At 48.4% G+C, this 230,686-nt stretch carries 186 protein-coding genes, 4 tRNA genes, 3 pseudogenes and 1 riboswitch (2 of these 194 cut by a window edge); of the genes and pseudogenes, 112 read left to right on the plus strand and 81 right to left on the minus strand.

Features of this window, described 5'->3' with window-relative positions; translation table 11 throughout:
- On the plus strand, window positions 1-514 hold the end of the coding sequence (locus BACPLE_RS15605; RefSeq protein WP_007563712.1) for an acyloxyacyl hydrolase. 719 nt of this gene lie to the left of the window's left edge; the window shows 514 of its 1,233 coding nt (coding positions 720-1,233); the start codon falls outside the window, past its left edge; the stop codon is at window positions 512-514.
- A gap of 19 nt (window positions 515-533) precedes the next feature.
- Here BACPLE_RS15605 and tpx read toward each other — a convergent pair whose 3' ends face one another.
- Complete coding sequence (tpx, locus tag BACPLE_RS15610) at window positions 534-1,088, minus strand: thiol peroxidase (protein ID WP_050792119.1); 555 nt, start codon at window positions 1,086-1,088, stop codon at window positions 534-536.
- 1,115 nt (window positions 1,089-2,203) lie between these two features.
- On the opposite strand from tpx, the gene BACPLE_RS15615 reads away from it, so the two are divergent.
- The 9 genes from BACPLE_RS15615 to BACPLE_RS19775 all read left to right on the plus strand — a co-directional run bounded on the left by BACPLE_RS15615 (window position 2,204) and on the right by BACPLE_RS19775 (window position 13,718).
- Entirely contained in the window at window positions 2,204-2,779 is a 576-nt protein-coding gene (locus tag BACPLE_RS15615; protein ID WP_040313337.1) for a DUF3575 domain-containing protein, read from the plus strand.
- Between the two features lie 22 nt (window positions 2,780-2,801).
- Window positions 2,802-4,223, plus strand: a complete 1,422-nt coding sequence (locus BACPLE_RS15620) for a DUF3868 domain-containing protein (protein ID WP_040313338.1) — start codon at window positions 2,802-2,804, stop codon at window positions 4,221-4,223.
- Window positions 4,224-4,269: 46 nt separating this feature from the next.
- A complete protein-coding gene (locus BACPLE_RS15625) occupies window positions 4,270-6,042 on the plus strand; it encodes an Mfa1 family fimbria major subunit (RefSeq protein WP_262501116.1) in 1,773 nt (590 codons plus the stop codon).
- A gap of 120 nt (window positions 6,043-6,162) precedes the next feature.
- The gene (locus BACPLE_RS15630) at window positions 6,163-7,248 is read left to right on the plus strand and encodes a FimB/Mfa2 family fimbrial subunit (RefSeq protein WP_007563726.1); all 1,086 of its coding nucleotides are present in this window, start codon (window positions 6,163-6,165) and stop codon (window positions 7,246-7,248) included.
- Window positions 7,249-7,295: 47 nt separating this feature from the next.
- A complete protein-coding gene (locus tag BACPLE_RS15635; RefSeq protein WP_007563728.1) occupies window positions 7,296-8,333 on the plus strand; it encodes a DUF4906 domain-containing protein in 1,038 nt (345 codons plus the stop codon).
- 26 nt (window positions 8,334-8,359) lie between these two features.
- The gene (locus BACPLE_RS15640; protein ID WP_007563730.1) at window positions 8,360-11,734 is read left to right on the plus strand and encodes a DUF4906 domain-containing protein; all 3,375 of its coding nucleotides are present in this window, start codon (window positions 8,360-8,362) and stop codon (window positions 11,732-11,734) included.
- A 102-nt stretch (window positions 11,735-11,836) separates the two neighbouring features.
- On the plus strand, window positions 11,837-12,733 hold the full coding sequence (locus tag BACPLE_RS15645; RefSeq protein WP_085930697.1) for a DUF5106 domain-containing protein: 897 nt from the start codon (window positions 11,837-11,839) through the stop codon (window positions 12,731-12,733).
- Window positions 12,734-12,920: 187 nt separating this feature from the next.
- Complete coding sequence (locus tag BACPLE_RS19920; RefSeq protein WP_394357942.1) at window positions 12,921-13,022, plus strand: hypothetical protein; 102 nt, start codon at window positions 12,921-12,923, stop codon at window positions 13,020-13,022.
- Window positions 13,023-13,406: 384 nt separating this feature from the next.
- Complete coding sequence (locus BACPLE_RS19775; RefSeq protein WP_007563737.1) at window positions 13,407-13,718, plus strand: transposase; 312 nt, start codon at window positions 13,407-13,409, stop codon at window positions 13,716-13,718.
- Between the two features lie 74 nt (window positions 13,719-13,792).
- Here BACPLE_RS19775 and BACPLE_RS15655 read toward each other — a convergent pair whose 3' ends face one another.
- From BACPLE_RS15655 to BACPLE_RS15690, 8 genes are all read right to left on the minus strand, one after another.
- Complete coding sequence (locus BACPLE_RS15655; protein ID WP_007563739.1) at window positions 13,793-15,691, minus strand: TlpA family protein disulfide reductase; 1,899 nt, start codon at window positions 15,689-15,691, stop codon at window positions 13,793-13,795.
- Window positions 15,692-15,753: 62 nt separating this feature from the next.
- The gene (locus BACPLE_RS15660) at window positions 15,754-17,301 is read right to left on the minus strand and encodes a M20/M25/M40 family metallo-hydrolase (RefSeq protein ID WP_007563741.1); all 1,548 of its coding nucleotides are present in this window, start codon (window positions 17,299-17,301) and stop codon (window positions 15,754-15,756) included.
- A 230-nt stretch (window positions 17,302-17,531) separates the two neighbouring features.
- Window positions 17,532-17,616, minus strand: a tRNA-Ser gene (locus BACPLE_RS15665).
- A gap of 102 nt (window positions 17,617-17,718) precedes the next feature.
- On the minus strand, window positions 17,719-18,177 hold the full coding sequence (locus BACPLE_RS15670; protein ID WP_040313340.1) for a hypothetical protein: 459 nt from the start codon (window positions 18,175-18,177) through the stop codon (window positions 17,719-17,721).
- Between the two features lie 7 nt (window positions 18,178-18,184).
- Window positions 18,185-18,568, minus strand: a complete 384-nt coding sequence (locus BACPLE_RS15675; protein WP_007563745.1) for a hypothetical protein — start codon at window positions 18,566-18,568, stop codon at window positions 18,185-18,187.
- 45 nt (window positions 18,569-18,613) lie between these two features.
- The gene (locus tag BACPLE_RS15680) at window positions 18,614-19,165 is read right to left on the minus strand and encodes an RNA polymerase sigma factor (RefSeq protein WP_007563748.1); all 552 of its coding nucleotides are present in this window, start codon (window positions 19,163-19,165) and stop codon (window positions 18,614-18,616) included.
- Between the two features lie 79 nt (window positions 19,166-19,244).
- Window positions 19,245-20,159 (minus strand): ribonuclease Z, encoded by a 915-nt coding sequence (locus tag BACPLE_RS15685; protein WP_040313341.1) that lies wholly within the window; start codon window positions 20,157-20,159, stop codon window positions 19,245-19,247.
- 2 nt (window positions 20,160-20,161) lie between these two features.
- Entirely contained in the window at window positions 20,162-21,655 is a 1,494-nt protein-coding gene (locus BACPLE_RS15690) for a succinate CoA transferase (protein WP_007563754.1), read from the minus strand.
- Between the two features lie 267 nt (window positions 21,656-21,922).
- On the opposite strand from BACPLE_RS15690, the gene BACPLE_RS15695 reads away from it, so the two are divergent.
- The 14 genes from BACPLE_RS15695 (at window position 21,923) to BACPLE_RS15765 (ending at window position 35,140) form a co-directional block, all read left to right on the plus strand.
- Window positions 21,923-23,434 (plus strand): 4Fe-4S binding protein, encoded by a 1,512-nt coding sequence (locus tag BACPLE_RS15695; RefSeq protein WP_007563755.1) that lies wholly within the window; start codon window positions 21,923-21,925, stop codon window positions 23,432-23,434.
- A 33-nt stretch (window positions 23,435-23,467) separates the two neighbouring features.
- Window positions 23,468-24,841 (plus strand): aldo/keto reductase, encoded by a 1,374-nt coding sequence (locus BACPLE_RS15700; protein WP_007563757.1) that lies wholly within the window; start codon window positions 23,468-23,470, stop codon window positions 24,839-24,841.
- The gene (locus BACPLE_RS15705) at window positions 24,841-25,287 is read left to right on the plus strand and encodes a DUF1893 domain-containing protein (RefSeq protein ID WP_007563759.1); all 447 of its coding nucleotides are present in this window, start codon (window positions 24,841-24,843) and stop codon (window positions 25,285-25,287) included. The genes BACPLE_RS15700 and BACPLE_RS15705 overlap by 1 nt, the downstream gene beginning before the upstream one ends.
- A gap of 9 nt (window positions 25,288-25,296) precedes the next feature.
- On the plus strand, window positions 25,297-25,797 hold the full coding sequence (locus tag BACPLE_RS15710; protein ID WP_007563761.1) for a hypothetical protein: 501 nt from the start codon (window positions 25,297-25,299) through the stop codon (window positions 25,795-25,797).
- Window positions 25,798-26,098: 301 nt separating this feature from the next.
- Window positions 26,099-26,278 (plus strand): DUF3791 domain-containing protein, encoded by a 180-nt coding sequence (locus BACPLE_RS15720; RefSeq protein WP_007563765.1) that lies wholly within the window; start codon window positions 26,099-26,101, stop codon window positions 26,276-26,278.
- Between the two features lie 38 nt (window positions 26,279-26,316).
- Window positions 26,317-26,553 carry a hypothetical protein gene (locus BACPLE_RS15725; protein WP_007563767.1) on the plus strand — a complete coding sequence of 79 codons (237 nt, stop codon included), beginning with the start codon at window positions 26,317-26,319 and terminating at the stop codon, window positions 26,551-26,553.
- Window positions 26,554-26,709: 156 nt separating this feature from the next.
- Window positions 26,710-27,471 (plus strand): 3-deoxy-manno-octulosonate cytidylyltransferase, encoded by a 762-nt coding sequence (kdsB, locus tag BACPLE_RS15730; RefSeq protein WP_007563769.1) that lies wholly within the window; start codon window positions 26,710-26,712, stop codon window positions 27,469-27,471.
- Complete coding sequence (locus tag BACPLE_RS15735) at window positions 27,468-28,760, plus strand: M16 family metallopeptidase (protein WP_007563771.1); 1,293 nt, start codon at window positions 27,468-27,470, stop codon at window positions 28,758-28,760. Before kdsB ends, BACPLE_RS15735 begins: the two co-directional genes overlap by 4 nt.
- A 101-nt stretch (window positions 28,761-28,861) precedes the next feature.
- Window positions 28,862-29,953 carry an MORN repeat-containing protein gene (locus BACPLE_RS15740; protein ID WP_262920427.1) on the plus strand — a complete coding sequence of 364 codons (1,092 nt, stop codon included), beginning with the start codon at window positions 28,862-28,864 and terminating at the stop codon, window positions 29,951-29,953.
- A complete protein-coding gene (locus BACPLE_RS15745; RefSeq protein ID WP_007563775.1) occupies window positions 29,953-30,735 on the plus strand; it encodes an inositol monophosphatase family protein in 783 nt (260 codons plus the stop codon). Before BACPLE_RS15740 ends, BACPLE_RS15745 begins: the two co-directional genes overlap by 1 nt.
- A 73-nt stretch (window positions 30,736-30,808) precedes the next feature.
- On the plus strand, window positions 30,809-31,474 hold the full coding sequence (locus BACPLE_RS15750) for a DUF2461 domain-containing protein (RefSeq protein WP_007563777.1): 666 nt from the start codon (window positions 30,809-30,811) through the stop codon (window positions 31,472-31,474).
- 28 nt (window positions 31,475-31,502) lie between these two features.
- Window positions 31,503-31,946 carry a YhcH/YjgK/YiaL family protein gene (locus BACPLE_RS15755; RefSeq protein WP_007563778.1) on the plus strand — a complete coding sequence of 148 codons (444 nt, stop codon included), beginning with the start codon at window positions 31,503-31,505 and terminating at the stop codon, window positions 31,944-31,946.
- A gap of 18 nt (window positions 31,947-31,964) precedes the next feature.
- Window positions 31,965-33,977: an alpha amylase C-terminal domain-containing protein gene (locus tag BACPLE_RS15760; protein WP_007563780.1), complete on the plus strand. Its 2,013-nt coding sequence runs from the start codon at window positions 31,965-31,967 to the stop codon at window positions 33,975-33,977.
- Between the two features lie 11 nt (window positions 33,978-33,988).
- Window positions 33,989-35,140: a DUF6057 family protein gene (locus BACPLE_RS15765; protein WP_007563782.1), complete on the plus strand. Its 1,152-nt coding sequence runs from the start codon at window positions 33,989-33,991 to the stop codon at window positions 35,138-35,140.
- A gap of 219 nt (window positions 35,141-35,359) precedes the next feature.
- Here the strand turns inward: BACPLE_RS15765 and BACPLE_RS15770 are convergent, their stop codons facing one another.
- Entirely contained in the window at window positions 35,360-38,233 is a 2,874-nt protein-coding gene (locus BACPLE_RS15770; RefSeq protein ID WP_040313342.1) for a PD-(D/E)XK nuclease family protein, read from the minus strand.
- Window positions 38,234-38,271: 38 nt separating this feature from the next.
- Window positions 38,272-41,499 (minus strand): UvrD-helicase domain-containing protein, encoded by a 3,228-nt coding sequence (locus BACPLE_RS15775; RefSeq protein ID WP_007563789.1) that lies wholly within the window; start codon window positions 41,497-41,499, stop codon window positions 38,272-38,274.
- 325 nt (window positions 41,500-41,824) lie between these two features.
- Here BACPLE_RS15775 and BACPLE_RS15780 point away from each other — a divergent pair.
- The 6 genes from BACPLE_RS15780 to BACPLE_RS15805 all read left to right on the plus strand — a co-directional run bounded on the left by BACPLE_RS15780 (window position 41,825) and on the right by BACPLE_RS15805 (window position 49,508).
- Window positions 41,825-41,898: transfer RNA gene (locus BACPLE_RS15780), tRNA-Arg, on the plus strand.
- Window positions 41,899-41,924: 26 nt separating this feature from the next.
- Window positions 41,925-41,998, plus strand: a tRNA-Arg gene (locus BACPLE_RS15785).
- 457 nt (window positions 41,999-42,455) lie between these two features.
- Window positions 42,456-45,542: a SusC/RagA family TonB-linked outer membrane protein gene (locus tag BACPLE_RS15790; RefSeq protein WP_007563793.1), complete on the plus strand. Its 3,087-nt coding sequence runs from the start codon at window positions 42,456-42,458 to the stop codon at window positions 45,540-45,542.
- Window positions 45,543-45,567: 25 nt separating this feature from the next.
- The gene (locus BACPLE_RS15795) at window positions 45,568-47,178 is read left to right on the plus strand and encodes a SusD/RagB family nutrient-binding outer membrane lipoprotein (RefSeq protein WP_007563795.1); all 1,611 of its coding nucleotides are present in this window, start codon (window positions 45,568-45,570) and stop codon (window positions 47,176-47,178) included.
- A gap of 37 nt (window positions 47,179-47,215) precedes the next feature.
- Window positions 47,216-48,319 (plus strand): endo-beta-N-acetylglucosaminidase family protein, encoded by a 1,104-nt coding sequence (locus tag BACPLE_RS15800; protein ID WP_007563797.1) that lies wholly within the window; start codon window positions 47,216-47,218, stop codon window positions 48,317-48,319.
- Window positions 48,320-48,329: 10 nt separating this feature from the next.
- Window positions 48,330-49,508 (plus strand): BT_3987 domain-containing protein, encoded by a 1,179-nt coding sequence (locus BACPLE_RS15805; protein WP_007563799.1) that lies wholly within the window; start codon window positions 48,330-48,332, stop codon window positions 49,506-49,508.
- A 50-nt stretch (window positions 49,509-49,558) separates the two neighbouring features.
- Here BACPLE_RS15805 and BACPLE_RS15810 read toward each other — a convergent pair whose 3' ends face one another.
- Window positions 49,559-50,482 carry a helix-turn-helix transcriptional regulator gene (locus BACPLE_RS15810; protein WP_007563801.1) on the minus strand — a complete coding sequence of 308 codons (924 nt, stop codon included), beginning with the start codon at window positions 50,480-50,482 and terminating at the stop codon, window positions 49,559-49,561.
- Window positions 50,483-50,592: 110 nt separating this feature from the next.
- Between BACPLE_RS15810 and BACPLE_RS15815 the strand changes: the two genes are divergently transcribed.
- Window positions 50,593-51,738 (plus strand): DNA-processing protein DprA, encoded by a 1,146-nt coding sequence (locus BACPLE_RS15815; protein ID WP_007563803.1) that lies wholly within the window; start codon window positions 50,593-50,595, stop codon window positions 51,736-51,738.
- Between the two features lie 120 nt (window positions 51,739-51,858).
- Here BACPLE_RS15815 and carB read toward each other — a convergent pair whose 3' ends face one another.
- From carB to BACPLE_RS15830, 3 genes are all read right to left on the minus strand, one after another.
- Window positions 51,859-55,086, minus strand: coding sequence for a carbamoyl-phosphate synthase (glutamine-hydrolyzing) large subunit (gene carB, locus BACPLE_RS15820; protein WP_007563805.1), 3,228 nt, complete (start codon window positions 55,084-55,086; stop codon window positions 51,859-51,861).
- 23 nt (window positions 55,087-55,109) lie between these two features.
- A complete protein-coding gene (gene carA, locus BACPLE_RS15825; RefSeq protein WP_007563807.1) occupies window positions 55,110-56,186 on the minus strand; it encodes a glutamine-hydrolyzing carbamoyl-phosphate synthase small subunit in 1,077 nt (358 codons plus the stop codon).
- A gap of 346 nt (window positions 56,187-56,532) precedes the next feature.
- Window positions 56,533-57,609, minus strand: a complete 1,077-nt coding sequence (locus BACPLE_RS15830; RefSeq protein ID WP_040313400.1) for a glycoside hydrolase family 43 protein — start codon at window positions 57,607-57,609, stop codon at window positions 56,533-56,535.
- Window positions 57,610-57,834: 225 nt separating this feature from the next.
- On the opposite strand from BACPLE_RS15830, the gene BACPLE_RS15835 reads away from it, so the two are divergent.
- Window positions 57,835-57,907 (plus strand) — tRNA-Thr (locus tag BACPLE_RS15835).
- 396 nt (window positions 57,908-58,303) lie between these two features.
- On the opposite strand, the gene BACPLE_RS15840 is transcribed toward BACPLE_RS15835, so the two are convergent.
- The 8 genes from BACPLE_RS15840 to BACPLE_RS15875 form a co-directional block, all read right to left on the minus strand.
- On the minus strand, window positions 58,304-59,209 hold the full coding sequence (locus BACPLE_RS15840) for an IS3 family transposase (RefSeq protein WP_148374551.1): 906 nt from the start codon (window positions 59,207-59,209) through the stop codon (window positions 58,304-58,306).
- On the minus strand, window positions 59,209-59,565 hold the full coding sequence (locus BACPLE_RS18650) for a hypothetical protein (protein ID WP_007559766.1): 357 nt from the start codon (window positions 59,563-59,565) through the stop codon (window positions 59,209-59,211). Before BACPLE_RS18650 ends, BACPLE_RS15840 begins: the two co-directional genes overlap by 1 nt.
- 96 nt (window positions 59,566-59,661) lie before the next feature.
- Complete coding sequence (locus BACPLE_RS15850) at window positions 59,662-63,318, minus strand: ATP-binding protein (RefSeq protein WP_007563816.1); 3,657 nt, start codon at window positions 63,316-63,318, stop codon at window positions 59,662-59,664.
- Entirely contained in the window at window positions 63,302-63,892 is a 591-nt protein-coding gene (locus tag BACPLE_RS15855; protein ID WP_007563819.1) for a condensin complex protein MksE, read from the minus strand. The genes BACPLE_RS15850 and BACPLE_RS15855 overlap by 17 nt, the downstream gene beginning before the upstream one ends.
- Before the next feature lie 26 nt (window positions 63,893-63,918).
- Window positions 63,919-65,154 (minus strand): hypothetical protein, encoded by a 1,236-nt coding sequence (locus BACPLE_RS15860; protein WP_007563820.1) that lies wholly within the window; start codon window positions 65,152-65,154, stop codon window positions 63,919-63,921.
- Window positions 65,155-65,245: 91 nt separating this feature from the next.
- Entirely contained in the window at window positions 65,246-66,883 is a 1,638-nt protein-coding gene (locus BACPLE_RS15865; RefSeq protein WP_007563822.1) for a B12-binding domain-containing radical SAM protein, read from the minus strand.
- 130 nt (window positions 66,884-67,013) lie between these two features.
- Entirely contained in the window at window positions 67,014-67,952 is a 939-nt protein-coding gene (locus BACPLE_RS15870; RefSeq protein ID WP_040313343.1) for a ribose-phosphate pyrophosphokinase, read from the minus strand.
- A 92-nt stretch (window positions 67,953-68,044) separates the two neighbouring features.
- Window positions 68,045-68,653 (minus strand): thiamine phosphate synthase, encoded by a 609-nt coding sequence (locus BACPLE_RS15875; protein WP_007563828.1) that lies wholly within the window; start codon window positions 68,651-68,653, stop codon window positions 68,045-68,047.
- 587 nt (window positions 68,654-69,240) lie between these two features.
- On the opposite strand from BACPLE_RS15875, the gene BACPLE_RS15880 reads away from it, so the two are divergent.
- The 9 genes from BACPLE_RS15880 (at window position 69,241) to BACPLE_RS15920 (ending at window position 85,984) form a co-directional block, all read left to right on the plus strand.
- On the plus strand, window positions 69,241-72,498 hold the full coding sequence (locus BACPLE_RS15880) for a SusC/RagA family TonB-linked outer membrane protein (protein WP_007563830.1): 3,258 nt from the start codon (window positions 69,241-69,243) through the stop codon (window positions 72,496-72,498).
- A 15-nt stretch (window positions 72,499-72,513) separates the two neighbouring features.
- A complete protein-coding gene (locus BACPLE_RS15885; RefSeq protein WP_040313401.1) occupies window positions 72,514-74,463 on the plus strand; it encodes a RagB/SusD family nutrient uptake outer membrane protein in 1,950 nt (649 codons plus the stop codon).
- A 19-nt stretch (window positions 74,464-74,482) separates the two neighbouring features.
- A complete protein-coding gene (locus BACPLE_RS15890; RefSeq protein ID WP_007563835.1) occupies window positions 74,483-76,306 on the plus strand; it encodes a fibronectin type III domain-containing protein in 1,824 nt (607 codons plus the stop codon).
- A 40-nt stretch (window positions 76,307-76,346) separates the two neighbouring features.
- Window positions 76,347-77,990 (plus strand): pectinesterase family protein, encoded by a 1,644-nt coding sequence (locus tag BACPLE_RS15895; RefSeq protein ID WP_040313402.1) that lies wholly within the window; start codon window positions 76,347-76,349, stop codon window positions 77,988-77,990.
- Window positions 77,991-78,065: 75 nt separating this feature from the next.
- A complete protein-coding gene (locus tag BACPLE_RS15900; RefSeq protein WP_007563838.1) occupies window positions 78,066-79,676 on the plus strand; it encodes a pectate lyase family protein in 1,611 nt (536 codons plus the stop codon).
- Between the two features lie 49 nt (window positions 79,677-79,725).
- Window positions 79,726-81,171, plus strand: a complete 1,446-nt coding sequence (locus BACPLE_RS15905; protein WP_394357948.1) for a pectate lyase — start codon at window positions 79,726-79,728, stop codon at window positions 81,169-81,171.
- 28 nt (window positions 81,172-81,199) lie between these two features.
- On the plus strand, window positions 81,200-82,768 hold the full coding sequence (locus tag BACPLE_RS15910; RefSeq protein ID WP_040313344.1) for a glycoside hydrolase family 28 protein: 1,569 nt from the start codon (window positions 81,200-81,202) through the stop codon (window positions 82,766-82,768).
- A gap of 240 nt (window positions 82,769-83,008) precedes the next feature.
- Window positions 83,009-84,451: a tagaturonate reductase gene (locus BACPLE_RS15915; protein WP_007563844.1), complete on the plus strand. Its 1,443-nt coding sequence runs from the start codon at window positions 83,009-83,011 to the stop codon at window positions 84,449-84,451.
- A 30-nt stretch (window positions 84,452-84,481) separates the two neighbouring features.
- Window positions 84,482-85,984, plus strand: coding sequence for a UxaA family hydrolase (locus tag BACPLE_RS15920; RefSeq protein WP_040313403.1), 1,503 nt, complete (start codon window positions 84,482-84,484; stop codon window positions 85,982-85,984).
- Between the two features lie 69 nt (window positions 85,985-86,053).
- On the opposite strand, the gene BACPLE_RS15925 is transcribed toward BACPLE_RS15920, so the two are convergent.
- The 4 genes from BACPLE_RS15925 to BACPLE_RS15940 form a co-directional block, all read right to left on the minus strand.
- The gene (locus BACPLE_RS15925) at window positions 86,054-90,487 is read right to left on the minus strand and encodes a hybrid sensor histidine kinase/response regulator transcription factor (protein WP_007563848.1); all 4,434 of its coding nucleotides are present in this window, start codon (window positions 90,485-90,487) and stop codon (window positions 86,054-86,056) included.
- A 93-nt stretch (window positions 90,488-90,580) separates the two neighbouring features.
- On the minus strand, window positions 90,581-91,891 hold the full coding sequence (locus BACPLE_RS15930) for an acetylxylan esterase (protein WP_007563849.1): 1,311 nt from the start codon (window positions 91,889-91,891) through the stop codon (window positions 90,581-90,583).
- 17 nt (window positions 91,892-91,908) lie between these two features.
- Window positions 91,909-93,657 (minus strand): pectinesterase family protein, encoded by a 1,749-nt coding sequence (locus BACPLE_RS15935; protein ID WP_007563851.1) that lies wholly within the window; start codon window positions 93,655-93,657, stop codon window positions 91,909-91,911.
- A 21-nt stretch (window positions 93,658-93,678) separates the two neighbouring features.
- Complete coding sequence (locus BACPLE_RS15940) at window positions 93,679-94,875, minus strand: glycoside hydrolase family 88/105 protein (protein WP_085930698.1); 1,197 nt, start codon at window positions 94,873-94,875, stop codon at window positions 93,679-93,681.
- A 334-nt stretch (window positions 94,876-95,209) separates the two neighbouring features.
- Between BACPLE_RS15940 and BACPLE_RS15945 the strand changes: the two genes are divergently transcribed.
- Window positions 95,210-96,643, plus strand: a complete 1,434-nt coding sequence (locus BACPLE_RS15945; RefSeq protein ID WP_007563855.1) for an SH3 domain-containing protein — start codon at window positions 95,210-95,212, stop codon at window positions 96,641-96,643.
- 15 nt (window positions 96,644-96,658) lie between these two features.
- Here BACPLE_RS15945 and BACPLE_RS15950 read toward each other — a convergent pair whose 3' ends face one another.
- Window positions 96,659-96,937 (minus strand): hypothetical protein, encoded by a 279-nt coding sequence (locus BACPLE_RS15950; RefSeq protein WP_040313345.1) that lies wholly within the window; start codon window positions 96,935-96,937, stop codon window positions 96,659-96,661.
- A gap of 159 nt (window positions 96,938-97,096) precedes the next feature.
- Between BACPLE_RS15950 and BACPLE_RS15955 the strand changes: the two genes are divergently transcribed.
- Window positions 97,097-98,653 (plus strand): ATP-binding protein, encoded by a 1,557-nt coding sequence (locus tag BACPLE_RS15955; protein ID WP_007563859.1) that lies wholly within the window; start codon window positions 97,097-97,099, stop codon window positions 98,651-98,653.
- 23 nt (window positions 98,654-98,676) lie between these two features.
- Window positions 98,677-99,558 (plus strand): MBL fold metallo-hydrolase, encoded by an 882-nt coding sequence (locus BACPLE_RS15960; RefSeq protein WP_007563861.1) that lies wholly within the window; start codon window positions 98,677-98,679, stop codon window positions 99,556-99,558.
- A 28-nt stretch (window positions 99,559-99,586) separates the two neighbouring features.
- On the opposite strand, the gene BACPLE_RS15965 is transcribed toward BACPLE_RS15960, so the two are convergent.
- Window positions 99,587-100,030 (minus strand): hypothetical protein, encoded by a 444-nt coding sequence (locus BACPLE_RS15965; RefSeq protein ID WP_007563863.1) that lies wholly within the window; start codon window positions 100,028-100,030, stop codon window positions 99,587-99,589.
- Between the two features lie 150 nt (window positions 100,031-100,180).
- Between BACPLE_RS15965 and BACPLE_RS15970 the strand changes: the two genes are divergently transcribed.
- Window positions 100,181-102,298, plus strand: coding sequence for a porin family protein (locus BACPLE_RS15970; RefSeq protein ID WP_007563865.1), 2,118 nt, complete (start codon window positions 100,181-100,183; stop codon window positions 102,296-102,298).
- 42 nt (window positions 102,299-102,340) lie between these two features.
- Window positions 102,341-103,060, plus strand: a complete 720-nt coding sequence (locus BACPLE_RS15975) for a hypothetical protein (RefSeq protein ID WP_007563867.1) — start codon at window positions 102,341-102,343, stop codon at window positions 103,058-103,060.
- Window positions 103,061-103,143: 83 nt separating this feature from the next.
- Here BACPLE_RS15975 and BACPLE_RS15980 read toward each other — a convergent pair whose 3' ends face one another.
- From BACPLE_RS15980 to BACPLE_RS15990, 3 genes are read right to left on the minus strand one after another with little or no spacing between them, the layout of a single operon-like run.
- Window positions 103,144-103,620: a hypothetical protein gene (locus tag BACPLE_RS15980; RefSeq protein ID WP_007563869.1), complete on the minus strand. Its 477-nt coding sequence runs from the start codon at window positions 103,618-103,620 to the stop codon at window positions 103,144-103,146.
- Complete coding sequence (locus BACPLE_RS15985; protein ID WP_040313346.1) at window positions 103,611-104,564, minus strand: SecDF P1 head subdomain-containing protein; 954 nt, start codon at window positions 104,562-104,564, stop codon at window positions 103,611-103,613. The genes BACPLE_RS15980 and BACPLE_RS15985 overlap by 10 nt, the downstream gene beginning before the upstream one ends.
- A gap of 9 nt (window positions 104,565-104,573) precedes the next feature.
- Window positions 104,574-105,347: a hypothetical protein gene (locus BACPLE_RS15990; RefSeq protein WP_235777945.1), complete on the minus strand. Its 774-nt coding sequence runs from the start codon at window positions 105,345-105,347 to the stop codon at window positions 104,574-104,576.
- Window positions 105,348-105,829: 482 nt separating this feature from the next.
- Here BACPLE_RS15990 and BACPLE_RS16000 point away from each other — a divergent pair, with 482 nt between their 5' ends.
- The 5 genes from BACPLE_RS16000 to BACPLE_RS19380 all read left to right on the plus strand — a co-directional run bounded on the left by BACPLE_RS16000 (window position 105,830) and on the right by BACPLE_RS19380 (window position 110,989).
- On the plus strand, window positions 105,830-107,632 hold the full coding sequence (locus BACPLE_RS16000) for an FEKKY domain-containing protein (RefSeq protein ID WP_007563877.1): 1,803 nt from the start codon (window positions 105,830-105,832) through the stop codon (window positions 107,630-107,632).
- A gap of 38 nt (window positions 107,633-107,670) precedes the next feature.
- Entirely contained in the window at window positions 107,671-108,237 is a 567-nt protein-coding gene (locus tag BACPLE_RS16005) for an immunoglobulin-like domain-containing protein (protein ID WP_005649261.1), read from the plus strand.
- Between the two features lie 14 nt (window positions 108,238-108,251).
- Window positions 108,252-108,722: an immunoglobulin-like domain-containing protein gene (locus tag BACPLE_RS16010; RefSeq protein ID WP_007563881.1), complete on the plus strand. Its 471-nt coding sequence runs from the start codon at window positions 108,252-108,254 to the stop codon at window positions 108,720-108,722.
- Window positions 108,723-109,108: 386 nt separating this feature from the next.
- Complete coding sequence (locus BACPLE_RS16015) at window positions 109,109-110,698, plus strand: energy transducer TonB (protein ID WP_007563887.1); 1,590 nt, start codon at window positions 109,109-109,111, stop codon at window positions 110,696-110,698.
- Between the two features lie 114 nt (window positions 110,699-110,812).
- On the plus strand, window positions 110,813-110,989 hold the full coding sequence (locus BACPLE_RS19380; RefSeq protein ID WP_157131896.1) for a hypothetical protein: 177 nt from the start codon (window positions 110,813-110,815) through the stop codon (window positions 110,987-110,989).
- Between the two features lie 40 nt (window positions 110,990-111,029).
- Here the strand turns inward: BACPLE_RS19380 and BACPLE_RS16020 are convergent, their stop codons facing one another.
- The 3 genes from BACPLE_RS16020 to BACPLE_RS16030 form a co-directional block, all read right to left on the minus strand.
- On the minus strand, window positions 111,030-113,135 hold the full coding sequence (locus BACPLE_RS16020) for a hypothetical protein (protein WP_007563889.1): 2,106 nt from the start codon (window positions 113,133-113,135) through the stop codon (window positions 111,030-111,032).
- A 91-nt stretch (window positions 113,136-113,226) separates the two neighbouring features.
- A complete protein-coding gene (locus BACPLE_RS16025) occupies window positions 113,227-114,123 on the minus strand; it encodes a helix-turn-helix domain-containing protein (RefSeq protein WP_040313348.1) in 897 nt (298 codons plus the stop codon).
- Between the two features lie 76 nt (window positions 114,124-114,199).
- A complete protein-coding gene (locus BACPLE_RS16030) occupies window positions 114,200-115,108 on the minus strand; it encodes a helix-turn-helix domain-containing protein (RefSeq protein ID WP_040313404.1) in 909 nt (302 codons plus the stop codon).
- 167 nt (window positions 115,109-115,275) lie between these two features.
- On the opposite strand from BACPLE_RS16030, the gene BACPLE_RS16035 reads away from it, so the two are divergent.
- The 4 genes from BACPLE_RS16035 to BACPLE_RS16050 are packed head-to-tail and all read left to right on the plus strand — an operon-like array spanning window position 115,276 to window position 118,244.
- Entirely contained in the window at window positions 115,276-115,710 is a 435-nt protein-coding gene (locus BACPLE_RS16035) for a nuclear transport factor 2 family protein (RefSeq protein WP_040313349.1), read from the plus strand.
- Window positions 115,711-115,730: 20 nt separating this feature from the next.
- Window positions 115,731-116,780, plus strand: coding sequence for an alpha/beta hydrolase (locus BACPLE_RS16040; protein WP_007563897.1), 1,050 nt, complete (start codon window positions 115,731-115,733; stop codon window positions 116,778-116,780).
- 10 nt (window positions 116,781-116,790) lie between these two features.
- Window positions 116,791-117,405: a flavodoxin gene (locus tag BACPLE_RS16045; RefSeq protein WP_040313406.1), complete on the plus strand. Its 615-nt coding sequence runs from the start codon at window positions 116,791-116,793 to the stop codon at window positions 117,403-117,405.
- 11 nt (window positions 117,406-117,416) lie between these two features.
- Window positions 117,417-118,244 carry an SDR family oxidoreductase gene (locus BACPLE_RS16050; RefSeq protein ID WP_007563900.1) on the plus strand — a complete coding sequence of 276 codons (828 nt, stop codon included), beginning with the start codon at window positions 117,417-117,419 and terminating at the stop codon, window positions 118,242-118,244.
- Between the two features lie 13 nt (window positions 118,245-118,257).
- Here BACPLE_RS16050 and BACPLE_RS16055 read toward each other — a convergent pair whose 3' ends face one another.
- The 12 genes from BACPLE_RS16055 to BACPLE_RS16115 all read right to left on the minus strand — a co-directional run bounded on the left by BACPLE_RS16055 (window position 118,258) and on the right by BACPLE_RS16115 (window position 132,099).
- Window positions 118,258-119,427, minus strand: a complete 1,170-nt coding sequence (locus BACPLE_RS16055; RefSeq protein WP_040313350.1) for a clostripain-related cysteine peptidase — start codon at window positions 119,425-119,427, stop codon at window positions 118,258-118,260.
- 10 nt (window positions 119,428-119,437) lie between these two features.
- Window positions 119,438-120,625 (minus strand): hypothetical protein, encoded by a 1,188-nt coding sequence (locus tag BACPLE_RS16060; RefSeq protein ID WP_040313351.1) that lies wholly within the window; start codon window positions 120,623-120,625, stop codon window positions 119,438-119,440.
- 327 nt (window positions 120,626-120,952) lie between these two features.
- The gene (locus BACPLE_RS16065; RefSeq protein WP_007563912.1) at window positions 120,953-123,052 is read right to left on the minus strand and encodes a leucine-rich repeat protein; all 2,100 of its coding nucleotides are present in this window, start codon (window positions 123,050-123,052) and stop codon (window positions 120,953-120,955) included.
- A 105-nt stretch (window positions 123,053-123,157) separates the two neighbouring features.
- Window positions 123,158-123,874, minus strand: a complete 717-nt coding sequence (locus tag BACPLE_RS16070) for a HesA/MoeB/ThiF family protein (RefSeq protein WP_040313407.1) — start codon at window positions 123,872-123,874, stop codon at window positions 123,158-123,160.
- 253 nt (window positions 123,875-124,127) lie between these two features.
- Entirely contained in the window at window positions 124,128-125,279 is a 1,152-nt protein-coding gene (gene thiH, locus BACPLE_RS16075) for a 2-iminoacetate synthase ThiH (protein ID WP_007563916.1), read from the minus strand.
- 51 nt (window positions 125,280-125,330) lie between these two features.
- Complete coding sequence (gene thiC / locus BACPLE_RS16080; protein ID WP_007563918.1) at window positions 125,331-127,031, minus strand: phosphomethylpyrimidine synthase ThiC; 1,701 nt, start codon at window positions 127,029-127,031, stop codon at window positions 125,331-125,333.
- A gap of 59 nt (window positions 127,032-127,090) precedes the next feature.
- Entirely contained in the window at window positions 127,091-127,867 is a 777-nt protein-coding gene (locus BACPLE_RS16085; RefSeq protein WP_007563920.1) for a thiazole synthase, read from the minus strand.
- A 602-nt stretch (window positions 127,868-128,469) separates the two neighbouring features.
- A complete protein-coding gene (locus BACPLE_RS16095; RefSeq protein ID WP_394357949.1) occupies window positions 128,470-129,105 on the minus strand; it encodes a thiamine phosphate synthase in 636 nt (211 codons plus the stop codon).
- Between the two features lie 10 nt (window positions 129,106-129,115).
- Window positions 129,116-129,316: a sulfur carrier protein ThiS gene (thiS, locus tag BACPLE_RS16100; RefSeq protein ID WP_040313353.1), complete on the minus strand. Its 201-nt coding sequence runs from the start codon at window positions 129,314-129,316 to the stop codon at window positions 129,116-129,118.
- Window positions 129,317-129,376: 60 nt separating this feature from the next.
- A riboswitch (TPP riboswitch) is annotated at window positions 129,377-129,477 on the minus strand.
- A gap of 75 nt (window positions 129,478-129,552) precedes the next feature.
- On the minus strand, window positions 129,553-130,221 hold the full coding sequence (locus BACPLE_RS16105; protein ID WP_007563928.1) for a hypothetical protein: 669 nt from the start codon (window positions 130,219-130,221) through the stop codon (window positions 129,553-129,555).
- Window positions 130,202-130,948 (minus strand): metallophosphoesterase family protein, encoded by a 747-nt coding sequence (locus tag BACPLE_RS16110; RefSeq protein WP_007563930.1) that lies wholly within the window; start codon window positions 130,946-130,948, stop codon window positions 130,202-130,204. The genes BACPLE_RS16105 and BACPLE_RS16110 overlap by 20 nt, the downstream gene beginning before the upstream one ends.
- A 188-nt stretch (window positions 130,949-131,136) precedes the next feature.
- Entirely contained in the window at window positions 131,137-132,099 is a 963-nt protein-coding gene (locus BACPLE_RS16115; protein WP_007563932.1) for a YitT family protein, read from the minus strand.
- A gap of 154 nt (window positions 132,100-132,253) precedes the next feature.
- On the opposite strand from BACPLE_RS16115, the gene fldA reads away from it, so the two are divergent.
- Together fldA and BACPLE_RS16125 are read left to right on the plus strand one after the other, a co-directional pair.
- The gene (fldA, locus tag BACPLE_RS16120; protein WP_007563934.1) at window positions 132,254-132,760 is read left to right on the plus strand and encodes a flavodoxin FldA; all 507 of its coding nucleotides are present in this window, start codon (window positions 132,254-132,256) and stop codon (window positions 132,758-132,760) included.
- A 42-nt stretch (window positions 132,761-132,802) separates the two neighbouring features.
- Window positions 132,803-133,162, plus strand: coding sequence for a DUF2023 family protein (locus BACPLE_RS16125; RefSeq protein ID WP_007563936.1), 360 nt, complete (start codon window positions 132,803-132,805; stop codon window positions 133,160-133,162).
- 19 nt (window positions 133,163-133,181) lie between these two features.
- On the opposite strand, the gene uraH is transcribed toward BACPLE_RS16125, so the two are convergent.
- Window positions 133,182-133,592 carry a hydroxyisourate hydrolase gene (uraH, locus tag BACPLE_RS16130; protein ID WP_007563939.1) on the minus strand — a complete coding sequence of 137 codons (411 nt, stop codon included), beginning with the start codon at window positions 133,590-133,592 and terminating at the stop codon, window positions 133,182-133,184.
- A 160-nt stretch (window positions 133,593-133,752) separates the two neighbouring features.
- Here uraH and BACPLE_RS16135 point away from each other — a divergent pair, with 160 nt between their 5' ends.
- The 3 genes from BACPLE_RS16135 to BACPLE_RS16145 are packed head-to-tail and all read left to right on the plus strand — an operon-like array spanning window position 133,753 to window position 135,692.
- On the plus strand, window positions 133,753-134,118 hold the full coding sequence (locus BACPLE_RS16135; protein WP_040313354.1) for a YbaN family protein: 366 nt from the start codon (window positions 133,753-133,755) through the stop codon (window positions 134,116-134,118).
- On the plus strand, window positions 134,111-135,115 hold the full coding sequence (locus tag BACPLE_RS16140) for an aminodeoxychorismate synthase component I (RefSeq protein ID WP_040313355.1): 1,005 nt from the start codon (window positions 134,111-134,113) through the stop codon (window positions 135,113-135,115). The genes BACPLE_RS16135 and BACPLE_RS16140 overlap by 8 nt, the downstream gene beginning before the upstream one ends.
- Window positions 135,099-135,692, plus strand: coding sequence for an aminotransferase class IV family protein (locus tag BACPLE_RS16145; protein ID WP_007563952.1), 594 nt, complete (start codon window positions 135,099-135,101; stop codon window positions 135,690-135,692). The genes BACPLE_RS16140 and BACPLE_RS16145 overlap by 17 nt, the downstream gene beginning before the upstream one ends.
- 13 nt (window positions 135,693-135,705) lie before the next feature.
- On the opposite strand, the gene BACPLE_RS16150 is transcribed toward BACPLE_RS16145, so the two are convergent.
- On the minus strand, window positions 135,706-136,578 hold the full coding sequence (locus tag BACPLE_RS16150; protein ID WP_040313409.1) for a pyridoxamine kinase: 873 nt from the start codon (window positions 136,576-136,578) through the stop codon (window positions 135,706-135,708).
- 207 nt (window positions 136,579-136,785) lie between these two features.
- On the minus strand, window positions 136,786-137,262 hold the full coding sequence (locus BACPLE_RS16155) for a GNAT family N-acetyltransferase (RefSeq protein WP_007563957.1): 477 nt from the start codon (window positions 137,260-137,262) through the stop codon (window positions 136,786-136,788).
- A 9-nt stretch (window positions 137,263-137,271) separates the two neighbouring features.
- On the opposite strand from BACPLE_RS16155, the pseudogene rhuM reads away from it, so the two are divergent.
- From rhuM to BACPLE_RS16195, 7 genes and pseudogenes are all read left to right on the plus strand, one after another.
- Window positions 137,272-137,376, plus strand: a pseudogene (gene rhuM / locus BACPLE_RS19780) (RhuM family protein); the annotation flags it as partial.
- A 1,096-nt stretch (window positions 137,377-138,472) separates the two neighbouring features.
- Window positions 138,473-143,293 carry a RecQ family ATP-dependent DNA helicase gene (locus BACPLE_RS16170; RefSeq protein ID WP_007563970.1) on the plus strand — a complete coding sequence of 1,607 codons (4,821 nt, stop codon included), beginning with the start codon at window positions 138,473-138,475 and terminating at the stop codon, window positions 143,291-143,293.
- A gap of 47 nt (window positions 143,294-143,340) precedes the next feature.
- A complete protein-coding gene (locus BACPLE_RS16175; protein WP_007563972.1) occupies window positions 143,341-144,657 on the plus strand; it encodes a DEAD/DEAH box helicase in 1,317 nt (438 codons plus the stop codon).
- A 251-nt stretch (window positions 144,658-144,908) separates the two neighbouring features.
- A complete protein-coding gene (serC, locus tag BACPLE_RS16180) occupies window positions 144,909-145,979 on the plus strand; it encodes a 3-phosphoserine/phosphohydroxythreonine transaminase (RefSeq protein ID WP_007563976.1) in 1,071 nt (356 codons plus the stop codon).
- A 74-nt stretch (window positions 145,980-146,053) separates the two neighbouring features.
- Window positions 146,054-146,977 carry an NAD(P)-dependent oxidoreductase gene (locus BACPLE_RS16185; RefSeq protein WP_007563978.1) on the plus strand — a complete coding sequence of 308 codons (924 nt, stop codon included), beginning with the start codon at window positions 146,054-146,056 and terminating at the stop codon, window positions 146,975-146,977.
- Window positions 146,978-146,994: 17 nt separating this feature from the next.
- On the plus strand, window positions 146,995-147,201 hold the full coding sequence (locus tag BACPLE_RS16190) for a hypothetical protein (RefSeq protein WP_007563980.1): 207 nt from the start codon (window positions 146,995-146,997) through the stop codon (window positions 147,199-147,201).
- A complete protein-coding gene (locus tag BACPLE_RS16195; RefSeq protein ID WP_007563983.1) occupies window positions 147,188-148,435 on the plus strand; it encodes a DUF1015 domain-containing protein in 1,248 nt (415 codons plus the stop codon). Before BACPLE_RS16190 ends, BACPLE_RS16195 begins: the two co-directional genes overlap by 14 nt.
- A 224-nt stretch (window positions 148,436-148,659) precedes the next feature.
- On the opposite strand, the gene BACPLE_RS16200 is transcribed toward BACPLE_RS16195, so the two are convergent.
- Window positions 148,660-150,156 (minus strand): arylsulfatase, encoded by a 1,497-nt coding sequence (locus tag BACPLE_RS16200; RefSeq protein ID WP_050792123.1) that lies wholly within the window; start codon window positions 150,154-150,156, stop codon window positions 148,660-148,662.
- Between the two features lie 133 nt (window positions 150,157-150,289).
- Here BACPLE_RS16200 and BACPLE_RS16205 point away from each other — a divergent pair, with 133 nt between their 5' ends.
- The 3 genes from BACPLE_RS16205 (at window position 150,290) to BACPLE_RS16215 (ending at window position 152,864) form a co-directional block, all read left to right on the plus strand.
- Window positions 150,290-150,892: an IMPACT family protein gene (locus BACPLE_RS16205; RefSeq protein ID WP_022052514.1), complete on the plus strand. Its 603-nt coding sequence runs from the start codon at window positions 150,290-150,292 to the stop codon at window positions 150,890-150,892.
- 116 nt (window positions 150,893-151,008) lie between these two features.
- The gene (locus BACPLE_RS16210; protein ID WP_007563989.1) at window positions 151,009-152,046 is read left to right on the plus strand and encodes a L,D-transpeptidase; all 1,038 of its coding nucleotides are present in this window, start codon (window positions 151,009-151,011) and stop codon (window positions 152,044-152,046) included.
- A gap of 89 nt (window positions 152,047-152,135) precedes the next feature.
- Window positions 152,136-152,864, plus strand: a complete 729-nt coding sequence (locus BACPLE_RS16215) for a murein L,D-transpeptidase catalytic domain family protein (protein WP_007563991.1) — start codon at window positions 152,136-152,138, stop codon at window positions 152,862-152,864.
- Here the strand turns inward: BACPLE_RS16215 and BACPLE_RS16220 are convergent.
- Together BACPLE_RS16220 and BACPLE_RS16225 are read right to left on the minus strand one after the other, a co-directional pair.
- The gene (locus BACPLE_RS16220) at window positions 152,848-153,456 is read right to left on the minus strand and encodes a LolA family protein (protein ID WP_007563993.1); all 609 of its coding nucleotides are present in this window, start codon (window positions 153,454-153,456) and stop codon (window positions 152,848-152,850) included. The genes BACPLE_RS16215 and BACPLE_RS16220 overlap by 17 nt on opposite strands.
- Window positions 153,457-153,495: 39 nt before the next feature.
- A complete protein-coding gene (locus BACPLE_RS16225; RefSeq protein WP_007563995.1) occupies window positions 153,496-156,072 on the minus strand; it encodes an FtsK/SpoIIIE family DNA translocase in 2,577 nt (858 codons plus the stop codon).
- A gap of 89 nt (window positions 156,073-156,161) precedes the next feature.
- On the opposite strand from BACPLE_RS16225, the gene BACPLE_RS16230 reads away from it, so the two are divergent.
- The 3 genes from BACPLE_RS16230 to BACPLE_RS16240 are packed head-to-tail and all read left to right on the plus strand — an operon-like array spanning window position 156,162 to window position 158,651.
- A complete protein-coding gene (locus BACPLE_RS16230) occupies window positions 156,162-156,785 on the plus strand; it encodes a DUF5063 domain-containing protein (protein ID WP_007563996.1) in 624 nt (207 codons plus the stop codon).
- 19 nt (window positions 156,786-156,804) lie between these two features.
- Window positions 156,805-157,446, plus strand: coding sequence for a 3'-5' exonuclease (locus tag BACPLE_RS16235; protein ID WP_007563998.1), 642 nt, complete (start codon window positions 156,805-156,807; stop codon window positions 157,444-157,446).
- A 17-nt stretch (window positions 157,447-157,463) separates the two neighbouring features.
- On the plus strand, window positions 157,464-158,651 hold the full coding sequence (locus tag BACPLE_RS16240) for a class I SAM-dependent rRNA methyltransferase (RefSeq protein ID WP_022052507.1): 1,188 nt from the start codon (window positions 157,464-157,466) through the stop codon (window positions 158,649-158,651).
- Window positions 158,652-158,747: 96 nt separating this feature from the next.
- Here the strand turns inward: BACPLE_RS16240 and BACPLE_RS16245 are convergent, their stop codons facing one another.
- From BACPLE_RS16245 to BACPLE_RS16260, 4 genes are all read right to left on the minus strand, one after another.
- The gene (locus tag BACPLE_RS16245) at window positions 158,748-159,203 is read right to left on the minus strand and encodes a BT0820 family HAD-type phosphatase (protein WP_007564004.1); all 456 of its coding nucleotides are present in this window, start codon (window positions 159,201-159,203) and stop codon (window positions 158,748-158,750) included.
- Window positions 159,204-159,228: 25 nt separating this feature from the next.
- On the minus strand, window positions 159,229-160,638 hold the full coding sequence (locus BACPLE_RS16250) for an undecaprenyl-phosphate glucose phosphotransferase (RefSeq protein ID WP_007564006.1): 1,410 nt from the start codon (window positions 160,636-160,638) through the stop codon (window positions 159,229-159,231).
- An 84-nt stretch (window positions 160,639-160,722) separates the two neighbouring features.
- Entirely contained in the window at window positions 160,723-161,172 is a 450-nt protein-coding gene (locus tag BACPLE_RS16255; RefSeq protein WP_007564008.1) for a lipocalin-like domain-containing protein, read from the minus strand.
- Window positions 161,169-162,656: a capsule assembly Wzi family protein gene (locus tag BACPLE_RS16260; RefSeq protein ID WP_040313412.1), complete on the minus strand. Its 1,488-nt coding sequence runs from the start codon at window positions 162,654-162,656 to the stop codon at window positions 161,169-161,171. Before BACPLE_RS16260 ends, BACPLE_RS16255 begins: the two co-directional genes overlap by 4 nt.
- A gap of 426 nt (window positions 162,657-163,082) precedes the next feature.
- Here BACPLE_RS16260 and BACPLE_RS16265 point away from each other — a divergent pair, with 426 nt between their 5' ends.
- From BACPLE_RS16265 to BACPLE_RS16275, 3 genes are all read left to right on the plus strand, one after another.
- Window positions 163,083-164,249, plus strand: a complete 1,167-nt coding sequence (locus BACPLE_RS16265; protein WP_007564012.1) for a site-specific integrase — start codon at window positions 163,083-163,085, stop codon at window positions 164,247-164,249.
- A gap of 550 nt (window positions 164,250-164,799) precedes the next feature.
- Window positions 164,800-166,608: a reverse transcriptase/maturase family protein gene (locus tag BACPLE_RS16270; protein ID WP_007561608.1), complete on the plus strand. Its 1,809-nt coding sequence runs from the start codon at window positions 164,800-164,802 to the stop codon at window positions 166,606-166,608.
- Window positions 166,609-166,821: 213 nt separating this feature from the next.
- On the plus strand, window positions 166,822-167,184 hold the full coding sequence (locus BACPLE_RS16275; protein ID WP_004291423.1) for a hypothetical protein: 363 nt from the start codon (window positions 166,822-166,824) through the stop codon (window positions 167,182-167,184).
- Between the two features lie 77 nt (window positions 167,185-167,261).
- On the opposite strand, the gene BACPLE_RS16280 is transcribed toward BACPLE_RS16275, so the two are convergent.
- Both BACPLE_RS16280 and BACPLE_RS16285 read right to left on the minus strand, forming a co-directional pair.
- The gene (locus tag BACPLE_RS16280) at window positions 167,262-167,567 is read right to left on the minus strand and encodes a helix-turn-helix domain-containing protein (protein WP_004291424.1); all 306 of its coding nucleotides are present in this window, start codon (window positions 167,565-167,567) and stop codon (window positions 167,262-167,264) included.
- Between the two features lie 31 nt (window positions 167,568-167,598).
- Window positions 167,599-167,898 (minus strand): helix-turn-helix domain-containing protein, encoded by a 300-nt coding sequence (locus tag BACPLE_RS16285; RefSeq protein ID WP_004291426.1) that lies wholly within the window; start codon window positions 167,896-167,898, stop codon window positions 167,599-167,601.
- 138 nt (window positions 167,899-168,036) lie between these two features.
- On the opposite strand from BACPLE_RS16285, the gene BACPLE_RS16290 reads away from it, so the two are divergent.
- From BACPLE_RS16290 to BACPLE_RS16350, 13 genes are all read left to right on the plus strand, one after another.
- Window positions 168,037-168,462 (plus strand): helix-turn-helix domain-containing protein, encoded by a 426-nt coding sequence (locus BACPLE_RS16290; protein ID WP_004291432.1) that lies wholly within the window; start codon window positions 168,037-168,039, stop codon window positions 168,460-168,462.
- A gap of 3 nt (window positions 168,463-168,465) precedes the next feature.
- On the plus strand, window positions 168,466-168,816 hold the full coding sequence (locus BACPLE_RS16295) for a helix-turn-helix domain-containing protein (protein WP_004291454.1): 351 nt from the start codon (window positions 168,466-168,468) through the stop codon (window positions 168,814-168,816).
- Window positions 168,817-168,836: 20 nt separating this feature from the next.
- Window positions 168,837-170,408, plus strand: a complete 1,572-nt coding sequence (locus BACPLE_RS16300) for a DUF3945 domain-containing protein (RefSeq protein ID WP_004291455.1) — start codon at window positions 168,837-168,839, stop codon at window positions 170,406-170,408.
- A gap of 60 nt (window positions 170,409-170,468) precedes the next feature.
- Window positions 170,469-172,556, plus strand: a complete 2,088-nt coding sequence (locus BACPLE_RS16305) for a type IA DNA topoisomerase (RefSeq protein ID WP_004291456.1) — start codon at window positions 170,469-170,471, stop codon at window positions 172,554-172,556.
- A 162-nt stretch (window positions 172,557-172,718) separates the two neighbouring features.
- Window positions 172,719-173,171 (plus strand): DUF1896 domain-containing protein, encoded by a 453-nt coding sequence (locus BACPLE_RS16310; protein WP_004304266.1) that lies wholly within the window; start codon window positions 172,719-172,721, stop codon window positions 173,169-173,171.
- A complete protein-coding gene (locus BACPLE_RS16315; protein WP_004291462.1) occupies window positions 173,161-178,977 on the plus strand; it encodes an N-6 DNA methylase in 5,817 nt (1,938 codons plus the stop codon). Before BACPLE_RS16310 ends, BACPLE_RS16315 begins: the two co-directional genes overlap by 11 nt.
- A gap of 657 nt (window positions 178,978-179,634) precedes the next feature.
- Entirely contained in the window at window positions 179,635-181,560 is a 1,926-nt protein-coding gene (gene tet(Q) / locus BACPLE_RS16320) for a tetracycline resistance ribosomal protection protein Tet(Q) (protein WP_004291466.1), read from the plus strand.
- Window positions 181,560-183,878, plus strand: a complete 2,319-nt coding sequence (locus tag BACPLE_RS16325) for a hybrid sensor histidine kinase/response regulator (RefSeq protein ID WP_004291467.1) — start codon at window positions 181,560-181,562, stop codon at window positions 183,876-183,878. Before tet(Q) ends, BACPLE_RS16325 begins: the two co-directional genes overlap by 1 nt.
- Window positions 183,871-185,193, plus strand: coding sequence for a sigma-54-dependent transcriptional regulator (locus BACPLE_RS16330; protein ID WP_004291471.1), 1,323 nt, complete (start codon window positions 183,871-183,873; stop codon window positions 185,191-185,193). Before BACPLE_RS16325 ends, BACPLE_RS16330 begins: the two co-directional genes overlap by 8 nt.
- Before the next feature lie 279 nt (window positions 185,194-185,472).
- Window positions 185,473-185,895: a dihydrofolate reductase family protein gene (locus tag BACPLE_RS16335; protein WP_004291474.1), complete on the plus strand. Its 423-nt coding sequence runs from the start codon at window positions 185,473-185,475 to the stop codon at window positions 185,893-185,895.
- 238 nt (window positions 185,896-186,133) lie between these two features.
- Window positions 186,134-186,739 carry an RteC domain-containing protein gene (locus BACPLE_RS16340; RefSeq protein WP_004304269.1) on the plus strand — a complete coding sequence of 202 codons (606 nt, stop codon included), beginning with the start codon at window positions 186,134-186,136 and terminating at the stop codon, window positions 186,737-186,739.
- Between the two features lie 301 nt (window positions 186,740-187,040).
- A complete protein-coding gene (locus tag BACPLE_RS16345; RefSeq protein ID WP_004291480.1) occupies window positions 187,041-188,171 on the plus strand; it encodes an ATP-binding protein in 1,131 nt (376 codons plus the stop codon).
- Window positions 188,172-188,187: 16 nt separating this feature from the next.
- Window positions 188,188-191,442 carry a P-loop NTPase fold protein gene (locus tag BACPLE_RS16350; protein ID WP_004291481.1) on the plus strand — a complete coding sequence of 1,085 codons (3,255 nt, stop codon included), beginning with the start codon at window positions 188,188-188,190 and terminating at the stop codon, window positions 191,440-191,442.
- A gap of 131 nt (window positions 191,443-191,573) precedes the next feature.
- Here BACPLE_RS16350 and BACPLE_RS16355 read toward each other — a convergent pair.
- From BACPLE_RS16355 to BACPLE_RS19785, 6 genes and pseudogenes are all read right to left on the minus strand, one after another.
- A pseudogene (locus BACPLE_RS16355) lies at window positions 191,574-192,671 on the minus strand (TraM recognition domain-containing protein); the annotation flags it as partial.
- Window positions 192,672-192,792: 121 nt separating this feature from the next.
- Window positions 192,793-194,445, minus strand: a complete 1,653-nt coding sequence (ltrA, locus tag BACPLE_RS16360) for a group II intron reverse transcriptase/maturase (RefSeq protein ID WP_007560904.1) — start codon at window positions 194,443-194,445, stop codon at window positions 192,793-192,795.
- Between the two features lie 639 nt (window positions 194,446-195,084).
- Window positions 195,085-196,008, minus strand: a pseudogene (locus BACPLE_RS16365) (YWFCY domain-containing protein); the annotation flags it as partial.
- A 30-nt stretch (window positions 196,009-196,038) separates the two neighbouring features.
- Window positions 196,039-197,286 (minus strand): conjugal transfer protein MobB, encoded by a 1,248-nt coding sequence (gene mobB / locus BACPLE_RS16370; protein WP_004291483.1) that lies wholly within the window; start codon window positions 197,284-197,286, stop codon window positions 196,039-196,041.
- Entirely contained in the window at window positions 197,265-197,693 is a 429-nt protein-coding gene (gene mobA, locus BACPLE_RS16375; RefSeq protein WP_004291488.1) for a conjugal transfer protein MobA, read from the minus strand. Before mobA ends, mobB begins: the two co-directional genes overlap by 22 nt.
- A 381-nt stretch (window positions 197,694-198,074) precedes the next feature.
- Window positions 198,075-198,239, minus strand: coding sequence for a hypothetical protein (locus BACPLE_RS19785; RefSeq protein WP_196029218.1), 165 nt, complete (start codon window positions 198,237-198,239; stop codon window positions 198,075-198,077).
- Between BACPLE_RS19785 and BACPLE_RS16380 the strand changes: the two genes are divergently transcribed.
- The 19 genes from BACPLE_RS16380 to BACPLE_RS19870 all read left to right on the plus strand — a co-directional run bounded on the left by BACPLE_RS16380 (window position 198,238) and on the right by BACPLE_RS19870 (window position 212,443).
- A complete protein-coding gene (locus BACPLE_RS16380; protein WP_005783105.1) occupies window positions 198,238-199,164 on the plus strand; it encodes a ParA family protein in 927 nt (308 codons plus the stop codon). The genes BACPLE_RS19785 and BACPLE_RS16380 overlap by 2 nt on opposite strands.
- Window positions 199,165-199,166: 2 nt before the next feature.
- Window positions 199,167-199,607 (plus strand): DUF3408 domain-containing protein, encoded by a 441-nt coding sequence (locus BACPLE_RS16385; protein WP_004291503.1) that lies wholly within the window; start codon window positions 199,167-199,169, stop codon window positions 199,605-199,607.
- 2 nt (window positions 199,608-199,609) lie between these two features.
- Window positions 199,610-199,963: a DUF3408 domain-containing protein gene (locus BACPLE_RS16390; RefSeq protein ID WP_004291505.1), complete on the plus strand. Its 354-nt coding sequence runs from the start codon at window positions 199,610-199,612 to the stop codon at window positions 199,961-199,963.
- 16 nt (window positions 199,964-199,979) lie between these two features.
- Window positions 199,980-200,708 (plus strand): hypothetical protein, encoded by a 729-nt coding sequence (locus BACPLE_RS16395; protein WP_004304280.1) that lies wholly within the window; start codon window positions 199,980-199,982, stop codon window positions 200,706-200,708.
- Between the two features lie 201 nt (window positions 200,709-200,909).
- A complete protein-coding gene (locus BACPLE_RS16400; protein ID WP_002560983.1) occupies window positions 200,910-201,227 on the plus strand; it encodes a DUF4134 domain-containing protein in 318 nt (105 codons plus the stop codon).
- Between the two features lie 10 nt (window positions 201,228-201,237).
- Complete coding sequence (locus tag BACPLE_RS16405) at window positions 201,238-201,570, plus strand: DUF4133 domain-containing protein (protein WP_007564037.1); 333 nt, start codon at window positions 201,238-201,240, stop codon at window positions 201,568-201,570.
- On the plus strand, window positions 201,567-204,071 hold the full coding sequence (locus BACPLE_RS16410; RefSeq protein WP_004291515.1) for a TraG family conjugative transposon ATPase: 2,505 nt from the start codon (window positions 201,567-201,569) through the stop codon (window positions 204,069-204,071). The genes BACPLE_RS16405 and BACPLE_RS16410 overlap by 4 nt, the downstream gene beginning before the upstream one ends.
- A 40-nt stretch (window positions 204,072-204,111) precedes the next feature.
- Window positions 204,112-204,492 (plus strand): DUF3876 domain-containing protein, encoded by a 381-nt coding sequence (locus BACPLE_RS16415; protein WP_004291516.1) that lies wholly within the window; start codon window positions 204,112-204,114, stop codon window positions 204,490-204,492.
- 23 nt (window positions 204,493-204,515) lie between these two features.
- A complete protein-coding gene (locus BACPLE_RS16420; RefSeq protein WP_004304283.1) occupies window positions 204,516-205,145 on the plus strand; it encodes a DUF4141 domain-containing protein in 630 nt (209 codons plus the stop codon).
- Between the two features lie 3 nt (window positions 205,146-205,148).
- A complete protein-coding gene (gene traJ, locus BACPLE_RS16425) occupies window positions 205,149-206,153 on the plus strand; it encodes a conjugative transposon protein TraJ (RefSeq protein WP_004291518.1) in 1,005 nt (334 codons plus the stop codon).
- A 31-nt stretch (window positions 206,154-206,184) separates the two neighbouring features.
- A complete protein-coding gene (traK, locus tag BACPLE_RS16430) occupies window positions 206,185-206,808 on the plus strand; it encodes a conjugative transposon protein TraK (RefSeq protein WP_004291519.1) in 624 nt (207 codons plus the stop codon).
- 27 nt (window positions 206,809-206,835) lie between these two features.
- Window positions 206,836-207,123: a TraL conjugative transposon family protein gene (locus tag BACPLE_RS16435; RefSeq protein ID WP_018697145.1), complete on the plus strand. Its 288-nt coding sequence runs from the start codon at window positions 206,836-206,838 to the stop codon at window positions 207,121-207,123.
- Window positions 207,104-208,456 (plus strand): conjugative transposon protein TraM, encoded by a 1,353-nt coding sequence (gene traM, locus BACPLE_RS16440; protein WP_004291521.1) that lies wholly within the window; start codon window positions 207,104-207,106, stop codon window positions 208,454-208,456. The genes BACPLE_RS16435 and traM overlap by 20 nt, the downstream gene beginning before the upstream one ends.
- 34 nt (window positions 208,457-208,490) lie before the next feature.
- On the plus strand, window positions 208,491-209,477 hold the full coding sequence (gene traN, locus BACPLE_RS16445; RefSeq protein WP_004291522.1) for a conjugative transposon protein TraN: 987 nt from the start codon (window positions 208,491-208,493) through the stop codon (window positions 209,475-209,477).
- A 2-nt stretch (window positions 209,478-209,479) separates the two neighbouring features.
- A complete protein-coding gene (locus tag BACPLE_RS16450; RefSeq protein WP_004291523.1) occupies window positions 209,480-210,055 on the plus strand; it encodes a conjugal transfer protein TraO in 576 nt (191 codons plus the stop codon).
- Between the two features lie 7 nt (window positions 210,056-210,062).
- Window positions 210,063-210,965, plus strand: coding sequence for a toprim domain-containing protein (locus BACPLE_RS16455; RefSeq protein WP_004291524.1), 903 nt, complete (start codon window positions 210,063-210,065; stop codon window positions 210,963-210,965).
- The gene (locus BACPLE_RS16460; RefSeq protein WP_004291525.1) at window positions 210,962-211,465 is read left to right on the plus strand and encodes a DUF3872 domain-containing protein; all 504 of its coding nucleotides are present in this window, start codon (window positions 210,962-210,964) and stop codon (window positions 211,463-211,465) included. Before BACPLE_RS16455 ends, BACPLE_RS16460 begins: the two co-directional genes overlap by 4 nt.
- The gene (locus tag BACPLE_RS16465; RefSeq protein ID WP_004291526.1) at window positions 211,462-211,989 is read left to right on the plus strand and encodes a glycoside hydrolase family protein; all 528 of its coding nucleotides are present in this window, start codon (window positions 211,462-211,464) and stop codon (window positions 211,987-211,989) included. The genes BACPLE_RS16460 and BACPLE_RS16465 overlap by 4 nt, the downstream gene beginning before the upstream one ends.
- 64 nt (window positions 211,990-212,053) lie before the next feature.
- Entirely contained in the window at window positions 212,054-212,443 is a 390-nt protein-coding gene (locus tag BACPLE_RS19870; RefSeq protein WP_004291527.1) for a hypothetical protein, read from the plus strand.
- 33 nt (window positions 212,444-212,476) lie between these two features.
- Here the strand turns inward: BACPLE_RS19870 and BACPLE_RS16475 are convergent, their stop codons facing one another.
- The 9 genes from BACPLE_RS16475 to BACPLE_RS19595 all read right to left on the minus strand — a co-directional run bounded on the left by BACPLE_RS16475 (window position 212,477) and on the right by BACPLE_RS19595 (window position 216,370).
- Entirely contained in the window at window positions 212,477-212,785 is a 309-nt protein-coding gene (locus BACPLE_RS16475; RefSeq protein WP_004304290.1) for a hypothetical protein, read from the minus strand.
- Between the two features lie 53 nt (window positions 212,786-212,838).
- Window positions 212,839-213,084, minus strand: a complete 246-nt coding sequence (locus tag BACPLE_RS16480; protein ID WP_004291529.1) for a DUF6956 domain-containing protein — start codon at window positions 213,082-213,084, stop codon at window positions 212,839-212,841.
- On the minus strand, window positions 213,081-213,314 hold the full coding sequence (locus tag BACPLE_RS19050; RefSeq protein WP_004304291.1) for a DUF3873 domain-containing protein: 234 nt from the start codon (window positions 213,312-213,314) through the stop codon (window positions 213,081-213,083). Before BACPLE_RS19050 ends, BACPLE_RS16480 begins: the two co-directional genes overlap by 4 nt.
- Before the next feature lie 19 nt (window positions 213,315-213,333).
- Entirely contained in the window at window positions 213,334-213,591 is a 258-nt protein-coding gene (locus BACPLE_RS16485) for a hypothetical protein (RefSeq protein WP_004291531.1), read from the minus strand.
- A 24-nt stretch (window positions 213,592-213,615) separates the two neighbouring features.
- A complete protein-coding gene (locus BACPLE_RS16490; protein WP_004291532.1) occupies window positions 213,616-214,947 on the minus strand; it encodes a PcfJ domain-containing protein in 1,332 nt (443 codons plus the stop codon).
- Window positions 214,944-215,360, minus strand: coding sequence for a PcfK-like family protein (locus tag BACPLE_RS16495; RefSeq protein ID WP_004291533.1), 417 nt, complete (start codon window positions 215,358-215,360; stop codon window positions 214,944-214,946). Before BACPLE_RS16495 ends, BACPLE_RS16490 begins: the two co-directional genes overlap by 4 nt.
- Window positions 215,361-215,373: 13 nt before the next feature.
- Window positions 215,374-215,595: a hypothetical protein gene (locus BACPLE_RS16500; RefSeq protein ID WP_004291534.1), complete on the minus strand. Its 222-nt coding sequence runs from the start codon at window positions 215,593-215,595 to the stop codon at window positions 215,374-215,376.
- A gap of 11 nt (window positions 215,596-215,606) precedes the next feature.
- Complete coding sequence (locus BACPLE_RS16505) at window positions 215,607-215,822, minus strand: hypothetical protein (RefSeq protein ID WP_004291535.1); 216 nt, start codon at window positions 215,820-215,822, stop codon at window positions 215,607-215,609.
- 161 nt (window positions 215,823-215,983) lie between these two features.
- Window positions 215,984-216,370, minus strand: coding sequence for a hypothetical protein (locus tag BACPLE_RS19595; protein ID WP_009126113.1), 387 nt, complete (start codon window positions 216,368-216,370; stop codon window positions 215,984-215,986).
- Between the two features lie 545 nt (window positions 216,371-216,915).
- Between BACPLE_RS19595 and BACPLE_RS16515 the strand changes: the two genes are divergently transcribed.
- Together BACPLE_RS16515 and BACPLE_RS16520 are read left to right on the plus strand one after the other, a co-directional pair.
- The gene (locus BACPLE_RS16515; protein ID WP_007564048.1) at window positions 216,916-217,449 is read left to right on the plus strand and encodes an LOG family protein; all 534 of its coding nucleotides are present in this window, start codon (window positions 216,916-216,918) and stop codon (window positions 217,447-217,449) included.
- A 23-nt stretch (window positions 217,450-217,472) separates the two neighbouring features.
- Window positions 217,473-218,075 (plus strand): SIS domain-containing protein, encoded by a 603-nt coding sequence (locus BACPLE_RS16520; protein WP_007564050.1) that lies wholly within the window; start codon window positions 217,473-217,475, stop codon window positions 218,073-218,075.
- Window positions 218,076-218,154: 79 nt separating this feature from the next.
- On the opposite strand, the gene BACPLE_RS16525 is transcribed toward BACPLE_RS16520, so the two are convergent.
- Complete coding sequence (locus BACPLE_RS16525; protein ID WP_007564052.1) at window positions 218,155-219,285, minus strand: glycoside hydrolase family 88/105 protein; 1,131 nt, start codon at window positions 219,283-219,285, stop codon at window positions 218,155-218,157.
- A gap of 238 nt (window positions 219,286-219,523) precedes the next feature.
- Between BACPLE_RS16525 and BACPLE_RS16530 the strand changes: the two genes are divergently transcribed.
- Entirely contained in the window at window positions 219,524-220,858 is a 1,335-nt protein-coding gene (locus BACPLE_RS16530; protein WP_050792107.1) for a rhamnogalacturonidase, read from the plus strand.
- 39 nt (window positions 220,859-220,897) lie between these two features.
- Here the strand turns inward: BACPLE_RS16530 and ndk are convergent, their stop codons facing one another.
- From ndk to BACPLE_RS16555, 5 genes are all read right to left on the minus strand, one after another.
- Window positions 220,898-221,374 carry a nucleoside-diphosphate kinase gene (gene ndk, locus BACPLE_RS16535; RefSeq protein ID WP_007564057.1) on the minus strand — a complete coding sequence of 159 codons (477 nt, stop codon included), beginning with the start codon at window positions 221,372-221,374 and terminating at the stop codon, window positions 220,898-220,900.
- A gap of 97 nt (window positions 221,375-221,471) precedes the next feature.
- Window positions 221,472-222,119, minus strand: a complete 648-nt coding sequence (locus tag BACPLE_RS16540) for a response regulator (RefSeq protein ID WP_007564059.1) — start codon at window positions 222,117-222,119, stop codon at window positions 221,472-221,474.
- Between the two features lie 71 nt (window positions 222,120-222,190).
- Entirely contained in the window at window positions 222,191-224,098 is a 1,908-nt protein-coding gene (locus BACPLE_RS16545) for an ATP-binding protein (protein ID WP_007564060.1), read from the minus strand.
- A gap of 128 nt (window positions 224,099-224,226) precedes the next feature.
- Complete coding sequence (locus BACPLE_RS16550; RefSeq protein ID WP_007564062.1) at window positions 224,227-224,637, minus strand: LytTR family transcriptional regulator DNA-binding domain-containing protein; 411 nt, start codon at window positions 224,635-224,637, stop codon at window positions 224,227-224,229.
- A gap of 141 nt (window positions 224,638-224,778) precedes the next feature.
- Complete coding sequence (locus BACPLE_RS16555) at window positions 224,779-227,691, minus strand: exo-beta-1,4-galactosidase (protein WP_040313414.1); 2,913 nt, start codon at window positions 227,689-227,691, stop codon at window positions 224,779-224,781.
- Between the two features lie 188 nt (window positions 227,692-227,879).
- On the opposite strand from BACPLE_RS16555, the gene BACPLE_RS16560 reads away from it, so the two are divergent.
- The gene (locus tag BACPLE_RS16560) at window positions 227,880-230,654 is read left to right on the plus strand and encodes an alpha-L-rhamnosidase (protein ID WP_040313356.1); all 2,775 of its coding nucleotides are present in this window, start codon (window positions 227,880-227,882) and stop codon (window positions 230,652-230,654) included.
- 21 nt (window positions 230,655-230,675) lie between these two features.
- Here the strand turns inward: BACPLE_RS16560 and BACPLE_RS16565 are convergent, their stop codons facing one another.
- Window positions 230,676-230,686, minus strand: partial view of a YifB family Mg chelatase-like AAA ATPase gene (locus BACPLE_RS16565; protein ID WP_007564069.1) — the end only. Its footprint extends 1,528 nt past the window's final position; only the last 11 of its 1,539 coding nucleotides appear in the window; its start codon lies beyond the right edge, outside the window; its stop codon occupies window positions 230,676-230,678.

Genomic DNA, 230,686 nt, shown 5'->3' on the forward strand with positions numbered 1-230,686 from the left:
CGTCAGTTACGACCTTATCGTGTACGGGGCCACCCGAAAGAAAGGGGTGTTTCCGGAAGGCGGAGACCCTGTGCTAGTGCCTGGTTCGTTTGGTATCCTCGGACTGAATTTTACGCCAATGTATAATTTCAGCCGTTACTTCAGAGCTGGTGTGTCGGTCGATGCACAGTACGATGAAAGTGCCAATATTTCCAATTACATAGCCAATAGTGTGGGGCAACCCGATACAGAGACCATCAAGTTCTATCGTCCTCCTTTCCGCGAACAGTTTGCCGTAGGGCTTTCCGTGCGGGCAGAGGTTGTGATGCCGATATTCTCTATCAATCTGGGTATCGGTCGGAATGTCATTTGCAAAGGAGCTGACACCGATTCATTCTATCAGATACTGGCTTTGAAAACCGATATCACCAAGAATCTTTTCCTGCATGTGGGATATCAGTTGCATGACTTTAAAGACCCCAACAACCTGATGCTGGGGTTAGGGTTCCGGTTTAATGCAAAAGGAAGGGAATGAGCATCCCTTCACTTTCTGCTTATTGCGCAGCTTTTAAAGCCGCTTCGTAGTCCGGTTCGTGAGAAATGTTTTCTACCAGCTGGGTATAGTTTACCTTTCCATTCTCATCTACCACGATGACTGCACGGGCCATTAAGCCTTCCAGAGGTCCGTCGGCCAGCCGGAGACCATAGTGCGTGGCAAAATCATGGCTGCGGAATACAGACAGCGGAATGACATTGTCCAGCCCTTCGGTAGAACAGAAGCGTGATTGTGCGAAGGGCAAATCCATGGACAGGCATAACACGACCGTGTTTTCCAGTCCTGCGGCCCGGGCATTGAACTGCCGTACCGACAAGGCACATGTCGGCGTATCCAGACTGGGGAAGATGTTCAGTATCACTTTCTTTCCTTTGAAATCGGATAAACTTACTTCTTTCATCTTTGCATTGACAGCACGGAAATCGGGCGCTTCTTGTCCCACCTGAATCATTGGTCCTGAGGTATGTGCTTCTACTCCGCGACAAATCACGGTTTCACCTTTTTCACCTTGCAGGTCACTGGCTTGTGCTCCTGCAGCGGCACGAACCGGCATCAGTCCCATCATCCATATTGCCGCCATCCACAAAATTGTACTGATTTTTTTCATGTTGAAATAGTAAGGGGTTAGGGCGCTAAAGATACGGATATTTTTCTATTCTGCCATACTTGCATGACTTACCTTTGCTAAAATGTTCTGTTCTCTTTCGCAAATTGTCAATATTTTTTCTAAGTTTCCAGCGCGAAACTGTATGTTTTTCATGGGGAAAACGTTCGTTTTTGCGGTGAGAAACCTATGTTTTATGGTGGAGAAACATACAAGTCGCTTTTTCTTATTACATTTTATTCCATTGTTTTTTGATTTTTTACTTCGTGTTCTAAAAAATGTGTATAGTTAAGTATTGGTAACCGAATCACCAAAGAAAAGATAGCGTATAATCTCAATTTTGAATCGTTCGGTTGCTTTCTATGGGCAGTCGGGTGACAGTTACATACTGGAAAGACTGCTGCTGAAATGCGATAATAGTATTTATGCCTATGAAATCACAGAATTACTTCGTTTGCATTAGATTGTTTCACGGTAACATGATGAGGCACAAGATTCTCAGCTGGGAGCGTATGGAGCCGTGACTGGTATTGCCATTTATGTGTTCGAAAAAGAAATGGTATTGTTTGGTTTTCTGCTTATGTTTGGCATTCGGAATATTGCTGCGAATTGTCATAACTAAGAAATATCCGATATAGTTGCTGTCTAATGCTCTTGTCAAAGAATTATATTTCTTTCGTTTGAATTTGAGTAAAAAAGAAAGTTTTTCATTGTCCTTATCATAATTTGTAAAATTGATGTATGGATAAAAGCAGTATTTTTAGTTTTTTGTATTTCTATTAATACAGATCTTAGTATTGAAATTAAATATTTCTGTATGATAGTAAATTGTAGGATTTTATATTTCGGAGTTATTGTAAGATATTTTATTTTTTTTGAGTAGTGCTAGCAAGTTTTTAATAGTGTTATTTTATATTTTATTGATATTTTTACAATAAATAACCGTTCATTGTTGACGGGGTAAGTTTTATAAGCTAAATTTGTAATAATAGAGCGCATATATAATAAACTAATTATATAGTATTAGTTGAAATAGATAATAAATGAGATAAATAGGGTGAATCATGAAACAAATCTTACTATGTTGTATGTTGCTTATCAGTGTTTCATTGTCGGCTCAAAAATTGACTGTGAAAACGAATCTGCTTTATGATGCGACGGCTACTGTTAATTTAGGGGTGGAAGTCGGGCTGGCTCCAAAGTGGACGTTCGATTTATCTGGTAATTATAATGGATGGACATTCAGCAACAATAGGAAATGGAAACATTGGCTGGCACAGCCAGAGTTACGTTACTGGTTCTGTGAGCGTTTTAACGGTCACTTTTTAGGCTTTCATCTTGTGGGAGGAATCTACAATATTGGAAATATTGATGCCGACTTCAAGTTGTTTGACACAGATTTTGGCTCGCTGAAAGATCATCGTTATGAGGGCTGGATGGTTGGAGGCGGTATAGGCTACGGTTATCAGTGGCTGCTGTCCAAACATTGGAGTCTGGAGGCCGAAATAGGTCTCGGGTATATTTATACTCGTACTGATAAATATGAATGTGTGCATTGTGGGGAAAAATTGAAAGATGACGAACCTCATCATTACATTGGTCCTACAAAGGTGGCTTTAAGTGTTATTTATGCGTTCTAAAAGTTTGAGGAGACATGCTATCATGAAAAGAAATTTATTACTGTTCGGTCTATTGGGTTCGGTTACTTTGTGCGTGGCCGATGTGTATGCTCAGCAAACTTTGCAGAGCGGAGCTGTGGTGACAGAGTCTGCCATTACACGACAGCGTGACAGTGTGACGGTTAGTATGACGATTGATATTTCTGAAATACAAGTAAAATCTCAGAACTCCATTTTGTTGCATCCACGATATATTCAGTCTGATGGAGTCGGTAGTGTTTATTTGCCTCCGGTTGAAGTGATGGGGCGTACGCGTCACATTTATTTTCAGCGTAATCCTGATGCGGTTTATTCTGATGAAGTATATTGTAGTGTCGTAAAAAAAAGTAAGGAGACACAGGTTGTTCATTATAAAGTGACTTTGCCTTATGTGGAATGGATGGATCATTCCCGTTTGCAAATAGTAGAAGATTTGTGTGGTTGTGGCAAGGTGTCTCCTGGAGCACTTTCTAATTTGACAGAGGCTGATGTGTCTTTTGAACCTTATCTGGCTTATGTAGTTCCTGAAGCCGAGGTCGTTAAGTCGCGTGACTTGAGCGGCTGTGCTTATTTGGATTTTCGTTTGAACCGTACGAATATTGATCCTGGTTACAGAGAAAATCCAGTGGAGTTGAAGCGTATCATTTCTTCTATTGATACGGTTAAAAACGACAAGGATTTTACTATTACTTCTATTGAATTGTGCGGATATGCTTCACCGGAAGGTAGCTATCAGTTAAACGAACGGCTTGCCAAAGGTCGTACGAATGCTTTGAGAAATTATCTTATTGATAAATATGGGTTTACTGACTCTTTTATTAAGTCAAGTTATGAACCTGAGAATTGGAAAGGGTTAGTAGAATATCTTCGGTCGTCGAATCTTTCAGATAAGGAGGCCATTTTAGCATATATAGAAAATGGACCTTCTGATGTGGACGTAAAAGAACGTCAGATGCAGATAAAATTTCCTGATTCTTATGAGGAGTTATTGAAAAACTGTTATCCGGGGCTTAGACGGACTAATTATCGTATTAATTATGTGATAAAAAGTTTTAATTTGGAAGAAGCAAAAAAATTAGTAAGAACGGCTCCTCAACGTCTTAGCCTTCAAGAAATGTTTGCTGTGGCACAAACTTACGAGCCGGGATCAGATGATTTTAATTATGTATTTGATGTGGCCGTAAGAATGTATCCACATGATGATACCGCTAATATAAATGCGGCAAACGCTCTGCTTGAACAGGGAAGGGCAAAAGAAGCTCTTGTATATCTGGATAAGGTGAAGTCTGATTCCCCTCAAGTGGAAAATGCACGTGGAGTGGCTTGCATTTTACTCAAGGACTATGAAAATGCCCGGTTGCATATCGGTAAAGCTTTAGAGGGTAAGCTTCCTGAAGCTCAACATAACATGAACTTTTTGAAATAATTAAGAATAGAGTTGAATTTAATTTTTATGACTATGAAATGGTATAATTTTTTTAAGTTTTTTAGTTGCGGCGGGGATGTTTAGTGCTTGCAATGATGACTTGGGAAATAGTGGAAACGAGAATGGTGATACATCTTCATCTGGAAGCGGGTATGTAAAAATTGCAATTAATCTGCCAACCACTTCTGGCTCTTCTTCAAGGGCAAATGACAATTTTGACGGTGGCTTGCCCGCAGAATATAAGGTTAACGATTTGATTTTGGCTCTTTTCTATGGAACAGATGAAACTTCTGCTACATGTAAATGGGCAAAGAATTTGACGAATTCTTTGGATTTCTCAACCCCCGGTACTGCAACGGATAATGTTACGACTCGGTCGGATTACATGATTAGTGATGTTCCAAAACCGGGCACAGACCAAAATGTATATGCGCTTGCCATTGTTAACAATTCCGGATATTTTGGAGTTTCCGGAGCTGACTTGACGTATGGTGTGGCTGGAACTCTTGCTAAGTTTACAGGAAAATTAACAGACTTGTTTGCCAATGCATCGGTTACGGATTTGAGTAAAATTGCTTCTACTGACAATGGAGGTAATTTTATGATGACTAATGCGCCTATATCTGATAAAGTTACTGTAACAAGCGGAACGGCTGGGTGGGATCCTCAGATTACTACTTTGGTGAAGTTAGATGTATACGATGATGAACCTTCAGCAGAGAGTGCTACTCCGAATCCTATTTATGTGGAACGTGTAGCTGCAAAGGTTAATGTGAAGATTAATAGTAGTAATAATATATTGACGGTAGGAGATGATGGTACTGATCCTGGAGCTACAGTAGAATTTGGAGGATGGGTTTTACAAAATACCAACAAAAAAAATTATCTGGTGCGTAATGTGGTTGGTACAGGTACCCCTGCGGCTTGGAACGAATGGATTGGTTATTTTAATACTGGTGCTACGGATGGTGGCTATAACCGGTTTGTTGGGAAGGTTGTTGGACCGTATCGTACATATTGGGGCATTGATCCGAATTACAATACCGTACTTGCAGATGAAGCTTTGGTTGAGAACTTTAATATATGGACTAATGTCTCTGCTTCAATTCCATGGATAAATCCGGCGAATAATGGAACTCAGCTAGGCAGTGAACCTGTAGCTTATTGTGCAGAGAATACAACGGCTGCCAAGGTTATGCAGCATGACCAGCTGACGGGGGTATTGCTGAAAGCTACTTTTATACCTAGCGGAAGTCAGAAGGGAGATAATTTCTTTATTTGCAATGATGTTTCTAGTATCTATAAAGAAGCACAAATTATTCAAGCGTTTACTGTGGCTTTGCATAATGCAGGGTTAGGATTGGCTTCTGGTGAAACGCTGAAGTTGAAAGACGGTGCAAAGGCTGCCACTATAAAAGATGTTGCGGGGCTGCAAGCTGTATTTGAAATAACGGGAGGTGCAACGGGATTGTCTGAGGAACGTGCTGAAGCTATTTTAGCAGAATATAATCCTATTAAATTCTATGAAGGTGGAGTGACCTATTATTATTCTTCTTTGATTAAGCACTTCGGTGATGAGTACACTCCGAAAGGAAAGGAAATCGTAAGCCTGGATGACTATACCGATAATGATCATTTAGGACGTTGGGGCGTAGTACGCAATAACTGGTATGAATTGGTTATTAATTCTGTGGATGGTCCTGGTGAACCGGAAATACCGGACTTACCGAAAGACCCTGCAGATAAGGAGCATCGTTATATTAACTGTACAATTAATATCCTTTCTTGGGCAAAACGCTCGCAAGGGGTAGATTTGTAGTTTATTTGATGTCAGTTCTTTAGCTTATTCTCATGAGGATGCTTCCATTGTAGCCAGTGTCGCTTTTGGGAGCATCTTCGTGAGGAATAATATAAATCTTTACAGATAAAATAGTTTTTTATGAAAACATGGTTTAAACATACAATGAAGATTTCCTTGCCGATGTTCCTTTTGACAGGTATGGCTTTTTCGTCATGTACGGACCTTATATTTGATGATCGTGAAGGTTGCGACAGGGGAGTATTCATAAATTTTAAGTACGACTATAATCTTCAGCGTGCAGATATGTTTGCCGATCATGTAGGAGAAGTAACTTTGTATGTTTTTGATGAGCAGGGAAACTATGTAACTAGCCAGAGTGAGGGAAATGAAGGAGATTATTTGCCGCTTAAGGATAAAGACTATTCCATGTATCTGGATTTGCCTGACGGAAAGTATCGTTTCATTGCACTTGCTTCTCAGAGAAAATATGAGGACCTTCTTGATGAAGAAGGGGCAAAGTTCATACGGACGGATTTGAAAGAGGAAAGTCGTATGGAAGATTTGCAGATAACACTTGACTACCGGACAGAAGCTGACAATAAAGTATATATAGCTCACAAAAACATGCCGCTTGATACGTTGTGGCATGCCATGTCTGATGTTCCTGTTGAGATTTCTCAAGGACAGTTTGTTTACCAGACTTTGTCGCTGGTGAGAGACACCAAATATATCAGTGTCACCCTGAGAGATATTGACAGACCGAACGTGATGGATATCAATGACTATGAACTTTATATTACGGGAGCAAATGTACGACTGAATCATGATAATTCTGCCGATAACAGCATGAGGGCAGTATGTACTCCGTATGTTACTTGGAATACGCAAGATCCTGAGATAAGCGGTAATACTGCTGTGGGCAATATGGGACATGCTGATTTTATGACTTCACGCATATTTGTACATGAAAATGTGGCAGATGACGAAGTGCTGATAGTGCGTAACAGGCAGACTGGAAAAGTGGTAATTGAGGTGAATTTGCCTGATTTGCTCAGCCGTTTGTGCAATTACGATGAATTACACCGTTATTCAAAACAAGAATTTCTGGATCGTGGTTATGATTATAATCTCTCCTTTTTCCTTTCAGGAGATAGTTGGAGTTATGTCAATGTTTCCATTGGAGTACTGGGCTGGAGCAAACGAGTGCAAAATATTGCGTTGTGAGATTTTGTGAAGAAATAACGTATAAGAGAAAGAGAGTTATCTGAAAGATGTTCAAGAAATTAATATTCAATATAGGCTGGATGGTGCTGTTGGTTTTGACAGGCTGTCGTAATGCGTCTCCTTATGCAGAAGATCCTTCTTTGCACGAGGAAACGATAAAGCTTGCTCTGGATATTACAACCAGGGCAGAAACGGATGAAGCTCCTGATAATTTTCATTTATGGATCTATAATGGGGGCAAGCTAGTTAAATATATAAAAAATAATCCTCAATGGACTACGGCTCCTGAAGTAGGGGTGGATTTAAAGGCTACTTTGGAAACTGAGGTTAATGCTGAAAATGGAGCGGTACTTAATTTCTATTTGTTGTTGAACGTAGACAACCTGACATCGCCGGAAAGCTTAACTCCATCTCAATTGAAAGAACTTATGTTTGAGCTTGCTGCTTCTTATGACGGAGATAACAAGGTCCCAATGAGTGGTATAAAAAATATATCGGTTGTTGCGGGGCAGGAGGAATATTCATTGAGTATTGATGCTGTCAGATCTGTAGCAAAAGTGGATATTTATTGCACGAGAGAATCTGATATAAGCACATTGTCTGTAAATGAGATTTCTCTTCATCAGGTGCCGGAAAAAGGTTATTTGTTCGGAAACTCAGGTTCGTTGGTCGGATCACTGTCGAGGATATTATTTACATCGTCTGAGGGTAAGGAGATAACTACCAAGTTATCTAAAACGGAAGCACCTGATAGCGGAAGCTTTGAAGCTTATAAAGAGAATTTTACTCAAATGACTTTGGAACAGCCTTATCTTCTTGAAAATCTGGCGGGGGGGAATAACCTTCAGGTGAAAATCTACAATCAGACACTCGTAGATGAGAAATCGAGGTATTATATAATGTTGACTTATACGCTTGGGGGTATCAACTATACATCAAGGGTTTATTTGTCAAAGATAGAACGAAATGCATGGTATTCAATTTTCATACGAATAAGTGCAAGAGGAGAAATTAGTGTAAAAGATGTGAATTGTGAAGTACTACCGTGGGAAGGGAAAGAAATGGATATTCCAGCTTTTGAATAGAATAGAAAGATGAGGGAGGATATGAAATGAAAAGAATATTGCATACATTGACAAAAGGTTTGCTTATAATTGGGATAATGTGGCTGGCTATGGCGAGTTGCAGGGAAGACGATTTGGTGAAAAGAAGTAGTGTGGTGGAAGGACAGCCTATAACTGTGACAATGAAGTTTTCTTCTGCCGTGCCTTCGGATGTGGTGGTAACCCGTGCCGATGACAATTCCTTTTCAAATTTGTCCAATCTGATAATTTTTATTTATAATCATACTACGGGTGAATATGAGCAAATTGTTTCTTCGATGTCGGGAAGTTTAACTTTTTCTTCTGCCGGCGATAATCTTTATGCTGCGACGTTTAATACAACTTCTGGTGCTAAAGATTTATTGGCAGTAGCTAATACAAGTTCTGTGGCTGAAGATGGAGGCTTTTGGGAAAATCTTTCTTATTTAGGTACACTTGCACAGACTTCTTCTTTTGAAGAGTTGAAAGAGGCAGTCATTCATTTGAGAAATGAATTAAGAACACAAAATACGGAAATTCAACCGATACAAATTGTATCTTCTTCGCAGATGCTTATTTCTGGATGGAACACGGGAGTCGTTTTTTATACGGATGGAAGTGTGTCCAGCTATGGAGATTATGGGGATGCAGCTAAAAATGTTGTTGTAAGGATGGAACGCGCAATGGCACGGATTTCGTTTAATATCGAGGCTGCCCCAGAAGGTGCTAGTGGTACTTTTACACCGACTTCTTATCGGGTTTATAATATCCCTGTGAATAGTTTTCTGACAAATATGAATACGGCTGATCCTCAAAAAACAAACCCAGAAGATGGATTTGAATTTATAAATTATGTAGCGACAAATATAGGAACTGCGAGTGGAGGAAGCTATTCATTTAGTTTTTATATGCCAGAGAATGTGTATGATGAGGTTCTTCATGAAAATAAGAATTTGGAGTATAATGACCGTGATAGATGGGATTCATCAGGAGACAATACCAGTGCTCTTCCTGGAGAAAAAAAGTGGATATATGCTCCACAAACTAGCACATTTGTGGTAATTTCTGGAAATTATTCTGGTACCATGACTGATAAAGATACTGGAGAAACAACTTCTTATGTGGGAAACGTGGAATATACTGTTCATTTAGGCGATTTTAGTTCTAAAACAGGAAATTATAGCAACTTTTCTGTAGAACGTAATTGTAGTTATACCTACAATCTGACCGTATTGGGGGTCAATAACATTATTGTAGAAGCAACTAAGGAGGAGGATGAACTGCAACCTGGGGCAGAAGGAGAAATATTTGATAATACGCATACCGTATATAATTATCAATTGGATGCTCATTATGAGCAAGTATATTTGGAGTATAATCTTACGAATATTGCAGGTGGATTGATTAAAGGATTATCTGATGGACAGACATTGGATGATGCCATCGCTGATAATTTAATTTTGCTTATCCAGTCTGAAGCCATGGATTATACCCATACGGGAGAAGATTATACGGTGCGCAACAAACGTGGTACATTGAAACCTTATAAGCTTTATGCGGATGCGGTTCGTAATAATCAAGACCCTGCTAGTATTAAAGAAAATATTTTGGAAGGGGCCGGGATAGGCAACTTCCCAACTAAAGGTTTTGATTACAGATGGATTGAATTCTGGCCTCAGAAAGAAAAAGAAACCTTAGCTTCCTATCCGGGGGTTTCTGAATGGAGTCGTGAAGATTTGTCGGGTTTGGTCAAAGATGCAAATTATGTATATGGAGGACAACCCACAGAAGATAGTAAACGTTTACTCGACGTTTATGATATCGTTGTAGCTATGGGAAAAGTAGTGAAAAAAATATATATGGGTGAAAGTCTTGATAATTCTATAGATGCGTATAACGAAGATAGGATAATTGTGACTAAGAATGATAATGGTGAATATGTAGCCCGTTTTACGGCTTTTGTCAATGAATATTATTATTACAAACATCCTTTGACTCATTCAGGAATTACCACATGGAATGTGATGACAAACAAAATACCTCGTGAGATGATTATTGCGATGAGTACTGATATTTCGCCAGATGGAAATAGTTCTTTCAGCCGGCTTCATTCGTATATCTCGCAGTTGTGTATGCAGACCTTTTACAATACTCGTAGTGTGCAGCTGAATGGTTTTGGCATTGAGACTTATAATGAAACACCTCTTGTTAAACCATTCCGACCGGTAGGGCTTTCTACTATTCCAGATGAAACCTTGGATGATTCTGACGGACGTTTTAATCAGCTGACTTTGTTGGGAGCGAATACAGAGGAGAATGGAATCCTTGTATATAATTTAGATGAGAAGTGGGATGCATATGTTAATGTGGCATTTAATGGCTGGACTTCAACTGTATCTACTGACCATAAGTCCCATAAATTGGTAAAAGCTTATCCTGAAGCTACGAAGGGGGCTTATGCTGCTTGTATGTCACGTAATCGTGATTTAAATGGAGATGGTAAAATTCAGGATAGTGAAATCCGGTGGTACTTGGCTTCGCTAAATGAATATATTCGTATGGGAATTGCTTCACGCGCCATTTCTAATGCTGCCCAACTTTATATAGGTGATAAGAATGAAATGACAGCACAGAGGTATCCTAATGATTATTTGCCCGAGGGTTCCATTTTTTATACTAGTAGTTATGGTTATAAGGATACGAAAAACAAGCGAGTTTATTGGGCTGTAGAGAAAGGTTCCTATGGTGCCGAGAATACTTATTATAGTGGGGAATTACCTATACGGTGTGTGCGCGTGTTGCCGGCGATAGAATCGGGAGTGCAAGATGTCACTACAGTCAGTGGTGTAATAGCTGCTTCTACTGTAGATAAAATTGATGGCGAAGGATTGCGGCCTACTGTATTGAAATTTAAAGATAAACTGGTTGAAAGTTTGTACCGTGAACGTATCCCAAGTGGCTCATTAGCTTCTCATAATGAAGATGAAGCTGAAAACTCTTTTTATGAGGGTATTTTTGTTGCTAAAGAGAATCTTAAGGATTCTTATCGATTAGGATATCTTATAGGTTTTAAAGGAATTGTAGATGGTATAATGTATGATGGTACGAAATTAGATCCTTGCAGCAATTATAGTGAGACTTATAATGGCGTGACATATCGAAATTGGCGTATGCCTAATTTGGTGGAACTTTCAGCCTTGGATGCAACAGGAGTGATAGAATCTAAATCCAGTACCGCATGTTGTACTCAATTTAGTAACATAAATGTACGGTATGGCTTTGTGTTGGAGGATCGTATATTTTGTCCAGGAGGATGGAATAAAGAAAATCAAGTTAATAATTTTTATCATGTGCGTTGTGTGCGTGATGTACCCGAAGGATATTTTACAACTGTTAATCCATAGTGTGAATATAGTGAGGTTGAGTATTTTAGGTTAAAGTAGCTTGTTTATATGACGAAGTTTTCCTTTTTCTGCATTTTTATATATCTGTTGACATCTTGTCAGATGAAACAAAGTTCCTCTTCCGTGTCGTCTTTTTCATCAGATGATACGGTAGCTGTTCAGATGCAAAGATTTCCTTTCCCGGAAATTCCTGTTACTCTGACAGATCCAGAAGATCGTAAGGCTTGGTTGCTTACTCATTATTGGACGCTGTTCAATTTTGCCGATACAGCCTTGGTGAACAATCGCGATGTGACGGAACAGGGATTTGTAAATTTTGTGGCTTTACTGGTGGACGGATCTACTTCAGAGCAACTCATACGGGAAAGTCTGACACAATGGTGTTCGCGATTTATGATTGAAACGCATGCTTGTAAGGTCTTGATGCAGATAGCAGATGATTATTTATATAATCCTAATTCACCTTTTTATAATGAAAAACTGTACAGCTTATATTTGGAAGCGGTACTTGATGAACTTCCGAAAGAGGATGTAAGATGCTCGACACTCAATTTTAAGCTAAAATTGTTGAAACGTAATAATCCAGGCGATAAGGCTATGAATTTTACTTACTATTTACCTGATGGCACACGCTGTACTTTGGCCGCCACGCCGGTGAAAGGTGACCGTTTATTGTTGGTGTTTTATGATTCTGAATGTGAGTCATGTCATGCTGTATTGCAGCAAATGTCGGATGATGTAACCTTAGCTAAGGAAGTGAAGGAAGGTCTGATAAGTGTATTGGCTATTTACACAGAAGGGAATGATGAGGTATGGCGTAAAGCCTTACCTAGTATGCCTAAGGAATGGATTATAGGAACCGATCATGAAGCTGTGAAGACTGGTGCATTGTATGATTTGAAAGCTATGCCTTCGCTTTATTTATTGGATGGTCAGAAACGAGTGGTATTAAAGGATGTCAGTTTTGAACAGTTGAGTACTGCCATAAAGCGAGGATAAAAACTTTCAGTATACTCCGCTATTCGTAAGTTTATATATGCTGAAAGAATGCAGTTGAAGAGTATCATTCCAAGTTTCCTCAGAACAATCCGGCCCGGGGTGTTTAACGCATCATTGAACAGATAAATTTTAAAGGACCTTACCTTAAGTATTCTCCTAAAGGTTGTTCTGCGACCATCTACGCATAATGCTTCGGATTCTTATCTATGCTTATTTCTGTAATATCTATTTCAGTCATCGCATAGAAAAGTTCTGTCTTAATGATATTTACCGGCAATGTGGCTCCTGAGCATAATACCATCAATTGTTTCCGAAGCAGTCGGTTAAAGGATGTGCTGAAGACAGTTCTCGCCACCATTGTAAGAAGCAATTTTGGATGTTGCTTGTACCGACGGGACGAGGATGGAAACGAACTACTTATATGCGTTCAGCCATGGTATTAAAACCTTCATAAAATACAACTATTTCCATCAGGAACAGAAAAGGAACTTCAGGAATGACCGTTTCTGTCTGCTAACTTCTAGTATAATGTCCGATGGGCCAGAGGATGGAAAGGCTCTCTGATGTAAGATAGACGATAGACAACGGCTTTGAACAGACTATCTCTAGATACAGGATACAGAATTGTAGTGGCTGTCCGTTGATATAGGAGAAGGTCGGAAGGTTTGTACAAGTGAATTACCGGTTGAGGAAAATCAAGGAAAGGGTACGCAAGGAGCTCCTCTTTGCGGAAGGTCTTAAGTTCCGCGGTCAGCGGTCGCAGGATTTGGAAACCGTATTGGGGAATTTCAAGAACAGCAAGCACTTCAAGAGGTTTTATCTTTGTGGGCTGAAGAAAGTAGAATTTGAATTTGGCCTGCTGGTCATAGCGCGTGACTTATCAAAAGCAGTTTTTAGGAGGAAATTGGCGGTAAAAAACATTTGTAGCGATGAAATTAGCAAGTGGAAACTTATAAACTTCTTTCTTGGAGGAAAATCCAAATGATTTTAGCTTGATATGAAATAACAGAGGCCATCTCAAATTTATTTTGAAACAGCCTCTTCAAATTGGATTAGCGTTTATTTAATCATTTCCTTCAAGGTATTTTTCATGACTTCATGGTCGCGGAAGTCGTTGCGGAGCTGATAGTGTCCGGACTTGTCCACCAGCACATACGAAGGAATACCGTCTATTTTGAACTGTTCACAAAGGTACTTCCATTGCTCGTCGTTCAGACGGAAATGTTTCCCCTTGATGTTCGGAATCGCCTGTTTGTAAGTGACGAGGGGAGACGTTTCGTTGGCCAGGTAAATCCATACTAGGTTGTCGCTCTTCAGTTCCTGTTCCTTCAGCGGTTCGTTGGCACGGATAGACATGCGGCAAGGTCCGCACCAGGTGTTCCAGAAATCCACCAGGATAACTTTTCCCTTGTAGGGCGCGATGAGGGCTTCGAAGAGCTTGTCCGGGGTTACTTCGGGTGTCTTTTCGATGACGGCTTTTCCCTCTACCGCCTTGAGTGCGATTTGCGTATTTTCCTGCATCTTCAGCAAGGCTTCACGCCAGAAAGGATTCTGTACATCATCCAGTATTTTCAGATCGGCCTCAGTGAGAACAGCGTTTGAAGCTTTCTGTGTCAAAGGCAACACCAGTTTCAACTCGGAAGCAAAGGTACCTTCCAAGCCCACTTCTTTAGGCCATGCGATATCAGGGCTAGATACAGCTGATACATAACTTATCAAATCCTTTCCCATCAGCAGCTTGGGGTCGGCAATGGAGAAAAGTTTGCACAATTCCGCACGATTTTCAGCTGTCAGCGGGTCGATTTTGATATCCAGGGGTTTTGAGCGCTCCCATTGGTTATGTATTTTTCTGTAATTATGTTCGCGGAACCAGTCGCCTTGTGCCATGGCCTCGACTGCCTCCTGCTTTAAATTAATTAAGGCCAGTTCTTTACCTATAGGCGGTAGCTTACTTTGAGCAATACTGTCTGAAAGTGCTTGATAACTACTGATGACATGCTGTGTGTATTCGGCAGCCGTCATCTTGTAGTCGGCAAACTCGCCTGTGTACAAATTCATGCCATAATACTTGTCTGAATACAAAGACGGAGCTGATAGTCCGGCATATGTACCTGAGAAATAACAGAAAGGAATGTTCTTGAATGTCGGCAACTGTTTCTTTTCTGTTCGACGCTTCAGAATATACTGCCCGCTGTGCCGCATGTCCACATAGAGGTCTATTTCCTCACCTGGCGCCAACCATATTTGTTTATTTATCATGCCTACGCTGATCAAAGCTTGTGCAGGCCCGTATTGCCAGAACTTGAATTCAGCCATACCCATAGAGTCGATGGCGGCCTTATAAGGCTGCTGGCCATTCATTAGCGTATTGAGGTAAATATCGGCTTCCTTGGCCAGCTCTTTCCGATAGCCTGAAAGGTGCATGCGTACCACCGTTTCACCCACCTTGAACTGAGGGGCGGGCATAACATCGGGGATGGCTTCGGTCATACGGATGGCTTCGGCCGGGATGTCAGACGGCACGGTAGCTTCCGTTTTTCCCGTCAGGTCGATACCGAACAGCTTGAAACAGTCGTCGCAATCGGATTCGATGAAGTCGAATGAGCGTGTGTCGCGGGGGAGGGGCTCAAAGCTCAGTCGGAAGGAGGCTTCTCCTGTTTCGGGCATCCAGAAAAGAGAATCTGCTTCAATGCCTTGTGTGCCTTTCAAGGCATATTTCTTGCCGTCGGCTTGCAGGTAAGACTCTGAACTGATTTTAATCCAGTAGTGCGGGCGGAAATAAGCGTCCGTATAGAGCACCGTGGCCGTGTCGCTCAGTTCCACTTTCGCAATGTCGAGTGTCATGGTGTTGGCAGACTCGATGAAAGGGTTTTCTACGCTTCTGATGACAGGTGTGTTTGCGGTGGTGGCCAGCCATGCTGTGGCGGCCAATGCCAGTAGGGCAATTTTATTTTTCATATGTATGCAGGTTTAATTGTTTGCGTAAATATAGAAAAACAGAGGTAAATCTTTTCTCATTGTCAATTCTCTTCATAGACTCCTTCCCGTGGCAGAGGTTTGTCGAGGTTGGCTACACCTAAGGCGGTGATGGCAGTGACAGTTGCCGTATGCTCCAGGTATTCCGGGATGTTCTTGGTAAACAAATCACGTTCGGTATGCCAGATTTCCCCATAATTGAAATTATATCCTTTGACATCTTTTGTGGTAAATCCGTATGTGGGGACGCCATACGTGGCAAATACTTCTGAGTCGGTACCACCCGCCACCTTCGGTTGTTTACGGGGCGGACGCACGGTTACTTTAAACGGAATGTCTGCCCGAATCTTCTGGATGGGTTGGGTTATCTTGACGAAATCATCATACATCGCTTGCGAGACCGCTATTCCAACGGGAGGTTCCGGCCCTCCGTCACGGTTGAATACGTTGACAATCTTCGGCAACTCCTGTTGATGTTTCTTGCAATAGGCTTTCGAGCCTAACAGACCGAATTCTTCCCCGGCAAAGGCGATGAAGAGGATCGTTCTCTTGGGTTTGGCTCCGGATAATGCCAGCATACGGGCAGCTTCCATCATGGGGGCAATCCCTGTGCCACAGTCGATGCCGCCTGTACCCGTATCAAAGGCATCTAAGTGTCCGCAGACGATGACTTGCTCGTCCGGGTACTTGCTGCCCCGTATCGATGCCACTACGTTGTGGTATTTAATCGGTCCGAGCTTGAAATGATTGCGGATATCGAACTCCAGCAGGAAGTCTTCCCGCCGTTCTTTTACCATCTGAGCAATGATGTCGAACTGATGCCGGTCGAGCTTGATGTCAGGAACTTCCGGCAGGTTGTCGAACGTCATGCTGTCAATCATCTTCCGGTCATAGAGCGCGCGGATAGGCAACTCTGATGACTGAATGAATCCTAAGGCGCCGGCTTCAACCATCTCATGGTAGTAAAGCGCCGGGAATTCCTTATAAGGAATCATCTTGTTGTTTTCACCTTTCTCCCAGTTCCTTTTTCGGAGTTCGGCATTCTTCTGGTCGATTTCTTTATTCTCTTGTTTGATAGCCTGACGGATAGAATCAGCCTGTGCCGTCCGGTCGATTGGCCAGCCGTTGTTTGTGCCGGAAATCAGTACCCAGGCTCCTTTTAATTTGAGTTTGATGCGTTCGAATTCCTGATCGGTTCGGGGCTCCATCAAAACGTGGCCGCGCTGTACCCCTTTCGTTCCGGAAGTATACGAAGGAGTCGCGAAATGGAGGGTCATTCCATGGTCGTGGCTCAACAACTTTCCAAACCAAGGCCCGCGGTTAAAACCGACAGAGAGTTCGCCGGCTTCTTCCAGTTGAGCGTCCAGCCCCCACTTCTTGTATTCGTGTACCATCCATTCGGCCGCATTCTCATACGCATCTGACCCGATGGGGCGTCCGCCAAAACGGTTGGTCAGTATATCCAGCTGGTGTGTGGCCTGATTATCCTGATGTCCGATTTCAATAATCTTCTCAACAACGGCTTTCTGAGCGAAGAAAGGCTGTGTTCCTAATGACAAAAATACAGTGCAGCAAAATAGTAGCTTTTTCATGTGTCAAAGAATTGAATGTTTTTGGTTGCAAAAGAAACGATAAAGCGGGTAAAATCAAAATAAAGAGTAAGCTTTTCTTTAAAGAATCTTTATGACTTCGGCATTTCCGGTTCTGTAAATACCGGTTTGTGTGTTTTTCAGTTGTCCACCGGATAAATAGAAAAAGTCCCGTAAAACGTTGATTTTACGGGACTTGTCTTAATTTGACTACCTAATGTCTTAGGTTTCAGCGGAGAGACAGGGATTCGAACCCCGGGTACCTCGCAGTACAACGGTTTTCAAGACCGCCGCAATCGACCACTCTGCCACCTCTCCAAAACTCTTCTTGAGAGTTGCCTTGTTTCTCAAAGGCGGTGCAAAGGTACGCAAAGATTTTTGTTTTCCAAATTTTTGGAAGAAAAAATCTATCCGTATCCTTTATTTTTTCTTTTCCGGGCCTTTCTGACCGTGTTTGAAACCTTTTAGCAGTTCTCTGTGGAAGCGCATTTCCGCTTTTTGCAACAGATAGATTTTCTTGGCCGGAAGGAATTGTTTGTATTTCCGCACATATTCCAGTTCCAGTTCGTCGGCTGCAATGCGTGCCTGAATCACATCTTCCACAATTTTCCCATATTCCGTTTCCGTGGTGTTGGGATTCTTGCCTTGACGCAGTTTCTGCCACGCCTCTTTGTTGTACGCCTGCTTCTTGTCTTGCAGTTCAAAATAGAGAGGGAAGAATTTTTGTGCTTCGTCGTTGCTCAGTCCCGCCTGCTGAATGAAAAATTCTTTCTGGCGGTTGCGGAATTCTTCTTTGCTGAATTTGGTATTCTGTGCCTGAATGCAGCTCACACACAAGATGAGCAGGAGAGTCAGGGCATAAAAAGTTCTTTTTATCATGGTTGGTTTATTTATAAATTTCCGTATCTGCATCAGTGAGATACTCGTATAGAGTATAGTCGTCCATCATGGTCTGGTCGACAATGGGGTCGATGTATTCATCGGGTACTTCTGAAAATTCCATGTCACCCATAGTGCCGGCGGCAGGCGATTGTGCTTCTTTTTCACCCACGAACATCCGTACGCTGAGCATCAGGCCGCAGAACATGGCAGCCATGTACACCCAAGGTTTGACGCGTGCCCACAGCGTGAGCTGAGGTGCAGGCTGTACTTCTCGTTCCGGAAGCTTGTCCATCAGCTGTTCCGTGAAGTTAGCAAAGTAACCTTCAGGCACTGTGAACGGGTTCTCGGTTCCACATCTCTTTAATAAGTCAGTTTCTTCCTTTTTCATATTGTTGCCTCCTTTGGAAGTTAGATTCGAATTTGTAAAAAAGGTTTAATCATGCTGGTGAAAAAAATCTTCTATTTTTTTGACGGCATGATGGTAGGATGCCTTCAGTGCGCCTACGCTAGTGCCTAAGATTTCCGACATGTCCTCGTATTTCATTTCCTGGAAATATTTCAGGTTGAAAATGATGCGCTGTTTCTCGGGCAGTTGCAGGATGGCCTTCTGAAAAAGCCGTTGCGTTTCGTCGCCGTTAAAGTAAGGGTCGCTTTCCAGCTTGTTTATCAGAGCGGCATCGGCATCGTCGATGGACAGCTGGTTTTCGGCGCGCTGCTTGTTCAGGAAGTTCAGGCATTCATTGAAGGCGATGCGGTAGAGCCACGTGGAAAGCTTGGCATCTCCCCGGAAATAGTCCAGGTTGGTCCAGGCCTTGATGAACGTGTTCTGCAACAAGTCGTTGGCATCGTCGTGCGAAACCACCATGCGTCGTATCTGCCAGTACAGCTGTTCGCTGTAGGCCTTCACAATCCGTTCGAACGCTTTCCGCTGGGTCGACGGATCCTGAAGCATCAGTATGGTTTCTTTTTCGTTATAATTGTTCATGGCGTGTGCGGGTTCGTCATTGTTGGGTAAGACGACAATCCGTTGGTTCGGTTTAATAGGGTTAGTTTTCTTTAACTTCTTAGAGTGAGATTTTCAGTCCCTCGTCGGCGGCCAGTGTGTCGGGGAAGATGGCTTGGGCCTCTTCGAGCAGGGCCTTCTCGTCTTCGTAGCGGGCAGAAAAGTGACCGATGAGCAGACGTTTCACCTGCGCGTCCTTGGCAATCCGGGCAGCCTGTGCGGCGGTGGAGTGCAGGGTCTGTTTGGCGCGGACGGCTTCGCTTTCGGTAAAAGTCGCTTCATGGAACAGCAAATCCACTCCAGCCACTTGTGCTGCGATGCGGGGCAGGTAGACCGTATCCGAGCAATAGGCATACGCGCGGGGAGGGTCGGAGGGAGTGGTCAGTTCTGAGTTGGGAATCACCCTGCCGTCTTCCAGTGTGTAGTCCTCACCGTTCTTGATGCGGTTCATCATGCAGATGGGAATGCCGTAGAAGTCAATCATGTCGCGCCGGATGTGGTTGGGTGTCGGCTTCTCGCGGAAGAGAAAACCGCAGGTGGGCAGACGATGACGCAGGGGAATGGTTTCCACGCTGACGGAACGGTCGTCGTAAATGACGGTACGTTCGCCGGGGTTGAAGGGGTGGAATACCACCTGATAGGGCATTCCCTTGCAGAAGAATTCCAGTTGAGGCTCCAGCAGGCGTTGCAGGTCGGCATGGGCATGAATGTGCAGGTCGGCGGTACGTTCCAGCATGCCGAAGGTAGAAATCAGTCCCATCAGGCCGAAGCAGTGGTCGCCGTGGAGGTGAGAAATGAAGATGTGGTTCAGCCGGCTGAACTTCAGTTTGGCGCGGCGGAGCTGCACCTGTGCCCCTTCGCCGCAGTCAATCATGAACAGCTTCTCGCGGATGTTAAGCACCTGCGAGGTCGCCTGATGGCGGGTAGTGGGCAGGGCTGAACCGCATCCCAGGATGTGTATCTCGAATTTTTCCATTCTTATGATTCAAATTGGGTGTTTCGCATGTCACCCGTCTCGGCGTACGCTATATGCATCTTGAAGGCGTTGCGCAGCGACATCGGCGTGTGGCAGGACTTTCCTTCCGAAAGTTTCAGGTAGTCCCACAGCAGTTGCTTGTAGTCCGGATGCGCGCAGTTTTCAATGATGCAGCGGGCACGTTGCGAAGGCGATTTGCCACGCAAGTCGGCCACGCCCTGTTCCGTCACGAGGATGCGTACGTCGTGTTCCGTACTGTCCACGTGGGATACTTGGGGCACGATGGACGAAATCAGTCCGTCCTTGGCCACCGACGGGGTGGTAAAGATAGACAAATATGCGTTTCTGGCAAAATCTCCCGAGCCTCCAATTCCATTCATTATCTTGCTGCCCGATACATGCGTGCTGTTCACGTTGCCGAAAATGTCTGCTTCAAGGGCCGTGTTTACCGCAATGATACCCAGGCGGCGAATCATCTCCGGGTGGTTGGTGATTTCCTGCGGGCGCAGCAGGATGCGTTCGCGGAAGGTGTCGATATGCTCGTACATCGTGTCCAGACGGTCTTCCGACAAGGTGAGCGAACTGCCGGCAGCAAAGCGGATACGGTCTTTCATCATCAGGTCGATGACAGAGTTCTGTATCACCTCCGTAAACATGGAGAAAGCTGGAAGGTTCGGGTCGTCACCCAGTGCACCCAGTACCGCATTGGCAATGTTGCCCACACCCGACTGCAGGGGAAGGAACTCCTTGGGGATGGCCCCGTTCTTCCATTCGCGCAGCAGGAAGGCAGCCACGTTATGTCCGATTTGCAGGGTTGTCTCATTTTGCGGTGTAAAGGCCGCGATGTGGTCGCGGGCATTCGTGCGTACCACTCCCGTAATCTTTTTCGGGTCGATTTTCACGCTGATGTGTCCGGCGCGGTCGTTCACGTGATACACCGGAATTTCTGTCCGGTAAGGCGGGTTGGCCGGAATATAGATGTCGTGCATGCCGGTAAGTTTTCCCGTATGCGCTTCATTCAGCTCGATGATAACCCGTTCGGCCATCTGGAGCAGGGTAGGTGAGATACCTACGGAAGTGCTCAGGATGATTTCTCCGTCGTCCGTCAGGTCGGAAGCTTCTACGATGGCTACGTGGATTTTCCCCAGAAAACCGTAACGCACGTCCTGTCCGATTTGCGACAGATGGAGGTCAAAGTACTGCACCTCGTGCTGGTTGATGGATTCGCGCATGTCCTTGTTCGACTGGAAAGGTGTACGGAACGATACGGCGTGCGCCTTGACCAGCGCGCTGTCCACCTGACAGCCCGTGGCACCGCCCGTGATAAGGCCTACCTTGAATTCTTTCCCCTGTGCATGCTGTGCTTCTGCGTAGGCAGCCAGTGCTTCCGGCACGGCTTTCGGTGTACCTACCGATGAAAAACCGCCGATGCCGACGGTATCCCCATGATGAATGGTGGCAGCGGCTTCGGCTGCCGTAATAAATGCGTATGTCATGTTGTAACTGCTGTTCTTTTGTTAGGTAATAGTGGAGCAAAATTAGAATTTGTAATTCAGATAATCAATATTTATGACATTTTTTCTGCATAAATGCTGCAAAAAGGCCCTTTATGCGTAAGTTAATCGAATATTTATACTGTTTGGGATAAAAAACTGCGCAAAAAGACTCTTCGAAACACAATTCCTTTTATTTTTGTGAGGATTTACCACGCAAACGTGATAGAAAGAATATAATAACTAACTAAAATTGCTTTTACTGTGAATATGTTGAGAAAAGTCAGGCTCACGCTGGGGATGCTGTGCCTGGTATTCGTGACACTGTTGTTCGTCGATTTTACGGGCGTGCTTCATGCATGGCTCGGCTGGATGGCGAAGATACAGTTCCTTCCGGCTCTGTTGGCACTGAATGCCGGAGTAATCGTGTGTTTGATATTGCTCACGCTCATAGCGGGCAGGGTGTACTGTTCGGTCATTTGTCCGCTAGGCGTGTTTCAGGATGTGGTGGCCCGTCTGGGCCGGGGACGCAAGAAGATGCCCTACACGTATTCCAAGCCGAAAAGCTGGCTGCGCTACGGTGTGCTGGCAGTGTTCGTGCTGGCGATGCTGTTGGGTGTGCATGCCCTGGTAGCCTTGCTCGACCCGTATGCCGTGTACGGCCGTGCGGCACACAGTTTCCTGCAACCTTTGTGGATGTGGGGAAACAACCTGCTGGCTTCTATGGCCGAACGCATGGACAGCTATGCCTTCTATTCGGTGGATGTCTGGCTCAAGAGTTTGCCGGTGCTGATAGTGGCAGCGGTCATGCTGGTACTGGTAGTGGTACTGGCGGCACGCAACGGACGTACCTATTGTAATACCATCTGTCCGGTGGGCACCGTGTTGGGATTCTTCTCCCGCTTTGCCTTGTTCCGCATCACGATTGACAAGGAGAAATGCAACGGCTGTACGCTTTGCGCCCGCAATTGCAAGGCTGCCTGCATCGATGTGAAGAACCATGCGATAGACGGCAGCCGCTGTGTGGCTTGCATGGACTGTCTGGACAAATGTCATAAGGGAGCCATCGGCTATCGGTTTGCCTACGGAAAGAAAGCCGAAAAGGCAGAAACCCCGGCACCGGAAACAGCCGACCGTACCGCCGGACGACGCGAGTTCCTGGCCGGTTCCTTGCTGCTGGCCGGTTCGGTACTGAAAGCACAGGTAGCCAAGAAGGCCGAGGCCATCAAGATGGATGGCGGACTGGCCGACATCGTGGACAAGAAAGAGCTGGTACGCCAGACTCCGATTGTGCCTCCGGGCGCACGCGGACTCCGCCATCTGCAGTCACATTGTACGGCCTGCCAGCTTTGCGTGTCGGCCTGTCCGAACGAAGTGCTCCGTCCTTCTCATTCGCTGGATACTTTCATGCAGCCTTACATGTCGTACGAACGCGGCTACTGCCGTCCGGAGTGTACGCGCTGTTCCGAAGTATGTCCCGCCGGAGCCATCCTGAAAATTGACAAGGCAGAGAAGTCTTCTATCCAGATTGGTCATGCCGTGTGGGTAAAAGATTTGTGTATTCCGCTTACCGACAAGCAGGAGTGCGGCAACTGCGCCCGCCATTGTCCGGTGAATGCCATCACCATGGTTCCGTCCGACCCGTCGAACCCCGATTCACTGAAGATTCCAGCAGTGAACGAAGCACGCTGCATCGGTTGCGGAGCCTGCGAGAACCTGTGTCCGGCCCGTCCGCTGAGTGCCATCTACGTGGAAGGCCATGAACGCCATCGTGTACTTTAATCGGATTGTCTTACCTTTATATATAGAAAGAGAATGGACGAGAAAAAACAGATGAATCGAAGAGATTTCCTTAAAATAGTCGGCATCAGTACGGTGGGAGCCACAGCGGCTTTCTACGGTTGTACGCCCGACAAGAAAAAAGCCGGCGAAAGCACTAAGGAAGTGCCCGTCGGCAAGATGACTTACCGCCAGTTCCCTCCCAACGAGGATAAGGTGTCGCTGCTGGGCTATGGCTGCATGCGCTGGCCTACACTTCCGGCACCGGGTGGCGACGGTAACGTCATCGATCAGGAAGAAGTGAACCGGCTGGTGGATTACGCCATCGAACATGGCGTGAACTATTTCGACACGGCCCCGGTCTATGTGCAGGGCTGGTCGGAAAAGTCGACGGGCATCGCCTTGAAGCGTCATCCGCGCGACAAGTTCTTTGTGGCTACCAAAATGTCGAACTTCTCCAATTCCGACTATGATTTCGGAGTAAAGATGTACCACAACTCGCTGAAGAACCTGCAGGTGGACTACATCGACTATTACCTGCTGCACATGCTGGGTGCTCCCGGAAAAAGCGGTTTGCAGGGTCGTTTCCTTGACAACGGTCTGCTCGACTTCCTGCTCAAGGAGCGTGAAGCCGGACGTATCCGCCGCCTGGGCTGGTCGTTCCACGGTACAAAAGAGGAATTCGACCGGGCACTGGCCATGCACGACCAGGTGCACTGGGACTTCGTGCAGATTCAGTTGAACTATTCCGACTGGCAGCACGCATCGGGACGTAACGTGAATGCCGACTACCTGTACGAGCAGGTGAGCAGCAAGAACATTCCGGTAGTGGTGATGGAACCGCTGTTGGGCGGACGCCTGTCGAACATCCCCGACCACATCTTCAGCCGCCTGAAAGAACGCAATCCCGAAGGCAGTGTGGCATCGTGGGCCTTCCGCTTTGCCGGTACACCGGAAAAGGTGCTCACCGTACTCAGTGGCATGACCTACATGGAGCATCTGCAAGACAACCTCCGCACGTATTCTCCGCTGGTGCCGCTTACCGACGAGGAAAACCAGTTCCTGCTCGATACGGCCGACCTGATGCAGAAATATCCCACCGTGCCCTGCAACGACTGTAAATACTGCATGCCCTGCCCGTATGGCATCGACATCCCCGGCGTGCTGGTACATTACAACAAGTGCGTGAACGAGGGCAACATGCCGAAAGACCGTATGGACGAGAATTACGCGAAGGCCCGCCGTGCCTTCCTGGTGGGTTACGACCGCAGCGTGCCGAAACTCCGTCAGGCCAGTCACTGTATCGGTTGCGGACAATGTAATCCGCACTGCCCGCAGTCCATCGACATTCCGAAGGAGCTTCACCGCATTGATGCCTACGTGGAACAACTGAAACAGGAAACACTGTGATGGACGAACTGATACGCTTGCTGAACGAAGGAAACTATTCCTGCGTGGTGCGTCAGGGCGAAGAAACCCGCACGTTCTCCCGTCGGGGCGTGGCTGACCTGTACGACTTGTACGCCACAGACCGCGCCTTCCTGAAAGGAGCCTGGCTGGCCGATAAGGTCATCGGAAAGGGAGCAGCCGCCCTGATGGTATTGGGCGGCGTGTCCCGCGTATGGACCCGGGTAGTCAGCACCCCTGCACTCGCCTTGCTCCGTAAGGGAGGGGTAGAGGTGGCGTATGCCGAAGAAGCACCCTGCATCATCAACCGCACCCGTACAGGACGGTGTCCGCTGGAGACCCTTTGCGACGTGTCGGACAATCCCGTGGAACTCTATCCCGTGATTGAAGACTTTGTACGCCGCGTGAGGGAAGCCGGAGAAAAAGAAAAAACAATCTCAGAAAAATAACGAATACACATGGAAACAACCGTAAAACTTTATACATTGGGATACAGTCGCGTGAAGACCTACGTCACCGCCCTGCTGTTTGTGGCTGGAAACATTGTCCTGCCCCAGCTTTTCCACCTGGTGCCGCAGGGAGGAGTCACCTGGCTGCCCATTTATTTCTTCACACTGGTAGGCGCCTATAAATATGGCTGGAAGGCCGGACTGCTGACGGCCGTACTCTCACCGTTGCTCAACTCATGGTGGTTCGGCATGCCTGCACCTGCCGTGCTGCCTGCCATCCTGCTGAAATCCGTGCTGTTGGCTGTGGGTGCCGGTCTGGTGGCAGCCCGCTTTCAGAAAGTCACCTTGCCGTTGCTGCTGGCCGTGGTGCTGTTCTATCAGCTGGCTGGTACGCTGGGTGAGTGGGCACTTTCCGGCAGCTTGTTCACTGCCTTGCAGGATTTCCGCATCGGTATTCCTGGAATGCTCTTGCAGGTAGTGGGAGGATACTGGGTTATCCGTAAAATTTAAGAAAATGTAATTAGTTGATTTTCAGAGGTGTAAAAATCCTCTGAAAAACGCCTTTGTGTTTGGACTAAAACGCCCTTACGTTTAAGATGAAACGCCCTTGCGTTTTACTTAAAACGTACTTGTGTTTGGTTTGAAACGCAAAGGCGTTTTGTTTTGAAACAGGCGAATAGCAGGAAACGTCTCTTTGGTCATACTTAATGATTGGGCAATTATTGGCCTTTTGCTAAATAGCAAAAAAACTTCATTCTTTTTATCCCATTTAAAGAGAAATCGTATATTTAACACGCCTAAAACATAAAGCATGAAAGATAAAGAACTCGATATCGCCTATTTCCTTTCTTTCTGCATCGAGCAGTATGGAAAGAAGTATCAGTTGAGTGGGGATGAAGTGGTCTCTTTGTTCGACCGATACGAAGTGTTGCCCTATTTGGAGGAGAATTTCGAGGTGCTGCATACACAAGGCCATCAATGGCTGATGTAGGAGATAGACGAAAAGATTAATTCTAAAGAGATCAATCTATGAATCTGGACATAACCAACGAAAACCTGTACTTGCTGCTGCCCGGCAAAGTCAGCCGTGTGGCGCAAATCTATGCCCATGAACATCACGTTACACTGATAGAGGCTTTGCGTTGCTTCTATCATTCGGATACTTACAAAAGACTGGCTGACGAAAGTACTAAACTGTGGCATTATGGGCCTGTAGCCCTCTATCAGGAATTGGTAGACGAACTAAAACAGAGAGGAAGCGAATAGGGGTAAATAGCCTTGTCAATATCGGATACACTCAGACGGGGAAGTCAACCGCAATCAACGAACCTTATCTCTGTAAGTGGAGATATTTCAATATGTATCTTCTGTTTGTCACTTTTTATTCGTACATTTGCGAAGCATAACCCAAATACAATAACCATGAAATTTATTGGAATTATTCCTGCAAGATATGCATCTACACGCTTCCCCGCCAAACCTTTGGCACTACTGGGAGGCAAACCCGTGATACAAAGAGTTTATGAACAAGTGACTGGTGTGCTGGACGAAGCTTACGTGGCTACCGACGACGAACGCATCGAAGCGGCTGTAAAGGCCTTCGGTGGAAAGGTGGTAATGACGTCGGTCGACCATAAGAGTGGTACCGACCGTTGCTACGAGGCTTACTGCAAGGTGGGCAGCGGCTATGACGTGGTGGTAAACATTCAGGGTGATGAACCGTTCATCCAGCGTTCGCAGCTGGAAGCCGTGAAGGCTTGCTTTGACGATGCGTCAACACAGATTGCCACACTTGTGAAACCGTTTACGCCTGCCGACGGATTCGATGCACTGGAAAACGTGAACTCGCCCAAGGTGGTGGTGAACAAGGAGATGAAGGCGCTCTACTTCAGCCGTTCCATCATTCCTTACCAACGTAACCGCGACAAGAAGGAGTGGCTGGCCGGACATACGTATTACAAACATATCGGACTTTATGCCTACCGCGCGCCGGTGTTGAAGGAGATTACATCTCTTCCGCAGTCGTCGCTCGAACTGGCCGAATCGCTGGAGCAGTTGCGCTGGCTGGAGAACGGCTATTCCATCAAGGTGGGCATCAGCGAAGTGGAGACCATTGGTATTGACACACCGCAGGATCTGGCACGGGCCGAAGAATTTCTGCGTAATCAGCAGGAGGCACTATGACGCAGCTTGACCGTAGTGTGGCGCCTGCCATCCGTCAGCTGGAGCATTTTTCCATCTTGCAGCCGGAGTTGCACCGTATGAAGAACGGTATGCCGCTGTATGTGCTTTCGGCCGGAAACGAAGACGTGATTCGTTTCGACCTGCTGGTGCGGAGCGGACAGCTCGACCAGTCGCAGCCGCTTCAGGCCGTGTTTACCAACCGCATGCTGCGTGAGGGAACGGTGCGCATGACATCGGGCGAGATTGCCGAACGGTTGGATTATTACGGGGCGTGGCTCGACCTTTCTTCTTCTGTGAACTGTGGATTTGTGACACTGTATACACTGACCAAACACCTTGACCGCACCATGGAGATTGTGGCCGGACTGGTGAAGGAGTCTGTGTTTCCGGAAGAGCAGTTCCGTATTATTTGCGACATCAACCGCCAGCAGTTCCTGGTGAACAACCAGCGGGTGGACGTACTGGCCCGCAAGCAGCTGAACCGTTCGCTTTTCGGTACTTCGCATCCGTTGGGACGCTATGCCGAACTGGAGGATTATGAACGCATTCAGGTGGAGGCGCTGAAGGATTTCTATCACCGTCACTATCATTCGGGCAACTGTTCCATGTACGTGTCGGGTAAGGTGACGCCCGAGGTGGTGCGCTGCATTGAACGTCACTGGGGAGAAGCGCCCTGGGGAAATTGTACGGCAGAGAAGGTGGAACGCACGTGGGACATCGTGAAGGATGCTCGCAAACGGGTTCACGTGGAGAAGGAGGATGCTCTGCAGAGTTCGCTTCGTATGGGTGGTTTCTCGCTCGACCGCAAGCATCCTGATTACCTGAAACTGCGTGTGCTGGTTACGCTGTTCGGAGGGTATTTCGGCAGTCGTCTGATGTCGAATATCCGTGAGGATAAGGGATATACCTACGGCATCGGGGCCGGACTGGTGTCTTATCCGGGCACGAGTCTGCTGGTGGTGAGTACGGAGGCGGCCAATGAATACATGGAGTCTGTCATTGCGGAAGTGTATCATGAAATGGACCGTCTGCGTCAGGACAAGGTGCCGGCAGAAGAACTGGAGATGGTGCGCAACTACATGCTGGGCGATATGTGCCGTTCGTACGAGGGGGCATTCTCGCTTTCGGATGCCTGGATATTCATCGAAACGGCCGGATTGAAGCCCGACTTTTTTGATGCGTCGCTGGCTGCCATCCGTGAGGTGACGTCCGACGAACTGCTTTCGCTGGCTCAGCGCTATTTCTGCAAAGAAAACTTAATAGAGGTAGTGGCAGGTAAAAAAGTATAAACCTTCCGGCTCGTGCAAAAGTAAAAAGACTATTTTTGAGCGGAATTAAAAAAGAGACTAAGAACGTGAGAAAGAACAAACATACATTATTTTTATTTGCCTTGCTGGCATTCAGCTCGGTATCGGCTTCGGCCCAGTTGTCATTGGGATACTACCAGTTTAAGGATGGTTCGGAATATACCGGCGAACTGAAAGGACGTCGCCCGAACGGAAAGGGAAAGACGGTGTTCCGCAATGGCGACGTGTACGAAGGTGAATACGTGAAGGGTAAACGCCAGGGCGAAGGTACTTACACTTTCAGCGACGGAGAAAAGTACGTGGGAGAGTGGTACGAAGACCAGCAGCACGGCAAGGGAACGTATTATTTCATGAACAACAACCGTTACGACGGGATGTGGTACACTGATTACCAGGAGGGTGAGGGTACGATGACCTATTATAACGGGGACTTATATACCGGTACCTGGCATCATGACAAGCGCAACGGACAGGGTACTTATACCTGGAAAGGCGGAGCGGTCTACACCGGCGAATGGAAGAATGACCTGAAGAACGGGAAGGGCACCATGGTGTGGGAGGATAAGTCGAAGTATGAAGGCGACTGGAAGGACGGTATGCGTCACGGAAAGGGTACTTTCTACTATACCAACGGCGACAAGTACGTGGGCGACTGGAAGGATGATGTGCAGGATGGAAAGGGTATCTATTATTTCCAGAACGGCGAACGCTATGAGGGCGATTATGCCAACGGTGAACGCACGGGAAGGGGTATCTATACGTATCCGAACGGTGACAAATACGTAGGTCATTTCCTGAACGGACAGCAGGAGGGACAAGGCACGTTCACCTGGGCCAACGGAGCGGTGTACGACGGGCAATGGTCGAAGAACCAGCGCTCGGGTACCGGAAAATACAAGTGGGCCAACGGTGATGAATACGAAGGTCAGTGGAAGAACAACATGGCCGAGGGAGAAGGAGTGCTTCACATGGCCGACGGTTCTGTCTATACCGGTTCCTTTGTACGTGGAAAGGAAGAAGGAAAGGGTGTGCTGATAGAAAAGGACGGCACTCGCTTTGAGGGCTTCTTCAAGCAGGGAAAGAAAGACGGTCCATTCGTAGAGATGGATGCCAACGGAAATATTGTCCGGAAAGGGACTTTCAGATACGGACGTTTATTGGAGGAGAAAAAATAATGATGGAATTATCCGAACTGACTTTGAAGGTGCGTGAACTGGCTGTAGCCACGGGGGCTTTTATCCGTGAGGAGCGGAAGAAGTTCAGCCGTGAGCGGATCGAGAAGAAGCACGCACACGATTATGTGTCGTATGTCGACAAGGAATCGGAACGAAGAATAGTAGCCTGTCTGCGGGAATTGCTTCCCGAGGCAGGTTTTATTGCTGAAGAGGGGAGCGGAACTCACACCGACGAGGAGTATTGCTGGCTGGTTGACCCGCTGGACGGTACGACCAACTTCATTCATAACCATGCACCTTATTGTGTGAGCATTGCCTTGCGTAACCGTGAGGAAATTTTGCTGGGGGTGGTTTATGAAGTGTGCCGCGACGAGTGTTTCTGGACTTACAAGGGGGCGCCTGCTTATTGTAATGACCGACAGATTCGGGTGTCGCAGGTAGCTGTACCCGATGAGGCTTTTATGGCTTTCGGCCTTCCGTACGAAACGGAGGCTTACAAGCCGGTGTTCAATCGCCTGATAGAAGGCTGCTACGGGCATGTGGCAGGCATTCGGGTGGTCGGTGCGGCGGCTGCCGAGATGTGTTACGTGGCCGACGGGCGTTTTGAAGCGCGTGCCGAAGCCTTCACTTGTCCGTGGGATGTGGCGGCAGGTATCCTGCTGGTACAGAATGCCGGAGGAAGGGTGACCGACTTTTCCGGGGGTGATTCATGCTATTCTGGCCGCGAAGTGGTGGCTTCCAACGGAAAGGTGCACGATTTTTTGTTGAATCTGCTGGGATAATGTAAAAAAATATCGTTTTATTCGACAGATAAGAATTAATTTCGTAAGTTTGTGTGACTCAAAAGTAAAGAATATGGATATACCGGGCATATTGGATTTCCTGAAAGTACTGGCGGCAAACAACAACCGGGAGTGGTTTCAGGAACATAAAGCGGAATATTTGAGTGTGCAGGCAGACTTCGAGGAGTTGCTGGCAGGGGTGATTGCCCGCCTTTCGCCATGGGATGAAAGTGTGGCGCACGTCCTTCCGCGTGACTGCACGTATCGCATCTACCGGGATGTCCGTTTTTCTTCCGACAAGTCTCCTTATAAGACCCACATCGGAGGGTATATCAATGCAAGGGGAAAGAAATCCAATCACTGTGGTTATTATCTTCATCTGGAACCGGGCAACTGTATGCTGGCCGGAGGAAGCTGGTGCATGCCTGCCGATATGTTGCGGGCGGTGCGTCAGTCGGTGTGCGACCGCATTGATGAGTATCGTGCCATTGTGGAAGACCCGGCTTTCAAGCAGTATTTCCCGGTGGTAGGCGAGTCGCATCTGAAGACGGTGCCCAAGGGATTTCCGAAGGATTTTCCTTATCCGCAGTACATCCGTTGCAAGGACTTTACGGTGGCCTGCCAGGTGGAAGATGAGTTCTTTTCCCGTCCGGACTTTATGGAACGGATTATCGACGTGTTTCGCCAGCTGAAACGCTTTGCCGATTTTACAAATGAAACGATAGATGAGTTTGAATAAAATATTAACGATTTAAAATTGAAAGAATATGGTTATTGACAAATTGGAAAATCTGGAAAAATATGTGTCACTGAATCCTTTGTTTGCAGAGGCTGTAGCTTTTTTGAAGGCAACTGACTTGCAGGCACACGAAGTGGGGAAGGTAGTGCTGAAGGAAGGTGAACTGATGGTGAATTTTGCAGATGCACGTCCGAAGACAAAGGAAGAAGCGCGTCTGGAAACACACAATGATTTCATCGACATCCAGATTCCATTGTCGGGGGTGGAAGTAATGGGCTATATGCCGCGTACGGATTTGCCTGAAGCTGCTTACAATGCAGAAAAAGATATTACCTTCTATGAAGGACTGGCTACTGACTACCTGACCGTAAAGCCGGGTATGTTTGCTATTTTCTTCCCGGAAGATGCACATGCACCGGGCGTAACTCCCGACGGAGTGAGAAAAGTGATTGTAAAAGTACGTGTCAAATAATTTCTAATTACTAATACTATGGACAAGGTATTGAATATCATAAAGAATGATCCGTGGCTGGAACCATACGCTGACGCTATCAACGGCCGTCATCAGCATGTGGTGGAAAAAGAAAAGGAACTGGTAGGAAAGAAGACGTTGTCGGATTTTGCTACCGGACACATGTATTTTGGTCTGCACCGCACAGACAAGGGATGGACCTTCCGTGAATGGGCGCCGAATGCGACGGAAATCTACCTGGTGGGCGATTTCAACGACTGGCAGGAGAAACCGGCTTTCCGCATGAAACGTGTGCGCAAGACGGGTAACTGGGAAATCAATCTGCCGGAAAAGGCCATGAAGCACGGCGACTTGTACAAGCTGAAAGTGTACTGGGAAGGCGGATGCGGTGAACGTATTCCGGCATGGGCTACTCGCGTTGTGCAGGATGAACAGACCAAGATTTTCAGTGCACAGGTATGGAATCCGGAGAAACCGTATAAGTTCAAGAAAAAGACCTTTACGCCTAATGTGGCTCCGCTGATGATTTACGAATGCCACATCGGTATGGGACAGGATGCGGAAAAGGTTGGTACGTACAATGAATTCCGTGAGAATGTACTGCCGCGAATTGCGAAGGACGGATATAACTGTATTCAGATTATGGCCATTCAGGAACATCCTTATTACGGAAGTTTCGGCTATCATGTGTCCAGTTTCTTTGCTCCTTCTTCACGCTTTGGTACACCGGAAGAACTGAAACAGCTTATCGACACGGCACACCAGATGAACATTGCCGTGATTATGGATATCGTACACTCACACGCCGTGAAGAACGAGGTGGAAGGACTGGGCAACTTTGCCGGTGATCCTTGCCAGTATTTTTATCAGGGCGGACGTCGTGAGCATCCGGCATGGGATTCGCTCTGCTTTGACTATGGCAAGAACGAGGTGATTCACTTCCTGTTGTCCAACTGTAAGTACTGGCTGGAAGAGTTCCATTTCGACGGTTTCCGTTTCGATGGGGTGACTTCTATGCTTTATTACAGTCACGGACTGGGTGAGGCCTTCTGCAACTATGGTGACTACTTCAACGGTCATCAGGATGACAATGCCATCTGTTACCTGACGCTGGCCAACCGGCTGATTCATGAAGTGAATCCGAAGGCCATTACCATTGCCGAGGAAGTATCGGGTATGCCGGGACTGGCTGCTCCGTTTGAAGACGGAGGTTACGGCTTCGACTACCGTATGGCTATGAACATTCCTGACTACTGGATTAAGATTATCAAGGAACGTCGCGATGAGGACTGGAAACCGTCCAGCCTGTTCTGGGAAGTGACCAACCGCCGCAAGGATGAAAAGACCATCTCTTACTGCGAAAGCCACGACCAGGCACTGGTGGGCGACAAGACCATCATCTTCCGCCTGATTGATGCCGACATGTACTGGCACTTCAAGATTGGCGACGAGAATGGAGTGGTGGAACGAGGCATTGCCCTGCACAAGATGATTCGTCTGCTCACGGCTTCTACCATCAACGGAGGTTACCTGAACTTTATGGGTAATGAGTTCGGTCATCCGGAATGGATTGACTTCCCGCGCGAAGGCAACGGATGGTCATACAAGTATGCACGCCGTCAGTGGAACCTGGTTGATAATCCGGATTTGTGCTATCATTACCTGGGCGACTTCGATGAGGCAATGGTCAAGCTGATTCGCAGCGTGAAGAACATCCAGAAATCGGATGTCATCGAGGTATGGCATAACGATGGTGACCAGATTCTGGCATACCGCCGCAAGGATTTGGTATTTGTGTTCAACTTCAACCCGACCCGTTCGTTTACAGATTATGGCTTCCTCGTACCGAGAGGTGCCTACGATGTGGTTCTGAACACAGACAACAAGCAGTTTGGTGGATTCGGCTTCTCAGACGACAGTCTCCGCCACTTCACCTGTGCCGACCCGCTTTATGCAAAAGACAAGAAAGAATGGCTGAAACTGTATGTGCCGGCCCGTTCTGCAGTTGTATTAAAACGAGTGAAAGATTGAATTGATATTGTATGAGTGATTACACAAATGCATTTTATAAGAAGACTGCACGCATCATGATTGCTGTATGCGGTCTTCTTTTTTCTCTGTTTAGTTTTGTATATCTTTATGTGTTCCAGCGCGATGTGCTGGAAGCCCTTCATTTCTCGCTGGCACATGGAAAGACTACCTTTGCTCCGATGGCCAGTGCGCTGGTCATTACGCTGATTCTGCTGTTGCTGCGGTGGGGGGTAAACAGTCTGCTGGGACTGAAGGGAAGGGTGCGTGCCCTGGCGTATGTGCCGTCCTTTCTGGTGCTTTGTGCCCTGACGGATGTAGGGCGTGGAGTGTATATCTCCGACTACCATACTCCGTGGACCTGGCTGTTGCCTTTACTGGTGTTGCTGTTTGTGGGAATCGGTTACTGGCTACGTGGAGTTTTTCGGGTACAGCTGAATCACGAAGGAAGTCTCTGGGGACTGGTCAACAGTAACCTGGCTATCTTGCTGGGGTTGTGTCTGCTGACGGTGTGTGTGGGCAGTACCAACCGGCAGTTTCATCATGAGCTGGAGGCGGAACATTACCTGCGAGCCGGGGAGTATGACAAGGTGTTACGCGTAGGAGAAAAATCATTGGAGGCCAGCCGTACGCTGACCGCCTATCGTGCCGTGGCCTTGTCGCACTTGGGAAAGATGGGCGACAGGCTGTTTGCTTATCCTCAATATTACCGTTCCGACGGGTTGTTCTTTGAAACAGATTCCCTGCACACGCTCCGTTATACGAATGATTCCATTTATTACCTGCTGGGAGCACGTCCATATTCGGGAGAAGACCGCATGGTATTCCTGCGGAACATCTGCTACAAGGGAACGGGGAAATATACCTCGCTGGATTATTACCTTTCTGCCTTGCTGCTTGAAAAGAAACTGGACAGCTTTGCACAGGCCGTTCCCGATTTCTATTTGCCGGAAGATACCTTGCCGCGTTATTACCGGGAAGCATTGGTAATGTATCATGTTCAGCGGAATGATACCGTATCTTCGCGTGCAGACAGTCTGACGTTAGATCGTTTCAAGGCTTACCAGACCTTGCAGCAGAAAGAGGGTTCTCCGCTGGAAGAACGCAACCGTATGCGTCGCGAATTTGGCGATACCTACTGGTGGTACTATGATTATCAGGAATAAAAAACATTTGTGTAGAGGATAAAAAATTAAGAGAGACTGCCGGGGAAATGCAGTCTCTCTTATTTTTTAAAGAACAAACGCTTTTGCCCTTACAGCTGATATTTTCACAAATACCAATACTGTTCTTATCTATTACTATGAAAAACATCTTTATAACATCCGGTTCACTTGGATTGTTCAGAGAAAAATGTAATTTTAACACTTGTTTTGATTCTGTTTCTATCGTTTACATATTTCCTTGAAGTCACAATAAGTGCACCGGTCTTCTTCTTCCGTCTGACTGAAACTCAGGTCGGGGTTGAAAATCTCTTCCAGGAGTGCCTGCAGGCGGGTTCTGAACTCTTCTTCCAGCAATGAAAAGTCTTCCACGGGGGTGGTTTTGTTATACGATTCCTTGAGCTGGACGACGGGCGAGTAATCTTCTGCCGCAGCCCGGTGAATGTAGAGCAGGGCAGGAGCTACCTTCCGGTCATCATTCCGTTCACGCAGTTTCCGGCATACGATGGCGGCGTACAGGAAAGTCTGGAATACGTAATTGGGACGTTTGGGGCCAGGCGTGAACAACGATTCTACGCTGGGCGGGGTGTCGGCCTTGCCTCCCGTTTTGTAGTCCACAATGCGGAGCACGTTGTCCTTGCTGTCCATGCGGTCGATGATTCCTCCCATGCGCGAGCGGATGGCTCCCTTGGGTGTCTGTATCTCTACGTCCTCCATGACCCGTTGTTCGGAGCCTACGAAGGTAAAGGGAGCGTGGCGCAGGTCGTTGCGAAGCAGCTGCTGGATGTAGCGCAGAATCACGGCGGAATTGATGAGCTGTACTCCGTTGTATTCCGGACGCTCGTCGGCAGGGAGGTGGAAGAACAGCTCCTTGAACCCGTTGTCCACGTAGTTTTGCAGTTTCACTTCTTCCTTGAGCAGGGCCTCCAGGGTGTCTTTGTTGATGACTTTTCCGTGTGCCGTGAGCTCCTTGTAGATGTGTTCGGCAGCGTAGTGGAAGATGCTTCCGAATTTGGCTGAGTCGATTTCTGCACTTACTTCTTCAGGGGCTGCCAGTCCTGCTACGTACTTATAGTAAAACTTCAGCGGACAGTCCAGGTAGCAGTTCAGGGCTGACGGGGAAAGAAGGGCTTTCGGATTTACCCGCACGTCGAATACGCTCTGCATCCGTTTCATGATGTCGGGCGACTTGGGGATACAGATGGGTGAGGAAGCAATGGGCGACTGTTCTGCCTCCAGTTGTTTCCGCTGTACGGGATAACCCCACTCAATCAGCAGCTGAAGCATGAAGCGCGACATCTCTCCCCGGTTCATGCCGTCGCTCACTGTGTTGTAGAGTAACGTAGCCTTCTCTGCCCGTTGCAGCAGACGGTAGAAATAGTAGGCATAGACCGCAATCTTGTGGTCGATGGTCGTCATACCGAACGCCTTGCGCAGGTTGTAGGGGATGAACGAAGCATCACCCCCTGCCTTGGGCAACTGGCCTTCGTTGACCGATAGCAGAATGACATGGCGGAAATCCAGGTTACGTGTTTCCAGTACTCCCATCACCTGCATACCAATGGCCGGCTCTCCGTGGAAAGGAATGCTGGCTGTCGACATGACGCGTACCAGCAGGCGGTGGAAGGTGGTAGGTTGTACCTCCAGGTCCTTGCTTTCAAGCAGGGCATGAAAGCGGTTGACCATGGTGAAGCTTTTGAACAAGGCTTCGCGATAGAGCTGGTCGAGGGCGTCGCTGGTGGAAGCTGCCTGCTTGCGATACAGCTGTGCCACCTGCTTCAAGATGTCGGCCAGCCGCTTGCACAGCTCCAGGTTGTGGCTGCACGGCTTGAACAGCAGTGACAAGGCTTCGTCCCGTTCCAGTTCCGAGGGCAGGGGATAGAAGCGGTTCTTCTCCGTCAGTTCCTTTTCCAGCGGAGCGGCTTCTTCGGAAAGCAGTTGCGTGTACGGATGCTTCAGCACGCTGATGACTTCGGCAAACTGGTAGCGTCCGCTGCGGGAATTGTAGCCCGCAATGTGCAGTTCCAGCAACGTCTTTACGAAGCTGTAGGCCGGTGTCTGCGAGAGCGGGAAACCCATGGTGATATTGATGTGGCGCACGTTGTCCGGCAGTGAGTGAAGCACAGGCTGCAGCATGGCCTCGTTGCAGAGTACCACGGCCGTTTCCTTTTCGTTCTCCGTCAGGTTCTTCCGAATCCATTGCGGCAGGTAACGTGCCTGTCCGTTCTCCGTAGGCGATTCGATAAAGGTAATTTCTTTCGGATGGTTCAGGTGGTCGAACAGGGAAGACGGCAATTCTGAGGGGAAATTCTTCAGGTTGCGGCGGATAAACTCGCCTGCTTCGTGCGGATGCTTGTTCAGGTAGAAGGTATCATAGTCCCAGTAGAACAGGGCCTTTCCTGCTTCGTGCAACTTGCTGAACAGGGTTTGTTCCACCTTATTCAGCACGTTGAATCCCACGAACACATATTTGTCGTAGGGAAACTGCTGTACGTCCATAGTCTCTGTCACCTCGCGGTAGAGCATTCCTTCGTAGGCGATGCCCTGCTCGCGGAGCAATTCCTTGTATTGCGTATAGATGTCGCCCAGCACGTCCCACAATGAGATGAAACGTCGCTTCAGTTCCGTGACCTGCTCGATGGAGAAATTACGGAAAAACTGACTTAATGCTTCCTTCTGTCCTTCCTCCAGGAAGTCATATTCGCCGGTCAGCTTGTTCAGGTCCTTCAGGTTGCTGAACAATGCCTTGGTGTCGGCCATGTTCTTGTCAGCATCGTCAAAGTCGCTGATGAGCATCTCGCCCCAGAAGTAGAATTCGTCTAGGCTCTCCTTGCTGCCCGTTATTTCCCGGAACACCTTGTAGAGGTCGCACACTAATTTGATGGAATCGCCCGTCACCCATTGCGACGATTGGCGGAACAGCTCACTGATGCTTACGTAGGCCGGCGACCATACCGGGCGGTCGGATTCCTGTGCCAGGTATTCATTGAAAAAGAGGCTGGCACGCTTGTTCGGGAAAACCACAGCCACCTTCGTGAAGTCTCCGTTCATCTTCCGGTACAAATCGGCGGCCACCTGCTTCAAAAAAGTTTCCATATATTGCATTGTCGAAATATCGTTGTGAAAAAATAAACTCAGGCCGGAAGCGTCACTTCTTCCAGCTCATTGGCAAACACATACCAGAGGAATCCCCGGATGTGGGTGTAGCCCATCTGCGTGAGCAAGTCCATGTACTCCTGCACCTGTGCGCGGTAAGCCTCGTTCTTCTTTCCGAACTTGAAGTCCACCACGACCACCTGTCCGTCTTTCCGCATCACGCGGTCGGGGCGGCGTGTCTGCATCTGTCCCTCTTCGTCGGTGTAGACAATGGCACACTCGTTGTAAAGCTCCCATGTGCCGCTGAACCAGTCCTTCACGGCCGGATGCTGCAAGGCCCAGTGCGCCAGTCCCTGAATCTGCTGTTTCTGTTCCTCCGATTCGAACACCCCTTCGAAGCTCAGCCGTTCCAGTGCCGAAGGAAGGTCGTCCGCCTTTTCGATGTGGGCAAACACCTGGTGCAGCAACTGTCCCTGACGGATGTATTGTCCGCGAGTGTCCTCCGTGTCGTCACCCTGAATGAAGTCGGCCGAACGGTTTGACTGCTTGAATTCGATGTGTGTCTCGATGCTTTCCATCTTCACGGGCACTCCCTCGCGGGGCGATGACAGCCGGTTGGATTTGCCCGCCTTCTTCTCATCGTGCGCCGTGCAGAGCTCCCCGTATTCGCCTACTGCATCGTCTTCCGGATTCTCCTGTGCCAGCGGCAGTTCCACTTCCTGCATGAGGGGCAGACTGTCGTACAACAGTTCTGAAACCGTTCCCTTCTGTCCCGCTTTGGCGAAAATAATCAGGTTCTTGCAGGCGCGTGTAAACGCTACGTAAAGCAGATTCAGGTTGTCCACCCAGAGCTGTAATTTCTCTTCCAGGTAATCGTCGTGATACACCGATTCCGCCATGGCACCTGAATAGTTCACCGGTACGATGTCCAGGCGGTTGAACGGCGGAATGTCGGTTTCCTTGCCCGTACCTGCCACGCTGCACCATATCAGGTGGTTGTTCGTTTCGTTCTCCATCTTCCAGTCGCAGAATGGCAACAATACTGTGTGATACTCCAGTCCCTTCGACTTATGGATAGACAAGATGCGGATACCGTCAATCTCGCCCGAAGGGATGGTCTTCGCGTTCAGCTTCTCATCCCAGAAACGGATGAAAGCCGTCAGCTCCGACGAGTTGTTCTGCATGTATTCCGTCACCGCATCATAGAAGGCACAGAGATATGCATCTTGCTTCTCGATAAGCTGCATGTCGAACAGCACAAACAGCTTTTCCAGCAGTTCGTACAGCGGCATGAAACGGAGTTCGTTTGCCTGCAACTGGAAGGCTGCCGGCAGGTAACGGGACGGGTCGTCGAGCAGTACCGTGTTGAGGCTGATGTCCTTGCGTAATACCCCTTGCTGATAAGCCACCGCCAGCCGCGCCAGTGCGATGCGGTCGTCGGGCGAAGAAAGATACCGCAGTCCGTCGATGAGCATGCTCACTGCCAGCGATGCACTCAGCCGGAACGCCTCGTCGGATACGATGCGGTAGGGGGTATGTTCGTCGAAGTAAGCGGCAATGTCGGGGATACTCCGGTTCTTTCGCACCAGAATGGCCATCTCGTTGAGGCGGATACCCTCTGCCGTAAGGCGTTCCACTTCCTCGGCCAGCTGTTCCAAGGTCGCTTCCGTGTAAGGCCGCTCCTTGGAGTCCTGCAGGAAGGTCACCTTTACGAATCCCTTCTCCTCCTTCTTGGCACAACGCTGCCGCACGTCGCTGTACGCCTGTTCCAGTTGGGCGCAAGGCATGCCCTGTTCCTCCTGATAGCGCCGGTTCAGTGTCTGGCAGGCCGCCGTGAAAAACTCGTTGTTGAAGCGGATGATGCGTGCCTCACTTCGCCAGTTCGTGTCGAGCGTACATTCCTTGATGCGGAAACTCCGGTCATTGCCCAGTCCCGCCAGGATTTTCCAGTCGCCGCTTCGCCAGCGGTAGATGCTCTGCTTGATGTCGCCCACGATGAGGCTGCCTTCCTTCTGTGCCAGACTTTCCTGCAACAGCAGATGGAAGTTCTCCCACTGCATGCGCGAGGTATCCTGAAACTCGTCAATCATCACCGTATCGATGGTGGTACCGATTTTCTCGTAGACAAACGAGGCGTCTCCCTCCCTGATTAAGCTATGGAGCAAGGCATTGGTATCCGACAGCAGAAAACGGTTGTGCGCCTGGTTCTGCAAGCGTACCTCCTCGTCAATGTGCGCCAGCAAACGCAGGTTGTTCAGGTAACGCAGCGAAAGGTCGCACGAGTTGAGCAGCAAGTTGTTCTGCGGACGACGGTTTTCCGCTTCCGCTAACAAGGGTATCAGTTCCGAAGCCGCCAGCGAACGGATCTCATCGCGGTGGACCGACGTTTTGGTCGTCCAGTTTTCCTCGCTTTCCAGGCACTTCTCCACGGTGGCATTGCGGATGTCATCGCTCAGTTTCCCGTTGGCCAGCTTGTTGAAATAACTGCCGATGCCCCGTGAGCCGTTCTTCAGGTCGGCCGGAGTCAGTCCGTGCATTTCGAGCAAGCCCGTAAACTGTTCGCTGAATCCCTTCATAAATTCCAGCACCTCCTCACGGATACTTTTCAGCTCATCCCGGTAGGAAGGAATAAAGTTCGGGTCGGCCAGTTTCCTGCGCAGTCCTTCTCCCTTCTCGATGTAGCTTTCGTCGAAAATATTCTGTCCGAATCCCTTGATATCTTTCGACACATCCCAGCGGCGGTCGTTCACGATACGTTCCTCGATATACTCCAGCAGCCAGTAGAGCACCGGTGAGCGCCGGTCCAGCTTCTCAATCATGGCATCCACCGCATCGCTCAACACCTCCGTATTGTTCAGTTCGATAGACAAGTTGGCCCCTAACTCCAGTTCCCGCGCCAGGTTGCGCATCACCGACTGGAAAAACGAGTCGATGGTCTCGATGCGGAAACGGCTGTAGTCATGAATGATGTGCCGTAATGCCTCCCGTGCCGATTCCCGGATTTCCTCGACCGATTTGGCCGATGTCTTCTGAATCTCCTTCAGGTAGCCATCCGAACCCTCGTCGGCCGTAGCAATGCCGTAAAGCTGTTCCAGGATACGCTCCTTCATTTCCGCCGTCGCCTTGTTGGTGAACGTTACCGCCAGAATCCTGCGGTAGGCATACGGGTCTTCAATCAGTTGTCTTATATAATGTACCGCCAGTGTAAAGGTCTTGCCGGAGCCGGCAGAAGCCTTGTAGACTAAAAGCTGGGGATGCTGTTCCATGTGTGATGTTGTTTTTAGGGTTTTCGTTACACAAACTTACGGAATTTTCGCGGAAAAACCGCAGGAAACGGCTGATTAGTGAGGGGAGAGCCGTGGCAGACGTATCCGGAAATCACTCTGTGATATGCAGGAAACGCCTTTAGGCTCTCTTTGTTTCCCCGTGCGGAACTGTGTGTTTCCCGTCCGGAAAACGTAGGGTTCTGCACCGGAAAACTTATGGTTTGCGTGCGGAAAACATAAAAAACCGTTTGTCGGTTTGCATAAAACCGCCGAATAATTTGTGTAATTCAAAATAAAAGCCTACTTTTGCACCGCAATTAAGGATGGTTCCGTAGCTCAGCTGGATAGAGCAACGCCCTTCTAAGGCGTGGGTCCTGCGTTCGAATCGCAGCGGAATCACTGAAAGCTTTACAAATTACAAGGATGGTTCCGTAGCTCAGCTGGATAGAGCAACGCCCTTCTAAGGCGTGGGTCCTGCGTTCGAATCGCAGCGGAATCACGGAAAATAAGAGAAAATCAAGCGGTGAAAATATCGTTGGTTTTCTCTTTTTCTTTTATAAATGTTTGTAAGTTTATAAAAATTGCATATATTTGCAACCCGATAAAACTACCGACCTTGTTTTTACGGACACAAACTGAACGAGCTTAAGCTAAACTACAGAAAAAAATCACTTCGTAAGGCCGATAATAAACCGAGCCTGTATCATTATTTAAAAGGATAGAGAAAGCGTTCTTCTAAAATCGAAGAATACAACTGACAAGAAGGCCAGATACGGCCCGCAGACTGTTTTTACAGTTCAGGGAAGTACCTGTGCAGGAATGTTACACCCATTTTTTTAACAAAAACCAAACTAGACTTTTTTTTACCGGTACCTGAGGAGGGGAATTCCCTTCCTCAGGGTACCACTAAACCGCGATAACTAAACTTAATTGTCCAACAAAATCTTAAATCATCTATGAAAATAGAAAGAGCTACTCAGCTGCTATTCCTTTTGCTGATAAGTCAGGGAGGAAATGCGGCCTATGCCAACCTTCCGCGAGGAGCCAGTGCGTCTCCCGTACAGGTGTCGGCGCAAGCAAACAAAATCACAGTGAGTGGAACAGTCGTTGACGTCAACGGAGAACCTCTGGTAGGGGTAAGCGTGCTGGAAAAGGGTACCGGAAACGGTACGATTACCGACATGGACGGAAACTTTACCTTGTCCGCAGGCGAGGGAGCCGCACTCGAAATCTCTTACGTGGGGTATCAGAACCTGACGGTTTCTGCCAAGGAAACACTGGGTGTTCTGGTCATGAAGGAAGATACCGAACAGCTGGATGAAGTGGTGGTAACGGCATTGGGTATCAAGCGCTCACAGAAGGCTTTGAGCTACAATGTGCAGGAGGTGAAGAATGATGTGCTGACAAAGGTAAAGGATGCCAACTTCGTGAACAGCCTGAACGGAAAAGTAGCCGGTGTGAGCATTCAGCGCAGTGCTTCGGGTGTGGGTGGAGGTACCCGCGTCGTGATGCGTGGAAACAAGTCTATCAAGGGAGACAACAACGTGCTGTATGTGATTGACGGTGTGCCCATGGGTAATCAGGCCGACCGCACAGGCGACGGTACGGGCTTCGGTGCAGGACGCACGTCGAGTGAAGGTATTGCTAGCTTCAACCCTGAAGATATTGAAAGTCTGTCGGTGCTGACAGGTCCCTCGGCTGCTGCACTCTACGGAGCCAATGCGGCCAACGGTGTCATCCTGATTACCACGAAGAAAGGTGCTGCCGGAAAAGTGAGTGTCAACGTGTCGTCATCGGCTGAATTCTCGAATCCTTTCGTGCTGCCGCGCTTCCAGAACACCTACGGAAACGTGAGTGGGGAGGCTGCCTCGTGGGGAGAAAAACTGCCGGTACCTTCTTCATATAATCCGGCCGACTTCTTCAATACCGGAACCACTTTTACCAACTCTTTTAATCTGTCTGTGGGAAATGACAAGAACCAGACGTATGTGTCCGGTTCGGCGGTCAATGCCAAGGGTATCGTGCCCAACAACAAATACCACCGCTACAATGCCATGGTGCGAAATACCACCAAGTTCTTCAACGATAAGCTGACCATGGACTTGTCTGCCAGCTACGTGCGTGAGTATTACAACAACATGCTGTCCTACGGTACGTATTTCAACCCTCTTCTGGGAGCTTATCTGTATCCGCGCGGAGAGAATTTTGAGAAGGAAAAGTATTTCGAACGCTATGATGCCGAGCTGGGCTACAATGTGCAGTCGTGGACACCGGGCGACTTCGGTATGGCTGTGCAGAACCCTTACTGGGTGGCTTACCGCAATTTGCGTCCTGAGGTGAAAGACCGCTACATGCTGTATGCATCGTTGAAATATGAAATTACCGATTACCTGAACGTGAGTGCACGAGGCCGTCTGGATAATACCTACACGGAGAAGGAAGACAAGCGTTATGCCTCTACACACGGTACGTTTGCCAAGCCGCTGGGACGTTATGCTTATTCGAATGAGACTTTCCGCCAGAAATATGCAGACATCATGGCCAACCTTTCGAAGCCTTTTGCCGGAGACTTTTATGCCAATGTCAACGTGGGTGCTTCTTTTGAAGAATACGATACGAAGGGAAGAGGATACGGTGGACAGTTGCTTCTGGTGCCGAATCTGTTTGCCTATGACAACATAGACCCTTCTACCGGTGTGCCTTCACAGACGGGTGGTGATAACCGTAAGATGAATCTCGGTGTGTTCGGTTCTGCGGAAATCTCATGGAAATCGGCCGTGTATCTCACACTGACTGGTCGTGCCGACAAGCCTTCTCAGCTGGTCAACAGCAAGTCGCCTTGGATATTCTATCCTTCTGTCGGACTTTCGGCCATCGTAACCGACCTGTTGCCCGAAACCATGCGCCAGTCCATTTCACCGGTGCTGGGCTTCCTGAAAGTACGTGCTTCCTATACGGAGGTGGGTTCGCCTATTCCTTACACCGGACTGACTCCCGGCACCATTACGCACTCCATTGAAGGAGGTGTAATCAAACCTTTCAAGTATTATCCGCTTCCGGAACTGAAACCGGAAAGAACCCGTTCTTATGAGGTAGGTATCGACTCCAAGTGGCTGAACAATACCGTGTCGCTCGGCGTGACGTTGTATAAATCGAATACCTACGACCAGTTGCTCGAAGCCAAGTTGTCGGAAACGTCGGGTTATGACTATATGTTCGTACAGGCCGGTAACGTAGAAAACCGGGGTATCGAACTGACGCTGGGATACGACCAGACTTTTGGCAATTTCTCTTACAGCACTTCGCTGACGGCTACTGCCAACCGTAATAAAATCATCGCACTGGCTTCGAACGTGAAGAATCCCGTGACCGGAGAGGCACTCGACCTGAGTGACATCAAGGTGGGACGTTTCCGTTTGCGCGAAGGAGAAGAAGTTGGTACGATTTATGCGGAAGAACGCCTGAAACGTGATCAGGATGGTTACATTGTGTACAACGAAGGTCAGACCATTACCACGGAATCTACGGAACCCTACAAGCTGGGCAGTGTCAATGCCAAGTGGAACCTGGGCTGGAGAAACGGCTTTACCTACAAAGGCTTTAACCTGAACTTCCTTGTCACTGCCCGTCTGGGAGGTATCGTGATTTCCAAGACACAGGCCGTGCTCGACCAGTTCGGTGTGTCGCAGGCTTCGGCCGATGCGCGTGATGCCGGAAAAGTCATGGTGGGCAATGTGGCAGTTCAGCCAAAGGACTACTATGAGTCGGTGGTGAACCTGGATGCGTACAATGTGTACTCTGCTACCAACGTCCGCCTGCAGGAAGCCAGTCTGGGATACACCTTCCCTAATTCCTGGTTCAAGGGTACCCCGTTCCATAGCGTGAACCTTTCCGTGTATGGCACCAACCTCTGGATGATTTACAACAAAGCTCCTTTTGATCCGGAACTGACGGCTTCTACCGGTACCTTCGGACAGGGATATGATTACTTTATGTTGCCCAGCCAGCGCACGTATGGAGTGAGCCTTAAATTTGGATTCTAACAAATCATGAAAAACAACGTATAATATGAAGATAAGAAACTATTTGATACCTGTATTCTCCGTATTGGCACTTGCATCTTGCAACTATGAGCAGATCAATACAAATATCTATGGTGTGACGGAAGAAGGAATGAAGACGGGCGGACTGCTGTATGGGGCTCCTTTCATGGACATGCAGAAGCTGGTTATTCCCATCGGTTCGCCCACTGAATCGACAGGACCGGGTAACGACCTGGCCAATACGGACATCATGTCGGCCGGCAACTACATCGGTTACTGGGGCATGAACAACAACTGGAATTTCAATACGGAGGCTACGTGGAACTTTACGGATGCCCGTATGAGCTATGCTTACCAGAATTTCTATTCGAAACTGTTCCGTGCATGGAATGACATCTACAAGCATACGAAGAATTCGGAAGACCCTGCCGACAAGGAAGTGCAGGCTGTAGCCAACATTGTCAAGGTGACTGCCTGGCTCCGTGCGACGGATGTGTTCGGTCCGATTGTATATACCAATGCCGGCAACGGAGACATTGCTCCGAAACTGGATTCTCAGGAGACCGTGTACAAGGCGATGCTGGCCGATTTGAAGGATGCTTCGCAGCTGCTGGTCAATACCGCATCGAAAGTGCTTCCGTCGTACGATGTGATTTATAACGGAAACGCTTCCAACTGGGTGCGACTGGCTAACTCGCTCATGTTGCGCATAGCCGTCCGCGTGCATTTCAAGGATGAAGCGCTGGCAAAGGAATACATCACGTTTGCCCTTGACCCTTCTCACGGAGGTGTCATTGAAACCGTGGCACAGGAGGCCAAAATACGGAGTACGGACAAGTTGCCGCTGATGAACTCCATGCTGCCGACTGTAGAGGACTACGGAGAATGTCGCCTGGGAGCTACCATCTGGGCCTACATGCAGGGGTATGACGATCCGCGTCTGAGTGCCTTGTTCACGTCCGATTCTTACGGCTATTTCATGCCTCTTCCTCCTACGAACAACAATGCCCTTAGCTCCGCTGCCAAGACGGGAGCCTCCAAGCCCAAGGTCGATGCGGCTTCTCCTTTGTTCTGGTTGCGTGCTTCGGAAGTGTCTTTCCTGAAAGCGGAAGCCGCACTTTACAAACTGACAGGAGGTAATCCGAAAGCACTGTATGAAGAAGGTGTTACCAAGTCGTTCGAAGAAAACGGAGTAAGCGGAGTGGCTGCCTATCTGGAGGTTACAGATTTTCCTTATGACATCAGCCGGTCTATGTTGCCTTACAACCGTCAGTATTCCTGCAAGCTTTCTACCGGAAATGTGTCTCCCAAGTGGAACGATGCGGATTCGGACGAAGTGAAGTTGCAGAAAATCATTACCCAGAAATACCTGGCACTCTATCCCAATGCCGTGGAAGCCTGGACCGAATATCGCCGGACTGGCTATCCTTACCTGCTCAAACCAGCTTATGACAAAGCTTACGTGAGCATAGGAGGTGAAGAAGATGCCATCACGCCCGAAAGATTCCGCTTTGCTCCGGCCGAATATGGTACAAACCCCAACATGTCGGAAGTGCCGGCGCTGCTGGGTGGTGAAGACCAGGGAGCAACCAAGTTGTGGTGGGTGCGCAATAACCGTCCCAAACAGCCGAAATGAGAAATGAGTTTTACGGAAATGTCAAACAAATGAAGTGATGAAAAGAATCATAAGATATGCAGGAGCCCTGCTGCTGGCGGCAGGCTTCGTGGCCTGTTCCGAATGGAACGTGCCTGAAAGAGAAACCTTCGAAAACCAGGAAAATCTGGAGAAATACATTCCCTTGCTGGAGGCGGAAAGTGAAGCCGACCTGACTCCCTCCATGCGCGATTATTTTGCCAAACTGAGAGAATACCGTCAGACACCTCATGTGAAGGGGTTCGGCTGGTTCGGCAACTGGACCGGACGAGGCAGCAATGCACAGAACTACCTGAAGATGCTACCCGACAGCGTAGACTTCGTATCCTTGTGGGGTACGCGAGGAAATCTTTCGGAAGAGCAGAAAAAAGACTTGAAGTTTTTCCAGGAAATCAAGGGAGGAAAAGCGCTGCTGTGCTGGATTGTACAAGACTTGGGCGACCAGATGACTCCTCCGGGACAAGACCCGAAGAATTACTGGATTGTGGAAAAGGGAGGTGGTAATTTTGTGGAAGGTGTGAAGGCTTATGCAAATGCCATCTGCGATACGATTGAAAAGTATAATCTGGATGGTTTCGACATAGACTACGAACCCGGTTATGGTCATTCAGGTTCGATGGCTAACGGGGAGATTATCAGCGAAAATTCGGGTAATACGAACATGTTCGTATTTATCAAAACCCTTTCAGACCGTTTGCGTCCGGCCGGCAGAATGCTGGTAATGGACGGTCAGCCTGAGAAACTTTCTACCGAGGCTTCCAAGTACATCGACCACTATATTTATCAGGCGTACTGGGAACGTTCCACCGCGCAGGTTCTTAGGAAAATCAATCAGCCTCACCTTGAAAACTGGGAGCGGAAGACCATTATCACCGTAGAGTTTGAGCAAGGCTGGCAGACAGGTGGAGTAGATAATTACACCAGCGTGCGTCCGGAAATCAATGCTTATCCGGAAGGGTGTCAGATTTTTGATTATGCCACGCTGGACCTTCCCGACGGCAGACGCATTGGCGGCATCGGCACGTATCACATGGAATACGACTATGCGAATACTCCTCCTTACAAATGGCTCAGAGAAGCCTTGCACTTAGGAAATGTGGTTTATCCGGGTAAGTTAGATTAAAAATTGAATTATGAAAAAGAAATTATATTTCAGCATATTCGCAGGAGCCTTGCTGGCTTGTTCCTGCCAGAATGAATTATACAAGGATGCAACCAGTGAATACCAGTCGGCACAGGGGGCTTACATCAAGACTGGTGAATCTTCGCAGGTATTCGTGGAAGAAGGAAAGGAAGTCGATGTGAAGTCTATCACCGTATCGCTGGTACAGCAGGAAAACGATGCCAAGACGGTGACGGTAGAAGCCGGCAGCAAGGAACAGCTGGAAGCATACAACAAGAAGCACGGAACGGACTACCTGATGCTGCCGCCCGAAATGTATGAAGTAGGCAAGGAGGTGGTGTTCAGCTCCAAGCAGACGCAGCAATTTCTGCCGGTAAAGTTCAAGGATGTGAAATTCTCCCTGCAGGGAAGCTATGCTTTGCCGGTGAAACTGAGTGGCGGTACGGTCCCCGTGATTGACAGTGAATCTGAATCACTGATTGTACTGGAACAGCGCATCAATACGAAGTGTCTTCGCATTGACGGATACGGCAGTGAAGATGCGAAAATGTTCCCGGACGATTTCAAGGTGGACCAGTGGACGATGGAGGTCATGGTAAACCGTAGCTCATACCAGAGCAACAACCGTTCCATCTGTGGTACCAAACTCGTGTCTGGGTCCGGTGCACTCGATGAAATCTATCCTCGCTTCGGCGACGTGACCATCCGTCCCGACCAGCTTCAGTTTAAGACTGGAGGTTCTCAGATTGACGTGCCGGCGGATGTCTTTGCGGCACAGGCCGACACCTGGTATATGTTGGCTTTCGTGTACGACGGTAAGAAAAACTATGTATATGTGAATGGAGAACTGGTGGCCGACCGTGAAATCCGTACAGGGCCTTACGGTCTGGTAGGCTTCTGGATTGGCGGTGCGAACGAGTTGGTTCGTGAAATCCGTTTCTGGAAGACGGCCCGCACACCTCAGCAGTTGAAGCAGTTCATGTGGAAAACGGTAGACGGAAGTGACGAGAATCTGGTGCTGTATTATCCGCTAAACGGAAAGAAGCGCAACCTTGACACAGGAGAAATCACCGAGGACGAAACCATGCTCTGGGATTTCAGCAACAATGCCAAACATCTGCCTCTTCCTTCAAAAGCTAAGTTTGATGATAATGACGGAAAAGGCTTTATGTTCCCTTTGGTTGATTAATTATAGGTTTTATTAATGAAGAAAGGCTGTCTCCAAGACAGCCTTTTATTTTATGTGGTTTCCGTAGAAGATGATTCATTCCGCTGCAATGCCTCCCGATAGATGTTGCAAAGCCGTTGTCTGAGTGATGCCGGCTGCACGATATGAAGTGACCAGCTGCGCGACATGATTTCCATCAGAAAATCGGGTGTGATGCGTACCCGCAGACTGAAAACCATTCTTCCGTTCTCTTCCTTCAACAATTGTTGTGAGGGATGCAGCGGACGCGATTTCAAGTAATTCCCGTCTTCCATGTCGCAGTCGAATACTACTTCTTCGATGGGATATTCTTCAGAGGAATAAATGCCGAAACTATCCTTAAACTTCTGCACAGGGTCGAAAGCCTCGTTTTTGGAAAATATTTCTGGCAGAAGGGTGAGCTGCTCAATGCGGTCCAGTCCGAAAGTCTTTATCTTTCCGCTTTCTTCCGCCCCTAATACATACCATCTGCCTCGCCACTCCTTGAGAGCGTATGGCGAAAGCGTACGTTCGCTGCGGGTATTGTCTGCATACTTGCGATAGAGAAAATGCACTTTCTGGCGCTGTCGGATGGCATGAAGAAGATAGGAAAGATACTGCGTCCCCCTCGTCTGATATTGTTCCGGTAAGATGTACTCCGGCAGACTGTGGTTGCCTAAGGCAGTCATCACCTCAATCGGCTCAATGATGCAGTCCATATCCAGCCATCCTTTCCGGACGGCTGGCAATGAATATCCTTTGTGTGTGCGACTGTACGTAATGTCCAGACCAAATTCTTCCTTCAGTTCATTCAGGTCACGTTTCAGGGTAGCGTCCGAGCATACCGGGTCGTAGCCGCGGAATGCAAGCTCACGTTCCAGTTCGCGTTGCAGTTCACGGAACGATATGTAAGGCTGGTTCTGCAGTTTTCGCACAATCAGTATCCAGCGCAGCAGTTGTCCTTTTAATTTTTTCATGGTCAGTAGGCGATTCTTACACAAATATATCACTTTTTTGTTCACAGGGTCATCTTTTGAGCTTGTGGGTGCAGATATTTGTCTCAAAATAATTTTTAAAGTAAACGCTTATGAAAGGTTATGTATCCCATTTGATTACAGAGAACGAGAAACTGGAACAAGAATTGACAGCCGATTATGATGCAGCTCATGCACCGGTGTCACATCAGCAACTGCTGGCCCTGCAGCTGAGGGGCGATATAGACGAACTGAGCGTCTGCATCCATGATTGTGTCTCATTGGTTCCGATGGTGAAAGACCTTCCGGCAGATTTGTTGGAAGAAGCGGGGCGCATTCTGGCACGACAGCAGGCAATGGGCATACGCACAGTGTCGTTTCTGAATGAAATGTCTTATCCATGCAGACTGAATGAACTGGATATTTTTCGTCCGATACTGTTGCATGGCATGGGCGACTGGAGCCTGCTGGACATGCAGCCGTTGGTATCTGTTACCGGTTCTCCACAAGCCTCTCCGCAGGATGTTTCCATTGCGCGTGAGTGGGGGAAGAAGTACGGTAGTGGACATGATGGACAGGAATCTTGTATCGTAGTAGGCAGGCTGGCAGACGCATGCGATGTGGCCGCAATGGAAGGCTGCCTGGATGCAGATGGTCACGTGATAGCCATTATGGAGGTTGGATTTGATGGTGTGGCAATGGAAGCTTTGTGCCGGAGGATTGTGGATGAAGGCGGGCTGGTGATTTCTACGAAATGGTTTGGTACGCCGTCCGGTAGGAATCTTTGCCCGTGCGAACGGCTGATGGCTGCCCTATGTGAGCAGATGATTGTGGTGGAATGTCAGCAACAGGACGAGAGCATGACCGTGGTAAAAGAAGCCCGTAAATTAGGACGTGAGATACATTGCATGAAGCCTATCATGCACGATATAAGTATGGAGGGAATTCAGGTCTTGCCAGACAAAAAAACGACAGTCAAGAAATGCGAGCGGATATTCGAATGGGCCGATAAACCGTATAGCATTGTGTATAAAATCATAGCTGTGTATCTGCAGTATGAGCGTATCACATGCAGTGGATTGATAGACAAGCTCAAAGCCCTGCACATTGCGACTGACCCTTACGGTTCCGTACATAGTTTGATGACCGACAAAGGCAACAGCTATGGCCGTGTGTTTATGGAAGAAAATGGTTTCTTAGTGTTTGTTCCTGAACTGAGGGAACGTATTGAGGCGATAAGAGGGAAGTTTAGGGTATAGTAGTAAAGGTTTTAGGAAACTGTACGCATGGTGCGCTCAAATAAAAATCCCCTCCAAAACTCATTCATTACAAATAGTTCTGGAGGGGATTAATTTATCTATATCTTTAAGTGGTACGGATTATTTGTATTCGTCCCAGCTCTTGATAGCGATGTCGTCAATGCTCATAGAGCAGAAGGCATTGATGAATGCACTTGCCAGACGGGCATTGGTTACCAGAGGAATGTTCAGGTCGACTGCGGCACGGCGGATCTTGTATCCGTTTTCCAACTCGGTAGGAGTGAGGTCACGCGGAATGTTTACCACCATGTCGATTTCTTTCTTGTGCAGCATTTCCAGTGCCTGAGGCTGACCTTCTTCGCTTGGCCAGTATACGCGGGTGTTTTCCACTCCGTTTTCTGCCAGGAACTTAGAAGAACCGCCGGTAGCGAAGATGTTGTAACCTTTGGCCTTGAGGGCGCGCGCTGCCTGCAGCAAATCTACTTTCTGTTTCAGTGTACCGGTAGACATCAGGACGTTCTTTTCCGGAATGCGGTAGCCTACAGACAGCATGGCTTTCAGTACGGCACATGAAGTATCGTCGCCGATACAGCCTACTTCACCTGTAGAAGCCATGTCTACACCCAGCACAGGGTCGGCCTTCTGCAAGCGGTTGAACGAGAACTGGCTGGCCTTGATACCTACGTAGTCGAGGTCGAAGAGATTCTTTTCGGGCTTTTCTACCGGCAAGCCTAACATGACTTTTGTAGCCAGTTCGATGAAGTTAATCTTCAGTACCTTGCTGACGAACGGGAACGAACGGCTGGCACGCAGGTTACATTCGATTACCTTGATGTCGTTTTCACGAGCCAGGAACTGGATGTTGAACGGACCAGAGATGTTCAGCTCTTTCGCAATCTGACGAGAGATACGCTTGATGCGACGTACGGTTTCTACGTACAGTTTCTGCGGCGGGAACTGGATGGTAGCGTCACCTGAGTGTACACCGGCAAATTCGATGTGTTCAGAGATGGCGTAAGCTACGATTTCACCGTTCTGTGCCACGGCGTCCATTTCTACTTCCTTGGCGTGTTCGATGAACTGGCTTACTACTACCGGATGTTTCTTCGATACGTTAGCGGCCAGCTGCAGGAAGCGTTCCAGCTCTTCCTGGTTAGAACATACGTTCATGGCTGCACCAGAAAGCACGTATGACGGACGAACCAATACAGGGAAGCCTACTTTTTCGATAAATGCGTTGATATCTTCCATTGAAGTCAGTGCGCTCCATTCAGGCTGGTCTACGCCGATACGGTCGAGCATAGCCGAGAACTTGTCGCGGTCTTCAGCGTTATCGATGCTCTTGGCAGAAGTTCCCAGGATGTTTACCTTCTGTGCATCCAGGCGCAATGCCAGGTTGTTCGGAATCTGTCCGCCGGTAGATACGATGACTCCGTGAGGGTTTTCCAGGTCGAGGATATCCATCACACGTTCGAAAGTCAGTTCGTCGAAGTACAGACGGTCGCACATATCGTAGTCGGTCGATACGGTTTCAGGGTTGTAGTTGATCATTACTGAGCGGTAGCCTTCCTTGCGGATGGTGTTCAGTGCCTGTACGCCGCACCAGTCGAACTCTACGGATGAACCGATACGGTAAGCACCTGAACCCAGTACAACGATACTCTTGTGGTCGCCCAGGTAGTGTACATCGTTGGCCACGCCGCTATAAGTCAGGTACAGGTAGTTGGTCTGTGCTGGATATTCGGCTGCCAGCGTGTCAATCTGTTTTACTACCGGCACGATGCCTACACTCTTACGGTGGTTACGGATTTCCAGGATACCGTCTTCCATATCGCCTTCGTAGCCGATGGCACGTGCCACCTGGAAGTCAGAGAATCCCTGACGTTTTGCCTTGTAGAGCAGCTCGTTCGGAAGCTGTGAAAGCTGTGTATGGTTGTTGCCCCACTCGTGGAGTTCCTTAGAAGTCTGCATGATGTTCATCAGCTTGTCGAGGAACCACTTGTCAATCTTGGTGAGGTCGTGAATCTGGTCTACTGTGTAGCCTGCACGCATAGCCTTTGAGATGACGAAGATACGCTTGTCGGTCGGTTCGCGCAGTGCTTTGTCAATGTCTTCGATAACCAGCTCCTTGTTTTCCACGAAACCGTGCATGCCCTGACCAATCATACGAAGACCTTTCTGGATGGCTTCTTCGAAGGTACGTCCGATGGCCATGACTTCACCTACCGATTTCATGCTGGAGCCCAGCTCGCGGTCTACGCCGTGGAACTTACCCAAGTCCCAGCGAGGAATCTTACATACGCAGTAGTCCAGTGCCGGTTCGAAGAAGGCAGAAGTTGTTTTAGTTACCGAGTTCTTCAGGTCGAACAGTCCGTAGCCCAATCCCAACTTAGCTGCAACGAAAGCCAAAGGATAACCTGTAGCCTTAGAAGCCAGTGCAGAAGAACGGCTCAGACGGGCATTTACCTCGATTACGCGGTAGTCTTCTGATTCAGGGTCGAACGCGTACTGTACGTTACATTCACCCACGATACCGATGTGACGGATGATGCGGATGGCCAGTTCACGCAGTTTGTGGTATTCGCTGTTGGTCAGCGTTTGTGACGGAGCGATAACGATAGATTCACCGGTGTGGATACCCAGCGGGTCGAAGTTTTCCATGTTGCAGACTGTGATACAGTTGTCGAAACGGTCGCGCACTACTTCGTATTCCACTTCCTTCCAGCCTTTCAGACTCTTTTCTACCAGTACCTGCGGAGAGAAAGAGAACGCTTTTTCGGCCAGCACGTTCAGTTCTTCTTCGTTGTCGCAGAAGCCTGAACCCAGACCTCCCAGTGCGTAGGCTGCACGGATGATGACCGGATAACCCAGTTCCTTTGCCGCACGGCGGGCATCTTCAATGTTTTCTACTGCCTCACTCTTGATGGTCTTCACGTTGATTTCGTCCAGCTTCTGTACGAAGAGCTCACGGTCTTCCGTATCCATGATGGCCTGCACCGGAGTACCCAGTACGCGGGTATTGTATTTCTCGAACACACCGGCTTTGTAGAGAGCCACACCGCAGTTCAAGGCAGTCTGTCCACCGAATGACAGCAGCACGCCGTCGGGACGTTCCTTGTCGATGACCTTTTCTACGAAATACGGAGTAACAGGCAGGAAGTAGATTTTGTCTGCCACACCTTCCGAAGTCTGCACGGTGGCGATGTTCGGGTTAATCAGGATGGTTTCGATACCTTCTTCCTTCAGTGCTTTCAGTGCCTGCGAACCAGAGTAGTCGAATTCACCAGCTTCACCGATTTTCAGGGCTCCTGAACCTAACAGCAATACTTTCTTTATGTTTTCTTTCATTGTCTTCTTTGTTTTTTAGTGGATTACAGCAACTTTACAAACTCATCGAACAGGAATTCCGTGTCGGTAGGACCGCTGGCAGCTTCCGGGTGGAACTGAGCCGAGAACCAGGGGTTCTTCTTGTGGCGGATACCTTCATTCGAACCGTCGTTCATGTTGATGAAGAGCGGTTCCCAGTCGGCTCCCAGTGTGTTGTTGTCTACGGCATAACCGTGGTTCTGCGAGGTGATGAAACATTTTTCCGTGCCTACCATGCGTACCGGCTGGTTATGGCTGCGGTGACCGTATTTCAGTTTGTAGATTTTAGCACCTCCTGCCTTTGAAAGCAACTGGTTACCCATACAGATACCGAAGATAGGAAGTTTTTCGTTTTGCATGGCCTTGCGGATGTTCTGCACGGCTGCATCGCAGGTGTCAGGGTCGCCCGGACCGTTGGAGATGAACAGACCGTCGAACTGCAGAGAGTTGAAGTCGTAGTTCCAAGGCACGCGGATGATTTCCACGTCGCGCTTGAGCAGGCAACGGATAATGTTTGATTTCACGCCACAGTCTACCAGCACAACTTTTTTCTTGCCTTCGCCTTCGTTGTAGCGAATCACTTCCTTGCAAGAAACCTTGTCTACGTAGTTCACACCTGCATAGGTAGCTTCGGGAATGTTGTCCGGCTCATCGTCGAACACGATTTTTCCCATCATCACTCCATGCTCGCGCAAAACCTTTGTCAGTTCGCGTGTGTCGATGCCTGTGATGCCCGGAATCTGTTCGCGTTTCAGCCAGTCGCCCAGACTTTCCACAGCATTCCAGTGAGAGTATTTTTCACTGTAATCGCTTACGATAATCGCTTCGGCATGGATTTTTTCGCTCTCCATGAAAGTAGGCAGTCCGTTTGCTTCGAACGTGAAGGGAGGCACACCATAGTTACCTACCAGCGGGTAAGTCAGTGTCATCAACTGACCGGCATACGAAGGGTCGGTCAAGCTTTCGGGGTATCCGGTCATTGCCGTGTTGAAAACTACTTCACCGGCTACCGGTTTCTCATAGCCGAACGACTTGCCATGAAAGCGGCTCCCGTCGTCGAGGATCAATGTTACATTTCTCATTACCTTGTTACTAATAATCTTTATATCTTGTATTTTTTTCTATTCTACTCTCGTATATACGAAAAAACGCCCGGACTTGCCGAAAAGCAGTTCCGGGTGTTTGATAAAATAGGAAATCTTAAATATTCAGGAAATAAGTGACATAAAAGAAAAAAGAAATAGCTTCCGGCATTTGTCCATTCCGCCGGAACTCCGAATGTGCGCTTATTCTTTTTACTATGTGTTATACAGTAATACATCAAACTCTTTTGTCACGTCATAATTCGGAGTGCAAAGATAATGTTTTCTGTTCAAATGAAAGGATGTTTGCCAAAAGTTTTTACAAAAATATTTCATTTTCCTCTTTTTATTTCTTTTCTCCGCTGTTACGGGCGGCTCTTTCGCGCATGATGCTGTCCGACCATTCCTGCAGGCGCTTGTACTCTTCTTCGGTGAGTCGCATGAACGAGCCGTGCTGCGGATGTTTCACGCCCTCCATAGTGACGGGGGAGTGGAAGTTGCCGAGTTTTTCGTCTGCCTGGCAGATGCGGTATCTTTTGGGTTTGGAGGAGTATTCGATGTAGGCCACGCGCCAGGTAGAGTCGCCCACCAGCTGGAAGGCAGAGCAGCCCTCACACTTCTTGTTGCCTTCAAACTTCACATAGTCATTTTCATCCTTTATTTTGTATGGGCCGGTCAGTTTCGTGGCCGTGGCGGCAAAGATGCCGGGTGTACCTCCTTCTTTCTTGATGAGCATGTGGTAGAGTCCGTCGGCCGGCACATAGTTGATGTCGGCATCGATGGTGGCATATCCCCAGTCCACCAGCAGGCGGGGCTTGGTAAGACGTGTAAAGGTGGCGTCGGCATAGGAATAGAACACGCGGTCGTACTGGTCTTCTGCCGGATTAAGCAGTGAATAGTATATCATGTATCCGCCCTTCGTGCCATCGGCCCATACGTATGAAGGGTCCCAGAAAATCTGCGGTGCCCATACGCGCTTGATGGTGCTGTAGTCCTTATAAACGTCGGGCGATTGAGGGTCACAGAAGATGCCCGGTCCCTGGCGGAAGTCGAAGGTGGTAGAAGTCCAGTGAATCAGGTCGTCACTTTTCAGCAGGTTGATGCCGTAGTTGAACCACGAGCGGCTCTTGGCGTTGCTCATGTCGGTAGTCACCATCAGGTAGCCCTTTCCGTCGGACGTGCGGCAGATAAAGGCATCGCGTGCTCCTCCCTCTATTTTTGACATTTCTTCTACATTGTATACGGGGTCGCCATCAATCAGGTCGTAAAAGTGTACGCCGTCACGGCTCAGGGCGTAGGCCGTCCATTCCCCTCGTCCGCTCATGTGGCAGTACAAGTATCCGTAGTCTCCCTTTTGCAAGTTTTGTGCTCCGGCTCCCAGCGACGCCAGTGCCAGCAGTGAAATCATCAGTTTCTTTTTCATGGTAGTGTAATGTTTCATTTTGCGGGTAAAAGTAGGAAATCGTCAGAAGGCAGACAAGGGACTATTGTACAAATTACACGTAATAATGTGTCAAATGCCCCTGTGATGTAGCGGAAACAGGTTGTACGGGCCGGAAAAATGTAGTTTTTCGGAAAAAAATCTCTTTTTTATTTGGCAGGTTTCAAGAAAAGAGTAATTTTGCAACCGTTTTCAACGAAACACGTTGCCGAAATAACTCAGTTGGTAGAGTAACTCATTCGTAATGAGTAAGTCGCGGGTTCGAGTCCCGCTTTCGGCTCCTGCTGATTCAATCTTAAAAGAGCTTGTTTTTCAGGCTCTTTTTTTGTTATATAGCCTGCTTGAAGATTCTTAAAAATAAGCCATAAAAAACTCCCTTGCGTTTGTTCTAAAACGCAAGGGAGTTTCATTTGAAACGCAAGTGCATTTCATTTCGAATGCACTTGCGTTTTATTGTAAACGTCAAAGCGTTTGAAGTGTACTAAAAATAGTTGTCAGTTTGAAGATTAATTCCTGACTAAGTTGACAGGTTAAACATTATATTCCTAAAAAGGTTGTCAGTTCTGCAAAACTACAACAAAAACTCAATATCCGTATATTTTCTCTCTAAAAACTCATCGCTCGGGGAGCGCCGTGCGGCAAGGGGCGGGAGCACCCGTCCCGACGAGCACATCTTTCAGTTATACCGATATTCCATAAGAGGGTTTCCTCCTCTGCCTGAAAAGACTTCCATAGGGGTCTTCATACCCAGTGCCCTGTGTGGTCTGGCATTGTTGTACATCGCTACGGATTTACTTACGGCTTCCTCTGCCTGTCTGAAGTCCATATCACCTTCATTGAAGAGCCACCCGTTCTTCAGGGTGTTGTTCATCCTCTCGGCCAGGGCATTGTGAAGCGGGTCTCCCGTCTGGGTCATGCTGATTCTGATGCCTTGTGAAAGCAGCAGGTTCGTGTACTGCTTCGAGGCATACTGCACGCCACGGTCAGAGTGGTGTATCATGCCTTCCGTACTGATTCCGTAGGCACGGTAGGTCTCCAGAGCCATGTACATGGCTTTCAGCGGTCCCTCCGCATCCAGACTCCTGCTCAGGCAGTATCCGACTATGTATCTGCTGTAGGCGTCAGTCACCAGTGAAAGATAGGCAAAACCTTCTCTGGTATAGATATAGGTGATGTCCGCCACCACAAGCCGGCCATTGCCCACAGGCGTGTACTTGGGAGAAGTGTTTACAAGATCCCTGTAAAGACGGTAACCGTGTCTGGAGTCCGTGGTACGAGGACGGTACCTTGTCCGCCTGAGCATGAGCGAGTTGGAACGGAGCACATTGTAAAACCTGTCCCGTCCTATGGTGAACTTTTCCCTGAAGTATTCACGGCAGAGTGTGTAGAGTTCCCGACAGCCCGCCTTGGGAAGACATTCCTTCTGGCGGACGTACAGGCAGTACAATACAATGCTGGCAGAGAGTATGTCAGCCTCGTTTGAGGCATAGTCATGCTTGTAGTATCCCTGTGCTGATATGCCAAGCAATCTGCAAAGCGGACGCACGCGGTAACGGCGTCCGCCTTGAGACAGGCCCCGGATTACTTGGCACCGGAGTTTTTTCTTACCGGAATGTTATAGGTCTTTTCCGCAAGGTCAATCATGCAGTCGTAGGCGTCACGGGCCATGTTGGACTGCTTCAACTCTACTTCCAGGGACTTGATTTTCCGCTCGAGCTCATGAATACGGTCATGAAGCTCCTGCTCGGTCTGACTTAGTTTCTTGCTCATAATGGGACTTGGTTTATCTTCAATCCCAAAGATACGAAGCCAGCGGCTAATTGTAGTACGTTTCAGACCTTTTTCTCGTTCAAATTCACTATGGTTCTGAGAAGAACACATATATTCTTCCAGATAAGACAGACATTCTGCCTTTGAGAACTTTCGATTTTTACGCATGTTACTAAATAAATTGTGTCAACTTATTTAGTACACTACAGTTTTGGAGTAATCGCAAAGACGTTTTGAAAAAGGCATTCATGGAGCCTGAAAAGCCTACAGTTTCTGGTCCGAAATAAGTCGGGCGATACGTGTCTTGCTCTGCGCGCCTTTGGTGAGCAGGTACACATGCTTGTAGGCATCGCGGTTCAGTTCGGTAGGCGAACCGTTGATGAGGATGATGTTCCGGTCGTTGGCAAACTTCAGGATACCATTTACGTTGTTTGGGTGGAGCTTACCGATTTCGTCCATCATACAGTGCAGCTTGAAGTCTTTGAACTTGCGCGAAGCCCCTTCCTTGAACACGTTCAGCAGCATGATGTTGATCATGGCCTTCACCAGGATGTCCGTACCTTCCGAACCCACGTTCGACAGCTTCTCTACGAAGCCCGTGTCGTTGTTGTTCTCGATGATGCGGAAACGTAGCTCGAATGAGTCGTACAGGCGGATGCTGTCGTAGCGGTAGGCGTGAATCTCCTTGATGAAGTCGCGGAGCAGGGCGATGGCCTCCTGTTTCACCAGCTGCTCGTTTTCCGACGAGAAGAGGTTGGTGCCCGGTGTGAGGTCATAGGCATGCTCGTTGTAGTACTTCTGGATGGCACGCAGACAGTTTACCACACGGTTACTGCTTTCTTCCACCTTCATTTCGATGCACTGGATAACGCCCACGAAGTTGCACGTCTGGAATCCCTTGTTCACCTGACCGATGAGGTCCTGAATGTCGTCTTCCGAAGCCGTGAGCATTGAGGTATCCATGCTGATGCGCTTGAAGATGTCGGAATGCTCGTTGTTGATGCGGCGGACGAATTCGCTGATTTTGTTCTCTTCCACGAAGTCGTGCAGTTCCTCGGCAAAGCGGATGTACTCCCAGTCCTCGGTAAACTTGGTCTTGAACTTGAAGGTATTCTCCTCGTCGAAGTGGCCGGTGAAGAGGTTTACCTCTTTGCGCAGACGGTTTTGCAGCGTCATGTACTGGCTGTCCGTGCGGCCCAGTTCGTCAATCAGTTCCAGGCAGGTGCGCGGCGTGTGGATTTCCAGCGTGACGGGGTTCTCGGGATTGAAAATATCCTGATGCGGCTTGTACCAGTCGTAGGCTGAAATCTTGCTGTACGCCTCCAGGTTGGCCTGAAGCTGTGTTACTTCCTTCTCTGCCTGCTGCAGTTCCTTGTTCAGGGCATCAATCTGCTCCTGCAAGCCCGAGGTTTCCCGGCGCAGGTTGTCCTTCTCCTGACTGAGCTGGCGTTTCTGTTCCTCCTGTTCACGCTTCCATTCCGGAATGTGGTCGATGAGGTCACGCTTGTCCTTCTGATACTCGATAAGCAGGGTGGCGTGCTCCTTGATGAACTGCAGTTCCCGGTCGATGTCGCGCAACTGACTGCTAATCTGTTGCAGACGTTCGGTGTCGGCACCCTGCGAGTGCAGTTCCTGCTTCATCTGACGCTCGTATTCGGCTTTCTCCGTGGCGATGCGCTGCTGTTCTTCCTTATCCTCCAGGCGGATGCTGCCGGCCTGTGTCTCCTTCTCGTGCGCGATGTCCTGCTGCACCCGGTTCCATTCCTGCTTCAGCTGGTTCAGCTTCTCGCTCTTTTCGCGGTTCAGGTTGTTCAGTTTGCCGTCAATTTCCTTCAGTTCTGCGGCGATGCGTTGCTTTTCCTCTTCCAGTTTCCGGAGTTTGGCAGTACGTTCGGCTTCCGCCTTCTTCTTCCAGTCGTCCAGGTCGAGCATATCCTTCTGGTACTGCTGTTCCAGTTTCTCCAGCTCGTATTCCTGCACGGCTATCACGTCTTTCTGTTCCTTGATGCGCGGCTGGTATTTGGCTTTCAGCTGCTCTTCCAGGGCCTCTTTCTCCTGTTGCAGACGGAGGGTTTCAGCCTGGATTTCAGCCAGTCGCTTGATGCCCTTGTCATGTTCCGCCTGATAGTCGTCGATGGAGCGGATGTGGCGCTCGATGTCCTGCAGGGAGATGGAGATGCCGTAGAACGACGTACCCTCGTCCACAATCTTCGGCGAGAGGTTGGTCTGCCAGAGGATGGACTCGTCGCACAGCTTACCGATATTTTCTTCCCATCCCTTCTTGTGCTCCTTGAGCCAGCCTTGCAGGGTGCTCTTGCTGTTTTTCAGGAAGGTTTCCAGTTCGTCCATACGCGGGCGGAGTTGCAAGTGCTCGGCCTGCAACTGCATCAGTGCTTCGTCTTTCTCCTTCAGTCCCTTCTGCAATTCCTCTTCCCACTTCAGCGTGAGTTCCTTGATGATGAGCTGGGCATTGTTGATGCGGTTCTTCTTGCTCATGTGCAGACCGGTGTACGACTGGATGCGGTGTTTCAGTTCCTCCTGTTCGGCTTCGAAGAAGGTCTCCTTGCGGCACAGCTGCATCTGGTAGTCGAGGGCGGTCAGTTCGTTCTGCTTGCTGCTACGCTCCGGATGCAGTTGTTGCGAGAGCTGTTCGTATTCCTGGTAAAGCGCTTCAGTAGCCGCTTCGTGCTGACGGCGGGCTTCTTCGATGCGGGCATTGAACGTGTTGTTCAGTCCCTCAAGCTGCTTGATTTTGGCCTCGTGGATGCGGTTCCACTGCTCGTCGAGGCTCTGGATGAGCGACTTGTACTTGGTGGAGATTTCCGTGTAGTGCGAAGTAAGGATGCGCTGCTCTTCCTGCAATCCCTGCTGCTTGTTCTTCCACTCCTCCTTGCGGGCCGAGCGCTCCATGATTTCTTCTATCTGGCGGCGGGCATATTCCTTTTCCTTCTGCTGTGCCTTTTGCAGTTCGTTGTTCAGGATGGCCAGTGCCTCCTGCATCTTGTCGCAGCGCTGGCGCGACTGTTCCTGCAACTCCTGACGACGATTCAGGAGGGCGGTACGTGCCTTCTCAGTCTGGTGCTTCTGTTCCTCGGCCTTGGGCAACTGGCTTTCGGTAAGGCGGAAGGTAGCGGCCAGTTCGCGGCAACCTTGCACCAGGGCAGTCTGCTGACGTGACACCTGTGCCGATAGGGAGGTGATTTCTTTGGCCTGTTTCTGCGTTTCGCGTTTCTGGAACTCTTCGATGTCGCGCAGGCGTGTTTCGAAGTTCTTCAGGTGCTCCTTGTAGGTGTTCAGGTCGATGGCGGTCTCGTCTTCGTTGATGGACGAGATGATGGTCTTCTTGATGAATTCCGCATCGAGCTTTGAGTTGAGGAGTACGTTTTGTATGGTACGCGGAATGTTCTGGTACTGCTTGCTCTCCATGAGCGAATAGCGGCTCATTTCGGGACCTGCACCGTTGCCGTAGAGGATGTTACGGTATTCGTCGTAGGTATAGATGATGCGCGAGTAGTCCACTCCATACTGGTCGAGGGCGGCACGGATACGGTCGTTGCCGCTGTAGGCCGTGCGGTTCTCGTCGACAAAGAACTCCATGCGGTAGGGCGAGTCGATGAAACGGTAGCACACGCGGCCCATCGACTTGAAGCTCAGGATGCAGAACGCTCCCTGTTCGGTGGTTACCTCGTAGATGATGTAGGAGTTGGAGTAGGGGAAGTAATATTCCGTGTAGCTCTGCTTCTCTACGGGGATGCCCAGTTTCTGGGTGTCGGCGTTGTAGAAAAACAGGATGGCGCGCAGGACGGTACTTTTTCCCACTCCCTGCGTGCCGATGAAGTGCACATTCCCGTCCAGGTAAATGTCGTCGGCATAGGGAATGTTGGCGCTGTTGATAAAGATGATTCTATTCAGGTTTCTCATTGTCTTCCGTTTCAGTGTCGTCGTAAATTTGGATACTTTCAATCAGGCGTTCCAGGTAGTGCCAGGAACTCATCACCTTGTAGGTGTTGCTCTTCTCGTTCTCCAGTTCCAGGAATGACTCCTTGGTAAGCTGGCGAATCAGGTTGTCGAGCACGTCCTTGCGCACGTCCTTGTCGGAGAAATGCTTGCGCAGCCCGTCGAGCTTGTTTTGCAGCATCACGTTGATGTTGGCCTCCACCAGAATCTGTTCGGGCTGGAAGCGGAAACCTGCACCGAAGGTCTCGTCGTAGGTCTTGAACAGGTCGAGTACGTCAATCCAGTAGTAGGCACGCATGATTTTCTGTTCCAGCGTGGTACGCGGTTCCACCCGCGAGAAGTAAAAGTATTCGTTGCCCCGTTCCAGGGTGTAGCCGATTTGGGCGAAGTAGACCGACAGCGCCTCGAAATGGTCGTCTATCTGGTCGTACATGTCGCGCACGGCTTCGTTGCAGCTGTTCGAACTGATGAACTGTCCCTTTTGGAGACAGTCGAACAAGGCCGCAGTATTGTCAGGTATATGTATGTTCAGTTCCATAAGTCAAATGTATAGGGATGAATGGGTTACGAGTTGGCCGGATACACCTTGGCATATTCGTACTGGTGATACAGACCGAATTCCTCGCTGATACGGAGACGGTTTTCGTAGAGCGACACCATCTGGCAGAACAAGGTGGTGCGTTCCTGCTCGTCCACTTCGCGGGCGAAGGTGTAGTGCATCAGGTAGTGGAAGAGGTCTTCTTCCGGAGCCGATGCATCGTTCCAGCGGGTTTGTGCCTGCGCCTGGATGTAGTCGCTCAGGGTTTCCTCCAGGTCGATGACCTCCTGGTACATGGCCTGCGATTCCATGTCTTCCTCGCTGAAGGCACCCGCCTCGTTGCTGCGGATAATCTCGCGGTACTGCAGGTTGCGCAGCACTTTCAGGATGACCGGACGTGCCTCGTCGGTACTCAGGTAGGGCAGTGACAGCTTGAACGAAGACGGCACGCTGCCTTCCACCAGTACGGAATGTTCCCTTTCGAGCACTTCCGAAAGGTTGCTTCGCGAACGTAGCTCAAACTGGTCTTGCAGGTACTTCACCTTCCGGATTTTCTCTACCAGAATCACCTGGCTCTTAATCTGGTTCAGGTAGTTGATGATGTCCTGCTGGGCACGGATGAGGCTGTGGGCCGAGAGCTGGAGTTCGCTACGCAGTTCCAGCAGGATGCGGTTCAGTTCCTCGTCGGTAGCCTGCTGGAAAAACCGCCGTTCCTCGTGCAGGATGAGGTTTTCGGTGGTATCAATCAGCTGCTGGATGTGAATCCGCTTCTTGTCCAGGTTTTCCAGTTTGGCAATCTTTATCTGGTAAGTCGGTTCGTGCTTGAACGCATTGTCGATGCTGCTCTGCAGGTTCATGATGTTGCGGATGGTGGTACGTGCAATCTTCTGGAAGGTAATCTTGATGTTGCGCACATAGCTCTCCTTGCGTGAGGCAATCTGCTCCTTCTCGTAGTAGTCCATCAGTTCGTGCAGGAAGGCAATGTTCTCGTCGATGATGGCCGTGTTGATTTCCTCGTTCGCTTCGAGGAGCAGTTCGAAAAAGTCGAGGAAGCGGGCATCCAGTTCCACGAAGTTGCCGTTCTGGCGGATGACTTCTTTCTCTATGAGCAGTTTCAACCGGTTTTCATCGTCCTTGAGCAGTGCCAGTGCGTCGGAATAGCGGAAACTCAGCGTCTTTCGTTTCTCGAACATTTCCGTGAGCAGTCCCCTGGCCGCCGCAATGGTATTGATAATTTCGTGAATCGATCGGAATATATACATAGTCTAGTTGAAAATTCGGGCAAAGTTATAATTTGCCCGCCAATTTTCCTAATGTTCCGAGGCGATTTTCCCCCTTTCATGGGGCAGGAGTTTACTCTTCGCTCACAGCAGCAAACACGGGGCGGAGCTGCTGGCTTTCGGTCTCGAAGCCGTACCAGTAGCATCGGCCTTCTTCGGGAGCAGGAAGCTTGCACAGGCGGAGGTCGTCGCGATACGTACCTATGCACACCGTCCACGCTTCGGGCGGAGTGACGTGCTTTGTGCGTACCCGTTCGGCCGGTTCCTTCTTGAGTGACATGCCGGCTTCAATCCAGGCCCGGCTCATGGCGGTCAGGAAATGAGGATAGTGCTCCTTGCAGAAATGGTAGAGCAGGATGCCCCGTCGCTCCAGTCCCATGGGCTGGTCGATGACCCCGATTTGAATCAGGTGGTCCAGGAAGCGTGTCAGAAAGTCGGGTTCTTCCACAATCAGACGGCGGGTGATTTCCTGCCAGGCCGGTGCGTTGTAGAATCCGTCGAGCAGACGCGATAGCTGGCGGGCTGTCTGTAACTCGTCGGGGGTGATTTCACGGGTCTGAAGCACCTCGTAGGGCGGCAGGGGAGAGTAGCAGATGCCCAGTTCCTCGGCCCGGTGCCGCATCTCCGTGCCCGGCAGCAGTTTCAGGGATTCCAGCTGGATTTCTCCCGCACGGTATTCGGCCAGCGTGCGTACATCGTCGAAAATCTGTGAGAGGTGATACAGCGGCAGTCCTGCAATCAAGTCGGCGTGTGTTTCCATGTTGTCCAGCGCGCAGAGGTAACGCAGTCCCTCCAGTGCATCGGCCAGTTTGCCGGCTCTCCGGCTGACGGTAAGCACTTCTTCGTGCAGGCTCTGGATGCCTGCTTCCAGGTGAAGCAGTCCCTTAGGCATGGAAGCAAGTTCCTGTTTCAGTTCCTCCGAAAGCAAAGCCGGATGGATTTCCAGGTGGAAACGCATGTCGGGGAACTCGCGGAAGAGGTCGAACAAGGCTTTGGCCCGGTGGCTCTGGTAGTTGAATGTACGGTCGAGCACCCGGATGTTACGGATGCCTTTCTCGTGAATCAGTCGGACACGTTCGCGGATTGCCTCGACAGAAAGCGTGCGGACCGGCTTTTCTCCTCCGCTCACACAGAATGCGCAGGTGTTGAAGCAGCCGCGGGTAGTTTCCAGTTGCACGAACGGCTTGCTCCAGTTGAAGAACGGACTTTGTTCGGGATTCACCAGCTTATCGAAAGCCATTACACGTGAAAGTCCGTTGTCATGATATTGTCCTTCTGCATCCAGAAAGCAGAGTCCCGTGATGCGGGTCCATTCCTTCGGCTGCTGCCAGCAGGCAATCCATTGCGGAAAAGTCTCTTCACCTTCTCCTCGGAATACGCAGTCTACAAAGCGGTTGGTGCGCAGGAAGTCTTCGTTGTGTCCCAGAAACTCCGGACCGCCCAGTGCCACTACGCAACGGGGCAGCATGGCTTTTACCCGACTGATGACGTGCATGAGCACTTCGTGGTTGAACAGCCAGCAGGTAGCCGCCAGAATATCCGGTGCCTGACGTACGACTTCTCCGGCTGTCATGCCCGGATTTTCGTTGATAGTGGCTGACACCACTCCCCATTCCAGGGACGGGTCGTGCATGACTTGTGCGTGCAAGGCCGGAAGGGCCAGCGAGGCGTGAGCGTACGAGCTGTTCAGGTCGAGCCAGAGAATTTTCATGGGTAAACGGGAATCAAATGATGAATGAATAGGACAAAGTAAAAGGATTTGCAAGCCGATGGAAAACCGGACTGCAAATCCTTTATGGTGACGGGACCCTTCCTTTACGGAAAATGCCCGGTACTGTTTTTTAGATTACGTACTGTGAACTGATAGATTCGTTCGACATCACGCGGCGGATAGTTTCAGCAAACATGTCGGCGATAGACAACTGTTTTACCTTAGCGCAGCGCTGTGAGTAAGGAATACTGTCAGTGAATACCATTTCTTCCAACTGAGAGTTCTGTACACGTTCAGAAGCCGGTCCAGACATTACACAGTGAGAAGCGATAGCGCGTACAGAGCGTGCACCTGCTTCCTTCATGATGTCGGCAGCCTTAGTAATGGTACCAGCTGTATCTACCATGTCGTCAATCAGAATTACGTTCTTGTCTTTTACGTCACCGATAATCTGCATGGAAGCTACCACGTTTGCTTTTTCGCGTGTCTTGTGGCACAATACCAAAGGCACATCCAGGTATTTAGCGTATGTGCTGGCACGTTTTGAACCACCCACGTCAGGAGTAGCGATTACCAGGTTCTCCAGGTTCAGTGACTGGATGTAAGGAGCAAAGATGGTAGACGCATACAAGTGGTCAACCGGAATATCAAAGAATCCCTGAATCTGGTCAGCGTGAAGGTCCATGGTAATCAGACGGTCGATACCTGCTACGCTCAGCAAGTCGGCTACCAGTTTCGCACCGATAGACACACGCGGTTTGTCTTTGCGGTCCTGACGAGCCCATCCGAAGTAAGGAACTACGGCAATGATACTCTTGGCTGATGCACGCTTGGCAGCGTCAATCATCAGGAGGAGTTCCATCAGGTTGTCTGAGTTAGGGAAAGTGGACTGTACCAGGAATACATGCTGTCCACGGATTGATTCTTCATAGGAAACTGCAAATTCGCCGTCTGCGAAATGAGTAATGTTCATGTTACCAAGTTCACAGCCCAGGCTGTTACAGATTTTTTCTGCAAGGTATCTCGAGTTTGTTCCAGAGAATACCTTAAAAGGTGATGTTGCGCTCATTGTAAAAATAGATAATATTGCCTTATTTTCTGCAAAAGTACGCCATTTCTTTAAGCCGGACAAACGTTTCCGGCAGAATTTTAGCGAATGACTCAGTCGGCCAGTCGCTTCAATTTTCTGAAATGAGCGATAAGTTCTTGATAATTGTAGTCTGAAGCGGGGTCAAACTTGTTCCAGAGCCCTCCTAAGATAGCGGCTCCCCCGAAACCGAAATCCTTTACCTGAAGCAGGTTGTTCTCGTCTACACCTCCCAGGGCAATGACCCGTTTGTCGATAATGCCTTTCTCGGCAGCTTCACGGATGGATTCCGATGTGAAGGCCGATGCATATCCTTCCTTGGAGATGCTGTCGAATATCGGGCTGAGGAATACGTAGTCGCACATTTTCTTGTCGGCCATCACCTCGTCAAAGGTATGGCAGGATGCACTCACGTGTCCGGTATAATTGTCCGGAATGAGCGGATTGCGATGGCTCAGGTGAATGCCCTTGAGCTTGTATTCTTCTTTTAAATAAAAATGGTCGTGCACGACAATACGCTTGTGGTATTTTTCGGGAATGAGGGTTAGCAGACGCTCCGCATAAACCGGAGCTGTGTCGGGTTTACGCAGATGGAGAATGTCCAGTCCCTCGTCAAACAGAGTAGTAATGATCTTGTCTTCCTCTACAAAATAAGTAGGGGTTGTTATCAATATTAACTTCATGCGGTTACACAAATTGTGGTGCAAAGTTAGTAACGTTTTTGTAATACTCCTAATGCCTGTGAATATTTATTTTTGGGGAGAGCGCAATCATGGGCATGTTTGAACTCTGTGTTGACGTGAATTCCAGCCGGATGTAAGGGGGAAAACATTAACAGCATAGATACGTTTTTACTTAATGCCGTAGGGATTGCAGATTAGTTTTTTTACCTGATGAACGGAGGGTTTCTGTATTTATCCGATTGGTAGGCACTGCTTATTCCCGACTGGAAACTGGGAGTGAATGCTGATAAGTCTCCGTTTGTGTTGGGGAAGATGTGTAAAAATTGTTTTTCCCACTTTTTCCACGCCAGAAGTACCTGTAGCCTATAAAATAAACCAATTTTTAGACCCTATTTATCAATAATTCCTCTATGACAATAGTATTATGTGCTACTTTTGTACATCGTTGAAAGGGCAGAATGCGGAGCCTGTTATGAGGACTGACGCGTAGCATTCCCGGTAGACAGACAGATACGAACACGCACACGATAATCTTAAATCGGAAATGAAATAATAACTTAAAAATAATACCTAATAATCTAAAGAATATGGATATTGGAATAAATGCAAAAAAGGTTTGTCTGTTTCTTGCAGCGGGCTCGTGCAGTTTCTATGCCTTTGCTCAGGAAAAGACAGTTACCGGTTCTGTAAAAGACGCCCAGGGGGAACCATTGATTGGCGTGAGCATATTGGTGAAAGATACGCGGGTTGGAACGGTGACCGATATTGATGGAAATTTTAGAATTCCAAATGTGAAATCCGGACAGACACTGGTCTTGTCATACGTAGGCTATAAAACCCAAGAGCTGACTTTAAAGGGAAATTTGAACACTCCGCTGTCAATTGTGCTGAAAGAAGACACGGAAATTCTGGATGAAGTGGTAGTCGTGGGCTACGGTACGGTGCAAAAACGTGACCTGACTGGTTCCGTAGCTTCTGTGAAAGCAGAAGACCTGGCAGTTGTTCCTGTATCAAGTGTAAGTGAGGCTTTAACAGGTAAGTTGTCCGGTGTAAGTGTGACGACTACTGACGGTGCTCCCGATGCTGAGGTAAACATACGTGTGCGTGGAGGTGGCTCTCTGTCGCAAGATAACTCTCCTTTGTATATTGTAGACGGTTTCCCGGTGTCAAGTATCAGTGATATTTCTCCTACGGAAATTGAAAGCATTGATGTATTGAAAGATGCATCGTCTACGGCCATCTATGGTGCACGTGGTGCCAACGGAGTAATCATTGTGACTACCAAGAGCGGTCATGAAGGTAAGACTCAGGTGGATTTCGGAGCTTCTTTCGGTATGAAAAAGGTGGCTAAGATGATGAAGGTGCTCAGTCCTTATGATTATGTGGCATATCAGTGGGAACTTGATTCTCAGGATTATGGAAATTACAGCGATATTGATATCTGGAAGTCGGTAGAAGGGCAGGACTTCCAGGATGAAATATTTGGACGCACAGGTACACAGCAGCAGTATAATGTGAACGTGAGCGGAGGTGGAAAGGACGTGACTTATAATGTGAGCTATGCGCATAACGAAGAGAAAAGCATCATGTTGAACTCCGGATTCGTGAAAGACAACATCAATGCGAAAATCAAAGCTACTCTGAGCAAATGGATAACACTGGACTTCAACGCGCGAATGAGCTATGCTACTGTAGACGGATTGAGTGGAGGGGCAGATACAAATGAATCGAATGCATCCAACTCTATTGTGGCGAATGCGGCTCGTTTCCGTCCTGTAAATCCATTGTCGTATGATTCATCGGATACGGAAGACAATAATACTACTACACAAAAGAATCCGTTGGAACGTCTGGAGGCTACATACAAGCAGAAGAGAACTTTCAACCAGAATTATAATGTGGGCTTAAACTGGAAACCGTTCAAGAACTTTACTTTCCGCAGTGAGTTCGGATATGGATGGAAGTACGAAAATATCGACCAGGCATGGGGAGCCGATGCCACTCAATATACTAATCTGGGTGAGAAGGGAAAACCGGAAGCCGTGTTTACCAATGCAACGACCCGCAGCTGGCGTAATGCCAATACATTGACTTACGACAATAAGAAACTGTTTGGCGGACGTGATAAAATCAATGTGCTGGTGGGACATGAAGTAAGCAGCAGCCAAAAAACTTCTCTGGAAAGTACGTCTATTGCTTTCCCGACTTCCATGACTGTGGATGAAATTCTGGCCAGTTCGGGCATTGGAACTCCGTTGGCAAACCAGTCTACTATCGGAGCGAAGGAGAATATGCTTTCTTTCTTCGGTCGTGTAAATTATACTTTGATGGACCGTTATCTGTTTACGGTAACCGTTCGTGGTGATGGCTCCAGCAAGTTCGCTAAAGGCAATCAGTGGGGAGTATTCCCTTCGGCAGCTTTTGCATGGCGCTTGTCGGATGAAAAGTTTATGAAATCCGCACAGAATTGGCTGTCAAACTTAAAGTTGCGGTTGAGTTTGGGTACGGCAGGTAATAACCGGATCAATTCGGGCTTGATTTATACCACTTACACCCTGGCCAGCAACACATCGAAAGCCCCCTTCTTCAATGAAGTGCGTCAGAGCATGCTGGAACTTTCTGATAATCTGTATAACCCGAATCTGAAATGGGAAACAACTATAACTCGAAACATCGGTCTGGATTTCGGATTCTTCAATAACCGTCTTTCCGGTTCGTTGGACCTTTACTGGAACACGACCAAGGATTTGCTGATGAGATCTGAAATACCTTCGAATACAGGATTCAATTATCAGTACCGTAATTTCGGAAAGACTTCCAACAAAGGTGTAGAACTTACGCTGAATGCTGCTTTGGTAGAAAAGAAAAACTTCGGATTGAATTTTAACCTGAATCTGGCGTATAACCGTAACCGGATTGATGAACTGGCTACCGACAATCCCTGGCAGAGTAGTAACTGGGCGGGCAGTATCATTTCTAAATATGAAGACTTCCGTGTAGAACAGGGTGGTTCTCTGGGCGAAATCTGGGGATATAAGACCAATGGCTTTTATACGGCGTATGACCCGGTAACCAATCCTACCGGCGAACTGATTCTGAATGGAACAACCTGGGTTCTGAAAGATGGCGTGAAAGATAATAGTGCCACACTGACCGGCGGGCAGTACTATCCGGGAGGGTTGAAACTGGTGTGTGATGAGAACGGCGATCCCGTCAAGCAGAAGCTGGGTAATACCATAGCCCCGCTGACCGGTGGATTTGGACTGGATGGACATGTAGGAAATTTCGATTTCAATGTGTTCCTGAATTATTCAGTGGGTAATCAGATTGTAAATGGCACGAAACTGGCCACTTCTTTCTATGCCGGCTCTTCCAAAGGTTACAACTTGAATGGAGATTTTGCCTTGGCAAACCGTTATACATGGATTGATCCGGCCACAGGCTCGAACCTGGGTAAACTAAGTACCAGTACCCTTCAGGCTTACGGAGGAGAATTGGGAGTGATTGCCCGGTTGAATGAAATCAATTCCAATGCTTCTATTTATAATCCGGCTGCCGTAACATTGATGCAGCTGAACGATTATGCCGTGGAGGATGCCTCCTTCCTGCGCCTGAACAACGTGACAATTGGATATACCTTGCCTGCCGCCTGGACCAAGAAATGTTTCATGCAAAAGGTAAGATTCTATGTGACGGGATATAATTTGCTCGTGTTTACAAAATATTCCGGTTCCGATCCTGAAGTGGATACAAGCAGTAAAAAGAACGCGATGACTCCAGGTATTGATTATGCGTCTTATCCAAAGAGCCGTACGTTTGTGGGTGGTGTTAATGTTACATTCTAATTGAAAGGAGAAAAAATGAAAAATTATATACTGAAAACGATGTGTCTGGCTGCCGGCCTGGTGAGTTTTAGTGCTTGTTCCGATTTCCTGGACCAGACTTCGCCTTCTGAATATCCGACTCAGAACGTGTATGAGTCAGTAGGTTATACTGAATTTGCAATCAATAAATTATATGGTGACATGGGACAGGACCAGACTTACTCGCAGTACATTCCAATTGTCTGGGGACTGAATACAGACTGTGAGCTGATTGACGGATTGGGCTCTGAAGCCTATAACACTGGTCACCGTCGGGGTGTCATGAACTATAATGCCAGTGCAGGATGGTCAGACCTTGCCAAATTATGGGATGCCATGTATGGAATTATTGAAAATGCCAATCTGGCCATTGAAGGTATTGAGGGAAGTTCCTTGATTGCAGCTGGAGGTGAAGATGCGGAAAGCATGAAGCGGTATAAGGGAGAAGCATTGACTATCCGTGCGATGATTTATTTTGATTTGATTCGTTTCTTTGGCGATATACCTTTGAAAATAGAATCCTCCAAACCCGATTTGAGCAATGCTTATCTGGGAAAGACAGATCGTGATGAGATTATGGATACACTGATTGCAGACCTGGAAGAAGCTGTGGAGTTGTTGCCATGGGCAGGTCAGTATTCTTACACTACGGAACGGGTGACAAAAGGATATGCTCATGCACTGTTGGCCAATATTGCGTTGACACGTGCCGGATGGGCCATTCGTGAAACAGCCAAGGATGGATATGAAACGGCATCTTATTCTGACCCTACCTATCCGACACAGCGTTGTGATGCGCAAACTCGCCAGAAGATGTATGAACTGGCTCTGACACATTTGTCGACAATTATCAAGGAAGGTCCTCATTCACTGAATCCTTCATTTGAAAATGAGTGGTATTTGCTGAATCAGCTGAAACTGGATGAAACGTACCGTGAAAATATGTTTGAAATTCCGATGGGCATGGGCTTCACTGGTGAACTGGGTTACTCTATTGGAGTACGTGCCAATAACTACACTTCCAAGTATGGAAAGAACAGCTCTGGAGTACAGAAACTGACGGCTCCTTATTTCTGGTCGTTCCAGGAAAATGATTCGCGGCGGGATATAACCTGTTCAAATATCAAGATTGAAGAGGAAGACGGGGTGACAAAAGAATCGATGTTAGGAAATGCACCTTTTGGCATTTATGTAGGCAAATGGGATGTAAGAAAGATGAGCGACGAACTGAATGCACTGGCATTAAGCACGCCGGAGAATAAATGGATGACAGGTATCAACTGTGTAAGAATGAGATATTCTCAGGTATTGCTGATGTATGCAGAGGTCATGAATGAACTGGCCGGTGGTCCGGATGCGGATTTCGGTGGTTCGGCCAATGGCATGACAGCACGGCAAGCGCTGGAACTGGTACACGTTCGTGCTTATGACGAAGAACATAAAAATGAAGCGAAGGCGTATGTAAACAACATTCCGAATTCCAAAGAAGCCTTTTTTGAAGCCATTGTCGATGAAAATGCATGGGAACTGGCGGGTGAAGGCTGCCGTAAGTTTGACCTGATTCGCTGGAACTTGCTGGCCGATAAGATCAGCCAGTTTAAGTCGGATTACATGAGTCAGATGCAGGATGAATCGAACGGTTATCCAAAAAAGATTTACTTCAATTACACGGATGAATCGAAGACATCGATCGACATGAGCAGTGTAACCTGGCATGGAATTCCTTCTGGCAAAACGGAGAGTGATTATGATGACAGCGCTTCTTTCTGGGGTACAGAACGAACCACTTCCACTAAAACACAGAGTGAAACTAATTTGCCTTCTATTTCCAGCGGTCTGGTGGGTAACAACGTAACTGTAATAAACCGTTACTTGCTTCCAATAGCTTCTACCACAATTTCCGCTTCCAACGGCACTTTGTATAATTCATACGGTTATTCAAATTAACCTTTAAAATAAGTCTGTTATGAAAATATTAAATCATATATCGGGAGCAGGGCTGGCATTGCTTTTTGCTTCGTTGTGCGTCTCCTCATGTACTGACGGAAATGACTGGGGAGTGGATTCTGCTTACGACCGTTTGTTTGGAACCAAAGAGTCCAGTTTCTCAGTATCTGCCAGTGCCGTATCGGCAGAGATAAAATGGGAGTCGACGAAAGACACGGAATACTATATCATAGAAGCTAGTACAGACTCTTTGTACGATGCCGTTCAAATGGGAGCGGAAGGTAGTCTGGTGTATGGAGAGGATGGCAGCATCACCCAGTCACCTTACACGATTACGGGATTGATGGGAGAAACGACTTATTACCTTCGTATTAAGTCTGTTTCAAAAGAGAAAGAGTCTAATTGGGTATATCTTCCTGAGTATAAGTTTACTACCGATAAGGAACAAATCCTGAATGAGCCTTCTGAAACGGAGATTACTGACGAGTCTGTAAGTCTGACCTGGGAAGCCGGTCTGGAGGTGACACATATCACCTATACTCAGGATGGTACACTGGTTACTTATGAATTGACTGACGAGGAAAAGGCTGTCGGTAAAGTTACGTTGATGGGATTGAATCCGAATACAGAATATACCATAACCATATATAACGGTGAGGTAGCACGTGGTGAAATAGAAGTTACTACGAGTATGTCTGTAGAGGTAGAATCGGAAGTCTCTGAAATTACTCAGCATTCGGCTGTATTTACCTGGACAGAAGGGGTCGGGCGCCTCACTGGATATGTGTTGCTGAAAGGAGATGTATATCCAAGTGATGAAACTCAGAATGCACTTTCGGCGGAAGAAGAAACGGCATGCCGGATTGAATTGAACAATTTGGAACCAAGTACTACGTATACAGTTGCAATTATGCGTGACAAAGTGGTACGTGCTCGAAAAGTATTCCAGACAGCCGTTGGTATTCCGAGTGATTATACGCAGGTAACTTTGACTTCTCGTGATGAGTGGGCTGGCGCTTTGAATGACAATTCAGGAAAACTGGCCATCATCATTCCTCAGGGGGTTACGATTGACTTGACTGCCAATACATCGTTCCAGACAGAGATTCCTGCTGCTATTACTTCCTTGATTTTATGGGGAGAAGAAGGAGAGGATAATATGCAAAAACCGACATTCAAGACCCGAGGCTTGAGTTTGTCTGGAGACAAGTCTGAGGTAAGATTCTATAATTTGAATGTGGAATCAAACGGTACCAGCAATTATATTTTCCGTCAGAAGGGTACGGGTACGATAGAAAGTCTGTCTTTTGAATCATGTAATGTTGCCAATGCGGCCGGAGTATTCTGTGAACGTGACAAGGGTAGCGGCACTTTGAAAAATTTGTCGTTTAGTGATTGTATTGTAACAAATATTGGTAACTATTCTGTGGTGTATACAACTACAAACTATATTGTGAACAAAATAACAATGGTGAATTCAACTGTAAATGGTTGCACCGGCAATATGTTCCGTGTGGCACAGACAGAACCATATTCACTGGAAATCACAGCTTCTACGTTGTATAATGCTTCGCAGGCTCTTATTCGAAGTGATGGTTATAATTCAGCTAATATTTTTACTATCTCGAATACGCTGATGGGCACAGTAAATACCACCACTCCTAATAACAATAGTTCGGTGACAGGTACAAATGTATATACAACATCTGATTGTTATTCGGTGAACTGGGCTACTAAAACAGAATTGTCAGCCACTGATTTGTTTGAAGACCCTGCGAGTGGAAATTTTGTTGTGAAAGCAGCCGATTATAAGGCCTACGGTGATCCGCGCTGGAATAAATGAGAAAAAAGCACAAATGAAATCTGTAAATAAAAAATGCTCCATGAAAAAAATATCTATTTTTACCAATATGTTTTTTTGCTTGATGTGCAGCTTGCTGATAATGTCTTGTAAAGACGATGAAAACGGAACGGACAGCAGCGCACTTACGCTGTTGTCATGTACCCCCGGACAGGGAGAGAATGTCAGTACGGAAGGAACCATAGAACTGACCTTTTCCAAGAGTGTACGTCAGGCTCCTGATACTGAAATTACACTGAATGGTTCTGCCATACGTGTGATTATCACCGACAATGTGGTTCGGGTGCATTATTCAGAGCCTTTGGCTGATCATCTTACACTGGATATCCCCTCGGGGGCTTTGACCGACATGGATGGAGTACAGAAATACGAAGGTTTGAACCTGATTTATGAAATCAAGTTGGAAAAACGTCTTTTTGATGCCGTAGTTGATTGCAACGGTAATGGTGATTACACCACCATAACCGAGGCTATAGAAAAGGCCCCGAGTTCATCGGAGCAGCCTTATCTGATATTTGTGGCTAACGGAGCCTATGACGAGGCACTGATAATTACCAAACCTTATATCCATCTGATAGGACAGGATGTGGAGAAAACAAAGATTCAGAAACTGATGTGCCGTGTGAAGTGGGATGGCTCGGGAAGCCAGCCTGTGGGTTGGGATTATTCTTCTCAAAACTCAGCTTTTGCCCAAGCAAATGGCTTGACTTCCAGCAATGAGGCTGTGGTACTGGTGAAATCAAACGATTTCCATGCGGAGAATATTTCTTTCATTAACCTTTATGGTGCACGCACTGCTGAGTATGGAGGTATGTTTGGGGATGGACAGGCAGATGCGTTGATGACTCGTGCCGACCGTATCTCATTCTATAATTGTAAGGCCGTTTCTTTCCAGGATACATGGTGGGTTCGTAACAATGAGAGTGATAACTGGAAAGGATTGAATAACCGTAACTATGCAGACAATTGCTGGATTGAAGGGAAGACGGACTATCTGTATGGAAACGGTAACCTGCTGGTAGAAAACTCTACCTTCTATAATGTGTATTCAAGTGGTAATGTAATGACTGCCGGCAGTCATTACGAAGGCACAACCTGGGGACATATCATGCGTGATTGTATTGTCGACGGAGTTCCGGAAGCCAATGACAATACTTACTTTGGCAGACCCTGGCAGAACAAGCCGATTGCCATCTGGATAAATACTACTTGCAAGGTGAAGATTGCGGATGCAGGATATATGGACATGAGTGTATCACCTTATCTATATGCTGAATACAATACAGTGGATGCCAATGGAAATGCGGTGGATACGAGCAAGCGTAAAAACTCGTTTACAGTGGGCGGAGTTTCTGTTCCTTACGAAAAAAGTCTGGTATTGACGGAAACTGAAGCTGCAAACTACACATACGACAATGTGGTGAAAGGTGATGACGGATGGGATCCTAAATCTTATTATACCACTGAAAAATTGCCGGCTGTAGAGAATGTAAGTATTTATGGAACGACACTGAGCTGGGACGGTCAGAACAAGGCAATCTGTTATCTTGTATTCGAAGATGGCGTATATGTGGGCCAGACCACAGAAACCAGCTATGAGGTAAATGCCAATGGCGGTACTTATACAGTGAAGTCTGTTAATAAATATGGCTGCCTGAGTGATTAAACCTGATGTTGCCGGAACCGGAACGAAGTGGATTCCGGCAACTTTATTTCGTTTAAATGATAATAAAATAAGAATATGCGTAAAAGATATATTTCTTATCTGTTACTGGGTTTTCTTCTGTCGGCAAGTAGTGCATCTTGTTCAGAAAAGCAGGTGACGGATGAACCGGGGAATGAGAATCCTTCGGACACAGATACGGATAATGATGAACCGACAGATGGAGACGGAGAAAACCAGTTTGGAGATTTGCCTGATTATGGCACACCCGACCGTTCGTCTATCGTAGCCTTCCCTGGAGCTTACGGAGCCGGGGCATATACGACAGGAGGTGCCGGAGGAAAAGTCCTGACGGTGACCTCACTGGCCGATGATGGAACGGAAGGTACCTTACGTTGGGCTGTCAATCAGACTGGCCCCAGAACCATTGTCTTTGCAAAAGGTGGTTTGATAGAATTGGAGAGTGAACTGGATATAAAGAATGGCGATGTAACCATTGCCGGACAGACGGCTCCCGGAGGGGGAATCTGTTTGAAAGGTCATCCCGTGTCCATCAAGGCCGATAACGTGATAGTCCGTTTTATCCGTTGCCGGATGGGCTCTGATAAGTTGACAGCGGAAGAAGCCGACGGAGCAGATGCCCTGTGGGGGAAAGAGAACACGAATGTTCTTATTGATCACTGTTCTGTCAGTTGGAGTACAGATGAATGTGCCTCTTTCTATGATAATACCAACTTTACGATGCAGTGGTGCATTATCAGTGAGAGTCTGGCTAATTCCGTACACGGAAAGGGAGCGCATGGTTACGGAGGTATCTGGGGCGGTTCTCCGGCTACTTTCCATCATAACCTGATTGCTCATCACAGCAGCCGTACGCCTCGTTTGTGTGGCAGCCGCTATACGGGCATGCCGGAAAAAGAGAAGGTAGACCTTCGTAATAATGTGTTCTATAACTGGGGAACTACGAATGGCGGTTATGCAGGTGAAGGTGGCAGCTATAATTTTGTGAATAATTATTATAAGCCCGGGCCTTCTACCGCGCAGAAGAAAAATCTGGTGAACCGTATTTTTCAGCCGAATGGAGATGATGGTACCAATAATAACCAAAAAGGTGTTTGGGGCGTTTTTCATCTTAGCGGAAACTATTTTGATACCTCCTGTTCTTATTTGACGGAAGAGATGAAGGCATTGGCTGCTTCCGTGAATGAGGATAACTGGATTGGTCTTCAGCCGAATGCGACAGAGAAGGTCCCTTTGCCTGACAATGATCCTGCTTCTATCAGATCGGAAGTGGAGTTCGTGATTTCACAAGATGCCGGCCAGTTCACGCAAACGGCAGCAGAAGCCTACGAAGCGGTGTTGAATTATGCCGGTGTTTCGACTAAGCGTGATGCGGTGGATACGCGTATTGTAAATAATGTACGCAACGGAGATTATACTGCGAACGGCAGCAATGGTGGTACGTTTGGTATTATTGACAGTGCAGGCGATGTGGGTGGCTGGCCTGAATATACAGCCGGAACAACTCAGAAGGATACCGATAAGGATGGCATTCCGGATTATTGGGAAGAAGCGCATGGGCTTGACAAGAATACGGATGACAGTGCCAAATATAATCTGAGTAAAGAGTATACCAATCTGGAGGTTTATATAAATAGTTTAGTTGAAGATTTATATCCTATAAAATAAATAAGTTATGAAGAATTTTTTAGTAGCAGGAATTTGCGGCATGATATGTATGAGTGCAGTAGCTGCACATGCAGGCGATTTGGTTTCTTATCCTGTACCGGACCGGACAACGGTTCCGGCCTTTCCGGGAGCAGATGGTGCGGGAAAATATACTACCGGTGGAGCTGGTGGACAGGTCCTGGTGGTAAACTCCTTGAAGGATGACGGCTCGGAAGGTACGCTTCGCTGGGCTATCCGGAAAAAAGGTCCTCGCACCATTGTGTTTGCGGTGAGTGGCATTATCGAACTTCAGTCGCCGTTGAAGATTAATAACGGCGATTTGACCATTGCCGGACAAACGGCTCCTGGTGATGGTATCTGCCTGAAGAATTACACCTTTGGCATTCAGGCAGACAACGTAATCGTGCGGTTCATCCGTTCGCGGATGGGAGATGACATCAAACAAAAGGGCGACGATGCCATGAATGGCTTTAAATATCATAAGAATATCATCATAGACCATTGTTCAATAAGCTGGAGTACTGATGAGTGTGCCACGTTCTACAACAACAGTAATTTCACGCTTCAGTGGTGTGTCATCAGTGAGAGTCTGGCTAATTCCATTCATGAAAAGGGAGCACATGGATATGGAGGCATCTGGGGTGGTCAGAAAGCATCGTTCCATCATAATCTGCTGGCGCATCACACCAACCGTACACCGCGTTTGTGCGGAAGTCGTTATACCGGAAAGCCTGAAGCAGAGAAGGTGGAGCTGTTTAATAACGTAATCTATAATTACGGTAGCGACGGTGCCTATGCCGGTGAAGGTGGAGAGTACAACTTTATTAATAACTACTATAAGCCGGGTCCTTTTACGGCCACAAAGTCTTCCTACAAGCGTCTGTTCACGGCTTATGCCGATGACGGTAAGAACAATAATGCAGCAGGTACGCACGGTTTGTTCTATCTGGGAGGAAACTATATTGATCCTACTTGTGATAAACTTACGGAAAAACAGCGTAAAGCTATCATGGTCGTCAATAAAGACAATGCGGCTGGCTTGATTATTAAGAAGGAATTTGCACCTGTGAATGAGGTGTTATATAACAAGCCGTTTGAAATAGCAGAACATACTTCTTTGCAGTCTACATGGGACGCTTATGAATCTGTATTGAATTTTGCCGGTGCATCTTTTTCACGCGATGCGCATGACAAGCGTATTACGGAAGAGGTGCGTAAGGGAACGTATACTTATGAAGGTTCACATGGCAGTACCAATGGGATGATTGACCGTCCGGCCGATGTAGGAGGATGGGGAGAGTACAAGCAGACTGCTGCACCTGTCGATACGGATGGTGATGGTATGCCTGATGAATGGGAAAAAGCACACGGACTGAATCCAGAAAATGGAAGTGACGGCGCGGCTTATAACCTGAGTGCTTCTTATACCAATCTGGAGGTGTATTTGAATGGCCTTGTGGCACATCTTTATCCGCAGGAAGCTTTGAAGAAATAACGTTATCACTTTAAATCAAGTTGTAAGAATGAATTTTTTGGTTAGAAGTTTATCTGTACTGGTTTTGAGTCTTTTTTCTTTTGCTTGCACTTCGAACGGAAAATCGGTGGTGAATGGTGAAAGTACAGACTCTTGCCTATATAGTCAGTTGCCTTTTGAAATGCCACGGGTGGTGCAACCGGTATTTCCTGATTATGAGGTGAATATTAAGGACTTTGGCGCAGTGGCTGATGGGAAGACCTTGAACACGGAAGCCATTAACAAAGCTATTCAGAAGGTAAGTGCCCGGGGAGGCGGTAAGGTAATCATTCCGCAGGGACTATGGTTGACCGGACCGATAGAGTTGCAAAGCAATGTCAATCTTTATACGGAAGAAAACTCCCTGATTCTGTTTTCGGACAATTTCAATGATTATCCTATTATCGAGACCTCGTTCGAGGGGCTGGAAACACGTCGTTGTCAGTCACCTATTTCTGCAGTCAATGCGGAGAATATAGCCATTACCGGACATGGAGTCTTTGATGGAGCGGGCGACAGTTGGCGTCCGGTGAAGAAAGGGAAGATGACTGAATCGCAATGGAAGTCATTACTGGCATCCGGGGGAGTAGTAGAAAATAATATATGGTATCCCACTGAAGGTTCCTTGAAAGGGGCTAAAGCTTGCAAGGAATTTAATAATCCGGAAGGTATAGAAACGGAAGAGCAATGGAATGAGATTCGTCCTTGGTTGCGTCCGGTTCTTTTAAGCCTGGCAAAATGCAAGAACGTGTTGCTGAAGGGAGTCACATTCAAGAATTCGCCCAGCTGGTGTTTGCATCCTCTTTCGTGCGAACATATTACGATTGACGGTGTAAAGGTGTTTAATCCTTGGTATTCTCAAAATGGAGATGCACTTGACTTGGAGTCGTGTACCAATGCACTGGTTATAAACAATGTGTTTGATGCCGGAGACGATGCCATTTGCATCAAGTCGGGCAAAGATGAGGATGGACGCAAACGAGGTGAACCTTGTCAGAATGTCATTGTGAAAAACAATGTAGTGCTGCATGGACATGGCGGTTTTGTGGTAGGAAGTGAAATGTCGGGTGGTGTAAAAAATATTTATGTGTCCGACTGTACCTTCCTTGGAACAGATGTTGGTTTGCGGTTTAAGAGTACAAGAGGCCGTGGAGGAGTGGTGGAGAACATTCATATTCACAATATCAATATGATAGACATTCCTCATGAGGCTTTGTTGTTTGACTTGTTCTATGGAGGCAAGGCAGCAGGTGAAGAAACGGCCGAGGAACTGGCCGGCCGGATGAAGGCTGAGGTTCCTCCTGTAACGGAAGAAACGCCGGCATTTCGTGACATTTACATATCGAATGTGACAGCGAGGGGAGTGGGACGTGCCATGTTTTTTAACGGACTTCCTGAGATGCCTATCCGGAATGTGCACATAAAGGATGTCACTGTCAGCCGTGCTGAAAAAGGAATCGAAATCAGTCAGGCTGAAAATGTCACTATCGAGAATACGGTGGTAGAGTCGGAAGGAAACGTGCTTCAGGTAAAGAATTCGAAGCATGTAACGGTAAATGGAAAGACTTATCAAGAATGATGACAGAACGACACTAATTGTCAGATTTGTCATGTGAGATTGGTTAAAAATAAGGTTTCATTTGTAGTGCCTCAGGATGACAGCAATGTCTCCTGAGGCGCTTTTTGTATGGAGGTATGCAATAAAGGATATGGGCGGGATAGAACAAAAAATACGATTCTATAAACGATTATTACACATCTTTCTTGTCCTATCTCTCTATTTTTGCTCCTATATGAATTTATAAATACTATTATTATCATGAAGAAATTAAATAGCGAAACAGCAGTAAAGACGGTTCGTCCGGAAAAGGTCATTCAGTTTGGAGAGGGAAATTTCTTGCGATGCTTTGTCGATTGGATTATTTCGAACATGAATGAAAAAACAGATTTTAATGGGAATGTGGTCGTGGTGCAGCCCATTGAAAAGGGAATGATTGATATGATTAATCAGCAGGACGGATTGTATCATGTCAATTTGCAAGGATTGGAAAAAGGAGAGGTCATTAATTCTTATCGAATGATTGACGTCATTAGCCGTTGCCTGAATCCTTACAAGGAATATGCATCATATCTGGCTTTGGCCGAACAGCCTGAAATCCGTTTTGTCATCTCTAATACGACAGAGGCTGGCATTACGTTCGATCCGGCTTGCCGGTTGGAAGATACTCCTCCGGCTTCTTATCCGGCCAAACTGACACAGTTGTTGTATCACCGTTATAAGTTTTTCCATGGAGCGGCAGACAAGGGGTTGATTATTTTTCCGTGTGAACTGATTTTCTTGAATGGACATAAGTTGAAAGAAACCATCTATCAGTATATTGAACTCTGGCAGCTGGAAGAAGAATTTAAGTCTTGGTTTGAAACGGCTTGTGGAGTATATGCCACGCTGGTAGACCGTATTGTTCCGGGTTTCCCGAGAAAGACGATTGACAGCATAAAGGAACATTTGGGCTACGATGACAACCTCGTCGTGCAGGGAGAAGCTTTTCATTTGTGGGTTATCGAGGCTCCGCAGAGTGTGGAAAATGAGTTCCCGGCCAGCAAGGCAGGTTTGAATGTGTTGTTCGTTCCTTCGGAAAAGCCGTATCACGAACGTAAAGTGACCTTATTGAATGGCACACATACCATTCTTTCTCCGATTGCTTATCTTTCGGGCATTGACATTGTGCGCGATGCTTGTCAGGATGCGGTGATAGGAAAATACATCCGTAAGGTGATGGCTGAGGAACTGATGCAGACACTTTCTCTTCCGGTGGACGAACTGAAAGCTTTTGCGGTCAGTGTCATCGAACGTTTTGAGAATCCCTTCGTTGACCATCAGGTGACTTCCATCATGCTGAATGCTTTCCCGAAATTTACGGCAAGAGATCTTCCTTCTGTCAAGGAATATTATAACCGGAAAGGAATACTTCCTTATGGCATTGTGCTGGGACTGGCGGCATTGATTGTGTATTATAAAGGAGGCTGCCGGGCAGATGGTGCAGAAATCGTACCCAATGATGCGCCTGAGATTATGGCGTTTGTAAAGGATGCCTGGAAAACTGAAAACCTGGATGAGGTAACCCGTCAGGTGCTGGGGGCAGAATTCATTTGGGGAGAAGATTTGAATGAGATACCCGGACTTTCTCTGCTGGTCACAGAGATGCTGACTGATATTTGTGACAAAGGTATGTATCAGGTGGTAAAGGCCTATGTGGGCTGATTGATGGACAGAAATAAAGAAAAAAAGAAAATGGAGAAATTTTTACATATACACCCTGCCGACAATGTGGCGGTGGCACTGGCCGACTTGCAGACTGGAACAGTTGTTTCTGCAGATGGTGTTGCTGTGGTATTGAAAGAAGATATTCCTGCCGGACATAAAATAGCCTTGACTGATTTGAAGATGGGCGATGTAGTGATAAAGTATGGCTTCCCGATTGGTGCCCTGAAGGCAGAGAGACCGGCCGGTACTTTGATTAATGAGAAATATCTCAAGACGCTTTTGGGAGAAGTTAAGGATTATTCCTATACTCCGGTGGATATTCCTTCTGTGGAGGGGGACAGGAAGCTCTCTTTCCGTGGCTATGAACGGAAGAATGGAGAAGCCGGCATACGTAATGAAATCTGGATAGTTCCCACGGTGGGATGTGTCAACGGGGTTGCCAATGAACTGGTGAAACTGTTCAACGAGAAAGTGGCCACGGCTGAGCCTGACACCGAGGGTTTTGAAGGTATACATGCCTTTACCCATACCTGGGGATGTTCACAGCTCTCGGATGACCATGAAAATACGCGTAAAATCCTGCGCGACATCATTCTGCATCCCAATGCGGGAGGAGTACTTGTACTGGGATTAGGTTGCGAGAATAATCAGGTGGCTGCCTTGAAAACGCTTTTGGGCGATTATGATGCAGATCGTATCAAGTTTATGGAGTGTCAGAAAGTCGATGATGAGATTGCGGCCGGACTCCAAATCTTGTCGGACTTGTATGAAACGGTGAAGCAGGACAAGCGGGTGGATATCCCGGTATCGAAACTGAAAATAGGTCTGAAATGCGGCGGGTCGGATGGATTCTCCGGCATCACGGGAAATCCGTTGCTGGGACGTTTCTCTGACCAGCTGATAGCTTGTGGAGGTACATGTGTCTTGACAGAGGTGCCCGAAATGTTTGGCGCGGAAACGATTCTGATGGGACGCTGCATCAATCGGGAGGTATTTGACAAGACTGTCAGTCTTATTAATAATTTCAAGAATTATTTTATTCGCAACGGGCAGGTGATTTATGAAAATCCTTCTCCGGGAAATAAGGCAGGAGGTATTTCTACTTTGGAGGAAAAATCATTGGGTTGCACGCAGAAGTCAGGAAGCAGTGCCGTGATGGATGTGATGGAGTATGGTGACCGTATTTGTACCTCGGGCTTGAATTTGCTTAGTGCACCGGGTAATGATTTGGTGGCAAGTACGGCGTTGGCTGCATCGGGATGTCATCTGGTGTTGTTTACTACCGGACGTGGTACGCCCTTCGGCACCTTTGTACCTACGTTGAAGGTGTCAACGAATTCTTTGCTTTATCAGCATAAGCAACGGTGGATGGATTTCAATGCCGGTGTCATAGCAGAAGGAGTGCCGATGCTGGACGTGCAGGTAGAGTTTTTCCGTTTTGTGATGGAAATTTGTTCTGGCAAACGGACTAAAAACGAGGAAAACAATTACCGGGAGATTTCAATCTTTAAAACGGGTGTGATACTTTAAACATACGAAATCCGGAAAAGGTCTGTCAGCCTTTCCCGGATTTTATTTTTAGAATAACAGCGTATTTCTTTACTGACCAGTATGTCCGTTTCCCTTACTGTCACGGTATTCGCTCGGAGTCATGCCCATTTTCTGTTTAAAACATTTGCTGAAATACCGCGGGTCGTTGATTCCTACCATGTAAGAAATCTGTGTGATGGAGTACTCACCCGTATCAATCAGCTGTACAGCCCGGTTGATTCTCACTTCACGGATAAATTCTACGGGAGCAAATCCTGTCAGTGATTTCAGCTTTTTGAAGAAGACGGAACGGCTGACAGCCATTTCTTTTACCAGGTCGTCTACAATCAGGTTGCCGTTGTCCAGATTAGCTTCCATCAGCTCCATCAGCTTGTTCATGAACTTTTGGTCGGACGGTGACATTTCGGGTATTTTTTCTGAGGGAGCTTCGTCCTTCGTGTCAGTTTTAGACGGACTGTCCATCAGTTTCTCCCGGAATATTTCTTGCAGCTTTCTGCGTTTTATCAGAATGTTCTTCACCCGTGCTTGCAGGTAAGTGGCACTGAAAGGTTTGGTAATATAATCGTCGGCTCCGTATGCCAGCCCTTCCAGTTTGCTTTCAATGGCTGTTTTGGCAGTCAGCAGGATAAGAGGAATATGACTTGTGGTAAGTTCATTTCTTAAATCCTGCATCATTTCAAATCCATCTTTTACCGGCATCATGACATCACTGATGATGATGTCGGGTATCAGCTTCAAGGCTTTCTCCAGTCCGTCAGCACCATTAACGGCTTCTACTACATGGTATTCATCTGCGAAAATCGTGCGTAGGAAACTTCTCAATTCTACATTGTCTTCCACCAGAAGCATAGTGTCTTTCTGAATATCGTTTGCTTCTTCAGGGACAGGAACGTTAGTGCTTGGCGTGCTTTCTTCCACCGTTTGAGCCGGAACTTGTGGCTCTGAAGTAACCATATCATCTAAGATAAATTCCACTTTGTCGCCGTAATGTGATTTTCCTTTCAAGAAATCAATCTTGAAGCAACTTCCTTCATTGACTTTACTCCAAACCGAAATGGAGGCATGATGCATGTCTACAAAATCTTTTACAAGTGAAAGTCCGATTCCGGTACTCATTTGCTTGAAGATTTTGGAGTCTACATGATTTTCGAAGCGTACAAAAAGTACCTTCTTCTTGTTTTCCGTAATACCTATTCCCTGGTCTTCTACAGAAACAGACACACTGTCCAGGTTCTCAGTGAGGGTTACCTTGATTCTTTTACCGTCGGGGGTATATTTAAAGGAATTCGACAACAGGTTATATACTATTTTTTCAAACTTGTCGGCATCTACCCACAGGAAGATATGTTCTTTATTGGTTTCAAAAACAAACTGCATGTGGTGGTCTTTGGCCAAAGCTTCAAAATTGTCCATGATGCTGCGGGTGTAGGGCACGATGTCGGTTTGCTGCACAATCATTTTCATTTTTTTATTCTGAATCTTCCGGAAGTCCAGAATCTGATTGACCAGTCTCAGCATTCGTTTGGTGTTTCTGTCTACCACCGTCAGCTGTTCTTTCACCTCATGCGACAGTTCCTTGCGTCCCATGATGTATTCCAGAGGAGCAGAAATCAGGGTAAGCGGAGTACGCAGTTCGTGAGAAATGTCAGTAAAGAATCGCAGTTTCATGTCGGTGAGCTGATGCTCCATGGCCACTCTGTGCTTCAGACGGTAGATAGTAGATAAAATATAGACCGCAATGAAGACTACGAGCAGCAGTGCAAGTACATACAGCAGATATGCCCACGGGGTTTCCCAGAACGAAGGAAGCACGGTGATATGAAGGGTACGGATGTTGTCGGTCCATACCCCGTCGGCATTGGTAGATTTGACTTTAAACACATATTCTCCCTTAGGCAGATTGGTATAAGTGGCCATCCGCTGTTTACCGACGTAGTTCCAGTTGCTTTCAAAGCCATCGAGCATATAAGCATATTGTATGTCGTTAGGACTCGTATAATCGAGAGCCGCATACTGGATAGTAAAAATATTCTCTTTGTGCGATAAGGTCAATTCGTCCATATAATCGAGTGCACGTTGCAGGACGGAGTGCTCTCCCGGAGCTACCGTCTTGTTGGCAAGCAATAGCTGTGAAAACACCAGTTGCGGTACATAGTCACTTTTCTTGATGGAGTCTGGTGTAAACTGCAATACACCATTATTGGTGCCAAACATCATGTCGCCGTTAGACAGACAGGCAGAAGAAGCCTCACAGAACCGAAGGTTGTATCCCCGAAACCGGTACCGGAAGTTTTCGAATCTTTCCTCTTTGGGGGAGAACTTGCTTAGTCCGTTTTCAGTACCAATCCATAAATGCCCGTGTTTGTCTTCACTGATAGACATCAGGATATCTGAAGGAAGGCCGTCATACTCAGTGTACGATTTAAAACGGGCTTTCCCGTTGTTGTCTATGTCGATAAGTTTGTTCAGTCCTCCGCCGAAAGTAGCCATGAAAAGCTCGTCGTTTTGTGTGACCTCTATCCAGTAGATGTCATTATTGCTCAGTGTATGCTGGTTCTCGGAAGAGCAAAAATAATGCTTGAACTGAACATCTTCGGGGCGGGTGAATTTGACATGAGTCATTAGCAAACCGTGTGTTGTACCAATCCACAATCTTCCTTTGGAGTCACCGGTGATGCAGCGGACTTTGTTGCAGTAGTCGGTAGGGTAGTGGGTCAGACGGTTCCGGTGGTTGATGAACAGTGTTTCTCCTTTTTCATTTTCAGTGATATAATTGATGCCGTTGGAGAAAGTTACCACCCATATTCGTCCGGTAATGTCTTCATATACACAATAAAGATTGTTGTCCGACAGACTGTATACATCGTTCGGGTTGTAGCGGAAGTTTGTCAGTTTGAACTGAAGCGGGTCTTTGGTGGGTTCTGCCTTAATCAGTCCGGCCCCCTTGGTGGCTATCCATAAAATGCCCTTACTGTCTTTCAGAAGATGGTATACATTGCCGGCCAGCGGAGTGCCTTGATGCGAGATTTTTCCTGTTTCGGTGAGGTAGCCTATTTCCCGATTTGCTTTGTCATATACGCGCAGCATTCCATCCTTCAGCCCAATCCATAAAAATCCTTTTTCATCGTCAAAAATGGCACGGACTTCATTGCTCAGCGATTCATAAGGCGTATCTACCGGAATTCTTAGCTTGAAATGCTCGGTCCGGAAAGTAGCTTTTTCCAGTCCTTTGGAGTGCGTGCCCATCCACAAATTTCCCTGTTTGTCAGAGAAGGCCGAATGAATCTTGTTGGAAAAACGCCAGCCGTTTCCTGTCATGCTGTTGTAGAACGGACGCAGGCAGTTATGTTTCCTATCGAAATAGGAAAATCCCCCTCCATAAGGGTGCACCCACAATTGTCCGGCCTTATCCTCGTGTATGTGAAATGCCGGGCGTGACCTGTCTGTGTATGTAGGCTCTACATACACTTTCTCGCATTTGACAGTCAGGTGATAGGGGTTGAAATGAGCCACTTCTCCCACGATATTTTGCTCAAACCAGATTTCTCCGGTGGAGTCCATGAATACCGATTCTACAGGAGCCTCCAGTAAAAGGGAAGGTGGAAAGTGCTGTATGTCGCCATTGTCTGTGTGATACAGGAAAAAACCGTCGGAAACTGTGGCAATCAGTACTTGTTTCAGTGACTTGAGGTATTCAATACCGCATACGTTGGAAGATGCTGGCAGTTTGAGAGGAGAGAACTTTTTTGTGGACTTTTGGAATCTCCACACAGTACCTTGTGCAGCTCCGAAAAAGAGCTGGTCGTTCACTTCTCCGGCCACGTAGAATCGCTCTCTGTCCGCGTCCCGGAAGTAAAATTGAGGCATTGACTGTCCGGTCGGAATGCATCCCAGTCCGTTATCGGACAAAATCCATTCATTCCCTTCCGATACGAATAAATTATAGACGGTTGTTACCGGACATTTTTCCGATTTCGGAGAGTAATAATCAGTCTTCACTTGTCCCGATAAAGAGTCTGTCGTAACCCTTATGGCTCCTTCCCCGCGTGTCAGTAGCCAGGTGTGTCCGTTGGGAAGGACTTTGATGGAAGATATATGAATTCCGTTTCCTGCTTCTTCTGAAGCTGGAATCTTTTCAAACAATTCAGTGCGGGGATTGAAACGGAACACATTTTCATCGTAAGTCTGCAACCAGATATACCCTTGTGTGTCCATTCTCATGCAGTCAATTCGGTTGCTGCCTAAGATTGTCTGGTTATCCAGATTACCTTTATAAGTGTGGAAGGTATATCCGTCGAATTTGTTGATTCCGTTCCATGTAGAGAACCACATGTTTCCTTTGTCATCCTGAAGAATATCCATTACTGTATTTTCCGACAAGCCGTCTTCCGATGAATAGTGCGTCAATACGCATTCTTGCTGTGCCTGTGCATGGATGATATTCAGTATGGTGAGAAATAAACAGATGAATTTTATTTTCATAATATCTCCTTATATATATTGCAAAGATAGAAAAAACGGGGTAATAAATATCTTTAGCCCCCTAAAAATAGCTTCAGGGGCTAATAGGAAGGATTATTGTAGATTTTTTTCTATCCATTCCAGAATGGCATGTTCCGTTGTGTCCGACGTCCAGTGTTCGTTGACCGGAGTAATCAGGGTTTCTTTAGGACATGCCAGCGTGTTATACACAGCGTAACTGGTTGTGGGAGGGCAGGTATTGTCGTTGAATCCCCATGTGAGAAAGGTAGGCACTGTAATTTGTCGTGTAAAATTAATGACATCGTAATAGGCCATGGTCTTTCTTTTTTCCGGGGTGTCCATCCCTTTTATTTTGGAAAAATGTGGATAGCCGTCTGCCCGTCCGGCACGGTAGGCTGCCATATCACTTAATGCCGGATGGCTTGCGGCACATAAGGTTACCCGCTTGTCGAGGGCCGCAGTAACAAGGGCTAGGGCACCGCCTTGGCTTGCTCCTTGTACAATGACATTTTTCCCATCCCATTCGGGCAGGGCAGTCAGGAAGTCAATGCAGCGTATACAAGCCAGATATACCCGTCTCATGTAATAATTGTCGCGGTTGTCCAGACCATAAGTCAGATAACCGTTCTCGGCTCCGTTGAAGGCACGGCTGATTTCTTGGAACATTTCTTCAGACCACGTAGGGTTGAGGCCGTGTATTTCGAATTCAAACCGGATAAATCCTTGCTCGGCATAAAATGCATGGCGCAGCGGGTTTTTAATGGTCTTTATGCCTGCTCCGGGAGGACAGAGTACCACCGGACAACTCTTTGAAGTTGCTCCTTTCGGACGGAACAGATAGCCATAAATAGCCTGTCCCTTGCGGTTGAGTTGCAACTTCACCAGATAACAGTCTGCCTTTTCGGTGCATAGTTCCTTGACCGGACTCATCGTATAGCTTAGAGGGAAGGCCGCAGCTTCTTTCATATTTTCTTCCCAAAACGTTTCAAAATCGTCCGGCTTTTGCGTATAAGGCCGGATTCGTTCCGGTGAAAAGCCGACTTTGATATGGTGTCGGTAGGTTTTTCCTTGCAGATGAGCTGTCAGCCGGCAGTCCCGGAATCCGGGCTTTTTCATGGTGCCTGCCTTGATGATGCCCCGTCCGTTCCGTAGGGTTACGCTCCCGTGTGAATCTGCAGGCATCAGGTCATCTGCCAGTTCGTAATCCACCTTGACTCCGTCTTGTGGCATACCGTATAGATAAAGCCGTACCTCTATTTCGGCCTGTTCGCCTGTGTGATAAATCCAGTCGGGATGGTCGGGTTCCGTCATCCAAAGCACATCACTCCGGTAGGGATAATTCTCTGCCAGAAGGGCAAAAGAGCGGAACAACATCAGAAAACATAAAATAAATCTTGTCTTCATAGTATCGGAGTAGGGGCTTAACGTGTGACAGACAACAGGGCGTTCCCATTTTTGACCGGATTCCAGCCGTCTTCCCCAGCCAGGATGTGCTCCATGTCATATTCCTTCAGGTCTTTCAACTGGTGAGCGTACGGCACACGTTCTGCCTGACTGGCTCCTTCGCCTGTGTTTTGGTACTCTGCAAAGAAAGCTGTCTTCTCATTGGCTGGATTCCGCCAGTTGTTCCAGCCTTCGGGAGTAATGTGTTTTCCCAGATTGCAGCGGATGAATACCGCTTTTGCATAGGGGCGCCACGGACGGGCAAGATACACCTTTTCCACTCCTTCATCTGCGGTCAGCCGGCAATCGTAGAATACATAACCGTATGCCTGATGCTGGTCGGTAGAAGGTGCGGCTACGTATCCTTTTCCCAGACTGTGAATGTGGCAGCGATTGAATACGGCCACAGACCAGCCAAAGATAAAGTCTACTGTTCCCTGAATATAGCAATCCTCATAATATTGCCGGCTGCCTTTCTGGTAGGTATAAAGTGTGTCCTGGAAGCCCAAGAAACGGCATTTCTTGAAATATACCCGATCGGCACTTACAAAGCAGGCCACGGCTTGCCCTACGGGCCCGGCGGTATTCTCAAACGTGATATTTTCGGCGTAAAAGTCGGGACCGTAAATGTAACATGAAGCAGAACCGGAAGTCCCTTTTTCTTCTCCGAACCGGTTTAATTTCCGGGCATAGTCATCATACGAAAGTACCGTTCCCTCTTCTCCGATGAGGGAGATGTGCTGTTTGCTTTCTGGAATGACTATTTTTTCCTTGTAGACTCCTTTTCTGACTAATATGGTGGTACGTTTTCCTTTTCGGAAATCAGGTACGGCGTTGATAGCCTCCTGTACGGAAAAGAAATCACCAGAACCATCTTTCGCTACTACCAGATCATAATGTCTGAGGTAAGGCTTGAGTGCTGGCACTGCTTCCGTGACGGCTTTTGCGGCCAGTTCTGCCACGATGCTCGCTCCATATACATTCAGATGGGTATTGTCCTGACGGCCTTGAGGCAGGGCAGCTACGGTGTTTGGTGCTACCCAGACATACAGTTTCTTTGAATCTTCGGGTCCCATGCCTTCCACTACCTCATGAGTCAGCTTGTTTAAATCGACGAACGGTACATTCAATTCCCGGGCTACGTTTCGGGGAGAATCCAGATAGGCTCCATGGGTATCGATGAGGCGGGCATCTGAACCGATCGTATCTTTTGCCTGCTGGGTTGCGTTTTCACGCGAATCATCCTGAATGATGGCCTTCGCCACGGCATCAGCGTCCCCTTTGCCGAAGTTGCGGCGGACAATGGAGTTGAACAGCACTGGAATGCCTCCTTTGGCACGTGCCTCTGTGACAAACCGTTTCAGGTTTGCATCGAACGTCGTGCCGGGGTCGGTATGCCGTTCCTGATCGGGCTTCTCATCGTTATGGCCGAACTGGATGAAAACGTAATCTCCCGGTTTGAGCTTTTTCAGGACTGCATCCCAGCGTCCTTCATCAATGAAACTTTTCGAACTACGCCCGTTCACGGCATGGTTGTCTATTACAATGTCACTTGAAAAATAACGTGACAGCATTTGTCCCCATCCGCGTTCGGGATTGCCTCCATCCAGTTTCTTGTTGGCCATTGTGGAATCGCCGATGGTAAAGATTGTAATGACCTGTTTCTCGGAGGTAAAAGCTGTCAGCAGGAGAAACAGGCTGATTATAAAGACGAATTTTGTTTTCATAATTTGACTGTAAAAATGCTTTTATTTCTGGTTAAGCAATGCTTTCATGTCTTGCAGGTGTTCCCATTCCAGACTGGCCATGATGAAGGGTGCCACGGCTTTCGGGTCATTGTCTCTCACAAGTTCATGGATATAGTAATCATAATCTCCCATACGGTAGTTCTTACCTCCCAGTCCGGCTACGGCACAAACCTTGGTAATGCTGACCATTCCGTTGTGGTCCACCTTGATGAAATGTTTCAGAATGCCTTTGTAGCCTTTTTCTGCCACTTTCAGGTAAGACTGGTCAATGTAGCCTTTTTGAACTCCTTTCAGAAGAGAATATACAAACATGGCAGAACAAGAAGATTCCAAGTAATTGCCCGGATCACCGCTACGGTCGAGTACCTGATACCATAATCCTGTTTTTTTGTCCTGCAGGCGTTTAATCTGTTCTGCAACTTTATTGTAAATAATCAACATGGAATCTCTTCCAGCCTCATGTTCCGGAATAAATTCCAGTGCATCTACAAATGCCATTGCATACCATCCCAGCGCACGTCCCCAGCTGTGTTGGGATTGTCCGGTTACGGGGTCGGCCCACCGTTCCTTGCGGCTTACGTCGCAGGCATGGCGGTAAAGGTCCGTCTGAGGGTCGTAGGTGTGCCGTGCAGCCATAAGAAACTGGTTGATTACGTCCTGATAGGCATTGACCTCGGTGTTACGGAATGCGTATTCAGCATAGAAGGGTGCTCCCATATAGATACCGTCCAGCCATACTTGATGGGGATAGATTTTTTTGTGCCAGAAGCCCCCGTCGGCATTGCGTGGATGGGTGTCCAACTGTTTCCGGAGCATGGCCAGTGCTTTTTTGTATTTTTCTTCTTTCGTCTGTTCGTAAATGCGGAACAGGAACTTTCCTGAATTTACACGGTCCAGGCTGTATTCTTCCATTTTGTATTTTTTGATGCTGCCATCGGCATTGACCATCGTATCGGCATAAGTGAGGGCATATTCATAGAAACGTTTGTCACCATAACGGTCGTACACATCCAGCATGGCCTGTAATTCCAGACCGTGACAGTAGTCCCATTTCATTTGTGTCTGGAAATCCAGTTGCCAGGCTTCGGGCCATCGTATAAGTTCCGACTCAGCCATTCTTACCGACCAGGGCTGGTCACTTTTTACTGTCTGAGAAAATGTAATGGTTGGAATGAGCAGAAAAGCTCCTATTATCATTCCCGTTAAATGCCATAGTTTGTTTTTCATGGATAAAATGAATTAAAAAAGAATCAATCAAATATGTTTACGTAAACAAAAGTAGGGTTTCTAATGGAGAAAAATGTGTAGTTTTCACTTCAAAAGGTATAAAAATTGGTTTTTGTCCGTGTTTTTATCACTTTGGAGGTGCATCAACAGAAAGGTTATGCTGCAAAGCGGCTGCTTTAGGGGATAAAGGATATAAAAAGTCAGAAGCAGAAAAATAAATCACGGTTTTCGGGGAGAAAATAAAAAATCAAAACGATTTATTTTGTAACCATTCTTTGTGTATTAATCAAAAAATGGATGAAGTATGAATGTAAAGCAGTTTGTGTGGGGACTTCTTTTGTGTTTGTTCCCCATCATGGTGTGTGCGGAAAAAACCTCGGGTCTGGCATGGGATGCCATTCTGTATGACCAGCCTAATACGAGTTCCGTAAAGCTCCAGAAATTGTATGCGGGTGATGTGGTCGTAATCTTGAAACCGGAGCGTCCCGATTTTTGGGTGAAAGTACAGACCCGAAACGGCAACACGGGGTATGTGGATTCGGGGGCACTTGATTTTCCTTCAGGAATGGAAGGCTCTTCTTCGGAGGGGCTTGTGCACATGCAACTCTATACACCGCGTGACGGAATATACCGGGTGGTGACTGAAGATGCTGTTTTTTTCTATGGGGAACCAGGATATGGCGGGCGGGAGCCCGGGGTGCTTCCACAAGATACTATACTCAAGAATGTGGTGTATCGTTCAAAAGAGTGGTGTACATTTAAATTGCCCGACGGAAGCGAGGCCTATGTCAAAAAAAGATTCCTCCACAAGATGCGTCTTTATGAAGTGGCCGATGAGTTTGGTGTGGACTCTCCGGAATATGCGTCAGAAAAAGCGCTTACAGAGAAGGTCCCAGGCAATACGGTCTTCAACGGATTTAAGTCCGGACGCTATGGGGTATGGCTGGTGATTATTACGGCAGGTGTGCTGATTGTAGTTTCTCTTATCAGGAAGCTTCGGACTAACATCAAACTCTATGGCGGTTTGTTGTGCCTGATGTCTCTACTTGAACTCTGGTATTTGCTTTCTCTTGGAGCACTTGATGCCGGCTGGTTCTTGATGGTGACGAGCGATGTGGGCTGGCTGAATGTATTTCTCATGGCAGGTGTTACCGTGGTGCAGATTTGGTGTCTGCTTCAGTATACCGTGGATATTCAGGAAACCTTTGTGTTTAATTTTTCATGGAAAAGCATGTTGTTTGGTGTCTTTCTGGCCCTTTTGTTGTGTGCTTTCATCATCCTGCCGGTCAGTCTGGATTCGACAGCCTCTCTTGAGGGAGTAGAACCTCTGGTGGTAGTGATTGCTTTTTTGTGTCAGATACCTCATCTGCTGATGGTATTGTATGCTTTTTTCCGCAGGGCCAAAAATCGCCGTTGGGGCTTCTTCCTGGGGCAGTTGCTTGTTTACTGGGTGGCTGTGTCGGGAGCGGTCGTGGCTTGCTCCATTTCTCTGGCCTTGCTTCTTTTCATGATATTGTGCGCTATCGGTTTCTTGCTGCTGGCACGCTATGCACCGGAATATATGTTGAAGGAAGGATTATTTACATTGGATAGAATGAGCTATCAGAATGATATTGATGGTTTGGATAACTTGGTGAAAAGCGGGCGGATGTCGGCCTCGGATGCGGCTGCTATGAAAGATAAGCTTCTTCACAATATGAATAATTTTATACCGCACCGGAAAGGCGGACTGAAATAAAAAGTGTGTAAAGATTCAGAGCAAGAATCCGCATAATAGAAGAAGGACAAGCATGACTAACCCTACAATCAGTTTGATTCTGAAGGCATGGTTTTGGTCGGCTTGTTCTTTTTCTTGTGTCTGTTTCTTTATCTCCTTCAGTTTTTCCACGGAAAGAGTGGGAGGAAGCTCCGTGTGCCGGCATTCGGTCATTCGCCGGCGCGTTTCCTTCATACGCTCCCGGTTGCGCTGACGGAGTTCCCTGTTTTCTTTGTCCCTCCGCATCATGTCGTGGATGCATCCTAATGTTCCCATGATGGTTATGTTGAATAGAAATCTGACTTATACAAAGATAAAAATTATTCTTGCAAAGGACGAGTGATTATCCATCTAATTTTCAGTTTCCTATTCTTCGTCTGTTTGAATGTTCACTGAAAATTGCTACATTCGCAGTAGAATCAAAATCCAGTGGTTATGAGCAAGCTATATCCGGTAGGAGTGCAGAACTTTGAAGGCCTGATACATGATGGTTATGTGTATGTAGACAAAACTGCACAGATATATGAATTGTTTAATACAAATAAATACTATTTTCTGAGCCGTCCGCGACGCTTTGGCAAAAGCCTGCTATTGTCGACCCTTGAAGCTTACGCACAAGGAAAGAAAGAACTTTTCAAGGGACTGGCACTGGAGAAGCTGGAGAAGGACTGGACAGTATATCCGGTGCTGCACCTGGATTTGAATACGCAGAAATACGATACACCGGAATCGCTGACCAACGTGTTGGAGGAAAACGTGCAGAACTGGGAAGCACTTTATGGAGCATCTTCCAGTGAAATCGGTGTGGCCCGGCGTTTCCAAGGCATCATCCGCCGTGCATGCGAGCAGACAGGCCGCCGGGTGGTAATTCTCATCGACGAATACGACAAACCCATGCTCCAAGCCATCGGCAATGAAGCCTTGCAGAATGAATACCGCAGCACCCTGAAAGCCTTCTACGGAGCATTGAAGTCCATGGACGGGTGCATCCGCTTTGCCCTGCTTACAGGAGTGACCAAGTTCGGTAAGGTCAGCGTGTTCAGTGATTTGAATAACCTGATGGACATCTCCATGGACGACCGTTACGTGGAAATCTGCGGCATCAGCGAAAAGGAAATCCATACGTATTTTGAGGAAGACATTCACGTGCTGGCTACAGCTGCGGGCCTGACTTATGAAGAGACTTGTGCGGAACTGAAATCCAATTACGATGGCTATCACTTCACGGAAAATGCCGTAGGCATGTACAATCCGTTCAGTCTGCTCAATACGTTTGCGAAGAAAAAGTTCGGTAGCTACTGGTTTGAGACAGGCACACCGACTTACCTCGTCGAACTGCTCAAGCTCCACCACTATCCGATAGAAGAACTGGAACACATCGTCACCAGCCAGCCGGTGCTGGACAGTATTGATACGGCCTCTACCGATCCGATTCCGGTCATTTACCAGAGCGGCTACCTCACCATCAAGGGTTACAACAAGATGTTCGAGAACTACACGCTGGGTTTCCCCAACCGCGAGGTGGAACAGGGCTTCTTCAAGTTCCTGCTGCCCAACTACGCGTCGGTGAGCGTAAGCAAGTCACCCTATCAGATTCAGTGCTTTGTGGAGGAAGTAATGGCAGGCAAAGTAGACGATTTCTTCGAACGGTTGAAGACTATGTTTGCCGACATTCCTTACGAGCTGGCGCGCGACCGTGAAGTACACTACCAGAATATTCTCTACATCATTTTCAAGCTGATGGGTTTCTATGTGCAGGTGGAGTACCACACCAGTCGCGGTCGGATTGACCTGGTACTCCAGACGCAGGACTACGTGTACATCATGGAATTCAAGCTGAACGGCAGCGCGGACGAAGCTTTGGCCCAGATTCGGGAGAAAGGTTATGCCGCACCTTTTGCCAAGGACAGCCGTACGGTCTACAAGATTGGTGTCAACTTCAGCGATGAGCTTCGGAACATTCAGGAAGTGAAGGTAGAGATGGGAAAATAAGAAGAAACTACAAACAAATACGTATGAAAAATTATGTGATGACGGGTGCCGCCGTATTATCAGCCTTCTTGTTTTTTGGTTGCGGAGGGCAGAATAAACAGAAAGCAGAGAAAGATATGGATGCAGATACGACAAAGACCGTATGTACTCAGGTAAAGTTACAGAAAGACAGCCTGCTGGCCACGTTGACGCTGGACGGTATGAAGGTGACATGGATTCGTGACAATGCCAGCCCACGGTTGATGCCGCGTACTCTCTTTCCGGATGCGACAGATGCGCTGATGGACAGCCTTTCTCTTCAAGAGGGCATACCGGCTTCCGTCAGTACGTTTTTGATTGAATGTGTTGGCAAGCGGATGCTTTTCGATACCGGTGTCGGTGCTCCTGATAGCCGGATGATGGAGGGCTTGAAATCGTTGAACGTAAAGCCTGAAGATATAGACTGCTTGTTTCTTACCCACTTCCATGGCGACCATATCGGCGGAATGATGAAGGACGGTAAGGTGGTATTCCCGAAGGCTGAGGTATATGCTTCGAAGGCAGAATACGATGCCTGGATGAAAATGCCGGCCGACAAAAGGGCACAGGTAGAGACCACGATGAATGCCTATAAAGACCGTCTGCATCTTTTTGCTTTTGGAGATACGCTTCTCGGAAATATACTTCCAATGGAGGCAATGGGACATACACCGGGGCATACCGTTTATAAGGTGGGCAAGCTGCTGATAATTGGTGATTTGTTTCACGGGTATGCCTTGCAGAAAGATCATCCCGAAATCTGTGCGCAGTATGACATGGATAAGACCGGAGCCATAAAAAGCCGCAAATACTACCTGCAATATGCCCGTGAAAACGGACTGGTAATGGCAGGCATGCATCTTCCTGTTCCGGCCTTTGCGGAATAAGGCTGTGGAGTTCGTGATGTCTTTTAGATTAATCGTTTATAAAAGCTGTCGCATTGTTTCTTTCTTCTAATAATGCGATTAGCTTTTTCTCATCCTTTGCATATAAATAGACTTTCTTTCCTTTCTGAAGAGTAAGGCATACGTTATACCATCCATGAATCACGTCGAACTTAGTGGAGGCATAATGGTCTGTTTTTATGATATCCTGTAAAACAACTGTCTTCAAAAGGAGGTGTGGAGTTCGCAGTTGCAGTATGTCGTTCCTTACGGCGTAATAAGTGCGACTGTGCATCCAGCCGATGAGAATCCCGCTCAGCATATAGGATGAGTAAGGATACAGGAAACTTGCATCTTCTTTAGGGACTTGGGTAATCATATTCAGGATGCAATAAAAAATCAGTCCTCCGAGGAACCACCACAGGATAATGTAGCCCCCATAAATCCATCTGTTTTTAAGTCTGAAATTTTCCATATGGTTTAAGGCAAGATATGTAATTGGATAATGAACAAATATACAAAAAATGAGCGAAGAAGTGCTCCAATGCCTGTCTTTTTATTGTAAAACTAGAGTTTTTCCCTTATTTTTGTTGTTGCGAAGCAAATTGTTACACCATACCTAGATATGACAGAAAAAAAACAGAAATCTTTTTGCGGGTTGATGATGTGCCTGATAGGCATTTTTCCGGCAAAAGGCGTAAGCCAGACACTCGACAGCCTGTCTACTATCGAGATGAAGGAAGTGGTGGTGAAAGCCCGGATGCACCGTACCGATGCTTCCTCTTCCATCTTCACTCCGACAGCCCGCCAGAAAACTTCCGCACAAAATGCGATAGACCTTCTGAAGCAGCTCGCCATACCTCAAATCAACATTAACCTGATGGATAATACGGTCACCACGCCTAGCGGACAGGGTGTAGACATATACATCAACTATATTCCTGCTTCGGCAGAAGAAATGGAGGGAATATCCACTTCCGATGTGCGACGGGTGGAATACCTTGACTTCCCGGCTGACCCACGTTTCCAGGGAAAGGAGCATGTGGTCAATTTCATTGTACAGCAATACGAATATGGAGGCTATACTAAGGCAACCTTGAATGAAAACTTTCTGATAGGCAAACTCTCAAGTCGGGCTTCGGTTTACTCCAAGTTTGTGCATAAACGGATGACCTACGATTTGTATGCGGGGGCTTCCAATCATGATATCAGCCATTCGGGCAATTCCGTTTCCGGAATCTACAGTCTGCAGAATGAAGCGGGAGAAGCCTATCAGATGAACCGAAACGAAACGCTGGAGAGTTCCCGCCTCAAGTACAACCAGTATCCGGTCACGTTCCGGGCCATCTATGACACCGATAAAATGCAGATAGCCAATACCGTTGGTTTCAATTTTGACCAGACTCCGTTGTCGGAAACAAAGGGCATACTGTCGTTTGTTCCCCAGCAAAACACCGATTATTCTTACTATAAAAACGAGCCGTCCACCAGCCGTTATTTTGTCTGGTCGGGTAACTATTATTTTATCCTTCCCCACGATTTTGACCTCAGCGTGTCACCAGGCATGAATTATGGGCATACGAATTATTCGTATCTTTATCAGACTTCATTGCCGGGCAGTTCCCGCATTGCGAACATTTCAAGGGAGGATGTCTGGCAGTTCCGGGGAAGTGCCACGTTGTTCAAGAAGATAGCCGACAAGCAAAGCGCTTTCTTCCGGGCATGGTTCGGCTCGACCTCCAACAACGTGAACTATTCGGGTACATCGCCCTACGACAACGATTTCTCAGACACCTATGCCGGTGCCGCGCTGGGTTATAATTTCTCGAATGCCCGATGGAACGTCCGGGCCGACGCTGCCTTACAATGGGAAAAGAACCAGATTAACGACCAGTCTGTGGCAGAGGTCTATCCGCTGCTGAACTTGTCTGCAGGTTTCTCTCCCTCACAAAAGCACTCGTTCCGTACTTTCTTCCATTTCGGGGCAAACTACCCCGGGGCCAGTGAAAAGACACCGAATGTTCTTCAGCAGAACGAGCTGATGTACTATACGGGAAATCCTACCATCGGACTTTCCCGACAGGTGACCTTCAACCTGTCCTACAATTGGATACCGACGAGCGCATTCTCTGCTTCGGCATTTATGCAGTACTTCGGCGAATACAACCTGTATGTGCCGGTTTACCAGCCTTATCAGGACGGTAAGGCTCTGCTCCGTACGTTTGAGACGGATGGGGCATACAACCGGACACAGATAGGCTTGTCGTTCAATTACAGACTGTTCAAAGGGAAGCTGCAACTGGCGGCCTCTCCCTCGGTTTCCTTCTATCGCATGACGGGGCTTTTCGACATTTCGCAGTCCCCGTTCTACTGCAATGCCTCTGCCACTTATTATCTGGGTGATTTCTATTTTCAGGCAGCTTATCAGACTCGAAGCCTTACGGTACAGGGCAACCGGGGCGTAATCTATAAAGACCGTGATTTCTATCAGGTTTTGGCCGGGTGGAGCCGTTCCAACTGGAACATCCGTGTAAGCGGAATGAACCTGTTCCGTAAGGACTGGCTGTGTGCCACGAATCTGTTGTCCACTCCTCTTTATTCCGAAACCCGGCTTGTAGAAGGTAACAATTTCCATCAGCGCCTGAATCTGTCGGTCACTTATACATTCGGATACGGCAAGAAGGTGAAGCGAGGGAACGAGGTCGGCGAGCAGTCGGGGGCGGTGTCTGCCATTATGAAATAGTGATATAAAAGGGAGAAATTTCGGTATGAACTAAAAACAATCATGGTAGAAAAAGAAATAATTGACGACTGGCAAGAGAGATTTCCTATTTTATCTCCTTATACACCTTCTACTTTATATATGAAGGTTGATATCGTTTTGTGGGGATTAAGGATTGATAAAATCTTTTCAAAACAATATCGTATTATCTTCGAATGCCTGCCATTATGGGAGGATTCCGTACAAAAAAGAAACATCCCCGTTTTTTACACAGAACTTTGGGGTAAGAATGGAACCCAGTTTTTTATAGATTATGTATCTCATGACAGATTGTTTCAAAGTGCTTCCGATTTTGCCGGGAAACAATTTGGGCTATTTTTCAAAGATAAAGTTATGACCAGTGATGTATGGAAATGGCTTGATCAACTATCTTCTTCATTAATCCCGAAACATAATCCGATTAATTTGTACCGTATTTTTGAGTTTAAACTTGCCTTGGCTCTTTTTTTAGACGACAAGTATTTAATGGATAAGGCGAAAAAAGAGATAGATGCTGAAATCAGGCATTGGGATGTGCTGCGTTTTCAAAAGCTATTTTCAAAATCCCCCGATGAATGGCGTGCAGAATTGTATGCAAAGTTTGAAAATCGGGATTCTTTTATCCGGTTGGTTGCTTCCAATATGAAAGATAAAAGAATAATAAGATTAAAAGAAGCTCATTTCTGTACTTCGGGCATTCCTGAAAAGTCTTTTTGGAAGCAATTCATAGAGATATTCAAATAGTATATGATTAGTTGTTCCAATAAGCGGACATTAGTTACTGCGATATTTTGTATGTAAAAGCAATTCTATAAGCTTCTTATGAACTATATGTCATCATGCGCTGATATGATGGAATTTTCTATAAAGGTGTTTTTTACTGTCTGAAGTAATTTATCTTTTTCGAATTTCTTCAGTTTCCCCGGGTATTTTAAGTCCTTTAAAAAGTTCACAAATGAAAGGGCTAAAAATTTGAGACATTCTTCTTTCGTTTTCAGCTTAAAATAACCTTCGAAATCCACCACAAAATCTGCCGTGAGACACTTATACATTCTTACCTCAGGAGTTACAGAGCCCTTACATTTCAAAGTTTTATCCTCATAATATTTAGGACGATGAACTTTAAAGAACTTGCTGAACGGAGGTGACACACATATAAATGCTATGCATAAACTTTCAACTAGATCTGTTTTTAATCTAAGCAGCCCATTTGATAATAAACTCTCAAATGCACTGACAGCATCTGAATGGATACTAAAAGTAGAAATTTCTCTTGAGATTATTACACATAATGTTATTTCCATACTTTATCAATTTGATCAAGAAACGTTTCTTTTTCCTCGTTCATCAGAAGCCAGACTTTCCGTTGCCATTGATAAACGGCAAATTTTTCATCATCCACGTTGGTGGTCTTATCTACGTACGTTCTGATGCTTGGGGCAGAGGGATACCTTGACTGGATAATGTCATCTATCAGGTAACCATGCAGTCCTTTGATGTTCTTGAAGAGAAAACCTTGGCACAACAGGGCAATGTATTCCGGGTGATTGTTTATGTATTGTTTGAAATCCTGATAAGCTTGGGATTTCATATAGTCGGATGCATGACTGTTGAAATTTGGCTGTTCCAGTTCCTTGATGAGCGCTTCTTCCCGTTTCTTGTATTCTGTGGAATCTTGTATGCTGTACCAGAGGTGTTCTTCAGGCCGGGTACTTAAATCTATCCATGCCTTAGCCTCCCAGTAATCCATGGTCATTTTCAGGGAATCTTGTTGTGCCGGAGTCCAGATGTAATACAGGGAATCTTTTTCCCATCCGCTGAAAATCGCATCAATGGAATCGGATTTTTCCTTTACCAGCTTTGGGTAAATGGCAGGTAAGGCCTTGTCAAATAAGGAGGAAATCATAAAACTCCCGTCATCGATTTGAGTGATAACATGTGGAGTGCTAATGATTGAATCGTTAAGTACGAAAGCAAATTGCCGGCCGATGGCTCTTCCTGTCTCTGTTGCCCATTTGTGACGTTTATGTTTACTTATCCGCCCGGTAATAACATAAGCGCCTTTCATATCTTTTTCAAGCTGTAATCCGACGAAATCTTTCACTGTCACAATAGGCATTGTGGATAATGTATCGCTTTTTTCTATACGATACCATCCGTTTTCTCTGTGCGGTGTCTGACTGCTGGCTGGGGAGATGAGCATGCATAAAAGAACCAGTGAAAGTAATATTGTATTTCTTGTATCCATAATTGAGATTCATTGAAAATGAAATTCATGTTTGTCAAAATCAAATACGGATATTGAACCGTCAAAGAATTTCAGGCCGATACATCCTTCGGTGGTAAATTTAGGCAATGCAGGGGTGATGGCAATGATTTGTTGCTTAAAACTCTTCTTGCAGAAATTGGCTTGCTCTGCAACTATGGCTTCTCCAACAGGCACTCCTTTCTTGTTATAAGCTGTCTGTATCTTGAGTTCCGTATTGTTTTTCAAAAAATCCTGAACGGCAGGATTCTGTTTCATCAGGAAAAGGAAGGATGCGTTCCCTAAATCCAGCACAAAATTTCCTGATAGAGTATATCTTTTACCCTTTTGCTTGAAACACAGGTCTGTTCTTACGGCAGGCATGTTCTGGTAAGTGTCGTAATTGATGGCGACGGTGCTGTAATTTGTGGATTCCGAACTGAATAGTTTTCTGTTCAAAACCTGAAGCCTGTAATTTTTCATATCTAATTTTATGATATGGGCCCCGTCGTTAGAGTGGCTGATGCGTTGTATGGGAATGGCCATGTCGTGGCCCGACTGATAATTTGACAGTACAAATATTTCGCCGCTGTATTCCGCATTATCGCCCAGTTGTATGGTTCCTGTCGTCTTGTGCGTTATTTTGTATTTTCTGCCTCCCAGATTCATCCTTTCATATCTTTTGGTTTTGACAAAATCCAGGTTGAGGTGCCGGTTGTTTTCAAAAGCATAAAGAGAATCTATTAACATTACATGGATACCTGATTCCAGAAGGATTGTTGCCATGAGCTGATGATTGATTTTCGTCTTAAAAATATAATGCCCGTTCGTATTTTTTTCTAACTGAAAGGTGTCTGTGCCGGATGACTGGGCAAAAAGGCTATTGCATAACAGCAAGGCGGTTGATAGCAGTGTGATGATTTTTTTGGTCATAAAGGTCGTTTTATGGTGTGAAAGCAAATATATGAAAAAAACGGCACAGATTTACATTTCTATTTTGTTTTAACCGAATGTCAAAACGCTTTGGGGAAGACTCCACTTCTTCAAGGAGTTTTCTATGTTTTCCACAAAGGAAACGTATGTTCTTCGGTGCGGAACCATATGTTTCTGCTTTTGAAAACATACGGTTCAGGGTCGGGAGACGTAAAAAATAAAACCGGTATTTCCCGGAAAACAGGGCTTCGTTTTCCTAATTCCTTTCCCAACTTTGAAATGCCGTTTCTTTTCCGTATCTTTAAAAACCAGATTTACCTAACAATCAGATACGTATGAAGAAAGTGATACTGTTTGTTCTGCTGTGCGGTGTGATGTTGACGCTCAAAGCCACAGGGCAATCGGGCGATGTGATTCGTCTGGAAGGAGAAGAATGGGTTTTGATGGCAAAGCCCATAGGATACGACTCCCTGCTATGCAGGCGGATGGATGATTTTCTTCCGGAAAATGTCACTCGGTCTACGGGCAATTATAGCGGCTATACCGCTTTCTGGGAGGTGCGTGACGGGTATCTTTGCCTGCAACGGGTAGAGGCGGATGTCTATGAAGAGGTCGGCAAGAAGAAATCTACACGGGTGTATGAGGTGAAAGACTTGCAGCCGCTTTTTGCGGCTTATTGTCAGGCTGGAGAAATTCAAGCCCGCTGGTTCAGTGGGGAACTTCGGGCCGGAAAAGGAGATGTGGTGAGATACGTGCATGACGGGTTCGACCGCAACATGGAAACGGAACGGGTACTGACCGTTCGGAGCGGTAAAGTGCTGGAAACTAAGACTTATCATAATTACCGGGGAGCCGGATTGAATCTGATGAAGGCACAAGGGGAAATCGTGCGTCGGTTTCCTTGGGAACGGTTTCCTGAATATCAGGGAGAACGGATTATTTTTTCGATAAGTAATTTTCAGATGACGGAAGACGGTCACTTCGTAGACTGTAATGTACGTTTTATCTTTCTGCGTTCTTCACGAGAAAAAATAGACGGCATAAATCATCCGCTGGCTCTTGCCCTCAAAGAAACACTTAAATCCATTTATCCGTGGGAGGTGCTCTTTATCAATGGAAAGTACACGGGCGAATATCGGAATTTTACTATGCCTTTGAGGGGAGATATAACGCATAATAAGGGTGATTCTGCAAAATACACGATTGTGGGTCGGGTGTATGGTGAATCCGTCCGTCAACGTCCTCCTTATGATGTGGTACATGCTGTGCTGGTTGGTTCCAATTTGAGCATGGTTGAACAACCGTTTCAAGGATGGCTGACAGATTCCACCGGCTGCTTCCGGATAACGGGACTGGAGGCCGGAACTTATCATCTGAAAGCTGAATATGTGGGACTGGCTCCTTGTGATACGGTAATAACTCTCCCTTCGCAGCATAATGACACGCTGCGTATGGTGCTTCCTTTATGGTATGATTATATTTTGAAATATGACTGTTCGCCGGAGTTGTCGAAAGAAAACATCCTCAAGGGACATCCCAAGCTGCGCCGGGTAATACCGGAAGGGCAGGAACAGAAAATCCGCACACACTTTTTCTGGGAGAAGTATGGTGTGAGTTGTGACGTTTCTTATCCATTGAAGAAGGATGGAACACTGGACTGTTATCTGGGTGTTCCCAATCATCTGCTGACAGCTTATAATCAGGTGGTTTTTGATTATCTGGATAAGAAGTTTGGCACTTCATGGCGCAAGGAGGCTCCGAAAGGTATATTTGGTCTGGATAAATCTTTAGATGAATTTCGTGACTATAAATGGTTTATCAAGACTTTACATAAGGAAAGCAAGTATCCGGTAAAGTTGCTGAGCAAGAGAAAAGAGTGTCTGCTTCGCATTGAATATGCAGTGGACAGTAACGGATATATCGTGCAACCGAAAATCATTTCTTGCAGCAACCGGTCGTTTCGGAAAACAGCGTTGGATGCTTTTAAAAAGGTGATGAATGTCCCTACTTTATTGAAGGCAGGTAAAGATACACTTGTAGTTCAATATAAACTGGATTCTTCTGCTACTGTTAATCCAGATACTGATGTGCTGGTTATCGGCTATACACCGTGTGATAAACCGATACTGATGAAATAGATAAAAGGAATAATTGTTTTCATTAAAATGGAATGAATATGAGAAAAGAGATTGCATGTGTCATATTGATTTTGCTGGCGGCCTGTGTAAATAAGCCCGGACAGCCTGTACAGGAGGCTACCTCTACAGCTGTTATCGGAGGTGCGGACAGCATGACATCCATTGTGGTTGCTGATACTTGTGCTTCATTTCAAGATACAGTAACATACGAATTACGTCAGTGTCAACTTTGGTATACAAAAGATTTACCTGAAGCATATAACGGAGAAACCCGTCTGTGGACAGAATATGAAGTATATACAGAAAATGTGCCCGTGATTAATGTATTTGTAAGCAATCCGACGGACATTCCGTTGGAGTTCGGACGGGATATGCGTTTCTATTTGTGGAAAAATTATAAATGGTGTCCGCCGGAGCAAAAGGATACCTCCTATACGATTGTATGGAATAGTGATGCGTTTATGATAAAGAAGGCTCCTTTGCTGTATTGCTTCCGTTATAAACTGAATGAATATTGCATTCCAAAAGGGAAATACCGTGTTCAGAAATCATTTAGTAGAGGTGATGAACACATTCTTTTGACAGACAGTTTTGAGGTTAAATAAAAAATGTGTGGAGTATGAAAAACTGGTATATTTATTTCGTGGCGATGATGGCCATATGCGGACTGGGATGCAATCGCACGGCATCAAAAAAACAGGTTGTGCAGATTGGACCTGCCGATGCACAATGCCTGAACTGTGATACGTTAGGGACTACTGTGCGGATGAATATGATACAGAACCATTATCCGCTTGATACGAAGAATGTGTATGCAATCCTATTGAATCCTAAGCGTAAGTCGCTGATTTTTGGTGGTGACTGGACGTTGCAGAAATGGGAAAACGGTTCGTGGATGGGTGCAAAGATGAATGGAATGTATGGCTTTGGAGATGTAGGTATGCAGTTAAACTTTGCTCCTGATTATTATTGTTTTAGTTATCCTGTCAGTTGCTATAAGATTACATCCGGAAAATATCGGATTATTCAATCATTCCATGACGGGAGGGAAGAAATTACAGTAAGTGCCGAGTTCTGGATAGATAAATAACGGAAATTTGTTTTACGGAAAAATCGATAATACAATGAAAGGAAGATGAGCAAACAGTTTATCAGGTAGTGGAGGAGATGTCGGAGTTTCTCGGTGGTATGCCTGCTTTAATGGAGTTCATTCGGAAAAACCTGCGGCATGACAAGGCTAAAAAGAGGGAGCGTGTCTTCATTCAAATAGTAGTAGACAAGAAGGGAAATGCTACGAACCCTATGGTGTTGTAGAGTACAAATCCGACGTTGGATGAAGAAGCCCTGCGCATTGTCAGTCTGATGCCGAAATGGAAATCGGGCAGACAGGCCGGGAAGAACCGGAACGTAAAGTTCGTTTTTCCTGTGGCGTTTGAACCTTCTGTGCGGAATACAAATTAATTATCCCAATAGCCTATGAAAACAAATGCATTTTTTCAATTGTTTGTGGCGGTGGCTTGCATGATGTATGTCGGCTGCACGGGCAAACGAAAAGCACAATCGGATGTTGCTTTGGTAAAGGAGACTCCTCCGGCAGTACAGAGTCCGGAAGTAACGGATGATACGCTTGCAGCAGAGGAGCCGGATACGGAAACTTCTACAGACACTCCGCCTCAACCGGTGGCGATGGTGCTGGAACCGGTGGCACGGGATATTCCTTCCGGCCGTCCTCTTTCTGCGGATTCGCTTTATATGCATACAGAATATGATTATTATCCTGTAGCGACTTCCAAGGTCAAGGTCTTCATTACCAGTCGTGCGAACCGGGAGTATGACAGTGGAGAAGGGTACAGTCTGGTATATTACAATGAAGCACTAAAGCAATGGGAACCTCAGCCTACCAGTCCGATAATCAACGATGTGTTGTGGGTGTTTACGCCCGATAATCCTACACACCGGCAGACCATTCACTTCTATACGGACAAGAACCGCCCCGGCAGGTATCGCATTTACAAATCATTCAGCCGGAATACACGTACGGCATACGCGGAGTTTGAACTCGTATCCAAGGCTCAGCACCGGAAACTGCTCGACAAAATTAGCCGGTACAGGGAGAAGCATCCCAAGGACCGTGTCATAGAAAACCTGAATTCTGGGGGATTCCAGGATAATGACACGCTGTATATGTCGTGGATGGTGAACTCGGAGGCATTGCAGAAAGAGTTCCGGCAGAAGGTGCTGAATTATGCGGCAATCGTGGTGAACAACGGGAAAGAGGATGTGGCTACTTATTTTACTCAACCAATGTGTACGGATACTTTCGGCATCAAGATGTACACGGAGAAGGCGGTGTATCCGCCAAATACGGAATCCGTGGCAGTGAGAATCGTGAACCGGAGCGGACAGAGCATCTCAATGGGGTCGCCGTACTGGGTGCTTCGGAAGGAAGGGGAAAAATGGTTGTTTTTGCCTGGAGCAACGGTTTGGACACTTGAAGAACGTTTTCTTCCATCCAATAAGATTTATCCCTTTTCTGCCAGTTTGTATCCGTCACTTCGTATGCTTACGCCCGGCGTCTATCGTGTGGTGAAGGAAATGGATATTGGGGATAATTATCGCGACTGGTATTTTGCTGCGGAATTTCGGATTGGCAACGAGGTGAAAGAGCGGGATGCTGCGGACAAAGAGCCTTCTTCAAAGCCTTTGCAGGAAGTGGCTGAGGAAAAGGATATGGATATTGCGTATGACGTGGTAGAGGAGATGCCGGAGTTTCCCGGGGGCATGTCGGCCTTGATGGATTTTATTCGGAAGAACCTGAACTATGACAAATCGCTTGTGCCTGAAACGGTTGTAATTCCTCGGGTCATCGTACAGTTTGTGATAGATGAAGAAGGAAATATTATTCATCCGGTGGTGGTGCGGGGACTGAATCCGGCATTGGACGAAGAGGCTCTTCGGGTAGTGAAGCTGATGCCGAAATGGAAACCGGGACGGCAAAGCGGAAAACCGGAGAAAGTGAGGTATGCCATTCCGGTTACTTTCGAGCGTGCCGCCAAGGTTCCTTGATTTTATCGGAGTAGTTTAGAAAAATAAGTCTGTCAGAAATAATTATTTCTTTCTCAAAAAGCCGTTTTTAGGTAAGTTTTTGTATCTTTACGACTGTAATCAAAACAAATGCCTATGAAAATGAAACCGTTGTTATGGAGCTTGGTGGTTAGTGCCGTAGTGTGCAGTCTCTGTCTGTTCGTCACACAATGGATGGGCCTTGTCGATGATTGGTGCATCTTTGTGAGCGCATTTCTGGGCGTACTATTGGGAAACGGCTGTAACCGGTGGTTGCAGCGTGCAAGTCATTGAAAAATTCTCAGGCAAGCGGAATACTTACCTGAGAATTTTTTCATCGGATAATCCCCGTGTCACTGTCCTTCAGCTGGATGGAGCGGTTGACAGCGCGGAACTTGCGTCCTTTGGTCAGACGCCACGTCACGGTCAGGTTGACGAGATTGCAGGCGTCGCGACTGTAGAGGGCGGTGGTCTTCTGGAGGTTCCGGTTCAGGACTTCCGATTCGAACATTTTGTATTTGTGTTGAAAGGGCTGTTGCCAGATAAGGGCAAACTGCCAGTCTTTGTAGCTGTAGGCGGCCTTCAGGGCGATGTCGCCTCCGCTGTAGCCTTTGGTTTCCCCTTCCAGAAAGCGGGAACCGTTGTCGGCGTAGGCATGGAGGGAGAGATTGCCTAAGTAGGCGTTGAGGGCTCCCGTGGCAAAGTAAGACGTGTAGCAGTGTGTGTAGTCGTGGCCGAAGTTGAAGCAGCGGAACAGTCCCCCGTATGCCGTGACGGAGAGCTTTTCCGGCATCAGCCAGTAGCTTGCGTAGGCCATGGCGTGCAGGGCGTCAATCTCTTTCTGGTTGCGCTGGGTGTAGATGAACCGGTCGTCGGACGTGCGTTCGTACACCGCCATGTTGGGGTGAGGACATTTCTTGTAGAAGCCTTGCAGATTGACTTGCAGACGGGAGTCGTTGTACGACAGCCGGAGGGTGTGATACGTCTCCCGGTTGGGCTTGAGGTCGGGACTGCCTACGGTCCATTCCATGCGGTTGGTGCGGATGGCGGCATCGCTGATCATGGCCACCCGTGAGGTGCGTTCGTTCAGCTGGAAATTGTAACTCAGTTGCAGAGAGTGGGTGAAGTTGTAGCTCAGGGCTGCTTTCGGACAGAAACTCCAGTAATCGTACGAATGGGCTTGCTGACGGTAGTGCAGGTAACTGCCTCCGATACCTGCCGAGTAGCGTAGCTTGCCCCACGTTCCCTTGATTTCCGAAAACAGATACACGCGGTTGTGGTGCATGGGGGTGACGGAAGAAACATCGCCCGTGTATTCATTGTTTGTGTATTTCTGGCTGTAGTTGAGGCCGGCAGAAAGGGTGAAGGGCTTCAACCGGTTTTCATAGATGGCTTCGCTCAGCAGGGAGTAGGTGCGTCCGTCCACGTCGTAACGGTAGGGCGAACCTTCGTCGTAGCTGTCGGAAGAGCGGGTGCCGATGTACGTGCCCACGGCATTGAGGGTAAGCGACTGCCGGGGAGAGAACTGCTGGAAATAGTAGAGGTCGAGTACCGGACTGCTGCTTTGGCTTTGTTGCTGTTCGAGGGCGGTGTACGTCTGTGTCCCGTCCACAATCTGTTTCTGGCTGAAATCGCCCGGCACGTGACTGAAGTCGCCGCTCAGTGAAGCCTGGAACACGTAGCGGCTGGAGTCGGCCAGGTTGTAGGTCAGTTTCATCTGGTTGCTCAGGCTCCGGTTGCGCGAGGCGAGATCGTTGCGCTGGATGGTATAAATGGAACCGTCGTTCAGGTGGTAGTGTGCGGTTTCCTCCTTCCGTATTCCTTTAAAATCCCGGTAGCCGAAGCTGTAGTTCAGCGACAGCTCACTCTTTCTCGTGTTCCATTTGCCGTACACCGTGTAATCGCCGTCGCGGGTAGTCAGTGCCTGGGTGAGCGAGGTTCCTAAAGTATATCCGTTGTCCGCCCGTCGGGTAGTGATGTCAATGACGTAGGCAATGCCGTCGCCATAACGTACGCCGGGGTTGTCGATGAAGTCAATCTTGCGGATGCTCTTCGGGTCGAGCGACAGCATCTCTGCCTTGTCTGCAATGATGCCGTTGATGCGAATCTGTACACTTCCCCGCTGGTCGATGGCCGAGATGCTGTGGGTCACCTCGTCCACACGGATATTGGGGAGGGTGAGTTGTTGGAGCAGACTGTAGCCCGAGCGGGAAGAAGCTTTCTGCTGTTCGGAGGGATAGAGCAGCAGGCCGTCGGTCTTGTGGATAATCCGGTCGGCTTTGACTTCCACTTCGCCTAGTTCCACGGTGGAGGCTACTTCTTGTGCGAGAGTGGGGAAGGCCAGCAATAAAAGAAGAAAGATGCTGGCCAGAAATCGGGAGACGGTCAGCAGAAGCCGGTTTTCGGCCTCCTGCTGGAAAAGTAATCTGAGTGCGTTCATTTGTTCCTGTGTGTAAATTTCAGGAACAAAAGTAAGAGGCCGTCACGAAGGCGTCAAAAACCGACGCTGACATTTGCCTGACAATTCGCTGTCAGCTTTTCAATTCGTTGATTTCCAAGGAATAGTTTCGTCCTCTGTCGGCCACGATTTTCAGCCGTGTATGCTCCTCTACAATGGGTTTCAACCGGCGGATAAGGGTGTAGAGCGTATCGTTGGCATCGTCTTTCTTGGGCCAGAGTGCCGCACAGATTTCCTCTTTCGAGATGGAGTGGGAAGGTGACTGCCAGAACAGCCGCATCAGTTGCTGTTGCATGGGGGTGAAGCGGATAGGCGTGTGGTCGGCGCCGTAGAAACGGTCGTCCGCATCCGAATACGTCAGTCCCCCGAAATCTTCGGCAGATTGTGTACCATCTTCAGCCGGTTGTCTGCATCCTCCGACGGGTTGCAGCACCAGATTCTCTTTCTCTCTTTTCCGTAAGTACAGCATCGAACCGATGGCCCAGAGGATAGCCGCTGCCATCAGTCCGGCAGGCAAGCGCTGGTCGGACATGCCGAATACAGCCGCTGCCGACAGACGGGTATAGCCTTTCAGGGCCAGTGTCTCGCCTGCGTGTTCGTTTCTTATCATCAGTGTATCGCTGTAGATGGCCTGTCCATCCGTCGAACCGCCCTGATATTCCTTGTCCACCACGTCGAACGTGAGGAAAGAGGTTTCCTTCAGTCGCCGGTTCTTCAGGTGTCGGCAGAACCGTTCATCGGACACGGCAATCAGTACCTGTCCGCCCGAAGTACGCCGGAGCTGCTTGTATGCCCGTATCGTGTCTTGTGTCACAATGGGCTCCTTCTTTTCCAGTAAAGTCAGTGCCAGTGCCTGATTCAGGTCGGCTGTTATTTCGTTTCGTGTCACGTGGTAGTTATGGCGTCCGGCCAGCAGGGAAGTCAGCATCAGTGCCAGAAACACGGTGACGGATAGTAGTCTGCGATTCATAAATATCGGGTTTGGTTTCTGCAAATGTAATGAATTCTGTGCTTCCTCTTTCTTATGGCGGATGAAAAATATTGTATTATTTATACTCCGCTTTGCTCCGGTATTCATTGGGAGTCATTCCGGTGGTTTTCTTGAATATACGAGTGAAGTGCTGCGGGTACTGGAAACCGAGTTGATAGGCTATCTGACTGATGGACTCCGAGGGGAGAAGCAGCTGTTCTTTGGCGATGCTGATAATTTTGTCTTGTATATATTCCAGGGCGGTTCTGCCTGTTTCTTTTTTGATAAGGTCGCCAAAATAGTTGGTTGACAGGCAAAGTTCGCTTGCGCAGTGTTTCACGCTGGGCAATCCCTTTTGTGCGGCATTGTCTCCCGTGAAATATTGGTCCAGGAATGTTTCGAAACGGGTTAGAATGTCGCGGTGGGCATCCTGACGGGTGATGAACTGCCTTTCGTAGAAGCGCAGGCAATAGTTGAGCAGCAATTCGATGTGGTTGGTAATCAGCCGTTTGCTCATCCTGTCCACACTGTGTTGCAATTCCTCCTGAATGTTCTGCAGGCAGTCGATGAAGGTGTGTCGTTCCCGTTCCGAGAGGTGCAAGGCTTCGTTCACTTCATACGAGAAGAACGTGTATTCCTTGATAGTGCGTCCGAGGTTGGTGCCGCGAATCAGGTCGGGATGAAAGCACAGCGCATAGCCTTGCGGCTGGAACGTTTCGCCCGTATCTTCTATGCCGATCACTTGTCCGGGTGCCAGACAGACCACCGAGCCTTTCTGGTAATCGTATCGCTGGCGGCCGTAAATCAGGTCGCAGTTCTTTTCGTCTTTCAGAAAAATCACGTAAAAGCTGAACGTATGCCGCATGTGGTGCATCGGTTTGGCCTGTGAAAGATCAATCACGCTGACCAGCGGATGCAGAGTTTCTACGCCGAGCATGTCGTCGTACTCCGTAACGGTTTCGATGTTTAATAAGGATGTTTTCATCGTTTCTACTGTTTCTGACGACAAAAGTACGAAAGGATTCCGGTTTTTGGTTTTCGTTGTTCCTGAAATCCGTGTTTTCATGCAGGGATTCTGTGTTTTGTATAACAACGGATAAAATGGTACGGATTACTTTTGCCATAACATTAACAGATAAATATTATAGAACTATGACACAGGAAATGGAGAGCCGTATGGCTTTGAAAGATTTAGTGGACCGTTATGCGACGGAATCGGATAAAAACAATCAGGATTACTATCGTAACCTGTTTCGTCCTGATGTGAAGTTGAAAGTGTATATGGGAGACAAACATATTATGGATATCCATAATGTGGAAGATATGATTGCACAATACAAGGCATTCGGAACTGCCAAGGCTTCGTTTCATCAGAACGGTCAGCAGGTAGTTGACTTTGTGGACGATACGCATGCCACGGGTATCTGTTATGCCATTGCAACGCTTGTGACGGAAGCAGATGGAAACGACCGGTTGACGATGTATGCCGTACGTTATTATGATAAATATGTGAAAGTGGATGGCCGCTGGTGGATTGCCGAACGGGAACAGCATTTTGTGTATGCAGCAGTTCCTCCATTGGTTTAACTGATATAAACGGAGTAAAGATGAAAAAGATTTTTTTATTTGTCTGGATGAGACTTTGTGCTATTGTGGGAGTGCAGGCGCAGGAACAGCATGATGGTTTGCCCGGCGTACCGCAGACAGAAGCATATGTGGTGACACCCGTTGATACGACCAGCGGGGTGACCGTCCGCAAGGTCTCTTTTTTACGCAGTAACCAGATTGTGCTGGTGGGCAATTTGTTCTTGCCAAAGAACTTCGATGGTTCGCAGTGCTATCCGGCTATTCTCAGTATTCATCCTGCGGGAAGTGTGAAGGAACAATCGGCCGGACTGTATGCGTATCGGTTGGCGGAGAACGGTTTCGTGACTCTGGCTTTCGATGCGGCTTATGCCGGTGAAAGCGGGGGAACGCCTCATTGGTCGGAAGCACCTTATGAGCGTGTGGAAGATATTCGCTATGCCGTGGATTACCTGGTGACTCTTCCGTTTGTGGATGAGCATCGTATCGGAGCGTTGGGTTTGTGTGCTGGAGGAGGATATGTCATTGCTACGGCTCCTACCGAGCGTCGTATTCGTGCCGTAGCCGGAGTGAGTGCGGCCGATATCGGTGCAGCCAACCGGGAAAGCTGGTTGCGTGGCCGTACGGTGGAAGAACAGATAAAGTTGCTGGAAGACGTATCGGCACAACGTACCCGTGAAGCACGGGGTGCGGAACTGATGAAGGTGTATATGTGTCCTGAACCGACCGAAGAAACGGCCCCTTCTTTCCGTGAGGGATATGAGTATTACCGTACTTCCCGTGCCTGGCATCCTCGGGCCGATAACTTCTACCTGCGCAGGAGTCAGGCTACCAAGATGGCTTTTTCTGCCATCGAAAACAGTTATCTGCTGACACAACCTGTCTTGCTGGTGGTAGGAGATAAGGCTGATTCCGAATGGCAGACAACACGTTTTTATCAGGCTTTGCCGGGAAAAGACAAGGAGGTGTTTGTCGTTGCAGGTTATTCTCATATCGACCTTTATGACAAGCCGGGAGCGGTTGGTCCGGCAGTGCAGAAACTGACGGATTTCTTTAAACGGACCTTGCAATAAAACAATGGATATGAAACATACATTAAGGATACTTGTCATGATGTGGCTGGCCATGTGGCAGTTCACTTCGTGTGCGCAGACTTCTCAAAAAAAGCAGATTATGAATACAAAGAAAATTCTTGTGGCGTTCTTTTCCCGGGCGGGAGAGAACTATGAAGTAGGATACATTGAAAAGGGAAATACTCACATCCTTGCTGAAATGATAGCTGCCAAAACGGGTGGCACTCTTTTCCATATTGAACCGGTACGGCCTTATCCGGAAGATTATACGGAGTGTATAAAGGTGGCAAAAACAGAGCTTCACAACCAGGCTCGTCCGGCCGTGAAGGGAGATGTGGCGGTAGAAGACTATGACGTTATCTTTATTGGCTATTCTAACTGGTGGGGAGATATGCCGATGGCTGTCTATACGTTCATTGAGCGGCATGGCTGGAAGAACAAGACGGTCATCCCTTTCTGCACGCACGAAGGAAGCGGGCTTTCGGGGACAGAGCGCAAGTTGCAGCAGGCTTGTCAGGGGGCTACCCTATTGGAAGGGCTGGCCGTGAGAGGGTCTGTGGCACAGAACTCGCCTGAACAGGCACGGAAGAGCGTGGAACACTGGCTTCAAAAATTGAAATATTAAAAGGAGACAAGATGAAAAAAGAAGTAATGTTGCTTACGGGTGCCGGACAAATCGGTATGGCGATAGCCCGGCGAATGGGATATGGAATGAAGATTGTGGTCGGCGACAAGCGGATGGAGAATGCGCAGGCCGTGGCCGATACGATGAACCGTGCCGGATTTGATGTGCTTCCGGTGGAGATGGATTTGTCGTCGCGCGCCTCCATTCTCGGACTGATTGAGATGGCGCAGCAATATGGAGAGATAGCCATGCTGGTCAATGCGGCAGGAGTGTCTCCTTCGCAAGCCTCTGTCGAGACCATTCTGAAAGTCGACTTGTACGGTACGGCGGTATTGCTGGAAGAAGTTGGGAAAGTTATCCGGCAGGGTGGAACGGGTGTTACGATATCCAGTCAATCCGGACACCGCTTGCCGGCCCTTGGTGCCGAGATAGACGCGCAACTGGCTTGCACACCGACGGAAGAATTGCTGAATCTGGAGGTACTGCAACCCTCGCACATTCGCGATACGCTCCATGCCTACCAGCTGGCGAAACGTTGCAACGTGAAGCGCGTCATGGCGGAGGCTGTGAGATGGGGTGAACGAGGTGCCCGTCTGAATTCCATTTCTCCGGGAATTATCGTCACTCCACTGGCACTTGATGAGTTCAACGGGGTACGTGGGGAGTTCTATAAGAAGATGTTCGCCCAGTGTCCGGCGCATCGTCCCGGCACGGCCGACGAGGTGGCGAATGTGGCCGAACTGTTGATGAGCAACCGGGGGGCCTTTATCACCGGCTCTGATTTTCTGGTAGACGGAGGTGCTACGGCAGCTTATTTTTATGGATCGAATCTGGAATAGAGATAACACATAATTAATGCGTAGCCAGATACCATGAAGTCTGCGAGTAGGAACTTGCCAAACTGTTTGTGCTGGGTGCGGAGGTGGTGATGCCGGAATAACGCTCTATGGGAAGTGGGCCGCGGGCTGCAGTGAAATATTTCTCGGTGTGTGCCTTGTAGGGAACGACTTGTTCCAGCAAAGTCTCAAACTGGGCCAGTTGCTCTGCATCATCGCTGCAAAGGGCACGGACGTAATCGCCGAAATCATAGAATATCACGGGAGAATAGCCGTCCATATGCTGAATGGAGGGAGTGTGTGAGTACTCCCAGTGATGGCGGGAATGAATATCTTTCATCAGGAGAGCCAGTTCGTCCAGTCGGGAGCAGTCGGTCACGGCAATGGTGCCGTAGGGATATGTGTAACTGGAATAGAATTGATAGAAAGTCTGGCAGATGGCGCTGTAGTCGGGATTTTCTGCCAGCAGGTATTCTCCGATGTGGGAGTAAGGCATGCCGTAGACCATGATTTCCGTGGGGCAGGCTATCAGGTGACGGGTCACGTGGCGCAGGTCGTAGGCTGCCTCCAGCGAAGACATGTAGCAGTCGTCAAACAGAATGTATTCCATTTTCAATCCGCAGTTGGAGAGACTCTCGGCGAGGGTGGTTACCTCCGTCTGGTATTCCGCTGTCAGTCCCCCGAAAAAGCGGGTCAGGGGAGTGTGTGAGTACTCCCAGTGATAGCGGGGTTTCGTAGTGGCACGTGCCTTGCTTTGGGCGACGGGCAGCCATCCCATGCCGTGGCAGCCCACAATCAGGGAGTAGGTTTTGGCGGGAGCAAACGATTTCATGTCGTTCAGAATACCCGTGAGACCCTCCTCGGTCGTAAATGCGGGGCGGGTGTATTCTTTCAGTATCTGCCGGGTGCAGGTACCGTTATTGACCGTGATTTCAAACAGTTCTGCTTCCGTGGAACTGGTGGACAGAAAGACGAGCACCCGCTCCTTGTCCAGCCCTCTGCGGGAGATGGCGTCTTCCATATCGTCGATATTCTGGTAGAAATAACTCGTCAGGTTGGTAGACCATGGCAGGTACATGAAGAGTGTCCGCTCGTTGTCGGCAGACGGAATTTCTTCTTTCTGGCAACTCGTCAGGCAGGAGAGTACGATGACAAGCAATATGGGAAGCAGGCGGATTAATTTCATGAAACTTGCACTATTTTTTATAGGTGATTTTGAAAGGCAGAACCTGGAACACCTCGCAGTCGGGCGTAATCAGCTCCAGCTTGTAGGTGAGAGAAGCCCCGTCTGTACCTTCCGTCAGCTGGTCGAGCTCTTCTTTCGGAAGAAGGTCCTTGAAGCTGATTTTGCCGCTGTTCATGCGCAGATAGCGTGCCTGTCCGTTTGTGTCCACGGCAAGCAAGGCCACGGGAGCATACTGGCTCAGGATACTTCCGGCGTATTCCTTGCGCGGGATGACTTCCATGCTGCCGAGGTCGTAGGAGATTTCGTGACCATCGGGTGCAAAGAGTTTCTTTTCCGGATTGACGGTAATTTCCGTGTACGTGAAGTCGTAGATGTCCGTGCCTTCGGGTTCCAGTTCCTCGTCGGTAGAGAAGATGACCACCTCACAATGACGCAGACGGTCGTAGCCGGTGAGATACACTCCGTTGCTCAGCAGCTTGACCTTGATGTGATTCCCTTGTGAAGTGATTTCACAACTGCCTTCTCTGGCTGGTTTGAAAGTGAAAGGACCGTTGCTGCTCAGCACGTCGAATTCCGTTTCTTTTCCGGAGATGATGAGCGGATTTTCCTGTACCGATACGGTCAGTTCGTGAGCGTCCGACAAATCTGTGTGATATGTTTTCTGCACCTCTTCCAGTTCCTGATTCGTCATCCGCTGGTAGATGGAATAACCGTAGATTTCGGTTCCGCCTGCCCGTACCCCCAGCTGGTCAAGTATTTCCATTGTGTTGCCGTTCACGGAAAGTACCTGAAACACTGTGCTCTGGTTGCTGAGCAGTCGGTTTCCGTCCGAGAAGGTATAAGCGACAGTCCGGAATCCCCATGCAGGATAGGCGTCAATGTACATGTATTTCTTCAGGGAAGAGTTGCTTTCCACGTAATATTGGGTAGGGCCTGTACCTATCATGTCTTGGTAATAATCCTGCGTCTGGCAAGTGCCGTCGGGATTGATTTCGTAGGTGTGGACGTGCTTCCAGCCGTATCCTACCACGGCTTCTTCGAAGCGGGCGGAAGAAATGGGGGTGAGAGACGCTGGCTCACATTCTCCGTTTTCATTGAATGTGAAAGTTGGAAAGTTTACGTCGTCGTGGTCGCAGCTGGTGAAGCAGAAGATGCAGAGGAATACCAGCAGAATGTCGGTGAGTCGTTTTGTGTGCATGATGAATAAAGTATTAAATGTTTTCTTTTTTCCAGAATAAGTCAATGAATATACGCTGTAAGAGAATCAGTATGGCCAGTATGCAAACGGTGTATTGCAGAAACGCTTCCTGGCTTTTGAGCCCATAATAAAGGCCAATAATGAAACACAACTGACAGAGATAACCTAAAATTCTGAGTAACATAGTTTTTTTGATAAAGGTTGGATTCTCAAAGTTAGCATAAAAAACTGAGAATCGGAAATTGAGGCATGAAAAATCCCCTGCCAAGCATGTTTTTTATCTTGCTCTGGCAGGGGAAGGATAATTATGCAAAAATCGGGACTCGTTTATCTCCAGTTGCTTGGAATAGATTCATAGTCAGTCAGGTTCGTGCAGTTGTTGAACGCGCTGGTGTGGCTGGTGATTTCAAGGAATTCATTCGGGTAATCCTTGCGCTCATACAAATGTACCTTTTTCCCGTTTATCAGGGTGTAGGGCGATTCGCCGGTGAGCGAACTGCAATTCTTGAACAAGAGTCGGACTGCTTGCAGGGTGCGCATGGAGTCGAACAGTCCGGCAGGAATGCGTTGCAGACTCTTGCATCCGGCAAAGGCTTCCCACATGGAAATCACCTGTGTGTTGTTTGCAAACAGCTTTTCGGGAATCTCGCGGAGGGAGGTACATCCCTTGAATATACCATCTAACCTGGTAACCTTGGTCATGCTGGCGAACAAGTCTTCCGGGATTTCTGTCAATGAGGTGCAATTCGAGAAAAGACCGTAGGCATCCATGACGGAGTTGATTTCTGACACACTCTGTATGCCCGGACAGTTGGCAAACAGTCCTTCGGGTAGACTGGTGAGCGAGCTGCATCCTGAGAAGCCACATTGTATGTATCCTAAACGGGTATTGTTACGGAACAGTCCGGCCGGAATCTCTTTCAGGTTTTCACATCCGCTGAACACATCGTTCATGACATAGATGTCCTTGTTGCTTGCAAAGAGGTCTTCGGGCAGATAGAGCAGTCCTGTGCAGCCGGAGAAGGTAGCGTTAAAGTTACGGGCACTGGAATTCTGGGCGAAGAGATTGAGCGGAAGTGAAGTCAGGCCCGTACAGCCCTGGAAAGCTCTGTCGAACGTCTGGGCACCGGTTGCCATGGCAAACAGGTCTTCGGGGAGGTTGGTCAGTCCCGTACAGTCTTCAAAGCAGGAGGTGAAGTCCGTGATGGCGGACAGTGCTCCCTTGGTATCGGCAGCCAGCTGAGTCAGTGCAGTAACATCCTCCAGTCTCAGTGTTTTCAGTTCGGGCGTACCCCATTGTGTGATGCCGATGAGTGAACTCTTGAGGATTTCTCCCTTAGTTGTGCTGTTGGTTGTCAGAGATTCTACCGTACCCTTGAAAGCTACTTCTACCGTCGATTCGGCACCTTGGGCATAAACGTGTGACAGGTCGGCCGAATATACGTATGACTTGTCGAGTACCTCGGTCACCCCGTCGCCCCAGTCGATGACACCTTTCACCCGTCCTTCAAACGGAAGGTATACCGTGCGGTTGTTCAGGTTGTTCAATACGTATTTCAGAATCAGCGCGTCTTCTTTGCCGCGCATGGCAGTAGTGACGGTGTACAGTGAAACTCCGCACAAAGGCCCCGGTTCCGTACCGCCTTGCAGGTAGATGTAGTATTTGGTTGCTTCCGTCAGCCCGGAGAAAGTACAGGTAGGCTGGCTTTGAAGGTCGAAGAGGTATTCAAAAGGAAGTCCTGAGCCTCCGTTTTTCAAATCCTGAATGACTTCGAACAGGGGGATGCTGTCTGTTGAGATGTAAGTGGAATAGAAACGGGCATCGTTCTGTCCTTCCAGTGTCAGTGTGATTTCATTGATGCCTGCATCTGCCTTGGCCACGCTGATATGGGGAGCAGCTGCCTGTTCGATAGGGATGGTGGCCAGCAGACTGTCTCTGTCGGTGGCATAAATCAGCAGGTTGTCAGTCTGTTTCTCGCTGGAGTAGTTGGTGTAATATTGCAGGTATTCTTCGCCGTAGAACGAATACTCCGGATTTTCCAAGATGAACGAATAGTCCTCCTGCTCGGTCAGTTCACCTTCACTGAATTTCTTGAATTTCTCCAGCACATAGCGCATGCTTATGATGTTGGTCTGGCATTTCACCTGTATGCCTTCCCCGTCTCTTACGGCAGGCACTTCGATGCGGGTAGTTTCCAGGTTGAAATAGGGAGCCGCTCCGTCGGTAGTACCCACTCCGTTCAGATTGCCTGAGCTGCTTCCGTCTCCGTCGTCATCACCTTCATCATCACCTCCTAAGAGTTCTTCCAGCTTCTCGCACGAGGTGAGAGTGGAGGCCAGAAATACGGGTGTCATGCCCCACACAAAAAGGGCACAGCCTGAAACCAGCAGCGATTTCAGGGCTGTCGTTGCTTTACTTTTGTTCATACTAAAGATAAGAATAATAGGATAATTTACGTTTGTACAAAAGTAAAGCTATCTGAGGAGCTGTACATCACCGGAAACCGTGATTTTCAGCGAACCGTGTGGAAACTATACCAGTGAAATGACGTAGCTTTCCAGAGTTCGCAGGTCGATGTGCCAGAGTTTTCCGCTCAGCACGGCCGGACTGCCCAGGATGACTTTCATGGTCTCGCTGGCTTCCACACAGCCCACTACGCCCGGAGTGACACCCAGCACGGCCTTGGAGGGGTGGGGCATGGCGAGCATTTCTTCTTCGTCGGGGAAGAGGGTGCGGTAGTCGGGACCGCCCTGGTAGTTGAACACGGAGACCTGCCCGTCGAACTCGCGGATGGCACCGTACACGTACACCTTGTCCAGCCGCACGCAGGTGTCGTTAATGAGGTAGCGCGTGCGGAAATTGTCGCATCCGTCCACCACGATGTCGTAGTTGGCAATGAGGCATTCGGCATTCTGCGGGGTGAGCCGTTCGTTCCAGGCTTCCACACGGATGTCGGAGTTGAGGGCCTGCAGACGCAACTTGGCCTGTTCGGCCTTGGAGAGTCCGATTTCAGGCTCGCTGTAGAGCACCTGCCGCTGGAGGTTGGTCTCGCTCACGGTATCGTCGTCAATCAGTCCGATGGTGCCCACTCCGGCTCCGGCCAGGTAGAGGGCAATGGGCGACCCCAGTCCGCCCACTCCTACGATTAGTACGCGGGCCTGCTTCAACAGGAGTTGTCCTGTCTCGCCGATTTCGTTGAGCAGAATCTGTCGGTTGTAGCGTGACGCTTCTTTTTCAGTCAGTTTCATAAGGAATAAGAGATAAGGGGATGGATGAAAAGCAGAAAGGCATCCGGAAGTCGGGAAAATGGCCTCAGGATGCCTTCTGAAGGGAATTATATATGCCTTGAAAAAACGCACTTGCGTTTTGGAAAAACGTCCTTGTGTTTCCATCCAAACGCACTGGTGTTTGAAGTAAAACGTACTTGCGTTTCAGGGAAAACGTAAAGGCGTTTTTGCAGAAACTCTCCGGCATTTTTCAGAGAGTGTTCCGGAGGGCTTTTCAGCGGGCCGCAGCGGCGGTGGCGTGCGACTGTGCCACGTGGTCGAACGAAGCATCCCAGTCCTTCCATACCGGTTCGCGTCCCAATGCCTTGAGGGCCTTCTCGATTTCTACGGCTGTACGTTCGTCGCTCACATGGAACTGCTCCAGTGCCTGCGGGTAGGTGTAATATCCGCCCGGTTCGGTCTTGCTCTCGGCGCTCATGGTAGTCACGCCCAGTGAAGCCATGTGGTCGCGGATATTGGCCGGTTCGCGGGTAGAGTAGGAGATGTCCACGTCGTGGTCGAAGATACGCATGGCGAAAGTCACCTGTGCCAGTTCCTTGTCGCTCATGATGACATTAGGCTGGAAACCTTCGTTCTCGGCCGGACGCATGCGCGGGAAGTTCACGCTGTATTTCGTCTTCCAGTAATGCTTCTGCAAGTAGCGCAGGTGGTAAGCCATCATGGTCACATCCGTACGCCAGTCCTCCAGTCCGATGAGCACACCCATGCCGATGGAGTGCACGCCGGCCTGACCCATGCGGTCGAACCCGTTGACACGCCATTCGAACTTCGACTTCATGCCGCGCGGGTGGTACACGTTGTAGCGGGCCTTGTTGTACGTTTCCTGGAAACAGATTACACCGTTCAGTCCGTGGTGTACCAGTTCGGCATACTCTTCCGTCTTGAGCGGCATCACCTCGATTTTCAGGTTCGAGAAATACGGCTTGGCTAGGTCGAGCGCCTTGGCAATGTAGGGCACACCCGCCTTGGCCGGATTCTCACCCGTCACAATCAGCAGGTTTTCGAACGGGCCGAGCTTCTTGATAGCCTTGTATTCGTTTTCAATTTCTTCGGGTGTCAGGATGGTGCGCGCCATGGGGTTGCTGATGTGGAAGCCGCAGTACACGCACGAGTTGGTACACGAGTTGGTGATGTAGAGCGGGATGAACATCGACATGGTGCGTCCGAAACGTTCTTCGGTATATTTCTTGCTGAGGCGTGCCATGGGTTCAAGGAACTTTTCGGCAGCCGGCGAGATGAGCGCCATGAAGTCATCTACGTCGCACCGTGATTTTCCGAGTGCCCGAATCACGTCGGCCTCGGTTTTGGAGTAGATGGCCTTGGTCGTCTCCTCCCAGCTTATTTTTTCTAATTCGTCACTAAACATTTCGATAGTTAATAGTTAAAAATTAAAAGTTAAAGATGCTGGCCTGATGCATTATTCATTATTAATTGCCTTCAGGTCGCGGCTGAGTTTCATCGCACAGAAGTTCGGACCACACATGGTGCAGTACTCGCCGTCGGTGTGACGTCCCTCGTTGAAGTATTCCAGCGCACGGTCGGGGTCGAGACTCAGGTGGAACTGGTCGCGCCAGCGGAACTCGTAGCGGGCCTTGCTCAGGGCATTGTCACGGATCTGTGCACCCGGATGACCTTTGGCCAGGTCGGCTGCATGGGCGGCAATCTTGTAGGTGATAACTCCTGTACGTACATCTTCGCGGTTGGGCAGACCCAGGTGTTCCTTCGGAGTGACGTAGCACAGCATGGCCGTACCCAGCCAGCCGATTTGTGCGGCACCGATGGCCGAAGTGATGTGGTCGTAACCCGGAGCGATGTCGGTCACCAGCGGGCCGAGGGTATAGAACGGCGCGTTGTGGCAGTGGCTGATCTGACGCTCCATGTTCTCACGAATCTTGTGCAAGGGCACGTGTCCCGGACCTTCGATAAAGGCCTGCACGTTCTTTTCCCAGGCACGGAGCACGAGTTCGCCCATTGTGTCGAGTTCGGCAAACTGAGCCTCGTCGTTGGCATCGGCGATACAGCCCGGACGCAACCCGTCGCCCAATGATACGGCCACGTCGTACTGAGCCAGGATGTCGCAGATGTCGTCAAAGTGCTCGTAGAGGAAGGATTCCTGGTCGTGGATAAGGCACCACTTGCTCATGATACTTCCGCCACGGCTCACGATGCCGCACAGACGCTTGTCGGCCAGGTGTACGTTGTGACGACGGATACCGGCATGGATGGTGAAGTAGTCCACCCCCTGCTCGCACTGCTCGATGAGGGTGTCGCGGTAAATTTCCCAGGTCAGGTCTTCCACCTTGCCGTTCACCTTCTCCAGTGCCTGATAGATGGGCACGGTACCCACCGGCACCGGACAGTTGCGCACAATCCATTCGCGGGTTTCGTGGATGTTGGCACCCGTCGACAGGTCCATCAGCGTGTCGCCACCCCATTTGCAGCTCCACACCGCTTTGTCCACTTCCTCGTCAATGCTTGAAGTAGTGGCCGAGTTACCGATGTTGGTATTGATTTTCACCAGGAAGTTGCGGCCGATAATCATCGGTTCCGATTCCGGGTGGTTGATGTTGGCAGGCAGTACGGCACGTCCGGCGGCAATCTCGTCGCGCACGAATTCCGGTGTGATGTAGGTATCGATGCCCAGTTCCTTGCAGTTCATGTTCTCACGGATGGCTACGTACTCCATTTCCGGTGTCACGATGCCCTGTTTGGCGTAGTACATCTGCGTACAGCAGTGGCCTTCCTTGGCACGGTAAGGCAGGGCGATATGTTCAAAGCGCAGGTGGTCGAGCGAGTGGTCGTCACGGCGCATCTTGCCATATTCCGAAGTGATGGACGGCAACTGTTCCACGTCGCCGCGTGAGGTAATCCAGCTCTCACGCATGCGCGGCAGTCCCTTCTTCAGGTCGATTTCAATGTTCGGGTCGCTGAACGGGCCGCTCGTGTCGTACACGTACACCGGTGCATTAGGTGTCATTACCTTCTTGCCGTCTACTATGGTCACCGTGGGGGTGAGGTTCACTTTCTGCATGCCTACCTTTACAAAGGGGAAAAGGGTGCCCTGCATGTAGGCTTTTTCCGCATGGGCGTATGCTTTTTGGTCTTTTTCTTTTTCCATATAAATCGGGGTTTGTTTGCTGGTAGGGAACAGTCCCTACCGGTTGAGAAAATCAGGATTTATTCATTCAAGAAAGAAGTGAGGGGAGAGGAGGCAGATGCCACGAGGTTATCGGCCTGAATACCCAGTCCGGCTTCGTAGGCACGGCGTCCGGCAATGACAGCTTCCTTGAAGGCTACGGCCATTTCCACCGGATTTCCGGCTACGGCGATGGCGGTATTTACCAGGCAGGCAGCGGCACCCATTTCCATGGCTTCAGCGGCATGGCTCGGTGCACCGATACCGGCATCCACTACCACCGGCACGTTGCTCTGCTCGATGATGATGCGCAGGAAGTCGCGTGTCTGCAATCCCTTGTTCGTACCGATGGGGGCAGCCAGCGGCATCACGGTAGCTGCTCCGGCTTCTTCCAGACGCTTGCACAGGGTCGGGTCGGCCTGGCAATAAGGAAGTACCACGAATCCCAGTTTCACCAGCTCTTCCGTAGCCTTCAGGGTCTCGGTAGAATCCGGCAACAGGTAGCGCGGGTCGGGATGGATTTCCAGTTTCAGCCAGTTGGTGCCGAAGGCTTCGCGGGCCATCTGTGCGGCGAACACGGCTTCTTCTGCGGTGCGCACGCCCGAGGTGTTCGGGAGCAACTGGATATGGGGGTGGATGATATGCTTCAGCATGTCGTCTTCCTTGTTGTCAAGTTCGATACGTTTCATGGCTACGGTCACCATTTCTGTGCCGGAAGCCAGGATGGCTTCTTCCATGAGTTGGTTGGAGTTGAATTTTCCTGTTCCTAAGAATAGGCGGGATTCGAATTCTTTTCCCGCAATGATTAGTTTTTCCATTGTTTTATCTATTTTGTTTATTGTTTGCTTGCTCTTACTTTTTCTTTTGGCTTGCTTTTACTTTTTCTTTTTGGCGGCAAAAAGAAAAAGGTAACAAAAAGAAAAACCGCCGTCTGCAGTTTCGGACCGGCTGCGAAACTCCGCTCGTCGGAAGCGCAGGAACTCGCTTCGCTCAAACAGCCTGCGCTTCTTTTCGCCGTGCTCTGCTTCTCCGCTTTTCGGTCCGAAACTGAGGACGGGATTTTTGGGGCTGTCGCTCTTCGCCTTTGGCGAAATCGCTGTGGGGAGGGGAGAGCTTTGTTTGCGCTTCTTTGTTTTCTGCTCTCACTTTTTGTTCGGTTTACTCCCTTTGGGCGAAATCGCTGTAGCTTTTCTCTTTCGCTGCACGAAGAATACTCGTTCTGTGCTTTATTTTGAGATAAGAACCGGTTGTTTTTGGTTCTTTATGCTCCATTATGAAGGCGAATAACTTTTCGGTTTATGCTTTGTTGCGAGAATGAAAATTGTTTGTCTATTTTTCGTTCTCAGGGATGAGTCCAACGCGTAACGCGGCTAATTGGAGCCAGTAATAAAAGTCACTACAATAAGCCGTTTTTTAACTTTTAACTTTTACTTTTTAACTCCTCGATGATTTTCTTCGTTTCTTCCACCGGATTCGCTGCCCGCAGGATGGTACCGCTCAGGGCGATGCCCGTCACACCGGTCTGCATGATGGCAGGGATGTCTTCCAGAGTGATGCCGCCGATGGCTACGATGGGCAGGTGGATGCCTTCCGCCTTCATCTGCTGTACGATGGAACGGTAGCCCTCCAGTCCAAGGATGGGACTGAGCTTTTCTTTTGTGGTGGTGAAGCGGAACGGTCCGCAACCGATGTAGTCGGCTCCGGCTTCATAGTGTGCCCGTACGTCGTCGAACGTGTTGGCCGTACCTCCGATGAGAAAATCCTTTCCGAGGATTTTCCGCGCTTCGGCTATCGGCATGTCGTTCTTGCCCAGATGCACCCCGTCGGCCTTCAGCTTGCGTACCAGTTCCACCCGGTCGTCGATGAGGAAAGTGGCTCCGTACGTGCGGCACAGTTTCTGTACCTCTACGGCCACCGCTTCCGTCTCCTCGTCCGAGGCGTGCTTCATGCGCAACTGTACCCAGCGGCATCCCCCTTCGAGGGCCATCCGGGCCGAGTCGAGATACGAATACGTGTCGGTGAAATGTGTGATGAACTGCAACTTGAAATGATTCATGTCCATGGCCTTATCCTCCACAAGCTGCTTTGATGATGACCAGACTGTCGCCCTCGTTCAGGACGGTGTTTTCCCATTCCGCACGCGGAACCATGCGGTTATGCAGCGCGATGGCCACTCCCTGCTTCGGAAGTTCCAGCTGCTGTGCCAGTGCGGCAATTGTATGACCTTGTGTAAGTTCCGTCTCTTTGTTGTTTACCAATAGTTTCATAAGCATACTGTTTTAGCGTGTAAACCAAAGAGAGCATCCCGCGGACGGGGAAAGGAAATAGATGTCAGAATCAACAATCCCTTCGTCGGTATTAACCGCATCAGGTTCGTAGGGTATAATCTCAGCCCGGACACATCCGTGGGGCACCCCTTTGTTTACTTTCCGGCAAAGGTAACGAAAACTTTGGAACGGCGAACGGCTGCCGTTCCTTTTTTATCTTTTTTTGCAGGCCGTGTCTATTCGTCTCTGAACAACTGTACTTTCACACCGAACGACAGGCGCAGAATGTCGCGCATGGAGAGACTTTTGTTGGTTACCTTGCTGATGAGGTACAGCTCGCAGGTGCTCAACTCATAGAACAGGGAGACGTGTCGCACCAGGTCATGGCGGGGACTGAACCCGAACCGCTGTCCCACGAAGATATAGGGGCGCATCTTGGTACTGAAGTTATAGTATTTGTTAGGATAGCGTCCCGGTTCCTTCTTCCAGAACTCGTCGCCCGCAATGGTGGTGATGTACAGACCGCAGTAGAAGGGTTCGGCCATCCAGTGCTCCTTGAAGCAGATGCTCCAGGGAATGTAGTTCTGCTTCACGGTAAATGTGAGACGGAATTTCTCGGCATACTTGGCCGGAAGGAAACCTACCAGGAAGTCCGTTTCCCACTGGCAGCGGCGTCCGTAATCCCAGCCCACGCCCACCGAGTTGAGTCCCATTCCTCCGGCGTACTGCCATTTCAGGTGAGTGGGCTTCAGGCGTTCCCACCGTTCATAACGCAGGTGCTCGCGCTTGTCCCAGCGACGTTCCTTTACGGTCGGAGCGATACTGTCGTTTTGTGCGCAAAGGGGCAGGAACGTCATTCCGGCCATTCCTCCTGCCAGCAGCAGTTTAAAAATTGACCACTTCATAGGTATAGCCGTTTGAGTTGAGGGTGAAAAACAGATAAGAGCGCTTCTTGGCGCAGGAACATTCGTAGTACTTGATACCGTCGTCGAAGAACTCGTCTACACTGATATTGTGCCCGTGACCGTAGACGCAGAACTGCAGGTCGGGCATTTCCCGGAGGTAATACTGAAAATACTCGGCGATGTTGTTGTTGAACTGTTCGGAGAAGGGGCCTGCGTGCATGGCTACCACGGTTTTTTCCACCCCTTCGGGCACGTGGTCACCTTCTTCGCGGATAAACTGGATATTGGGTACCGCCGACGAGTAGTCGAACTCCAGGGCATTGGTATTCAGGCACAGAAAACGCACGTTACCGGCAGTAAAGGCGAAATCTTCCGTGCCGAATATCTTGCGGAACACATCGAGTCCCGTAGCCAGACAATCATGGTTGCCCAGCAGGCAGACAAAAGGCACCTTCAGTTCGCTGAGAATGTCGCGCTGTTTCTCAAACTCCAGTTTCAGACCAAAGTCGGACATGTCGCCCGTATGAAGTACGAAATCCAGGTCATCGCGCCGGTTCAGGGCCTCCACGGCATCCTCCGTCTCGTCGTACCAGCGCTGTGTGTCACTGATTACGGCAAACCGGATTTCCTCTTTCCCGTAAGTAGCCGTTTCAATCCGTTCGATGTTCCGGCGGTTCACGTCCGTTTCTCCGTCAATGTCGAGGTCGTACGGGTGATATTCAATCATGTCGCATCCGCCCAGCAACAAAACTCCCAGGCAGAAACACACCTGTGCGATGTCGGAGCGGAAACGACGGAAATGCGTAAAAAGAGTGTGCATAAGCAAGTTTTTTGTTTATGCAAAGGTACGGTACAAATGCCAATCGTACGTTTTTCGGAATGTCGGATTTTCTGTCTTAAAAGTCGGAAAATGAATTATTCCGGATAAATCTCGTGTGGAGAAGGAAGCTGTTTCCACCCTTCGCCGAAGGTGTCGTACGCATCCGTCACCACCACAAACGCCCTCGGGTCGGCCTCCTTGATTTTCAGTTTCACACCCTGCACCTCCTGGTAGCTCACCACGAGAAAAATCATCTCCTTGTCTTTGCCCGTGTAGAGTCCCGAACTCTTGATGCAGGTAGCCGTGCGGTCTAAATCTTTCAGAATATACTGGTGAAGCGGCTGCAACTCATGGTCGCTGATGACGAAAATCAGCTTGTCGTTCTTCGCCCCGTTAATCATGTAGGCAATGACCCGCGAGATGATGAAGATGGAAATGAGCGAGTAGAACGACAGGTGCCACGAAGGTTGCGTAGAGTCGCTCGCCGTACCCAGTCCGAAACCGATAACCACCAGACCGAAGCACACTACGGCCCCGTCTACCAGCAGGATAGCCCGTGAGAAACGGATGTGCGCATATTTCTGTAGCAGCATCCCCACGATGTCACTTCCGCCCGTGGTAGCCTGACTGCGTATCACGATGCCCGTACCCACACCGATGACCACTGCCCCGATGATGCACGTCAGCATCAGGTGCTCCGTCATGTTCATGCTGCCTCCCAACAGTTGTGCCGGGTCCAGACTCTCCAGTGCTTCGCGGGTAGGGTAGACCAGCCGCGACATGGTGTTCATCAGCAACGGAGTGAGCAGGGCCGCCACAATGGTGCGTATCCCTAACTTCGCCCCCAACAGCAGCACCGACAGGATGAGCAGCGGAATGTCGAACATATAGCCGAACGTACCCACCTGAATGGACGGGAACAGGTTGTGGAGCACGATGCTGGCCCCGTACACTCCTCCGGGCACAATGTTATAGGGATTGATAAAGAATACGAATCCGGCTGCCAGAATGGTACATCCCACCACGATGCTGGCCCACGCATAGAGAGTCTGTTTCATACTTGTTTCTTATTTTTATGCGACAAATATACAGAATTCTTTCTTTCACCCATTAGAAAGCAGCCGGAAAAATCCCGCAAAATCCCAATTTTTAGGTATTTCAAATCCGCACCGGATGCCGTTTCTTTGCGATGTCAAATCAAACATGTAGAAAATGAAGAAAACTGGTATTTTTTATGGTTCTACCACAGGCACCACCGAGTCTGTGGCCCGCCTGATAGCGGAAAAGCTGGGAGTATCCCCTGAAGACGTACACGATGTGAGCAAGCTGGATGCTGCCCTTGCAGAGAGTTACGAAGCCCTGATTCTGGGTACCTCTACTTGGGGTGACGGAGAGTTGCAGGACGACTGGTACGATGGCATCAAGGTGCTGAAAAACGCCAACCTCTCCGGCAAGACCATCGCCCTCTTCGGCTGCGGCGATTCCGAATCCTATTCCGATACTTTCTGCGACGGTATGGGTATCCTCTTTGAAGACCTGAAAGACAGCGGATGTACCTTCGTGGGAGCCGTGCCCGACAGCGAGTACACCTACGCTTCTTCCGTGGCCGCAGCCGACGGAAAATTCGTGGGACTGGCCCTCGACGACGTGAACGAAAGCGACCGGACCGATGCCCGCGTGTCGGCCTGGACAGAGATGCTCAAAGCCGATCTGGCCTGATTCCTTCCGACCTCATTTCTCTATCTTCTAAATCCGTAGCCCATGATGACTCCCGATATCAATCCCGTAGAACTGAAAGTCTTTCTCAACCACATCTATGAGCTGAAGAAAGGCGTGCGTCAGATGGTGTTGTACACCACGAACAAGCGATATGAAGACTTTGCCGTGAAACGTCTGCGAAGCCAGCGCATCAAGTTTGTGATTCAGCCGGTGGACGACGAGCGCATCAATCTCTTCTTCGGCAAGGCGGAATGCATTGAAGCCATCCGCATGATGGTGACACGTCCCCTGAACCTGCTCACTCCGGAAGAAGATTTCATATTGGGAGCCATGCTGGGTTATGACATCTGTGCCCAGTGCAAGCGATATTGCACCCGCAAGGCACGAAAAATGGGAGCTTGAAAAGGCTCCCATTCTTTTTTCAGTTTCCTCTATACGTAGAATATCCGTAAGGCGAAAGCGTGATTGGCACGTGGTAGTGCTTGCCGTCCTTGATTTCGAACACCACTTCGATAAACGGGTAGAACGAATCCTGCTGCAACCGCTCGAAGTAGGGCGCCACGTGATACGTCAGGCGGTAGATGCCCTTGTGGTCGGTCGTGCCTTCTTCCAGGAAATCCTTCACGCGTCCGTTCTCGTCGGTCAGTCTTTCCTCCAGCAGCACCCAGGTCTTGCCGTCGGGCTGAAGTTGCGACAGACTGATTTTCACTCCCGCCGCAGGCTGTCCCTGCTGAATGTCCAGAATGTGGCTGGAGAGTTGGTAACTCTTTTCCTGTGCAAAGCCTGCCAGGCTCCACACCATCACGCATAAAGTCCAGATTAGTTTTCTCATGATTCTTTGATAGTTGAATAGTTTAACAAGATTGTAACAATTACAAATATGATGAAAACTTTCTTTTTCTGCAAGCTTTCTCCTTTGCAGCCCTTCCGATTTTGAGGTTATTAACTAAACTCCTGCCTGCGGTGTGCCGTTTACCTTGTATTTTTGCGCCATGAAATACATTTACCTCCCCATCGGATTCCTGTCGCTGGCACTGGGTGTGGCCGGTATTTTCCTGCCTGTGCTGCCCACCACGCCCTTTCTGCTGCTTTCGGCCGCCCTCTTTTTCCGCAGTTCGCCGAGAGCCTACCAGTGGTTGCTGAACCACAAGCTGCTGGGACCTTATATCCGCGATTTCCGTGAGTCGCGCGCCATCCCTCTGCGTGCCAAGATTCTCGCCTTGAGCCTGCTGTGGCTCACCTCCCTGCATTGCATCTTCCTGATGTTCGATGCCCTCTGGCTGAAAGCGATGATGCTTGCCGTAGCCGTGGGAGTGACCCTTTATCTCTGTTCCCTCAAAACCAAACGAAATGACTGATACCCTCTCTTTTTGTGGCCGTGAGGAAGCCATCACCCGCATGAACCGCTTTGGCTGCGAAGGCCTCCCGTTCTTTTTCCTGATAGATTATACCGCCGAGAAATGCCTGGTGGAAGAACCCCACCGTCTGCCTTCTGCGGAACTGCTGTTTGCCTTTCCGGGAGCCACGAACGTGCCGCAAGGAATGTCCGCTACTCCGCGTCCCGTTTCTTTCTGCTGGGAGCCTCATCCGATGAGCTTTGAGGAGTACCGTCGCGGATTCGACATCGTACACCGTCACTTGCATGGCGGCAATTCCTTCCTGGTGAACTACACCTGTGCTACCCCCGTCGATACCGACCTCACCCTGCGGCAGGTGTTCGACCATGCCCGTGCTCCCTACAGACTGTGGGTAAACGACCGCTTTGTGGTATTCTCACCCGAAATCTTTGTCCGGATAACCGATGGTTTTATCTATTCCCATCCCATGAAAGGTACGATGGATGCCACGCTGCCCGATGCCCGCGAACGCTTGCTGGCCGACCCGAAAGAAGCGGCCGAACATGCCACCATCACCGACCTCATCCGTAACGACCTGAGTCGTTTCGCCACCGAAGTCACCGTGACCCGCTACCGCTACCTCGATGAGCTGCACACCCACCGTGGCCCGCTGCTCCAGATGAGTTCCGAAATCCGTGGCCGTCTGCCCGAAGACTATCCTTCACAACTGGGCGACTTGTTTTTCAGTCTCCTGCCGGCAGGTTCCATCACTGGAGCTCCCAAGCCCCGCACCGTGCAGATTATCCGTGAGGCCGAGACGTACGACCGTGGTTTCTATACCGGCGTGACCGGCTACTTTGACGGCCGCAACCTGGATAGTGCCGTGCTCATCCGTTTCCTGGAACAGCAGCCTGACGGCACGAAGGTGTTCAAGAGCGGGGGAGGCATCACCTTTCGCAGCGAAGCCCGAAATGAATACGAAGAAATGAAACAGAAAGTCTATGTGCCTCTTTATTGAAACCCTCCGCATCGAAGACGGCAAGGTGTGGCATGCCTCGCTGCACGACCGTCGCATGAACGACACGCGCCGTGCTTTCTTCGGTCCCGTGCCCGACCTCCATGTAATGGATTATCTCCGTCCGGAAGCCTACACCGCACGCACCCGCTGTCGCCTGACTTATGCACGCGACGTAATTCGCGTGGAATACTTTCCTTACCACGTCCGTCCCGTACACAGTCTGCAACTGGTGGTGCAGGACGACATCGACTACCGCTACAAGCAGGCCGACCGTCGTGTGCTTGACGAAGCCTTTGCCCTGCGCGATACAGCCGACGACGTGCTCATCGTGCGTCACGGACTCCTCACCGATACCTCCATTGCCAACATCGCCCTTTGGGACGGATGCGAATGGCACACCCCCGCACAGCCTCTGCTGGCCGGAACCCAGCGCCGATACCTGCTCGACACCGGACAGATAAAAGAAACGGACATCCCGGTCGCCTCCCTCGGAAACTACCGGCATATCCGTCTGTTCAATGCCCTGATACCCTTCGGCGAAGTGGAACTCCCCGTCGGGCAGATACGTATGTACTGATTCGTGTGGCCGCTTATTCCACCAGCTCGTAACTGCTGATTTGAATCGGCATGTCGAGGTTGTGGAGCACTTTCTCCAGCATGATACCTTCCAGGTTGTTGTACTCATAGCCGAATGTGGCCCGTATGCCCTGCAAGATAAACTGCGTGGCGCGGTCGAGCGCAATGGGCAGACTGTCGCCCTGCATCAGTGCTCCCGTGATGACACTCGTAAACGTGTCGCCCGTGCCCGGATAGTGTGCCGGCAGATAGGGGCAGGTTACCTTCCAGTAACGGTCGCCAAAGCGGTTGTAGGCATAGACCGACGTAGAACGCGGGTCGCCGCTCACCGGCACGCTCGTGGCAATGACGATGGCCGGACCCCGGTCGGAAAGCGTCTTCAGTGCCTGTTTCAGTTCCGCATCCGTGATGTGCTCCTGATACGGCATGTCCAGCAGGTAATACAGCTCCGTCAGGTTGGGTGTGATGACATCTGCCAGGTGAATCAGTTTCTTCATCTCCGTCACCATCTCCTCGGTGATACCCTTGTAAAGACGGCCGTTGTCGCCCAGCACCGGGTCCACTACCACCATGTCATTTTCCCCACGGAACTTCAGGATAAACTCCTCCACAATCTGTGCCTGTTGCGGCGAACCCAGATAACCCGTGTAGAAAGTATCGAAGTGCACGTTCATCTTCTCCCAGTTCTCGATGATGCGCTTCATCTCATCGGTCAGGTCGAGGAACGAGTACGTGGGGTACTGCGTATGTGCGGACAGTACCGCCGTGGGCAGCGGACACACCTGAAAGCCCATGGACGAAAGCACCGGAATGACCGCCATCAGCGACACGTGGCCCACACCCGACAGGTCGTGCACAGCCACCACCTTCTTCACCTGATTTTGCAGGAAAGCCCCTGAGCGATGGGGAGCTTCGGCCGGAGCCGCCGGCTTTTTCTTTTTGTACTTCCGTTCTTTCTCCCAGGCCGCCTTCCGTGCCTGGTATGCCTCATATTGTCGTTCAATGTAATTGTCAGCCATAGTCTTGTGAATTTACAATTACAAAGGACGCGACTTTTTGCGGAACGAGCAAACTTTTGCAGGGTTTATTCTGATTCATCTTCCAGTTTCATTTGGTTGGGCAAGAGTGCGGCTGAAATAGTACATGTCTTTCAGTACCTTTCCATCCTCTACAATCGGATGGTCATAGTGGAGGGTAAAAAAGTCGGGCACCGTGTGCGAGTAGACAAACCCGCAGCTCTGATAAAATGAAAAGGTCATACGGCTGTCTCCTGTGCCTACCGTCAGCGTGTGACACACATTCTGGTAACGCTGGCAAAGGTATTCCACCATCTGACGTCCGTATCCTTTTCGTTGCCAGTGTGGAGCTACGGCTAGGTTTTTCAGTTCACGAATTCCTTTCCCTTCATCCGTTACGACGGCCACGGCAACCGGTTCTGTAAGCAGTTTGTCGTACATCACGTATAAGTCACCCCGTTCCAGGTAGCGGTCTATCATGGATTCCTGTTCATCGGCCAAAAGCAAGAGTGGGAGGAAACGTTTCTTGCCAGTTGAAACAAGTTGTATCTGCATGAGAATGTTTATGAATTGGATGATGACCGTTTGAAAAAATTGGGTGGAGGTGGTTACTGGAAGGAGCTTCTGGAGTGTATTAGGGACATTCGTGCTACAGAAAAAGTATTATTTTATATGAAGGAACAACATGATAAATTTCTGGGGAACACTTGCTTTTGGATAGTAGTCTGGCTGAAAATGTCATGCCGCTTACAACAAAATAATGTTTGAAGCTTACTCGTTTTTTTTATTTTTATCTTTAAATATGGTCCTTATTAGATTAAGAATAGCCACAGTTAAAGCATAAAACAAACAAGGTTTGATGATACTTTTCGTTGAAGTTTCTGTGAACATATAGTACATTGACATCATTCCGAATAATAGGAAAAAGTCCCTAAAAAAAAGTGATGTATATTTATATATTCTTTTAATCATACTAATTGATAAATATGAAAATTACAATATGAATTCATTTGCAGAATTATACAAATCTATGATATTTATCGCTCATATACAACTTTTTATATAATAAATAGTCTTAGGAATTGCTTTTGTTGCTCTACAAGAGGGATAAGAGTAGAGCGGAAACTCATCGTCAAGATGTGAAAGAAAGGGGGCATTCGAAAGCAATCTTTCATGATTTGTATGTGAAGAAAAAGAGTGGGGATATCCTTGGAGAAGGTGGATGAGATTTCTTTGATTTTCATTGATGATTAGATGGATTTTTTCTTCTTTTATAGAAGGATTATGGAGTCTGCCTTTAAGTCGGTCGTATGTGTCTCTGTAGCCCTTTCTGAAGTGAATTATTTAAATGCGGGGCGTCGGTTTGTAAAGGAAGCGTTGTATAATCATAAGGGAATGAGATATGGAACAGAACGGAATAAAATTTACCCTGGTCGATACTAAAAGAGTGCGTGTATCAGGATTTCCTGAGTTGGAAGGAAAGGCTGCTATTTAGGGGAAGGTATGGTCCTCATGGGTATCGCAACGCCAAAGATAAGATGCTGAACTATAAGGGAGATTTGATTCTTAGGATGGAATAGAGAAGATGATGTAACAAAAAGAAGACTTGATTTTGATAGATTTTGTGACATTTATTTATACATTTGTAAAGAATGTTTTATTTCCGTATTTAAAAGCTTGAGGTAGTAGACAGAAGCTATACTGTGAAAGGAGGCTTTTACAATGTAGGGAAATGAAATGGTGTAAATGATGAGAAACACAATCTATGGCAATCTGGGATATATTCACAAGAAATAGAACCTCGCGTTATGCCATTGTAGACGTAGAGGTAGGATTGAAGGACCATAAAATTCATGATATAGGAGCTCTTCGGCAGGACGGTGCCACCTTCCATAAGGCATCGAAGGAGGAGCTGTTCGAATTCCTGCACGATACGGATTACCTTTGCGGACATAATATCATTCATCACGATGCGAAATACCTGTTCCCCGACAAGGATTGTCGCTGGACGCTGGTGGATACGCTGTACGTATCACCGTTGCTGTTTCCGGAACGTCCTTATCACCGGCTGGTGAAAGACGACAAACTGGCTGCGGATCAGATGAACAATCCGGTGAACGATTGTGAGAAGGCGCGTGATTTGTTACTGGATGAGATTACCCGGTGGAATTCATTGCCCGATGAGCAACGAAAGGTGTTTGCTTCGTTGCTGAAAGGGAAGGAGGAGTTCCGGGGATTCTTCAGCATGGTGAGAGCCGAAACGGTGGCCTGGGGACTGGCCGGACTGATACGCCGGTTTTATGAGGGAAAGATATGTGCTCATGCCGATGTGGAGATGCTGATTGAGCGCTATCCGTGTGAGCTGGCTTATGCGCTGGCATTGGTCGATACGACTGACCATCGTTCTGTGACGCCCGGATGGGTGCTTCGCAATTATCCTGAAGTGGAATATGTGATGAAGCTGTTGCGGCGTACACGCTGTGTGGAAGGCTGTGCTTATTGCAATAGCCAGCTGGATGTATTGCGTAACCTGAAAGCTTTCTTTGGCTATGACCAGTTCCGTACCTACGGGGGTGAACCGCTTCAGGAACGGGCAGCCCGGGCGGCGGTAGAGGGGAAGTCCTTGCTGGCCATTTTTCCGACAGGGGGAGGAAAATCGCTGACTTTCCAGCTTCCGGCACTTATGGAGGCACGGGCGGTGCATGGACTTACGGTGGTCATTTCGCCGTTGCAGTCGCTCATGAAAGACCAGGTGGACAATCTGGCTGACAAGGGGATTACGGATGCCGTGACCATCAACGGACTGCTGGACCCTATTACGAGGGCGCTTTCCATTCAGAGGGTACAGGAGGGGGATGCTTCCCTGTTGTATATCGCCCCGGAAATGTTGCGTTCGAAAACCATCGAGCGGATTCTGATGGTGCGCCACGTGGTACGATTCGTTATCGATGAGGCGCATTGTTTTTCTTCCTGGGGGCAGGACTTCCGGGTGGATTATCTGTATATCGGCAAGTTTATTCAGGAGTACCAGCAGAAGAAGGGATGCCGTAACCCGATACCGGTATCCTGTTTCACGGCAACGGCCAAACAGAAGGTGGTACAGGATATTTGTGATTATTTCAAGCGGACGTTGAACCTGGATTTGGAGTTGTTTGCCTCTACAGCTTCGCGAACGAATCTGCACTATTCGGTGGTGCATGCCGAGACGGACGAGGATAAGTATACCAAGTTGAGGGAGCTGGTAGCAGAGTCCAGCTGTCCGACCATTGTGTATGTGTCGCGTACACGGCGTACCAAGGAACTGGCTGCGAAACTGACGCGCGACGGCTATAAGGCGCTTCCTTTCAACGGAAAGATGGATGCCGACGAGAAGATTGCCAATCAGGATGCGTTCATGAGCGACCAGGTGCGCATCATCGTGGCGACGTCAGCTTTCGGAATGGGAGTGGACAAGAAGGATGTGGGACTGGTGGTGCATTACGATATTTCCGATTCGCTGGAGAACTATGTGCAGGAAGCCGGCAGGGCCGGACGTGACCCGCATCTTAACGCACGCTGTTATGTGCTTTACAGTGACAATGACCTGGATAAGCATTTTATTCTGTTGAATCAGACGAAATTGAGTATTAGTGAAATCCAGCAGGTGTGGAAGGCGGTGAAGGATATGACGAGGAAACGCATGAGGGTGTGCTGTTCGGCGCTGGAGATTGCCCGGAATGCGGGATGGGATGATTCGGTAGCGGATATTGAGACACGTGTGCGGACGGCTCTGGCGGCATTGGAGCAGAGCGGTTACCTGGAGCGAGGAAACAATGTGCCGCATGTGTATGCCACCGGTATCACGGTAAAGAACATGGACGAGGCACGGAAGCGTATCACGGCATCGGTGTTGTTTGGTACTGACGAGATAGAGAAGGCGGTGAGAATCATTACGTCCTTGATTTCGCAGAAGTACATTGCCAAGGCACAGGACTCGGGAGCAGAATCGCGGATTGATTACCTGGCCGATATTCTGGGACTGACCAAGAAGGAAGTGGTGTCGGTGGTAGAGCGGATGCGGCAGGAAGGTATATTGGCCGATAGCAGGGATATTTCGGCCTATTTGCAGGATGCGGGCGACTCGGAACGGAAGTCGCGGATGCTGCTGGAGCGTTTTGCGAAACTGGAACAGTATATTCTCAACCATATCCCGGATGAGTCGCTGCGGATTTCGTGCAAGCAGCTGAACGACAATGCGGTGCACGACGGAGTTGTCACGTCGAAGGAAAAGGACATCCGCACGTTGCTGTATTTTCTTACCATAAAAGGGTATACGCACAAGAAGGAGGACGCTGCACGTAACATGGAGCTTACTCGCCGGGCAGACCTGGAGACTACTATCAAACGGTTTGAGAAACGGTTGGAGATTAGTCGTTTTGCCGTGGAATGGCTGTATAAGCTGGTGGAGGAGCGAGAGGGTAAGGAAACCGCAACGGAGAAGGCGGCTGTACAGTTCTCGGTAGTGGAACTCTTGAATCAGTTGAAAGCGAGTCCTCAGTCTCTTTTTGGCAGAATGGAAGATTTGCAGCTGGAAGATGTGGAAGAAGCACTTCTGTATCTGTCGAAGATTGGGGCTCTCAAGCTGGAAGGTGGTTTCTTGGTGCTTTACAATGCGATGGACATCAAGCGGATAAAGGATAATAAGTCGCGCTACAAACAGGAGGATTACCGGATGCTGAACGAGTTCTATAAGCAGAAGATTCAGCAGGTGCACATCGTGGGAGAATATGCCAACCTGATGGTGAAGGACTATCAGGAGGCTTTGCAGTATGTGCAGGATTATTTCCAGATGGATTATAGGAAATTTATTGCCAAATACTTCAAGGGTGAGCGGGTGAACGAGATTCAGCGTAACCTCACGCCGGAAAAGTACAAGCAGTTGTTCGGGCAGTTGTCTCAGCGGCAGATGGAGATTATTTCAGACAAGGAGTCGCGCTGCATTGTGGTGGCGGCTGGTCCGGGCAGCGGAAAAACCCGTGTGCTGGTACACAAGCTGGCCTCACTGTTGTTGCTGGAGGATGTGAAGCACGAGCAGTTGCTGATGCTGACTTTCTCCCGGGCGGCTGCCACGGAATTCAAGCAGCGACTGATGGAACTGATTGGCAATGCGGCGCACTACGTGGAAATCAAAACCTTTCATGCCTATTGTTTTGACTTGCTGGGTTTGATTGGCAACCTGGAGGAAGTGAAGAATGTGGTAGGGAAGGCTGCGGAGATGATTGAGCAGGGGGAAGTGGAACCTAACCGGATTGGCAAGACGGTGCTGGTGATTGATGAGGCACAGGACATGGGCGCGGAAGAGCATGCGCTGGTAAGGGCGTTGATGCACCACAATGAGGAGATGCGGGTGATAGCTGTGGGCGACGATGACCAGAATATCTATGAGTTCCGTGGCTCGGATTCCGGTTACATGTGGCAACTGACGCAGGAGACCGGAAGTCGTTTTGTGGAGATGACGGAGAATTACCGGAGTGCACGTCATGTGGTGGCAGCGGCCAATGATTTTGTGAAAGGTATTGGCGGAAGGCTGAAAAGCATGCCGATTGTATCGATGCGCAAGGAAGATGGATGGGTAGGAGTGACTCGCCATCAGTCTGCCTGCATGTATCAGCCGCTGGTGGAGGAACTGCTACGGAATAGAGGAGAGGGTACCGCATGTGTACTTACCCAGACCAATGAAGAGGCGGTCATTCTGGTGGCATTGTTGCGGAAGCGTGGTGTGCGCAGCAAGCTGATTCAGTCGATGGAGGGCTTGCTGTTCTGGAATATGGCCGAGATGAGGTATTTCCTGAAGTATATAGGCAAGCAGGTGAGTACGCCTTTGATTCCGGATGAACTCTGGGAGAAGGCTAAGAGTGCTACGTTTGCGGCTTATGAAGGGAGTTTGGGTTTGCCTTACGTGAAGCGTTGTGTGGAGTTGTTTGAGGAAATCAACCGGATGAAGTATTTCACGGATTTCAAGGAGTTTGTGTTCGAATCTTCGATGGAAGATTTTTGTGACGTGTCGGGGGCTGATGTGGTGGTGTCGACCATTCACAAGGCAAAGGGCCGTGAGTTTGATGACGTGTACATGCTTGTTTCGGACGGGTATTTAAAAGACGCTCACCTGATGCGCCGGTATTATGTGGGCATTACCCGTGCCAAAAAACGGTTGTTTGTGCATACAAACGGAGATTGCTTTGCGAATCTGAAGGCAGACCAGTATCTGGTAGATTCGCGGGAGTATGCAATGCCCGGTGAGATTGTGTTGCAGCTTTCGCACAAGGATGTGTTCTTGGGATTCTTTAAGGATCTCAAACGGGAGGTGCTGTCGCTGAAAGGGGGTGATACGTTGTTCTATAAAGACTACACATTGTATAATCAGGCGCAAAAGCCGGTGGCCCGCTTGTCACAGAATATGCAGAAGAAGTTGGCCGAGTGGAAGGAGCGTGGTTATGAGGTGAAGTCGGCTTCCGTACGCTTCGTGGTGGCGTGGAAGCCGAAGGATGCGCCGAAAGAGGAAGCGGAAACGGCAGTGTTGCTGCCCGACCTGGTGTTGTGTCTGTAGTTTATTTTGATTATCTTTGCTAACTAACCCACAAAAAACCAAGAATTATGGACATACAAACAATATTATCAAACCTGAAGATTGACCAGTTGAACGCCATGCAGGAGGCTTCCATCGATGCCTGGAAAGAAGGCAGCGATTTGATTCTGCTCTCGCCTACGGGTTCCGGAAAGACGCTGGCCTATCTGCTGCCGCTGGTGAGCTCGCTGAAAAAGGGAGTGGAAGGCGTGCAGGCCGTGGTACTGGTACCTTCTCGCGAGCTGGCTTTGCAGATTGAGCAGGTGTTCAAGGCCATGGCGACCGGTTTTCCGGTGATGAGCTGTTACGGCGGACGTCCGGCCATGGAGGAACACCGCACCATGAAGGGCATTTCGCCGGCGGTGATTATCGGTACGCCGGGGCGTATGAACGACCACCTGAACAAGCAGAATTTCGAGGCGGGCACCGTGCGTACGCTGGTCATCGATGAGTTCGATAAGTGTCTGGAGTTCGGCTTTCAGGATGAGATGGCCGAGGTCATCGGAAAGTTGCCGGCATTGCGTCGCCGCTTCCTGTTGTCGGCTACCGATGCGGAGGAGATTCCGCGCTTTACGGGCATGAACCGCACACTGAAACTGGATTTCCTGAATCCGGAGGAAACGGTGTCGCAACGCTTGTCGGTGTATCGGGTCACTTCGCCGGTGAAGGACAAGCTGGAAACGCTCTACAAGCTGCTGTGTACGCTGGGAAACGAATCGACGCTGGTGTTCTGCAACCATCGCGAGAGTGTGGACCGGGTAGGGAAGTACCTGCACTCCATGAAGGTGTATTGCGAGACGTTCCACGGCGGAATGGAGCAGGACGACCGTGAACGGGCGCTGTATAAGTTCCGTAACGGAAGCTGCCACATTTTTATTTCGACCGACCTGGCAGCCCGCGGACTGGATATTCCGGACATCCGCCACGTGGTGCATTATCACTTGCCGGTGGCCGAGGACGGGTTCATTCACCGCAACGGACGTACGGCGCGTTGGGAGGCCGAGGGTAATGCCTTTCTGATTTTGCACGATGAGGAGCGTATCCCCGACTATGTGCCCCGTCCGCTGGAAGAGTTTGAACTGCCGGAGCCGACGCCGCAGCCTGCCTTGCCGGAGTTTGTCACCTTATATATAGGGAAGGGCAAGAAAGACAAGATCAACAAGATTGACATCGTGGGATTTTTGTCGAAGAAAGGTGGACTGGGCCGGGACGATGTGGGACGTGTGGACGTGAAAGACCATTATGCGTTTGCGGCAATTTCTCGGAAAAAGGCAAAACAAACGTTAAAACTCATACAAAATGAAAAGATAAAGGGGGTAAAAACTTTGATAGAACTGGCAAAATAATAACTTTGTGTCATGGCAGCCTTCCGGCGGTGAAGGCTGTCTCGCATTTTGCTATGACTCGTGAGCATCCCCATGCCATAGCTAACTATTCTCGTGTCAATATGTCACTAAAACAGCATTTGTATATGTAATTTGAAAGATAAAATTCAATAAGGCTGTAAAATTATCACGAAAACTTTTGGAAGTCTAAAAATAATCACTAAATTCGCAAGTGTTAGCTAAAATGATTGTTTAACCAAAACAAACTTCCAATGAAGAAACATAATTTTAATGCGGGACCGTCTATTTTGCCTCGCGAAGTGATAGAAAAGACAGCTCAGGCTATTCTTGATTATAATGGTTCAGGACTTTCGTTGATGGAAATCAGTCACCGCGCTAAAGACTTCCAGCCGGTGGTAGATGAAGCAGTGGCACTGTTCAAGGAACTGCTGAACATTCCGGAAGGATACTCGGTATTGTTCCTGGGTGGAGGTGCAAGCATGGAGTTCTGTATGGTTCCCTATAATTTCCTGGAAAAGAAGGCGGCTTACCTGAATACGGGTACTTGGGCCAAGAAAGCGCTGAAAGAAGCGAAAGCGTTCGGCGAAACAGTAGAGGTAGCTTCTTCTGAAAAAGAAGGCTACACTTATATCCCGAAAGATTATGAAGTGCCGGCCGACGTGGATTATTTCCATATCACGACCAACAATACCATCTACGGTACGGAATTGCATGCCGACCTTGATGTCAATGTGCCGATGGTGGCCGATATGTCTTCGGACATTTTCTCTCGTCCGGTAGACGTTTCCAAATATATCTGTATTTACGGAGGTGCACAGAAGAACCTGGCTCCTGCGGGTGTGACTTTCGTTATCGTGAAGAACGATGCGCTGGGTAAGGTTTCCCGTCACATCCCGACCATGCTGAATTATCAGACACACGTGGACAAGGGTTCTATGTTCAATACTCCGCCGGTAGTGCCTATTTATGCGGCTCTCCAGACTTTGCGCTGGATCAAGGCACAGGGTGGCGTGGAAGAAATGCAGCGCCGTGCCAAACAGCGTGCCGACATGCTGTATGCCGAAATTGACCGCAACAAGCTGTTCCGTGGCACCGTAACGGCTAAGGAAGACCGTTCGTACATGAACATCTGCTTCGTCATGGCCGATGAATACAAGGACCTGGAAGCCGACTTCCTGAAGTTTGCTACCGAAAAAGGTATGGTGGGCATCAAGGGTCACCGTTCTGTGGGTGGTTTCCGTGCTTCTTGCTACAATGCCATGCCGGTAGAAAGTGTGCAGGCACTGATTGACTGCATGCAGGAATTTGAGAAAATGCATTAATTGTTGTTATACCCGAAGATAAGGGCGTGGAATTTCGATAACACGTCCTTGTTTTCTTTTTAAAATCAAGTATTATGAAAGTATTGGTTGCGACAGAGAAACCGTTTGCTAAAGTAGCTATCGACGGTATTCGGAAAGAGATAGAAGCTGCGGGCTATGAACTGGCTTTGCTGGAGAAATATACAGAAAAACAGCAGTTGCTCGATGCGGTGAAGGATGCGAATGCAGTGATTATCCGAAGTGACATCATTGACAAGGAAGTGCTGGATGCGGCAAAGGAACTGAAAATCGTGGTACGTGCCGGTGCGGGATATGACAATGTGGACCTGGAGGCAGCTACGGCTCACGGGGTTTGCGTGATGAATACGCCGGGACAGAACTCGAATGCGGTGGCCGAACTGGCTTTCGGTATGATGATTATGGCGGTTCGTAATTTCTACGACGGCAAATCGGGTACGGAACTGATGGGCAAGAAACTGGGTATCCATGCATACGGTAACGTGGGACGCAATGTGGCTCGTATCGCAAAGGGCATCGGTATGGACATTTATGCCTACGATGCGTATTGCCCGAAGGAAGCCATGGTGGCCGACGGTGTGAAACCGGTGGATTCCGCAGAAGAACTGTATGCTACCTGCAACGTGGTGTCATTGCACATTCCGGCTACTGCCGAAACCAAGAATTCCATTGATTATGATTTGGTGAACCGCATGCCGAAAAACGGTTTGCTGGTGAATACTGCCCGTAAGGAGGTGATTAACGAAGCAGATTTGCTTCGCCTGATGAATGACCGTCCGGACTTGAAGTATGTGACCGACATCATGCCGGCTCATCACGATGAGTTTGCCGATCATTTCCCGGGACGTTATTTCTCTACTCCGAAGAAGATGGGTGCACAGACGGCTGAGGCAAATATCAATGCCGGCATCGCAGCGGCTCGTCAGATTGTGGGCTTCCTGAAAGATGGTTGTGAGAAATTCCGTGTAAACAAGAAATAACTCTTTAATTTGCGCATATGAAACTGACTGTATACGAACGGCATTCGCTGATTCCATTGGGGCTCGGATCTTCCTTGCTGCTGGTGAACTCTTTGTGCAGGTCGTTTCTGGATGATTTCTGGAAAGGGTTCCTGTGCGGCATGGCACTGATGTGTTTCATTTATGCGCTGTGTACGTTAGTGTTATTTTTCAAACGAAATTTCAAGCATTATGGCAATAGTTAAACCTTTCAAGGGTGTTCGTCCGCCACAGGACTTGGTGGAGCAGGTGGCTTCCCGCCCTTACGACGTGTTAAACTCGGCTGAGGCCCGCGAAGAGGCGAAAGGCAACGAGAAATCTTTGTATCACATCATCAAGCCGGAGATTGACTTTCCGGAGGGTACGGATGAGCACGATCCGCGTGTGTACGACAAGGCGGTAGCAAACTTCCGGATGTTCCAGGAAAAGGGCTGGCTGGTGCAGGACGACAAACCGTGTTACTATATTTATGCCCAGACCATGAACGGCAAGACGCAGTATGGACTGGTGGTAGGAGCTTACGTGCCCGACTACATGAACGGGGTGATCAAGAAGCATGAGCTGACGCGCCGTGACAAGGAGGAGGACCGTATGAAGCATGTACGGGTGAACAATGCGAACATCGAACCGGTGTTCTTTGCTTATCCGGAAAATAAGATGCTGGATGCCGTGGTGGCGAAATATACGGCTCAGAAGCCGGTGTACGACTTTGTGGCACCGGATGACGGCTTCGGCCATCAGTTCTGGGTGATTGACGACGACAAGGACATTGAGGCGGTGACAGAGGCGTTCAAGGAGATGCCTTCGCTTTACATTGCCGACGGTCATCACCGTAGTGCGGCAGCGGCACTGGTGGGTGCTGAAAAGGCGGCTCAGAATCCGAACCATCGGGGCGACGAGGAATACAACTACTTCATGGCGGTATGTTTCCCGGCCGAGCAACTCACAATCATCGACTACAACCGGGTGGTGAAAGATTTGAACGGACTGACTCCGCAGGCGTTCCTGGAAGCGCTGAAGAAGAACTTCGTAGTGGAAGAAAAGGGTGCGGACATCTACAAGCCGGCAGCCTTGCACAACTTCTCGCTTTACTTGGAGGGCAAATGGTACAGTCTGACAGCCAAACCGGGTACTTACGACGATAACGACCCGATTGGGGTGCTGGATGTCACGATTTCTTCCAACCTGATTTTGGACGAGATTCTCGGCATCAAGGACCTGCGCTCGGACAAACGTATCGACTTCGTGGGCGGTATCCGCGGACTGGGTGAACTGAAGAAACGGGTGGACAGCGGCGAAATGAAGATGGCGCTGGCGCTCTATCCGGTTTCCATGAAGCAGCTGATGGACATTGCCGATACGGGCAACATCATGCCACCGAAAACCACGTGGTTTGAACCGAAACTGCGTTCGGGACTGGTGATTCACAAGCTGGAATAAGATTTTTCTTCTGAACGATACAGGGCCTTCTCAAAGTTGCATTTGGGAAGGCCTTTTTTGGTGGATATACTTGCGGGACGGACGGCGAGAAGTAAGCTGAAAAGAAAACACACTTACGTATTCTGCTAAACGTAAGTGCGTTTTCTTTAAAACTCTTCGGCGTTTGAGTTGGAACGCAAGTGCGTTTGGTTCGAAACGTAAGTGCGTTTTTCCAGTGAAATATCTTATTTCGGCAAGGTCACGGGGAAGAGGTCGTTCGGGCGGTGTTCGCGCAGAATTACCTGCTTCATCTGGTTCACGAGAACCGGATGCTGGGCAGCCACGTCGTGGTCCTCATGGATGTCTTCTGCCAGGTTGTAGAGGTGAGGAATACCCTTCTTTACCACCATCTTCCAGTCGCCCATGCGGAGACCAATCTGGTCGGTTTCGTGGAACTCCCAGTAGAGGAAGTCGTGTGCCTTCTGAGCTTCGTCATTTCCCAACAGGGTAGGAGCGAAAGAGATGCCGTCGAAGCAGTCGCCTTCCAGTTTCTTGTTCAGGTATTTCTTGGGGAAACGCTTGTCGCCCACCAGTTCGCAGAAGGTAGGCATGATGTCGTAGAAGGCCAGCTGATGGTCGTTCACCTCACCGGCTTTCACCTTTCCCGGCCAGCGCACGATGAACGGGATGCGGATACCTCCTTCGTAGCACTGGCGTTTCAGGCCGCGCAGCTTGCCGTCGCGTCCGAAGAATGTCGGGTCGGCACCGCCTTCTTCGTGAGGACCGTTGTCACTGCTGAAGATGACGATGGTATTCTCGTCGAGCCCTTTTTCTTTCAGCTTGGCCAGGATTTCGCCCACGTAGGCATCCAGTCGGCTGATCATACCGGCAAACTGGGCATGTGTGTGCACGCTCTCGTTGTAACGGGAACCGGCTTGTCCGCCCCAGGTCTTGTCTTCAAAGAACTGTTTCTTATATTTCTTCAGGATAGAGTCGTTGGGCTGTACCAGTTCGGCATGCGGCAGGGTGTACGTCAGGAAGCCGTAGAAAGGCTGTTTGCCGTCCTGCTTGTCAATCCATTCCAGTGCCTTCTGGTGAATCAGGTCGGCCGAATACTGCGTACGCTTGAAATAGTCGTCGCCGCTCATCGGGTAGCGTATGTTGTCTTCCAGAATCACACGGCTGACGGCCGTATCACCTGCGGCACGGCTGTAGGAGTTCAGGAAGTTCGGGTAGTAGAGGTGCGCCTGAAACTGGCACATGTAGCCGAAGTATTCGTCCACGCCCCGTTTGTCGGGAGTAGAGGTCGAGCCTTCGTAGCCGCCAGCCCATTTGCCGAACATGCCGGTGGTATAGCCGTTCTTCTTCATGATTTCCGGCAGGATGATGTGCTGCGGGTCATACGGCTCCTGTCCGGTCACGGCATATTCCTTGTTCTGTCCGTACCACACCTCGCCGAGCCAGTATTCCTTGTTGCCTCTCACGTGTCCGTGTCCGCTGTGCTGTCCGGTCATCAGGCTGGCGCGCGACGGGGCACTGACGGGGCTTCCGGCGTATGCCTGCGTAAATCGCATGCCCTCCTGTGCCATCTGGTCGATGCAGGGTGTCTGGATAAAAGGCTGGCCGTAGCATCCCAGGTCGCCGTATCCCATGTCGTCGCAGAGAATGAACAAAATATTGGGTTTTTCAGAATCGGGGGTTGCAGCTTGTGCATGGGGGATGGCCAGGGTAGCCAGTCCCATACAGTAGGTTAGTTTTTGTAATTTTTTCATGCCATTAGTTTCTTAAGGGATTAATGCAGGAGCAAAGATACGCTTTCCGGTTTTAAAAATGCGAGAAAAATCATTAAATTTGCCACCTGAAAGAAGAAAAACGATGCAAGAAGATACCTATAAGACCATTCAGGAAAGCGCGGAAGCCATCTATACCGAGAAGCGCAGCAAGTTCATTGCCATTGCGCTGCCGGTGCGTACGCTCTCCGAAGTGAAGTCCCTTCTGGAAGAGTACCAGAAGAAATATTACGATGCCCGCCACGTGTGTTATGCCTATATGCTGGGTGCGGAACGGAAGGATTTCCGGGCCAACGACAACGGAGAGCCTTCGGGTACGGCCGGAAAGCCCATCCTCGGACAGATTAACTCGCGCGAGCTGACCGATGTGCTGGTCATCGTGGTGCGTTATTTCGGCGGTATCAAGCTGGGGACGAGCGGTCTGATTGTGGCCTACCGCATGGCGGCTTCGCTGGCATTGGATGAAGCTCCGGTCATCGAGAAGACGGTGGACGAAGACGTGGCCGTGGCGTTCGAATATCCCTTCATGAACGACATCATGCGCATCGTCAAGGAAGAGTCGCCCGAGATACTGGAACAGTCGTACGACATGGACTGCCTGATGCGTCTGCGCATCCGCAAGTCGATGATGGGAAAGCTGCGTGCGCGACTGGAAAAAGTGGAGACGGCCCGCATCTTGGACGAGTAATCGGCAGAAGAGCCGGAAGTCGTGCTTCCTTTGCAGAAAGTCGCTGATTTTTTGCATTTTCCTGCGGTTTTTTAGCAAAAATTATTATCTTTGTTCCAACCTTATAACCCTTCATTATGAAACGACTGACAGGCTTAATATGCTTCTTGTGTCTCCTTTGCGGTTGCCGGGAGGAAGCAGGCCGTGGGGTGGAACAACCGATGTCGCAACCCATCGTGTCGGAGACGGCATCTCCCGATAGCATGGAGGTGGAAGATATTCTGCCGTTTGAGCGTAAACCGCTGACCGCTGCCGACATCATCTTGGCGAAGGAACTTCTTTTTGACAAATACACCTTGAAGGATGAGTATCCGTATAAGGACACCGTCCGTTCATTCAAATGGGACGTCATACGCAAATGCCTGGCCTTTATCGAGAACCTTCAATACGATGCCAACCGCTGGGCGATATTCCAGAATTACAAGAATGTGAACCGTGAAGCTCCGCTGGTGCGGAAATACACGCAGAATGTGTACCGACGCATTGCCGATACGCTGGGAGTGGAGCGTTATCAGTCGGTGCCGCTGTATCTTCCTTCGGATACGCTGGTGCCCGAACGCTACGGACGCGACGGGGCGCTGGTGTCTTTCCTGGGCGAGACGGGCAGTTTCTATCGCGTGTCACCGGTCTCCATCGAGGGAGAATGGTGGGTGCCGCGTCGCTATGTCAAACTCTTGTCCGACAGTACGCAGTTTAACCACGTGGTAGTGGTAGACCGGGGCGACCAGAACATTGCCACGCTGGAACGTCTGGAAGAAGGTACCTGGGCCATCCGCAGCATGAATCCGGCCACTACGGGCATGCACCGTCCGCCGTACGCGCAGGAAACCCCGCTCGGCATGTTTGTGGTGCAGCAGAAAAAGTCGCGCATGGTGTTCCTGAAAGACGGTTCTGCGGCCACCGGAGGCTATGCACCGTATGCCAGCCGCTTCACCAACGGAGCCTACATTCACGGGGTTCCGGTCAACGTGCCTCGCACGGCGATGATTGAATACAGCTGGTCGTTGGGCACCACGCCCCGTTCGCACATGTGTGTGCGGAATGCCACTTCGCATGCCAAGTTTGTGTACGACTGGGCACCGACAGAACGGTCACTGGTGATTGTAATCGAGTGATTTCTATAAAATTAACTCTCTTTACGGAAGAAGAAGGGCAGAAAATCCGTAACTTTGCGGCCGAATATTTTTTCAGGTCGTAAAAAGTCATGCAAAATCATATCATCAAATTTTTTCTTTCTGCCATGTTCCTGTCTTTCCCCTGTGCGTATTTCACGGCGGAAGGAGAGTCTGTTCCTACTGAATCCCCTGTAGCAGCGGTTAAGGCGGCCGATGAGGTCGTGTCGCTCTACCATTCCATGCAGCTGGAGGGGGTGGTCAACTGGCGGGCCTTCAAGCAGGCGGTGACGGGTTACAACCGCATCAAGAACCGCAAGCGCGACGTGCTGACCCTGATTGACTTTTCCAAGCCTTCCACGGAAAAGCGCCTGTACGTGTTCGACATGAAGCACCGCCGGATGCTGTATTCTTCGGTAGTGTCACACGGAAAGAACAGCGGCGGAAACTATGCCACCTCTTTTTCCAACGAATACGGCTCCTACAAGAGTTCACTGGGCTTTTACCTGACGGCTTCCACCTATCAGGGACGAAACGGGTATTCGCTCATTCTCGACGGACTGGAGAAAGGGATTAACGACCGGGCCCGCGAACGTGCCATTGTGGTGCACGGGGCCGCCTATGCAGACCCTTCCGTGGCCAGTCGTGGCGGACGGTTGGGACGGAGCTTCGGATGTCCGGCACTGCCTACTTCCGTGTCGCGCCCCATTATAGATGCAATAAAAGGGGGCAGCGTCATGTATATCTATGCCGAAACCCCCTCTTACTTAGCTCAAAGTTCTATTCTCGATACATCGGATGATGTCATCGTAAATCAATGATTTCCGCTTCCGGATACTTGCTCTTGTCGAAACGGAACACCGCGTCGGGCAGGTTCACTCCCGTGCGGTACGACGAAATCTGAAACTCTTGTTTCTCTCCGTTCTGTAACTGGATGGCAATGTACACGGGCGAGCTGTTTTCCTTCACGTTCAGTGTGATGCTTTTAATGTCCTGCGAGGTCTTCGGGGTCAGGATGATTTCATGTCCCCGCTTTCCCTGACGGGTCTTTTCGCCCACGTAGCGGTAGTTGAAGCCCTTCTTGTAGGCCGTCAGCAGCGCATACGGGTTGACGCTCTGTATTTCCTCTGGGGTGGGGGATGACACGTTCACCTCTTCATTCTGCTCCACGTAGCTCCACTGTGTCTTTCCGTCGAACCAGGTCTTGATGCCTCCGCTCTCCAGACAGAACTTGTTGCCTTTCAGCAACAGCTTTCCGTGTTGTGTTCCTCCAAAAGTCAGGCTGATGCCACCGGCTTTCCGGTAGTTGTCCGCCATCTTGCTTAATATGCTTTCAGCTTTTGCGTCCTGTTGGGCCACAGCCTGACACAAGGCGACTCCCATCAGCAGGACGAGAAGAAAAATCTTTTTCATACCTGTCACAATCTTTTTAGGGGTTAGAGGGCAGCCCGTTTAATCCTTCAGGCTGCTCATTCTCATTTGTAAATCGTTTTCATCCAGGCAAAGCACGTCGCGCGCCTTGCTACCGTTGGCCGGACCTACGATGCCCGCCTTTTCCAGCTGGTCCATGATGCGTCCCGCACGGTTGTAGCCGATGGAGAATTTACGCTGAATCAGCGAAGTGGAACCCTGCTGGTGGTAGATGACCAGACGAGCCGCTTCTTCAAAGAGCGGGTCCAGACGGTTCATGTCCACGTCGGCTGCACTGCTGGGTTCTGCATTCTCATCCACATATTCCGGCAGCATGAAGGCCGTAGGATAACCCTGCTGCTTGCCGATGAATTCCGCGATGCGTTCCACTTCCGGCGTATCGACAAACGCACACTGCACGCGCACCGGATCATTTCCTTGCAGGTACAGCATGTCACCCTTACCGATGAGCTGCTGGGCACCCGGACGGTCCAGAATGGTACGTGAGTCCATCATGGAAGCCACACGGAAAGCCACACGCGCCGGGAAGTTGGCCTTGATGGTACCCGTAATGATGTTCGTAGTCGGACGTTGGGTAGCGATGATGGCGTGGATACCCACCGCACGGGCCAGCTGGGCAATACGGCAGATAGGCAGTTCCACCTCCTTGCCGGCTGTCATGATCAGGTCGCCGAACTCATCAATGATGATGACAATGTAAGGCAGGAAGCGGTGACCGTTCTCCGGATTCAGCTGACGGTTGATAAACTTCGCGTTATATTCCTTGATGTTACGGCATCCCGCGTTCTGCAAGAGTTTGTAACGGTTGTCCATTTCCACACACAACGAGTTCAGGGTCTGTACCACTTTCGTCACGTCGGTGATGATGGCATCCTCTCCGTCGGGCAACTTGGCCAGGAAGTGACGCTCAATCGGCGCATAGATGGCAAATTCCACCTTCTTCGGGTCGATGATGACGAACTTCAGTTCACTGGGGTGCTTCTTGTAGAGCAGGGAAGTCACGATAGCATTCAGTCCCACAGACTTACCTTGACCTGTCGCACCGGCCACCAGCATGTGGGGCGCCTTGGCCAGATCCACCATGAACACCTCATTGGTAATGGTCTTTCCGAGTGCCACCGGCAGGTCGAACGTGGTTTCCTGGAACTTCTTGCTGGTCAGGATAGAACTCATGGGTACGATGTGCGGGTTCGCGTTCGGCACCTCGATACCAATGGTACCCTTGCCCGGAATCGGGGCGATGATACGGATACCCAGTGCCGAAAGACTCAGAGCGATGTCGTCTTCCAGGTTACGGATTTTCGAGATACGTACCCCTTCTGCCGGCGTAATCTCATATAAGGTAATGGTCGGACCCACACTGGCCTTGATGGAACTGATTTCAATGCCGAAGCTGCGCAGCACCTTGATGATGCGGTTCTTGTTGGCATTCTGTTCCTCCATGTCGATGTCCGGCTCATCGTTCTGATACGTATTCAGCAAGTCGAGGGTAGGGAAGCGGTAAAACTCCAGATCCAGACGCGGGTTATACGGTTGCGATACGTCTCCCCGGTAAGCCTGATCTTCTTCTTTGGTATCGTTACTGACCTCAAATGCCGGCTCCTCTTCTTCCTTTTCGAAGTCTTCCTCCAGGGCCGGCTTCACCTCAAAAGGGTGCTTCTTCTCATCCTCTTCCTCGGTATCAATGGGCAGGTCGATGACGCGCTCCGGTGCCGGTTCCTCTTTTACGACCACCTTCTCCGGTTCCTCCTTTATAGGTTCAGCCGCTTTCTCCGGTTCTTTCTGCGGAGTCTCTTCCTCTTCTTTCTGTTTCGGTTTCCGGTGCGTCCAGCTCTTCCAGAAACTTTCTTTCTTTTCCTTCTTATCCGATTCGTCCTCCGCAACGGTCGTTTCCGCTTCGTCCACTACCGGCTTCCGGTAAGTCGGCTCCGGCTGGGGAGTTACTTCCTCTGCCATGGCTGCGTTATTGCCCTTTTGCGGATGCAGTGCCTTTCTCACCACGCCCATGGTCTGTCGGGTCAGTGCCACGCCGAACAATATAGCCGTAGCCAGTAGCACCAGAATCAATCCCGGCACACCGATTTGCGAGCGAATCCACAGGCTCACGTTATAGCCATGCAGTCCCCCCGGATAAATATAAGAATCTTCCAGCAGTCCCCCGAATGCAAATCCCAGGGTGATAGAGAGCCACACCATCACCGTGGCACAGCCTAAGAACCAGTAACGGATGCGGAATTCATACGCCTTCATCAGCTTCATGCCGGCCACCACCAGAAAGATGATGATGCAGTAAGCCGAAAACCCGAAGCAGTCGTTAATCAGGAATTGCGCCAGCTGCGCTCCCCGTGCTCCGGCATAGTTCTGTATGCGGTTGCCCGTTTCCAGCAGCTCCGACGGGTTGGGATGCGACAGAATGCTCTGGTCATTTCCTCCCGTAAAGAAGAACGAGCTGAAAGCCAGCAGCAAGTACACGCCAAAGATTACAAAAAGCAGTCCGATAACGAACCCCGTAGTTTCACTTTTAAGAATAGTCCATGTTTTTCCGGCCATGGCAGCCGCTTTTCCACTTTTGCTTGTATCTGTTTTTTTTGTTTGCATGATGATTCGAATTAGCTAAACATACGTGCAAATGTACGAATAAAACTAGAACTGAGAAATTTTTTTTGTACCTTTGCGCTTCAATTAGCATGATTATGGAAGAAAAAAATTCTCAAGTAATATTCGATAAAAATGCGGTCGAGTTCGTGACAGTGGCTGCCGAGTTCTGTGGTTTTTTGGAGCGTGTTTCCGATATGCGCTGTCGGGATTTTGTCGACAAGTGCCTGAAACTCCTTCCCCTTTTATACCTGAAGGCTTCGCTGCTTCCTGCTTGCGAGCGGATGGAAGAAGCCGATCCAGAAACCTTCGTGACCGAGACCGATTACGAAGTGCTTCGCGGCTCCATCGCTTCTCTTCTGGGCGAATACGATGACTACCTCGAAGTGTTCCTCGATGACATGGCCTATAGTGATACTCCCATTCATCAGAACATTTCCGAAAGCCTGGCCGACATTTACCAGCCTGTCAAGGATTTCATCTGCGTGTTCCAGTTGGGCCTGGAGCACACCATGAACGATTCTCTGGCCATCTGCCGTGAACTCTTCGCCGAGTTCTGGGGACAGCGCCTGGTCAATGTGATGCGTGCCCTTCACGATGTGAAGTACCGCCAGCTGGCACACGGCAGCCAGGAGGAGGAAGATTCCGCACTCTACGAAGACAACTGCACCGAAGAAGAACTCTACGAAGGCCTTGATATGGGCGACGACGAATAACCCTAAACCCGTAAACTGAATGGTAGAACTACAGAGTAAAATAGATAAGAAAATCGTTGCGGAGTTACCCAAAGTCTCTTTCCCCGGTCGCATCTTCGTAATCTACACCGAGGCCGAGGCCCGCAAGGCCATTGATTACCTCAATACCCATGTACTGGTGGGAGTGGACACCGAAACACGTCCTTCTTTCCGGAAGGGAGCCGTCAACAAGGTGGCCCTCTTGCAGGTCTCTACTTACGACACCTGCTTCCTGTTCCGTCTGAATCACCTCGGGCTGCCGGATTTCCTGGAAGAATTTCTCCAGAACGACGTGCTCAAAATCGGTCTGTCGCTGAAAGACGATTTCGCCATGCTCCGCCGCCGCAACCAGAAAGACCCGCGCATGGGCAACTGGGTGGAACTGCAGGACTACGTGGCCTCTTTCGGCATCGAAGAAAAGAGCCTCCAGAAAATCTATGCCCTTCTTTTCCAGGAAAAGATTTCCAAGAGCCAGCGCCTGTCCAACTGGGAGGCCGACACCCTGACCGAGGCACAGCAGCTTTATGCCGCCACCGATGCCTGGGCCTGCGTACGCATCTACCAGTACCTGGAAGAGCTTCGCCTTTCGGGCAAGTATCGCGTGATACGCACGGAAGCCCCTGAACACATTCTCGAAGATTAATCACTTAAACCATACAAATGAGCTATAAGAAAGTATTTCTCAAACCCGGAAAGGAAGAATCGCTCAAGCGTTTTCATCCCTGGGTCTTTTCCGGCGCCATTGCCCGCGTGGAAGGAGAGCCGGAAGAAGGTGAAGTAGTAGATGTTTACACCTCCAAGAAAGAATTCATTGCCTGCGGACATTTCCAGATTGGCAGCATCGCCGTGCGTGTGCTTTCCTTCCGTCAGGAACCCATCGACCATGCGTTCTGGGTACGCCGCCTGCAGGTGGCCAAAGACCTCCGCTGTGCCTTGGGCGTGCTGGGCAATCCTCAGAACAATACTTACCGTCTGGTACACGGCGAGGGCGATAACCTGCCCGGACTGATTATCGACGTGTACGACCATACCGCCGTAATGCAGGCACACTCTGCCGGCATGCACCTCGATCGTATGGCGGTGGCCGAAGCCCTCGAAGAAGTGATGGGCGACGTCATCCAGCACATCTATTATAAATCAGAAACCACACTGCCCTTCAAGGCCGACCTGCTGGCTACTGAAAACGGCTTCCTCAAAGGCGGAAGTCCGGAGAACGTGGCCATGGAGAACGGACTGAAGTTCCACGTAGACTGGCTCAAGGGACAGAAGACCGGTTTCTTCGTCGACCAGCGTGAGAACCGTGCCCTGCTGGAACGCTATGCCAAGGGCCGTAACGTGCTCAACATGTTCTGCTATACCGGCGGCTTCTCGTTCTATGCCATGAGGGGAGGAGCTAACCTCGTTCACTCGGTAGACAGCTCAGCCAAAGCCATCGACCTGACCAATGAGAACGTATCCCTCAACTTCCCCGGCGATACCCGCCACCAGGCCTTTGCGGAAGATGCCTTCAAGTTCCTCGACCGCATGGGCGACCAGTACGACTTGATTATCCTCGACCCGCCGGCCTTTGCCAAGCATCGCGATGCCCTGCGCAATGCCCTTCGCGGTTACACCAAACTCAATGCCAAGGCCTTCGAAAAGATACGTCCGGGCGGCATCCTCTTCACCTTCTCCTGTTCGCAGGTGGTGAACAAGCAGGACTTCCGTAACGCCGTATTTACCGCCGCTGCACAGAGCGGACGCAGCGTGCGCATCCTTCACCAGCTCACCCAGCCGGGCGACCATCCGGTCAACATCTACCATCCGGAAGGCGAATACCTCAAGGGACTGGTGCTTTACGTAGAATAATCCCTTTCGGAAAAGAGCTAAAATAAAAGAAGCTGTTTCACACCGCCGGAATGCTCCGTGCGTGAAACAGCTTCTTTTTTCTCCTCAGGATATCTTTTATCCAAACAGTCTGCCCAGCAGGCTCTGTTTCTTTTTCTTTTCTTGTTTCCGTTTTTCTACTGCTTCTCCCAGCTTGTCGTCCAAGGTTTCATCTACCAGATCGGCCAATTTGAGACGGTAGTGAATAATACGGTAAATACTGTTCCAATCAAATAAACCGCCCACATTACGGTCGTCGATAAATACATCCGCTTTCAGTTTTCTGGAGAAATACTGATGTCCGGCCTGTTCTTCCGGATAGTTCGTATTTACCGCATAAAATTCCAATCCTCGCTGACGGCAAAACTCCACTGCCTCGTCGAGCAGTTCATTCTCTCTTACAGACCACAGAATCAGTCGGTGTCCTTCTTCTTGCAATTTCTTCAGCGTGTCTATTGCAAAAGGAATTTCCTTTCCGATTGCCGGGTAGCGGTGTTCCACAATCGTTCCGTCAAAATCAACAGCTATAATCATATCTATTCTTATTTAATGTTGTTAGTTAGTACGCATTCTTTTCACCGTGCAGGGCATTGGCCACGGTCTTGTAGATAATGAACAAGTCCAGTCCGAAGCTCCAGTGTTCAATGTACCAGATATCTCCGCGCACGCGGCCCTCCATGTCCTTCAGTTCCTTGGTTTCCCCACGGAAGCCCGTCACCTGGCTCCAGCCTGTAATACCCGGCTTCACGAAATGCCGCACCATGTACTTGTTGATCAGTTTTGAATATTCCTCCGTATGCTTCAGCATGTGCGGGCGTGGTCCTACGATACTCATGTCACCCAGCAGCACGTTGATAAACTGCGGCAGTTCATCGATGTTCGTCTTACGCATGATGTTTCCCCAGCGTGTCTTGCGCGGGTCATCCTTGGTCGCCTGCAGTGTGTCGGCCTGTGCGTTCACCTTCATGCTACGGAACTTGTAACAATAAAACTCCTTGTCGTTCAGTCCGTTTCGTTTCTGCTTGAAGAACACAGGGCCCGGCATGGTTATTTTCGTCACAATGGTCACGATTACCAGAATGATAGGGAAGAACGTACACAGGAACAGCAGTGAGAACACGATGTCGAACGTCCGTTTCAGAATCTTGTTTCCGGTCTTGCTCAGCGGGTCCGGTCGCAGGCTCAGGAAAGGCACATTACCCAGCATGTTGAAGTACACGCGGTTGTGCAGGTAGTTATAAATATTCGGCACACTGTAAAAATGCACCAGATGGTTCTCGCAGTAATTAATCAGCGAACGGATAATCACATGTTCCTTTGAAGGCAGACAGCAGAACAGATAATGCGTATTTCCGTTCTTTTCCAGATATTCTTCTACCTCCTGAGGCTGTCCCAGGTACGGACATTCCTGTGGAAATTCCGGATTAGGCTGGAAGTCGAAATATCCGTTTACACGGTATCCTGCCCAACTTTGACTTGCCAGTTCGTGATACAACTCTCGATTGTTCTCCGAACTACCAACCAATACTACGTACCGTATATTTCCTCCTCTAGAACGATATTTTTTCAACCCCCATCTCATGGTAATACGGAAGATAGCCAGACAGAGGAATAACAATATCAGAAAGGTTAGGTAAAAATAAGAGAAAGAGTCCATAAAATCCCCGAGTCGGAGTATTACCCCTGACAGTATGCCAAAGAAAACCGTACTTCTCAGTACCCTTCCCAGGATTTGATAGGAGTAAACCTTTCGTCGGTAAAGCACTACGCCAATTTGCATGGCCGAAACAAAATAGCACAACATCACCGTCAGGATAACTTGTAAATGTGGTGCTTTCAGAATTTGATGCCACGGTGTATTTTCCGTAGCAAGAAACAATACATAAAACAACGCCCCAGTGATAAGTGTTTCACAAGTTACAATAAATAAACTGGACCATCCGTTGTATGTATCATACTTTGTTCTCATAACTATTTAAATTTAAGAATGTGTTTCGTAAATTAATGATATATTTTTTCCCTTCTAAATTTCTATCTAAGTTTTATAGTTTGCTTAGAATTTTGTCAGTTCCAGTCGGGCGTAATCCGATTGTAAGGTCATTTTCTTTCCGTTGCAGTATTCGATATCGAAAACGGTTTCCTGTTGATTTCCGATACCAAAGTGTTTCAGCTTTTCTACTGGAGCATCCTGTCCGTTATCACCAGTAGATTTTCTCACTTTAAAATCTTTTACCACAAGCTGTGTTTCCCCGTTGCGGTATTCCGTACGTCCTATATAAGCTCCATATCCTTTTGAGCCGTTTTTTTCGGCCACCTCCGTCACCATGCGGGTAATGCTGTAATACAGTCTTTCACATTCCACGGTTTCCCCTGTTTCCGTCACAGTGAATCGTTCCAGTATCCAAAACCCCTCCACGTTACTGTTTATCGGTGCTTTTTTACATCCGGCTGCACCGGCAAGCAGTCCGGCAGCCGTAATGAGCATATATATCCATTTTTTCATTTTCCCAGTCCTCCTGTTTTTCTAAGTGTAATCATGCCTCCCGTGCTGTTTCCCAGGTAATTCCCCCGGTCCACTCCCAGTGTGGCGCTCAGGCTCCATCCCTTGGCCCATTGCGGTATATAAGTCACCTCGGCCATGCTGCTGAACTGCTTCCGCATCTTGTCTAGCGGGTAAGCATATGAGCCCCAGTGACGGGCATACGAAGCCATGATTCTCCATTTCCATTCCTCCGTCGGATTTCCGGATAGGCCCACATGTTGCGCTTTCATTCGGTTACTTTTGAAGCGGATTCTTACGTCTTTGTTATAAATCGGTCCTGCCAGCAGCGGATTGCCGATGCCCTGTCCGTAGTGCTGCCAGGCCTGATAGATATAGTGGTTATAATAATCATCCCCACCGCTCATCTGCAAGTCCGAGAAAGAGCCCCAGAAACCGTCATACAGAATCGGTCCCGATGAGTCCTTTGTGCTGATCCCTTCCCATAACACGGCCGATACCCACTTGTTTTTAGGCAGATACAGCTCGATGCCCAGCTGTCCGTCCTTCCAGCGTCCGTATTCCCAGAACATCTGCGAGTGATCTTCGAAATAATGATCCAGCGTAGCCCTAACCTTCCAGTCGCCGAAGTAATAATTCAGTGCGAAGTTCCAGCTTCCCAGCATGTTTCCTTCCACGTTCACCTGTTCTCCTTCCGGAGTATCGTCTCCGCCGGCAGTAGGGAACAAAGCATGCCAGTACGCTTTCAGTCCGTCGGGCATGTCAATGGTCTGTTCAGATTCCCCGTTGGCCAGCTTCTTGTACTGGTCGCCTCCGAACTGTGTGGCCATATACAGGCCGAATTCAAATTCCAGGGGCAGCTTCTCCTTGTTTCCCAGGCGGAACATCAGCGACTTGCTGTGATACATCACCTTTTTGGCAAATAGCTGGTTGGCAGCAGTGAAATCCTCCTGCCAGCTACCGTCTGTAAACATTCCGTAAGCCAGATGCCCTTTGAAAGCCAGCCAGTTTCGTGTGCCCGGTATAGCCAGGTAATTCTTAATTTCCCCTCTGATTTGCGGAATTGGCCGCATGTTCGGTCCTTCCGCCATCCATCCGCTGGTCAGTTCACTGTTTTTCTCCAGTGGGAATCCCATTCTTTCCTTACTTCCTATGCTGAGTGTCAACATTTTCCATGAAAAGTCCGCATACGCTTGTTGAATCCAGAAGTCCGACGTCTGTTTTACGCCTCCTGCCAGGTCCAGTCCGGCATCAATACGCCATCCTCTGTTCAACTTCTTGTTCCATTCTATTCCCGCCCTCAGGTATCCGCTGTTCGGCTTTTCACTTTCCATTCCAAACCGGTTCGCCGTCAGCCAGAGTGGGGCATACGTTCCCGTCGATGCAGTGGCAGTAGCTTCTACCCGATAGTGGAATTCTTGTGGATTTTCTTGAGCCGCAGCAGGAATTGTCAGGGCCATAAATAACAATGATTTCAATAAACTCATGTTCGCAAACATTCACTAATAAATATTTATTGCAAAGATAGAAAGAACTCGCAAAAAAACGGCAAAATTTGGATAAATAAAGTAAGTGTTTGGTATTGAGGAGAGTTAAGCCAAATTCTTCTATACCTTTCCAAATCGCTAAAATGCAGGATAATGAAAGGTTAAGAGAAAGATTTGCTACTTATCCGTTACCTTTTTTAGCCCCGGATAATCCGGCAAAATAACGCTTGACCACCTGCGGTTTTACCGTTCACCATGCAAAGAACCCTATATTTTGCCCGTAAAGATAACCGTTTTTTTCCGTTTTTCATGGAAATACAGGTTATGTTACCGGCATCCGGGGTTTTATTCTTTGTTCCGCTATAATTTTCATAACTGTAAATAGCTATATATCAAGTAATTTTGCAACATAAAAAAAATAGAGTTATGAAACAGACGGATGTAACGGTTACGTTCTACCTCAAAAAGAGCGAAATGAATGACGAGGGACATTGCCCGGTCATGGCGAAACTTGTTGTCGGCAAATTTTCAGAAGCGGCTTTTAGTGCGAAAATGTCCGTACCCGCTGCACTGTGGGCATCCGGACGTGCCACGGGTAAAAGTAACGCCGCGCGGGAAATCAACCGGCAACTGGACGATTTGCGAGCTTCAGCCATTTCCATTTATGCCGAACTGTCAGCCACCCGTGAGAATGTAACGGCTGAAGAAATAAGGAATCTGTTGTTGGGGACAGCTTTCGGGCAGGAAACCCTGTTGGGTTATTTCCGGACGTTCATCGAACATTTCGAAAAACGTGTCGGCGTGAACCGGGAAAAGGGAACAGCGCAATCTTACCGCTATGCTTGTAACTGTGTGGCCGCTTTCATCCAGGAGAAATACAAGTTGTCGGATGTTCCTTTCACGGCCCTGAACCGTTCATTCATCGACAACTATGACCTCTACCTACGCACGGAGCGCCGCTTTGCCCTGGGAACTATCGTGTTGCTTGTCACACGGTTGAACACGATTGTCGGGGAAGCCATCGCGGAAGGGATTATCACTGCCGACCCGTTCGCGGGTTATGAAGCCGAACATCCCGAGCGGGAACAGAAATACCTTACCGCCGTGGAGTTACAACGGCTGATGACCACACCCCTGCACGACCCGAAACTCTACCATATCCGCGACCTGTTCCTCTTCTCCTGCTACACGGGTATCCCTTACGGGGACATGTGCCGCCTGACGACGGAGGATCTGGAAGTGGCCGAGGACGGTGAGGTATGGATCAAGACCGCCCGCAAGAAGACGAAAATCGACTATGAAGTGCCGTTGCTCGACATACCGTTGCTCATCCTCGACAAGTACCGGGATATGGCCCCGGAAGGAAAACTGCTGCCGATGTACAGCAACAACGAACTCAACCGGACACTGAAACGTATTGCCGCCATTTGCGGAATTGAACGGAAGCTCGTCTTTCACTGCGGACGCCATACCTACGCCACCGAGATCACGCTTTCGCATGGTGTCCCGCTTGAAACCGTCAGTAAAATGCTGGGGCATAGCCGCATTTCCACGACGCAGATTTACGCCAGTGCGCCCAGAATGGTCGCTTAATAAATACTTCTTTAGCAAGAAGTTAGGATTGGGTTCGATATAGTCCTATCGTCAATCAGTTTATCCAAAAGGGAAACCCGATGGAGAGTGTAGCATACTGATTAAAGCTCCAAGTCCACTAATAGTCAGGTGGCGACTGAGGGGCAAGACGAAAAGACATACATAAGGATGAAGCCTTGATTGGTTGAATGATAGTTCAGTGGTACCAAATCTTGCAACAACGGAAGACTATTATACATACGTTGTTTCATAGTACTCTGCCTATTTTGTGCGTTAGTGCAGAGCATAAAGAACCGACTATGACACAGCCGCAATAAGCGGACAAGAACGAAAGTCGCATCCGACAGTATGTCGTGCTAATAGTTATTAAGAGAACTAACTGGGGATTACCTAAGTCGGAACGCTGGAACAAACAGCTATAAAGAAAGCTTTTGAATATCCGATATGGTAACGGAACTTCCGTAGTAGTCTGAGCAAGGGAAAGCCTTGTACATGGCGAAGGGAAGTAGTCTGTAACTTTAATACAAACAACGGAAAACGTGAGAGACGTATGAGAAATCCAGAGCAAGTATTAAACATTTTAGCTGGACACAGCAATGAGCCCGAGTATAAATACGAAAGGCTTTACCGTATTCTATTCAATGAACAGATGTTCTTTGTCGCCTACCAACGTATGTATGCAAAGCCGGGCAACATGACACCCGGCACAGATGGCAAAACTGAGGATGAAATGAGCATTGATAGGATAAACAAACTCATAGAGAGTATAAAGGATGAGACTTATAGTCCCAATCCTGCAAAGAGAACTTACATTCCGAAAAAGAATGGGAAGATGCGTCCGCTAGGAATACCGTCTTTTGAAGACAAATTGGTTCAAGAGGTAGTAAGAATGGTGCTTGAAGCCATATATGAGGGACACTTTGAGTGGACATCGCACGGTTTCAGACCAAACCGAAGCTGCCACACAGCACTGAAAAGTCTACAAAACAATTTCAACGGTGCAAAATGGTTCATTGAGGGAGATATAAAAGGCTTCTTTGACAACATAGACCATAATGTGCTGATAGAAATAATGAAAGGCAGAATAGCAGACGACAGATTTCTTCGTCTGATACGGAAATTCCTCAATGCAGGGTACATGGAAGAGTGGCAATTCAACAAGACTTATTCAGGGACACCGCAAGGTGGTATCATAAGCCCTATTTTGGCAAACATATACCTAGACAAGTTCGATAAGTACATGGATGAATATGCCAACAAATTCAATAAAGGGACAGCAAGAAGCCGCAACAAGGATATTTGCAAACTCAACAGCAGAGTACACTACCTAAAACGTAGGATAAATGAAGTAGAGGATGTAAACGTAAGAACAAGGATGGTAGAAGAACTGCACGAAAAGCAGAAGCTGATACTTACAATGCCAAGTGGCAATGATATGGATGTAAACTTTCGCAGGTTGAAATACGTGCGCTATGCCGATGATTTCCTTATCGGAGTTATCGGAACGAAAAACGAATGTGAGACAATCAAAGCTGACATCACTAAGTTTATGCAGGAAAAGTTAAGGCTGGAGATGTCACAGGAAAAGACTTTGATTACAAATGCACAAGACAGCGCAAAATTTTTGGGTTACGAAATATATGTCCGTAAAGACTATGCCACAAAGAGAAACAGTAACGGAACAGTGCGCAGATACTTCAACGGGAATGTGATACTACACGTTTCAAGAGAAGTAATCAAGAACAAGCTGCTCAGCCTCGAAGCCATGAAAGTTGTCACCAAACACGGCAAGGAAACATGGGTGTCAAAAGGCAGGACTTATATGATTGACAATGAAGCGCACGAGATTGTATCTCAGTTTAATACCGAAATACGAGGGTTCTACAACTATTACTCAATAGCAAACAATGCATCGGCTTTGGGACGCTCTTTCGGCTGTATTATGAAGTTCTCCATGTACAAAACTCTTGCTCAAAAGCTGAATATGTCAGTGAGAAAAGTCATTGAAAGATACCGCAAGGACAATCTCTTTGCAGTGCCTTTTGTAAACAAGGGAGGAGAAACCAAGTACAGGGTATTCTATAATGAGGGATATGCCCGCAAAACGGATTGTGAAACAGCCCCAAGTGACAATCTGCCGTACATGTTCAAAACGCCATCGTTGAGTCTGATAGAAAGGCTTACAACAAAAACGTGCGAACTATGTGGCAAGCACGGAGAAGTGGTAATGCACCATGTCCGCACACTCAAAGAGTTAAAAGGTAAAAATGACTGGGAACGCAAAATGCTCTACATGCACAGAAAGACTTTGGTTGTATGTGCGGAGTGTAACGCAAAAATCCAGAGATGTGTCAAGTAAGATGATGTTACAGATGGAGAGCCGTATACATGGAGACGTGTAAGTACGGTTCGGGGGCAGGCAAACGAAAACCTACCGCTGTAAAGCGGAAAGGCGTTGTTTGCCGAGCCTACAGATAACCAAAGAGAAGCTCAATCAGGACATGGAGAACCTTGCCGCAAGATTGAACGGCGTCGAGGAATTTGCAGGTTGCACCATCTAAAAAGAAAAGCCATGAAACGTGACACAATCATCATCGAGGACAAGGCAGTCAGCGTAACCGGTAACGACGTGTGGATGACCGCCACCGAAATAGCCGGATTGTTCCATACGACCGTCCCGGCAGTGAACGCCGCCATCAGAGCCGTCCGCAAGTCGGACGTGCTGAACGACTACGAGGTGTGCCGCTACATGCAGCTTGAAAACGGGCTGCACGCGGACGTGTACGCCCTTGAAATCATCATCCCGGTCGCTTTCAGGGTGAATACCTACAACACCCACCTGTTCCGCACATGGCTGGTGGGAAAGGCACTCTCACAAGAGAAACGGCAGACATACGTGATGTTCATACAGAACGGAAAAGCCGGGTATTGCTGATTGCACATACCCCATAAGACAAGTAAACGGGTAGCACCACAAAAGGTGTCACCCGTTTACTTTTTCATGAAACCGCCTCACTCCAGCGGCTTGCGGTAGTTCGCTTCCAGTACCCCGCGCAGCCCCGTTTCCGGGTAAAGCACCTTCCCTCCCAAAAGTATGAAGGGCAACACGCGGTTGTTGCGGTATTCCTGCAAGGTGCGCCGGCTCACACGGAGCAGTTCCGACACCTCGCCGTCCGTCAGGTAACGTTCCCCGTCCAGCGGAGGACGGTAGCTTTCCAGAAATGCGGACAGCCATTTCGAGCCTTTGCGCATATCCTGCACCACAGAGGCTATCGGCTCGTCTTCCATCGTAAAAACATCGTTGTTCTCGTTCATCATAACTTCGGATTCAGTGGGTGAATAAATCAAATCATCTGCCGTGCGGATAGAGCGTGCCGACAAGCGGTATCAGCCGCTTCACCTCCTCTGGCTTGTAATAGAACCTGCGGTTTATCTGCGAGTAGCCGATAAGCCGCCTGTCACGCAGCGTCTGCAACGTGCGCGGGCTTATTCTCAACTGCCCGCAGACCTCCTCGCCCGTGAGCCATCTTTCCATGCGCCCCGTGTCGCTTTTGCGCCTCAGGGCGGCGACCTTCTCCGAGAGTGCGCCGAATGCCGCCACCATCATCTCGAAAGTCTTTTTCTCGATAGATACTATTTCCATATTCATGTCATTTAGAGTTTGCCGCAAAGGTAACGAAACGGCATACAAGACGTATCGTTTTCCGCTGAAAGGCTGCCTGTTGCGCCGTTTGACCGGGTTACGGAGCCATCTTCCGCAAAAATCTTACGTGAGTCACGTAGTGAGTTGTTAAAGCCCCTTTTGTTTATTGCCGAATTTTGTCGCAGAAACAAAAAGAAAGGACTGAACATGAAAGTGATAACAATGGAAAGTTCCGCCTACAAGGAGATGATGGCGCAGATTGCGAACATCGCAGGGTACATCCGCGAGGCAAGGGACGAGAAGAAACGGAAGCGGGAAACCGAAGACAAGCTGCTTGACACGGCACAGGCGGCGAAGATGCTCAACGTGAGCAAGCGCACCATGCAGCGTATGCGCACCGACCACCGTATCGAGTATGTGGTGGTACGCGGAAGCTGCCGCTACCGCCTTTCCGAGATACTGCGGCTATTGGAGGACAACACAGTAAGGAACGAGGAAGGGACAATAGACACCCTGTTCCACAACCACACGCTGCGCACGGGCGGCAAACCAAAAGGAAGGAGGACATAGGTCATGGAACTGCTCACACGAAACAACTTCGAGGGCTGGATGCAGAAGCTGATGGAACGGCTCGACCGTCAGGACGAACTGCTGCTGGCGATGAAGGCTGAGGGGAAACAGCCCACTATCACGGAAAGCATCCGCCTTTTCGACAATCAGGATTTGTGCATGTTGCTCCAGATAAGCAAACGCACCCTCCAACGCTACCGCAGCGTAGGCGCATTGCCCTACAAGACGCTGGGCAAGAAGACCTATTACAGCGAGGAGGACGTGCTGACATTCCTTTCCAACCATATCAAGGACTTCAAAAAGGAAGATATAGCCTTCTACAAGGCTCGTATCCATAATTTCTTTCATAAATAACCCATTAAAACATTTTTCAGATGGCAAAGAAAAAAGACGAAAAGGACGTGCTGGTAGTCCGTGACGAGAAGACAGGCGAGATCAGCGTGGTAGCCGGGCTGAACGCGGACGGCACACCCAAGCGCACCCCCGCAAAAGCGGAGAACGCGCAGAGTTTCCTGCAATTCGACCGACATGGCGACGTGCTGGACAACTTCTTCAAGAACTTCTTCCGGCAGTGCAAGGAACCCAGCCGCTTCGGTTTCTACCGCATTGCGGCAGACCAAGCTGAAAATCTCTTAGAGGTGATGAAGCAACTGCTGAAAGACCCCGAAGCGAACAAGGAGCTGCTCGCCCCTCACAAGGTGGACACCTCCGACTATGAGAAGAAGGTGCAGGAAGAGATGGCAGCACAACAGACAGAGAAACAAGAACCTCAAAAACAGGAGAACATGGAACAACGGAAAGAACAGCAACAGGACAAATCCGAACAGATGCAGGGCAAACGTGGCTACCAGCCCATCGACGAGAGTAAAATCAACTGGCAGGAGCTGGAGGACAGATGGGGCGTAAAGCGGGACAACCTTGAAAAGTCCGGCGACCTTACGAAGATGCTCAACTATGGCAAGTCCGACTTGGTAAAGGTCAAACCGACCTTCGGCGGCGAATCATTCGAGCTGGACGCCCGCCTCTCCTTCAAGAAGGACGGTGAGGGAAACATCAGCCTCGTGCCGCACTTCATCCGCAAGGAGCAGAAGCTGGATGAGTACAAGGAACACAAATTCTCCGACAATGACCGGAAGAACCTCCGCGAAACGGGCAATCTCGGTAGGGTCGTGGACATTGTGGACAGGGAAACGGGCGAGATCATCCCCTCCTACATCAGCATCGACCGCAAGACGAATGAAATCACGGACATTCCGGCAAGCAGGGTGCGCATCCCGGAGCGCATCGGCAAGACGGAAATCACCACGCAGGAGCGGGACATGCTCCGCGCCGGACTGCCCGTACGCGACAAGCTCATCGAGCGCAACGACGGCAGAAAGTTCGTCACCACCCTGCAAGTGAACGTGGAGCAGCGCGGCGTGGAGTTCGTGCCGGGAACCGGCAAGTCGCCCCGTACCGCACAGACACAGGAAACCAAAGGCGACACATCGAAAAGTCAGGCGCAGGGCGGGGAAAATGCCGCACAGACCAAGAAGGAGCAACGCCGCAACACGTGGACGAACGAGGACGGCAGCATCCGCCCCATCAGCAAATGGAGCGGCGTGAGCTTCACCGACCAGCAGAAAGCCGACTATGTGGCGGGTAAAGCCGTGAAGCTGGAGAACGTGACCGACAAGCAGGGCTTCCATGCCACGATGTATATCAAGTTCAACCCGGAGAAGGGACGCCCGTACCGCTACGACACGAACCCTGACAATGCACAGCAGGTTGCTCCGTCCAACGAGAGCCGCACGCAGGTGGCGGTGAACAACGATGGCAAGACCAACGAGGCTACAAAGAATCTGAGAGAGCCGTTGCAGAAAGGTCAGACCAACCCGAAGGACGCCCGCCAGCAACAGCAGCAGGAGAAGCCGCAGAAGAAAACGGGCAAGGGCATGAAAATGTAATCCCGTGTCCGCCACTGAATCCAAAATAAAATCCAAAGTATCAACAAAAAAGAAGAAGACATGAAGACAATCATTGCAGAAAAGCCCTCCGTGGCACGTGAAATCGCCCGCATCGTGGGCGCGACAAAGAGAGAGGAAGGATATTTCGAGGGAGGCGGTTATGCCGTGACATGGGCATTCGGACACCTCGTTCAGCTTGCCATGCCCGACGGCTACGGCGTGCGCGGATTTGTCCGTGACAACCTCCCGATTATTCCCGACACATTCACGCTCGTCCCCCGTCAGGTCAGGACGGAGAAAGGTTACAAGCCCGACAGCGGCGTGGTGTCGCAGATAAAAGTCATCAAAAGACTGTTCGACACAAGCGAACATATCATCGTGGCGACCGATGCCGGACGCGAGGGAGAGCTTATCTTCCGCTACCTCTACCACTATACGGGTTGCACCACTCCTTTCGTGCGCCTGTGGATCAGCTCTCTCACCGACAAAGCTATCCGCGAGGGACTGCGGAAACTCGAAGACGGCAGCAAATACGACAACCTCTACCTCGCCGCCAAAGCGCGGAGCGAATCCGACTGGCTCGTGGGCATCAACGGCACACAGGCGTTATCCATCGCCGCCGGACACGGCACGTATTCCGTGGGGCGGGTGCAGACACCAACGTTGGCTATGGTATGTGAACGCTACTGGGAGAACCGCCGCTTTACGTCCGAAGCATTCTGGCAGCTCCATATCGCAACGGACGGTTGCGACGGCGAAGTCGTGAAATTCTCATCCTCCGAGAAATGGAAAGAGAAAGAACCGGCGATGGAACTATATAATAAGGTAAAGGCGGCAGGTTGCGCCACTGTCACGAAAGCCGAGCGCAAGGAGAAGACGGAGGAAACTCCCTTGCTCTACGACCTGACCACGCTCCAGAAAGAAGCCAACGCCAAGCACGGCTTCACGGCGGAACAGACGCTTGAAATCGCGCAGAAACTCTACGAAAAGAAGTTGATAACCTATCCGAGAACGGGAAGCCGCTACATCCCCGAAGACGTGTTTGCCGAAATTCCCAAACTGCTCGCTTTCATCGGCACACAGCCCGAATGGAAAGACAAGGTGCGGGCAAAAGCCGCCCCGACACGCCGCAGCGTGGACGACGGCAAGGTGACAGACCACCATGCCCTGCTCGTCACGGGTGAGAAACCGCTCTTCCTCTCCAAAGAGGACAATACCATCTATCAGATGATTGCCGGGCGCATGGTCGAGGCATTCTCTGAGAAATGCGTCAAGGATGTGACCACTGTCACGGCGGAATGTGCCGGAGTGGAGTTTACCGTAAAAGGCAGCGTCGTGAAGCAAACCGGATGGCGTGCCGTCTATGGCGAGGAAAAAGAGGAAATTACCATCCCCGGCTGGCAGGAAGGCGACACGCTGACACCGAAAGGCTCGTCCATTACCGAAGGAAAGACCAAACCCAAGCCGCTGCATACCGAAGCCACCCTGCTCTCGGCAATGGAAACGGCGGGCAAGGAAATTGAGGACGACGCACTGCGGCAGGCGATGAAGGACTGTGGCATCGGTACTCCCGCCACACGCGCCTCCATCATCGAAACGCTTTTCAAGCGCGGTTACATGGAACGCTGCAAGAAGTCGCTTGTTCCCACCGAAAAAGGACTTGCCCTCAATTCCGTCGTCAAGACGATGCGCATCGCCGATGTTGCCATGACGGGCGAATGGGAAAAGGAGCTGGCGCGTATCGAGCGCGGGGAACTGTCCGACGACACCTTCCGCAAGGAGATAGAGGCGTACACACGTGAGATAACCTCCGAACTGATCTCGTGCGACAAGCTCTTCGGCAGCCGTGACTCCGGCTGCGCGTGTCCCAAGTGTGGCACGGGCAGGATGCGGTTCTACGGCAAGGTGGTACGCTGCGACAACACGGAGTGCGGACTGCCCGTGTTCCGGCTGAAAGCGGGACGCACCCTGTCCGACGATGAAATCAAAGACCTGCTCACCGAAGGGCATACCAAGCTGCTCAAAGGGTTCAAGAGCAAACAGGGCAAGAGTTTCGATGCTGTTGTCGCCTTTGACGGGGAATATAACACGACTTTTGTGTTCCCGGAGGCTAAAAAGGACAAGAAATTTTCAGGACGGAAGAAATAGTATTAACTTTGCCACTTGTTCAGAGTAATGAATTGTTCTTCGATACCGGATTACACTCATACTTTGGATTTAGTGGTGGCACTCGGAGGGATACCGAGTGCCTTTTTCTTCCTTTTTCCAACCGATTATCCCGTTAATTATCAATCCGCTAAATCCAAAGTAATGAACAACAAGAAGAAAAACGAGGGTCAGACCGACTTTTCCTATTACGGTCTGTACCTGCTGGACTATCTCCGCACGAACAAGTTTGAACAGGCTGACGACACCGCTTTCATACGGGAACGGGCCGACCGTGCCGCCGAAACGTATGAGAGGGCACGGCTTGAAGGCTATCCCGCCGATGGTGCGCAGGAACTGGCGATGGACACGCTGCTGCGCGGGCTGCATTATTCCCGTTACGCCATCCTCCGCGAAGTCGTGGAAAACGAGTTTGCCGATGAAGTGCCGGAAGAGAAGCGTGAAGCCTTTGTCCTGAAACTGCTGCCGCTTGTCGGCAACGTGTTCTCCGTCTATGACCTCTCGGATGACAATTTCGCCCTGTCTTCCGATTACGACCTGCTCTACACGGAGCTGACGGGAGCAACCGTCCTTTACTTAGACGAATATGGCGTTTAACCGCAAACAGAAACTGCGGGACAACATCGAGGCGATACGGACGGCATTCATCCTTGACAGGGAAAATAGGACAGCGACAACCGAAGAGCGTGCCATACTTCAAAGGTACTGCGGTTTCGGCGGTCTGAAATGTATCCTCAACCCTGCAAAGGAACTGACGGATGCCGTCCGGTGGGCGAAATCCGACCTCGAACTGTTCGCCCCGACGGTGGAGCTGCACAGGCTTATCCGTGAGAACAGCAAGGACGAAACAGAGTACAAGCGGTTTGTGGATTCGCTGAAAGCGTCCGTGCTGACCGCTTTCTACACCCCCAAAGAGATAACCGACACCATCGCGGACGTGCTGGCAGATTACAGCGTCCGCCCCGCCCGTATGCTCGAACCGTCGGCAGGTGTCGGCGTGTTCGTGGATTCCATGCTGCGGCACAGCCCCAATGCGGATGTGATGGCTTTCGAGAAGGATCTGCTCACGGGTACAATCTTGAGGCATCTCTATCCCGACCAGAAAATGCGCACCTGCGGTTTTGAGAAAATCGAAAGACCGTTCAACAATTATTTCGACTTGGCGGTGTCCAACATTCCGTTCGGTGACATTGCCGTGTTCGACGCGGAGTTTCAGCGGAGCGACTCTTTCGGCAGACGCTCCGCCCAGAAAACCATCCACAACTATTTCTTTCTCAAAGGACTGGATGCCGTGCGTGACGGCGGTATCGTGGCGTTCATCACCTCGCAAGGGGTATTGAATAGCACCAAGACCTCCGTGCGTAACGAGCTGTTCAGTCAGGCCAATCTGGTATCCGCGATACGCCTGCCCAACAACCTGTTCACGGACAACGCGGGCACGGAGGTGGGCAGTGACCTGATTGTCCTGCAAAAGAACCTCAGCAAGAAGGAAATGTCGCAGGACGAGCGGCTGATGACCGTGATACAGACGGACACGAAAACCGCCCTGACCGACAACGCCTATTTCATCCACCACCCGGAACGCATCGTGCATACGATGGCGAAACTTGACACAGACCCCTACGGGAAGCCCGCTATGGTTTATCTGCACGAGGGCAAGGCAGCAGGCATCGCCGGGGATTTGCGCCGTATGCTCGACGAGGATTTCCATTACAGGCTTGCCATGCGCTTGTATTCGGGTTCAATCCGGCAGGCAGGAACGGAAGAAAAAGTTGCCGTTCAAAATAAAGTAGAGCGTCCTGCCATAAAATTGGAAACAGTATCCTCGGCGCAGACGGTGGAAACTCCGACAGAAAAGCCGCAACCCGCAGATGAAAAGCCGGAGATAGAACCGCGCCCGCAATATTCCGCAGGCGTGCAGCTCACCCTGCTTGACCTCTGGGGGATGACGGAAGAGGTCAGCCAACCGAAAACCTCCAAAAAGAAAAAGACGGTGAAAAAGGCAGTTACGGCAAAGTCCACTCCGCCCAAACCGAAAGTCACGGTTACACCGACAGCTCCAACTGCAAAACCCGCAATGGAGAATAAGGAGGTGAAAGCGGAGAACACCGCCAAGCCTGCCGACCCGGACGACATCTATGCCACACTGGACTGGGATACCAATCCTCCCATCAACGGTTTCTATGAAATGATGATGGGTTTGACGCCGGAGCGTAGGAAAGAACTTCGGGAACTGGCAAGGCAGCATAACGAGAAACAAGTGGCGGAAAAGACGGAAGTGAAAGCCGTGCCGGAAACTTCCCGTGAGCAGCCACGACAGGAGGAAACACAGCCGGAGGCAGTCGCCGCACCTGCCGTTACAGATACCCCATCGGAAGCGGTGGGGACTTTCCTTTTCCCCGACATCGAAGCGGAAAAGCCGAAGGAGGAAGTCGTGGACCTTTCTCCGCGTGCCTACCACCGCACGCCGGAGATGCACCTGCGCGAAGGGTCGCTGGTGGCTGACCGGGGGCGTCATAACATCGGCTACCTGAAAGACATCACGCCATACGGGGCGACATTCCAGCCGCTCGACCTGAAAGGATACCAGAAGGAAAAGGCGTTGTTGTATGTGTCGCTGCGTGACGCCTACGAGCGTCTGTACCGTTATGAATCGCTCCGGCGCGAGGCAAATGTTCCGTGGCGAGAGCATCTGAATACCTGTTACGATGAGTTTGTCATGCGCTACGGCAACCTCAACGCCAAGCAGAACGTGAAGTTAGTGATGATGGATGCGGGCGGGCGCGACATCCTTTCGCTGGAACGGATGGAAAACGGAAAGTTCGTCAAGGCGGACATCTTCGAGCATCCTGTTTCCTTCGCGGTGGAGAGCCATGCCAACGTAGGCTCTCCCGAAGAAGCCCTGTCTGCGTCGCTCAACAAATATGGTACGGTCAATCTCGACTATATGCGGGAGATAACCGACAGCACGGCGGAGGATTTGCTCACTGCCCTGCAAGGGCGCATCTACTACAATCCGCTCGTGACCGGTTACGAAATCAAAGACCGTTTCATCGCCGGAAATGTCATAGAGAAAGCGGAACGCATAGAGGCATGGATGGGTGACAATCCCGAAAATGAGCGTATGCCGGAGGTGAAGCAGGCGTTGGAGGCTCTGAAAGATGCCGAGCCGCAGCGCATCGCCTTCGAGGATCTGGACTTCAATTTCGGGGAACGCTGGATTCCGACGGGTGTCTATGCCGCCTACATGAGCCGGCTGTTCGACACGGAGGTGAAAATCGCCTATTCCGCAAGCATGGACGAGTTTTCGGTGGTGTGCGGCTACCGCACCATGAAAATCACGGACGAGTTTCTGGTGAAGGGGTATTACCGGAACTATGACGGTATGCACCTCCTAAAACACGCCCTGCACAACACCTGCCCTGACATGATGAAGTCCATCGGCAAGGACGAGCATGGCAACGACATCAAGATGCGCGACAGCGAGGGAATACAACTCGCCAACGCCAAGATTGACGAGATACGAAACGGCTTCTCCGAATGGCTCGAAGAGCAGTCGCCGCAGTTCAAGGAGCGGCTTGTGACGATGTATAACCGCAAGTTCAACTGTTTCGTGCGCCCGCGCTACGACGGCTCCCATCAGACCTTTCCCGACCTCAACCTGAAAGGGCTGGCAAGCCGGGGTATCAAGAGCGTCTATCCCTCACAGATGGATTGCGTCTGGATGTTGAAACAGAACGGCGGCGGAATTTGCGACCACGAGGTGGGAACCGGTAAGACGCTGATAATGTGCATCGCCGCGCATGAGATGAAGCGTCTGAATTTGGCACACAAGCCGATGATTATCGGGCTGAAAGCCAACGTTGCGGAGATTGCAGCCACCTATCAGGCGGCATATCCCAACGCACGTATTCTGTACGCTTCGGAGAAGGACTTTTCGACCGCCAACCGTGTGCGCTTCTTCAATAATATAAAGAACAACGACTACGATTGCGTCATCATGTCGCACGACCAGTTCGGCAAGATACCGCAGTCGCCGGAATTGCAGCAGCGCATCCTGCAAGCAGAGCTTGACACGGTGGAGGAAAACCTCGAAGTGCTACGGCAGCAGGGAAAGAACGTGTCGCGGGCGATGCTGAAAGGATTGGAGAAGCGCAAGCACAACCTTGAAGCGAAGCTGGAGAAGGTGGAACACGCCATAAAGTCACGCACGGACGACGTGGTGGATTTCAAGCAGATGGGCATCGACCACATCTTCATAGATGAGAGCCACCAGTTCAAGAATCTGACTTTCAACACGCGCCACGACCGTGTGGCGGGATTGGGAAACAGCGAGGGAAGCCAGAAGGCACTTAACATGCTCTTTGCCATACGCACCATACAGGAGCGCACAGGAAAAGACTTGGGTGCGACCTTCCTCTCCGGCACGACTATCAGCAACTCACTGACTGAATTGTACCTGCTGTTCAAGTACCTGCGCCCGAAGGAGCTGGAACGGCAGGACATAAGGTGTTTCGACGCTTGGGCGGCGATATTTGCCAAGAAGACGACGGATTTTGAATTTAACGTGACGAACAATGTGGTCCAGAAGGAGCGTTTCCGCTACTTCATCAAAGTGCCGGAGCTTGCCGCCTTCTATAATGAAATCACGGACTACCGCACGGCGGAGGATGTGGGCGTTGACCGTCCTGCCAAGAACGAGATACTGCACCATATACCGCCCACGCCGGAACAGGAGGACTTCATACAGAAACTGATGCAGTTCGCCAAGACGGGCGATGCCACCTTGTTGGGCAGGCTGCCGCTTTCGGAAACGGAAGAAAAGGCGAAGATGCTCATCGCCACGGACTATGCCCGGAAAATGGCACTCGACATGCGCATGATAGACCCGAATTACGAAGATCATCCCGACAACAAAGCGAGTCACTGTGCCAAGATGATCGCGGAGTATTATCAAAAATACGACGCCCAGAAAGGCACGCAGTTCGTTTTCTCTGATTTGGGGACATACCAGCCGGGCGACGGGTGGAACGTCTATTCGGAAATCAAGCGCAAACTGACGGAGGACTACGGTATACCGCCAAGCGAGGTGCGCTTCATTCAGGAGTGCAAGACCGACAAGGCGCGGAAGGCGGTGATAGACGCCATGAACGCCGGGACGGTGCGTGTGCTGTTCGGCTCTACCTCTATGCTCGGAACGGGTGTGAACGCCCAGAAACGGTGTGTGGCTATCCATCATCTCGATACGCCGTGGCGACCGTCCGACTTGCAACAGCGTGACGGACGCGGAGTTAGGGCAGGTAATGAGATTGCCAAACATTTCGCCGGGAACAACGTGGATGTAATCATCTACGCGGTGGAGAAGTCACTGGACAGCTACAAGTTCAACCTCCTGCACTGCAAGCAGACTTTCATAAGCCAGCTCAAAAGCGGTGCGATGGGTGCGCGTACCATCGACGAGGGGGCAATGGACGAAAAATCGGGCATGAATTTCTCGGAATACATGGCGTTGCTCTCCGGCAATACCGACCTGTTGGACAAGGCGAAACTGGAAAAGCGGATCGCATCGCTCGAAGGGGAACGCAAGTCGTTCAACAAGGGCAAGCGTGATTCGGAGTTCAAGCTGGAGTCAAAGACCGGCGAGTTGCGCAACAACACGGCTTTCATAGATGCCATGACGGAGGACTGGAACCGCTTCCTGTCGGTGGTGCAGACCGACAAGGAGGGCAACCGCCTTAATATAATAAAGGTGGACGGAGTGGATTCCGCCGATGAGAAGGTCATCGGAAAGCGTTTGCAGGAGATAGCCAAGAATGCCACGACCGGAGGGTTGTACACGCAGGTCGGTGAACTTTACGGTTTTCCGATAAAGGTGGTGAGCGAAAGGATACTCAAAGAGGGATTGGAGTTCACCGACAACCGCTTCGTGGTCGAGGGGAACTACAAGTACACCTACAACAACGGGCATCTGGCGATGGCTGACCCGTTGGCCGCCGCCCGCAACTTCCTCAACGCGATGGAGAGGATACCCTCCATCATCGACCAGTACAAGGCGAAGAACGAGGTGCTGGAGATGGAGATACCGCAGTTACAGGAGATAGCGGGTAAGGTGTGGAAGAAGGAGGACGAGCTGAAGCAGTTGAAGTCCGAACTTGCCGCCCTTGACCGAAAAATTCAGCTGGAGCTTGCGCCACCCACGCCCGAAGTCGCAGAAAAGGAGAATGAAGGGCAACAGCTCAAGCCGGAAGCGGAAGATGTGAGGAACAGGCAGGCGCAATATCCCGAAAATGCACCGCCGCAGATACGCAGTCCGGCGGATAGTATCGTTGCCAACCATGTCATAATCGGGCGTCCGGGACTGTATGCCAAGGAGGAAACCCGGTCCAAAGGATTGAAAATATAACCTAAGGAATTTTATCTGAAGTATTAATAAGGGCTATCCCAAAAGGTCTAAAAGTAAATTTTATCCTTTCTGCAAGTATCTATAGGATGGCAACTGCATTTTTTTCTTTTTGGGCAGCCCTTATTAAAATTTATTCTTATTTTAGGTTATATACATTCATGTCCATTTATGTAAAAAATTCCTGCTGACCTTGTTTATGTCTTGTCAGTCACCATTTGCAAAACCATATTTGACCCTCAAAGAGGCTGAATTTGATAAGTAACTTGCTACATACTCATAATAAGGAGCTAAATAGAACACGAATGGGAAATACACAAATGCTAAACTAAAGAAGATATTGGCCAAAATAAACGCTATACCGAGAGAGAAACTTGATTTTTCAACTTCCTAAAACGGTGTTGTTCAAACATTTCTACTTATTTGTACTTGCCAGTTGAACCTACGCTTCCCTAATAAAATGTCTATGGTAAAAAGTTAAAAAATCCTCCCACTTTTGTTAGATATATTTTTTTGTGTAATTTTGTAATCGTTATGCGGCAGTAATAATATACATATTAATACGAGTTAGTAATCCTGTAGTTCTCATATGCTACGAGGAGGTATTAAAAGGTGCGTTTCGACAATGCATCTACTGTAGTATATTATTGCTTAATCCAAATGAATATTATAAATTTAGGAATTCTTGCTCACATTGATGCAGGAAAAACTTCCGTAACCGAGAATCTGCTGTTTGCCAGTGGAGCAACGGAAAAGTGCGGCCGTGTGGATAATGGTGACACCATAACGGACTCTATGGATATAGAGAAACGTAGAGGAATTACTGTCCGGGCTTCTACGACATCTATTATCTGGAATGGAGTGAAATGCAATATCATTGACACTCCGGGACACATGGATTTTATTGCGGAAGTGGAGCGGACATTCAAAATGCTTGATGGAGCAGTCCTCATCTTATCCGCAAAGGAAGGCATACAAGCGCAGACAAAGTTGCTGTTCAGTACTTTACAAAAGCTGCAAATCCCGACAATTATATTTATCAATAAGATTGACCGTGCCGGTGTGAATTTGGAGCGTTTGTATATGGATATAAAAACAAATCTGTCGCAAGATGTCCTGTTTATGCAAACTGTTGTCGATGGATCGGTTTATCCGGTTTGCTCCCAAACATATATAAAGGAAGAATACAAAGAATTTGTATGCAACCATGACGACGATATATTAGAACGATATTTGGCGGATAGCGAAATTTCACCGGCTGATTATTGGAATACGATAATCGCTCTTGTGGCAAAAGCCAAAGTCTATCCGGTGCTACATGGATCAGCAATGTTCAATATCGGTATCAATGAGTTGTTGGACGCCATTTCTTCTTTTATACTTCCTCCGGCATCAGTCTCAAACAGACTTTCAGCTTATCTCTATAAGATAGAGCATGACCCCAAAGGGCATAAAAGAAGTTTTCTTAAAATAATTGACGGAAGTCTGAGACTTCGAGACGTTGTAAGAATCAACGATTCGGAAAAATTCATCAAGATTAAAAATCTAAAGACTATTTATCAGGGCAGAGAGATAAATGTTGATGAAGTGGGTGCCAATGATATCGCGATTGTAGAAGATATAGAAGATTTTCGAATCGGAGATTATTTAGGTGCTAAACCTTGTTTGATTCAAGGATTATCTCATCAGCATCCCGCTCTCAAATCCTCCGTCCGGCCAAATAAGCCCGAAGAGAGAAGCAAGGTGATATCCGCTCTGAATACATTGTGGATTGAAGACCCGTCTTTGTCCTTTTCCATAAACTCATATAGTGATGAATTGGAAATCTCGTTATATGGTTTGACCCAAAAGGAAATCATACAGACATTGCTGGAAGAACGATTTTCCGTAAAGGTCCATTTTGATGAGATCAAGACTATCTACAAAGAACGACCTATAAAAAAGGTCAATAAGATTATTCAGATCGAAGTACCACCCAACCCTTACTGGGCCACAATAGGGCTGACTCTTGAACCCTTACCGTTAGGGGCAGGGTTGCAAATCGAAAGTGACATCTCCTATGGTTATCTGAACCATTCTTTTCAAAATGCCGTTTTTGAAGGGATTCGTATGTCTTGCCAATCTGGTTTACATGGATGGGAAGTGACAGATCTGAAAGTAACTTTTACTCAAGCCGAGTATTATAGCCCGGTAAGTACACCTGCTGATTTCAGACAGCTGACCCCTTATGTCTTCAGGCTGGCTTTGCAACAGTCAGGTGTGGACATTCTCGAACCGATGCTCTGTTTTGAGTTGCAGATACCCCAAGTAGCGAGTTCCAAAGCTATTACAGATTTGCAAAAACTGATGTCTGAGATTGAAGACATCAGTTGTAATAATGAGTGGTGTCATATTAAAGGGAAAGTTCCATTAAATACAAGTAAAGACTATGCCTCAGAAGTAAGTTCGTACACTAAGGGCTTAGGCATTTTTATGGTTAAGCCATGTGGGTATCAAATAACAAAAGACGGTTATTCTGATAATATCCGCATGAACGAAAAAGATAAACTTTTATTCATGTTCCAAAAATCAATGTCATTAAAATAATGGAGCGGTCAGGAAATTTCTATAAGGCAATACGGTTGGGATATATACTTATCTCCATTCTTATCGGATGTATGGCATATAATAGCCTCTATGAATGGCAGGAGATAGAAGCATTAGAACTTGGCAATAAAAAAATAGACGAGCTCCGAAAAGAAATAAACAATATCAATATTCAAATGATAAAATTTTCTCTATTGGGTGAAACAATACTGGAATGGAACGATAAAGATATCGAGCATTACCATGCACGGCGTATGGCAATGGACAGTATGCTCTGCCGTTTCAAGGCCACCTATCCAGCAGAGCGCATCGATAGTGTGCGCAGTCTTTTAGAGGATAAGGAACGACAGATGTTCCAGATAGTCCGGTTAATGGATGAACAACAATCTATTAACAAGAAGATAGCCAATCAAATTCCGGTTATTGTACAGAAAAGTGTGCAGGAACAGTCCAAAAAGCCAAAACGAAAAGGTTTCTTAGGCATATTCGGCAAAAAAAAGGAAGTAACTCCAGCAGTATCAACCACTATCCTTCATTCGGTCAATAGAAACGTAATCAGCGAACAGAAAGTGCAGGATCGCCAATTGTCGGAACAAGCCGACAGCCTTGCAGCTCGTAATGCAGAACTTAACAGACAACTGCAAGAATTGATTTGCCAAATAGAAGAAAAGGTACAAACCGAACTGCAAAGCCGGGAAAACGAAATAGTTGCCATGCGTGAAAAGTCATTTATGCAAGTAGGCGGTTTAATGGGATTCGTTCTTCTATTGTTGTTAATTTCCTACATCATCATACATCGTGATGCAAAAAGCATTAAACAATACAAGCACAAGACAACTGATTTGATAAGGCAACTGGAACAATCCGTACAACGGAACGAGGCACTGATAACGTCAAGGAAGAAGGCGGTACATACTATCACCCATGAACTGCGCACACCGCTGACAGCAATAACAGGCTATGCCGGACTGATACGGAAAGAACAGTGTGAGGATAAGTCCGGGCAGTATATCCAAAACATACTGCAATCCTCCGACCGTATGCGGGATATGCTTAACACTTTGCTTGACTTCTTCCGCCTGGACAACGGCAAGGAACAGCCCCGTCTGTCACCCTGCCGGATTTCAGCAATCACGCACACACTTGAAACGGAGTTCATGCCTGTTGCCGTGAACAAAGGGCTGTCCTTGTCCGTGAAGACTGGACACGATGCCATTGTATTGACCGACAAAGAGCGAATAATACAAATCGGGAATAACCTGCTGTCAAACGCTGTCAAGTTCACAGAAGAAGGCGGTGTTTCTTTGATTACTGAATATGATAATGGAGTTCTGACACTGGTCGTTGAAGATACAGGTACAGGCATGACAGAAGAGGAACAGAAACAAGCGTTCGGTGCGTTTGAACGTCTATCAAATGCCGCCGCAAAGGAGGGTTTCGGGCTTGGGCTTGCCATAATGCGTAATATTGTGTCGATGCTTGGCGGAACAATCCGTTTAGACAGCAAGAAAGGGAAAGGCAGTCGTTTCACAGTTGAAATTTCTATGCAGGAAGCTGAAGAACAGCTTGGATATACAAGCAATACACCTGTTTATCATAACAATAAATTCCATGATGTTGTCGCCATTGACAATGATGAGGTATTACTTCTGATGCTGAAAGAGATGTATTCCCAAGAAGGAATACACTGCGACACTTGCACCGATGCTGCGGCACTGATGGAAATGATACGCCAGAAAGAATACAGCCTGTTGCTGACAGACTTGAATATGCCCGATATAAACGGTTTCGAATTGCTGGAACTGTTGCGTTCGTCCAACGTGGGCAATTCACCAACAATCCCGGTGGTTGTGGCAACCGCTTCGGGCAGTTGTAACAAAGGGGAACTATTGGCAAAAGGCTTTGCCGGATGCCTGTTCAAACCGTTCTCCATATCGGAACTGATGGAGGTTTCCGACAGGTGTGCCATAAAAGCGACACCGGACGGGAAACCGGACTTTTCCGCCTTATTGTCCTATGGCAATGAAGCCGTCATGCTGGAAAAGTTGATAACTGAAACAGAAAAGGAAATGCAGGCGGTACGGGATGCAGCAAAAGAAAAAGACCTGCAAAAGCTGGATTCCCTGATCCACCACCTGCGCAGTTCGTGGGAGGTGCTCCGTGCCGACCAACCGCTGAATGTACTTTACGGATTGCTTCGTGGCGATGCTCTCCCGGATGGTGAAGCGTTAAGCCATGCCGTGACTGCCGTGCTGGATAAGGGAGTGGAAATAATACGGTTGGCAGAAGAGGAAAGGAGAAAATACGAAGATGAATAAGACAAAAATAATTGTGGTGGAAGACAACATCGTGTATTGCGAATATGTCTGCAATATGCTGTCACGGGAGGGCTACCGCAATATGAAGGCTTACCACCTCTCAACCGCGAAGAAACATCTGCAACAGGCAACAGATAATGATATCGTGGTTGCCGACCTGCGTCTGCCTGACGGCAGTGGCATAGACCTTTTGTGCTGGATGCGAAAGGAGGGAAAGATGCAGCCCTTCATCATTATGACCGACTACGCCGAAGTTAATACCGCCGTGGAAAGCATGAAACTCGGCTCGATAGACTATATTCCCAAACAGCTTGTGGAGGATAAACTTGTCCCCCTGATCCGTTCCATACTGAAAGAACGTCAGGCAGGACAACGCCGTATGCCTATATTCGCCCGTGAAGGTTCCGCCTTTCAGAAAATCATGCACCGCATAAGGCTGGTAGCCGCCACCGATATGAGCGTGATGATATTTGGTGAGAACGGCACGGGCAAGGAGCATATTGCCCACCTGTTGCATGACAAGAGCAAACGTGCAGGCAAGCCATTTGTGGCGGTGGACTGCGGTTCACTCTCCAAAGAGCTTGCACCGTCGGCTTTCTTCGGACACGTCAAAGGTGCATTTACAGGTGCGGACAATGCCAAGAAAGGATATTTCCATGAGGCGGAAGGCGGCACGTTGTTTCTGGACGAGGTAGGAAACCTCGCGTTGGAAACCCAACAGATGTTGCTCCGTGCCATACAGGAGAGGCGGTATCGCCCGGTCGGAGACAAGGCAGACCGGAATTTCAATGTCCGCATCATCGCTGCTACCAATGAAGATTTGGAGGTATCGGTGAATGAAAAGCGTTTTCGGCAGGATCTTCTGTACCGCCTGCACGACTTCGGGATAACCGTTCCTCCGTTGCGTGACTGTCAAGAAGACATTATGCCGCTGGCAGAGTTCTTCCGTGATATGGCAAACAGAGAGCTGGAGTGTAGCGTGAGCGGGTTCAGTTCCGAAGCACGTAAAGCGTTGCTGACACACGCATGGCCGGGCAACGTGCGGGAACTTCGGCAGAAAGTTATGGGTGCTGTATTGCAGGCGCAGGAAGGTGTTGTCATGAAAGAGCATCTGGAACTTGCCGTGACGAAACCGACCTCTACTGTCAGCTTCGCCTTGCGCAATGACGCGGAGGATAAGGAGCGGATATTGCGTGCGTTGAAACAGGCAAACGGCAACCGGAGTGTCGCCGCAGAACTGCTCGGCATAGGCAGGACAACACTATACAGCAAACTTGAAGAGTATGGACTTAAATATAAATTCAAGCAATCATAGCCCGTAATTCACTGAATTTGGCTATCTTTGCATAACATTTGAGAAAAACGGCGATTGGCAGGAGCTTTTCGCCGCCAACATATAGGATAAGACCGCAAGGCGTTTCAAGCGAAAATCTGGTAAATTGGAACTACGGAGACGATTGCGTGATGCTTATGCTATGCTTACGCATAGCGTGCATTCACGTACTCTCCGTAAAGGCTTTACCAGAGCCATCGCTTGAAGGTAGTGTGAATTGCACGCTACTTTTTTACCCTTGCCTAACGAAAGGAAACGATTATGGGTAAAGTTCAGATTCTCGCCGTACTGACGATGGACGGATGTCTTTCTTCAGAGTTATATGATAAAGCACATCAGGATTTGTGCCTTGACCGTTGCGGTCTTGATGAAATCAGGAAGAAAGCCTTTTACCGTGTGACACCGGACTATTCCATTTCAATGCTGCACGAATGGAGAAAAGACTGCACAAACATCCGTTACCTCGCGGAAGCCACACCGGACACGGCAGACTATATAAACGGACTGCTGCGGATGCACGCTGTGGATGAAATCATACTATACACCGTTCCTTTCATATCCGGAAGCGGACGACATTTTTTTAAGTCGGCTCTGCCAGAGCAACACTGGACGCTTTCCTCTTTGAAAAGCTATCCCAACGGTGTATGTCGCATTATCTATATCCTTGATAAAAAAGCAAGATAGCCAAAATGTGCGGCAAGCATACATTTCTATTTTCAGGAATAGAATAAATGTTCCGATTACAAACAATTTAAGTCGGAGATAATTTGTCCTTGTGAAAAAATACTGAATTTTATACCTCTGAAATCCAGCACTTTGTAAAATTGAGTGTTCGATTTTTTATTTTCTGCCGCGTTTTTTGCCAATTATATTCATGTGCGCACGCAGAAAACAAAGTGTAATTTTCAAAATTGACAGAACCATGAATTATTTCTTGCTGGCGGAAACCGACTTTTTCCGCCTGATAAACGAAGCCGGCGACTGCAATATGGAAACGGCATACACGGCTTTCGCCACCCAAGTGATCGAACTGTGCAACGGCGGCATGGACATGAACCTTACCGTCATCGCGCTTGCCTACATCGAAATCGAGTTGCAGCACCATCCCGTACGTAATCTGTCAGAAGAAAAAAGAGAGATTGCCGCCTACGTCAGCAAGGCTCTGTCTTTCGTAAGAAAGATGCAGAAATTCCTTGCCACGCCCCAAGTGCCACCACTAATATCCGCCAACAACGCAACAGAAACCACCGCCAGCCTTCTTCAATGGACGGGCAATGCCATCGACCTCGTGGAACTTATCTACGGCATAGACGTGATGGGCTGCATCAACAACGGCAATATGCCGCTCAAACAGCTCGCCCCACTTCTCTATAAGATATTCGGGGTTGATTCTAAAGACTGCTACCGCTTCTACACTGATATCAAACGCCGGAAGAACGAAAGCCGCACCTATTTCATTGACAGGATGCAGGAAAAACTGAACGAGAGAATGTTGCGTGATGAGGAGTTGGAGCGGATGAGAAAATAAAAAAATATCCATTACATATGAGAAGACAGGAATACTCGTATCCTGTCTTTTTATTTTCATTTAATTATATATTAATTAGCACAATATATGTGAGTTTTTCATTCCTATAAGGACAAATTTCAGAAACGTATGTCTGGTAAATTATTGAGTCATCATAGTATGAACATATATCATTACTAAAAACAATGAAACAACTTCCATAAGATTGTGGTTGTAAAAATCGCCATTTAATAGCCCGTTTTTTTTGTAAAATTCGCCAATTAAAAAAATATGATTATCTTTGCATTATATTTTATAAGGTATGGAAACAGTAAATAGAATACTTCAAGAGAAGATTACAGCACGAATCGCGCCCAATAAAGCAGTACTGATTTTTGGTGCTCGCCGTGTTGGTAAAACGGTAATGATGCGTAAAATTGTGGACAACTATTCAGGTAGGACGATGATGCTCAACGGCGAAGACTACGACACATTAGCACTATTGGAGAATCGCTCAATAGCCAATTATCGGCATTTATTGGATGGTATTGATTTGCTGGCTATTGATGAGGCACAGAACATACCACAAATCGGTAGTATTCTGAAGTTGATAGTTGATGAAATACCGGGAATAAGTGTCTTGGCAAGTGGTTCTTCGTCATTCGATTTGCTGAATAAGACTGGTGAACCGTTGGTCGGCCGCAGTACGCAATTTCTCCTTACACCATTCTCGCAACGGGAAATCGCACAGACGGAAACGGCACTTGAAACCCGCCAGAACCTCGAAGCGCGCTTGATTTACGGTTCCTATCCCGAAGTAGTAATGATGGAGAACTATGAACGTAAAACAGACTACCTACGTGATATTGTCGGTGCATACCTGCTTAAAGATATCTTAGCAATTGACGGCTTAAAAAATTCGAGCAAGATGCGCGATCTACTGCGATTGATAGCTTTTCAGTTGGGCAGCGAAGTTTCTTACGAAGAGTTAGGTAAACAACTCGGCATGAGCAAGACGACCGTTGAAAAATACCTCGACCTATTGGAAAAGGTCTTCGTTATCTATCGTCTGGGGGCTTATTCGCGTAACCTACGCAAGGAGGTTACAAAAGCTGGCAAGTGGTACTTCTACGACAACGGCATTCGCAATGCCATTATCGGGGCTTTCTCACCGCTGGCCATTCGGCAGGATGTCGGTGCGCTGTGGGAGAACTACATCATCGGAGAGCGGCGCAAAGCGAACTTCAATGAGGGACTGCACAGGGAGTTCTATTTCTGGCGCACCTACGACAAACAGGAAATCGACCTGATTGAGGAGAGTGCCGACAGTCTTACCGCCTTGGAGTTCAAGTGGGGAAATAAAATGCCGGCCGCACCGAAAGCCTTCCAAGAAGCCTATCCCTATGCCGAGTTTCATGTGGTAAATCGGGAGAATTATTTGGAGTTCGTATAATCAATAAATTACGTATATGGAAACAAAACTACAATCCAAACAGCAATATCCGCGGTTTATCCAAAATAAACCGTGTGGTATTGACAAATTCGATGGAGGTTCGCAAGAAAGGTTGGCAAAAACTATTGCTCGCCATTTTTGTCAGAATGATTCATTGGATGAGGAATGTACTTTACCTCGAATTATCGGCATCGAAGGTATTTGGGGATCTGGAAAATCCAACGTGGTTAAAATGTTGGAACGTGAATTATCAGACGACTATTACTTTTTTGAGTATGACGCATGGGGACATCAAGAGGACTTGCAACGCCGCTCTATATTGGAATTGCTTACAAGCAAACTTATTGATGATGGTATCCTATCTGGAAATGCAACAATAAAAGTCAAAGGTGGAGGTACGAAAACCGTATCATGGTCTGAAAAGCTGAAATATTTATTAGCCCGTAAAACGGAGACCGTAACCGAAAAATATCCCCTTATCAGTAATGGTATGGTTGCGGCATTTTTGGTTGCAGTTTTAACTCCGATATTTACATTTATTGCGTATGCAGTAAAACCTACACCCACAACATGGTGGTTTTCTTTATTGTCTATTATCATAGCTGCACTGCCAGTTCTTATTGCATTGTGCGTTTGGAAATGGGCATATAGCAAAGATCATAAATATGGATGGAGTTATATGTTAGCTATTTATCAAGATAAAGTCGAAAAGGACGTTTGCTATGAGACTTTGAGCGAAGACGAACCAACGGTTTACGAGTTCAAAACATGGATGCAAGACATTTCTGATTTTATCAAGGAAAAAGGACAACGTAAATTAGTCCTTGTTTTTGACAACATGGATCGTCTCCCCGCTGAAAAAGTAAAAGAATTATGGTCTTCTATCCATACGTTCTTCGCCGATAGCGGTTTTGAAAATGTTTGGGCTGTTATTCCTTTCGATGAAACACATTTAGCTTGTGCATTCGGAGATGAGACCGACGAACAAACGAAACAACTGACCAAGTATTTTATCAATAAAACTTTCCCTATTGTTTATCGTGTTGCTCCTCCTGTTATTACCGACTATCGAAGTATATTCAACAAACTGTTTGTTGAAGCATTTGGAGAAACAGAAAATGAAGCGAAAGAAACTATAAATCGGATATTCAGATTGGTAAATCCTAATGCCAATGTTAGGGAAATTATATCATATATCAATGAGATGGTCGCTCTTAAACAAGAGTGGTGTAACGAAATTTTGATGATAAACATAGCATTGTTCTGTTTGAAGAAGACGGATATTCTGGCAAATCCAGTAGAACAAATATTGTCCGGCGACTATCTGAATGGCATTCAAACAATAATTAACAATGATCTGCAAACACAACGCGAAATTGCAGCTTTGGTATATGGTGTCGATGTTGAAGATGCTCGACAAATTCCATTGAAAAAATATATTGAAGGCTGCATCAACGGAGAAGAAGACCACGACATAAATCAATATGCAGAGACTAATAAACAATTTGACACTGTATTAGAAGAAGTTATACAATGTATGGACAATGCGCTTATCGATAAGATTATACATTGTTTGCATAAATTAACTCGAAAGAGCGATGTTATTCTGCGTGTATGGCAAAGAATAGCACAATTGAAATTAAAAGAATCCATAGAGAAGCAGGTGTTCCCTGTCGAATACCAAGAACTGCTGTTGCATTTAGACACGGAAAGCCAAAACCATGTGATTGCTCAATTATATAAGAAGATAGTTCGGTTCAATGACTTCAATGGCGGCGACTATTTCAAAACGTTAGATGCAATAGACAGGTTTATTGCGCAAAATAAGTTGGCGTGCGATTTTACGTCATTGATTGAAGCAAAAACAGTCAAGCCAAATACATTTATCGATTATATTCAAGCTGCAAATGCAACAGATGCTGCCTATCGGGATAACGCGACAACTAAAGCATATAAATATTATCAAGTAGCAACAAATTCGGAGGCGCTCGATAATTATTTGGCAAACTTACTACCCGATAATTTCGACCATGCAGATATTGTAAAAACGTTAAAAGATAATTCTACCTATACGTTTCCAACGCTTTTGCAAGCGATCACGAATTGCATTGATGAACAGAATGTAAATAAAGATAATATAGGGGCTATATTTACAACCTATCGTTTATTGGCATCTGACGAAGAAAGACCTTTACCTGTAACGTTAGATTCAACCTACATAAATCAGTTGCATTCTGAATTAGAAACTGATGGCCGAAACATTAAAGAGTCTGGATATTACGATTTAGTCGCCATGCAATTGGCACATGGTCATTCCGTTTCCTTAATAGAGGGTGGAGATATAAAATATGTTGCAGAACTCATGGACTATTATGTGGATCATGGAGACTTATTAGTAAATAGTGTGGGATGGAATATACCGCTATTAAATGAAACACTACAATACATGGTAAATCATAAACTTGGCTATAAATTATTGCTCTCAGACATATTGCCCCAATTTGAAGATATTAAGAACAGAATAGGTGTAACGGATGAGGTATTTATCGAGCATTTAGCAGAGTGGAATACCGATTTGGATAAGTATATCACTAAGAACAATATTAAAGATGTAATTCCTGACGCATCTTTTTACGATTTGACCACTAAAATAAGCAATGTCCTGACCGATCATATCAATAAAATAGCGTTCGAAGCGTTGTCTGAAATAAGTGTTGATACATTATACGCCCAAAGAACAGCACATACATCATATTATTGGTTTGTCGCAATAAAACATTTACTGGCTAAAATCAAATCCTTGCCAGATAACTTGACTGAATTTGGCAAAAAGATTCTGATGGATATTGCTTCTGGAACTCAAAGTTTGAATCCTTTCCCTAATTGTTTCAAGAATATAGTTGAAAGATTGGATAAACGAAAAATTAAATCGACAGTTACCGATATAAGAAATGATTTCTGCATCGGTAAAAAGACTATCAATGCAATAAAGTTTCAATTTTTCGAAACATGGCTTAGATCGCATGGTAATTTGAAAAGTCAAGCTGGAGACGTTATTGATAAAATAGTGAAACCTGTAATTTCCGATGGGGCATGCCGTTCATTGATTCTGCAAAACAAAGATTTTTATATGGATTTAATAAATACAGCAGGGGATGATGCTTATGAATTGAAAAAGAGTCTCCGAAACCTCATACAAAAAGATTCAGATCCGCAATTGGTTAAATTTGTCAATTCGATAGATTCAGTACCTGAGGTTGAAACCGCGTAAGTATTTGTCTAACAAGTCCGAATTTTACGATTTTACCCGTCAGAACTGAAGTGCCCCCCAAAAAAATTGTATCCAACTTTTGGGGGTCACTTCAAACTTCGATAGGGATAATTTTCAATTTTGGGGACTTGTTAGACAGTCTCATTATCTGGTAGCAGTTTACACAGCACCGGATCGTTTTTGATACGCTCCAGTTCCTCCTGCACAATCTGCTTCACCTCTTCCTTGATGCGCCGGTAGTTCGCCTGCACCGTTTCCTTCATGCGGTCGTTGCCGTCCTCGTCCGTGAAGTTTGTAATGACGGGAATTTTCTTGTAGGCACTTTCTTCCCGTTTCACCTTTTCGGCATCCACCACAATCTCGCAATGAAAAATCTTCTGCTCGATACGCTCGTTGAAGTTGTCGGATACAGAACCGACAAACATTCCCTGCGTAAGCCCGGAAATCTTACTCGGTGGAATGAGCGCGTCCATCTGCGTGTTGATGGAGGTGGAAACATCCTGCCGGTTGATGGAGATGGACTGCCGTTTCTGCAACACCTTACCGAACCGCTCGGAGAGCGTCTTGGCTGTTTCCCCCACCACCTGACCGGAGAAAATATTGCCGACAGTGTTCATCACCACTTTCGCCTCTTTGTCCCCGTAGTCACGCACTAACTGGCTGAAATCCTGAAAGCCCAGACACACGGCAACCTTGTTGCTTCGGGCGGTAGCTATAAGATTGTCCAACCCTTTGAAGTATATTGTGGGCAACTCGTCGATGATGACCGATGACTTCAGCATCCCCTTCTTGTTGATGAGCTTCACGATACGGGAATTATACAGACCGAGTGCCGCACCGTAGATATTCTGACGGTCGGGATTGTTACCCACGCAGAGGATTTTCGGCTCTTCGGGATTGTTGATGTCCAGCGTAAACTCGCTGTCTGACATCACCCAGTAGAGCTGCGGTGAAATCATCCTCGAAAGCGGGATTTTTGCCGACGCTATCTGACCCATGAGCTGCTCCGCAGCCCCTCCAAGCCACGCATCCATGAACGGCGAAAGGTAGTTCTCCAGCTCCGGATAAGAGGTCAGTATCGGAAATATATCCTCGTAACGGCGGTTCAGAAACTCGATAGCATGGGGAAACGTGCAAAACTTCCCGTTCTGATAGATTTTGAGATACCAGATAATACTGGCAAACAGAATGATAGGTGACTCCACGAAGAAGTCGCCCTGCTTTTGCACATCGGGTAAGTCAAGGGCATTGCTGCCCCCTTCTCCCCTAAGAACCGTACATGAGAGTTTCCCCTCATACGGCTCAAGCAACTCAATATTTCTATTTGTTGTTAGAAATCGGCTCATACTTTCAACATTTTCGTTTATTTCGCTTGTAGCAGTTGTTGTGGACAAGTTGCCGTACAATCGAACCACCAACAGATATTTCGTTGACGTTCCATGCTTTTGTACAATCTATTTCCTTGCCACATAACGGACAAATCCGGTTCTGCTTGTTCCATAAATATAAGAGAGACTTACGTCCCTTGAGAGATTCCAGCATTTGTTGCTCCTTTCGCTGAAAGAAATAATCATCGTATTCCGGGTCGAAAGGGTTTGCCTCACCTTTGATTTGCTTGTACGGAGTATAATGTATATCCGACAACCTTTTAAGGGTCAGGTAGTTCACTTTCTTGCTCTTGGTTTCATATTTCCATGCAAACGTCCATTTACGCCCCCGAATTTCATGCCAATATTTGTCTGCAACCCAAGACTTGCGTTTCTTTGGATGGCGACGTAAAGCCCATTTCTTCGTGAGATTGTAAATGTGATTGTCACAACCATGAAAAGCATCGGTTGATGCACCATATCGGTAATAGTTGCCCCAACCTGTGATTACAGGATTAAGCATTCGTATCAGCGATTCCTGCTTACACATTTTATGTCCTTTAACGATGTCACCGATTTTTGCCCTGAAGCGTTTCTGTGCATCTTTGGACGGGGATGTGTATAGCCTTTTGCCAAACTTCCTCACATTGAAACCTAAGAAATCAAAACCGTCGTATATGTTCGTAATGGTAGTTTTCTCTTCGGATAAGGTTAGCCCTCTTTCTTTGAGAAATTCTATCACGATAGGTTTGACTTCGTTTTCCAATAGCTCCTTTTCTCGACCTGTGATTATAAAGTCATCCGCATAACGAATAAGGTTTACCTTGTAGTGGAATGTCTTATTGTTGCGCCATAATCTTTTGAATCTTTCAGCCAAGAGTGGTTGAAGTCCGTCAAGTGCTATATTTGCAAGTGTCGGTGATATGATACCTCCTTGTGGTGTACCCTCTTCTGTCGGGAATAGTTTGCCATTGAATACAGCTCCACATTTCAGCCATTTTCTGAGTATCGTCTTATCCATAGGGATATGATTAAGAAGCCAGTCGTGGCTGATATGGTCGAAGCAGCCTTTAATGTCTCCCTCCAAAATCCATTCGGGAGAATGCTGGCGGTTTAGAACCGTATCAATCTGACGGATAGCGTCCATTGTCCTGCGTCTCTTGCGGAAACCATAAGAAAAGCGGTCGCCTGTCGTTTCGGCTATCGGTTCCAATGCCATGAGATATAATGCCTGCATCGCCCTGTCTTTCATTGTCGGTATTCCCAGCGGTCGGAGTTTACCGTTCTTTTTCTTGATGTGAACCCTACGAAGCGGCTGCGGATTGTAACCACGACGTTTCAGTTCACCGATTGCTTTGTACTTGCGCTTGGGAGAATCCCAAAGCTGTTTATCTACTCCAGACGTTTTCTTCCCTTTGTTGGAAGTAACCCTCTTTACCGCCAATGCCTTGGCGTAAAAAGAGTGGGTCAGCATCCACTGCAAGGCTTTCACCTTGTTATGTCTGCCTTCCTTTTGAGCCTTTACAATACGCGCTTGTAGCTTTCGGACATAGGCTTCACACTTGGACCAGTCCATTCCGTCCCAAGTTAGATTCCTACTATCAGCAGGCGCACACGATGTTTTAGTTTCGTTCATTTGCTTTCCTCCTTTTGAAAGTTCTAAAAGTTATCTTGTAAAGAGTTACCATATACGGAAGTCTGCCCACTTTCGTGTCGGATGATGTCACCAATAACAACCCGTGATGTTGATTCAATCCGTATCCACCCCATTACAGGGTGGCATTCGCTTTTTCCGTTATCTCATACCTGCACCCCATTCGGCTTGCCTTGCGGTTCGCTTACTCGCATTCTTACGAGAGAGATACAGGCTTGCCCTGTTCCACGTAATTGACAAACGGATAGTTTAGGTTCTGCCAAGTCCGCCGGCAGTGCTGTGTCCGTGTAACCCCAACATGGGCAAGGGTTATCCGACTGCTTACCTTTTGGTGAGAGCTAAAGTATCTTGCGCTCCTTCAAACCTTACGACGGCTAAAGTCAGTTCACTTACGTTAACCATGCTATCCAGCCTCGCCACTCAACGGTATGATACTAACCGCCCTTGACATTCCCTCACGGTTCAGTCTTGTCCTTTCGGAAAGTGTACTTTGTCCTATAAGCTTGGCACAACCCATCACTGGAGATGCACCTTATAGTAGGCTACCGCTGACGGAACAGCGGGTTAAATCATGCAATTAATATTACTGTCTAATAATCAATTACGTGACTTTACAGGTCACACCCACGTTTTATTGAGGTTGAGCATTATTGTGTAGGCACTCTCATAGGCATCCGTAATATCTTCCATAAAATCCGGGTGAATGGGATTGCACCGATGAGAGCGTCGCGGGTCGTCGAAGTTGATCACATAGAACTTCGGCTTTACCTTGTAGCCGTCCGGGTGGTTCAGCAAATGGTTGTAGGCAATAGTAGATAGGTCGGGATACTTGAAATCGTAGATGTATTGACTAAAGCCCTTTTCAATCTGTTGCTTGATAAAATTGTTTACCACGGCATAGGACTTGCCGCTGCCCGGCGTACCCAACACGATGGACGCACGGAAGGGATTAACTACATTGATCCAACCGTTGTTCCAGCGTTTCCTGTAATAGAAACGTGTCGGCAGATTGACCGAATACTCGCTTTCGATAAGCCTCGTTTCCTGCATGAAACTCTCGTTCTCGTTGTTGAAAACATCCTCCATCAAATTGTGTTTCAACAGGCGGCTCATCCACAGACCACCCATCAACAGGCAGACATAGCCCGTTCCAATGGTAAGGACATACAGTCCCGTCACCGCTTCAAGCGGCAGCGGCAGGGGCAGCAACCACCAGTTCAGGAAAAACAGCACGAACCCGACGGCAAATGCTGTCCAGATTCTCCCCCAAGTGATTTTCTCACCCTTGACACCCTTCGTACCCAGACAGGACAAGGCAAGCAAAAGGACGGAAAACAGCTTCGTGTAGAGAATGGAATGGAACAGCCCCGCCGTGCGGTCGAAGTTCAGAAGGATTTTGTCCACCACGCCGATGTTCACGCCCCACAGCCGGATGGCTTCGTAGCAGAACCAGTACACGTTCATGACCACTAAAATGATACTCACGGCACGCAGAAAATCCATGATTTTCGCCAATGCCCTCAAATCGTCTTCTTGTTGTGACATACATTGATTTTTTAATTGTTGATACTCTGATTACATACCCAAGCCCTTGCGTTTTTTCTTCTTTTTGCGCTTCATCGCCCGGATGAAAGCCTCTTCCTCGGCATCTACCGCCGGACCTTCGGGAGTGAGCAAGCCCATACCGCCCGATATATCTTCACTGTCGTAGGCGGTCTGCCCGTGTGCCTTGTCCGCAGCATCCACAGGGATGGATAGCGGTATCGGCGGTTGTCCGGCGTATGGCAGGGTGAAGTGTTCCTGCAAGGCATTCGCCGAAAGCTCCTTACCCATGCGCGAACCGTTCAGCACGCATCCCGTGCGGTGGTCGATGAAGGTAGCCCCATAGATGCGCCCTTCCTCTGTGTAGCGCAGTACGGTGTCGATGCCCTTCTCTTTGAGTTGGGATACAAATTTGTCCTTGTCATAAGTGCCTTGCAGCACGGAAAGGACGGTGCGTTTCGTCATGTCTGCCAGTTTCCTATCCTTGATTTCCGATTTGGAACGGACAAACTTCTTCTGTACGGCTTCATAGCCTGCGGACTTCCCGAAAAGCGAGGATTTGAACGGGTTGCCCACCTTGTTACCCTTGTCGTCCGTGACGGAATAGACCAGCCCGTGATACTCCCGTCCGCGCACGTTGCCCCTCGCTTCCTCCACCGTCATATTATATAAGGAAAGGAGCGCACGGTATTCGCCCATCGTCTGGAAACGGTACTGCCCATTCAGAGCCTTCACGGTGTTGCCTACCTGCTTCTTCACATCACCTGCCGATGCGGCCACCTTGCGCAACGGATTATCCAATCTCTGATTTTTACGTTCTGCCGGATGCAATCCGTACTTCTGTTCCAGTTCCCTGCGGATACGGTCGCTGCGGCGGTAGAGAAAATCCCGGTTGAGCCTTTTCCCGTTCTCGTCCACGTTGACCGTCACGATGTGCAGGTGGTGGCGGTCGATGTCCTCGTGCTTGAATACAAGATAAGGCTGGTTTCCGAAACCGAGTTTTTCCAGATACTCGCGGGCGATATTCTGCAACTCAATATCGGTCAGCACATCCTCCGGGTGCGGGTTGAGAGAGATATGCACCACCGGCTTCTCGATCTTCATCTGCGGTGGCAGGAAGGTGAGAAAACCCTCCATCGCCTTGCCTATGTCCACCGTTCCCGAACCGTCATTGTAGATGCGGTTGGTGGTGAGAAGCCGCCCCTGCGCCTCGTTAATCTTCTCCCCGTTGTAGGCAATCGCGCCGTACAACGAACTTCCTACACTGATTTTTGCGACCATTTTGCCTCCATTTCCCTTGAAAGTTCCACAATCCGGCGGCTCAGTTTCACGAGTTCGACGGTGTGTTGCTCTAATTTGTAGAGCAACGCCATCGCCTTTTTCTCTGAAAAATGCAGCCTCAGTTCCTTCACGACTTGGTTGTAATTCGTACCCACGGCACGGAATTGTGCATGAAAATCCGACAGTTTGGTGTAATAGTCCACCAACGTCTTGTCCACCTTCAGCACCTTGAACGGTTGCCCGAAGAAGTGCGCTTTGAGGAAAACAGACCGTGCATAGACACCCGATTTTCCGAACATGGCGAGGAAACGGTTGTGTTCCTCCTCGTTGAAACGGACGGTGTACCGGTACACCGCCGGATCAAGTTTGGGATTTCTCCCTGATTTGCTTTTCCTTTTCTCTTTCATATTACTTTGGATTTAGCGGATTGACGGCATAAGCCGCCGCTTCGGATTACAGCACCGCAGTTCTGAAAGGCTTCCCGACTTCGGAGGGAAAGCCCGCCCCCTGCAAGGGCAAGTGCTTTTCGTGGCTGCTCAAAATATTTTGAGCGGCTGAAAAGACATCTTGCTATGTTCAGGTGAACATAAAAATCCGTCAGGGGACGGATTGGGAAAATACCTTTCAGGACTCCGGGCCGCGCGTCATCGGCGAACCCTGCTGTCCGGGTGCAAAGTTACGCCCTTAAAGCGGTATCGGACAGATGCTTGACCCGGTCAATGACTGCCAACCGGCGCAACGTGCCGCCACTTGCCGGAGAAGTGATACAGGTTCCAAAATATACTTGTTTATTTGCAGCATGATTCAAGAAACGAACGATTTGAAGATATGATAAACGGAACATTCAAATACCCGGAAATCCGCTTCTTCGGATACTTGCCGAAACGGATACCCGAACCGTCGGAAACCCGGTTCTCCGACAATTCGGTGACGTATGGATTCAATGACTTCATGACGCAATGTCGTCAATCACCATTTGTCCGACGCACCGCTTCACCACAGAACCGGATACGCGACGACCCGCCTGCGTGTGTAGTCACGGAAGCGGATGGTGCGACAGCCAAATCCGTATGGAAACAGAAAAACAAATCATCAACAATTAAAATAAATGGAACTATGAGTAAGGAAATCTTCGTTGCATTCGCAACACAGAAAGGTGGCATCGGCAAATCCACTGTCACGGCACTTGCCGCCAGCTACCTGCACAACGTGAAAGGCTACAATGTCGCCGTCGTGGACTGCGACGACCCGCAGCACAGCATCCACGGGCTGCGCGAACACGAAATGGGGCTTATCGACAGCAGCACCTACTTCAAGGCTCTCGCTTGCGACCATTTCCGCCGGATCAAAAAGAACGCCTACACCATCGTCAAAAGCAATGCGGTGAACGCCCTCGACGATGCCGAGAGGATGATTGCCACTGAGGACGTGAAACCCGACGTGGTGTTCTTCGACATGCCCGGCACACTCCGAAGCAACGGCGTGATAAAGACGCTCTCGCAGATGGACTACATTTTCACTCCGCTGAGTGCCGACCGCTTTGTCGTGGAGAGTACCCTGAAATTCGTCACGATGTTCCGCGACAGGCTGATGACTACCGGACAGGCGAAAACAAAGGGGCTGCATCTGTTCTGGACGATGGTGGACGGCAGGGAGAGGAACGACTTGTACGGCATCTACGAGGAAGTGATAGCCGAAATGGGCTTTCCGGTACTTTCCACCCGCTTGCCCGACAGCAAGAAGTTCCGCCGTGACCTTTCGGAAGAGCGCAAGAGCGTTTTCCGCTCCACCATCTTCCCGATGGACACGGCACTGCTGAAAGGGAGTGGCATCCGGGAGTTTTCCGAAGAGATAAGCGACATCATCAGACCGCAGTGAGCATGGGCAGCAGGAAAGTGAACACGGAAGGCATCGACGAGGAACTGCTGTTAGCCTCCATCGGGCGGCGCACACAGGACGGGACACTGCGCCCCGCACAGGAAGTACCCGCAGCTGCACCGACCGAAGAGGACACCGCCGCACCGGAACCATCTCCTGTGCAACCCGTAACACGGGAAAAAGCGCAGAGGGAAAGTGGACGCCGGAAAAGGCAGGACGAGGACTACAACGAGCTATTCCTGCGCCGCAACGAGATAAAGACCCGCCAATGTGTCTATATCAGCCGTGACGTCCACGGCAAGATCCTCAGAATCGTGAACGACATCGCCGGAGGGGAAATCTCAGTAGGCGGATATGTGGATACCGTGCTGCGCCAGCATCTGGAACAGCACAAGGAGAGAATCAACGAACTGTACAAGAAACAACGTGAAGATCTGATTTGAAAATGGAAAAAGAAATGACACCGAATGAAAAAAGACCACAGCAAGACTGCGGAGGTATGTTTACCCAAGTGCAGGCGAGTGTGGAAATACTGTCGCCTGTCCCGGTAAGCGGCAAATGCAGTGAGAAGGACTATGAACGCCTGTTCATCCGCGACCCGGAAGTAAAGGCACGTGAGGGGAAGATGGCGTATGTGCGCCCGGAGTACCACGAGCGTATCATGCGTATCACCCGTGTAATCGGGCATGACCGGCTTACGCTGTCCGCTTACATCGACCATGTGCTGACGCACCACTTCAACCAGTGCGAAGATGCGATAAAGAGCCTTTATGCCCGAAATTACAATTCAGTATTCTAACCAAAAACGGAAGGATATGAATTACACAATCAGCATGACAGACATTCTGCTGGCGGTATCGGTCGGCTGCAACCTCTGGTTCCTGTTCCTGCTCCTTTACGAGCGCATCATGGACACGCGGATTGTCCGCTTCTTCAAGGGCATTGTCGGATTATGGCGGTCACTGGACGGGAATGAGGCTAAACGCATAGCGGCACACGAGGAAGTCCCTGCGGAAAAGGCGGACATCATCGGCAAGAGCCGTTTCAGGATGGCATCCACCCGGACAACCGCTGCCATACCGACGCAAGAAGCCGCCACTATTGAAAAAGGCATTGAGCTGTCGGAGGAAGAGGCTACTTTTGACGACGGAAAAACGGGAAACGCATCCCGCCCGGCACAAGTCCCGGAGGAAAAACTCGATGAGACCTTCACGAGCATACCGCCGGAGGAACTGGGATACGGGGACGACGAACCGGAAGAGGACGCCTCGGACACGCCACGGGCTTCGGGCAGCAGCTTTGACGAGATTGACGACGCCTGCAAGACCGCCAAAAACCCGGACGCGACACAGGCGGAACGTGAAAAGGCGGCTAAGGTGTTCACCGACATGGAGGGCACGGAGTTGTACGAGAAAATGATGGAAGGCTCTTCGGAGATAGGCATCCGCATCAAGGGGCTTATCGAGATTCGGCTGAAGAAATCTGAAAAGGAGTTCGTCGTGCCGGACAACATCGAGGAGTTCGACATTCGCAACTATGTATGACAACAATAAAAGAAATGAACATGAAAGAATGACATCAACCCACGCGGCGAGGAAACGCAAGGCGCATCCCCATCCGCAACGGACACGCCCACGTCCGTGGAAACAAACGGGCATCCACTAAAACCAAAGTAAAGAAACAAAGTATCAACCGCCCGACAAAGGACCATCCACCCTTTTGACGGCAAAAAACAAGAACAGTTTATGAACAAGAACATCTTGAAAAACAGAAAAGCAATCCTCTCCGCGGCACTTGTCATCGCCGCAACCGCCTCCGCTTTCGCGCAGGGAAACGGCATCGCGGGCATCAACGAAGCCACCTCTATGGTGAGTTCTTATTTCGACCCCGGAACTAAACTGATATACGCCATCGGTGCAGTCGTCGGGCTTATCGGGGGCGTAAAAGTGTACGGCAAGTTTTCATCGGGCGACCCCGACACCAGCAAGACAGCCGCCTCGTGGTTCGGCGCGTGCATCTTCCTGATTGTTGCCGCCACCATCCTGCGCTCATTCTTCCTTTAATAAATAATGTATGGCTGAATACCCAATCAACAAGGGTATCGGCCGTCCGGTAGAGTTCAAGGGCTTGAAGGCACAGTACCTCTTCATCTTCTGCGGAGGTCTGCTGGCTCTCTTCGTCCTGTTCGTCATCCTCTACATGGTCGGTATCGACCAGTGGATATGTATCGGCTTCGGCGCGGCATCGTCCTCCCGCCTTGTATGGCAGACCTTCGCGCTGAACGCCCGGTACGGTGAACACGGGCTGATGAAATTAGGAGCGGCACGGAGCCATCCCCGATACCTTATCAACCGGCGGCGGATAACCCGTCTGTTCAAACGACAACGAAAGGAAGAAAGACAATGAGGAATACATCGAAAATGACAACACTGGAAAACAGGTTCCCACTTTTAGCGGTGGAGCATGGCTGCATCATCTCAAAGGACGCCGACATCACGGTGGCTTTCGAGGTGGAACTACCGGAACTTTACACCGTGACGGGTGCGGAGTACGAGGCGATACACAGTTGCTGGTGCAAGGCTATCAAGGTGCTGCCGGACTACTCCGTCGTCCACAAACAGGACTGGTTCATCAAGGAACGCTACAAACCGGAGCTTCAGAAGGACGACATGAGCTTTTTAAGCCGCTCTTTCGAGCGTCACTTCAACGAGCGTCCGTACCTGAAACACACCTGCTACCTCTACCTGACCAAGACAACAAAGGAGCGTAACCGGATGCAGAGCAATTTCAGCACGCTGTGCCGGGGACATATCATCCCGAAGGAGCTGGACAGGGAAACCACGACCAAGTTCTTGGAAGCCTGCGAACAGTTCGAGCGCATCATGAACGACAGCGGGCTTGTCAGGCTGCGCCGCCTCTCCACCGATGAGATTGTGGGTACTGAGGGAAAGACGGGACTTATTGAACGCTACTTCTCGCTCATGCCGGAAGGTGACACCACCTTGCAGGACATCGAGCTTTCGGCAAGGGAGATGCGCATCGGCGACAACCGCCTGTGTCTGCACACCCTCTCCGACGCGGAAGACCTGCCGGGCAAGGTGGCTACCGACACCCGTTACGAGAAGCTCTCCACCGACCGGAGTGACTGCCGACTGTCATTCGCCTCCCCGGTGGGGCTTCTGCTCTCCTGCAACCATATCTACAACCAGTATGTGCTGATAGACAACAGTGAGGAAACCTTGCAGAAGTTCGAGAAGTCCGCCCGTAACATGCAGTCGCTATCTCGCTATTCAAGGAGCAACAGCATCAACCGCGAGTGGATAGACCAATACCTGAACGAAGCCCATTCCTACGGACTGACCTCGGTACGGGCACACTTCAACGTCATGGCGTGGAGCGACGATGCGGAGGAACTGAAGCATATCAAGAACGACGTGGGCAGCCAGTTGGCAAGCATGGAATGCGTGCCGCGCCACAACACCATCGACTGCCCGACACTCTACTGGGCGGCGATACCCGGCAATGCGGCGGACTTCCCGGCGGAAGAGAGTTTCCACACCTTCATCGAACAGGCGGTGTGCCTGTTCACAGAGGAAACCAACTACCGCAGCTCGCTCTCGCCCTTCGGCATCAAGATGGTGGACAGGCTCACGGGAAAACCGCTGCACCTTGACATCTCCGACCTGCCCATGAAGCGAGGTATCACGACCAACCGCAACAAGTTCGTGCTGGGTCCTTCGGGCAGCGGCAAGTCTTTCTTCATGAACCACCTCGTGCGCCAATATTATGAGCAAGGCGCACATGTGGTATTGGTGGACACGGGAAACTCCTATCAGGGCTTGTGCGGCATGATCCGACGCAAGACAGGCGGAGCGGACGGTGTGTATTTCACCTACACGGAAGATAAGCCCATCAGCTTCAACCCGTTCTACACCGACGATTACATCTTCGACGTGGAGAAGAAGGACAGCATCAAGACCCTGTTGCTGACGCTCTGGAAGTCGGAGGACGACAAGGTGACAAAGACGGAGAGCGGCGAGCTGGGCAGTGCCGTGAGTGCCTATATTGAGCGCATCCAATCCGACCGTAGCATCGTGCCGTCGTTCAACACCTTCTACGAGTATATGCGTGACGACTACCGCAAGGAACTGGCACAGCGTGACATCAAGGTGGAGAAGTCCGACTTCAACATCGACAACATGCTCACCACCATGCGGCAGTATTACCGGGGCGGGCGTTACGATTTCCTGCTCAACTCCACGGAGAACATCGACCTGCTCGGCAAGCGGTTCATCGTCTTCGAGATAGATTCGATTAAAGAAAACCGCGAACTGTTCCCCGTCGTGACCATCATCATCATGGAAGCCTTCATCAACAAGATGCGGCGGCTGAAAGGCGTGCGGAAACAGCTTATCGTGGAAGAGGCTTGGAAGGCCCTCTCATCGGCGAACATGGCTGAATATCTGCGCTATATGTATAAGACGGTCAGAAAATATTACGGCGAGGCAATCGTGGTGACGCAGGAGGTGGACGACATTATCAGTTCTCCGGTGGTCAAAGAGAGCATTATCAACAACTCGGATTGTAAAATCCTGCTTGACCAAAGGAAATATATGAACAAGTTCGACCAGATACAGGCGTTGCTCGGACTGACGGAAAAGGAGAAGTCGCAGATACTCTCCATCAACATGGCGAACAACCCTTCACGGCTCTACAAGGAGGTGTGGATAGGCTTGGGCGGCACGCAGTCGGCGGTCTATGCCACGGAGGTCAGCGCGGAAGAGTATCTGGCGTACACCACCGAGGAAACGGAAAAAGTGGAGGTTTACCGTCTGGCGGAGAAGCTGGGCGACGACATCGAAGCCGCCATCCGGCAGCTTGCCGAAAGGCGGAGAAACAAGGAATAACTAAAAAACAGAATGTATCAACCAAAAAAGAAAAACGCGTATGAATTTACCAAAAGTGAAAATGCTGCAAGTCAGCAAGTGCCTTATCGGATTGGCGGTCATGATGCTGCAATCCTGCGACGTGGCCGACAACCGCCGCGACATGCTGTGCGGGAACTGGGAGAGCGTGGAGGGAAAACCTGACGTGCTTATCTACAAGGAGGGCGAAGCCTACAAAGTGACGGTGTTCCGTCGTAGCGGTCTGCGCCGCAAGCTCAAGCCGGAAACCTATCTCTTGCAGGAGGAGAACGGCAACCTGTTCATGAACACCGGCTTCCGCATCGACGTGTCCTACAACGAGGCCACGGATGTGCTGACTTTCTCGCCAAACGGGGACTATGTGCGGGTGAAGCCGCAGCCGGGACATCCGACCGAAGAATAACAACCACTAAAATCCAAAGTAACATGAGAACAAGAATAACAATGATTATCTGCCTGTGCCTGCTTTTCGCGGGCAGGGCAAGCGCACAGTGGGTCGTAAGCGATCCGGGCAATCTAGCGCAGGGCATCATCAATGCCTCCAAAAACATCATCCATACCTCCAAGACCGCCACGAACATGGTGAGCAACTTTCAGGAGACGGTGAAAATCTATCAGCAGGGCAAGAAGTATTACGATGCCCTCAAATCGGTGAACAATCTGGTCAAGGACGCCCGCAAGGTGCAGCAGACCATCCTGATGGTGGGCGACATCACAGACATCTATGTGAACAGTTTCCAACGGATGCTCCGTGACGGGAATTTCAGACCCGAAGAGCTTTCCGCAATCGCTTTCGGCTACACGAAACTGCTGGAGGAAAGCAACGAAGTGTTGACGGAACTCAGGAACGTGGTGAACATCACCACGCTCTCCATGACCGACAAGGAGCGCATGGACGTGGTGGAACGCTGCCACTCGAAGATGAAGCGTTACCGCAACCTCGTGAGCTACTACACGAACAAGAACATCTCCGTGAGTTACCTGCGTGCGAAAAAGAAGAACGACCTCGACCGCATCATGGGGCTGTACGGGAACATGAACGAAAGATACTGGTAGCCTATGAAGTTCGACAACCTTCATCAGATTTTACGTTCACTTTATGAGCAGATGATGCCGCTGTGTGGGGACATGGCTGGTGTGGCGAAAGGCATCGCCGGGCTGGGTGCGCTGTTCTACGTCGCCTACCGGGTATGGCAGTCGCTGGCGAGAGCTGAACCGATAGACGTATTCCCGATGCTCCGTCCTTTTGCCATCGGTCTGTGCATCATGTTCTTCCCGACTGTGGTGCTGGGCACGATAAACAGCATCCTCTCACCCGTCGTACAGGGCACGGCAAAGATGCTGGAGGCGGAAACGCTGGACATGAACCGATACCGGGAGCAGAAGGACAAACTGGAATACGAGGCGATGGTACGCAACCCCGAAACCGCCTACCTCGTGTCCAACGAGGAATTTGACAAGCAACTGGAGGAACTCGGCTGGTCGCCCTCCGACATGGTGACGATGGCGGGAATGTATATCGACCGGGGAATGTACAACATGAAGAAGAGCATCCGCGACTTCTTCCGCGAGATACTCGAACTGCTGTTCCAAGCCGCCGCCCTCGTGATAGACACCGTCCGCACCTTCTTTCTCGTGGTGCTGGCGATTCTCGGTCCGATAGCCTTCGCCCTGTCGGTATGGGACGGTTTCCAAAACACGCTCACGCAGTGGATATGCCGCTATATACAGGTCTATCTGTGGCTACCGGTATCGGACATGTTCAGCACCATACTGGCGAAGATACAGGTTCTGATGCTGCAAAACGACATCGAGCGGATGCAGGCAGACCCGAACTTCTCGCTGGATTCGAGCGACGGGGTGTATATCGTATTCCTCTGCATCGGCATCATCGGCTACTTTACCATTCCCACCGTTGCGGGCTGGATTATCCAAGCCGGAGGCATGGGCGGTTACGGTCGCAACGTGAACCAGATGGCGGGACGAGCCGGAAGCATGGCGGGCAGCGTGGCGGGTGCAGCCGCAGGAAACGCAGTCGGACGTGTCGGCAAATTGCTGAAATAATCAATGTGCAATCATAAATTGGAAAATATAAATGGAATTCAAATCACTTAGAAACATCGAATCGTCGTTCAGGCAGATACGCCTGTTCGGTATCGTCTTCCTCTCGCTGTGCGCCGTGGTGACGGTGTGGAGCGTGTGGAACTCCTACCGTTTCGCAGAGAAGCAACGGGAGAAAATCTATGTGCTGGACAACGGCAAGAGCCTGATGCTCGCCTTGTCTCAGGATTTGTCGCAGAACCGCCCGGCGGAGGCACGGGAACATGTGCGCCGTTTCCACGAGATGTTCTTCACGCTATCACCTGAAAAAAGCGCGATTGAACACAACGTGAAACGTGCCTTGCTGCTGGCGGACAAGAGCGTGTACCACTATTATTCGGACTTCGCGGAGAAGGGGTACTACAACCGCATCATCGCCGGGAACATCAACCAAGTGCTGAAGGTGGACAGCGTGGTGTGCGACTTCAACGCCTATCCCTACCGTGCCGTGACCTACGCCACACAGAAAATCATCCGGCAGAGCAACGTCACCGAGCGCAGCCTCGTGACCACCTGCCGCCTGCTGAACGCATCGCGGTCGGATGACAACCCGAACGGTTTTACCATCGAGGGTTTCACCATCATTGAGAACAAGGATTTACAGACTATCAAACGGTAACAGGACATGAAAAGTATCAGAAAATCAATGTGGGGCATGTATTGGAAACTCCACGACAAACGGAAACGCTTGGCGGCAAGTCTCAAAGGGTATCTGGACGGCTTGCCGCCGGAAACACGCCGCCGCATCGTGCTGGGGATGTTCGCCGCCTTCGCGGTGCTTGCCCTTTACACCTTCGGCAGAGCCGTCTATGACATCGGCAGGAACGACGGCTCACATATGGAAACGGGACACGCCGGACGGGTGGAACTGCCGACCCCGGCGGAAACAGGCAATCACTTAACACCTTATTTATATGGAACAGACAAAGAATGAACCGACGAAAGAGAACAAAGCTGCTCCCGAAACGGGGAAACCGAAAAAGGAGCGCGAACCGCTGACAGAGGCGCAACGGCTGAAACGGCAGAAGATGATCGTGCTGCCCGCTATGGTGTTGGTGTTCATCGGGGCGATGTGGCTGATATTCGCCCCGTCCTCCGGCAAGGAGCAACCGCCGGGAACGGACGGATACAACACCGAGATGCCCGACGCTGACAAGGCGAACCGGCAGATTATCGGCGACAAGCTGAAAGCCTACGAGCATGGGGAGATGGAAGAGCGTCAGGAGAGCCGCAACCGTGCCATCGGGCAGCTGGGCGACATGTTCGACCGCGAGATAGCGGGAACGGAGAACGGAGTGGACTTCGACCTCGCCAATCCGGGCGGCAAGGAAGAAAGGGCAAAGCCAGCCACGCCGCAGACCATCCAGTCCTCCGCAGCCGCCTACCGTGACCTGAACGCCACGCTCGGAAACTTCTACGACCAGCCGAAAAACGACAATGCGGAGATGGACGAATTGTTGGAGCGCATCGCATCGCTGGAGTCGGAACTGGAAAGCGAGAGGGGCAAGGCTTCCTCTATGGACGAGCAGGTGGCTCTTATGGAGAAGTCCTACGAGCTGGCGGCAAAGTACATGGGCGGTCAGAACGGAGGACAGCCATCGGCGGAACAGAGGGCAGAGCCAACTACCGTGCAGAAAGGGAAGAAGAACAAGGCAATGCCTATCAGACAGGTGGAGCATCAAGTAGTTTCTTCACTCTCACAGCCTATGAGTAACGCGGAGTTTGTCGCCGCCTTATCGCAGGAACGCAACCGGGGTTTCAACACGGCTGTCGGCACGGCGGAGGTATTGGACAGGAACACCATACCGGCGTGCGTGCATGGGGCGCAGAGCGTGACGGACGGGCAGACGGTAAGGCTGCGCCTGCTGGAGCCTATGGCGGTGGCAGGCAGGACAATACCCCGGGGTGCGGTGGTGGTCGGCACGGGCAAGATACAGGGTGAGCGGCTCGACATCGAGATTACCTCGCTGGAATACGACGGCACGATTATCCCCGTGGAGCTTGCGGTCTATGACACGGACGGACAGCCCGGCATCTTCATCCCGAACTCGATGGAGATGAACGCCGTCCGGGAGGTCGCCGCCAACATGGGCGGCTCGCTGGGAAGCAGCATCAACATCTCCACCAATGCCGGGGCGCAGCTCGCCTCCGACTTGGGCAAGGGGCTGATACAAGGCACGAGCCAGTACATCGCCAAAAAGATGCGAACCGTCAAGGTGCATCTGAAAGCCGGGTACAGGGTCATGCTTTACCAAGAAAAATATTGAAAACAATAAAAATTACCACTAAAATCCAAAAGTAATGAGAAAAGTAATCATCATGTTTGCCCTCGCTATGGGCATCATAACTGCCAACGCGCAGGAGAATGTAACCGTTGAAACGACCAACGGAAGTGAACAACCGACCTTGACGAAGGAGGTCTATCCGCAGAAGGAGGCGGACGGCGACCTATATCACGGGCTGTCACGCAAGCTGACCTTCGACCGCATGATACCGCCGCACGGTCTGGAAGTGACCTACGACAAGACCGTCCACGTCATTTTTCCGGCGGAGGTGCGCTATGTCGATTTAGGCTCGCCCGACCTGATTGCCGGGAAAGCCGACGGAGCGGAGAACATCATCCGTGTGAAGGCTACCGTAAGGAATTTTCCCAACGAAACGAATATGTCCGTCATCACGGAGGACGGCAGTTTCTACACCTTCAACGTGAAGTACGCCGCCGAACCGCTGTTGCTCAACGTGGAGATGTGCGACTTCATCCATGACGGCAGCACGGTGAACCGCCCGAACAACGCGCAGGAAATCTATCTGAAAGAGCTGGGCAGCGAAAGCCCGATGCTGGTGCGCCTTATCATGAAGTCCATCCACAAACAGAACAAGCGCGAGGTGAAGCATATCGGCTGCAAGCGTTTCGGCATCCAATACCTGTTGAAAGGCATCTACACGCACAACGGCTTGCTTTATTTCCACACGGAGATAAAGAACCAGAGCAACGTGCCTTTCGATGTGGACTACATCACTTGGAAAATCGTGGACAAGAAGGTTGCGAAGCGTACTGCCGTGCAGGAGCAGATTATTCTGCCGCTCCGCGCGCAGAACTACGCCACCCTCGTGCCGGGCAAAAAGAGCGAGCGCACGGTCTTCACGATGGCGAAGTTCACCATCCCCGATGACAAGTGCCTCGTGGTGGAATTGAACGAGAAGAACGGCGGCCGTCACCAGTCCTTCGTGATTGAGAACGAGGATTTGGTACGCGCGGGTACCATCAACGAACTTCAAGTACGCTGACCATGAGAAAGTACATCGCAATAATCATCGCGTCGCTTGCCCTTTTTACAGGGCAGGCGCACGCCCAGCGGTGTCTGCCGAAGATGCAGGGCATCGAGGTGAGGGCGGACATGGCGGACGGCTTCAATCTCGGCGGCAAGGACGGCGGGTACAGCTTCGGGGCGGCTCTCTCCACCTACACGAAGAAGGGGAACAAGTGGGTGTTCGGTGGCGAATACCTGTTGAAGAACAATCCCTACAAGGACACCAAGATACCCGTGGCGCAGTTCACGGCGGAGGGCGGCTATTACTTCAAGATACTGTCGGACGCCCGAAAGATTGTTTTCGTCTATGCCGGGGCTTCGGCTCTCGCCGGATATGAGGCGGTAAATTGGGGGAAGAAGGTGCTGCATGACGGCTCCACGCTGCACGACCGGGACGCCTTCATCTACGGCGGTGCGCTGACGCTCGATGTGGAGTGTTACGTGGCAGACCGTATCGCCCTGCTTGCCAACCTGCGGGAGCGTTGCCTTTGGGGTGGCGACACACGGAAGTTCCACACGCAGTTCGGGGTCGGTATCAAGTTCATCATCAACTGACACGGGCATGGAAAGGACGGAAATAGATGCTGTCAGAAGGATGCCGCTTGCGGATTTTCTCGCACGGCTGGGGCATGAGCCTGTCAGAAGGAGCGGTAACGAGCTGTGGTATCTTGCCCCGTACAGGGGCGAGCGCACATCCTCTTTCCGTGTGAACGTGGCGAAACAGCTCTGGTACGACTTCGGTTTGGGCAAGGGCGGCGACATCTTCACGCTTGCCGGGGAGTTTCTGCAAAGCGATGACTTCATGAAGCAAGCGAAGTTCATAGCGGAAGCCGCCAATATGACGGTTGCCGGATGGGAAAAGCCCGTCTATCTCTCGAAGCCGACCGAATCCGTTTTTGAGGATGTGGAGGTCGCTCCGCTGCTCCGCTCACTGCTGACGGAGTATTTAGAGGAACGGGGCATCCCTTACGCCATCGCATCCCGTCACTGCTGCCGCTTGAACTACGGTGTGCGTGGGAAACGGTATTTTGCCGTTGGCTTTCCGAACATGGCAGGTGGCTATGAAGTCAGAAGCCGATATTTCAAGGGTTGCATACCTCCGAAGTCTGTATCACTGGTAAAGGCGAATGACATCCCGGCTGACGAGTGCCTCGTGTTCGAGGGCTTCATGGACTTTCTCTCTGCCGTGACGCTTGGTGTAACCGGTAACGCTGACTGTCTTGTGCTGAACTCAGTCGCCAACGTGGAGAAGGCGGCGGGATTGCTGGACGGATACGGGCGCATCGGCTGCTTCCTCGACCGTGACGAAGCCGGACGGCGGACGCTTGCCGCACTTACCATGCGATACGGGGAACGTGTCACCGACCGTTCCTCCCTCTATGACGGTTGCAAGGACTTGAACGAGTACCTGCAACTGACAACGAAAAAACAGAAAAACAACCATCTAAAAATCGAAGAACAATGAACATACTGAACAACAGAAACAAGAGAACATCAATATTCAAGGCAGTGGCGTTATGCCTGATAGCCGCCATGTCATTCACCCTCGTGTCATGTGACGATGACATGGACATCCAGCAGTCCTATCCCTTCACGGTGGAGGTCATGCCCGTGCCGAACAAGGTAGTAAAGGGGCAGACAGTGGAAATCCGCTGTGAACTGAAAAAGGAGGGCGACTTTTCGGGTACGCTCTATACCATCCGCTATTTCCAGTTCGAGGGGGAAGGCTCGCTCAAAATGGATAACGGCATCACCTTCCTGCCTAACGACCGCTACCTGCTGGAGAACGAAAAATTCCGCCTGTACTACACGGCGGCGGGTGATGAGGCGCATAATTTCATCGTGGTGGTGGAGGATAACTTTAGCAACTCCTACGAACTGGAATTTGACTTCAACAACAGGAATGTAAAGGACGACGATCTTACCATCGTTCCCATCGGCAACTTCAGCCCCTTGTTGAAATGATGCGTGTATTCATGACAATGCTCTGTTCACTTCTGACGGTCTGTTCTGTGTCCGCGCAGATCAGCCGCCAAGAGGGAACGGACGGGCAGGCGGCAATCTACCGACTGCCGCTTATGGAACGTGCTTTTTTATGCTGCCGCTACTTTGAAGGCTGGCACTCAGAAAAACACTACCCATACGTCGGTTGGGGTCACAAACTTTTGCCAAACGAGAAGTATTCGGCACGAACCATGACAAAACGGGATGCGGATGAACTTTTGCGGAAAGACCTGCGCAAATTTGTCGCCATGTTCCGTAAATTCGGGGTTGATTCGATTTTGCTTGGCACGTTAGCTTACAATGTGGGACCGGCGAAGCTGTTAGGCAGCAAAACAATCCCCAAAAGCACCTTAATCAAGAAGCTGGAAGCTGGTGACAGGAACATCTACCGTGAGTATATAGCCTTCTGCAACTACAAAGGAAAACGCCACGCCATGCTGCTCAAACGGAGAAAGGCGGAGTTTGCGCTGTTGTATATCCCATAAAAGGACTGACAAAACTGGCAAAAGACGTGCCATATTTAACTTGGCACGTCTTTTGCTCTATCACTTGATAGATTATCGTAGGATTTTCTCGTTAATTGACATCGTTGAGCCATTTTTGCCTATCGGTTTCCAAATAACACTTCAAGTTGTAAGTGTTGTGAGAGCAATACAAAACATAGTTATTAACCATAAAAAGTATAGCGAAATTATGAAGAAAGTATTTAGGAAAATTCAGAAAGGAACAACAAAAATGATTGAACGTATCAAATCGTTGGGGGAAATGGAGACGAAGCAGAAATGTGTAGTTCAACGGTTCGAGATTATCATTCCCCTCCACCAAAAAATAACGACCCAATATATAGCCTCCGCAAGTTTTACTTGCGGATTTTTTAGTTATCGCAGATTGGACAAAGGTTTCTTTGCTACTTTCTTTGTCCGCCATCATGCTCACTGAAAGAAAGTAGGGCGGCTCTCGCCGCCCCGCCACTCAAAAGCGTGTGTAAAGTCCCGTCACCATCGTGAACATTTCCTCCAGCATATCAAAATAGATACCCTCGTGTACGGCAATGTCCTTTGTCTTGCACTCAAAGGTCTTTTTGCTGAACGTCCTGCGGTAGAAGCGCATATTGTAGAGGTCTGCCCCTTCGTCATAGATGATGTCAAGGCGGTTGGCACTTGTTTTGTTCCTTGCAAGGCTCATCCGTAAGCCGTTGCCCATATCTATGAAATCACGGCTACCTGTCATGGCGGTGAAGCGTTTTCCGCCTATCTGCTGTAATATCGTCTTGGCTATCATATCTTTTGTTTTTAGGGTTTTAAGTATTGGCGGTGCGGACACCGCCATCCCGTTCAAAATTCTCGCATTTCGGAAATGGGGGTCTGCCGTTGTAGCCACTCTTTCACACATTCCATATTGTACTCGCTCGTGATGACTGCCGTATGGCTGTCGGTGGCGGTGAAACGTGTGCTTTCGTAATCATCTATCCACCCCTTGAGGGTGTCCGTTCCCCACGCTCCGGTATCGTCAAAGATACCGTCCAATGCCGTGATAGGTTCGCTGAACTTGACTATCAGCGTTTGATAGGTCGTGTTCATAGTCTGTCCTCCTTTCCCTTCTTTGCGTTCAGCCACTTGTCCCGTGCGGCTCGGCACTCGTCCAACGTGGGTTTGACACAAGAGAACAATTCTCTGTCTATGGGGTGGCGGTAGTCGTACTGCACAAGTGTCCGCCTGCGTCTTCCGATACCCGATTGGAAACGCTCGTATTTCTCCGTACCTGCTTCCGCGCAGGTGCTTACTCCGTTGATGGTCATTCGTGTTGTCATAATGTTGCTTTTTAGATGGTTAAAAATGTACTGACAGAACTCTGTTCTTCATCACCATTTCGGGGTTGCTTGTGTAGCGTTGGTGCAGGTAGAAATGGTGTGAGCCGAAGCCGTAAAGGAAAAACTTGTCAAGTTCGTGCTTCTCGGCAAACTCCTTTACGCTCTTTCTCAATTCCCCCTCACTCGTTGTGAGAGTGAGGAGGTTCACAAATTCAAGGAACATCGTGGGGATTGCATCATCCCACACACAAATCATACTTTCAATTCTTACTTCCATATCAATGTTGTTTTAGGGGTTATGCTATGCCGCTTTCATCCGCTCACGGATAAGGTTGGCGTTCTTGTTCACAAGGTCTATGATGCGCTCGTGATATTCGGTGTCCTGGTTGTGCTTGCCGTGGCACTGCACCACTTCGAGGGTTCGCAAGTCCACCTCTACGGTTTCAATAATCTCATCGCCAATCCTTGCCGATAGTATGAGGGTGTCGGCTTTCTTGTAGTATCCACTGCCAAACACGCAGATGCCCTGCGTCTTGCCCTCGTTGTAATACTCGTCTATGCTTTCAAGCACCTTGACGATTATTTCCTCGTCCGTGATTACCAAGCCGAAGAATTTGGATTTGTTGGCGATGAAATCCTCCGCATCTTTCTTTCGTTGGAGTTGTCGCTGTTGCTCACGCTCACGCCTTTCAATCTCCCAACGGCGTTGCTCTGCGGCTCTTTCCTTCTCGTGTATGGCTTCAATTTTTCGGGTTGCGTTGTCGTGTGCCGCCATGAAATCTTCGGGACAGATGTTCTTCGGGTTACGGAGGTCTTGACCGAGTTTTTTGAGCATACGCAGATAGTCGCACCACATTGAGAGGTTGTCTATCTGATACTTGTGACGCTTGGCAATCAGATATGATGCCCAACATTCATCGGCAGTACGGGTATTGAAAAGAAAGTGTTTCATGACCTCAATCTCACCGCCTTTCATAAGGGTTTCAATTCTTGGGTCTGAAAGCAAGGCTTTGAAAAGACGCACGGGGGAGATGCCGTGGAAATCGCCCTTGAAGCCGTTACGTCTGAGTTGGGGCAATATCCTCATCTTTGGATATGCACAGCTTCTTGCCACCACATCATCGTATAGGCTGTTGTGCGGTCTTACCTCCATATCGCTGCCTAATGCCCACACATCGCAATAGCAGAAAAGGAAGCCACGGAGCAACGCCATGTCCGTAACCTTGCCGTCGGGTGAAATCCAACGCTGCACGACCTCGTGGCAGTAGAAACGCATCGGTTCGCCTTTCCTGCTCTCGCATCTGACCTGCGCCACGCGGATTACCTGATACCCTTTGCAGGTGGTTATCACGCTGAAATTCTGCGTTTCCTTGTAGATGCGTCTGCGTGTGTCCTGCACTTTGAGTTCGGCATGGCATTTGGGGCAGGTGCAGCCTTCAAGGGTGTCGCATAGTCCGCTGTCGCTGTGCCACTCGTGACCGCAGTCGGAACAGGTGATGTTCCCTTTCTTGGTGCGGTAGCCGATATGCTCAACGCAGTGGCGGTATGCCCAATCTATTTGTGTCGCTGATATGGGGCGAAGGTTGGCGGAAAGTCTTGCCACCTCTTTCTGTATCTTGGTCTTCGGTTTCATAAGCCTAAATCAAATAATGAGGGTTGGGGTTGGTTTTCTTTTCTCGCTGACGGTCTGTGGCGGTTCTGCAACTTGCGGAGTTCCTCCTCTTGGTATTTGCGGACAGCGTTCTGACGTGCCTCCGCCTTTTCCTCTGCCGTGAGTTTCACAACGTGGTTCACAACCACTTGGCAGTCCATCGGTTTGCCCACCTCTATCTCGTTTTCCTCATAGTAGTGGATGGCTTGCCCGAATATCTCTCCGTCCGTGAAACCGTTGCAACCGCTTTTCTGCACATAGTTCAGAATGTGGGTCACGCACTCGTCCATGTTCTTGGCAGGGTTGCGGTACTTCTTTGCAAATAGCGCATCTTCCTCCGCACGCTGTTCCAAGTACATATATATCGTTCTCTTGAAATGGTCTGTTCCTTTCATATCGCTGTCATTTTTAGATTATCTGTTTCAGTATCTCTCTCCAATAGGTCGGCTCTACCTCGCTGAGAAGGAAGTCCATGAAATCCCTCCGTGCGTCCTTGTTCAGTTCGTGGTACAATCTTCGGAAAGTTTCAAAATTGCCGTTGATGTACGTTTCCACCATATACACGAAGATGTTGTCCACCTCGTAATATCTGCACTGCTGCGCTGCCGTCTTGCTGTTTCTTTTTGCCATGTCGGTAAGGGTTAAAGGGTGAATAACCAAAGGATGAAGCCAAAGAAGGCAATGGTGGAAAGGATAGCCACGATTACACCTATCGCCACTCGGAACACTCCGTTTACAATCTCTCTGATGATGCCCCAAAGGATGCCGAACACCCCGAAGGCGGTGCGCATCATCAAGCCGCATATCGCCAACCCGATGTGTTGCGCCATTTGTCTGAAATTTGCCGTTGCCGTCATATCTTCGCTGTTTTTGATTTTTTTGTTTTTAATGCGGATTCAAGAGCTGAGGGAGTTGAGTTTCAAACTATCTTATCTGCCTCTCGTTTATCCGACATTTTTTTTATGCGTCTTTCTGTCGCATCGGTCGTTTTCGTTTCGGGTGCTTGAAAAGGTAGGGATTAGGGAATGCAAGGTTTTTCGGTCAAAATACTACCCGCAGGGCTGGAGATTTTTACCGAAAACAGGAGGCTTGACCTTGCTTTCCCGTCCAATCCCGGAATTACCTTTGCGCCCAGAACGAAAATGACTGACTGATGCGGCTTACTGAAAGGCGCAAAATGGAGGTAAACGAAAACAGAGGCAGATTGTGTAGAAAAAAACTTCAGGGGAAAATCCGTAAAAAAAAGAATCACCAAAAGGAAAAAGACATCACCGGAAGCGTGAAAAGGGCAAACCACAACAAAGGAAGTATGATTGTTTCCGATCCGACGGAACTTGTTCAGCCGGGTGGCAACAATCATTCTTCCCGGTTTGTCCGGCTGTGTGTGGGCGCCTGTTTCATTCATGGGGCAGGCTGACACACTCTGCATTCACTTTCCGCTTCCGGCAAAAGAGACAGCGAAAAAAGAAAAATCATTTGAAAACCCGTAAAAGCACCTCTTGGCATAGGCGCAAAAGAAAGGGGCATTGCTTCATCTGTCTAAACATCGTTTAGGCGTGAGGCAATGCCCTTTTCTCCAGCTATGCGGTAGTCGGCACACGTTTGTTCCAAACTCGTTTTGGGCAATGGTGTGCCGACGGACAATACCGCTTTTACGGAAAATTCTTATGAATGAGGGGATAAAAAACGGGAGTTTATATCAAAATCTCGAATTAAATAGCTACTTTTGCATACGAAGAGTTCTTTGAAGGTTACGCAACGCGCAGAAGGATAATGCAGTAGATAACTAACTAAATCGTAACCTATTACTATCAAGAGCAATTAACCTACGCTCATTTCCAATAAATTACACTCTTTTCGTAACTTCATGTTGCAAATTTACAATAAATACCTATTGTCTTTCTTCAAAAAATGCAGATATTTGCAGAGTATGACATTTCAAACTAATATATGAATAAAATTGCAGTCTTTTGTTCGGCCTCAGATGCGATAGATCCTGTATTTATGGAAAAAGCAAGAGAGCTGGGCGCATGGTTAGGCCAGCATCATAAATGGCTGGTTTACGGGGGCTCCAATACAGGACTGATGGAAGTCCTTGCTAAAAGTGCGAAAGAAAACGGAGCTATGATAATGGGAGTTATTCCCACTAAACTGGAGGAACATGGCAGAGTCAGCGACTTGCTTGATGTGACATTTCATTCGGTAAACTTGAGCGACCGGAAAGATATTATGTTGCAGGAATCGGAAGTAATGGTAGCTTTGCCGGGTGGAATCGGTACGCTGGACGAAGTATTTCATGTGATGGCTGCCTGCAGTATAGGATATCATCAGAAAAAGGTTATCTTTTATAATGTGGAAGGCTTTTGGAATGATATGCTGGCTTTCTTGAATCGTTTGGAGAAAACACATTTTGCACATCGTCCGTTGAAAAATTATTTTGAAGTGGCGAATACGCTGGAGGAACTGACCCGTTTATTGGAATAAAATTATAATTTAATCATAATCTTATGAATTCATCAATAAAAGATTTATTACAGCGTGAAGCACAGGCCGTGTTGAATATTCCGGTAACAGACGGATATGAAAAGGCGGTAGAGCTGATTGTGGAACAGGTACATGAGAAAGGCGGAAAACTGGTAACCAGTGGTATGGGTAAAGCTGGACAGATAGCCATGAATATTGCTACTACATTCTGTTCCACGGGTATCCCTTCTGTGTTTTTACATCCGAGTGAGGCACAGCATGGCGATTTGGGAATTCTGCAAAAAAATGACTTGTTGCTTTTGATTTCTAATTCTGGTAAGACAAGGGAAATTGTGGAACTGACCGAACTGGCTGCACGCCTAAATCCGGAATTGAAAAAAATTGTTATCACGGGAAATCCGGATAGTCCGTTAGCGGAAGCGGCAGATATTTGTCTGGCTACAGGGCACCCTGATGAAGTTTGTTTGTTAGGAATGACGCCTACTACTTCTACGACTGTGATGACGGTGATAGGAGATATTTTAGTTGTAGAGACTATGCGAAAGACTGGCTTTACGATTGAAGAATATAGCAAGCGCCATCATGGCGGGTATTTGGGAGAGCGTTCCCGTGCATTGAGCAAATAAAATATGGGTGTGCGAGAAGGCACACCCATTTCTTTTTACGGAAAGAAATAAAACATTTCTACCTATTTATCTGATGTTATTATTGTAGTTTGTAGATTTCCGTTCCAGCCAGCAGGAAACATCCTACTCCATAATCTTCGAAGTCTGGGACGCTTTCGTAGGTGACAGGTTGTCCGTCTTTAGGTTCTTTTCCAGTTCCTTGCACGTAACCTAAAAAACCATTGGAATGAACCGCATCTTTTACCATGGCATTCCAGCCTTTTAATAGAATGGGCAAATATTCTTCTTTATCCAGTAATCCGTTTCGCACTCCCCATGCCATTCCGTAGACAAACAAAGCAGTTCCTGTAGTTTCTTTACCACCGTAATTTCCGGCATCATGAAGACTTACGTTCCAGAATCCGTCTGTACGCTGACAAGCTTTCAGTGCTTTGCTCATGAGTAAGAAATCATTGATGTAATCCTGACGATGTTTTTCGTTTGCAGGAATTTCGTCGAGCACACGTACGAGTGCAGCGTATGCCCACCCGTTTCCTCTGCTCCAATAGCAGTCTTCGCCATTAGGTTCTTTGTAGGGAGGTAAGAAATCGGCATCTCTCCACCAAAGTCCGTCTGCCAGGTTGAACAATCCTTTTCCTCCCAGCTGGTTACGTGAGAATTCATACATATCCCACATCTTGTCGAAATATTTCTGCTCTCCTGTCAGGTGTCCCATTTTGGCTAGTACTGGCATGCCCATTTGAATGGCATCTACCCAGGTCCAGTCTCCTACTTGGGGAGTATTGACAAGCATGTTCATATTGGATTTGATATTTTTCAGCATTTCAGGCTTGGGACAAAGATTATATAAGTCGATATAAGTTTGTCCACAGCAGTAATCATCAGCGTTACGTGTGGTATTTCCGTTTCGCATACCCCATTCATGATATTCAGCCCAGTTGTATGCATAATCGTAGTATTCTGCGCGGGGGAAAATGGAATATAGAGACATTAATCCTTCATAGTATACTCCTCTGGTCCAGATATTACTAGGGCGGGTAACTTTACGTACAAAACTAGGAGTCCGGTAATCTGCATATTTCTCCATGAAATACTTATTTACTTTAATCATCACTTCCAGTGTTTCTTTTTGTGGTGGTAGTTTTTGTGCAGTAGAAGTGGTGAATCCCCAGCTCATTATAAACAGAAATGCGATAAGAATCTTTCTCATAATTAAATAAAGGTATTAGTTCTGAAATTGTATCAACAAAGATAGGAGATACAAGAACATTTGTACATGGAAAATCATGCAAATACATTGAAAATCATTCAAAAAATGCTCTTGGACTCTTCTTATGGATGTTTTTTGTACAAAAAGACATGTAATTGCATGATTCTCTATTCCTTCTTGTCGAAAAAGTTTTCTATTTTGCTTACATATTTATTTTAGTTTTTAATGTATTCAGAAGATGAGGGGATATTGTGTAAAAGGCTGGCTTTTATGGTGCTTATCCTGGATGGCCGTCAGTGTATTTGCCAGTGAAATTTTTCCGGATGGAACACCAATTCCAGAATGGTTCAGAGAGCATCGGGTGGTACCAGTAAAAGAGCTGGGAAAGCAATATTGTATCACAAATTATGGTGTGCAAAATGATAGTACGATTTTACAGACAGAACGTATTCAGGCAGTCATTGATAAAGCGGCTCAAGATGGTGGAGGAGTGATCTGTATCCCTAAAGGGACTTTTTTGTCGGGCTCTCTTTTTTTCAGACCTCGTACTCATCTTTATCTGGAAAAAGGAGCAACTCTGAAAGGAAGTGATGACATTAGTCATTTTGATGTGATTGATACCCGTCTGGAAGGGCAGAATCTAACGTATTTTGCAGCTTTGGTTAATGTCATTGGAGTGGATGGATTTACACTTTCAGGCGAGGGGAAGATAAATGGAAATGGACTTCGTTTTTGGAAATCTTTTTGGTTGCGCCGACAGGTAAATCCCCAGTGTACGAATTTGGAGGAACTTCGTCCACGGTTGGTATATATTGCTGATTCAAGAAATGTGCAGTTGTCTGGGGTCAGATTGGAAAATTCTCCGTTCTGGACTACTCATTTATATCGTTGTGAGAATGTGAAGTTGCTTAATCTTTCTATTTTTGCTCCTCATTCGCCGGTGAAAGCACCTAGTAGTGATGCTATTGATATTGATGTGTGCAAGAATGTGTTGGTAAAAGGTTGTTATATGTCTGTAAATGATGATGCCATAGCTTTGAAGGGTGGAAAAGGACCTTGGGCAGACCAAGATAAGGTGAATAACGGAAGTAATCTGAATATCATTATAGAGGATTGTGTATGGGGATTCTGTCATAGTGCATTGACTTGTGGTAGTGAGTCTATACATAACCGCAATATTCTGGTGAGACGCTGTCGGGTAGAGCATGCACAGCGTTTGCTTTGGCTGAAGATGCGTCCGGATACGCCGCAAAATTATGAATATATTCAGTTGGAAGATATTACGGGCTCTGCCATTAATTTCTTGTTTGCCCAGCCTTGGACTCAGTTTTTCGATTTAAAGGATAGGAAAGATGTCCCCTATTCATATTCAAGTCATGTGACGATGCGTAATATTCAATTGGATTGTGATGTCCTTTTTGCGGTGAAGAAGGATGAAACGCAGTATAAGCTGTCTGATTTTCTATTTGAGAATTTAAAGATTACAGCTCGTAAGTCGGGGGAGATTTGTAAAGATTATATTCATAATCTGCAAATTCGGAATGTAACAGTAAACGGAGTACATTTAAAATAAAAACGATGTGGTAGCAATTTCTACCACATCGTTTTTATTTTAGGTAAGTTTGTATTCGTCAGGGTAATAAATAAAATCGATAACTGCCCTGTCATATTCGAATAACTCTTCAGGTTTGAAGAATCTTTCAATTTCTTCAATAGCTGTTTTAGGTGAATCTGAGGTGTGGATGATGTTTTCTTGTGAACTTACACAATAATCTCCTCGGATAGTACCTGGAACGGCTACACGGCCATTGGTGGCTCCTGTCATGGAGCGTACCACCTGAATGGCATCTACTCCTTCATAGCAACATACAATCACAGGACTGGCCATCATAGAAGCTTTTACACGAGAAAAGAAAGGTTTTCCGGCCAAGTGGGCATAATGCTCATTGAGCAAATCCTCCGTAAGTTGCATCATTTTCATGCCAGCCAGGCGCAGGCCTTTACGTTCAAATCTATGGGTTATTTCTCCGATAAGTCCGCGCTGTACGGCACTGGGTTTTAGAATTACTAATGTTTTTTCAAGACTCATAGTTCGTTTATATTAAGGTGATACAAAGATTCATTGCGCCCAAATATACGAAAAAAAGGATATGAGCCCTAAAAACGAGTGGATTTTTTATTTAAAGCTATTTGGAATCCAAAGGTATTATTCCAAGGTTGATAGCTTTCAGAACAAGGTCTACGGCATTCCTGGCCTCCAGTTTGCTCATGAGGCTTTTGCGGTGAGTTTCAATTGTATTATTGGATACATGCAGCAATTCTGCAATTTCCCTTGTATTAAATCCTTTAGCAATAGCCTGCAATACCTCCATTTCTCTTAAAGTAAGCTGTTCTTTTATCTGTTCTTCTGTCTGCATCCGGTTTAAAATGGATTTGAATCGTTTGCAAAGGTATTGGCCTCCTTTTAAGATTGTCTGGATGGCTAGTGTCAGTTCATTAATATCTGCCGATTTTAGTATGGCCCCACTTATGGAGGCTTTAGTCAGTCTTTTAAGTATCCATATCTCTTCATGCATGGTATTAATCAAAATACGTGCTTCCGGGTGCTTTTGCAGGATGGTTTCTATCAGTTCGAACCCGTTGGTGTCGGGAAGTTCCACATCAAGCAGATAGATGTCGAACGGTTGCATGGCTATCAGAAGCATTGCTTCTGCTCCTGATGAGGCAGTATATACCTTTTCTATTTCAGGCATTTGAGACACTACATGCTTGATGCCTTGCAGTATAAGAGTATGGTCATCGACTAATAGTATTTTGGCTTTAGGACTTGTCATTTTGTCGCATTTTTACACTGCAAAGAAAAAAATATTCATTGAAAAGATTTTCACTGAAAACCGTGATTTTTTCAATGAAGATGCACCTGAATATGAATATTCACTCCAGTCTTGTCTTTTTCTATCTTGTAATCTCCTGCAATAGTTTTTAACCGGTCGTTGATGGTTCGCAAACCTATTCCTTTAGATAAATCAGCATGTGGACTCCAGTTCCCGTCATGATGTACTTCAATAATAAGATAAGTGGTATTTTTTTCTATTTGGATACAGATAACCTTTGCCTGGGTATGTTTGAGTATATTCCCGGTCGTTTCCTGCATGATGCGGTAGATTTCGTATTCTATATGTTCTGGAATACTTGACCAATCCGTGTGAGGATAGGGAGTATATTGTATGGAAATTCCTGAAATCTCTTGCATTTTAGAGAAATAATCAGCTAACATTTCATTCAGATCGGTAAACTGGAAATTGGGTGGCATTAGTTCATGTGAAATGGCTCGTACGCCGCTACGAATCTCTTCTAATGTCTGAATGGTATTTGTTTTTAGATCCTCAGCAGAGCTTTGTTGCTGCATTTGAAGAATGGCTCCCAGCAGGTCATTACATACCCCGTCGTGCAAATCCTTAGCCAGTCGTTTGCGCTCATTTTCCAAGCCTTCTATGTATTGGCGGGCAGCAATCAGTTCGGTTTCCTTCTTTTGCACTTTCCGTTTGTGCAGCAGAATGGAAATAGCTATTAATAGTAATCCGATTACTGTAAGGTAATAGATGGTATGGCGTAAACGGCTTTCTTGTTCTTGTGCCTGAGTCTTTTCCAGAAGAGCAATTTTCAGTTCTTTGTCACTTGTCCGTAATTTCTCATTCAGTTCAGATAGTTCATGCTTGATTTTTCCACCGAAAATGGAATCCTGGTAAATGCATACTTCTTGCATGTTCTGATATGCTTTTTGGTAGTTCCCTAATCCTTCATAGTTATGTGCTGTTAAAATGTGATATTTATCGTATGGTAATTGAGTTTGAATTAATGGATTGCTTGTTAGTATGCTGAGACTTTTCTGATATTCTCCAATCCAATTATAAAGGCTGGCTTGTGTGCTATAAAATTCAAGTGCTGTCGGACTGTTTCCCGGGATTTTATGAATCAATTCTTCTCCTTTTTTTAGAAAAATCCTGACGGAATCTTTTTTGTTCCATAATTGATAGGTACTCAGTAAAGGCGATAGGGAGCTCATGGCAAGTAAAGGATATTTTAGTTCTAATGCCTTGTTGATATTTTTTTTTAAAATATGGCTTGCTTCAACATACTTACCCATACTGCTATAACATCCTCCAATGAGACTGCTGGCATATAATTCCATTAGTGAATCGTTTGCTTTTCGGGCGTATTCCGCTGCCTGCTTACCTTGCGTCAATGCTTCTTCATAGCGCTTGTTAAGATGGTAGAGCACGCCAATGTTATAATAGGTGGAAGCAATGTCCTCGTACTTTTCTGTTTTTTTACAGAGGTCGATGGCACGGTTATAGTGATATACGGCTGAGTCGAACATTCCTAACTTGCGGTAGCAGACACCAATGGAAGATTCTACCACACCCTCCAGATCGTATCTTCTTTCTTTGAGTTGGGGAGCATGTGTTGCAACCGTTTTAAATTTCTCTTTAGCTTGTTCTATTTTTCCTTCCATGAAAAGATAGTTAGCCAGTGAGTTGAGTAACTGCAAATATCCTTCTTCTTCAAAAGTCGGTTTTGAATAAAGAGAAAGTCCTTTTTGAATGTAGTGATAGGATGAATCATGGTCTAGAGTTTCATATTCAGCTCCTAAGAATTGATATAACTCAATTAGTTGCTCTTTGGTAGAATTTTTTTGCTCTGCTAATTGTAATTCGCGTTTTAAACTATCAATTGTTGCTGTTTCAGCTTGTATTGGCAAGCACAAGACTGTGTGAAGAAAGATACCTAATGTGAAAAGAAGTTTTTTCATGTAACCTAATTTTGTGAGTTCTACAAAGTAGCGTTTTTTTGTGGAATATACAAATTTCAGCTAAAAAACATCTGGAATATGAGATAGAATGTGTGTGTTTGGAATAACTTAGAATAAAAACATTATGGCTAAAATAAGCAAAATCGTGCAGTCAGTTCTCTTTTATATTTTTGGGAGATATATAACTCATTTGTATAATGAAAAGGAGGAGTCATAAGGCAGCGGTTATTCTGTATCATGTGTAAATAGTGCATATTGATAATGTAGGATTGGTGAATTTGCACAAATTCTTCATTGTATGTACATAAGTCTTTGGCGCGTAGATTAGCCTTTAGGCGGAGGAAAGAACCGTCTGTCAAAGCTATCTCCCAGCTTTTTCTTGTCGAAATATATTTGAAATAACCAATATCATTTGAGCGTAACACGTGTAAGTTCCCCATAAAGGTCTGGATGAGTAAAGGTTTGCCCAATTTTGCATCAAAAAGTCTTCTTAAGCGTTCAAGAGCTGCATTGTATCGCTGAATCTCGGTTGTTTTCATTTCTCTTTTGCATTGTAATTTTGTTTGTCAAATATAACTCGTCTTATGAGGGAGGAAAACACGGAAAACCGTGATTTTTGTATAAAAGTAAAAAAGCCGCCTTGCAGTGCAAGACGGCTTTTTATTACAGTGTGTTTGTTCTTATTTTGAAGTATTGATATTAGCTGATGGGCGGAAGTCGAACATTAAGTTCAAATGTAATCCTTCATCTCCTTGTTTGATGCGAATATTTCCAGGTTGACTGTTCGGACCTTGTTGTTCGATTGGTTTGAAGGAACAGATGGCCGGTATGTCAAGCAAGAAGGATATATCACCCTCAGGGAATTGCGGCATGGTTCTTCTAACACGTCCTACAGGTTCTTCCGGTGTAAAGATGTGATAGAAGATTCCATCGTTTCTTGAATAAACAGTAAACGGTGTTTTGTCGCTTTCCAGTGTAGCCCAGTACATGTTGGCATGATATCCTTTAAATTCTGGATAAATCAGATTTTCAAAACTTTCTCCTGTAATGGTATTGTTGTAATCTTTATGCCAGATGTTATAGTTGGTACCAGGGATACGGTTTTTCCACACACGATAAGGACCACGTCCCAGCCATTTCATGCCGGTACAGTTTGCTTCCGGGTAAGAGAAGGTCAACCCGAGATTGTATACTTTTGTGTCCATGAAGGCATCGTCAAATCCTCCGCCTCCGGAGGCACGATTCAGCAGGATGGCATCCATATAAAGCAGTCCTTGATCGGTCAGACGCCATACAATGGAATCGGCTGCTCCCTTATATTTGGCACAGAATATGGCTCCTTCTTGTGTTTCACGTACGTAGCTGAGTGAAGGCTCATAGCGCATTTTCATTCCTACAGCTACCGGACCGTCTTTGAACGGGACTTCTGTTTCTCCTGCTTTTACTTGTTTAATGATACCGGTAGTGGCATCAAACGTTACACTTACCTTCGCACTGTTCAATACGATGTGGCTGGCATTGCGTGAGGCGGTAGCTTTGGGAAGTGCTTCTAGGGTCATGGGTGATTGTGCCATTTTATGGTCAAAATATTGTTTTACCAGGCGGATAGGATAGCTCCAGTTACAGATGCTATGTCCATTTTTGTCGAAGGCTTCCAATTCCAGTACATCACCTTCATGGAAATTGTCTGGAAGGTCGAAATGAGCTGTGCCGGTTTCTCCTGGCTGGATAGCAGGGAGAGTAACTTCTCCATGGCTTAATTCAACGGATTGTGTTACACCTTTCAATGGAGTGTCACATGACAACACTTTGTACGTCATTTTGCATTCTTTCAGATTCGTGTAAGTATATTCGTTGGTAACCAGGAAATTGCCATTAAAATGAGAGGTAATGAGCAGTGGTTTCAGTTGGATAGGTGACCACTGGGCACGGATGGCATAGAAGCTACCTTCTTTTTCACGACGAGGGCCAACAACTCCATCAGGCGCATTTGACTTGTCAGAATCCAGAATACCTCCTTTGTCACTCCGTTTGGGAGCTTCGTCGCAGAAAACCCAGATAAATCCTCCGGCAAATAACGGGTTCGTATTCCAGCGATCCCAGAAATCCCGTAATCCGGCACCTCCTCCCTGATCGTACATGGCATGCATGAATTCTGTAGGCATGAAGACCTTATAGCCATTGGTGAAGCGAGCTACTCCTGTCAGATAAGCCGGATAATGATGAGTGTCCAAGTCGTTGAAGTCGGCCCATGGGTGGACTACATGCCGTTTTTGAAGCTTGTCGTATTGAGCAAACAGTTTATCCAGCTGATAATTCCATCCTCCTTCATTTCCATTACTCCAGATGATGATGGACGGATGATTGACATCACGCTGTACCATCTCTTTCACTAGTTTGCTTCCTACTTTTTCGTCGTAGCAATTCTGCCATCCTGCCAGTTCATCCATGTATACGATACCCAGTGAATCGCACATATCCAGGAAATGTTCGTCGGGGGCATAGTGTGACCTTACTGCGTTCATGTTCATTTCCTTGATAAGAAGTGCGTCCTGACGACTCATGGCCGCACTGGTTGCTCTTCCGCCGTCGACGGAGAATGAATGGCGGTTAATACCTTTTACGACGAGTTTGGTTCCATTCAGATATACTCCGTCTTGTGGGAAAAATTCGACGGTGCGGAAGCCGATTCTGGTTTCACGTGTCTGGATTACTTTTCCTTCCGGTGATTTTAATTCCAGACGAGCTACATACAGGTTAGGGTCTTCTGTGGACCAGGTTTGGATGTCTGCCCACTGTCCTTCTATCTGTTGTTCTTTGCCAGAGTCTGTAATTTTTTTGGAAAGTGCAGACTTTCCCGTATTTGTCAGGACGGTTTTTCCGTCTTTCAAACCTCGTACCGATACATGAAGTTCATATCCTTTTGCATCGCCATACATTTCACATGAGGCTTGAAACTTTCCATGCTGGTCGGCATTGAGTACAAAGTGTTCAATGTGTACTTGTGGAACAACTTCCAGCCATACCGGACGATAAATTCCTCCATAAAGCCACCAGTCAGCTTTACGTTCTGCGGCGTTGATGGATGAATTAGCAGATTCTTTAGCGACTTTTACTTCAAGTGTATTTTTCTTTCCGAGGGTGAGTAAGTTGGTGATGTCATAACAAAAACGGTTGAATCCGCCCTGATGCATTTCTCCGGCCAGTTTGCCGTTGATTAAGACTTCCGTATCGGTCATGACTCCGTCAAAATAAATTTTTACCCGCTGGCCGCTCCATGATTTGGGAGCCTCGAATTTGTGACGATAAATACCTGTTTCATCACTTGGCTTGGCACCTTTGATGGTATACCATCGTCCGTAGGTATATTCTCCAAATCCTTGCAGTTCCCAGTTGCAGGGAACTTCTATCTTTTTCCATTTGCCGCTGTTTTGTCCTTTTGAGCAGAGAAAGTCCCATGTCACGGTATTGTCAATACCGGTTCCTGAAAGATAAATTCGTTCCGGATGGGGGGCTTGCGCTTGCAAATGCAAGCCAGGCACGTTGCAGAAAAGGCTGGCAAGTAGGGTCAGTCTGATAAAGTTGTTTTTCATATCCGTGTTCATTGATTTATTTTTCACAAAGATACGCACCTTCATGAAATGAATGAATGGAATAATGTACATCTTGCTTGGAGGATTGTGTATCAGACGTACAAAAATCCATGAATCTGTACATTCCTATAGTTGTAAAGGCAGGATAACTTTTATCTTTGCAGGTATGAAACCTAATTTGTAATTCCATGAAAAAGAACAGCATCTTATTTTTTCTCTGTTTGTGCTCTGCGATGGGGGCGGCTGCACAAAACTGGCCAGAGGTAAAGCCTGAAGCACGTCCTGGCAGCCGTTGGTGGTGGTTAGGAAGTGCCGTCGATAAAGATAATCTGAATTATAACCTGAAGGAATATGGCAAGGCCGGACTTGGTAGTTTGGAGGTTACGCCTATTTATGGGGTAAAAGGAAATGAATCTCATAATCTCTGTTTTCTGTCGCCTGAATGGATGGAAATGTTCCGCTATACGCAGGAGGTGGGTAAGACAAACGGGATAGACATTGATATGAATACCGGAACGGGATGGCCCTTCGGAGGCCCTGAGGTTTCTCTTTCACAAGCTGCAGCAAAAGCTATTTTTGAATGTTATGAGGTAAAGGGAGGTGAACCGGTAAAGTTGGAAATCAATATCCGTGACCCTAAAGAACAGAAACAGCGGGATGTAGCTTACCTGGATTGTCTGATGGCTTATGGAACAGATGGGAAAGTCGTAAATCTGACCAAAAAAGTAAAAGACGGATATTTGCAGTGGGATGCTCCGGCAGGTGATTGGCAACTGGTGGCATTGTTTGTGGGGCGGACTTTTCAGAAAGTAAAGCGTGCGGCTCCTGGGGGAGAAGGATATGTTATGGATCATTTTAGTCCGGTGTCCGTAAAATCTTACTTTGAGAAGTTTGATAAGGCTTTCAAGACAAACAAGGTCAACTTTCCCCGTACCTTCTTCAATGATTCGTATGAGGTGTACGGAGCAGATTGGACTCCTGCATTCTTGAAAGAATTTGCTGCACGTCGTGGTTATCGGCTGGAAAATCATTTTCCGGAGTTTATTTCACAGGAACGGACCGAACTGACGCGTCGACTGGTGTCTGATTATAGGGAAACATTGGGAGAACTTCTGGTTGAGAACTTTACGACTGCATGGACCAAATGGGCGCATGGGCATGGAAGTACGACCCGTAATCAGGCACATGGATCTCCTGCCAATCTGATTGATACGTATGCTTCGGTAGATATCCCTGAGTGTGAAGGGTTTGGATTGACTGATTTTCATATCAGGGGATTGAGGCGTGATTCACTTACACGTCCTAATTTTTCGGATATTTCCATGCTGAAGTATGCTTCCTCGGCTGCACATATTGCAGGAAAACCTTATACTTCTTCTGAAACATTTACCTGGTTGACAGAGCATTTTCGTACTTCTCTTTCACAGTGTAAGCCTGATATGGATTTGATGTTTGTGTCGGGTGTAAATCACGCATTTTTTCATGGTACCCCCTATTCTCCGAAAGAAGCAGCCTGGCCTGGTTGGCTATTTTATGCTACGATAAACATGTCGCCCACCAATACGATATGGCGTGACGCGCCGGCTTTCTTTGAGTATATAACTCGTTGTCAGTCTTTTCTTCAATTAGGTAAGCCTGATAATGATTTCCTGGTTTATCTTCCGGTTTATGATATGTGGAATGACATTCCAGGACGTTTTGTTGGCTTTGATATTCACAAGATGGATCAGTATGCGCCGAAGTTTATCAAGACGATACAAACCATTATGGCAGGTGGCTATGATGTAGACTATATTTCTGATTCTTTTATTAAAAGTACATCGTGTCAGGATGGTATGTTGAAGACACGTGGAGGTGCTTGTTATAAGGCGCTTATCGTACCTGCAGTAAAGTTGATACCGGTTTCTACCTTAAAGAAGCTAGTAGCATTGGTACGTCAGGGGGCAACCGTAGTGTTTGTGGAACATTATCCGGAAGATGTGCCGGGGTATGCTTCTTTAGAACAGAATCGGAAGCAACTATTTGCACTGCTGGAACAGTTGCCAGGAGAAAAGTCTTTCCGAGGTACACAGGCTTTTAATTTCGGGAAAGGACGTATCATTGTGGGAAGTGATTACCATGAGGCATTAGAACGTACAGGAGTTCCGGCAGAAGAACTGAAGACTCATTGGGGAGTGCAATTTATCCGGCGCACACATGCAGAAGGGCACCATTATTTTATTTCCAACTTACAGGCCAAAGATGTGGAAGGATGGGTTACATTGAATGTGCCCGAAAAAAATATGATGTGTTTTGACCCGATGACGGGTAAACGAGGAATTGCAAAAACGCGTGAGATGGAAGGAAAAACTCAGGTATATATGCAATTAAAGTCTGGGGAGAGTATCATTCTTCAAACTTTTACTCGTTCCTTGCAAGGAGAACCTGAATGGAAATATGGGAAGGAAATGGACTATAGTTTGAGTTTGGAGCATGGTTGGAAACTGAAATTTGTAGAAAGTTATCCGGCTATTGAAGGAGAGTTTAAAATAGATACGCCTTCTTCATGGACAGAAATTGTACATCCGGCTGTAAAGATTAACCGGGGTACTGCATTGTATTCATTGGAGCTGGATTTGCCTGAATTATCGGCAGATGATTGGATTCTAGACTTGGGCGATGTGCGTGAGAGCGCACGTGTGCGTATAAATGGGCAGGAAGCAGGTACTGCCTGGGCAGTTCCCTTCCGTTTAAGCATAGGGCAATTGCTAAAGCCTGGTAAGAATCTCATAGAAGTGGAAGTAACCAATCTTCCGGCAAATAGTATTGCAGAAATGGACCGCCAGGGAAAACAATGGCGTATTTTTGAGGATATCAATATGGCCAAACTGAATTATGAGAAAGGTACTTACGGACATTGGGAGACACTTCCTTCTGGTTTGAACGGAATAGTTCGGTTGATACCTGTTAAATATTTATTTTGATTATCTGGGCTGGATTGATAATTATCCGGCCC

The organism is Phocaeicola plebeius DSM 17135, from assembly GCF_000187895.1.
Lineage (GTDB): Bacteria > Bacteroidota > Bacteroidia > Bacteroidales > Bacteroidaceae > Phocaeicola > Phocaeicola plebeius.

Excerpts from the sequence above, each read along its gene's own strand:
- thiS (WP_040313353.1), bottom strand. The coding sequence starts at position 129,316 with ATGAAACTATTGGTAAACAACAAAGAGACGGAACTTACACAAGGTCAT.
- BACPLE_RS16555 (WP_040313414.1), bottom strand. The coding sequence starts at position 227,691 with ATGAAAAACAACTTTATCAGACTGACCCTACTTGCCAGCCTTTTCTGC.
- BACPLE_RS15720 (WP_007563765.1), top strand. The coding sequence starts at position 26,099 with ATGAAAGATAAAGAACTCGATATCGCCTATTTCCTTTCTTTCTGCATC.
- BACPLE_RS15955 (WP_007563859.1), top strand. The coding sequence starts at position 97,097 with ATGAGCAAGCTATATCCGGTAGGAGTGCAGAACTTTGAAGGCCTGATA.
- BACPLE_RS16405 (WP_007564037.1), top strand. The coding sequence starts at position 201,238 with ATGGCTGAATACCCAATCAACAAGGGTATCGGCCGTCCGGTAGAGTTC.
- BACPLE_RS19595 (WP_009126113.1), bottom strand. The coding sequence starts at position 216,370 with ATGAATGAAACAGGCGCCCACACACAGCCGGACAAACCGGGAAGAATG.
- BACPLE_RS19920 (WP_394357942.1), top strand. The coding sequence starts at position 12,921 with ATGCTTCGGATTCTTATCTATGCTTATTTCTGTAATATCTATTTCAGT.
- BACPLE_RS16010 (WP_007563881.1), top strand. The coding sequence starts at position 108,252 with ATGAAAAACTGGTATATTTATTTCGTGGCGATGATGGCCATATGCGGA.
- traN (WP_004291522.1), top strand. The coding sequence starts at position 208,491 with ATGAGAAAAGTAATCATCATGTTTGCCCTCGCTATGGGCATCATAACT.
- BACPLE_RS15870 (WP_040313343.1), bottom strand. The coding sequence starts at position 67,952 with ATGAGCGCAACATCACCTTTTAAGGTATTCTCTGGAACAAACTCGAGA.
- ndk (WP_007564057.1), bottom strand. The coding sequence starts at position 221,374 with ATGAGTCTTGAAAAAACATTAGTAATTCTAAAACCCAGTGCCGTACAG.
- BACPLE_RS16125 (WP_007563936.1), top strand. The coding sequence starts at position 132,803 with ATGATGACTCCCGATATCAATCCCGTAGAACTGAAAGTCTTTCTCAAC.
- traM (WP_004291521.1), top strand. The coding sequence starts at position 207,104 with ATGGAACAGACAAAGAATGAACCGACGAAAGAGAACAAAGCTGCTCCC.
- BACPLE_RS15690 (WP_007563754.1), bottom strand. The coding sequence starts at position 21,655 with ATGACATACGCATTTATTACGGCAGCCGAAGCCGCTGCCACCATTCAT.
- BACPLE_RS15670 (WP_040313340.1), bottom strand. The coding sequence starts at position 18,177 with ATGATAAAAAGAACTTTTTATGCCCTGACTCTCCTGCTCATCTTGTGT.
- mobA (WP_004291488.1), bottom strand. The coding sequence starts at position 197,693 with ATGAAAGAGAAAAGGAAAAGCAAATCAGGGAGAAATCCCAAACTTGAT.
- BACPLE_RS16485 (WP_004291531.1), bottom strand. The coding sequence starts at position 213,591 with ATGGAAGTAAGAATTGAAAGTATGATTTGTGTGTGGGATGATGCAATC.
- BACPLE_RS16400 (WP_002560983.1), top strand. The coding sequence starts at position 200,910 with ATGAACAAGAACATCTTGAAAAACAGAAAAGCAATCCTCTCCGCGGCA.
- BACPLE_RS16135 (WP_040313354.1), top strand. The coding sequence starts at position 133,753 with ATGAAATACATTTACCTCCCCATCGGATTCCTGTCGCTGGCACTGGGT.
- BACPLE_RS16195 (WP_007563983.1), top strand. The coding sequence starts at position 147,188 with ATGGCAATAGTTAAACCTTTCAAGGGTGTTCGTCCGCCACAGGACTTG.
- BACPLE_RS16380 (WP_005783105.1), top strand. The coding sequence starts at position 198,238 with ATGACGCAATGTCGTCAATCACCATTTGTCCGACGCACCGCTTCACCA.
- BACPLE_RS15775 (WP_007563789.1), bottom strand. The coding sequence starts at position 41,499 with ATGGAACAGCATCCCCAGCTTTTAGTCTACAAGGCTTCTGCCGGCTCC.
- BACPLE_RS16255 (WP_007564008.1), bottom strand. The coding sequence starts at position 161,172 with ATGAAAAAATGGATATATATGCTCATTACGGCTGCCGGACTGCTTGCC.
- BACPLE_RS16475 (WP_004304290.1), bottom strand. The coding sequence starts at position 212,785 with ATGATAGCCAAGACGATATTACAGCAGATAGGCGGAAAACGCTTCACC.
- BACPLE_RS15990 (WP_235777945.1), bottom strand. The coding sequence starts at position 105,347 with ATGGCAACAATCCTTCTGGAATCAGGTATCCATGTAATGTTAATAGAT.
- BACPLE_RS16205 (WP_022052514.1), top strand. The coding sequence starts at position 150,290 with ATGCAAGAAGATACCTATAAGACCATTCAGGAAAGCGCGGAAGCCATC.
- BACPLE_RS15815 (WP_007563803.1), top strand. The coding sequence starts at position 50,593 with ATGAAAGGTTATGTATCCCATTTGATTACAGAGAACGAGAAACTGGAA.
- BACPLE_RS19380 (WP_157131896.1), top strand. The coding sequence starts at position 110,813 with ATGAAAATGAAACCGTTGTTATGGAGCTTGGTGGTTAGTGCCGTAGTG.
- BACPLE_RS16490 (WP_004291532.1), bottom strand. The coding sequence starts at position 214,947 with ATGAAACCGAAGACCAAGATACAGAAAGAGGTGGCAAGACTTTCCGCC.
- BACPLE_RS16005 (WP_005649261.1), top strand. The coding sequence starts at position 107,671 with ATGAGAAAAGAGATTGCATGTGTCATATTGATTTTGCTGGCGGCCTGT.
- BACPLE_RS15700 (WP_007563757.1), top strand. The coding sequence starts at position 23,468 with ATGGACGAGAAAAAACAGATGAATCGAAGAGATTTCCTTAAAATAGTC.
- BACPLE_RS16060 (WP_040313351.1), bottom strand. The coding sequence starts at position 120,625 with ATGCACACAAAACGACTCACCGACATTCTGCTGGTATTCCTCTGCATC.
- BACPLE_RS16295 (WP_004291454.1), top strand. The coding sequence starts at position 168,466 with ATGGAACTGCTCACACGAAACAACTTCGAGGGCTGGATGCAGAAGCTG.
- ltrA (WP_007560904.1), bottom strand. The coding sequence starts at position 194,445 with ATGAACGAAACTAAAACATCGTGTGCGCCTGCTGATAGTAGGAATCTA.
- BACPLE_RS16330 (WP_004291471.1), top strand. The coding sequence starts at position 183,871 with ATGAATAAGACAAAAATAATTGTGGTGGAAGACAACATCGTGTATTGC.
- BACPLE_RS16015 (WP_007563887.1), top strand. The coding sequence starts at position 109,109 with ATGAAAACAAATGCATTTTTTCAATTGTTTGTGGCGGTGGCTTGCATG.
- carB (WP_007563805.1), bottom strand. The coding sequence starts at position 55,086 with ATGAAAGAAAACATAAAGAAAGTATTGCTGTTAGGTTCAGGAGCCCTG.
- BACPLE_RS16350 (WP_004291481.1), top strand. The coding sequence starts at position 188,188 with ATGGAAACAAAACTACAATCCAAACAGCAATATCCGCGGTTTATCCAA.
- thiC (WP_007563918.1), bottom strand. The coding sequence starts at position 127,031 with ATGGAAAAAGAAAAAGACCAAAAAGCATACGCCCATGCGGAAAAAGCC.
- uraH (WP_007563939.1), bottom strand. The coding sequence starts at position 133,592 with ATGAGAAAACTAATCTGGACTTTATGCGTGATGGTGTGGAGCCTGGCA.
- BACPLE_RS16415 (WP_004291516.1), top strand. The coding sequence starts at position 204,112 with ATGAATTTACCAAAAGTGAAAATGCTGCAAGTCAGCAAGTGCCTTATC.
- BACPLE_RS16045 (WP_040313406.1), top strand. The coding sequence starts at position 116,791 with ATGAAACATACATTAAGGATACTTGTCATGATGTGGCTGGCCATGTGG.
- BACPLE_RS15710 (WP_007563761.1), top strand. The coding sequence starts at position 25,297 with ATGGAAACAACCGTAAAACTTTATACATTGGGATACAGTCGCGTGAAG.
- BACPLE_RS15725 (WP_007563767.1), top strand. The coding sequence starts at position 26,317 with ATGAATCTGGACATAACCAACGAAAACCTGTACTTGCTGCTGCCCGGC.
- BACPLE_RS16500 (WP_004291534.1), bottom strand. The coding sequence starts at position 215,595 with ATGGCAAAAAGAAACAGCAAGACGGCAGCGCAGCAGTGCAGATATTAC.
- BACPLE_RS16450 (WP_004291523.1), top strand. The coding sequence starts at position 209,480 with ATGAGAAAGTACATCGCAATAATCATCGCGTCGCTTGCCCTTTTTACA.
- serC (WP_007563976.1), top strand. The coding sequence starts at position 144,909 with ATGAAGAAACATAATTTTAATGCGGGACCGTCTATTTTGCCTCGCGAA.
- BACPLE_RS15795 (WP_007563795.1), top strand. The coding sequence starts at position 45,568 with ATGAAGATAAGAAACTATTTGATACCTGTATTCTCCGTATTGGCACTT.
- BACPLE_RS16420 (WP_004304283.1), top strand. The coding sequence starts at position 204,516 with ATGAGAACAAGAATAACAATGATTATCTGCCTGTGCCTGCTTTTCGCG.
- BACPLE_RS16300 (WP_004291455.1), top strand. The coding sequence starts at position 168,837 with ATGGCAAAGAAAAAAGACGAAAAGGACGTGCTGGTAGTCCGTGACGAG.
- BACPLE_RS15750 (WP_007563777.1), top strand. The coding sequence starts at position 30,809 with ATGGATATACCGGGCATATTGGATTTCCTGAAAGTACTGGCGGCAAAC.
- fldA (WP_007563934.1), top strand. The coding sequence starts at position 132,254 with ATGAAGAAAACTGGTATTTTTTATGGTTCTACCACAGGCACCACCGAG.
- BACPLE_RS16560 (WP_040313356.1), top strand. The coding sequence starts at position 227,880 with ATGAAAAAGAACAGCATCTTATTTTTTCTCTGTTTGTGCTCTGCGATG.
- BACPLE_RS16285 (WP_004291426.1), bottom strand. The coding sequence starts at position 167,898 with ATGAATATGGAAATAGTATCTATCGAGAAAAAGACTTTCGAGATGATG.
- BACPLE_RS16310 (WP_004304266.1), top strand. The coding sequence starts at position 172,719 with ATGAACAACAAGAAGAAAAACGAGGGTCAGACCGACTTTTCCTATTAC.
- BACPLE_RS16025 (WP_040313348.1), bottom strand. The coding sequence starts at position 114,123 with ATGAATCGCAGACTACTATCCGTCACCGTGTTTCTGGCACTGATGCTG.
- BACPLE_RS15960 (WP_007563861.1), top strand. The coding sequence starts at position 98,677 with ATGAAAAATTATGTGATGACGGGTGCCGCCGTATTATCAGCCTTCTTG.
- BACPLE_RS15805 (WP_007563799.1), top strand. The coding sequence starts at position 48,330 with ATGAAAAAGAAATTATATTTCAGCATATTCGCAGGAGCCTTGCTGGCT.
- BACPLE_RS16435 (WP_018697145.1), top strand. The coding sequence starts at position 206,836 with ATGTGGGGCATGTATTGGAAACTCCACGACAAACGGAAACGCTTGGCG.
- BACPLE_RS16390 (WP_004291505.1), top strand. The coding sequence starts at position 199,610 with ATGGAAAAAGAAATGACACCGAATGAAAAAAGACCACAGCAAGACTGC.
- BACPLE_RS16215 (WP_007563991.1), top strand. The coding sequence starts at position 152,136 with ATGCAAAATCATATCATCAAATTTTTTCTTTCTGCCATGTTCCTGTCT.
- BACPLE_RS15620 (WP_040313338.1), top strand. The coding sequence starts at position 2,802 with ATGAAAAGAAATTTATTACTGTTCGGTCTATTGGGTTCGGTTACTTTG.
- BACPLE_RS16245 (WP_007564004.1), bottom strand. The coding sequence starts at position 159,203 with ATGATTATAGCTGTTGATTTTGACGGAACGATTGTGGAACACCGCTAC.
- BACPLE_RS16260 (WP_040313412.1), bottom strand. The coding sequence starts at position 162,656 with ATGAGTTTATTGAAATCATTGTTATTTATGGCCCTGACAATTCCTGCT.
- BACPLE_RS16240 (WP_022052507.1), top strand. The coding sequence starts at position 157,464 with ATGAGCTATAAGAAAGTATTTCTCAAACCCGGAAAGGAAGAATCGCTC.
- BACPLE_RS15910 (WP_040313344.1), top strand. The coding sequence starts at position 81,200 with ATGAATTTTTTGGTTAGAAGTTTATCTGTACTGGTTTTGAGTCTTTTT.
- BACPLE_RS16495 (WP_004291533.1), bottom strand. The coding sequence starts at position 215,360 with ATGAAAGGAACAGACCATTTCAAGAGAACGATATATATGTACTTGGAA.
- BACPLE_RS15655 (WP_007563739.1), bottom strand. The coding sequence starts at position 15,691 with ATGAAAAATAAAATTGCCCTACTGGCATTGGCCGCCACAGCATGGCTG.
- BACPLE_RS16515 (WP_007564048.1), top strand. The coding sequence starts at position 216,916 with ATGAATAAAATTGCAGTCTTTTGTTCGGCCTCAGATGCGATAGATCCT.
- BACPLE_RS16115 (WP_007563932.1), bottom strand. The coding sequence starts at position 132,099 with ATGAAACAGACTCTCTATGCGTGGGCCAGCATCGTGGTGGGATGTACC.
- BACPLE_RS16340 (WP_004304269.1), top strand. The coding sequence starts at position 186,134 with ATGAATTATTTCTTGCTGGCGGAAACCGACTTTTTCCGCCTGATAAAC.
- BACPLE_RS15940 (WP_085930698.1), bottom strand. The coding sequence starts at position 94,875 with ATGATAATAGGAGCTTTTCTGCTCATTCCAACCATTACATTTTCTCAG.
- BACPLE_RS16140 (WP_040313355.1), top strand. The coding sequence starts at position 134,111 with ATGACTGATACCCTCTCTTTTTGTGGCCGTGAGGAAGCCATCACCCGC.
- BACPLE_RS16275 (WP_004291423.1), top strand. The coding sequence starts at position 166,822 with ATGAAACGTGACACAATCATCATCGAGGACAAGGCAGTCAGCGTAACC.
- BACPLE_RS15800 (WP_007563797.1), top strand. The coding sequence starts at position 47,216 with ATGAAAAGAATCATAAGATATGCAGGAGCCCTGCTGCTGGCGGCAGGC.
- BACPLE_RS16550 (WP_007564062.1), bottom strand. The coding sequence starts at position 224,637 with ATGAAAACAACCGAGATTCAGCGATACAATGCAGCTCTTGAACGCTTA.
- BACPLE_RS15760 (WP_007563780.1), top strand. The coding sequence starts at position 31,965 with ATGGACAAGGTATTGAATATCATAAAGAATGATCCGTGGCTGGAACCA.
- BACPLE_RS15980 (WP_007563869.1), bottom strand. The coding sequence starts at position 103,620 with ATGGAAATAACATTATGTGTAATAATCTCAAGAGAAATTTCTACTTTT.
- BACPLE_RS15950 (WP_040313345.1), bottom strand. The coding sequence starts at position 96,937 with ATGGGAACATTAGGATGCATCCACGACATGATGCGGAGGGACAAAGAA.
- BACPLE_RS16465 (WP_004291526.1), top strand. The coding sequence starts at position 211,462 with ATGATGCGTGTATTCATGACAATGCTCTGTTCACTTCTGACGGTCTGT.
- BACPLE_RS16055 (WP_040313350.1), bottom strand. The coding sequence starts at position 119,427 with ATGAAATTAATCCGCCTGCTTCCCATATTGCTTGTCATCGTACTCTCC.
- BACPLE_RS16095 (WP_394357949.1), bottom strand. The coding sequence starts at position 129,105 with ATGAATCATTTCAAGTTGCAGTTCATCACACATTTCACCGACACGTAT.
- BACPLE_RS15925 (WP_007563848.1), bottom strand. The coding sequence starts at position 90,487 with ATGAAAATAAAATTCATCTGTTTATTTCTCACCATACTGAATATCATC.
- BACPLE_RS16540 (WP_007564059.1), bottom strand. The coding sequence starts at position 222,119 with ATGACAAGTCCTAAAGCCAAAATACTATTAGTCGATGACCATACTCTT.
- BACPLE_RS15770 (WP_040313342.1), bottom strand. The coding sequence starts at position 38,233 with ATGGAAACTTTTTTGAAGCAGGTGGCCGCCGATTTGTACCGGAAGATG.
- BACPLE_RS15920 (WP_040313403.1), top strand. The coding sequence starts at position 84,482 with ATGGAGAAATTTTTACATATACACCCTGCCGACAATGTGGCGGTGGCA.
- thiH (WP_007563916.1), bottom strand. The coding sequence starts at position 125,279 with ATGTTTAGTGACGAATTAGAAAAAATAAGCTGGGAGGAGACGACCAAG.
- BACPLE_RS16190 (WP_007563980.1), top strand. The coding sequence starts at position 146,995 with ATGAAACTGACTGTATACGAACGGCATTCGCTGATTCCATTGGGGCTC.
- BACPLE_RS15630 (WP_007563726.1), top strand. The coding sequence starts at position 6,163 with ATGAAAACATGGTTTAAACATACAATGAAGATTTCCTTGCCGATGTTC.
- BACPLE_RS15915 (WP_007563844.1), top strand. The coding sequence starts at position 83,009 with ATGAAGAAATTAAATAGCGAAACAGCAGTAAAGACGGTTCGTCCGGAA.
- BACPLE_RS16030 (WP_040313404.1), bottom strand. The coding sequence starts at position 115,108 with ATGAAAACATCCTTATTAAACATCGAAACCGTTACGGAGTACGACGAC.
- BACPLE_RS16480 (WP_004291529.1), bottom strand. The coding sequence starts at position 213,084 with ATGAACACGACCTATCAAACGCTGATAGTCAAGTTCAGCGAACCTATC.
- BACPLE_RS15965 (WP_007563863.1), bottom strand. The coding sequence starts at position 100,030 with ATGGAAAATTTCAGACTTAAAAACAGATGGATTTATGGGGGCTACATT.
- BACPLE_RS16525 (WP_007564052.1), bottom strand. The coding sequence starts at position 219,285 with ATGAGAAAGATTCTTATCGCATTTCTGTTTATAATGAGCTGGGGATTC.
- BACPLE_RS16410 (WP_004291515.1), top strand. The coding sequence starts at position 201,567 with ATGAGGAATACATCGAAAATGACAACACTGGAAAACAGGTTCCCACTT.
- carA (WP_007563807.1), bottom strand. The coding sequence starts at position 56,186 with ATGAGAAATGTAACATTGATCCTCGACGACGGGAGCCGCTTTCATGGC.
- BACPLE_RS16280 (WP_004291424.1), bottom strand. The coding sequence starts at position 167,567 with ATGATGAACGAGAACAACGATGTTTTTACGATGGAAGACGAGCCGATA.
- traJ (WP_004291518.1), top strand. The coding sequence starts at position 205,149 with ATGAAGTTCGACAACCTTCATCAGATTTTACGTTCACTTTATGAGCAG.
- BACPLE_RS16035 (WP_040313349.1), top strand. The coding sequence starts at position 115,276 with ATGACACAGGAAATGGAGAGCCGTATGGCTTTGAAAGATTTAGTGGAC.
- BACPLE_RS18650 (WP_007559766.1), bottom strand. The coding sequence starts at position 59,565 with ATGCGTAAAAATCGAAAGTTCTCAAAGGCAGAATGTCTGTCTTATCTG.
- BACPLE_RS15615 (WP_040313337.1), top strand. The coding sequence starts at position 2,204 with ATGAAACAAATCTTACTATGTTGTATGTTGCTTATCAGTGTTTCATTG.
- BACPLE_RS15860 (WP_007563820.1), bottom strand. The coding sequence starts at position 65,154 with ATGTATATATTCCGATCGATTCACGAAATTATCAATACCATTGCGGCG.
- BACPLE_RS15705 (WP_007563759.1), top strand. The coding sequence starts at position 24,841 with ATGGACGAACTGATACGCTTGCTGAACGAAGGAAACTATTCCTGCGTG.
- tpx (WP_050792119.1), bottom strand. The coding sequence starts at position 1,088 with ATGCCGGTTCGTGCCGCTGCAGGAGCACAAGCCAGTGACCTGCAAGGT.
- BACPLE_RS16050 (WP_007563900.1), top strand. The coding sequence starts at position 117,417 with ATGAAAAAAGAAGTAATGTTGCTTACGGGTGCCGGACAAATCGGTATG.
- BACPLE_RS15790 (WP_007563793.1), top strand. The coding sequence starts at position 42,456 with ATGAAAATAGAAAGAGCTACTCAGCTGCTATTCCTTTTGCTGATAAGT.
- BACPLE_RS15850 (WP_007563816.1), bottom strand. The coding sequence starts at position 63,318 with ATGAGAAACCTGAATAGAATCATCTTTATCAACAGCGCCAACATTCCC.
- BACPLE_RS15660 (WP_007563741.1), bottom strand. The coding sequence starts at position 17,301 with ATGAAAAAGCTACTATTTTGCTGCACTGTATTTTTGTCATTAGGAACA.
- BACPLE_RS15830 (WP_040313400.1), bottom strand. The coding sequence starts at position 57,609 with ATGAAAAAGAAACTGATGATTTCACTGCTGGCACTGGCGTCGCTGGGA.
- BACPLE_RS16085 (WP_007563920.1), bottom strand. The coding sequence starts at position 127,867 with ATGGAAAAACTAATCATTGCGGGAAAAGAATTCGAATCCCGCCTATTC.
- BACPLE_RS16520 (WP_007564050.1), top strand. The coding sequence starts at position 217,473 with ATGAATTCATCAATAAAAGATTTATTACAGCGTGAAGCACAGGCCGTG.
- BACPLE_RS15735 (WP_007563771.1), top strand. The coding sequence starts at position 27,468 with ATGACGCAGCTTGACCGTAGTGTGGCGCCTGCCATCCGTCAGCTGGAG.
- BACPLE_RS16220 (WP_007563993.1), bottom strand. The coding sequence starts at position 153,456 with ATGAAAAAGATTTTTCTTCTCGTCCTGCTGATGGGAGTCGCCTTGTGT.
- BACPLE_RS19050 (WP_004304291.1), bottom strand. The coding sequence starts at position 213,314 with ATGACAACACGAATGACCATCAACGGAGTAAGCACCTGCGCGGAAGCA.
- BACPLE_RS15935 (WP_007563851.1), bottom strand. The coding sequence starts at position 93,657 with ATGAAAACAAAATTCGTCTTTATAATCAGCCTGTTTCTCCTGCTGACA.
- BACPLE_RS16110 (WP_007563930.1), bottom strand. The coding sequence starts at position 130,948 with ATGATTGAATATCACCCGTACGACCTCGACATTGACGGAGAAACGGAC.
- BACPLE_RS16530 (WP_050792107.1), top strand. The coding sequence starts at position 219,524 with ATGAGGGGATATTGTGTAAAAGGCTGGCTTTTATGGTGCTTATCCTGG.
- BACPLE_RS16065 (WP_007563912.1), bottom strand. The coding sequence starts at position 123,052 with ATGAACAAAAGTAAAGCAACGACAGCCCTGAAATCGCTGCTGGTTTCA.
- mobB (WP_004291483.1), bottom strand. The coding sequence starts at position 197,286 with ATGGTCGCAAAAATCAGTGTAGGAAGTTCGTTGTACGGCGCGATTGCC.
- BACPLE_RS15685 (WP_040313341.1), bottom strand. The coding sequence starts at position 20,159 with ATGGAAAAATTCGAGATACACATCCTGGGATGCGGTTCAGCCCTGCCC.
- BACPLE_RS16175 (WP_007563972.1), top strand. The coding sequence starts at position 143,341 with ATGGACATACAAACAATATTATCAAACCTGAAGATTGACCAGTTGAAC.
- BACPLE_RS15745 (WP_007563775.1), top strand. The coding sequence starts at position 29,953 with ATGATGGAATTATCCGAACTGACTTTGAAGGTGCGTGAACTGGCTGTA.
- BACPLE_RS16145 (WP_007563952.1), top strand. The coding sequence starts at position 135,099 with ATGTGCCTCTTTATTGAAACCCTCCGCATCGAAGACGGCAAGGTGTGG.
- BACPLE_RS15985 (WP_040313346.1), bottom strand. The coding sequence starts at position 104,564 with ATGGATACAAGAAATACAATATTACTTTCACTGGTTCTTTTATGCATG.
- kdsB (WP_007563769.1), top strand. The coding sequence starts at position 26,710 with ATGAAATTTATTGGAATTATTCCTGCAAGATATGCATCTACACGCTTC.
- BACPLE_RS15810 (WP_007563801.1), bottom strand. The coding sequence starts at position 50,482 with ATGAAAAAATTAAAAGGACAACTGCTGCGCTGGATACTGATTGTGCGA.
- BACPLE_RS16455 (WP_004291524.1), top strand. The coding sequence starts at position 210,063 with ATGGAAAGGACGGAAATAGATGCTGTCAGAAGGATGCCGCTTGCGGAT.
- BACPLE_RS16200 (WP_050792123.1), bottom strand. The coding sequence starts at position 150,156 with ATGGGACTGGCTACCCTGGCCATCCCCCATGCACAAGCTGCAACCCCC.
- BACPLE_RS15890 (WP_007563835.1), top strand. The coding sequence starts at position 74,483 with ATGAAAATATTAAATCATATATCGGGAGCAGGGCTGGCATTGCTTTTT.
- BACPLE_RS16230 (WP_007563996.1), top strand. The coding sequence starts at position 156,162 with ATGATTATGGAAGAAAAAAATTCTCAAGTAATATTCGATAAAAATGCG.
- BACPLE_RS16210 (WP_007563989.1), top strand. The coding sequence starts at position 151,009 with ATGAAACGACTGACAGGCTTAATATGCTTCTTGTGTCTCCTTTGCGGT.
- BACPLE_RS16385 (WP_004291503.1), top strand. The coding sequence starts at position 199,167 with ATGGGCAGCAGGAAAGTGAACACGGAAGGCATCGACGAGGAACTGCTG.
- BACPLE_RS15640 (WP_007563730.1), top strand. The coding sequence starts at position 8,360 with ATGAAAAGAATATTGCATACATTGACAAAAGGTTTGCTTATAATTGGG.
- BACPLE_RS16170 (WP_007563970.1), top strand. The coding sequence starts at position 138,473 with ATGGCAATCTGGGATATATTCACAAGAAATAGAACCTCGCGTTATGCC.
- BACPLE_RS15765 (WP_007563782.1), top strand. The coding sequence starts at position 33,989 with ATGAGTGATTACACAAATGCATTTTATAAGAAGACTGCACGCATCATG.
- BACPLE_RS16505 (WP_004291535.1), bottom strand. The coding sequence starts at position 215,822 with ATGACGGCAACGGCAAATTTCAGACAAATGGCGCAACACATCGGGTTG.
- BACPLE_RS19785 (WP_196029218.1), bottom strand. The coding sequence starts at position 198,239 with ATGAAGTCATTGAATCCATACGTCACCGAATTGTCGGAGAACCGGGTT.
- BACPLE_RS16460 (WP_004291525.1), top strand. The coding sequence starts at position 210,962 with ATGAACATACTGAACAACAGAAACAAGAGAACATCAATATTCAAGGCA.
- BACPLE_RS16105 (WP_007563928.1), bottom strand. The coding sequence starts at position 130,221 with ATGAAGTGGTCAATTTTTAAACTGCTGCTGGCAGGAGGAATGGCCGGA.
- BACPLE_RS16185 (WP_007563978.1), top strand. The coding sequence starts at position 146,054 with ATGAAAGTATTGGTTGCGACAGAGAAACCGTTTGCTAAAGTAGCTATC.
- BACPLE_RS15880 (WP_007563830.1), top strand. The coding sequence starts at position 69,241 with ATGGATATTGGAATAAATGCAAAAAAGGTTTGTCTGTTTCTTGCAGCG.
- BACPLE_RS15900 (WP_007563838.1), top strand. The coding sequence starts at position 78,066 with ATGCGTAAAAGATATATTTCTTATCTGTTACTGGGTTTTCTTCTGTCG.
- BACPLE_RS16155 (WP_007563957.1), bottom strand. The coding sequence starts at position 137,262 with ATGCAGATACAACTTGTTTCAACTGGCAAGAAACGTTTCCTCCCACTC.
- BACPLE_RS16265 (WP_007564012.1), top strand. The coding sequence starts at position 163,083 with ATGAAACAGACGGATGTAACGGTTACGTTCTACCTCAAAAAGAGCGAA.
- BACPLE_RS15885 (WP_040313401.1), top strand. The coding sequence starts at position 72,514 with ATGAAAAATTATATACTGAAAACGATGTGTCTGGCTGCCGGCCTGGTG.
- BACPLE_RS16250 (WP_007564006.1), bottom strand. The coding sequence starts at position 160,638 with ATGAGAACAAAGTATGATACATACAACGGATGGTCCAGTTTATTTATT.
- BACPLE_RS15675 (WP_007563745.1), bottom strand. The coding sequence starts at position 18,568 with ATGAAAAAGGAAGAAACTGACTTATTAAAGAGATGTGGAACCGAGAAC.
- BACPLE_RS15695 (WP_007563755.1), top strand. The coding sequence starts at position 21,923 with ATGTTGAGAAAAGTCAGGCTCACGCTGGGGATGCTGTGCCTGGTATTC.
- BACPLE_RS16545 (WP_007564060.1), bottom strand. The coding sequence starts at position 224,098 with ATGAAAAAACTTCTTTTCACATTAGGTATCTTTCTTCACACAGTCTTG.
- BACPLE_RS15875 (WP_007563828.1), bottom strand. The coding sequence starts at position 68,653 with ATGAAGTTAATATTGATAACAACCCCTACTTATTTTGTAGAGGAAGAC.
- BACPLE_RS16020 (WP_007563889.1), bottom strand. The coding sequence starts at position 113,135 with ATGAACGCACTCAGATTACTTTTCCAGCAGGAGGCCGAAAACCGGCTT.
- BACPLE_RS15865 (WP_007563822.1), bottom strand. The coding sequence starts at position 66,883 with ATGAAAATTCTCTGGCTCGACCTGAACAGCTCGTACGCTCACGCCTCG.
- BACPLE_RS16345 (WP_004291480.1), top strand. The coding sequence starts at position 187,041 with ATGGAAACAGTAAATAGAATACTTCAAGAGAAGATTACAGCACGAATC.
- BACPLE_RS16395 (WP_004304280.1), top strand. The coding sequence starts at position 199,980 with ATGAATTACACAATCAGCATGACAGACATTCTGCTGGCGGTATCGGTC.
- BACPLE_RS15975 (WP_007563867.1), top strand. The coding sequence starts at position 102,341 with ATGGTAGAAAAAGAAATAATTGACGACTGGCAAGAGAGATTTCCTATT.
- BACPLE_RS15855 (WP_007563819.1), bottom strand. The coding sequence starts at position 63,892 with ATGGAACTGAACATACATATACCTGACAATACTGCGGCCTTGTTCGAC.
- BACPLE_RS16325 (WP_004291467.1), top strand. The coding sequence starts at position 181,560 with ATGGAGCGGTCAGGAAATTTCTATAAGGCAATACGGTTGGGATATATA.
- BACPLE_RS15680 (WP_007563748.1), bottom strand. The coding sequence starts at position 19,165 with ATGAACAATTATAACGAAAAAGAAACCATACTGATGCTTCAGGATCCG.
- BACPLE_RS15895 (WP_040313402.1), top strand. The coding sequence starts at position 76,347 with ATGAAAAAAATATCTATTTTTACCAATATGTTTTTTTGCTTGATGTGC.
- BACPLE_RS15755 (WP_007563778.1), top strand. The coding sequence starts at position 31,503 with ATGGTTATTGACAAATTGGAAAATCTGGAAAAATATGTGTCACTGAAT.
- BACPLE_RS16235 (WP_007563998.1), top strand. The coding sequence starts at position 156,805 with ATGGTAGAACTACAGAGTAAAATAGATAAGAAAATCGTTGCGGAGTTA.
- BACPLE_RS15645 (WP_085930697.1), top strand. The coding sequence starts at position 11,837 with ATGAAACAAAGTTCCTCTTCCGTGTCGTCTTTTTCATCAGATGATACG.
- BACPLE_RS16270 (WP_007561608.1), top strand. The coding sequence starts at position 164,800 with ATGAGAAATCCAGAGCAAGTATTAAACATTTTAGCTGGACACAGCAAT.
- BACPLE_RS16335 (WP_004291474.1), top strand. The coding sequence starts at position 185,473 with ATGGGTAAAGTTCAGATTCTCGCCGTACTGACGATGGACGGATGTCTT.
- BACPLE_RS15945 (WP_007563855.1), top strand. The coding sequence starts at position 95,210 with ATGAATGTAAAGCAGTTTGTGTGGGGACTTCTTTTGTGTTTGTTCCCC.
- BACPLE_RS16000 (WP_007563877.1), top strand. The coding sequence starts at position 105,830 with ATGAAGAAAGTGATACTGTTTGTTCTGCTGTGCGGTGTGATGTTGACG.
- BACPLE_RS15970 (WP_007563865.1), top strand. The coding sequence starts at position 100,181 with ATGACAGAAAAAAAACAGAAATCTTTTTGCGGGTTGATGATGTGCCTG.
- traK (WP_004291519.1), top strand. The coding sequence starts at position 206,185 with ATGGAATTCAAATCACTTAGAAACATCGAATCGTCGTTCAGGCAGATA.
- BACPLE_RS15905 (WP_394357948.1), top strand. The coding sequence starts at position 79,726 with ATGAGTGCAGTAGCTGCACATGCAGGCGATTTGGTTTCTTATCCTGTA.
- BACPLE_RS15930 (WP_007563849.1), bottom strand. The coding sequence starts at position 91,891 with ATGAAGACAAGATTTATTTTATGTTTTCTGATGTTGTTCCGCTCTTTT.
- BACPLE_RS16040 (WP_007563897.1), top strand. The coding sequence starts at position 115,731 with ATGAAAAAGATTTTTTTATTTGTCTGGATGAGACTTTGTGCTATTGTG.
- BACPLE_RS16070 (WP_040313407.1), bottom strand. The coding sequence starts at position 123,874 with ATGAAACTGACTGAAAAAGAAGCGTCACGCTACAACCGACAGATTCTG.
- BACPLE_RS15635 (WP_007563728.1), top strand. The coding sequence starts at position 7,296 with ATGTTCAAGAAATTAATATTCAATATAGGCTGGATGGTGCTGTTGGTT.
- BACPLE_RS16225 (WP_007563995.1), bottom strand. The coding sequence starts at position 156,072 with ATGCAAACAAAAAAAACAGATACAAGCAAAAGTGGAAAAGCGGCTGCC.
- BACPLE_RS16315 (WP_004291462.1), top strand. The coding sequence starts at position 173,161 with ATGGCGTTTAACCGCAAACAGAAACTGCGGGACAACATCGAGGCGATA.
- BACPLE_RS16305 (WP_004291456.1), top strand. The coding sequence starts at position 170,469 with ATGAAGACAATCATTGCAGAAAAGCCCTCCGTGGCACGTGAAATCGCC.